Source organism: Corallococcus sp. bb12-1 (assembly GCF_026626765.1).
In the GTDB taxonomy this organism is placed as follows: Bacteria; Myxococcota; Myxococcia; order Myxococcales; family Myxococcaceae; genus Corallococcus; species Corallococcus terminator.
The window spans coordinates 457,343-688,028 of sequence record NZ_JAPNJZ010000007.1 but is presented as its reverse complement, the minus strand read 5'-3'; the positions used below and the strand labels follow the sequence as shown (position 1 = coordinate 688,028).

The following is a 230,686-nucleotide window of genomic DNA, read 5'->3' as shown; positions in this document are numbered from 1 at the left end:
CAATGGGCTCAAGAACCCGGGCCCCCGCACGCCCGGTGACGATGCCGCAGCGCGCCTCTTGAATGGCGAGAAGCAGCACGCCCACGCTCTAGATGACGGAGGGCGTCAACCTCATCCAGCGCCTGCCACTGCCCACACCGAATTTTCGGTGCTGACTGGAACACCGTCAGAGCGGTGAAATCGCTTACCGGAATCCCGGTGGAAACACCGACAGGGCGGTGAACCTTGGCGGCATCAGACTCCAAGCATTTGAAATTCCTAGGCTCTTTGGCGCGGCATGGGGCGTGCTTTGTGCGGGACCGTGTCCCCAGTCACCTCAGGAGTTCCCTTGAATCGTCGCTCCCTGCTGCTCGCGGTCCTGCTGTCTGGCACCCCTGCCCTGGCGGCCGGCAATCCTCCCCCCATCACCACGGACTCTGGCGCGCCGCTGGGCACGAACCAGAGCTCCAAGACGGCCGGTCCCCGGGGCGGCGTGCTCCTGGAGGACTTCGCCCTCATCGAGAAGCTGGCGCGCTTCGACCGTGAGCGCATCCCGGAGCGCGTGGTGCACGCGCGCGGCGTGGGCGCGTATGGCTCCTTCGAGAGCTACGGGGACTTCTCGCAGCTGACGCGCGCGTCGGTCTTCTCCAAGAAGGGCAAGACGACGCCGATGTTCGTGCGCTTCTCCACGGTGATCCACCCCAGTGGTTCGCCGGAGACGCTGCGCGACCCGCGCGGCTTCGCGCTGAAGTTCTACACGGACGAGGGCAACTGGGACCTGGTCGGCAACAACCTGCCCATCTTCTTCATCCGCGACGCCATCAAGTTCCCGGACATGGTGCACTCGCTGAAGCCGTCGCCCATCACCAACCGGCAGGACCCGAACCGCTTCTTCGACTTCTTCAGCCACCAGCCTGAGTCCACGCACATGCTGACCCAGCTCTATTCGGACCTGGGCATCCCGGCGAACTACCGGCAGATGGACGGCAACGGCGTGCACGCCTTCAAGTTCGTCAACGCCAAGGGCGAGGTGAAGTACGTCAAGTTCAACTGGAAGTCGCAGCAGGGCGTGAAGGGCCTCACCGTGGAGGAGGCCACGAAGCTCGGTGGCCAGGACTTCTCCCACGCGACGCACGACCTCTACACGAACATCCAGCAGAACAAGTTCCCCTCGTGGGAGCTGAGCGTGCAGGTGTTGGATCCGAAGGACCTGGACGGCTTCGCGTTTGATCCGCTGGATGCCACGAAGGAGTGGCCCAAGGACAAGCTGGCCCCGGTGAAGCTGGGCAAGTTCACGCTCAACAAGATGCCGGACAACTTCTTCGAGGAGACCGAGCAGTCCGCTTTCTCCCCGGGCGTGACGCCGCCGGGCATCGAGCCGTCCGAGGACCGGCTGCTGCAGGGCCGCCTCTTCTCCTACGCGGACACGCAGCGCTACCGCATTGGCGCCAACTACCTGCAGCTGGCCGTGAACCACGCGAAGTCGAACGTGAATAACAACAGCCAGGCCGGCGCGCTGAACGCGTCCAACACGAAGTCGGACGTGAACTACGAGCCCAGCATCACCCAGGAGACGCAGGACACGCCCGCGGCGCTGCTGTCCAGTTCTCCCCTGACGGGCACCACGCAGCAGAAGGCCATCGACAAGACGGACAACTTCTCGCAGGCGGGCGCCTTCTACGCGGCGCTGGACGCGGGCGGCAAGGATCGGCTCGTGAAGAACCTGGCCGGCGACCTGGGCCTCGTGCGTGACGCGAAGGTCAAGGCGCGCATGGTCGGCTTCTTCTACACGGCCAACGCGGACTACGGCACGCGCCTGGCCAAGGCCGTGAACGTGAAGCTGGACGACGCGAAGGCCGCCATCGCCCCGCTCGCCGCGCGCTAGTCGGTCGCGGTCCACCCCTCCCCTGTCCCAGTTCAGCCGGGACGGGGGTTCCTTTCTGGAGACGCCCTCATGGTTCGCAAGCTGCTGCTCGGTTCGTTGGGATTGCTGGTGTTGGTGGGTGCGCTGCTGACCGCCGCGTGGCTGTCACTGCGTGCGCCAGCGCCCCAGGGACGGCTGCTCGCCACCAGCGATGCGGAGCGCTACCTGCTCGCCGCCTCGCGCGAGGGCGAAACCGACATCGTCGCCGGGCTCGTGAAGGCCGGCACGCCGGTGGAGGCCCGTGACGCCCGGGGCTTCTCCCCCCTCATCCTCGCCGCCTACCACGGCCACACGCAGACGGTGAAGGCGCTGCTCGCCGCTGGTGCGGACGCCTGCGCGGGCGACAACCGGGGCAATACCGCCCTCATGGGCGCCGCGTTCAAGGGCTACGCGGACGTCGTGAAGCTGCTGTCCTCCCAGCCCTGCGCGGTGGACCAGGCCAACCGACTGGGACAGACGGCGCTGATGTTCGCGGTGCTCTTCGGCCGTGACGAGGTCGCCGACCAGCTCCGGCACCAGGGCGCCTCCCCCGCGGTGCGCGACGCCAGTGGCCGCTCCGCCGAGGACTGGGCCCGCACCCAGGCGCCTGTCGCCCCCGTGGCCCCTGCCCTCCCCACTGAGGCCCCGACCGCCCGGGTGCGCTGACGCCTGACGCTCTCGTCGGGGTTCGCGCCTGCTGGCTGCCCCTCTCAGCAGCCGCTCTTGAAAGGGTGGATTCCCATCTCCTCACGTTTCGTGATTCCCTGCGGGAATGGGATTAGTCGGATTAATACGCGTTTTACCGGCCATACGAAATTACCGTAATTTTCCACTTAGACTTGACTCGCACCGGGGGTCCGGCCGCATAACATCCCAATCCTTTTCAGGAGCGCTGGGATGACAGGCCTTCGGACAAAGCCAGTTCAAGGGTGGGTGGTTTTGGCCCTCGCGGTGCTGGTGGGTGGCTGTGACTTCGGTGGGCGCAAGGTGCCAGAGGTTCCGCCCGCGCCCCCTGAGGCTCCGCAACAGGTCATCGCGCAGCCGGGAGATGCCGCCGCGCTGGTGACGTGGTCGGTGCCCCCGAGCGATGGCGGCAGCGCGCTGCTGTTCTACGTGGTGCGCTGCGTGCCCGAGTGCGGTGGCGCGCTGGTGAAGGTGCCCGACACGCAGGCCACCATCCTGGGGCTGAACAACGGCATCACCTATGTCTTCAAGGTCGCGGCGGTGAACGCGATGGGCGAGGGCCAGGCCTCCGTGGAGACCGACCTCGTGACGCCGCTGGCGGGCATGACCATCCCGAACCCCACGGTGCCAGGACAGCCGCGCTCGGTGGTTCCGACGGCGGGCAATGGTCAGGCGTACGTGAGCTGGCTGGTGCCGGCGAGCTTCGGCGGCCGGCCGCTGTCGTACTTCAAGGTCACCGCGGCGCCCGGGGGCATCACGAAGTCGGTGGCGGCACCAGCGTCGGGAGTGCTCATCGAGGGGTTGGACAACGGCACCGCGTACACCTTCACCGTGAGCACCGCCAATGAGCTGGGCGAGGGTCCCTCCGTGAGCACGAAGATGCCGGTGACGCCGCGTCCTGGCGGGGCGCCGGCGAACTGGGTGATGGGCTACTGGGTGGGCTACCAGCGCGACCTGTACCCGGTGGACGCGGTGGACATGTCCCTGCTCACGCACGTGGTGGTGGGCCGCATCCGCCCGCGCATCGACGGTACGCTCTACACGGATTTCGACGTCTCCGCGCTCGAAGGCCCCCTGCTCGCGAAGGCGCTGGCGCAGCGGGCGCACAAGGCCGGCAAGAAGGCGCTGCTGATGCTGGGCGGCATGGGCGAGTACGACGGCTTCAAGGCCGCGACGGAGACGGTGGCGAAGCGGCGCAACTTCGTGGCGAACATCATCAAGGTGATGCACGAGCTGGAGTTCGACGGCATCGACGTGGACTGGGAGCCCATCCTCCTGCCCCAGGACGGCCCGCCCCTGCTGGCGCTGCTGGACGAGCTGCGCGCCGCGGACGAGAAGATCATCATCACGGTGCCCGTGGGCTGGGTGAACTCCAACTTCGCGATGGGCAAGGTGGATGCGGAGTTCCACAAGGAGCTGGCGGCCCGCGTCGATCAGATGAACGTGATGGCCTACAAGATGAGCGGGCACTGGGGGCAGTGGGAGAGCTGGCATTCCAGCGCGCTGTTCGGCGAGACCCACAACCACCCCAGCTCCGTCGCCAGCTCCGTGAAGGCCTTCCTGGATGCGGGCGTCCCAGCGCAGCGCCTGGGCGTGGGCATCGGTTTCTTCGGCACCTGCTGGAAGGGCGTGACCGAGCCGCGCACGCCCCTGGACGGACGGGAAGACATCGCGGAGGAGCAGAGCGACAACGCGATGAGTTACGCCAACATCCAGACGCTCTACTACAAGCCGGAAGCCTACCGCTGGGACGACAGGGCGAAGGTGCCCTACCTCGCCTTCCCCACCGCGTTCGGCCCCCAGGCGTGCAACTACATCTCCTACGAGGACATCCCTTCCGTCTCGGAGAAGGGACGCTGGGCGCGGGAGCTGGGCCTGGGCGGCGGAATCATCTGGACCCTCAACCAGGGGCACATGCGCGAACAGCCGCTGGGTGAGAGGGATCCGCTGCTGAAGGCCGTGCACACGGCCTTCCTGAAGCCCTAGACGTAGCGCGCTTCGAACAGCTGTCGCAGGGACGGTTCGGTGCGCAAGAGGTCCAGCGTGAGGGCCGCGTGGCCAGGGACGTAGCCATTGCCCACGAGCATGGTGACGTCCTTGCCCACGCCCTCCGCGCCCAGGGCCGCCGTGGTGAAGCTGGTGGCCATGGAGAAGAAGATGACCGTGCCGCCGTCCTTCACGGACAGGAGCGACGCCATCTCCGTGTTGCCCACGCTGGCGCAGTTCACCACCAGGTCGCAGAGCGGACCGCCCGTCGCCTTCTGCACCGCCTCCATCACGTCCACGCCCTGGGTGGCGTCCACCTTCAGCGCCTCGTCACACAGGCCGATGGCGGACAGCGCATCCAGCGCCTTCTGGGAGATGTCCAGCGCCAGCAACTGGCCCCGGCTCTCCAGGCTGCGGCGGGCCTGCGCCAAGCACAGCGCGCCGCTCTTGCCCGCCCCCAGCACCGCCACCGTCATGCCCGGGCGCACGTAGCGCGCCACCAGCGCGGGCGCGCCGCACACGTCCAGCGCCGCGAGCGCCAGCGTGTCCGGCATGTCCTCCGGCAGCTTCGCGTAGATGCCGCTCGCGAAGATGAGCGCGTGGCCCCGGATGTCCACCCGGTCGATGTCCACGTGCACCGCCTTCACCTCTTCGATGACGAGCGGCGTGAGCGTCAGGCTCACCAGCGTGGCGATGCGATCCCCCTGCTTGAGCACGCCGTTGGCGGGGTGCTTCGCGCCCAGCTCCTTCACCCGGCCAATGAGCATGCCGCCCGAGCCGGTGACGGGGTTCTGCATCTTGCCGCGCTCCAGCACGATGTCCTGGATGCGCTGGGCGATGCGGCCGGGGTCGCCGCCCACGTCGTCCTTGATCTGCTTGAACGACGCGGCGTCGATGTTGAGGCTCTCCACGTCGATGAGCATCTCCGCCTCGCGACACGGCAGCGAGGGGTCCAGCTTGCGAGCGCGCTGCGGCAGCACGCCCTTCTCACCCACGACGCGCGACAACCCGTACGAATCAGTGCCCATGGCGTTTCCTCGTCAGTCCTGCGTCAGGCGCGGCACCAGCACCGCCAGCGAACGCTCGAAGCGGTACGACACGCCCGAGTGCCCGTCCTCGAACTCCTCGTGCGTCACGTCAACGCCCGCGGCCTTCAGATCGTCAGCCACCATGCGCGTGCCCCAGCGCAGGTTGAATTCGTCGCGCGTGCCGCAGTCCAGGAACACGCCCTTGAGCTTGCGGAAGGAGTCCAGGAACTTGGGCACGAAGCGCACGGGGTCATGCACCAGCCACCGGTTCCACACGTCCAGCCGCAGCTTCGCGTTCTGCTGATCGAAGGGCAGCTCCAGATTGAGCGGCTCGCCCTTCTTCGGCGAGTACGCCGCCGCCATGGCCAGGATGTTGATGACCGGGAAGTCGTCCCCGCGCATCTTGGTTTCGCGGGCGCGCAGCCGCATCTCCGTGGCCCACGCTTCGACGCCGCCTGACTTGAGCAGCGCGGTGGCCGCCTTGGGCAGGTCGGGCATGTAGCAATATTCGAAGTACGAATCCGGCGCGTGCGCGCCCACCAGGGAGAACAGCTCCGGGTGGTAGCGGCCCATCACCAGCGCGCCGTAGCCGCCGGAGCTGTGGCCCACCACCGCGCGCGACGCGGCCTTGGGCAACGTGCGCCAGGTCTTGTCCACGAACCCGACGATGTCCTTGGCCAGGTAGTCGCGGTAGCGGCCGATGGCGTCGCTGTTCACCCACTGGCTGCCGCCCAGCTTCGTCCAGGCATCCGGGAAGACGGCGATGACGGGCGGGAGGGTGCCCTGTTCGATGAGGGCGTCCAGGCGGTCCGGCACGGACGGGGCGAAGCCGGACACGTTCGTCCAGGAGCCTCCGCTCGAACTGAACGCGTGCAGGAAATAGACGACCGGGTAGCGCTGCGTGCCCTCGGCGTAGCCCGGCGGCAGGTACACGGTGAGCCGGCGTCGGGCCGGATCCCCCAGTGGATTGTTCTCCAGCGCGGGCGACTGCACTTCGCGCGTCTCGAGCACTCCCTTCATCCCTGCACCCCTTTTTCGCGGTGCTCCGCGCGCATCACGCGCTGGAGCCCGGTGGCTTGGCGAACAGCTTCATCACCTGTTGAAGATCCGCCCACGCATTGCGCTTCTCCGCGTTGTTGCGCAGCAGGTACGCGGGGTGGAAGGTGGGCATGAGCGGGATGCCCTCGTATTCGCGCCACGCGCCGCGCATGCGGGTGATGGCGGTCGTGTCGCGCAAGAGCGTCTGCGCCGCGAACTTGCCCAGCGCGACGATGGCCTTGGGCTGGATCGCCAGCAACTGCGAGCGCAGGAACGGTTCGCACGCGGCGATCTCGTCCGGCTCCGGGTTGCGGTTGCCCGGCGGGCGGCACTTCACGACGTTGCAGATGTAGACGTCGTTCCGGGTGAAGCCCATCGCGGCGATCATCTTCGTGAGCAGGTCTCCCGCGGCGCCCACGAAGGGCACGCCCTGGAGGTCCTCGTTCTCACCAGGGCCTTCACCCACGAACACCAGGTCCGCGCGCGGGTTGCCGGAGCCGAACACGATGTTCTTGCGGCCCGTGCACAGCTTGCAACGCCGGCAGTCGCCCAGCTCGCGGCGGACCTGATCCAACGTGGGCCGCTCACCCTCCACCACACCCGGCAGCGCGCCGTTGTAGCGGGGCGTCGCCCGGGGCACGTCCACGAGCATCCCCGGGGCCGGCGTTGCCGCGGCCATGGCACGAGGCGCAGGAGCCACCACGGGCGGGGGCGCGGCGACCGGCGGACGGGGCGGGCCCAGGGGCTGCTTCATCGCGGAATGCAGCGCATCCCGTGAAGGGGACTCCACCGGGGGCCGCGCGGGCGGGGGGGCTGCGGCCGGCTCGGGGGGCCGGGTACGAGCGATCATCGAGCGCACCGACGAAGCGGCGGCGCGCTGCTGCTGGAGTTCGGCGGCGACCTTCGCGTCGACGAGGAGCGCGCGACCGCCGTTCTCCTCCTGCCAGAGGAGGTGGCGGCGCACGTCCTGGAGCACGTCGGCCAGCTCCTGCGTGGAATCAGGCGTGTCGTCGTTCACGATCGGGATCGGTATCGGAGGGGGTGCGCCGGTGCAAGGGAGCAGCCGGAGAAGTTGCCTGTTCGCTTAGCCCAGGGTCGGGCCCTCCGCCACCTTCCGGGCGGAAGCGCCGAGTCCCCCTCCCAGTAAGATCCACCCCTCGCGCGGATCAGGACATGCGCGCGGTCCGCTCCACGGGCGGGCAAACTTACTTGCTATCTCGACAAGCAATTTTTATGGATTGGGGGTTCAGCACGTTCCTGGAGGTCGGATGAAGGCCGTCACGGTGGAGAAGCTCGGGGGGCCCGAGGGGCTGGTCCTCGGAGAGGTCGCGGACCCGGTCGCCAGGGCCGGCGAGGTCGTCGTCGCGGTGGAGGCCTCGGGCGTCGGACTGGTGGACGTCTTCCAGCGGCGCGGCCAGTTTCCAGGCTTCGACCGGCCGGGCTTCGTCCCGGGCGCCGAGGTTGCTGGCCGGATCATCGGCACGGGCCCGGGCGTCGCGCGCGAGTGGATTGGCAAGCACGTCTTCGCGCTCGTCCGCACAGGAGGTTATGCGCAAAGGGTCACGGTGGATCCGGGCCAGCTCATTCCGATCCCCCCGGGGCTGTCGTCCGTGGAGGCTGTCGCCCTGGGCGTCAATGGGCTCGTGGCGAAGTTCTCCCTGCTGCGCGCGGGGCTCCGGCCCGGGGAGCGGCTCCTGGTTCGAGGCGCGGGAGGTGGCATCGGGTTGAGCGTCGTCCAACTGGCGGTGCTCGAAGGTGCGCGGGTGACGGCCCTCACCTCGGCGGCGCGGGCCCAGCGCGTGGCGGACCTGGGCGTTGAGAACGTCATCGTCCGTCAGGCCGACACAGACGTTCCCGGTGGGTTCGACATCATCATCGACCCGGTGGCCGGCCCGGAGCTGGCGACCTTCTTCCAGGAGCTGCGCCCCAACGGCCGCTACGTCCTCAACGGCGTCGCGGCGGGCTTTCCCACTCCCGACTTTGGGACGGGCCTCCTCGCGAACTTCGCGAAATCACCCACTCTCTCCTTCCTGAGTCTTGATTCAATGGGACCGGCGGAACTGGCCGAGGCGGGACAAGCGCTGTTCGGGCTGGCGGTCACCCGGAAGCTGGTCCCCATCGTCGGGAGGACCTTCCGCCTGGAGGAAGCAGCACGGGCACAGGAGGTGCTGGAGGATGGCCAGGTGCTTGGCAAGATCATCCTGCTCGCATGAAACACCGGAGGCGGGCTTCGAAGCCCCCCAAGGGAACTCCAGGACGGACATGACGGTTCGGCGGACGCGCAGGACGCAGGAAGAGAGACGCGACGAAGCCGCTCGCCGGATGCTGGCGGCGGGGGCCCGGCTCGTCGCGGAGCGGGGACCCGAGGCCCTCACGCTCGCGCAGGTCGGACAGGCCGCCGGTTACAGCCGGGGGTTGCCAGCGCATCACTTCGGGTCCAAGGCGGAGTTCCTGCACGAGCTGATGCAATACGTCGCGGCTGAGTTCCGCGCGGCGATGGATGCCTTTGAGACGGAGGAAGGACTGCCCGCCCTCCTGAAGATGCTCGGGTCCTTCTTCGAACGGCCCACGTCGGACTACTCGCGCCTCTGCGCCTTGCGGATCGTCTTGTCCGAACCCGGGACCCGACCGGGGCGCGGTCATGACCTCGCGGCACTGCGACAGCAAACCGTTCGTGCCCTGGAGAAGTGGATCCGACAAGGCATGGAGCTGGGGCAGATCCGAGCGGGTGTGGACGCCCGGATGACAAGCCTGCTGCTCGCCACGACCCTTTGCGGCGCGATGGGACTGTGGCTGGAGGATCACCAGTTCGATCTGGAGGCCGCGGGTTCGCAGCTAGCGGAGCTCGTCCAGCACGGGCTGGCTGCGTCCGACGGGCATGGCCTCCGCTGATTTCCAGGCGGAAGCAGCGGCTCTGGTCGAATCAGGACACCCCCCAGGCAAACCACCTTTGCCTCCGGGTGGACGTGCGGGAAAAGGTCGGGCGGCAGTCTCCCGCCCCATTCCAGGAGCAGCGCTCACATGATCAAGGTGGCCATCGTCGTTGGTAGCACGCGGCCGGGTCGCAAGGCGGACACCGTCGCCAGCTGGGTCCACGGCATCGCGAAGCAGCGCGGTGACGCGGAGTACGACATCGTCGACATCCAGGATTTCAACCTGCCCCTGCTGGACGAGCCGACCCCACCGTCGATGGGCAAGTACACCCAGCCCCACACCCTGGCGTGGGCCGCGAAGGTGGCCGCGTACGACGCGTATGTCTTCGTCACGCCCGAGTACAACCACGGCACGTCCGGCGCGCTGAAGAACGCGCTCGATTTCGTCTATGGCGAGTGGAACAACAAGGCCGCCGGCTTCGTGGGCTATGGCAGCGCGGGCGGCGTGCGCGCGGTGGAGCAACTGCGCCTCATCGCCGCGGAGCTCCAGTTGGCCACCGTGCGCGCCCAGGTGCAGCTGTTCCTGGCCACCGACTTCGAGAAGTACACCGTCTTCAAGCCGGACCCCAGCAAGGCGAAGAGCGTGGGCACCCTGCTGGATCAGGTCGTCTCCTGGGGCACGGCGCTCCAGACCGTGCGCGCGAAGAAGTAGCGCCCGGCGGCCTCACGTGTCCTGGCGGGACCGCTCCGTGGCGGCCCGCCGCAGCACCTCCGCCGTCTCCGGGTCGGCCGGGAAGAACGACTCGATGGCCAGCTCCGCCAGCGTGATGTCCACGGGCGTGCCGAACACGGTGGTGGTGCTGAAGAGCGACAGCCGCCCCAGCGACGAGCGCACGCGCAGGGGCACCACCACGCCCGCGAAGTCGCGCTCCTTCGCCTCCCCGGCCGCCTCCGGCACCGGATAGCCCTTGAGCTCCTCCAGCAGCGCCGCGAGCGTTGCGTCCGCCGTGACATCCACCTGCCGGTGCAGCCGCGTGAGGACGTGGTCTCGCCACTGGCGCAGGTTCTCGATGCGCGGCGCGAGCCCGGACGGATGCAGGCTCAACCGCAGGACGTTGACGGGCGGCTGGAGCACTTCCGGGGGCAGGTCCGACAGCAGCACGGCCACCGCGCGGTTCGCGGTGACGAGCGTCCAGTGCCGGTCCACCGCGAGCGCCGGATACGGCTCATGCCCCGCGAGCACCAATTCCACGGCCTCGCGCGTGGCCCGCAGCGCGGGGTCGTCCAGGGGGCGCTCGGCGTAGACGGGCGCGAAGCCCGCGGCCACCAGCAGTCCGTTGCGGTCGCGCAGGGGCACGTCCAGTTCCTCCGCCAGGTGCAGCAACATGTCCCGGCTGGGCTGGGAGCGGCCGGTTTCCAGGAAGCTCACGTGACGGGTGGAGACCTCCGCGCGCAACGCGAGATCCATCTGGCTCAGGCCCCGCCGCTGTCGCCAGCCGCGCAGCAGCTCTCCGACGGGGCGGCTCTGCTGAAGGCTCGTCATGGGCCGAAGATAGGGGGCGCACGTCATCGCTTCCATTCCCTCGGAGGTAATCGACAGCGCGCGGGCCGGCTCGCATCTTGGCCAACAACGACGGACGGCCCTTCGCGCCCATGCCGTCGCCTCCAACCTCCTTCAAGGGAACGGGTGTGCCATGAGCCTCAAGAACGTGTCGGGAAGTCTGTTGCGTCGCGCGCTGCTGCTGGACAGCGTCGCCAGTGGGGCCATGGGCCTGTTGATGGCGGCGGCCTCGGGCCCCCTGGGGCCCCTGCTGGGATTGGAGCCGGCGCTCCTGCGCACGGCGGGACTGGGGTTGATTCCGTTCGCCCTGCTGCTCGGGTATCTGGCGTCACGGGCCACCCTGCCCTCGTGGCCGGTATGGTTCGTGGTCGCCGTGAACGCGTTGTGGGTGGTGGACAGCGTGCTCCTGATGACCCACGGCCCCACGACCCCCACGGGGCTGGGGGTGCTGTTCGTCGCGGCGCAGGCGGCGGCGGTCGCGCTCTTCGCTGTGCTGGAGTACGCGGGCCTGCGGCGCGGCACCGCGGCCCTGGCCTGAGCGCGGGTGTCGGGTCCTCGCGGCGGCGCTTCACGTCGTGCCGCGCGGGCCCCCGGGCGTTGTTATCGTGAGGGGACATGGCCTCCTTCCTCCGCTCGTGGCTCATCGTCGCCGTCCTGTCCGCTGGAGCCTCCGGGTGCGCCACCCGGGGGAAGGACCTCGTGACGCTGCACTACGCCTGGCCGGAGCCGGCCACGATGCAGGTGGACCACACGGTGGATGTGCGGACGGACTGGAGCGACCGGACGACAGCGGAGCGCCGGTTCACGATGACCCTGGGCCCGGTGGACGACGCGGGCCAGCGACGGCTGTCGTTCCATGACGTGGAGATCCTCGAGTCCAAGGTCCCCATCTTCGTCGAGCCCCTGGCCACCGGGATCATCGACGCGCAGGGCGACTTCCAGGGGATTGATCCGCTGGAGGACACCCCGGCACTGGCCTTCCTGGACGCACTGCCCCTCAGTGCCCGGAAGAAGGCCCAGATGACCCGGGGCATGGCCGTCGGGCTGGAGCAGGCCATCCGGAACACGTGGAACCAGTGGGTGGGGAGCTGGCACGGGTCGCGCTACAAGCCGGGGAAGCAGGAGGTCCTTTCTTCGACGATGCAGGTGGGCACCGGCCGCAAGGAGCGCAAGGAAGTGCCCTCGGAGGAGCGACAGCGGCTGGACGTGGGGGTGCCCTGCTCCGACGCCGAACCGGAGCCGAGGTGCGCCCGCCTGCAGGTCGTGCGGGAACCTGTCGGACAGTCGGACAGGACGCCCGGAACCTACGCGCGGGTGGAGCTGGAGCTGGTGATGGACCCCACGACGCTGCTGCCGTACTCGTCGCGCGTCATCCGCATGGACCGCGTGGATTGGAACGGCCAGGGCGGCGAACCTGACTTCCACGAGTCCGTGCACGTGGAGCAATACACGTTCGTCCACGGCCTCATGCCCACGGCGGGACCGATGGCCGCCGTGTCCCCGCGTCAGCCCATGCCCACCTCGCCGAAGTAGTCCAGGAACGCCCGGATGCGCGCCGGCAGGTGCCTCGCGGGATCGAGGAACACCGCGTGGAACACGACGGTGTCCCCGGGGTTGCGCTCCTCCAGCACCGCGACGAGCCTTCCGGCCGCCACGTCCTCGCGCACCTGGAACGCCGCGATGCGCGCGAGGCCCGCCCCCACGAGCGCCAGTTGCCGCAGCGCCTCACCGTCGCTGGCCTGCACGGTGCCGGCGCAGGGCACGTTCACGACGGCGCCACGCTCCACCACCGGCCAGTGTTCCAGGGTGGGCATGTGGCTGGCGCCCATGCGGTTGTGGCGCTCCAGCTCCGCGACCGTCTTCGGCGCACACATGCGCTTCAGGTAGTCGGGCGAGGCGACGATCATCTTGCGCGACTCCCCCAGCCTGCGCGCGATGAGGTTGGAGGACTTGAGCGGGCCCGCGCGGATGGCCACGTCCGCGCGCTCCTCCAGCAGGTCCACCACCTGATCCGTGAGCGCGATGTCCAGGGTGATACCCGGATTGCGGGCGAGGAACGCGGGCACCCGGGGCAAGAGGAAGTGCGTGCCATAGGGGACGTTGGTGTTGATGCGCACGCGGCCCGACGGCGCCTCGTTGGTGGCGACGCCGCGCTCGGCCTCCTCCAGCTCCGCGAGCACCTGCACGCTGCGCTCGTAGAAGACACAGCCCTCCGAGGTGAGCTGGAAGCCCCGGGTGTTGCGGTGGAGGAGGCGGGCCCCCAGGCGGGCTTCCAACCGGGCGACGAGCTTGCTGACCGCCGACGGCGTCATCCGCAGCGTGCGCGCCGCGGCGGAGAACCCCTCCTGTTCGACGACCCGGACGAAGACTTCCATCTCTCCGGAGCGGTTGATGTCCAGACGCGCCATGGAATTGAACTCACAAGTGCTGTGCTCGCGGGTGCTCTATCCGGTGCCACCGCCCACGAATACTAGACCTCTTGCGGCCACGGCAGTGTTCCCACAGCGGGCCGCATGGAGGACATCATGCAAGCACGCAAGAACGTGGCCCTGGTCGTCGGGGCGCAGGGCATCGCGGGGCTCAGCCTCATCGACCATCTGGAGAAGCTCGGAGGCTGGGAGGTCATCGGCCTGTCCCGCCGTGGAGGTGAAGCGCGGGAGCACGTGCGCTTCATCTCGGTGGATCTGCTCGACAAGGCGGACAGCCACCGGAAGCTGGGCGAGCTGTCCCACGTGACGCACATCTTCTACGCCGCCTATCAGGACCGGCCGACGCCCGTGGAGTTGGTGGCGCCCAACCTCGCCATGCTCGTCAACGTGGTGGATGCGGTGGAGCCCGTAGCGAAGGGCCTCCAGCACATCAACCTGATGCAGGGCTACAAGGTCTACGGCGCGCACCTGGGCCCGTTCAAGACGCCGGCCCGGGAGACGGATGCGCACCACATGCCTCCCGAGTTCAACGTGGAGCAGCAGGACTTCCTGGAGCGGCGTCAGCAGGGCAAGGCGTGGACGTGGTCGGCCCTCCGCCCGTCCGTCGTGGTCGGCTACGCGATGGGCACGCCGATGAACGCGGGGCTGGCCATCGCCGTCTACGCCTCCATGTCGAAGGAGCTGGGCCTCCCCCTGCGCTTCCCCGGGCCTCCGGCCGCGTACGACATCCTCCTGGACGTCACCGACGCGCGACTGCTGGGGCACGCGATGCTGTGGGCGGCGACGGACCCGAAGGCGGCCAACCAGGCTTTCAATATCAACAATGGGGACCAGTTCCGGTGGAGCGAGCTGTGGCCGAAGATCGCTCGCATGTTCGAGATGGAGGTGGCCCCTCCCCTGCCCCTGTCGCTCGTCGACGTGATGTCGGACAAGGGCCCGCTCTGGGACGCGATGGTGGCGAAGCACGGGCTCGCGCGAAATTCGTACGCGGATGTGTCGCCGTGGCGCCATGCCCACGGGGTGTTCTCCACGACGTTCGACTTCCTCGCGGACACGTCCAAGGCGCGCAGGTTCGGGTTCCAGGAACACATCGAGTCGGAGGTGATGTTCCGCGAGCTCTTCGCCGACCTGCGCCGCCGCAAGGTCATTCCCTGAGCGGCCCTCCGCGGCACGGGAGCGCCGTGGCGGAGGTCCCACGAGGCCCATGCGTGCAGGCACCGGCGCTCAGAGCACGACCTGGGCCTTGAGGATCTCCTCCAGCAGCGGCACCGCCTTCGCGCCCTGGTTGTCATCCACCAGGAGCGCGGCGCTCACGTAGCGGCGGAAGGCTCCTTCGGAGGTCCCCGCAGCGGGCAGCGCCGTCGCCTGTGATTCGAGCGAACGCTCACAGGCGTGGATGACCCGCGTGTGCAGGTAGCGCGACAGGTCCAGGAACAGCGTGTTCGACGGCGCCTGCCGGGCCCAGGCCAGGACCTCCTGGCAGTAGGCCGTGCCGCCGTCGCCCTTCATGTACGCGCGATAGCCGTCATAGGAGGGGGCACCGGACGCGCCCACGTCCGCGTAGTGGCGCGCGCTGATGAACCGCAGCTGCCCGTCCCCGGCCGCCTCCACCTGGGACTTCCACTCCGGCAACTGGCGCGCCCGGGCCAGCGCCCGGAGGTACTGGTCGAAGTTGTCCTTGAGGTGGAGCAGGTGCTCCGGCAGCCAGTTGTCCGTGAAGGGCCGCAGCTCCCGCTCCGCGTCCGGGATGGGCACCAGCGCCAGCGCCGTCATCCCGTACGAGGCCCGCAGGTTCGGCTCCACCGCGGGATCCAACGCGCCCCGGGCCAGCGCCCGACGCACCTCCGCCTCCGGCGTCGCCTGACGGAACGCGTAGACGTGGCCGTGCTCGAAGAAGTCACTCTGGAAGAGCGACGCGAAGCCCGCGCGCAGCAGCGCCGAGTGGATGTGCCGCACCGGCACGAAGGGCTCCGGCTGCTCCAACCCCGTGGTGATGTGGAAGTCCCACAGGTTGGTGTTCATCTGGAGCACCCCGTCCGGCGCCAGCCGCGCCAGCGCCAGGGAGAAGAACTCCTGGCTGACACAGTGGGCGGGGATCTGCTCCCCGGAGAAGATGTCCACGACGATGTAGTCGTACTCCTGGGTGTCCTCCCGCAGGAAGAGCCGCGCGTCCTCCACCACCCGGCGCACGTTGGGGCTGCGCATCGCCGGCAGGTAGCGCTGCGCCAGGTCCATCACCAACGGGTCGATCTCCACCGCCGTGATTTTCGCCTGGGGGTTCGCCTCCAGGATGGCGGACACCACCCCGCCCAGCGCGGTCCCCAGGATGAGGTAGCGCCCGGCCCCTCGGGAGAGGCCCACGTTCGCGTACGCCGTGGTGAACTGATCCTTCAGCGGCCGGCCCGGGTAGACGGTGGAGTGCACGTAGTCGCGCGACGGCATGAACTCCAGCTTCTCGTCCCCGTCGTCGTCCTGGGTGCGGAAGATCTTCACGTTCCCGTAGAGCGACTCCGATTCGAAGACCGGGCGCGCCGACGCCGCGGAGGCCCGCGCGGCCCAGGCGTCGTGCGCCACGGGCGTGGCCACCGCCGCCGCGATCACCACCACCCCCGCGAGCGCGGCCACGGGCGCGCGCTTGCGCACCAGCACCAGGCCCGTCACCACCACCAGCCCCAGCGACCCGATGAAGATGCCCAGCGTCGTGGGCACGCCCAGGAGCGGGATGAGCACGAAGGAAGGCAGGGTCGTGCCCACGATGCTGCCCACGTTGGACACCGCCATCAGGTTGCCCGCCGTGGCCCCCACCCCGCGCGCGTTCGTGGCCAGCAGCCGGATGAGGAACGGCGAGACGTGGCTCAACGCCAGCATGGGCGCCATGTAGAAGATCAGCGTGGCCACAGCCGGCGGCACCAGGTGCCCAGCGAGTCCGCTGGAGAAGACCTTGCGCAGGCCGAAGCTGAAATCCAGCAGCGGTTCGGACAGCAGCCCGCCCGTCACCCAGACATACACCACGGCCAGGGAGATGACCCCGAGCAGGAATTCCAGCGAAGCATTGCGTTGGGAGAACCGTCCCCCCAGGTAATAGCCCCCCGACAGCGCGATCATCACCAGCGCGAGCAGGACACCCGTCACATAGATGGATGAGCCGAACGTGGTCTGGAGCACCCGGAAGGCACACATCTCCAGCAGCATGACATTGAAGCCCCCCAGGAACGCGAGCCCATGCAGATAGACCGAGAACAGACGTGAAACCGGCGGTGACTCAGCGGAAGTAGACATGTCCAACATCCAGGGCAGAGAGGAAAAACAGCCAGGAACCAATGCATTCGCTGTCCGCGACCACGGACTCGCGGTGACTCAAACAAACGTGTCAGACATTCAGTCCATCATGCGGTGCACCCACAAAAGGCAGAACATCCATGGCAGACTCCCAACCCCATTGAAGTCGCGAAACAACGTGAGCAACCCATCTCCATGACAAGTACGCAGACATCGCGCCCGGGCCTGACGACGTTCGGGGTGTTGTGGTTGGGCCAGCTCGTGTCCATCCTGGGCTCGGGTCTGACATCCTTCGCGCTGGGCATCTGGGTGTATGAGCAGACCGGGTCCGTCACCCAGTTCGCGACGATGACCCTGTGCGCGGTGGCGCCCATCGTGCTGCTGTCGCCGGTGGCGGGCGTGGTGGTGGACCGGTGGGATCGCAAGCGGGTGATGCTGGCCAGCGACACGCTGGCGGCGCTGAGCACGCTGAGCCTGCTGGTGCTGTACTCCGGCGGGAACCTGCGGCTGTGGCACGTGTACCTGGGCGTGTGCCTGACGGCCGTGGCGGAGTCCTTCCAGGAGCCGGCGTTCATGGCGGCCTCCACGGTGCTCGTTCCCGAGCGCCACCTGGGACGGGCCAGCGGGATGGTGCAGCTTGCGCAGGCGGCGGGCCGCACGCTCGCCCCACCCCTGGCGGGATTGCTGCTGCTGCACCATGGCCTGGGCACGGTGATGACCCTGGACCTTGCGGGGTTCGGGATCGCGGTGGTGACGAACCTGCTCGTGCGCGTGCCCCGGCCGACGCGCAGCGCCCAGGGCGAGCAGCAGGCGCGGGAGAGCCTGGGCTCCAACCTCACGTTCGGAATGCGCTACATCTTCCAGCGGCCCGGGCTGCTGGGCCTGCTGGCCTTCTTCTCCATCGTGAACCTCACGCTGGGGCTGGCGGAGATCCTGGTGACGCCGCTGGTGCTCAAGGCGTTCACCCCGACGCTGCTGGGCCAGGTGCTCGCCTGCAGCGGCGTGGGCCTGCTGGTGGGCAGCGCGGTGATGACCCTCTGGGGAGGTCCGAAGCGGCGGCTCACCGGCATCGTGGGCGCGGGGCTCCTCTACGGGGTGAGCCTGACACTCGCGGGGCTCCAGCCATCGCTTCCGCTCATCGCGGCGGCGGCCTTCCTGCTGATGTTCTTCAACGCCCCCATCGCGAGTTGCAGCCAGGCGCTGTGGCTGTCGCTGGTGCCCGCCGACCTCCAGGGCCGCGTCTTCTCCGCGCGGATGGCGCTGGCGTGGTTCTCCACCCCGGTGGCGTACCTCATCGGAGGGCCGCTGGCGGACCACGTCTTCGAGCCCGCCATGCTCGCGGGCGGCGCGCTGGAGCCCGTGTTCGGCGGGCTGCTGGGTGCGGGCCCGGGCCGTGGCATCGCGCTGATGCTGGTGCTGATGGGCCTGCTGGCCGTGCTCGCCGCCATCGTGCTGTCCCTGTTCCGGCCCGCCCGCGAGTTGGAGTCCACCGACCCCTCCCCTTCCCCCCGCGCGGTCAGCCCCGTCTGAGCCATCCGCGCCCACCGGGCCCTTCACGGGCCCCGGGGTCCGCCCTGTCCGCACTGGAGCCTGCATGAACCCCTTCCCGTCCCCCTTCGCCGTGTCCCTGTCCGGAGCGGAGGCGCGCCCGTGAGCCCGCGCCTTCGCCATGCCCTGTGTCCCGACGAGCACCGGGCGCGCGCCGTGCTGTTCGGCGCCAACACGCAGGGGGCCGGCTTCTCCGAGAGCGTACGGGGACGGTCCGACGCGCCCCGGACGCTCTTCACCGCCGACTTCATGCGCGAGGCGGACAACGAATCCCCGTCCCTCACGGAGTCGCTGGAGGACGGGGACGGCCTGTTCGACGCGGGGAATCTTCCCGTGGAGGGGCTCGCGGTGGCCGCGCAGTTGTCCGTCGTGCGCGACCGCTTCGCCTCGCTGTTCCTTCGGGGACAGCGCGCCATTGGCGTGGGCGGGGACCACCACATCAAGTACGCCGCCCTGGCCGCGGTGAACGACGTGTTCGAGGACTGCGGCGTCGTCTACGTGGACGCCCATCCGGACTGCGCCCAGAGCGATGCGCTGGCCTTCGACTCCATCCTCCACCACGCCTGGAAGCTGCCCCATGTCCGGCCGGAGCGGACCAGCCTGTTCGGCATCCGGCAGGTGAACGCGCGCGAGCGCGAGGGACTGCGCGCCTGGAAGCCGGGCGTCATCCACGCCGTGGAGGTGGTGGAGCGGGGCCTGCCGGCGGTGCTCGAATCGATGGCCGCGCAGCTCGGCGGCGTGCGGCGCGTGTTCGTGTCCGTGGACCTGGACGGGCTCGCGCCCCACGAAGTTCCCGCCGTGGAGGCGCCCTACCCTGGCGGCCCCACGTTCCGCGAGCTGCTGGTGCTCCTGCGCGGGCTGGCCCGTCGCTACGAGCTGGTCGGGCTGGACGTCAGCGAGTTCATCCCCGAGCTGGATCCGGCACGGCTCACCGCGCTCGTCACCGCGCGGTTGGTGAAGGAGTTCGCGGCCCTCCCCTCGCCAGGCTGAGCGCGGGGGCTTCATGGCCGCGCCTCCACGGTGTGGGACGCAAAGAAGGAGCCCGTGCGGAGGGGCCCGAGCGAGCGGCGCAGGGCGTCCAGCGTCGGTGTCACCGCGCCCTCGCGCGAGGCGCGAAGCCGCACGGGCAAGGCCGGGGTTGAGCGCAGGCGCAGCTCCACGCGCCACTCCCCTCGCGGGGGATTCAACGCCAGGGCCGTGAAGGCGACGGCGTCCGCTGGGAGGGCGGGCAACTCCGGGCTCAGGGACCAGGAGACCAGCACCTCACGCGGGACCTCCAGGCGCAGGGATGCGCCCTCCTGCGCGGTGAGGAGCAGGGACACCTGTCGCTCCGCCCCGTGGTGTTCCACGCGCTCCACGGTGAGGCGTGGCGCCGTGAGCTCCGTCAGCGCGGGCTGTCCGGTGGGTTCGGGGGACGCGGAGGCCGGGACGGGGTGCGCCGATCCGGTGGCCCCTGGCTCCTGTCCGGACACCTGGGGCACGACGGCGTTCCACGGGAGGGAGCGCTCCGTCTGGGCCTGCTCGGACTGGGCTTCCGTGAGCCCCGGAACGAGCGTGCCGAGCGCCAGCCCATCCATGCTCTGGAGGATGAGGACGCTTCCGGACGCATTGGTCCGCTCCACCGCGTGCAGCCTTCGCGGATGCTCCGCGTCGTGAGGCGCCACGAGCGCCAGCGCCACCCACCCGCCCAGCGCGAGCCCCCCCACTGACAGCCCCGCGAGGCGACCACCTTCCGCCCACGGCAGCGCCGCGGGCACCAGCCACGCTCCCGCCAGCAGGGGCAGCGCCACCAGGAGCGCGATGGCCCCATCCAGGGGGAACGGCACCAGCAGGTGGCCCGTCAACGGGAGGGCCAGCAAGAGCAACCGCGACGCCGCCTGCGCCATCAGGCACAGCCCCGGAAGAAAGCCCAGCGCGAGCGCGACCCCGCTCCACCGGGGCCTCCGGGCCGCCACCAGGAGCGCACCCGCCCCTCCCAGCGCCCAGACCAGCAGCGGGTACGTCACGCCCACGCCGGCCGCCGTTCCCAGCACCGTGAAGCAGATACCCCAGGCGAGCGCTCCCCCCCAGCGCTCGAAGTGGCGCGAGTCCGCTGCCGCCCCGCGCCTGGCCGCGAACGCCGCCCATGCCGCTTCGCCCGCGAACACCCCCGCGACCGCGAGCGCCCCGTACGTGACGAGCCCCAGGGCTGGCGTGCCGTACCAGCCCTGCGGGCGCCCCAGCACGAACCCCACCAGCACCGCGCCCGCGAGCGGCAGCAGCGCCCCCAACACCCCGCCCACCCCCATCCAGACGAAGCCCCGCCCGAGCCCTCTCATGGACAGCAGGCCGCGACGCCGGGAGGCCTCGCACGCCCCCAGGAACAGGAGCGCCGCGCCCACCGCCAGTCCCACCGCTATCCGGGGCGGATACACGACCGTCCCCACCCCGAGCACATCGAAGAAGGTCACGGTCCCCGCTCCGGACGCCTGGGGCGGCAGGGGTCCCGCTGCGAGCCGGCGCACCAACGCCAGCACCGTGTCGCCGACATGCTGGAGCGTCCCCGGCGGCACGGCCTCCGGCCGATCCAACGACGTGTGGTACGCGTAGCCGCCCTCCACCAGCGCCAGGTCGAGCCCCGGAATGCCGCCTCCCACGTACTGCTCGAAGTCCGTGTAGAAGGGCGCCGCGCCACTCGCCATCACGTCCTGGCCCAGCACGGATGCGCTCGGGGATGGCACCGCGTCCGCGTACGCCTCCAGCAACCCCTGGGCGCCGGGGCTCGCGCGGAAGAGGACCAGCCGGCCGCCGACGCCCACGCCCTCCAGGTTGATGAACGCCTTCACGTCCCGCGCCCACGGATGGCGCAGGAAGCCCGCCGCGCCCAGGCGGCCGTCCTCCTCGCCGCCGTTGAGGTTGAGCAGCACCGTGTGGCGCGGACGCGGTCCCGCGCTCAGCGCCCGCAACACCTCCACCGCCGCGGCCACGGCCAGGGCGTTGTCTCCCGCGCCCGGACTCTCCTCTGGACTGTCGTAGTGCGCGGACACCAGCACCGCGTCCGCGCTCTCTCCGGGCAGCCGCGCCAGCACGTTCACCGTGCGGAAGAGGATGAGACTGCCCTCGTCCACCACGGAGGCCTCCGCGTCCTGCACCACCACCTCCACGCCCGGCAGCGCACGCAGCCGCTCCACCAGCAGAGCCACCGCACGCTGCGCCGCGGGTGAGCCCAACGGGCGCGGCTCCTCCGCCAGCGCTCGCACCAACGGCAGCGCTCGCGCCTCCGAGAACACTTCGGGCGCGACTCCCGCCGGGCGCGGCTCCACCGGACAGCGCGCCACCCACGCCGCTCCCAGCACCGTCACCAGCACGGCGAATACGCCGGCCCCACGGCCCGCACGCACAGCGAAGACACTGGCCCCCCGGCGAGCGCTCACCACGCGTAGCTCGCCTTCAGCAGCACCGTGTCCGAGCGCGGTCCCAGCCCCAGCCCTTGCGGCCCGAGCGACCTTCGGCCCGCGTCCGCCCCTTCCAGAAGCGGCTCCTCCTGCGCTCGCGAGTAGATGAAATAGAGCGTGGAGCCCACGTGGTACTCCCACCGCGCCACCACGTTCACGTTGAGCGCCGCCGTGTGGAAGCTGGGGTCCTCCACGTCCGTCACCGGCTGGAGGTCGCGCAGCCGCACCGTCCCGTCCTCGGGGATTCGCGCCGCGTAGAACGGGCCGTACGGGCCCAGGCCCGTGAGCAGTTGCACCCGCGCCTGCAGGGTGAGCCGGGGCGTGACGACCACGAGCTGTTTGAGCGTCAGCGTGAGGAAGCGCGGCACCAGCTCCGCGAAGAGCAGCCGTCCATCCTCCGTCTCCCCCGTCCACCGGGGGCCGTCCTGCGTGGCCTCGTACGACACGTCCACGTCCGTCTGGAGCCGGGGCATGGGACGCCACGACACGCCTGCGCTCATCGACTTGCCCACCCGGCCCGGCGAGGCGCCGTTCCGGGTGGTGCGGTCCACGTAGCCCTCCAGCTTCAGCGCCAGCGGCCGCAGCGGATCCGTCTCCAGCCCGCAGGTGACGTAGCCGAAATCCGGCAGCTCGTACGCCAACCCCCGCCCCGGAATCTCCCGCAGGTCGCGGCGATCCGTCTCCACGCCCGCGTCACAGAACAGCGTGCTGAAGTCCGGCAGCACGCCCTCCAACGTCAGGTCCAGCCCGCGCGACAGGGGCAACCCCCTCGCATCCGTGGACCAGCCCCCTTGCGCACGCACGCCCAGCCACAGCTCCGGGAAGATGCCCCACCGCGAACCGCGCCCGTACTGCACGTGGGCCGACACCTTCTGCTGGTTCTGGAGCGGCTGGAAGCCGGACGCGTTCAGATCCAACGTGGGCGACTCGTACTCGTACGTCAGCGTGGTGCGCCACGGCTCGCCGCCCAGCTTCCCGCCGCGCAGGTAGGCCCCGAAGCCCAGGTCCCCCGGACGCAGCAGCGTCCCGTCGCGCAAGAGCAGCCCCTCGGGTCCACCGCCCGTCACCCGCGACGCGTCCACCTGTCCGGACACGGCGAAGACCCCGTCCGCCGTGCGCAGCCGGAAGTCCGCCGCCGCAGCCTGTCCCCCGCGCACAACACACGGTGGCTCATCCGGCAGCGGCGTCCCCTGGCACTTCGAGGACAGCGGGCTCGCCGCCGTCACCATCAGGCCCAACTGCTGGCCTTGAGCCACCTCCGCGCGCAACACGCCCGCGAGCGAGTTCATGGGCGGCGGCACCACGCGCGGCAACGTGGCCTGCGAGGCGAAGTGCAGCGGACGTGCCCACTGGAAGCGGTAGCCCCGCGCCGGGGTGGTCCCCAACGCCGGGGCGCCCAGGGAGACGGCGTTCAAGAGCCCCACCTGCACGCCGTCACTCACGGTGCCCACCAGCTTCACCGCGCCCAGAAGCGGTTGATCCAGGCCCACGCGCCGCGAATAGAAGAGCGTCTGCGCGGAGCGCCCCGCCTGCGCGCCCACCGGCTGGAACAGCTCCAGCCCCTCCAGGAAGAAGGGGCGCTTCTCCGGGAAGAACACCTCCGACGTGCTCAGGTTCACCAACAGCTCGTCCGCCTCCACCTGGCCGAAGTCCGGGTTGAACGTGCCCGTGAGCGACAGGTCGCTGGCGAGCGCGGCCTGGAAGTCCAACCCCACGTCCGCGGAGGGCTCCACCGACGACACTCCACCCAGCGGCACCTCGGTGCGGCTCGCGGTGATCCGGCTGGCCACGTAGGGCGTCAACATCAGCCTGCGCTGGTGGTGCACGCCTTCCAGCCCCTGGAAGTCCGCGAAGCGCGACACGAGCGCGTTGGCCTCACGCGGGATGACGGTGGAGTCCACCTGCTCGTGCGTCCGGGCCATCTGCCGGCGGACGTGGAAGCCCCACGTCTGCACCGGCGCCTCCGGGAAGCGCAGGACGGACAGGGGCACGCGCAGCTCCGCGGTCCACCCCTCCTGCGTGACGGTGGCCTCGCCCTCCCAGACGGCGTCCCAGTCCTTCGCCTCCGTGGTGTCCTCGGTGAGCCGCGCGTCCTCCAACGTGCCGCCGGCGTTGATGGAGAATAGGTAGGCGGTGGCCCGGTCCCTCAGGGTGTCCACCATCACCGTCACCATGTCCGAGGGCGGGATGGCGTCGCGCCGGCCCAGGCTCCGGCGGATGAGTGCGGGCTGGCGATCAAAGGCGGTGATGCCCACGTAGAGGTTGCGCTCGTCGTGGAGGATGCGCACCTCGGTGCGCTCCCCGGGCTCGGCTCCCGGCGTGGGGAAGCTCTGCACGAAGCCCGAGTACACCGGCGCCGCGGCCCACGCGGGCTCGTCCAGCACCCCGTCCACCGCCACGGCGACCTGGGTGCGCGCCGCCCGGAAGACGGCGGGCACACGCGGGCCCTCCGCCGCCTGGGCCGGCAACGCCAGCGCGAGCCAGAGCCCCGCCAGCCACCCTCCTGCGAACCTCACCACCCGCTTCACGTTGGTTTCCTTCCAGCGTGCGCGCGGTCTCCGTCCCCACGGGCCGGGGACCGCGCAGCACGAGTCCTCAGGCGTAGGTTTCGCGGTCCACGTCGACGTTCAAGATGACCCGGTTGCGATCCGAGCGCTGCCACACCTCGTGGTACTGGGTGTCGTCGAAGACGAAGCAGCGCCCCTCCTCCCAGGAGATGAACTCCCGCCGCACGCGCGGCGACTTGGCGAGCACCTCCGGGAACGCGCGCTCGATGAAGAAGAGCGTGTTGAGGTAGTACAGCTCCTCGCGGCCGGACTCCGACGCCAGCGCGGCGGGCGCGGCCTCTCCGTTCGCCGTGAGCACGCCCTGCGCCTGGAGCCGGGCGAAGGTTTCGTCGAACACCGGCGAGGCGGGGCGCGGCGTCGCGTCCCGGTACGGCAGGCAGAAGCCCGGCTATTCGATGCGCGTGTTGAGGGCCTCCGCCACGGCCCACAACAGCTTCCAGGCCCCTTCCCGATCCTCCGTCCGCGTGAGCGAAGAGAAGCCTCCGAGCGCGCGCAGCTCCGCCTCCGGCAGCGCCTCACGCAACAGCCGCGCGGGCAGGCTGTCGTTGCCCGCGGCCAGGAGCGGCAGGAAGCGATCCACGTCCTTGAAGTCGTTGGGCGACACGCGGTGCGACCCCACGGCCATCACCGCGTCGCCCGGGACGATGAGGCCCAGGTGGCAGCGCAGCATCGTGGCGTCGTTGCCCGTGTGGGCGATGATGTGAGAGCCAGGCGCGAGGCAGGAGAACCACACGCTGCGCAGGCCGGGGATCTTCTTCACGATGGACGTCGTCACCGGGCACGCGTCCGTCACGTCCCGGAACTCGGTGACGCCGCCCTTCTTCAGGAAGCTGGGATAGACGACCTCCTCCAGCACCGCGACGTGGAGCCAGCGCAGCGCGTCCCGGGATTCGTCGTCCTCCATCTCTCCCAGCGCGTACCGACCGTCCCGCTGCACGAGCCGTCCCTCGACCAGCAGCTTCGCCAGCCGCTCGCGCGAGCGGGGCGCACGCTCGTCCAGGGTGAGCTGGTGCTGGTGCTCCACGAAGAATCCGGCGTCCGCCACCACCGCGTTCATGCCGCCCACCAGCCGGTCGATCATCGAGGGCGTGCAGTCGTGCGGCGAGGTGTACGTGGACAGCTCGCGCATCGTCTCCTCGCCCAGGCGGGCCTGGAGCAGGCCCGATTCGAACGAGGTCGGATCGCCCAGCAGCACGGTGAAGAGCTGGAGCGGATCCGCGCAGTCGGACACGGTGAAGCGCGGGCGGTTGCGCACGTCCAACCGGTTGTCGTGGTACAGCAGGTCCAACGTGGTCCACCCGGCCGTGTACACGTCCGAATAGGCGTACGGCTTGAACCGGGCTTCGATCTGTCGCTCCGCCTCCGCGCGAATGGCCGGGTAGTTCGCTTCCAGCTCCTGCGTGAAGGGGAAGAGGTGCTTCGGGTAGAAGTTCATGGCCCTGGGTTCCTTTCGTGGGTGGGAGCGTGCGCGGTGGGCGTCAAGTCGCCTTCGAGCAGCGACTGGAGGGCGTTGCCCACCGCCCGCACATGGGACGGCTTCAAGAGTTGGTAGTGGTCGCCGGGGACGAGCAGCGTCCGCACGCCGCCCTGCGCGACGCGGGCCCAGCCCCAGTCAAGCGAGGTGGCCTCCCGGATGCCGCCCCCGGCCCCGGCCAGCAAGGTCAGCGTCCCCGCGTACGGCCCGGGGCGGTAGGCGTGCAGGGCTTCCAGATTGGCGCGGAACACCGCGTACAGGCGCTCCAGCGTTTCCAGCGGCGCGTCCTCGGGCAGCACGCCGCCATCCCGCGCGGCCCGCAGCAGCTCCGGCAGGCTCGCGCCCGGCGCGAGCGATTCCACGGCCCCTTCGGACAACCCCAGGTCCACCGCGAAGGCGCCCAGGAGTGCCGCGTCGTCACCGGGCCCGAGCGGCTCTTCGAATCCTTCCAGCGTCGCGTCCAGCAGGCACACCTCGGCGACAACCTGCCCCGCCGCATCGAGCTGGCGGGCCATCTCGAAGGCGATGACGCCGCCCATGGACCAGCCGAAGAGGTGGTACGGGCCGGACGGTCGCACCCGGCGCAGCTCGCGCACGTACCGCGCGGCCATGGCCTCCACCGTCGTGTCCGGCGCGGCGCCCGTGACGCCCTGGGATTGGAAGGCGTAGAGCCGCCGGCCCGTCAGCCTTTCGCCCAGCGCGCGGTAGCACAGGACGTTGCCGCCCACCGGGTGGACGAGGAACAGCGGGGGCGCATCACCTTCGCCGCCCAGGGGCACCAGGACGCCCTGCTCCCCCCCGGCCGTCTCCACGGCGCGGGCGAGCCCCTCCACCGTGCTCGTCTGGAACAGCGCGGCGAGCGGCAGCCGCACCCCGAAGGCCGCCTCCATCCGCGCCAGCAACCGCAGCACGAGCATGGAGTGGCCCCCGAGCTGGAAGAAGTCGCTCGTCGCCCCCACGCCCGTCACGCCGAGCACGCGCTCGAACAGCTCCACCAGCACCGCCTCGCGCGCGGTCCGAGGCGCGACGAAAGCCCGGCCCGCGTCGCGCGCCACGTCGGACAGGGCCGGCAGCGCGCGGCGGTCCACCTTGCCGCTGGACGTGAGGGGCAGCCGCTCCAGCACCGCGAAGCGGCCCGGCACCATGTACTCGGGGAGCACGCGCGCGAGCGCCACGCGCAGGGTGTCGGCCTGGTCCGGGCTGGCAACTCCTCGGGGCGCGACGTAGGCGGCGAGCAACGCCTCCCCACCTGGAGCCTGGCGCACCACCACCGCGGCCTCGGCCACTTCGGGCAGGCCCAGCAGCACCGCCTCGATTTCCCCCAGCTCGATGCGGAAGCCGCGCACCTTCACCTGGCTGTCCACCCGGCCCACGTATTCCAGCGAGCCGTCCTCCAGCCGCCGCGCCAGGTCCCCGGTGCGGTACAGCCGCGCGCCCGGCTCCACCGCGCAGGGGTCGGGGATGAAGCGCTCGGCCGTCAAGGCGGGCCGGTTCAGGTAGCCGCGCCCCAGTTGCACACCGCCGAGGTACAGCTCTCCCAGCGCGCCGGTGGGCAGCAGGTTGAGGTCCGCGTCCAGCACGTGCATCCGCGTGTTGAAGACGGGGAACCCGATGGGCACGGTGGGCCGCGCGTCGCCGGGCCGGCACGTCCAATGGGACACGTCCACGGACGCCTCGGTGGGGCCGTAGAGATTGTGGAGCGCGGCGCGGGGCAGCCGTTCGAACGCGCGGCGCTGGAGGACGCCCGGAAGTGCCTCGCCGCTGCAGAAGACGCGCGTCAGGGCCTCCAGCGACTCCAGCCCCGGTGCCTCCAGGAAGAACTGGAGCATGGACGGCACGAAGTGCACCGTGGTGATGCGCTCGGCGGCCAGCGTCCGCACGAGGTAGGCGGGATCCTGGTGACCACCAGGGCGAGCCACCACCAGCCGCGCCCCCACCGCGAGCGGCCAGAAGAACTCCCAGACGGACACGTCGAAGCTGAAGGGCGTCTTCTGGAGTACCCGGTCCCCGGGCCCCAGCCCATAGGCGTCCTGCATCCAGGCGATGCGGTTGTGGATGCCGCGATGGGTGACGAGCGCGCCCTTGGGCCGACCCGTCGAGCCCGAGGTGAAGATGCAGTACGCGGGATGCTCCAGCCCCGCGCCATCCGGCGGAGGCCGCGCTGCGGCGGAGGGCTCCAACCCGGCGGTCCACGCGTCGTCGTCGAGCACGCACGCGAGGCCCGCGCCTTCGGGCAGCCGCTCCGAAAGGGCCCGGCTCGTGAGCGTCACCTGGGGACGCGCGTCCTCCACCACCTGGCGCAGACGCTCCGGCGGCAGTGCCGGCTCCAGCGGCAGGTAAGCCCCGCCCGCCTTGAGGATGCCGTACAGGCCCACCACCATGTCGAGCGAGCGCTCCAGGAAGACGCCCACCAGCGCCTCCGGTCCCACGCCTTGCGCACGCAGCCGGTGCGCCAGGAGGTTCGCCCGCGCGTTGAGCTCCGCATACGTCAGCGAGCGCCCCTCCATTTCCAGGGCGATGGCCGACGGCGTGCGCGCGGCCTGCTGTTCGAACGGCACGTGCAGCGGGCACGGGTGCTCGAAGACGTGCGTCGTCGGATTCCACGCGCGCAGGAGTTCCTGTCGCTCCTCCACCCCCAGCAGGGACAGCCGGCCCACGGGCAACTCCGGACCCGCGACCATCGCCGAGAGGACCGTGCGCAGGCTGCTCGCGAGCCGGGCCACGGCCTCCTCGCCATGACGATTCGTGTCGTAGGTGAGCGCGAGTCCCAGCGACGCGCCGGGGTGGATGGCCAGGTGCAGCGGGAACCCCGTGCGCGGCGGGCCCAGCTCCTCGACCCCGCCAGCGAAGACGCCCCGCTCGCCGCCACGAAGGGGCCAGGGATCCACCACGAGCACGCTTTCGAAGAGGAGCCGCCCGGCGCCCACTTCGCTCCAACGTTGGATCTGCTCCAGCGGCACGAGTTCGTGCTCGCGCAGTTCTGCCTGCTGGCGTTGCAGTTCGCGCAGCCACGTCAGCACGGGCTGCCCGGATGTCAGGCGGACGCGGACCGGCAGCGTGTTGACGAGCAGGCCCACCAGCTCCGTGACGCGCTCGACCGGCGCGGAGCGGCCCGACACAAGCGAGCCGAACACGGCCTCCGCCGTCCCCGCGTGCCGCGCGAGCACGAGCCCCCAGGCGGCCTGGACGAGCGTGCTCAACGTCAATCCGTGGCGTGCGCAGAAGCCCTGGAGGCGTTCCGTCTCCCGGCCGTCCACCTCCACCGCGTGGCGGGCGTAATGAGGCTCACCGGACCGCGCGGGGAGGTCCCGCTCGCCATGGGGCAGTGGCGTGGGCGAGTCGAAGCCCCGGAGCGCCTCCGTCCACAGCGCCCGCGCCGGGCCAAGGTCCTGCGCCCCTTCGTGGTGCACGAAGTGGCGGAAGTCCGGCGGCGCCGCGAACACGGGCGTCCTCCCGGCGAGCACGGCGTCATGGTGCTCCGCGACTTCCGCGAGCAGCAGGCCCAGGCTCCAGCCATCCAGGATGGCGTGGTGGAAGGACAGCGCGAATCGCCAGAGGCCCGAGGGCGTCCGGGACACCGCCAGCCGGAGCAGCGGCCCCTGCGTCAACGGGAAGCCTCGCTGGAGGTCCGCCTCCAGGAAGCGCAGCCAGTCGGCGTCGGACACCGCGGCCCCGCCCACGCCTTCGACCACCGTCCACGGCGGCGAGGCGTCGGCTTCGAAGCGTTCGAGGATCCGCTGCGCTGGCGGTCCGGCGCCGTCCAGCACGAACACCGTGCGCAGCGCCGCGTGTCGCTCCAGCGCGGCCTTCCACGCCTCCTGGAACACGACCACGTCCAGGTCCGCGGGCAGCATGCCGCCCACCTGTTCGAAGTAGTCGCGCGACGCAGGCGAGAACAACGCCCGGAAGAGCATGCCCCGCTGCATGGAGGTGAGGGGCACGGCGTCCCCGGACGCAAGCGCCACGGCGGGTTCCGGCTCCAACGCCACCAACTGTTCGGCGAACCCCGCCACCGTGGGGTGCTCGAAGAGCTGCTTCGGCGAGGACGCGAAGCCCTCGCGCCGCAGCCGGGACACGAGCCGCATGGCCGCGACGGAATCTCCCCCCAGCGCGAAGAAGCTGTCGTCCGCGCTCACCGACGCGCGGGCGAGCACCTCCGCGAACACGCGCGCCACCCACTGCTCCCGCGGACCCGACGGTGCCCTCCCCGTCGAGCGCTCCACCGGCGGCTCCGGGAGCGCCTTGCGGTCCACCTTGCCGTTCAGCGTCGTCGGCAGCGCCTCCAGCACCACGAACGCGGACGGAACCATGTACGCCGGCAGCCGGGACTCCAACGCCTGGCGCAGTCCCTCCGGTGACAACCGCGCACCGGACCGGGCCACCACGTACCCCACCAGCCGCGCCGTGCCGGCCGCCGCCTCGCGCACCGCGACCGCCGCGTCCCGCACTTCGGGAACACTCCGTAGCGCGGCCTCCACCTCGCCCAGTTCGATGCGGTGTCCTCGCACCTTCACCTGCGCGTCCTCGCGCCCGCGCACCTCCAGCCTCCCGTCGGCGCGCAGGCACCCCACGTCGCCCGTCGCATACAGCCGCGCGCCCGGCGTGGTGCTGAAGGGATCCGGCACGAAGCGCTCGGCCGTGAGCGCGGCGCGCCCCACGTAGCCCCGCGCCACGCCCACGCCCCCGATGTAGAGCTCGCCGCACACGCCTGGAGGCACCGGCTCCATGCGCGCGTCCAGCACGTACACCGGCGTGTTGAGGACGGGCCGCCCCACCGTCAGCCGCGCCTCCCCGGGCCGCACGCGCTCCACCGTGGACCAGACCGTGGTCTCCGTGGGGCCGTAGAGGTTCCACAGCGCCCCGCCCGTGGCGACGAGCCGCGCGGCGAGATCGGTCGGCAGGGGCTCGCCACCGCACAGCGCCGTCATCCGCCGCGCGTTCGTCCAGCCCGCCTCCAGCAGCATCCGCCACGCCGTCGGAGTGGCCTGCATCACCGTCGCGCCCGCGCGCTCCAGTCGCTCCGCGAGCCTCGACGCGTCCTGGGCCTCGTCCCGCGTGCACAGCTCGATGCGCGCGCCCACCCGGAGCGGCAGGTACAGCTCCAGCCCCGCGATGTCGAAGGACAGCGTGGTGACGGCCGCCAGCACGTCGTCGCCGGACAGCCCCGGGGCCTCCTCCATGGAGGCGAGGAAGTTCTCCAGGGCCGCGTGGTGCACGCTCACGCCCTTGGGCCGGCCGGTGGAACCCGACGTGTAGAGGACGTACGCCTCGTCCAGTCCCAGCGGGCCCGGCCCGGCTCCATCGCCAGCGTCCTGGCCGTCCGACTCCGGCGCGTCCAGGCGCCACAGGGTGCCCGCCTCCGCGCCCAGGCGCGCTTCACAGCCCTGCTCGGTGAGCGTGAGGCGCAACCCCGCGTCCTCCGCCATCAGCGCCAGCCGCTCGCGCGGGAAGTGGGGATCCAGCGGCACATACGCCGCGCCCGCCTTCAGCACGCCCAGCAGGGCCACCGGCAGCCGGTGCGTCCGCTCCAGGCACACGCCCACCCGGTGCCCCCGCCCCACGCCTCTCGCACGCAGCCGCGCCGCGAGCGCCCAGGCCTCATCGCGCAGCTCCGCGTAGGACAGCGTCCGGTCCACCGCCACCACCGCGGTGCGACCGGGCGTGCGCGCCGCCTGCGCCTCGAAACGGGACACCACCGTCGCCTCCCCTGACAGGGCGTGCACCGTAGGCGACCGCTCTGACAGCAACCGTGCACGGGCCCCGACGGACATCAGGCGAAGGGTGTCCAGCCGGGCCCCGGGCCGAGCCAGCGCGTCTGCGAGCAGCGCCTCGTACGCGTCGAACAAGCGCGCCACGGTCTCGGACTCGAACAGGTCCGTGGAGTACTCGATGGCCACCCCCATCCCCTGCTCCCGCTGGAGCACGGTGAAGGTGAGATCGAAGGTGGACGTGCCCGACTCCAGGGGCACCTCCGCGACCGCCACGTCCGCGAAGGCCCCCTGCCCCGCCAACTGCGCGTTGAGCACGAACATCGCCTGGAACAGCGGCGTGTGCGCGGTGCTGCGCGGCGGTTGCAGGTGCTGCACCAGCCGGTCGAAGGGCAGGTCCGCGTGGCTGAACGCCTCCACGCAGGTGGTCTTCACGCGCGCCACCAGCGACTCGAAGGACGCCGCCGGATCCACCCCGGTGCGCAGGACGAGCGTGTTGATGAAGCAGCCCACCAGCGACTCGCTGCCAGCCACGTCCCGCCCCGCGATGGGCGTGCCCACGAGGATGTCGTCCTGGCGCGTGTGGCGGGCGAGCACCGCCTGGAACGCCGCGAGCAGGAGCATGAAGGGCGTGACATCCCAGGCGCGCGCCCGGGCGGGCAGCGCGTCCGCGAGCGCCGGCGACAGTTCGAAGTGGAGCGTGCGGCCCCGGTCCGAGCGCTGCGCGGGACGCGGGAAGTCCCCGGGCAGCTCCAGCACCGGCAGCGGTCCGGCCAGCTTCGTCTCCCAGTACGCCAACTGCGGCGCGAGCGTGTCCTCCGCCCACAGTCGCCGCTCCCACACGGCATGGTCCGCGGGCTGGTACGGCAGCGCGGGCAGCAGGGCCGGAGTGCCCCTGCGCTCCCCGGCATAGAGCGCGGCCGCGTCGCGCAGCAGCACCTGGATGGAGGCGCCGTCGGCGACGAGGTGATGCACGGCGAGCACCAGCCAGTGCTCCTGTGCGCCCACCGTGTAGAGCTGCGCGCGGAACGGCGCCTCGTGCTCCAGCGCGAAGGGCTCGCGGATGAAGCGCGTGGCCCGCGCCACCACCCACGACTCCCGGGCGTCCGGCTCCAGGCCGGAGGCATCCACCCGCTCCAGCGCGAAGTCCACTGGCGCGAAGGACTGGACGGGCTCTCCGTCCCTCAGCGCGAAGCGTGCCCGCAGTCCCTCGTGGCGGACCGTCAGCGCGCGCAGGGTCCGCTCCAGCGCCTCCGGCTCCAGCGCCCCCGTGAGCCGGAGCGCCGTGGCGATGGTGTAGAACGCGCTGCCCGGCTCCAACTGCTCCAGGAAGTACAGGCGCTGCTGCGCGGAGGACAGGGGCAGCGGCGCGTGACGCGGCTGGGGCTCCACCGGAGGCAGTCGGAAGAGGCCGCGCGCCGCGTCCAGCCGGGCCGCCAGCTCCTCCACCGTCGGCGCCTCGAAGAGGACGCGCAGCGGCAGGGACACGTCGAAGAGCGCCTCCATCCGGGAGCGCAGCCGCATCGCCAGCAGCGAGTGCCCGCCCAGTTCGAAGAACCCCCGTTGCACGTCCCGCACCGGAACGCCCAGCAACTCCTCCCACAGCGTGCACAGCCGCGCTTCCGTCTCCGTCCGAGGCGCCCGCGCCCCGGCTCCATCCGCGCCCTGAGCCAGTGCTGCCGTCCGCAGGGCCGCGCGGTCCACCTTGCCGTTGGGCGTCAGCGGCAGCTTCGGCAGCACCGACCAGACGGACGGCACCATGTATTCGGGCAGGTGCTCCAGCAGCGCCGCGCGCAGGGTCGCGGGTCCCAGCGTCCGTCCCTCCCGGGGCACGACGAAGCCCGCGAGCTGCTGTCCCCCGGTGGTGTCCTCGCGGGCCATCACGAGCGCGTCCGCCACGTCCGGCAGGGCCAACAGGCGGGCCTCCACCTCACCCAGCTCGATGCGGTAGCCGCGGACCTTCACCTGATGGTCCAGCCGGCCCAGATACTCCAGTCGACCGTCGCTCAGCCAACGGACCTTGTCCCCGGTCCGGTACATCCGGCCCCCGGGCTCGCGGCCGAACGGATCCGGCACGAAGCGCTCCGCGGAGAGGTCCGGCCGCAACAGGTAGCCGCGCGCCAGGCCGTCACCCGCGAGGAACAGCTCGCCCGGCACGCCCAGCGGCACCGGCCGCCAGGAAGCATCCAGCACATAGGCGCGCGTGTTCTCCAGCGGTCGGCCAATCGTGGGACCCCGCGCCTCGTCCCGGGGAATCGGCTCCCACGTCGAATAGGTGGTGTCCTCCGAAGGCCCGTAGAGGTTGTACACGCGCTCCACGTGGTCGAGCGCGTAGAGCCCGTCCACGGTGCGCCGGGGCAGCGCTTCGCCCGCGAGGTTCACGCCCCGCACCGAACGCGGCAGTCCGCCCACGCGCAGCAGCTCCGCCATGGCCGAGGGCACCGTGTTGACGAGCGTCACCTCTTCGCGCCGCGAGAAGCCGGGCAGCTCCAGCACGCTGCCCACCACCAGCACCCGGCCCCCGTGCGCCCAGGGGACGAACATCTCGAACACGGACAGGTCGAAGCAGACGGACGTGGCGGCGAGCACCCCGTCCAGCAACGCGGGAGCAAAGACGTCCAGCGCCCAGGTCAGCAGCAGCGCCGCGCTGCGGTGCTCGATGGCCACGCCCTTGGGCCGGCCCGTGGAGCCCGACGTGTAGATGAGGTACGCGAGCCCCTCCGGCCAGGCGCGGGGCAGGAGCGCGGCCTCGGACTCGTCCAGCAGCAGCTCCTCCAGGTCCTCCAACACCAGCGTCGTGGGCCGAACCTCTGGCAGGGCCCCCAGCACCGCGCGCTCGCTGATGACCAGCGCCGCCACGGAGTCCTCCAGCAGGTACGCCAGCCGCTGCGCGGGGTAGTTCGGATCCAGGGGCGCGTAGGCACCGCCGGCCTTGAGCACGGCGAGCAGCACCACCGGCAGGTCCACCGTGCGCCGCAGGCACACGCCCACCCGCACCTCCGGCCCCACGCCTCGCCCCACCAGGTGCCGCGCGAGCCGGTTGGCCCGGCGCTCCACCTCCGCGTACGTCCACGCGCGCGTGGCGTCCGCCACCGCCACCGCGTCCGGGGTGCGCAGCGCCTGCGCCTCGAAGCGGGTGTGCAGCAGCGAGCCGTCGCGCGGCAGGGTCCCGGGGGGACTCCAGGTTTCCAGGAGCAGCGCCGCTTCCGAGGGAGGCAGCAGCGGCAGGAGGTCCAGCCGCTCCGCGGGCCGCGCCAGCACGATGTCCAGGAGCCGCTCGAAGTGGACGAGCCAGCGGTCCATCGTGGCCGGCTCGAAGAGTTCGCGGCTGTACTCCAGATGGCCGGCCAGTCCTCCGGGCGTCTCCTTCAGGGAGAGCGTCAGGTCGAACTTCGCGGAGTGGCTTTCGATCTCCAGCGGGCGCAGCACCAGCCCGGGCAGTTGGAACTCGCCCGGGGGCAGGTTCTCCAGCACCAGCATCACCTGGAACAGCGGATTGCGGCCCAGGTCGCGCGGCAGGATCAGCGCCTCCACCAGTTGCTCGAAGGGCAGCTCCTGATGCGCATACGCCTCCAGCGTCACGGCCTTCACCCGCCGCGCAAGCTCGCGGAAGGACGGCGCCCCTGCGAGTGACACCCGCAGGGCCAGGGTGTTGGCGAAGAAGCCCACCACCCCCTCCAGCTCCCGGCGGGGCCGGCCGGCGATGGCCGTGCCCACGACGATGTCCGTCTCTCCCGTGAAGCGGTGGAGCAACGCGCTGAACGCCGCGAGCAGCGTCATGAAGGGCGTGACGCCCTCCTCCTGTCCGAAGCGACGGACCGCGTCGGACAGGGCACGGGGCAGCGCGAACGCGCGCGTGGCGCCGTGGTGGAGGGAGCGGGCCGGACGCGGATGATCCGCGGGCAGCTCCAGCGGACGCAGCTCGCCGCCCAGCCGTTCGCGCCAGTAGTCCAGGTGGCGGCCCGGGGCCTCGGAGTGAAGCCACGCCTCCTGCCACTCGCTGAAGTCCACGTACTGGAGCTCCGGCTCCGGCAACGCGGGGGGCCTGCCTTCGCACCGCGCGGCGTACAGCGCCGCCAGCTCGTGGGTCATCACCCCCACGGACCAGCCGTCGCAGATGATGTGGTGCAGCACCAGCAACAGGACGTGCTCGGTGCCGTCCAACGCCACGAGCACCGCGCGCAACAGCCCCGGCTCGGTGAGACTGAAGGGTGCGTCCGCCTCCCGGGTGCAGAGGGCTCGCAGCGCGGCCTCTCGCTCACCAGGGGGCAGCCCGACCAGGGACTCGCGTCGCAACGCCACGGACCGGGGCGGGTGGATGAGCTGCACCACCTGCTCGCCCTCTTCCGCGAACGCGGTGCGCAGCGATTCGTGGCGCTCCACGAGCGCGTCCAGGCTCGCGGCCAGCGCGTCCTCTCGCAACGCGCCCGTCAGCCGCAGGGCGAAGGGCATGTTGTAGGTCGCGAGGCCCGGCTCCAGCCGGTCCAGGAACCACAGGCGCCGCTGCGCGGACGACGCCGGGAAGACGAAGACCTCGTCGGCCTCCAGTTCCACCGCTGTCTGCTCCAGGGCACTCACCGCTTGACCTTCCGTCCCTGCCGCGAAGCGCGGCCGATGCGTTCCGCGTCCACACCGGGAGTGCCCGCGTCGCGCAGGGCCGCCACCACCTTCGCCAGCGCCGAAACCGTCGGGTGCTCGAACACCTGGCGCAGCGGCACCTCCACGCCCAGCGCGTCGCGCAGCCGCGCCACGAGCTGGGTGGCCAGGAGCGAGTGTCCTCCCAGCGCGAAGAAGTCCTCCGTGGCCCCCACCCGCGCCACCGCGAGCACGTCCGAGAACACACGCGCGAGCGCCAGCTCCAGCTCGCCTTCGGGCGCGACGAACTCCTCCTCCGTCGCGCGCTCCGGGGCCGGCAGCCGGGCGCGGTCCACCTTGCCGCCCGGTGCGATGGGCAGCGCGTCCAGGCACACGTACGCGCCCGGGACCATGTAGTCCGGCAACCGGCTCTTGAGGAACGCCCGCAGCGTGGTGCCCGTCGGACGCGTCTCGGCGCGCGGCGTGACGTAGACCACCAGCCGCTTGCCGGCCGGGGGCTCCTCGCGCACCGTCACCACCACGTCCTTGACGTCCGGGTGCGCGCTGAGCGCGGTTTCAATCTCCCCCAGCTCGATGCGGAAGCCGCGGATCTTCACCTGGTGGTCGCTGCGCCCCAGGTACTCCACCATGCCGTTCTCCAGTCGGCGGGCCACGTCACCCGTGCGGTACAGCCGGCCGCCGGGCACTGGGGAGAAGGGATCCGGGATGAACCGGTCCGCCGTCAGGTCCGGCCGGCGGAAGTAGCCCCGGCCCACGCCCACCCCTCCGATGAAGACCTCGCCCGACACGCCCCGCGCCACCGGCTGGAGGTGCGCGTCCAGCACGTGCGCGCGCATGTTCGGGATGGGCAGGCCCAGGGGCACCTCGTGCGTCTCCAGGACGGCCGGATCCAACGCGTTCAGGTCGCACGAGGTGCCGATGACCGTGCACTCGGTGGGGCCGTAGGAGTTGAACATCCGCACGGACGGGCCCACCACGCGCATCCACGCCTGCACGCGCGAGGGGAGGATCTTCTCCCCGCCCGACACCACCACGCGCACCGACGGAGGCAGCGTGAGCGTCCCCCGCTCCAGCTCCGCGGTCAGCTCCGCCCAGAGCGCGGCGGGCATGCTCAGATACCGGATGCCCCACGCGTGCACCTTCGCCGTGAAGCCCGCGACGGAATCCAGCGTGTCCGGCTCGCGGATGACCAGCGTCCCGCCCACGAAGAGGCAGGGGAAGATCTGCTCCACGCTCATGTCGAAGCTGATGGACGACAGCAACAGCGCGCGGTCTTCCTGGATCAGCCCGTACACGCACGCCGCCGCGTCGCTGTAGTTGACCAGCGCGGCATGGGGGATCATCACCGCCTTGGGCACGCCCGTGGAGCCCGACGTGTAGATGAGGTACGCGAGTGAGTCCGGACCGGTGACCTTCGGCGGCGCCTCCACCGGCTGGCGCCCCAGGGCGTCAGCCTCGCGCTCCCAGAGGACACACTCCACATCCTCCGGCGGGGACGTCGCGCCCAGCAGGTGCTCACGCGTGACGAGCACCCGTGCCCCCGAGTCACGCAACATGAACGCCAGCCGCTCGGGGGGATAGGCGGGATCCAACGGCAGGTATGCCGCCCCGGCCTTCAGGATGCCCATCAGCGTCACCAGCAGCTCCAGGGACGGCTCCAGGCAGAGCGCCACCACGCTCTCCGGCCCCACGCCGCGCTCACGCAGCGCCCACGCGAGCTGGTTCGCCCGCGCGTCCCACTCCCGGAAACTCAGCCCCACGCCCCGGTGCTCCAGCGCGGGCGCGTCCGGCCGCAGCCGGGCCTGCCGCTCCAGCAGTTCGTGCGCGAGTTCGCACGCCATCGGCACCGCCGTCGCATTCAGCGTGTCGAGGAAACGCCGCTCCTCCGGCGGCAGCACCGGCAGCTCTCGCAGCCGCGCCTCCGGCCGCTCCACCAATCCCCCGAGGAGCACCTGGAAGCTGCGCGCCAGCCGCTCCACCGTCCCGGACTCGAAGAGGTCGGTGTTGTACTCGAAGGTGTACTCCAGCCCCTCCGGCGCCTCGGTCATCGCCAGCGAGAGGTCGAACTTCGCGGTCGCCGTGGAGACCTCACGGGACTCCATCCGCAACCCCGGCAGATCCACCGCGCCGCCCGGTGCGTTCTGGAGCACGAAGAGCACCTGCACCAGCGGGGACTGGCTCAGGTCCCGCTCAACGCCAAGCCGCTCCACCAGCACGTCGAAGGGCAGCGCCTGGTGCGCGTAGCCCGCGAGCACGGTGCGCCCCACGCGCTCCGCGAACACCGCGAAGGGCTCCTCCGGATCCACGTCCGCGCGCAGCGCCAGCGTGTTGACGAAGCACCCCAGCACCCCCTCCACCTCCTGGCGGGTGCGGTTCGCGATGGGCGTCCCCACGATGACGGTGCGCTGTCCGGTGTAGCGGTGCAGCAGCGCCTGGAAGGCCGCCAGCAACGTCATGAACAGCGTGCGCCCTGCGCTGCGTCCCTGCGCCTCCAGGGCCCGCGCCAGTTCAAGCGGGAGCACGCCGGAGAGCAGCGCGCCCCGGGTCGTCTGGACCGCCGGACGCGGCCGGTCCGTGGGCAGGCGCAGCGGCGGCGGGCGCTCCCCCAGGTGCTCCTTCCAGAAGGCCAGGTCCGCCGCCAGCGTCCGCGCACCGGCGCCCTCGCGCTGCCAGACGGCGTAGTCCGCGTACTGGATGGGCAGCGGGGCCAGGGCCTCCGCCGCGCCCGTCACCCGGGCCGCGTAGGTGCGCGCCAGCTCCTGGAGGAGCAGTTGGATGGACCACCCGTCCGCGACGATGTGGTGCATCGCCACCAGCACGACGTGCCGCTCCTCGGACAGCCGATACAGCCGCACGCGCAACAGCGAACCCGTGGCGAGGTCGAAGGGCCGCCGCGCGGCCTGCGCCAACGCTTCCTCGTCCAGCGGCCCGGACACGTCCTCCCGCTCCAGGGTGAAGTCCATCGTCGGGTGGATGACCTGGACGCATTGGCCGTCCTGCACCGCGAACGTGGTGCGCAGCGCTTCGTGACGGGCCACGAGCTGGCGGAACGCGCCGTCCAGCGCGCCCTCGTCCAGGCGCCCCTCCAGCCGGACCGCGCCCGCGATGGTGTAGAGGGGGCTGCCCGGCTCCAGTTGATCCAGGAACCACAGGCGCTGCTGCGCGGACGACGTGGGCAGCGGCCCGGTTCGCGGCACCACGGGAATGCGCTCCTCCGCCACGCAGAGCATGCCTCCCGACGCCAGCGCCCGCGCGAAGTCCTCCAGCACCGGGTGCGCGAACAACAGCCGCAGCGGCGCCTCCACGCCCAGCTCCGCGCGCAGCCGCGACGACACCTGGGTCGCGAGCAGGGAGTGTCCCCCCAGGTCGAAGAAGTCCTCCGAGGGCCGCGTGACGGAGGTCCCCAGCACCTGGGACCAGATGCGGGCCACCCGCAGCTCGGACTCCGTGAGCGGCCGCGAGGCCTCCACCGGCGACGCGTCCTGCGAGGCCACGAGCGCCGCGAGCGCCTTGCGATCCACCTTGCCGCTCACCGTCACCGGCAGCGCGTCCAAGGGCACCAGCAGCGACGGCACCATGTACGCGGGCAGCTTCGCCTTGAGGGCCTCGCGCAGGGTCCCCAGCTCCAGCCGGGTGCCCGTGCGCGGCACCACGAACGCCGCCAGCCGCTTGCCGTCACGACCGTCATCCAGCGCCGCCACCACGCAGTCCGCCACGTCGGGCAGCCGGCTGAGGACGACCTCCACCTCCCCCGTCTCCACGCGGAAGCCGCGGATCTTCACCTGCTGATCCACGCGGCCCAGGAAGTCCACCTGTCCGTCCGGCAGCCAGCGAGCGAGGTCGCCCGTGCGGTACATGCGCTCGCCCGGTGCGAAGGGGTTGGGCACGAAGCGCTCCGCGGTCAGGTCCGGGCGCCCGAGGTAGCCGCGCGCCAGTCCCACGCCGCCCACGCACAGCTCCCCGGGCGTTCCCGGCGGCACGAGGTTGAGGTGCGCGTCCACCAGGTACACCCGGTAGTTGTCCACCGGCACCCCGATGGGGACCTGCGTGTACCGCCGCCAGTCGCGGGTGAAGAGCGCCGTGGTGTTGAGGCACGCCTCGGTGGGCCCGTAGTAGTTGACCAGGGTGGAGATGTCCGCGTGACGCTCCACCAGCTCCACCACGCTCGCGCCCAGCACGTCCCCGCCGAAGCAGAGATAGGGGACCTTCAGCTTCCGCTGCGCGCTGCCCAGCTCCAGCAGCCCCTTGAGCAGCGCGGGCACCGAGTCCACCACGTCGATGCGGTGCTCCACGACGTAGGCGTGGAGCGCCTCCGGCGACACCAGCGTGTCGTACGTGGGCAGGAAGAGCGCGTCGCCCCGCATCAACGGCAGGAAGAGCTGGTGCACGGACACGTCCACCGCGGGGGACACCAGCAGCATGTGCCGCAGGCTTCCGGCCGGGGAGAACATCCGCCGCAGCCAGTGCACCTGATTGCTCAGCGCCCGGTGCTCCATCATCACGCCCTTGGGCGCGCCCGTGGTCCCCGACGTGTAGATGACGTACAGCAGGTCTCCGGGCCCGCTCACGCCGGGCAGCGGCGCGTCGTCCCCGCCCTCCGCCTCCACCCTGCCCAGGACGCACCGCGTCCCTTCGAAGTGCACGGCCGGGTGCGCCTCGTCCTCCAGCAGCCAGCGCGCGCCCGCGTCCTTCAGCAACAGCGCCGTGCGCTCCGGCGGGTGCGCGGGGTCCAGGGGCAGCCACGCGCCGCCCGCCTTCACCACCGCGAGGATGCCCACCACCATCTCCACGCACGGCCGCGAGAGCACCGCCACCACCGCCTCGCGCCCGACGCCCATCCCCCGCAGCAGCCGCGCCAGCACGTTGCTGCGCGCATCCAGCTCCCGGTACGTCAGCCCCTGGCCTTCGTGCCACACGGCCAGCGCCTCCGGGTGGAGTGCCGCCTGGTCCGCGAAGAGCTCCCCCACCGTCCGGTGCGACGCGTGCTCGTGATGCGCGACGTTGAAGCCCGCGCGCAACCGCGCGTCCTCGTCGGGAGGAAACAGGGACAGCTCGCGCAGGGCCGCCTGGGGACGCTCCACCAGCGCCTCCAGCAGGCACACGTAGCGCCGAGCGAGCCGCTCGATGCGGGCGGCGGAGAAGAGGGCGCGGCGGAAGCTCCACTCCAGCAGCAGGGGTCCGCCCCCGGTCACCCGCGCCGTGAGCGTCAGCTCCACCTTGGACGTGGGCAGGGGCGCCTCCAGCCGCTCCAGGCCCAGGCCCGACCCGGTGTCCAGCACCGCCGGGCCCTCCTCCTCCAGGCTGAACAGCACGTCGAACAGCGCCCCCCGCGCGGTGCCGGCGCCCTCCTGGGCCTGCGCCGCGACGTGGGAGAACGGCAGCTCCTGGTTCGCGAGCGCCTCCTGCGAGGTGCGGGAGACTCGCGACAGGAACGCGAGGGCGGACTCCTCCTCGCGGACGGCGTTGCGCAGCACCACCGTGTCCATGAACAGGCCCACCGCGTCCCGCAGCTCCGGGTGTCCGCGGCCGAGCACCGGCACGCCCACCGCCACGTCGCGGGTGGCGCCATGGCGTGAGAGCAGCACCGCGAAGGCCGCCAGCAGTCCGTTGAACAGCGTGGTCCCCTGGCGCTGGCACAACGCCCCCAGCCGCGCCGTGAGCTCCGGGGACAACGCCACGGTCCGGGCATCGGCCTCCAGCGAGGCGGCCTGGGTGCGCGGCCCGTCGGAGGGGAGGTCCAGCGGCGGGGGCGGCGGCGTGAGCACCCGCCGCCAGTGCGCGGCCTGGGCGCTCGATTCCGGAGACGCCAGACGCTCCCGCTGCCACGCGGCGGCGACCCGGGGCCCGGGGCCCGGGGGCGGCAGGGACGCTCCGGCGTAAAGCGCCACCAGCTCCCGGAGCACGACCTCCACCGACGCCGCGTCGGAGATGAGGTGGTGCAGGTCCACGAGCAGCAGCGCGGGTGCGGCCTCGCGCTCCACCAGCGCCGCCCGGAACAGCGGCGCCGTCGCGAGGTCGAACGGTCGCGCGAAGGCGCGCGCCAGCGAAGGCACGTCCTCGCCGGACACCTGGCGCTCCAACCGGAAGGGCACCGACGCGGCCACGCGCTGCCGCACCTCCCCATCCACCCACACGAAGGACGTGCGGAACGCCTCATGCCGCCGCACCAGCGCACCCAGCGCCTCCTCCAACCGGCCCGCGTCCACAGCGCCCGTCAGCGCCAGCGCGCCCGTCATGTGGTAGCGCGGGTCGTCCGCGCCGGCCTGGGCCTGGAGCACGTAGAGCTGTGCCTGCGCCGCCAGGACGGGGTAATGCCCGGCATCCGCGACCTGGGGCAGCGGAGCCCACGCCGGCGCCGCGGCGTCCACGCGCTCCGCGAGCGCACGCACCGTGGGCGCCTGGAACACGTCCACCAACGACACCCGACGCCCCGTCGCTTCCGTCACCCGGTGCGCCAGCCGCACCGCGAGCAGCGAGTGCCCTCCCCGCTCAAGGAAGGAGTCCGTCACGCCCAGGCCCTCCGCGCCCAGCACCTGCTGGAAGAGCGGCAACAGCTGGACCTCGGTCGGCGTGGCGGGCGCGACGCTCGGAGCGTCCTCCAGTCCCTGTCCGGGCTTCAGCACCAGCGCGTTGCGGTCCACCTTGCCGCTGGGCAGCGTGGGGAGCGCGGTCAGCGGGACGAAGTGCGCCGGCACCAGGGCGGCCGGAAGCAGCCGCGACAGGACCTCGCGCGGCGGACGCGAAGGCTCGCGCGGCACGTAGAACGCCGCGAGCACCGGCCCCGCGACCGCATCCATGCGCACCACCACCGCCGCGGCCGACGCCAGGCCCGACGTCACCAGACACGCTTCGATTTCACCGGGCTCGATGCGGTGACCGCGCAGCTTCACCTGGAGATCGCCGCGCCCGTGGTGCTCCAGCTCGCCGGAAGGCAGCCACCGGGCGCGGTCGCCGGTGCGGTACATCCGCCCGCCCCGCGCCAGCGCGGACGACACGAAGCGCTCCGCCGTCAGCTCCGGCCGCCCCAGGTAGCCCCGGGCCAGCCCCTCGCCCGCGATGCACAGCTCGCCCACGACGCCCGGAGGCAGCAGCTCCCCCGCCGCGTCCAGCACCAGCACCTGGGTGTTGAGGACCGGCCGCCCCACGTCCACGGCGACCTTGTCCGTCACCTCGCTCACCGTCGACCAGACCGTGGTCTCCGTGGGCCCGTACAGGTTGAAGATGCGCGCGGAGGTGAGCGTCCGCGCGCGCGCCAGCAGGTGCGCCGGCAGCGGTTCGCCGCCCACGAGCAACAGCCGCACCCCCGCCAGGGCGGCCCGCCCCACGGGGTCCTCCAGCAACAACTGGAGGCGCGACGGCGTGAGCTGCACCACGTGGCAGCCCGTCTCCTGGATGCGAGCCCCCAGCCGCTCCGGTGCGCGCTGGGACGCCTCGTCGGCCAGCACCACCTCGTGCCCCAGCCACAGCGGCAGCAGGGTCTCCAGCGCGAAGATGTCGAACGTCGCCGTCGTGGTGCACAGGAAGCGCAGCCGCTCGCCCTCCAGCGGCAGCGCGTCCACCATCGCCGCGAGGAAGTTGCTCACCGCCCGGAGGGGCACCTGCACGCCCTTGGGGCGGCCCGTCGAACCCGACGTGTAGAGCACGTAGGCCACGTCCTCGGGTCGGGCCTCCGGAAGCACCACCGTGCCCACGACGAACGCCTCCGAGCCCGACGCCGTGCCCTCCACGGACACCGCCTCCACCGCCAGCCCGTCCAGCGTCCGCGCGCCCCCCGCGTCCACCACGACGTGGCGCACGCCCGCGTCCTCCAGCAACATCGTCAGCCGCTCCCGGGGCTGCTGCCCATCCAGCGGCAGGTAGGCGGCGCCCGCGAGCAGGATGCCCTTGAGGCCCACGAGCAATTCCACCGTCCGGTCCGTCAGGAGCCCCACCACCGCACCCGGCCCCACGCCCCGGATGCTCAGCGCCGCCGCCACCCGCGCCGAGCGCGCTTCCAGCTCCGCGTAGGTGACACCCACGTCCCCATCCCGCACGGCCACGGCTCCAGGCACGCGCGCGGCCTGCTCCGCCAGCAGCGCGGCCACGGAACGCTCGCGCGGAAACGGCCGGGGCTCCGGGTTCCACGCGGCGAGCTGCTCCGCCTGCGCCGGGCCCACCAGGGACAGCCGGCCCACGGGGCGCGCGCCGTCCTCGCCCAGCACCTCGCCCAGCAGTCGCCGGAAGGACTCCGCCAGCGCGGCCGGTCCCTCTGGGGGGAAGGCGCTCCGCCGGAAGTCCAGGTCCACCGTGAGCTGGCCCTGCCCCAGCCGGTCGCTGACGTGCACCGCGAGCGAATGCGCCTCATGCCCATTGAAGAGCCAGGTGACGTCCACCGGGTGGCCGCCCAACTGCGCGTCGAAGCGTCCGTTCTGGAAGGAGACGAGCACGTCGAAGAGGGGCGGCCCCTCCAGCCCCCCGGCGCGCAGCTGCTGCGCGAGCAGGTCGAACGGATAGCGCTGGCCCCGCAGCGAGCGCTGTTGCGCCACGCCCACGGAGCGCAGGAGCGACGCGAAGGAAGCAGCGCCGTCCACGTCGAAGCGCACCGGCACGGTGCCCACCATCATCCCGAAGGTGAGCAGGTCCTCCCGCGCGGCGCGGCCGTGGACGAACGTCCCCAGGCACGTGTCGCGCTGCCCCGTCAGCCGGGACACGAAGAGGCCCGTGAGCGCGGCGAACAGCCGGGGCACCGTGCTCTCCGCGTGCTGCGCCACCCGGCCCACCGCCCGCGTCTGCTCCGCGTCCAGCGAGAAGGTGTGGCGAACGGCGCGCGTGTCGTCGAAGGGCGTGCCCACCGCGCGCAGCAGCCCCCCCGCCTCCCGGCCCCCCAGCAGCTCCTGCCACTGGCGGCGGTGCTGTTCGCTTTCAGCCGACGCAAGGTAGTCCCGCTCCCGCGCCACGTACCGCAGGTAGGACGGCTCCGACTCCGACTCCGCGTCCCCACCCGCCACGAGCGCCGCGTAGTGGCGGCCCACGGCCCGGACCAGCAGCCCCAGGGAGAACCCATCCCCCACCAGATGGTGCACGCAGGCGAAGTAGCCCCCGCGCCCGTCCCCCAGCTTCACCACCGCCAGCCGGTACAGCGGCCCTCCCGGCAGCGCGAACGGCGTCCGCACGCGCTCCATGCACCAGGCCTCGGCGGCGGCGCTCGGGTCCGCGTCCTGGGAGAAGTCCACCTGCTCCACGCGGGGCGACGGCGCGTTGCCCAGACGCTGCCGGGCCTGCCCTGCCTCGACGCGCAGCTCCAGCCGCAGGGCCTCCGTGCTCCGGGCGAAGCGCTCCAGCGCCTGCGCCAGCAAGTCCAACCGCACCGGCCCGCGCACCAGCAGAAGCCCGCCCAGGTTCGCGAAGGCCGTGCCCGGGTGGAGCTGCTCCATCAGCCAGATGCGCTGCTGCGCGTGGCTGAGCGGCTGGAAGCCCTCGGCGTCCGCCCCCAAAGAGGGCTCCACCTGAGCGCGCGGAATGGGAATGACCTGGGCCATGACGTGTCCGCCGTGAAGAGCGAGAAGGGTTTACGAAGCGACCGGGGCGCGACGCGCCGGGTCTTCCGGGGACGCGTCAGGGTCGGGCACGAGGAAGCGGATCACCGCCCCCACGCGGACCGACGGCACCTGCCGACGCGCCAGATCCCGGGGCGAATTGAGGAGGTCGTGCCACGGGCAGCGGATGCCCTGGGCCGCCTCGTCCCAGGTGCCCTTGCTGAGCGGTCCGCCCTTGTGCTTGCAGCGGTCCAGGATGACGCTCCAGCGCGTTTCCAGACGAAGGCAGAGGTAGCGCTCGTCCGCCACGCGCACCTGGCTCCAGTGCCGCGCCTCCAGTTCCAACATCATCGCGAGCCCGCCTCCCGGCTCGGCCCCACCCACAGCGAGGCGCCCTCCCCCACCACGCGCGCCCCCACCATGCGCCCGGCGGGCACGACGACGGCCTCACCCGCGCGGAGCACCCGGGGCTTCAGGTAGCCGGCATCCACCTCCACCGTGCCCGCCGTCACCGCGAGCAGCGACTCCTCGTCGCGCACGTCCGGCTCCAGGAAGAAACCCGCCGCCCGGGCCGTGGCCAGGGATGCATCCACCGCCGTGGCACGCACCGCCCGGCCCGTGTGCAGCGCCTCGCAGAAGTCGAGCTGCTCGAAGTAGTCCCGCTCCGCCAGATCTCCCAGGAGCCGGCTGGCCTCGATGCCGCGCACCATCTCCGGGATGATGGCCTCGCCATAGCGCTGCACCAGCGGCCGGATGAGCTTGTCGAGCGCCATCCTCCGGTGATGCAGGTCGATGCCCACGTGCTCGTCGAAGTAGAGCGTGTCCACGCCCTCCCGGCCGAACACCTTCTTGAGGCTCTTGCTGAACTGGCGGTTGAAGTGCGGCACCACCGCTTCAATCCACCAGAGCGCGCCCACGTACTCGAACCAGCGCGGCTTGTGGCTGGTGACCCAGTGGAAGTAGCTGGTCATCAGCAGCGAGCTGGGCAGGTACCAGTGGTAGTACGCGTGAACCCCGCTGCTCAGGCCCAGCGACTCCAGCAGCCGCTCGAACAGCGTCGAGTGCTTGTGCGGGTGCACCCCGTACCCGAACTCGTCGATGAAGATCTTCATCAACTCCGAATGCGCCGGACCGAAGTTGCCCGGCAGCGCCCGCGCCATCTGCGACGCCTCCGACAGGAAGTCCGGGGCCACCTGGAGGATGAAGAGCTTCGCCGCCAGGTCCGGCGCGGCGGAGGCCTCCACCCGGCGGCACACCTCGCTGGGCGCGGCCTCGTAGCGCGTCAGCAGCTCCTGGCAGTACTCCTCCAGGTGCGAAAGCGTCCATGGACCGTCCACGCTGATGTCTTCGGAGAGGAACTCGAAGCAGGTGCGCTCCAGCGCCGGACGGAGCATCGCGTTCGCCGCCATGAAGCTCGGATCGTAGAAGTCGTGGAACGCCCGGTGCTCCGCCTCTGTGAAGGCCGCCACCGGCAGGTAGAGGTTGTTCTGCTCGTACGCGTTGAAGAGCAGCCGGTTGAGCGACAGCGAGCGGTGCGTGAAGAGGGAGCCTGGGCGCACCGGCTCCTCCAGCGAGCCCAGCGACAGCCCCGCGAGCGCCGTCGGGCGCAGGTAGGGACTGTCCAGCACCCACTGCTGGCTGGGCCCATACGGGCGGGCCGCCTGGAGCCCCTCCCACAGGGGGGCCAGGGCTCCGGTGGAGATCAACCGCTGCGTGTCCAACAAGGTGGAGGGCATCACGAAGGCTCGACGTCGAGCGGCGCGCGCTCGGTCTGGAAGTGGAGCCAGCTCTTCACCAGCGAGCGCGGCCCGCGGAAGTAGCGCTCACAGTGGTGCGCCTCCGCGTACTGCGACACGGGCAGGAGGAGCTGGTGCATGCGCGGCAGGTTCGCTAGCGGGATGCGGGGAAAGAGGTGATGCGTGACGTGGTAGTTGTCGTGGTGCGGATGCAGGAAGAACGACACCCAGTTGCTGGGGTGGTTGCGCGTGTAGCCGAGCACCGTCCCGGCCTCGAGCCCGATGTGGTCGGAGATCTCCGCGAAGATTTTGATCAGGTGATACGCGGTCATCTTGGACAGCAACCACAGTCCCGCGAAGGACAGGGCCGCGCCCCAGCCGAACAGCAACCCGAACGCGCCCAGCACCCCCGTCCACCACGCCAGCACCCGCCACCGGTGCGCCACCGGCGCCCGGAACAGCGTCGCCAGGACGGAGTCCCGCCAAAGCCTCGCATCCTTCACGAAGAAGACGTAAAGGCTCCAGGCGCTGTGCACACGCCCCGCCGGGGCCTCGGGCACCGACAGATAGTCAGGGTCCTTCTCCGCGTGCCCCAGATACGCGTGATGTCGCAGGTGCGCGTTCCGGTATGTCTCGAAATCCTCGAACAGCGGAAGGCCACACACCAGCGCCGCGACACGCTGATTCAGCACCCTTCCCTTCAACATGTTTCCGTGAGCCGCATCATGCAGCCGGTTCCCCAACGCACGCTGGCGCGAGCCCACCAGCACCAGGGCCACCGGCAGCAGGAACCATGAAACATGTAGACACAGGGCCCAGGCGCCAAGGATGAGCGCCCAGGTTTCAAGGACCTCCAGGATTGCGCGGGCAGGCCGAGGCACACCCAACCCGGTGAGCTGCTCCTCATGTCCCTGGGCCACGAGGTACTCCCGCAGCTCACGGACCTCCTTGCCCCTGGGCATGACAAGCCCCGGGCTCGGCGCGATGCCTTCTGTCTGGCGCGGTTCGGTCGTCATGATGGAAAAAACAATTCCTGTTGAAACGACAAGGCGAGGCCGGCCCCCATGGCCCTCGCCCCCAGTCCAACAGCGGCTCGGAAAACAAAACCCACGGTTTGGAAAAGGCGCGGGCACTATCTGGTCATTGAGCCACCGTAACAATGACCTCTGACATCACCGGGCCGTTGCAACCGACAGCGTCTGGCTTTGACGCACTGCACGCCAACCCTGGCCGTCGGGCGTGCGGAGGTGATACGCAGCAGCCTTTTTTTCAGGAGAAGCCCATGCACCTGAGTGTTTCCGAGGAGATGGCCCAGCGTTTTCCCGAACTCCGCATCAGCTTCGTGGCGGTGCGGGGAATGGACAACACGGGCAACCCACCAGAAGGGCTGGAGGCTGAAATCCGTGCTGCTGAGTCGGATTTCCGCACCCGGATCCCCGACCTCGCAGCCCTGGCGGCGGACACGCGAATCCTCGCCTGGCAGGACGCCTACCAGCGCTTCGGCGTCAACCCGAAGAAGTTCCGCCCCAGCGCGGAAGCCCTGCTGCGACGCGTGGTGAATGGCCACCCGGTCCCGTGGATCAGCCGGGCCGTCAACGCCTACCTGCTGCAGGAGCTCTTCTTCCTGCTTCCCGTCGGCGGCTATGACCTTGGCCGCCTCCAGGGCGACCTGCGCCTGCGCCTGTCACCGGGCAACGAGTCCTTCACCGGCATTGGCAGCCCGGAGCCCGAAGCCACCAGCCCCGGCGAGGTCGTCTACGCGGACGACGCGCGCGTCCTCACCCGCCGGTGGAACTTCCGGGATTGTGACTTCGCGAAGGTGGAGACGACCTCGCGGGACATCATCCTGTTCGCGGAAGCGCCCTCCTCCGCGGTGAAGACGGAGGAGCTGCTGCGGCTGGTGGAGCAGATTGGCGAAAAGATCCGCCAGCACTGTGGAGGCGCCACCACCACCGGCCTGCTCGACCTCCAGCAGGGGCGCGAAGTCGAGCTGCCGACGAAGTGACGTCCGCGCTCCCTGGCCCCGCTCAGCCGCGCGGGGCCACGAGCAACAGCGCCAGGATTTCGCCGGCCACCGCGCGCTTGCTGCCCTCCAGCACGCGGTCCGGCCCGGTGCGGGCAATCACCGTCACCCGGTTCGTGTCCGTGCCGAACCCCGCCCCGGTCGCGGTGACGTCGTTGGCGACGATGGCGTCCAGGCCCTTGCGCTCCAGCTTCTCGCGCGCGTGCTCCACCACCCGCTCCGTCTCCGCCGCGAAGCCCACCAGCACCGGGCGCTTCGCCCTGCCCGCCACCTGGCGCGACGCCTCCAGCAACACGTCCGGCGTGCGCACCAACCGCAGGGACTCCGGGCTCTCGCCCTTCTTCACCTTCTGGGGGGCCCGCACCTCCGGACGCCAGTCGCTCACCGCCGCCGTGGCGATGAATGCATCCGCGGAGTCCACCCGCGACAACACCTCGCGCGCCATGTCCTCCGCGCTCACCACGTCCACCACCTCCAGGCCCGTGCGGTCCACCGGGCCCACCGGCCCCAGCACCACCGTCACCGTCGCGCCCAGCGCGCGCGCCTCGTGCGCCAGCGCCATGCCCATCTTCCCGGTGGACGGATTGGAGATGAACCGCACCGGATCCAGGAACTCGCGCGTGGGGCCCGCCGTCACCAGCACGTGCTGGCCTTGCAACGGCCCTCCGCCCAGCCGCGCCGCCACGGCGGACACGATGGCGCCCACGTCCGCCAGTCGCCCCGAGCCCACGTCGCCGCATGCCAGCATCCCCGCCCCCGGGCCCACGCCCGTGAAGCGCGCATCCGCCAGCAGCGACGCCACGTTCTCCTGCGTCCGGGCGTTCTCCCACATGGCCACGTTCATCGCGGGCGCCAGCACCACCGGCCCCTTGAAGGCGAGCAGCGACGTCGTCACCGCATCCCCACCGAGGCCCGCTCGGATCTTCGCCATCAGGTCCGCCGTCGCGGGCGCCACCACGAACGCATCGCCCCAGCGGGCGAGGTCCAGGTGGCCGAAGTTCCCCTCCTGCGCAGGGTCGAAGTAGTCCGTCAGCACCGGGTGCCCGCACAGCGCCTGGAAGGTGAGCGGGGTGACGAACTGGCGCGCGGCCTCCGTCATGGCCACCCGCACCTCCGCGCCCGCGCGCCCCAATTCCCGCACCAGCTCACAGGCCTTGTACGCCGCGATGCCGCCGCCCACGCCGACGATGACCCGGCGGCCCTTCAATGCCGATGCGTCCATGCGGCTTCATTACGCGCCAGGGCGCCCCGTCGCAACACGACTACCGCAGGGACACGTCGCCCTGCGAGGGCACGTCCACCGTGCGCACCAGGGGGCCCGCCCCGGGCATCTCCGAGTGGAAGAAGCCCCACACCAGCGTGTACCGGCCCGGCGACAGGCCCGGCACCACCACCCGCTCGCTCATCGGCTGGTAGATGAGCTGCGCGAAGCGCGAGCGCAACAGCTCCACGGGCGGGTTGCCCACCTGCCCTACCTCGCCCGGGACCACCCACAGCGCCTTGCCCCGCTCCGGCTGGAGCAGCACCGTCAGCGACGTCGTGCCCGGCACCGGCCCCAGGTCCAGCGTCATCTCCGTACCGGCCACCTGCACCACCACCGCCGGCTCGCCCGTGCCGCCGCGCCCGCTGCCCACCACGAAGCGGTAGCTGCCCGGCGACAGGTCCGTGCTGTAGCGGCCATCCGCGCCGGTGATCAGCGACACCGTCTCGCTGCGATCCGCGTTGAGCCCCTCCACCTGCGAGCCCGCCGCGGGACGTCCGTCCGCCAGGTACACCCGGCCCGTCAGGCGCGTCGCGGGCTTGAGTGTGAGCTGCACCGGCGTCGTGTTCCCGCGCGGCACCTCCTGCGTGCCACTCACCTTGCCCTTGCGCGCGGACACCGTGAAGCGCGGCACGAACGGGGGGCTCGCCAGCGTGAAGGCGCCGTCCGGCCCCGACAGCACCGATCCGTCACACACGTCGCACGTCACCACCGCGTCCGGCACCGCCCCACCCGACGCGTCCCGCACCATGCCGGACACCGACGGCGCCTTCGTCAACACCACGTCGCCCATGTCCGCCGTCTTCGACGGGCGGTCCACCACCTGGGGCTCGTAGCCCGGCGCGTCCACCGCGACGATGAGACGGTCTCCCGCCGTGGACAGCGGCAGTTCGAAGCGCCCGTCCGGGCTGTTCACGTCGTGATCATCCACCCGGAAGCGGCGCACCGGCTGGCCCGCGTCGTCCATCACGCGGCCCCGGAACGTCGTGCGCTTGCGCATCTTCACCTGCAGCGGGGGCCCGCCCGGCTTGCCCTGCGTCCGCTCCAGGGGCTCGTAGCCCGCGTGGCGCGCGTCCACCAGGTACGTGCGGTCCGGCCGCAGCGCGCGGAACTCGAAGTGCCCGCCCGAATCCGTCTGCACCGGCTCCGCCATGCGCGGCATGACATTCAGGTTCGCGCCCACCACCGGCTGGCCGTCCTCGTCCACCACGTCGCCTGTCAGGGCCGCGCCCGGCTCCAGCTCCACCGCCACCTGCTGCGTGGCTCCGTCCTGCACCGTCACGGTGGCCGGATCCGACGACAGGTACTCCGGGTGGGACGCGAACAGCTTGTACGTGCCCGGCGGCAGCCCGCGCATGGGCACCACGCCGTCCGGGCCGGAGGGCCGGTCGCTGCGGAAGAAGTTCTCCGGATCCGCCCACATCGCCACGTCCGCGCCCTCCACCCGCCGGCCACCGCTGGACACCGTCACGTCCGCGCCCGCCTTCGCCTCCAGCGACAGCGTCACGTCCGTCGCGGGCGCCGTCGCCTGCACGCTGCCGCCACCCCATTCGGAGTGGTGCGCGTGCAGCGTGTAGAGCCCCGGCATGGGCACCTGCGCGGCGAAGTGGCCGTCGTTGTCCGCGTTCGTCGTCTCCCCGGTGGGCTGCACCAGGATGGACACGTTCGACGCGGGCCGACCGTACTCGTCGATGACCTGCCCGGTGATCAGCGTGGCCTTCGCCAGCTCCAGCTCCAGCGCCGTCTCCCCCTGCGCCACCCGCGCGGGAAGCTGCGCCGTCTTGAAGCCCTCCGCCTGGCCCTCCAGCACGTACTCGCCCGGCGCCAGCGGCCCCAGCTCCGCGAGCGCCCCGGTGGGCACCGCGTCCCGGCGGATCAGATCGCCCGCCACCGTGCGCAGCAGCAGCTGCGGGTTCGGCACCGGCTGGCCCTCCTCGTCCACCACCGTGACGAGCAGCCGGCCCGCGGCCTCCAGCTCCAGCGTCACCTGCGTCACCCGCTTGGACAGCGTGAGCGTCTGGGGCGCGGACCCGAAGCCCGGCGCCTCCGCCGTCACCACCACCTCGTCCGGATACAGGCCGTTGAAGCGCACCGGCGCGCCCTGCGCTTCGGTGTGCGCCTCGCGCGTCAGGTGGTCGCCGCGCAGCCGCACCGTCGCCGCGGCGGGAGCGCCCTCGCGCGTGACGCGCACCTCCAGCGTGCGCGACGGCGTCAGCTTCAGCCGCAAGGGCTGCGAGTCGGCCTCCACCTGCTGCGCCACCGCGGGCTGGAAGCCCTCCGCGTCCGCGAGCACGTAGAAGGGCCCTTCACCCAGGCCCGTCAGCAGGAACGCGCCTCCCGCGCCCGCCACCACCTCGAAGGGCAGCGGCACCTTGCGCGACACCGCTCGCACGCGCGCCCCGGGCCTCGGCTGGCCGGAGTCATCCACCACCGTGCCGGAGATGCTCCGCAGGGCCGGCAGGTACAGGTCCACGGACTCGCCCGGCGCCGCCCGGTTCTTGAGCGCCACGCCCAGCCCGTCCGCGCGAGCCCAGACGGAGAAGGAAACGCCCACCAGGTGCTCGAAGCGGAACTTCCCCTGCCCGTCCGTGCGCACCGTGGCGCGCGGCGTGAGGAAGCCCTGCTGCTGCTCGAAGAAGGCCCGCGTGTGCAGCGCCGTCTCATGCGCGGTGCAGGCCAGCAGCGCCAGGCCACACTCGTCGCACCGCACGTCCGCCACCGTCCGCTCCGCCGACGCCGCGAGCGACACCTCCGCGTCCGCCACCGGCCGGCCACCGCCGTCCAGCACGCGCCCGGTGAGCGTCAGCCCCTCCTGTGCGCCCGACGACACCGCCACCGCGTTGAACGCGGGCAGCCCCTGGCGCATCGAACTGGCGGAGACGGGCGACCCGGGGCGCGCGGCGGGAGCCCCCCACCGGGGTCCCAACACCATGGCGGCGAGGGCCACCAGCACCGTGGCCACCCCGATGAAGACCCATTTGCGCATGCGTACGCGGCCAGGAACCTACCCCACGGCCGGCCCCCCAACGACGGTTTCCCCCGGGAAATTCCGGAGCGTCCTGTCCAGGACGTCCGGCGCCCCGGAAGCGTTCCCGCGTCAGTCCTCCGCGAAAGGCTGGATGGCCTGCGCCACGGCCAGCTCCTGCCGCGCTTCGCTCAGCTCGGAGTTGGTCGCCCGCAGGCGGTCGCTCAGCACCTGCACGAAGCTCCAGAGCATCTTCACCGCGAGGATGGCCTCGCGCTTCATCAGCCCCATCAGGTCCGAACGGGCAATCACCATCGTCCGCGTGGGCTCCGTCGCGCGCACCGTGGCGGACCGGGGCGCGTTGTCGATGAGGCCCATCTCTCCGAAGTGGCCTCCCGAGCGCAGCTCCGCGATCTCCACGCCGTTCTTCTCGATGGCCACCCGGCCCCGGATGACGACGAAGAGCTCCTCGCCCGGCTGCCCCTCCACGACGATCTCCCGACCCGCCGGGTAGGTCCGCGTCGTGGCGATGGACAGCACCGCCGTCTGCTCCTTGTACGTGAGGTGCCGGAAGAGCGGGATCTTCCGCAGCGCCTCCATGCGCGACTGCGCCTCGCTCGTCTCCTCGCTGGCCAGGGCCGCGCTGTCGCCGGCGACCTTCACCACCACCGCGGTGATGTTGTCCTTGCCACCGCGCTCGTTGGCCATCTCCACCAGCTTGCGCGGCATGTCGCCGGGCTGGAGGTTGGCCACCAGCGGGAGGAGCTCCTCATCCTCCATGTAGCCGTGCAGACCGTCCGAACAGAGCAGGAACACGTCGCCGGGCATCAGGTCCACGATGAGCGTGTCGACCTGGACCGACTCCTGGATGCCCACCGCGCGGGTGATCACGTTGCGGTACTGCGACGTGGCCGCCTGCTCCTTGGTGATGGTGCCGGCCTTCAACTGCGCGGCGACCAGCGTGTGGTCCTCGGTGAGCCGGTGGCACTGGCTGTGACGCACCAGGTACACGCGGCTGTCGCCCACGTGGCCGATGACGCCCTTGTTACCGCCCACCGCCAGGCACACGAACGTCGTGCCCATGCCGCGCTTGGAGGCGTCCGTCATCGCCGCGCGGTAGATGTCCGCGCACGCCCGCTGCACGGCCACCTCCACCAACGCCGCCGCCGCGGAACGGCTGTCCGCCGTGGGGTTGTTGGCCAGGTCCTTCAGCAGGTGCCGGTTGGCCGCGATGTGCTGCTTGACGACCTCCGTGGCCCGCGCGCTGGCGACCTCACCCGCGGCGTGTCCGCCCATGCCATCGGCGACCATGAACAGGCCGAGCGACGCGTCCACCATCATCGCGTCTTCGTTGTGCTGCCGTTTCCGGCCTACATCGGTCAGCCCGAAGGCTTCTGTGGTCAAGGCCACCGCGAACGCTCCCATCCGTGCCTAGAGGGTGACTTCGCACGTTACGCAGGCCGCCGAAGACGTGGCAAGGCTTCAGGACTGCAGCCGCTTCGCCAACAGCCGCGCGAAAGCCCCCGGCGTGTAGAAGCTGACCTCCACCTGACCGAAGCGCAGCCGCATCCCGTCCCCCACCGGCGTCGGTTTGCGCGCCAACAGCCGCTCCCCCATGACGTACGAGCCGTTCTTCGACCCCGCATCCGTCAGGAGAAAACCCGCTTCCCCCGCGTCCCGCGCAAACCACGCGTGAAATCGGGACACACTCCCGTCATCCAGCACGACGTCGTTGTTGCCGGTGCGCCCCACGGTGATGCCCCGGCCAAAGGCGTTGCCCGTCGACTTGAGCAGGGGAAAGACGACGGGTTCGTCCTGGCCGAGCGTCGGCGGCCCGGCGTTGGTCACCGTCCGCAGCGGGTAGTCCTCCAGCTCGGACGGGGTGACCGTGCCCAGGGCGGGCATGAAGAGCAGGAGGCCCGGGGGCAGGCCCCGCTCGAACTCATCGCGGTTGCGCAGGTAACGCGTGACGTGGGCGCTGAGAAGCTCGGCCATGAGGGGTTGGCGGCGCTCGGGCACCCGCACCGGGAGGCCGTTCCGCTCTCGTGCTTCCAGTGTACCGCGCCTTTACCGCCAATCCGCGAAAAATCCGAGGCTCACGCCACCCACGAAGTTACGGGCGAGACTGCGCTTCTTGAGGCCGAAGGGCTCGGAGTATCCCACGGCGAGCCCCACGCCCACGTCACTCAACTGGTAGCCAATCTGGACGCGGCCCTGGACGATGCCGGCGGTGCGCCGGTCCGGGGGCTGGGTGCCGAAGTGGGCGCCATAGAAGACGGGACCGCCCGACACCTGGAAGCCCCAGTGCGCCTGGCCCGGCAGGTGGTTGCGGTAGGCGACGCCGATTTGCGCGGTGTGCTCGTAGTAGGAGTTCACCGGAAGGATGTACCCCTCCACCGCCGTGTCGGGCAGGGACGCCGCCCAGCCCACCCCGCCCTCCAGGATGACGGCCCACGCGTCCTTGCGCTCCTGGAAGAAGGTGAACTGCCACTGCAGGTGCAGGTGCGGGATGACAGCGCCGTTGCTCAACTGCGTGCCCAGGTACACGCCCCGCGGCAGGTACGCCGGCGTGGGGGACTCGTGGTACAGCGCGTCCGGTTTGCGCGACTGCGCGTGCGCGGTGGAAGCCAGGGCAAGCGAAATAACCAGCAATACACGGACGTTGCGGAGCATGGGGTCTCTTTCCCCCATGGCAGCGCGCACTTGTCAACGAAGTGTTCCGTTCGCTATGACTCGCCGCACCCTCCGGACGGGTGAGGCGTCGGCCCCTGCCGGCGTTCGTCTCGGGAGAGGTCATTAGGAGCGGGACACCGCATGCCTGTCGTCACGGTCCGGGCCGGAAGCAAAACAGGTCCGGCGCAGCTCGACGCCCTGGTTCGCAAGGTCACCCAGAAGACCTCGGGGCTGCTGCAAGAGAATGACCGCGTGCTGGTCGTCTACCGCGAGGGGCACGCCAGCCTCTACTACGAGGGGGAGCCCCCTTCGCGCGTCGTCACGCCGCGCCCCGTCTGAAGTCCCGCGTCATTCGTCGGACTCCAACCTGCGGGCCCGCCGGAACAGCTCCGGGGGGTCGCGGTCCACGGCGGCGATGAGGCGCTGTCCCAGCAGCTCGTAGGTCTCCGTCTCGATGGGCCCCCGGCCTGGCGCTTCCAGGCCGTCGAAGTTGCCCACGCGGTAGCGCGCGGCGAAGACGAAGTGGAAGTCCGGTGGCGCGAACAGGTGCTCCGGGTCCCCCGCCGGGTGGACGTCCATGGCCCAGCGCGCTTCGAAGGGCGGGGGATGGATGCCCCGCTCCACCCACTCCATGTGCTCGCGCGTGTAGAGGCCGGTCCACTCCTGGAGCGTCGCGCCCACCTCGAAGGGGACGTGCGGGTGGAAGCGGTAGCAGGGGTGCTGCGGATCCAACGCGTAGAGCCAGCCCCCCGGGGGCGTGAGCTCGCGGAAGACCTTGAGCATCCGCTCCGACAGGTCGCGGTAGAGCAGCAGCCGGGCGTCGTGCTCCAGGCGGAAGAAGGCGTCGTCGACGACGAAGCGCACGCTGCCCTGTTCCGGTGAGGGCCACGGGTGATCCAATGCGTGGCGTTCGGCATCGCCCGCGAGCGGCAGCCAGGCTTCAGGTTCGGGTTCGGGTTCGGGTTCAGGTTTGAATTTGAGCACGGCGCCCCCCAGCGTCACAAAGTCCCGGATATCGCGCGCATCCCGGGTCTCGTGCAATCACCCGCCAGGACGGGCCGGAGCGTGTGCATGGCATCCGACGCCCACCGGGACGCGGGACGGAGATGGATGCCGGCGGCGCGGCGGAAGGTGTCGCGCGGTGGACGCCTGGGCCCGGTGCGCCCTGAGGTGTTCAACAATGAGAGGATGGCTCCTCCTCCGGAAGCGGTGGAGCGTAAGGCCTTCGCGGCGCCACGGCGAGTCTGGGAGGAAGGCTGACACATCATTGCACGCTCGCCTGCGTCAAGGCGGACAGGCATGGCAGCCTCTTCATGACGGGAGTCGAGCGATGACGTGGTGGATGTATGCCCTGCTGTCGGCGGTGTTCGCGGCATTGACCGCCGTACTCGCGAAGGTGGGCGTGGAAGGCGTTCCGTCCACGCTCGCCACCGCGCTGCGCACCGTGGTGGTGCTCGTCTTCGCCTGGAGCATCGTGCTGGCGCGTGGCGAACAACATGCCCTGCCCACGCTCAGCCGCAAGACGCTGCTGTTCCTCGCGCTGTCCGGCATCGCGACCGGCCTGTCGTGGCTGGCCTACTTCCGGGCGCTGCAGCTGGGCCCGGCTTCCCGCGTGGCGCCCATCGACAAGCTCAGCCTGGCCCTCACCGTGACGTTCGCGGTGCTCATCCTCAAGGAGCCCATGTCCTGGCGACTGGGGCTGGGCGTGGCCCTCATCGTCGCGGGCACGCTGCTGACACTCAAATGAGACATCTTCTCATCTGAAAACAGACATCGCTCCGCGCGGCTTCATCTTCAGACGGCCTCCCGCGAACGATGAACCCACACATACGCGGCGGGCAGCCCCAAGAGCACCAGCAGGGTGGAGAGGGCCAGGCCCCCCAGCACGGTGATTGCCAGCGGGCGTTGCAGCTCACCCCCCTCCCCCAGCCCGAGCGCGAGCGGCACGAGCCCCAGCAGGGTCGCCAGCGTCGTCATCAGGATGGGCCGCAGGCGCAAGGCCATGGCCCGGCTGATGGCCTCCGCCGGGCCCAATCCTTCCGCCCGGCCCGCCTCGGCCCGGTCGAGCAACAGGATGCCGTTCTTCACCACGAGGCCCACGAGCAGGATGCAGCCCATCAGCGAGGAGACGTTGAGCGGGGTGCCCGTGACGCGCAGACACGCGGTGCCCGCCGCCAGGGCCACCGGAACCGCGCCCAGGATGAGCAGCGGGAGCACGACGCCCCGGAAATGGAACGTCAGCACCAGGAAGACGCCCAGGGTGGCCAGCAGCAGCACGAGCACCATCGCCTGGAAGGACTCGCGCTGGCTTGTGTGTTGGCCCCCCAGTCGCAGCTCCACGCCGTCGGGAGGCCGCAGCTTCGCGAGCCGGGCCTCGACGTCCGCCGCCACGCCGCCCAGGTCCCTGCCCTCCAGTCGTCCCGTCACCGCGACCAGCGGACGCAGGTTGTCGGAGGCCAGCTCCGCCGGCTGGCACTCGCGGCGCAGGCGCGCCACCTGCGTCACCGGGACGGAAACCCCCGCGGCGCTCCGCAATCGCAGCCGTTCGAGCACCCCCGCGTCCAGGCGCTCCGCGTCGCGCAGCCGCACGCGCACGTCCACTGGCCGCCCCTCTCGGGGAATGGCCCCGACGACCTCCCCCAGCAGGGCGGTGCGCACCTGCGTCGCCACGTCCCGGGCCGTGAAGCCCCACCGCCCCGCCTCCACCAGGTCCACGTCCAGGTGGGTTTCGGGCGTGCAACCCGCGACGCCGTCGAACAGGTCCGCCAGCCCCGGAACGTCTTGCAGGGCCTCGGCCACGCTCGGGGCGTATTCCCGCAGCACCTGGACATCCTGCCCCAGCAGCTTCACCTCGATCGGGTCCGGCGCGCCCTCCAGGTCGGAGAGCACGTCCTGGAGCAGCTCGACGAACTCCAGCCGGACGCCGGGGAGCGCGGCTTCCGCGCGGGTGCGGGTCTCGTCGATGACCTCCGGTCCGGAGCGCGTGCGCCCGGGGGCGAGCGTCACCGTCACGTCGCCCCGGGAGGACTCCGTCGCCGCGGGAGGCCCCAGCTCCGCGCCCAGGCGACGACTGGTGCCCACGACGTCCGGAACCCCGGCGACCACCGCTTCCAACGCGCGCCCCAGCCGGTCCGCTTCCGCCACCGAAGTGCCGGTGGGCGCGAAGTAGTCCACCACGAAGGCGCCCTCGTCCAACTCCGGAAGAAAGCCGGTGCCCACCCCTGTTGCCAGGGCCGCCAGCACGGCGGTGAGGAGCCCCACGCCCAGGACGACGCTCCCGGGCCGCTGGCTCCACAGCCCACGCCAGCGCTCCGGCACTTCGGGCGCCGGGGCGTGGACGCCGGGGACGAGCAACGCCCCGCACAGCAGCGGGGTCAGCGTGAGGGCCAGCACCAGCGAGGCCAGCACGGCGGCGCAGAGCGTGAACGCGAGCGCGGAGAAGAACTGGCCCGACACGCCGGGCAACAGCGACAGCGGCGCGAAGACGACCACCGTGGTGAGCGTGGAGTTGGTGACGGGCCAGGCGATCTCCCCCAGCGCCTCCCCGGTCGCCGTCCAGCGCTCCATGCCTTCCGACACCCGGCGGTACACCGCCTCCACCACCACGACCGCGTCATCCACCACCAGGCCGATGGCGACCGCCAGTCCGCCCAGCGACATGAGGTTGAGCGTCCCGCCCGTGAGCCAGAGCGCGCCGAACGTCATCGCCAGCGCGGCCGGAAGCACCACCGACGCGGCGGCCATGGCCCTCCAGGAGCGCAGGAAGAGGCCCACCACCAGGAGCGTGAGCAGCCCGCCGAGGATGACCTCATCGCGCACGTGCGCCACCGAACGGGCGATGAGTCCCGCCTGATCGTACGAGGTCTCCACGACGATGCCTGGAGGCAGACGGGCCCGCACCCGCTCCAGCTCCGCCTCGATGTCCCGCGCCAGCGTCACCGCGTCCGCCCGCGGCCTGCGCCCGACGTTGACGAGCGCCGCGGGCCGGCCGTTCGCGTACGTGAGCGAGAGCCGGTCCGCGTGCCCCTCCTCGATGCGCGCCACATCCCCCAGGTGCACGGGCGCGTCGGGCGTGCCGCCCACCACCAGTCCAGCCAGCCGCTCCGGGGCCTCCACCGGGCCCTGCACCACCACCAGCGTCTGCTGGTAGTGCACGTCCACGCGGCCCGCGGCCTCCAGTTGGAGCGCGCTACCCACCGCCGCGCCGAGCGTGGACAGCTCCAGCTTCGCCTGCTCCAGGCGCTGCGCGTCGACGGCGATGATCAGCTCCCGCACGTCGCCACCGACCACGTCCACGCGACCCACGCCCGCGAGGCCCGCGAGCCGGGGCCGCAACACCTGGAGGGCGAAGTCGCGCAGCCGCGCCGGATCCGCCGTCCCCGTCACGGCCAGGGTCTGGATGGGAAAGGACGAAGGCGTGAGCCTTTCGGCGGTGAGCTGCGTCTGTGGCGGCAACCCCGACTGCACCTCCGCGAGCCGCGCGTTGACGAGCCCCAGGGCCTGGTCCATGTCGGCCTGCGTGTCGAACCAGAGGGAGACCTCGGAGGCGGCGCGGATCGTCCGGGAGCGCACCTGCCTCACCCCGATGACGGTGGACAGCGCCTCCTCCACCGGACGGGTCACCGCGACCTGCATCGACCGCGCGCTGGCGCCGCTGAGCGTCGCGGCGACGACGATGCGCGGAAACGACACCTCCGGGTAGAGCCCGGCGGCGAGCCGCGTCGCGCTGAACACCCCGGCCAGGGTCAGCGCCGCGATCAACGCCGACACCCCGGCGGCATTGCGCCGCAACATCGCCAGCCAGGTCACCGCACGACCTCCACCCCGGCATCGTCCGGCAACGAATAGCCCCCTTCCACGACGATGGTCGCACCCGCTTCGAGCGCCCCCTCGATGACAGCCTGGCCGTCCTGCTCCGACCTCACGCGCACCGGGACGGTGTGGACCCGCCCGTCCTCCACCCGCGCGACCGCGAGCCCTCCGTCCTCCAGGGGAAGCAACGCGGAGGAGGGAACGGTCAGCGTGCCGCCCCGCGCCGCCAGGAGGACGCGGGCCCGGGCGCTGGTGCCCAGGCGCAGCGCGCCTTCCGGGTTGGCGAAGCGCAGGCGGACCAGCACCCCACCGTTCTGCGCATCGACGGACGGAGAGACGGCGGCGAGCTCGCCCTCGTGGGTGCCCGGCGGACCGTCGACGGAGAGGACCGCGCGCTGACCGGCCTGGAGGGCGGCGGCGTCCTGCGCGGGCACGAACGCCCGCAGCTCCAGCGGATCCGGCGCGGAGACCTGGAGCACGGCGGGATTGGCCCCGTCCACCACCTCTCCCTGACGGAACCAGACCGCCGTGACGACCCCGTCGAAGGGCGCCTGGAGCGACGTGCGCCCCACCCCGCGCCGGGCCAGGTCCAGGGCGCTGCGGGCCCGCGCTTCAGTGGCCTGCGCGGCGGCCTCCGCGCTGCGGTCCTGTTCGGAGTCCTGCCGGGCCGCGACGCCGTGCGAGACCAGGACGTCCGTGCGGGCGCGCTTCTCACGCGCGGCCTCCACCGCCGCCGTGGCTTCGCGCAGCGTGGCTTCCGCCTGCTGGAGTTCGGCGGTCGCGGGGCCGGTGTCCACCTGGGCCAGCACCTCGCCCGCGCGCACGCGGTCCCCCTCCGCCACCCGCAGCAGCGTCAGCCGGCCGGGAACGAGGGGCGAGAGCCGGACCTCCCGCCCCGGAGGCGCCGCCAGCAGGCCGGTGAGCGACAGCCCCCCTTGCGCCGTCCCCGGAGCGACGACGGCCACGCGGACGCGCGGCGGGGGCGCGGCGGCCCGCTCGGACGGCGTGCGCTGACAGGCCGTCACGGAGGCGAGGAGCGACGCCAGCCATGCGACTCTAGGATTCATCGAGGGGGACTCCGGCGGCGAGTTCGAGATCGGCGAAGGCGACCTGCGCGGCGAAGGCGGCCTCGATGGCGCGGGTGCGCGTGTCCGAAGCCACCTGGAGCGCGGCGTTGAGCGCCACCCGGGGACTGCGGCCCGCGCGATAGCCCTCCAGGGCCATCCGCTCCGTCCTCTCCACGTCCGGAAGGATCTCCGCCACGTAGCGCCGCCACCCCGCGAGCGCCGCGGCCAGCCGCGCGTGGGCGGCGACGAGCTCCGACTGTCGGGACAGGAGGGCCTCGTTCTCGCGGGCGCGGGCCAGCTCCAGGTTGGCGCCCGCGCGCACCGTCTCGCCCCTTCCCAGGCCGGGCAGGGACAGCTCCAGGCCGAGTGCACCGCGAAGAAAGGCACTGCGTCCGCCGGGGCCATCCGCTTCCACGGCGACGCCCACCGTGGGCACCGGCCAACGCTCCCGCCGGGTCGCGCGCAGGGTGGCCTCAGCCGCCGCCACGTCCGCCTGCCGGGCCGCCGCGACGGGCGAACCGGTGGCGCGCGCCAGCACGGCGTCCAGCGACGGCAGCTCGGGCGGGGCCACGTCCAGCGGCGACAGCGTCTCCGTGGGAGCGCGTCCCAGCAGCAGCGCCAGCGCCGCGGAGGCCGCGGTGACATCGCCCTGGCAGGTCAGCACCTGGACGTCCGCGGAGGCCCGCGCGATGCGCGCCTGGAGGAGATCCAGCTCGGGCGCGGCCCCCGTTGCGAAGAGCAGCGTCGCGGCGGACTCCGACTCCCGGGCCAGCATCAAAGCACGCTGGGAGGAGTCCACGAGCCGCCGGGACCGGACGAGGGTGAAGTAGGCCCGTCGTGCCTCCGCGCGGACGCTCGCCTCGCTCGCACGGCGCTCTTCGCTCGCGCCCCGCAGCGCCAGCTCCGCGGCGTCGATCCGGGCCGCGCGCGCCCCCGGAAAGGGCAGCCGCTGGGTGAGCCCCACCGTCCAGCGCGGGTCGTTGCCTCCACCGCCCAGGGACAGGGTCAGGGGCGCGAAGGTCCGCGCGAGGGCCACCTCGCCGCGCGCCACGCCTTCCTGCGCCCGGGCCGGGGCGAGCGTGGGCGCACGGTCACGGGCTTCTTCGAGCGCCGCATGCAACGTGAGGGACGACGCCGTCGGCGCGACTCCAAACAGCCACAGCAGCAGGGGGACGGAACGGAAGGACATACCTCGCTCGAGCGTGCGGGACGAAATGCCTCTCCTACCCCTGTGTCACGCATGCAGGCATCCGGCCGCGCCCACCACCGCGGCCACCGGACACCCGCCGCCTCGTGAGGGGACCATGTGTTGAGTCCCTCGCACCGCTCTGCGGCGCGGGGGTGAAGCCATCCTGCGTCATGTCCCGCGTGATGGCTCACACCTGAGCAAGGCCACTTCCGAGCCCGAACAGGAGAGCGGCAGGCGGACCCCCGACTCGCGAGGGCCTGCCCATCCCCTCAGAAGGGCGCGGGGGCAGTGAACTCCAGACGCTCGCCAGTGTGGGGATGCGTGAAGGCCAGTGCCTCCGCGTGGAGCATCAACCGGGTGTCCTCCCGGCCAAAGCGGGCATCCCCGACGAGGGGCGCTCCCAATCCCAGACGGTGCGCGGCATGGATGCGCACCTGGAAGGGGTGCCGGGTCACCAGAACCCACTCCACCCGGGTCCGGCCCTCGCCTCGCTCCAGGACCTTCCATGCGCTCACGGCCCGCTTGCCATGCACCCGGTCCACGCAGTCCTCCAGCGGCGCATGCGACGTTCCGCGCAGGGGCAGCTCGATGAGACCGGACTCCCCCGCCACCGGACCGTCGACCCAGGCGACCTGGCGGTGTTCGGCTTCGCGAAGCGCGAACTGGCGCAGCAATGTGGCCCGGGTCGTCGCGTCCCGGGCAATCACCAGGAGGCCGGAAGCCGCGCGCTCCAGGTCATGGAGGAAGTCGGAGCCGCCCAGCGCCGGGAAGCGCGGCTGGAGCCGGACGAGCACCGAGTCGCGCGCGGGCGCATGACGCTCGGGCACCGTGGGCAGGCCCACCGGCTTGTCCACCACGAGCAGCCACGGGTCCTCATGGAGGACGCGGGGGTCCTCCATGACGGTGGCCGTCCGGGGCGCGGGGTCCACGGACAACCCTTGCAGCATGTACGGCAGGACGATGCCGCACTTGTTGTCACAGGCCGGGTAGTAGACGCCGGACTCGCGACGGCCATCGAGCGGCGGTGCCCCCCACCAGAACTCCGCGAGCGCCAGGGGCGTCAGGCGCTGGCGAAAGGCATACGCCAACAGCTTGGGCGCCGCGCAATCCCCGGCCCCGCCCGGTGGCGGTCGCGGCGCGAACAGCGCGCCCAGCGGCTGGTCTTCCCCCCGCGCGTTCGGAATCACATAAGTGAGCGCCATCCGCCGCCAGAGGTCCCGGGAACGTTCGGCGCGCAGGTGTCCGACTTCGGCCAGCTCCGCCACCCTCGCCGGCTCCACCTCCACGGCCCGGAGCAGCGCGGCATGCCGCCGCCCCAGCGCGGCCAGCTCCGCTTCCCCCGCGGGCCAGAACGCATCGCGCGCGACCGGGTCGAACAGCGGCGGAACGAAGCCCTCCACGTTCCAGGCGCCCCCCAGCATTCCGGAGAACGCACACAGGAAGCCGACCCGGCCTCCCGGCTCCGCGACGACCAGCACGCCAAACATCTTCCCGCCACCGGGCTGCTCCAACGCCTCCCATCGCTCGCGCCGCAGCCGCGCCTGGAGCGCCTCCGCCGCCCTCCGGGCCAACGGCCCCGGCGGTCCCGGCACGAACGGGCTCGGCAGGCGTACGGGCACGTCTCCGGGCAACGGAGGCCCGTAGAAGTACGTCACCACCTGGGAGGACGGCGCATTAATCACATTGATATCCACACAAAATGTTGCCGCGTCGCGTCCACCCTACCAGAGACCCACCCGACCTCATGCGAGAGGAATCCCGGGCAACCTCTTCCTTTGAATCTTCTTAGAGAAGAGGGGTTCGGGTCGCGGTCCCCCAGTAAATCCAGCGCCTTGGGGGGTCTGTTTACTTCTGGCCGCCAACTCCCCTAGTGAAATACGCACACGCAAAGCATGTCTGTGTTTCATGAGAGCGTTTCTCAGGAAGGCGGGAGGGCCTCCTGAGAGTCTTCTTAAGAACCTCTTTTTCATGGCCGTGGGCAGCAGCAGCGCCGAGGGGGCGTCATGTATCGCTTTGTCAAAAGAGGCAGTGGGTCGCGGGCCCGTCCAACGGGGCATCCGCCCAGGGTGCCTGGACGCACCCTGTGGTGGGCCGCTCTGTGTGGCGCGATGGCGTGCCAGCCAGAGGGCTCTGGAGGCCCGGGAGAGACGGGGACCCAGGGCGCCGCCGCGCAGGGCATCCAGATCGTCAACCTCCCCTACCGGGACACGGTGCCCGCGGCGCCGGTGCCGCCGCCATCGCCGAACTGCAACCGGCAGCTCACCGCCCAGGTGGTGGCCCTGGATCAGGTCTACACATACAACCGGCTGGGTTCCTACAACCCCACGGGGATGATGTACGCGCTCCGCGAGGACGTGGAGGCGCTCGACAACAAGGCGGCCATCGGGCCGGGCAACGCCCGCCTGCGCACGGACAAGCGCCCTCGCCCGCTCACGCTGCGCGCCAACGTGGGCGACTGCCTCACGGTGGAGTTCTTCAACTATCTGGCGCCCACGCGCTCCGCCATCCCCAGCCCCTCGCAATCCCAGCCGGGCGTCAGCCGGGCGTCGGGGTCCAACAACGGCTGGAGCTTCCTGCGCAAGGTGCTGCCCACGTGGGTGCTGACGCCCTCGTATGATCGAATCAAATCGCTGCTCCAGGGCAAGCCCGCGGGCGGCCTCTGGTTCAACCTGGGCGCCGAGCTGGAGTTCGACGACGAGCACCGCCAGGACTCCCCCGCCACGCGCACCGCGTCCATCCACATGCAGGGCCTCCAGTACCTGGCGCAGAAGTCGGACGGCGCCTGGGTGGGCACCAACGTCAGCAGCCTCGTGTCCCCCGGTGGCAGCACCAAGTACACCTGGTACGCGGACCACGAGGGCGTCTTCTTCTTCTACAGCATGGGGGCCTCGTTCGGCGGCCAGGGCGACGGCGGCTCCACCGTGCACGGCCTCTTCGGCGCCCTCAACGTCGAACCCGCTGGTTCCAGTTGGTACCGCTCCCAGGTCACCGGCAAGACGCTGGAGGCCGTCACCAAGAGCCGCAACCCGGATGGCACGCCCGTCATCGACTACGAGGTGAAGGACGCCTCCGGCCGCCCGCTGCTGGCCATGCTCGACAGCTCCAACGCCATCCGACACGGCGACCTGGAGGCGCTCATCACCGGCTACGAGCGGACGGTGATGGGCACCAAGACGTCCATCGACACGGGCAGCTTCCGCGAATTCACCGCCATCTACCACGATGAGATCAAGGCGGTTCAGGCCTTCGACGAGTTGGAGTGGAACCCCACGTTCCACAGCGTGCGCGACGGCTTCGGCATCAACTACGGCGTGGCCGGCCTGGGCGCGGAGCTCATCGCCAACCGCGCGAAGATTGGCCCCACCAAGGACTGCGTCACCTGCGAATACGAGGAGTTCTTCCTCGAGTCCTGGGCCAACGGCGACCCCGCGATGAACGTGGAGAAGGACGCCTCCGGCAAGGCCACCCAGGCGCTCTACCCGGACGACCCCACCAACGTGCACCACAGCTATCTGGGCGACCCGGTGCGCATCCGCAACATCCACGCGGGCCCCGCGGAGACGCACGTCTTCCACCTGCACGCGCACCAGTGGAAGTACTCCCCCAGCGTGGAGGACTCCAACTACCTGGACTCGCAGACCATCGGGCCGGGCTCCACCTTCACCTACGACATCAACTACGGCGGCTCCGGCAACCGCAACTTCACGCCGGGCGACTCCATCCACCACTGCCACTTGTACCCGCACTTCGCTCAAGGGATGTGGGCGCTGTGGCGCGTGCACGACGTGTTCGAGGCCGGCACCAGCGACCGCAAGCTGCCCGACGCGGAGATCAAGGACGGCACCCCCAACCCCGCCGTCGTGCCCCTGCCCAACCGCGTGATGCCGCCCATGCCCACCTACGTGGCCACCAGCGTGGTGGACGCCTCCAGCGGCAAGACGGTGACGCGCCCGGCGTTCCCCGGCTTCCCCTTCTACATCGCCGGCATGACGGGCCGCCGCGCGCCGCAGGCACCGCTGGACCTGGAGTTCGACGGCGGCCTGCCCCGCCACATCGTCACGCGGGCGGTGGGCCCGGTGACGTACGGCGCCTCCGGCCGCTTCGACGTGGATCCCTCCGCGCTCAACATCAAGCTGCTGCCCCAGGCCGGCACGGCGATGGAGAAGAACGCCATCGCCTTCCACGCGGGCGAGTTCCCCAACGCCTCCAGCGTCAGCACGCTCTACGGAGACCTGGCCGCGGGCTATTCCGCCTACACGCCGCAGGGCGGCAGCGGAAGGTTCACCGTCAACGGCCGCAAGGGCGTGGCGGGCGCCCCCTTCGCGGACCCCTGCCCCGCCAACGCGAGCGTGCGCAACTACCGCGCGGCGTACCTGCAGATCGACATGCAGCGCATCAACCGCGCCGGCTGGCATGATCCGCAGGCCCGCCTGATGGTGCTCAACGAGGACGTGGCCGCCACCCAGGACGGGCTGCGTCCGCCGGAGCCCTTCTTCTTCCGGGCCGAGTCCGGCGAGTGCATCAACTTCTACGCGACGAACCTCATCCCCGCGCACCTGGCGCCGGACGACTTCCAGATCTACACGCCCACGGACGTCATCGGGCAGCACATCCACCTGGTGAAGTTCGACGTGACGGCGGCGGACGGCGCTGGCAACGGCTGGAACTACGAGGACGGCACGCTGTCCTCCGACACCGTGGCGGAGCGCATCCATCTGGCCAACGCGGCGGGCGGCGCGTTCGCGGCGGACGGCAACGTGAGCGAGACGGGCACCCGCGTGACGCTGGCCGCCCCGGCCACCCACCCCCGCATCGCCCGCGCGCCCCCCACGGCGCAGACCACCGTGCAGCGCTGGTGGGCGGACCCGGTGAGCGACCGGACGCTGGAGACGGTCTTCACCCATGACCACTTTGGTCCGTCGTCGCACCAGCAGCACGGCTTCTTCGGCGCCCTCATCGTGGAGCCCAAGGGCTCCAAGTGGAGGGACCCGCGCACCGGCGTGTACTACGGCTCGCGCGTGGCGGACGGCGGGCCCACGAGCTGGCGCGCGGACGTCATCATGGCGGATCCGACCAAGAGCTTCCGTGAGTTCGCGCTCGGCTTCCAGGACTACAACCCGCTCTACGACGAGTGCGGCGTGCCGGTGAATCCGCCCAACTACAAGGAGGACGCGCTGCCCGCCGCCATCGGCTTCGAAACCACCCCGATGCCGGAGGCCATCAGCGCCGCGGACCCGGGCGGCATGATGATCAACTTCCGCAGCGAGCCCATCCCCCTGCGCATCTCCCAGCGCTCGTCGCGGTGTGGCAGCCGCAAGCTGCTGACCACCAAGGTCGGGGAGATGTCCAACGTCTTCCGCTCGGACATCCACGGCGACCCCTACACCCCGCTGCTCGCGGGCTACGAGGGCGACCGCATCAAGATCCGGCTGGTCCAGGGCTCGCAGGAGGAGCAGCACAGCTTCAACCTGCACGGGCACAAGTGGCTGCGCGAGGGCGGCGACCCGCACAGCGGCTTCAGCAACGCGCAGGCCATTGGCATCTCCGAACACTTCGAGTTCGAGCTGACGGGCGGCCTGCCGGCCATCGGCGGCACGTATGAGACGGCCGACTACATGTACATGAGCGCGTCCACCGGAGACCTCTGGAACGGCATGTGGGGCCTGATGCGCACCTACCGCCACAAGCAGAAGGGGGTGCGCACCCTGGGGGACGTGGCGATGCTCGCGGTGGACGCCAACCCCCGGTTGGACCTGGCGCTGTCGGCGGGAGGCAGGGAGAAGCTCCAGGCTTATCCGCCCGTGGAGCTGCTGGAGATGCCGGAGCGCGCGGGCCTGCCCCGGCTGGACGAGAAGGACGTCTCCATCCAGGAGTCCTTCGAGATCAACGAAAAGGGCGAAGAGGTGAAGCAGCGCACCGTGGAGTACGTGCTGGAGGAGCGCGAGGCGATGATGAAGATCGACCCCAACCTCGTGCTCCAGTACGAGAGCACCGGGAAGCTGGGCATCAAGCCGGTGAAGGTGGACTCGTGCCCGCGCAACGCGCCGGTGCGGCTCTACGAAGTCTCCGCCATCGACGCGAAGAACTGGTTGCCCGGCGGACGGCTCGTCTACAACGCCGAGTACCAGATCTACGACCCGGACGCGGTCATCTTCGCCCGGGACGTGTACCTGTCGGACCTGAAGCTGGGCAAGCGTCAGCCGGAGCCGCTCATCCTCCGGGCTCGCGCCGGCGAGTGCGTGCAGGTCGTGCTCCGCAACCGGCTGCCCGCCACGGCGTTCACCAAGTCGAACGTGTGGGCGCACCACTCGGCCATCACGTCAGGCTTCAACGTCAACCAGGTGCGCATGTCGAACCATGTCTCGCTGCACCCGCAGTTGGTGAACATGGACGTGAACACGGACGACGGCGCGAACGTGGGCCTCAACGCCGTGCAGACGGTGGCGCCCGGCGCCACGCGCACGTACCGCTGGTTCGCGGGCGAGTTCAAGAGCGCCCCGTGGGGATGGCCGACGAAGGGGCAGATCACCCCCATGGAGTTCGGCATCGTCAACCTGCGCAACATGGCGGACGTGGTGAACCACGGCATGCACGGCTCCATCGGCGCGCTCGTCATCGAGCCGCAGGACGCGGACTGGAGTAGCGACAGCGGCACGGATGCGCAGGCGCGCGTCCGGTACACGCGCCCGGACGGCAGCAAGCAGACGTTCCGCGAGTTCGTCCTCCTCTACCAGGACGACCTGGGCCTGCACACGGACGACTCCCGCTTCAAGGATGACTCCAACAGCAACCTGAACAGCGGCACGGCGCTGCGCAACACGAACGGCATCGACGACTCGCAGGACACCGGCCAGAAGGCGTTCAACTACCGCACGGAACCCCTCTGGGCCCGGCTGGGGGTGCCTCCGCAGATGCCGCCGGAGGACACCAACGACTTCGATCTCACGAACATCCTCAGCTCCTCCGTGCACGGAGACCCGGCCACGCCGGTGTTCACCGCCAAGGTGGGAGAGCCGCTGCGCTGGCGGGTGGGCCAACCCTCCGGCCATTCCCGCCAGCACGCCTTCGCGCTCCACGGAGCCGAGTGGTACCGCAACCCGTGGGCCGCCGGGGCGCAGTCGCGGGTGATGGGTCCCAATGCCACCTCACCGGTCATCTCCACGCAGGGAGGTTCTTCGGTGATGCACCACTGGAACATCATCCCGGAGTACGGCGCGGGCGGGGCCTACGGCGTCAAGGGTGACTACCTCTACCGCGACATGCCGAGCTTCCTCTGGAGCAGCGGCGGTCTGTGGGGCGTCTACCGGGTGCAGTAGCTGCCTGCCTCCCGGCACTTCGTAGGACCCGGGCGGCACGGTGGAGGAAGTCCCTTCCTCCTTCGCGCCGCCGGCTTCCCTTCCCTGCCCACCGCCGTTCCGAGCCGTCTTCATGCGCAAGCCCCTGTTCCTCGCCTCCGCCGGTCTGCTGTCCGCGGGCCTCCTCGCCGTGGGTGCGCACGCGCTCTTCCCGCGCGCGTCCACCGCGGTGGTGCCACCGCCTCCCATTCCCGCGCCTGCCGCGTCGCCGCCGGTGAAGGTGACGCGCGAAGGGGTGTCGCTCGCGTTCAGCCTGGCGCTGGCCCCCCGGCCCCGGGAGGCCGAGCGGGGCTCCTCCCTCCAGGCCACCTCCCGCCTCACCCTCACCGATGCCCGCACGGGAGAACCGCTGGCCGGGCGCCGTCCCCTGGCGTGGATGCGATTGCGTCCCCAGGGTGAGCCCGCGCCGGACGAGGCCGCGTGCCGCCAGCAGGTGAAGACATACCTGGGCGGCTTGATGTCCGCCCGCGCGGACGTGGACTTCAACGCCTACTGGTTCCTCACGCTCAATCACGATCAGACGATCTCCGTCATCAACCCGCAGATCGCCTTCGACCGCACCAAGCTGCAACACCTGGTGTCGGTGGGCGGTGGCGCGGCGGACTGGGCGCTGCTGCCGGACCGGTCGGCGGTGTACGTGACGGTGCCGGTGATGGACACGGTGTCCGTCGTGGACACCGAGCGGTTCCTCGTGACGCGTCCCCTGCGCGTGGGCCGGCAGCCGGGACGCATCGCCCTCTCCCCGGATGGGCTCACCGCGTGGGTGAGCAATGATGGCGACGGCACGGTGAGCATCATCGACACCCCCTCGCACGCGGTGCGCGAGCCGGTGGAGGTGGGGACAGGGCCGCATGCGTTCGCCTTCTCCGACAGCGGGCGCACCGCGTGGGTCTCCACCCGGGAGGCCTCCACCCTCACCGCCCTGGACGTGGCCACCAGCGAGGTGCTGGGCCGCGTGGACGTGGGTGCGGGCGCCACGGGCCTTGCCTGGAGCGAGGTGGCGCGGGCCCTCTTCGTCGCCCGGCCCGGCACGCACGAGGTGGTGGTGGTGGACACCGCCCGCCGCGAGGTGTCGCGCCGCATCCCCGTGCAGGGTGGACTGGATGCGCTGCGCTTCGACAACACCGGCCGCTGGGCCTTCCTCGTCCACAAGGACGCCGGCACGGTGGACATCCTGGACGCGGCGCGTGGGCAGGTGGCCCATACGCTCACCGGCTTCTCCGCGCCGGACGCTGTCGTGTTCACGGACGCCTTCGCCTACGTCCGCAACACCACCGACAGCCGCGTGTCGCTGGTGGAGCTGAAGACGCTGGAGGGCGCGGGCCGGCCCGCGGTGGTGCAAATCACCATGGGGCAGCGCCCCGCCACGGAGGCGCGGGAGCTGGGCATGTCGGATCCCATCGCGCCGCTGCCGGAGGGCAATGGCGTCATCGCCGCGGGCAACGCGGACCGGGCGCTGTTCCTCTACCAGGAGGGCATGATGGCCCCGCGCGGCACGCACCTGAACTACGGCCGCGAGCCTCGCGCGGTGCTGGTGTTGGACCGGTCGCTGCGCGAGGTGGAGCCCGGCGTCTTCTCCGCCCGGGGCAGCGTGCGCGAGAACGGCACCTACGACGTCCAGGTGCTGCTGGACAATCCGCGCGTGGTGACGTGCCTGGAATGGAAGGTGGGCGGCGTACCCGAGGATGCGTCCCTGGCCCGGACCCTGCCGTTGAAGCTGACGCCGGAGTTCGACGCGAAGCGCACGTACGCGCCGGGACAGACGGTGCCCCTGCGCTTCCGCCTGGAGCCCACGGCCGGGAACGGACAGGCCCCGGTGGCCCCCGAGGAGATCCGCGTGCTCCTGTTCAAGACGCCGGGCACCTGGCAGGTGCGCACGGAGCCCCGGCGCGTCTCCGACGGGCTCTTCGAGGTCGACTTCGCTCCGCCGTCCCCGGGCCAATACAAGTTCGTGGTGGGCGTGGAGGGCCGGGGGCTCGACCTGGGCCGTCTGCCCACCTCCACCCTTGGCGTGTCGCAACCGCTCGCCGCCGCCCTCACCTCCGAGACGTCCCCATGATGACCCCGAACTGGAAGCAGGCCCTGTTCGCCCTGGCGCTGACGTGCGCGCCGCTCGCCCACGCCGAGGACGAAGTGCGCGTGCCGCTGCCTGGCGCGCCCGCTCCTTCTGGCGCGTCCCTGGACGTGAAGGTGCCGGACGTGGAGCTGGTGGATCAGCACGGCCGCAAGGTGAAGCTGTGGACGGACCTGGTGCGCGGCCAGACGGTGGCCATCAACTTCATCTTCACGCGCTGCAAGACCATCTGCACGCCGATGACGGCCACGCTCGCGCGCGTGCGCAAGGACCTGGGGCCGCGCTCCAACGTGAAGTTCATCTCCATCACGCTGGACGTGAACAACGACTCCCCGGAGCGGCTGGCCAGGTTCGCCGAACCGTTCCAGCCTGGGCCCGACTGGTCCTTCCTCACCGGAGAACCCGCGAAGGTGAAGGAGGCCCTGGTGGCGCTGGGCGGCTACGTGCCCGACAAGGAATCTCACCGGCCGCTCGTCCTCGTGGGCAACGCGCTCACGAACACGTGGACGCGGGTGGATGGGCTGGGCAATCCCTCGCGCATCCTGGAGGCCCTGCGTGAAGCCCGGGACGCTTCCGCCGCGCCGTCCGAGCTTTCAGCCTTGAACGGCACCGCCGCGCAGGACGCCGCAGCGGCGAAGTACTTCACCAACACGGAGCTGGTGGACCAGCACGGCAAGACGCACCGGTTCTACGAGGATCTGGTGCGCGGTCGGACGGTGTTGATCAACTTCGCCTTCACCTCGTGCAAGGGGGCGTGTTCGCCCATCACCCAGCACCTGTCGGAGGTGCAGAAGCGGCTGGCGTCCCGCATGGGCAAGGACGTGCACATGCTGACGCTGTCCGTGGACCCCACCAATGACACGCCGAAGAGCCTGGCGAAGTTCGCGAAGAAGTTCGGCGCGCAGCCGGGGTGGTACTTCCTCACCGGCTCCCGGGAGAACATCTCCCTCGTGCTCAAGAAGCTCGGCGGCTACACGGAGAAGCCGGACGAGCACAACACCACCCTGCTCATCGGCGATTCGGCCACGGGCATGTGGGTGAAATCTCCCGTGATGGCGATGACCGACAACATCGTCGCCGCGGTGGAACACCTGAACGATCCGAAGTGAGGGGGCGCGGCATGAGGGGGTGGAGCGTGCAGGTCGGCCTGGTGGCGCTGTTGCTGCTGCCGGGATGCAAGCGTGAAGAGCCGCCCCGGGCCGTGGACCCGGCGGCGGTGAAGCACGGGCGCAGGCTCTTCCAGCAGGGACAGGACGCGAAGGGCCAGGCCCTCACGGGTTTCCTGGGGCCGGAGCGGGTGGAGCTGGGTGGAGCGGTCGCCGCGTGTGCCCGGTGTCACGGGCCCTCCGGGCGCGGCAGTCGCGAGGGCGGCGTGGAGGTGCCAGACATCACGCCGGGTTCGCTCGGCCATGCGCGGGCGCGGGGGTTGGGGGACACGGAGGATCGTTCGCGTCCCGCGTACACGCGCGCCACGCTGCTGCGGGCCATCACGGAAGGCGTGTCCGCCAGCGATCGCTTGCTGGGCGTGGCCATGCCCCGCTACGCGCTCGCGGAAGGTGACGCCGACGTGCTGCTCGCCTACCTCCAGGAGCTGGGGGTGGCGACGGAGCCCGGCCTCACCAGCACCACGATCACGGTGGGCGCGGCGCTCCCGCTGAGCGGACGCCTGGGCCCGGTGGGACAGGAGGCGGCGGCGGTGGTGCGCGCGGTCTTCGCGGACGTGAACGCCAGTGGAGGCGTCTTCCGGCGCAGGCTGGAGCTGGTGGTGGAGGACGATGCGGCGCTGTATCCGGCGTCCACGGTGGGCGATGACAAGGCAACGCTGGCGGCCGCGGCCCCTTCCCCCATGGGAAGAGCGGATGCCACCACGCGCCTGCTCGACCGGGACGTCTTCGCATTCGTGGCCAGCCTGCGTCCGGCGCGACTGGACTCCGATGCGCTGTTGATCCGCGACGGCGTGCCGCTGGTGCTCCCCCTGCCGATGGAGCCAGGCGCCCTCCCCGACGAGGGTCCCATCTTCTTCCTCTACCCGGAGGCCGCGTCCCTGGCCCGACTCGTGGTGCAGCACCTGGCCTCCACGTCCGAGTCGCCGTTGCGGCGACGGCCGCTCGCCGTCGTGCACCCGGACGACGCGCCGGGCCGCGCGTGGCGGGACGCGGTGCGCGCGGAAGCCCACCGACGGGAGCTGGCCGTACCGCTGGACTGGGGTTCGGCACAAGACGTGGCGGCGGCGCTGGAGCGGGCCTCCGCCTCGCCTCCATTCGCCGTGCTGTACACCGGCACGCCGGAGGGCCTGAGCGCCCTGATGAAGGCCCTGGAGGCCCAGGCCCCGAAGCTCCCCGTGTTCGCCCCCGCCGCGCTCGCGGATCCGCGCCTGCCGGGCGTCGCGGAGGGGCCCGTCACCTTCCTCTTTCCCGGCGGACTGGGCGAACGCGCGCCCGCCCTGGAAGACGTGGCCGCGTTCATGGAGCGACACGGCTTGAAGCCAGGGCATCCCGCGTTCCAACTGGGGGCCTACGCCGCCGCCCGGGTGTTCGTGGAGGCCGTCACCCGAGCAGGCGCGGACCTCACGCGCGCGGGCCTGCAACAGCAACTGGAGGCCCTGCGCGACTTCGACACGAGGGTCTCCCCGCCCGTCAGCTTCGGCATCAACCGCCGGGTGGGTGTCCAGGGCGCGCAGCTCGCACGGGTGGACCCCGTCACGGGTCGGCTCGTGGCCGTGTCGGATTGGATTGCGCTGTCTCCCTGAGCCTCACCCTTCCGCGCGCGGCACGGAGGGAAGCTCCAGCACCACCCGGGCGCCTCGGCCCTCCGTCAGGTCCACGTAGGCCCGGCCGCCATGGCGCACCGCGACCTCCCGGACGATGGCCAGCCCCAGGCCCGCGCCGGGCTGGCCCTCCGCGTCCGCCACGCGATGGAACGGTTCGAACACCGCCTCACGCTCCGTGGCGGGAATGCCCGGACCGGTGTCGGTGACAGCCACCCGGTTGCGTCCCCCCTCCATCGTCAACCGCACGTGGATCTCCCCTCCCGCGGGTGAGAACTTGAGGGCGTTGCTCAGCAGGTTGTCCACCGCCTGTCGCACGCTCCCCGCGTCGAACCAGGCCTCCGTCCGCGCCGGGGCTTCCAGGTGGACGAGCATCCCCCGGCGCTCGGCTTCCGCGCGGGCCCCTTCCACCGCCTGGGCCAGCACCTCCCGCAGGTCGCCCTTCTTGCGATCCCACGAGCCGCGTCGCGCCGAGGCCATGTCCAGCAGGCTGCCCGCCAGCACCGCCAGCCGGTCCACCTCCGCTCGCGCCTCCCGGAGTGAAGCGCGCAGCTCCTCCGGACTCCGCTCGCGCCGCAGCGCCAGGTCCATGGTGGTGCGCATGAGGGCCAGCGGCGTGCGCAGCTCGTGCGCCGCGTCCGCGACCAGCCGCTCCTGTGCCTCGCGCGCGCCGCGCACCCGCGCCGTGGCCTCCGCGAGCGCGGAGCTGAGCTGACCGATTTCATCCTTCCCCGGATCCACCTGCGTGGGGGACACAAGGTCGCCTTCGCGCAGCCGCCCCAGGTTGAGGGTGATGGCCTCCAGCCGCCGCGCCATCCGTCGCGCCAGCGTGGTCTGCACGCCCAGCAGCACCACCCCCATCACCGCCGCCATCGAGAACGCCAGCCGGAAGTACGACTCCACCGACCGGTCCACCTGCCCGAGCGACGCCAGCAGCCGCAGCCCGTACCGCTCCCCCTGCGGCGAGCGCACGTTCACCATCACCTCGCGCCAGCGGTTGCCGTCGGCGGACACCTCGGTGACGAGGACCGGCTTGCCGTCGCGGCTGTCGGGCACGCGGGGCGGTTCCTCGGGGGCGCCTTCGGGCACCGGCGGATAGCGCATCACCAGCCGTCCATCCGCTTGATACAGATAGCCCTGCGGCGCGAAGGGACGCACCTGCTCCACCAGGGGCGAGACGGCCATGTGCAGGTGCACCTTCTGCCCCGGCCCGTCGAAGAGGCTCACGCTCTCCACCGCCGCCTGGGCCAGCAGGGCGTGGTCCAACGCGCGCTCCAGATCCACCCGGAAGAGCTGTCCCGCCACGACCAGGGCGCCCAGCGTGGCCAGCGCGGGCACCAGCGCCCCGTGCAACCACAGGCGGCGCGTCAGCTTCACGCCGCGCGCCCTCCAGGGAGGCCCACCACCAGCTTGTAGCCCACGCCACGCACGGAGCGGAGGGTCACGTGCGCGGCGGCCAGCCGCTCCAGCTTCGTGCGCAGATAGCCCACGTACACGTCCAGCACGTTGGCGCTGCCATCGAAGTCCGGCCCCCACGTCTGTTCCATCAACCGCGCGCGCACCTGCGGCTCGCCGGGGTGGCGGGCCAGCGCGCTGAAGAGCGCGAACTCACGCGCGGTGAGTGACTCCTCGCGTGAGCCGACGCGCAGCACCCGGCGCCCCGGCTCCAGCACCAGGTCGCCCAGGCGCACCACGCCGTCCTTCACCTCGCTCCGGCGACGCAGTACCTCCAGGCGGGCCAGCAGCTCCTCGAAGTCGAAGGGCTTCACCAGGTAGTCGTCCGCGCCCGAGCGCAGCCCCATCACCTTGTCCGCGGTGGTGCCCCGCGCCGTCAGCATCAAGACCGGGGTGCGCACGCTCGCGTCCCGCCAGCCGCGCAGCAACGTCATGCCATCCATGTCCGGCAGGGACCAATCGAGGACGATGACCTCGTAGTCCTCGGGAGCGCCCAGCGCCAGCGCCTCGCTGCCGCGCGTGCACACCTCCACGGTATGCCCCTCCTCCTCCAGACCGCGCTGGAGCAGGGCCACCATCTTCGCTTCGTCCTCGACGAGAAGGAGTCTCATCCGCCGCACCGCATCCTTGAACCGTGCCATGGGGATCCGCAGCGAGGGGAGTGTTTCACGGCCCACCGCGTCAGGGCCAGCGCGGCCCCTGCATGCGGCGGCACGACCAGGCGCCCCCTGCGCAGGCCGGCTGCCTCCCATCAGGGCTCCGTGCGAAGGCTGGGAGGATCCACGCCCGGCCCGACGCGGTGCTCGCCATCGCGCGAGAGCTGACGGATGCGGGCGCGGACTGGCAGCTCCAGGCCTACGGCCACGCGATGCACGCCTTCACCTTCGAGGGCGCGAACAATCCCCAGGCCGGCATCCTCTACCACCCCGTCGCCGCCCGGCGAGCGGAGGCCGCGCTGCGGACCTTCCTGGCGCAGGTCCTGGGTGACACGACTCCGGGCACATGAGTTGGCGCCTCGGGGCCCAGCGGAAGTCGCGGGCCTGAGGCAAGCTGGGGCCTGCGGGGCCGGGCGCGGGATGAGGGGTGTCCTGCCCGGCGTTCAGTCCCCGGATCCGGGAGGTCCTTCGTGACGGACGACGTGGTGCAGGCGCTTTCGAAGGTGTTGCCGGCGGAGTCGCTCGTCACCGACCCGGACGTGCTCCAGGCGCACCGGAACGACCAGGCGGAGTGGGCGCCTTCGGGGATGCCGTCCGTGCTCGTGCGGCCCGCGTCGACCTCCGAGGTCCGCGCCGTGCTCGACGTGGCCCGCGTGCTCCGCGTGCCGGTGGTGGCCCGGGGCGCGGGCTCTGGCCTGTCGGGCGGGGCGAACGCGAGCGAGGGCTGCATCGTCCTGTCCCTCCTGAGGATGAACCGGGTGCTGGAGGTGGACCGGCGCGGCATGCTGGCCGTCGTCCAACCCGGCGCGCTCAACGCCGCGGTGAAGGCCGCCGCCGCGGACCAGGGGCTCTGGTACGCGCCGGATCCCGCGAGCTGGGAGTTCTCCACCATCGGAGGCAACCTGGCGACCAACGCGGGCGGCCTGTGCTGCGTGAAGTACGGCGTGACGGGGGACGCGGTGCTGGGGCTGGAGGTGGTGCTCGCGGACGGCTCCGTCGTGCGCACCGGCGGACGCACGGTGAAGAACGTGGCGGGCTATGACCTCACGCGGCTCTTCGTCGGCTCGGAAGGAACACTGGGCATCATCACGGAGGCCACGCTGCGGCTGCGCCCTCGGCCGCCGAAGGCGACCACGCTCCTGGCCACGTTCCCCACGCTCGTGGGAGCGGGCACGGCCGTCTCCGACATCATGGGGACGACCCGGCCGTCGCTGCTGGAGCTGATGGACCGCACCACCGTGCGCGCCGTCGAGTCCTGGAAGCCCATGGGCCTGGATGTCGGGGCCGCGGCCCTGCTGCTCGCGCGCTCCGACGCGGGAGGCGCGCAGGGCGAGGAGGAGATTGGATGGATGGCGGCGGCCTGCGAGCGGGCCGGGGCCACCTTCGTGATGAACACCACCGACGAGGCCGAGGGCGAGCTGCTCATGGGCGCGCGGCGGTTCGCCTTCCCAGCGTTGGAGCAGCAGGGCGCGACGCTGCTGGACGACGTGGGCGTGCCCATCTCCCGCATTCCGGAGCTGCTCGCGGCGGTGGAGCGCATCGCGGAGCAGCATGGGGTCCTCATCGGGACCTTCGGTCACGCGGGCGACGGGAACATGCACCCCACCGTCGTCTTCGACCGCGGCGACCTGGACGCGATGACGCGGGCGAAGCAGGCGTTCGACGACATCCTGCACGCGGCGCTGGACCTGGGAGGCACCATCACCGGCGAGCATGGCGTGGGTTCACTCAAGCGCGGCTTCCTGCCCGCCCAGTTGGGTCCGGAGACGCTGCACCTGCACCGCACCCTCAAGGGCGCCCTCGACCCCCTGGGCATCCTCAACCCGGGCAAGCTGGTGTGAGCGGGGAATTCCACCGGGGGCCGGTGAATCCCGCTGTGATTCCAGGGGTTTGAGGGCGAGCAGCGGGAAAATAAATGGCGTGTCGATCTCGCGAACACAGGTTCGTCGTGTGGATGAAGACGACGTTCCATCCCTTTCGACGGAGACCCACCATGGCCACCAAGATCTTCATCAACCTGCCCGTCCAGTCGCTCGACCGTGCGGTCGGTTTCTTCACGAAGCTGGGCTACACGTTCAACCCCCAGTTCACCGACGCGAACGCCACCTGCATGATCATCTCCGAGGACATCTACGCGATGTTGCTGGTGAGGGACTTCTTCAAGACCTTCACCACGAAGGAGGTCGCGGACGCCACGAAGGTGACCGAGGCCATCATCGCGCTCACCGCGGAGAGCCGGGCCGCCGTCGACGCCCAGATGCAGAAGGCCCTCGCGGCGGGCGCCAAGGAGCTGAAGAGCATGGACCAGGGCTTCATGTACCAGCGCAGCTTCGAGGACCCGGACGGCCACCAGTGGGAGCTCTTCTGGATGGATCCCGCCGCCATCAAGTAGGCCCGGCGTTCGCATCAGAGCGAGCGCTTCATGCCTTCATGGCTCGCCTCGAAGCCCAGCCGCGCATAGAAGCGATGGGCCTCGAGGCGGCGTTTGTCGGTGGTGAGCTGCATCAGTCCACAGCCGCGAGCCCGGGCGCGCTCCATCGCGTCCTGCATCAACAGCTCCCCGATGCGCTGTCCCCGCAGGTCCGAGCGCACGCGCACGGCCTCCACCAGCGCCCGCCGCATCCCGCCCCGGCTCAGGCCCGGGATGTACGTGAGCTGGAGGGTGGCGATGACTTCACCCTCGCGCACGCCGACGATGAGCTCGTTGTTCGGGTCGGCGGCGATCTCATCGAAGGCCGCGCGCACGGCGGGCACGGGCTCCTCAAGGTAGCCGGTGCGCGAGCGGGCGATGGCGTCATCCGCGAGCAGCGCGAGGATGACGGGCAGATCCGTGGACGTAGCGATGCGGAAGGTGGTGGGGACCATGGTCCCCGAGCCTGCCCTAGCGAGTCTTGTCCTGGTAGACCTTCACCAGCGAGTTGATGCGCCGTCCGCTGGGGTCCTCCGCGCGAGGATCGGCGATGACGAGCACCCACTTGCCCGACACGACCGCGGACCCCACGGCGTCACCGACGAGCCCCCACGCGGGCTCCTGGGCCTGGTCGGCCTTCGCCGCGCTGTCGAAGGAACACAGGGTGGCCTCCAGACCGTTCACCTTGCCGGCCTTGCACTTGCCACCTGGCAACTTCTCGCCGACGTCGGTGAAGCCGGAGGGGGCCTCACCCTCCGCCTTCCATGCAGCGAGGATGTCGTCCACGTCGCGGGAGCACCCCGCGAGCAGCAGGGCCATCAGCGGAAGGAGCGTGCGCCGCATGGTCAGTGCCGTCCCTTGGACTTCTTGTGCTTGTCGTGTTTGCCGTGGTGCTTGCCGTGGTCGTGGTGGTCGTCGTCGTGATGCTCGTGCACGACGTGCTCCTCGCGGATGATGACCACCTCCCGCTCGCGCGGTGGCGGCGGCGGCGCGCCGATTCGCACCTCGACCCGGGGCACCGGCAGGTTCAGCCCGACCTGGAGGATGGGGCCGTGGTACTGGGGCGGCGGGGCCACCGTCACCACCGGACGCGGGACTTCCCAGCCGCGGTAGACCGTGTTGACGCGTCCGCGCCTCGGGCTGTCGCGCTTGTATTCGTCGGGGTATTCGCCCGCGTAGTAGTGGACGTCCTCCCGGTCCACGAACTCCTGGCGCGGCGGTGGCGCGTAGGCGTGGTAGTGCGGCCCGTCGTGGTAGCAGTACTCGACCACGTCCACGTCGACCTGGATGTACACGTTGAGGACCACCGGGTGGTGGCCATAGTAGGCGTGCCGGGGCCCCTCGTAGCCGAAGGGCGTCGGGTCCCCGATGAAGACGTGGACGTCATCGCGCGTGCGGTAGAGCGTCTCACCGTGCAGCGGCGCGGCGGTGTGCACGTGCATCGTCTCGATGTGGCACAGGCCGTCCGCGGGCTTTCCGGTGCGCGGATGCATGCCCGCGTGCTTCCACGGCTTCGCCTCCGCGACACCGGCGGTGACCAGCAGCAGCACAGCGGACAGGCCGGCCAGGGGCAGTGGTGACATGGTGGAGTCCTCCCTGAAGCGAAGGCTTCCCCCCTCTGACCCCGGCCGCACGGATTCGGCCACATGCGGGTGGGCGGATTTCGGGCGCCGTCGGCGCGGCGGCCTCGAACTCGACCCGGGCCGCCCCCTTCAGACCCCACTTTCCAGGCACCTTGTTATCGTGCGCGCGCCATGAACGAGCCCACTTCCGCTTCGGATCCACGCATCGGCTCGGTGTTGCAAGGGCGCTACCGCATCATCGAGCGACTCGCGGCGGGGGGCATGGGCATTGTCTACCGGGGCGAGCGGCTGGAGGTGGGCAAGTCCGTCGCCATCAAGTTCCTCCACGCCTGGGCGGCGCGGGAGGAGGATTTCCGCAAGCGGTTCCAGGTGGAGGCGCGCGCGATGAGCCGCCTCACCCATCCGTGCTGCGTGTCGGTGATGGACTTCGGCGTGGATGAGGAGTCGCCGTACATGGTGATGGACTTCGTCACCGGAGACACGCTGCGTGGGCTGCTGCGCGAGGGCCCGCTGCCATTGCCCCGGGCCCTCGGCGCCCTGCGGCAGGTGCTCGCGGGCCTGGCCCACGCACACGAGCAGGGCATCATCCACCGGGACATCAAGCCCGAGAACATCATCGTCACGCACGCGGTCGGGCTCGGGGAGCAGGTGCGCATCCTCGACTTCGGGCTCGCCAAGCTGCGCGACGAGGTGACGGGTATCACCTCCGGGATGATGCTCGGGACACCGGCATACATGGCTCCGGAGCAGATTCATGGCGAGCCGGTGGGTCCCCCCACGGACCTCTACGCAGCGGGCGTGTTGCTCTTTGAGTTGCTCACCGGCAAGAAGCCCTTCTCCGCGACAGGCAACGCGGAGCTCTTGCGCATGCACCGCGAGGTGACGCCGCCGCTGCTGCGCGCCGTGGCCCCCGAAGCCGGCTTCCGCGCGGAACTCGAAGCGGCGCTCGCGAAGGCGATGGCGAAGTCACCGGCGGAGCGCTTCCAATCCGCGACGGAGTTCCTGGCCGCGCTCGACGGGGCCGGGCCGGGTCCAGCGATGACCTACGCGGTGCCTTCGGCCGGCGACGCACCGACGCTGCCCCTCCCGGCCGCCCACACACCCGCCCGTCCCAGGCAGGAAGCGCTCGCGACCCGGAACGGCCGGGTACGCCCCCGCGTGACGCCGACGGACCTTCCGGCCGAAGTCCGGGTCCAGGCGCCAACGCCGGTGGCTTCGGCTGAAGCCGTGGCCACCCAGGAGCCCCAGGCCGCCGCCGAAGCCCCTGCTCGCTCCGTCCACGTCCCGCCCCCGGTCTCCCGGGGTCGCTCGCGAAGGACGTTGATGGGGGGCGCGGCGGTGCTCGCCCTGGTGGGGGCCAGCCTCGGAGGGTGGGCGATCTGGTCGACGTCCACGGGACCTTCGCCCGCGTCGGCGGAGCGGGCGGAGCGCCCGGCACCCGTTGTCCCGAAGGACGAACCTCCCCGGCCGGAGGCCCGCGTCTGGGAGCCTGTCGTGGAGCCCCTTCCGGGCATCGAGGAAGCCCAGCGGTTGATCCAGGCGCAGCGGAGGGACGCGGCCCTGGCGGCGCTGAAGAAGCTGGCCGTGAAACATCCGGCGAGCGCCTACGTCCGCTACCTGGAGGGCAACGTCAACTTCGACAACCTCCGCTGGGTGGATGGCGTGGCGGCCTACCGGGCGGCGCTGCGCAACGACGCCGCGTACCGCAACGCCCCCGTCCTCATCCAGAACGCCATCCGCTGCCTCGTCAGCGACCGGTTCCACCGCACCTGCCAGGACTTCATCCGCACGGAGTTGGGCGAGGCCTCGGTGCCCGCCCTGGAAGAGGCCGCGCGCACCAACCCCATGGCCAGCGTCCGGGCCCGGGCAACGGAGCTGCTCCGCCGCCGGGCAACCGACGCCACGTCCGGGGCTCGTTGAGCCCCGGACAGGGCTTGCTGCGGCAAGGACTGCTCAGCCCCGGCGTCGCCTGACCGCCATCAGCGCCAGGCCCACGAGGCCCGCCAGCATTCCGAACGGCACGCCCCCACCCGAGGACGAGCAGCTCAAGCCACCGCCCAGGGTCCGCGTGTCGGAGCCCAGGGACAGGCGCCAGGCGCGGGTTTCAGGTGAAGGGTCGACGTTGCCGGCACGGTCCCTAGCGCGCACCTGGAGGGAGTGGCCGCCCTCCAGCACATCGAAGGTGAGCTCCGCTGAGCACTGCGTGAACTCCGCGTTGTCCAGGCTGCACTCGAACGTCACGCCCTCCTCCGTCGAAGAGAACTGGAACGTCGCCAGGGTCTGCCGGACGCGGCCCTCGGGCCCCGCGACAATGGAGGTCTCCGGAGCCTGGGTGTCCACGGTGAAGAGGAAGTCCTCGGAGGTCGCGCCCTCGTTGCCCGCCGGGTCCTTCGCACGGACCGAGATCTTCCGCGCTCCCTCCGCCATCGTCAGCCCCAGGGTAAGACTCCAGCGCCCCGCATCGTTCACGGTCGCCGTACCGACCGGGACGTCATCCAGGGTCACGAACACGCTGCTGCCGGGCTCACCGCTGCCCTCCAGGGTCGGGGCGGCCGTCGCGACCAGCGCATCGGGGGCCGGGGCCGTCAGCGAGGGGGCCGGAGGAGCCATCGTATCCACCCTCCAGGCATAGGTGACGGGACTTGCGTCCATGTTTTCAGCGGCGTCCCAGGCGCGGATCTGGAGGGAGTGAGGCCCATCCGCGAAGTCGCGTGCGATGGGACTGTTGCATCCCACGAAGGCCTCCTCGTCCAGGCTGCACTCGAAGCGGCCTCCGACCTCCACGGCGTTGAGTTCATCAACGGCATCGAAGGTGAACTGCCCCAGCGAGACATTCACCAACGGCGCGGGTTGCGTGAGGAGACGCGGCGTGGGGCGTTGCGTGTCCACCTTCCACTGGGCCACGGCGGGATCGGGATCCTCCTTGTTCAGCACATCGCGCGCCTTGACCTTGAACCGTTGCTCACCATTGCCGATGACGGTCACGGTGTAGGGCGACGCACAGGTCACGAAGGTGCTGTCGTTGAGACTGCACAGGAAGGTGACATCGGGAAAGGCCAAGGGGTCCGTCACACTGAAGCTGAAGGTGGCGCTCAGCGTGTTGATCAACGACCCGGGCTGCTCAGTGATGACGGTGTCCGGGAGATTGAGGTTGATGTCCCAGAGCCAGACAGCGGGAGAGGTGTCATCATTGCCCGCGTCATCCACGGCCTTCACCTCGAACTTGTGGGGTTCCGATGACAGCCCCGACCAGACCTGACCGCTGCCACAGGTGGTGAAACCCGCTGGAGCGTCGTCCAACCGGCAGAGGAACACGCCCGGCTCCGTCGAACTGAAGGTGAACTGCGCGCTCACGCTGTTGGTCGTTCCACCCGAGGTCTCGGTCGGCCCCTTCAGGATGGTCGTCTCCGGCGCGGTACCGTCCACCCGCCATTCGTAGATGGCCGGGGTTGGATCCTCGTTGCCAGCGGTGTCGCGTGCTCGGACCACGATCTTGTGCGGGCCATCATTCAGGCTGTTCGTCGTGAACGGAGTGGAGCAGGAATTGTAGGGCGGGTTGGTGGTCGACACAGGGTCGACGCTGCAATCAAAGACAGCACCGAGCTTGTTGGACGAGAACTCGAACGTACCAACAGGCACCTTCGTCACCTTCGCCGGGCTCAGGGTGATCAACGTCTCCGGCAACGCCGAGTCCACGATCCATGAGAAGAGCAGTGGACTGTGGTCATGGTTCCCCGCGCGATCCCAGGCCCGGATCTGCATCGTGTGACTTCCGCCACCAAGGCCTGTCACCGTGTACTCGGCTGGGCAAGACACAAACGGTGCGTTGTCGAGACTGCACTCGTAGGGCTTCACCGGGTCGCCTGCTTCATCCGAGCTGACGTTGAAGGTGGCGGTATCCGCCTGCTGCGGACCTGAAGGACCGGAGATCCAAATTGTTTGAGGGTCCGTGACGTCCACCGTGAACGAGCGGGTCGCCGAATCCGGGCCCGTGTTCCCGGCCTTGTCCGTCGCCGTCGCCTTCACCGTGTAGGGGAGCAGTTCAGTGAGTGCGGTCGCGACCGTCAGGCTCCACTTGCCGTCCGCGGGCACCTCCGCCACCGTCCCCAGGATCCCACTCGTCGGTGCGGTCCGGACGACCGTCACCTTGCTGCCCGCCTCGGCCGTTCCGGTGATCGTCGGCAGTTGGGTGTTCACATAGGCATTGTTGAGCGGGGAGACCAGCACGGGCGCCGCCGGAGCCGTCGCGTCCACTTCCCAGCGATGCACGGCGGGAATCGGATCCACGTTCCCCGCCCTGTCCCTCGCACGCACGTAGAGGACATGCGCTCCGGTGGTGGTGCCGGTGAAGGTCGGTGACGCAGAGCACGACGTGAACTGGGTCTCGGCGTCGCGCAGGCATTCATACGTCACCCCCGCTTCCGTGGAGGTGAACGTGAAGCTCGCGGTCGTCCCTGTCACGTACGGTGCCGGGCCCGTCGCGATGGTCGTGTCCGGCGCCACCGTGTCCACCGTGAACGAGCGGGTCGCCGATTCCGGGCCCGTGTTCCCGGCCTTGTCCGTCGCCGTCGCCTTCACCGTGTAGAGGGTCGCTTCGTTGAGCACGGTCGCGACGGTCAGGCTCCAGTTACCGTCCGCCGGCACCTCGTTCACCGTTCCCACGGTCCCAGCCGTCGGGACGGTGCGCAGGATGATCACCTTGCTGCCCGCCTCCGCTGTTCCGGTGATCATCGGCATCTGGGTGGGCACATAGGCATTGTTGAGCGGGGAGACCAGCACGGGCGCCGCCGGAGCCGTCGCGTCCACTTCCCAGCGATGCACGGCGGGAACCGGATCCACGTTCCCCGCCCTGTCCCTCGCACGCACGTAGAGGACATGCGCTCCGGTGGTGGTGCCGGTGAAGGTCGGTGACGCAGAGCACGACGTGAACTGGGTCTCGGCGTCGCGCAGGCATTCATACGTCACCCCCGCTTCCGTGGAGGTGAATGTGAAGCTCGCGGTCGTCCCTGTCACGTACGGTGCCGGGCCCGTCGCGATGGTCGTGTCCGGCGCCACCGTGTCCACCGTGAACGAGCGGGTCGCCGATTCCGGGCCCGTGTTCCCGGCCTTGTCCGTCGCCGTCGCCTTCACCGTGTAGAGGGTCGCTTCGTTGAGCACGGTCGCGACGGTCAGGCTCCAGTTACCGTCCGCCGGCACCTCGTTCACCGTTCCCACGGTCCCAGCCGTCGGGACGGTGCGCAGGATGATCACCTTGCTGCCCGCCTCCGCTGTTCCGGTGATCGTCGGCATCTGGGTGGGCACATAGGCATTGGCGAGCGGCGTGCTGATCACGGGCGCCGCTGGAGCCAGCGTGTCCACCTCCCAGCGATGCACGGCGGGGGTCGGATCCACGTTCCCCGCCCTGTCCTTCGCACGCACATAGAGGACGTGAGGTCCGGCGCTCAGGCCAGTGAACGTCTGAGAAGCCGTGCAGGGTGAGAATTGCGCCTCGGCATCGCGCAGGCATTCGAACGTTCCCCCCGCTTCCGTGGAGGTGAACGTGAAGCTCGCGGCCGTCCCTGTCACGTACGGTGCCGGGCCCGTCGCGATGGTCGTGTCCGGCGCCACCGTGTCCACCGTGAACATGCGGTCGGTCGGGTCGCTGTCGTCCGGGCCCACGCTCGCCACGAAACGCAAGGTGATGGCGCCTTCCGGTAGCGAGGTTGCGGGAACCAGGCTCCAGCTTCCCTGGGCGCTGGCTGTCACCGAGCCCACCGTGTTGCCCCCCCGGGTGATTCGCACCGTGGCATTGGCTTCCGCGGTGCCCTGGAGAAGGGGCGTGGTCGTGTTGACAAAGGCGGCTGCCGCGGGCTGCGTCACGACCGGACTCGCGGGAGGAGCCAGGGTGTTATCGAGCTCGGTCCCCTGCCCCGAACGAGACACCCGCCCCTGTTCCGCGTCATCCATGGCCTTCGCATGGGTCAAGAGGCCGTGAACCACCTGTTGCTGGCCCGTCCCGCCCGTCTCGGTCGCCAGCGAAGCGCTTCCATCCGGCAGCGTCCCCGCCCTTCCCGCTTCGACACCCGGCGAACATCCGGACAGCGAGCCCGCCTGGAAGAACACACGACCACCGCCACCACCGCCACCCGGTCCCGTCTGGCTCGAACCGGAAGCACCGCCCGCCCCACCGCTCGCATCGAGCACCCCGCACACCGCAGCTCCCGTGAACCGCGCGACGATGGTTCCGCCCGCGCCACCACCCGCGCCAGCGCCCACCGCGCCAGGCTGCGCCGCGCGACCCGAAACCTGGATGGCCCCCGTCCCGCTCAGCTCACGGCCCCGGATGAAGACAATGCCGCCACCCCGTCCGCCCTCATGGGTGCCACTACCGCCGCCGCCGCCCAGCAACAACCGCTCGGACAACACCGGAGGGGTGAGCAGCTCACTGCCGCCAAGCCCACCCACACGCCCCGCCTGCGAAGGGCCGCCCCGTCCGCCCAGGCCACCCAGCCCACCGCCGCCACCACCCGACTGACGGCACCCACCACCGCCACCGCCGTTCGCGGGAGGAATCCACCCCAGGTCGAAGTCACCGTAACGGAGCGGATCCACACCCTCGCCCTGCCACGGCCCCAACCCCGTTGATGACCACTCCAGCGAGGAGCAGTCCGTCGCCCCGAAGCCCCCGGAAACGAACACGCCGCCTCGGAAGCCCTTGCCGCTCGCGTCGATCACGCCGTGGTTCGTCACCGTCCCCCGCGCCATGAACGCGAGGACACCACCGGTACTCCCATCCCACTCCCGAGCCACCAGCCCCGTGCCCCTGGGAATGATGACGTCTTCGTACTCCGGGACCCGGACCACCTGGGTGACGGCCTCCGCGTAGGCGTGGACCAGCGGCGCCCTCAACTCCAACGCCGCCTCCGTGCCGGAGCCCACGCGCTCGACCCGCGCCAGCTCCCACGTGCCCACCGGCCCGTCGGAAAGCTCGATGAAGAAGGGATCGCTCCCCTCCTGCGCGGCCCCCAGGCCCTGCATCTGGATCACCAACACCAGATCGCCCGCCGCGAAGCCCCGCGTGGACTGGACCGCGACCCGTGACGCGCCCGAGGCCACGGGCTTCGTCACCTGCGCATAGTCATTGATGACGGTGTCCGGACTCCGGGCGGAGTAGTGACTGCCGCCCGTGCCCAGGAAGAACAGGTCCGGCGTGGCCAGCACCGCGGTCCCGACCAGCACCACGCCAGCCATCAACGCCTTGAGGATCGAAGGCTTCATCATCGGGTCACTCCGGAGCCGGACTCACGCGTCGGGCCCGCAGGCTTCTCCGCCTGAGGGTCGACGATCACGAACTCCACGCGGCGGTTGTTCTCCCGGCCGACGGAGGTCAGGTTGCTGTCGATGGGGCGATCCTGTCCGTACCCGTAGGCCGCGAGGCGCTCGGGCGGGACCTTCTTGCCAATCAGGTACTGGCGCACCGCCGCTGCCCGTCCCTGCGACAGCTGGCGGTTCGCCTCCGGGAGCCCACGGTCGTCGGTGTGCGCTCCCACCGCGATCAGCGGAAACTCGGGGTGCTCCAGGATGACCTGCGCCACCCAGTCCAGCACCGCGAAGGAGCGCGAGCTGACGCGCGTCTGCGCGGGCTCGAAGTAGACCCTCCCGCGCGTCTCCAGCCGCGTCGCGTGCAGCACCACCAGCGGGTAGATGTGCTGCGGGCAGCCCAGGTTGTCGTACGGCCCGGCCTCGTTGGCGCAGCTGTCGATGCGGTTCGGCACCCCGTCCTTGTCCGTGTCCGTCTCCGGGCAGCCGTCGCGCTCGATGGGACCCGCCTCGTTCGGACACGCGTCCTTGTCGTTGTCGATGCCGTCCTTGTCCGCGTCGCGCACCGGGCAGCCCTGGTTCTCTGGCGGACCCGCTTCGTTCGGACACGTGTCCGAGTCGTCCTCCGTGCCGTCCTTGTCCGTGTCGCGCAGCGGGCAGCCCTGGGCAGAAGCCGGACCGGGCTCCACGGGGCACATGTCCAGCGCGTCCTCCAGACCGTCGGAGTCCGTGTCCATCTTCTCGCAGCCGTTGCGCTCCAGCGTGCCGGGCACCAGCGGACACCGGTCCAGGCCGTTGCGCACCCCATCGTGGTCCTCGTCCATCTCCGGGCACTCTTCAATGGTGTGCGCCAGCCCCGGCTCGCAGTTGACCGAGGACTCACCCGGCCCGCGCTCCGGCGTCACGTCGCCAAAGGCCCCACCCACCATCAACCGGAAGAGCGGCGTGCCCGGCGCGCTGCCCACGCCCATGCCCGCGAGCGCGAACAATTCGAAGGTCGGCTTCACCAGATAGCGCGCCCCCGGCAACAGCTCCACCGCCCCGGGCTGCGCCGTCAGCGGCACCATGCCCCGCACGTTCAGCTCCCAGCGCAGCCGCCGCCCCGTGGTCGCGAGCGCCGCGCCGATGCGCAGCTCGTTGCCCACCTCATCCACCAGGATTCCCGGCCGCTGCGTGAGCGCCTGTTGCGGCCGGCTCAGGAAGCCGACCTCCAACCCTCCGCGCAGGAAGCCGAAGTGCCGCCCCACCATCAGCCGGGGCGCCAGCCGCAGCGCACCGTCCCGCGTGAGCCCCTCCCGACTGCCGATAGGAAGCCCCACCCCCATCTCCAATGCCAGATCCACGCCCCCTTCATTGTCTTGCGTGAGGATCCCCACCCGGGCGCTGGCCGACGGCGTCCCCAACGCGAAGCTCGCGGGCCGCGTGATGTTCTCACCCGTCAGATCCGAGCCGCTCTGGAACGCGACCACCGGAAGCTGAAGGCCGAACTGAAGCCAATCTGTAACGGAATACGCTACAGCCAGATGCGTGGTCGCCCGACTCCCGACAATCCGGAAAGACTCACCATCCCGTTCAAAGAGCAGGGGATCGTGCGCGTACTGCATCGCCACGGTGGCTCGATAGTGGCCCGACGGCAGAAGCTGTCCCAGACTCACAACGAGTGAACCCTCGGCGCCAGGGTTCAGCTCCAGCCTCTCCAGCTCAATGCCGGGCAGCGGCGTCTGGGCGAAGGTGGTGGCGGAGAGCAGGATCAGGGACAGCACGTGCAGCCGGCACAGGAGGATCCTTCGTTTCATCGCGCTCCCGGAGGGAATTCCTGGCGGGGCCGCCCGAATCCATTCGCACTGTGATCCATGGCCCCCCGCCCGCGTCCAACACTACACCAGGACGCGAACCAACCAGGACCCTTCGTGAAGAAATGCTTTTTTCGCGCCCGCAAGCACTTGCGGACCCGGGCCGCCACGTGTTTCTAATTTGGCAGGCGATCACCCCTGCTTTCATCGCAGGCGTCTGGTGAGCCCGGGGGCTTCCATGGCGCGGGAGAGACAATGATCGCGAATGCTGCGCTGCTGGCGAACCAGACGGAATTCGACTTCCAGCTCGGGCCGCACACCGCGGACGATCTCAGCGTCCTGGGCTTCGAAGCGGATGAGACGCTGTCACAGCCCTACTCCGTTGAAGTCTCCCTGACGCCGAAGCCAGACGTGGAGCTGGACGATACGGCCCTGCTCGGCAAGGACGCGCGGCTCACCGTGCAGTTGGGGGATGGCACCGCCCGCTTCTTCCATGGCGTCGTCGCCCGCATCGACCGCCGGGACGAAGGCACCGGGCCCCAGCGCCGGCGCTACCGGGTGACGGTGGTGCCCCGCCTGTGGACGCTCCGGCACACCCGCCGCAGCCGCATCTTCCAGGAGCTGACCGTCCCGCAGATCGTGCACAAGGTGCTCGAACAGGGACAGGTGGAGCACCGGCTGGCGCTCTCCAGCACCTACCGCAAGCGCGACTACTGCGTGCAGTACCGCGAATCCGACCTCGCCTTCGTCTCCCGGCTCCTGGAGGAGGAAGGCATCTTCTACCTCTTCGAGCACGGCGAGGACGCGCACACGATGGTGCTCGGCGACGCCGCATCCGCCAATCCGGCCATGATGGGAGACCCCAAGCTCGTCTTCCGCGAGCGGTCCCGGATGGTCGCGCAGAAGGAGTTCATCCACTCGCTCTCCGCGAAGCTGGAGGTCCAGCCCGGCGCGGTGGCGATGCGGGACTTCAACTTCACCCGCCCCGCGCAGGACCTGGGCGCCACCACCTCCGCCGACGACGGCGAGTCCGCCCTGGAGATCTACGACTACCCGGGCCTCTACGAGGATGCCGGCGCGGGCAAGGCGCTCGCGAAGATCCGCCTGGAGGAGCTGCGCGCGCGGGTGGAGACCGTGTCCGGCGCCAGCTACAGCCGGCGCATCTGCGCGGGCCACACCTTCGAGCTGGCCGAACACCCGGACAGCGCCCTCAACCGCAAGTACCTGCCCCTCTCCGTGAAGCACACCGGCCACCAGATCGAGGCCCTGGTCGCGGAGCAGGCCTCGCTGGGCGCGAAGGAGGGCTACCTCAACGAGTTCCTCTGCCAGCCCGCCACGGTGCCCTTCCGGCCGCTGCGCAGCACGCCCCGCCCCGTCATCCCGGGCGCGCAGACGGCCATCGTCGTGGGCCCCTCTGGCGAAGAGATCCACACCGACGAGCACGGCCGCATCAAGGTCCAGTTCCACTGGGACCGCGAGGGCAAGAGCGACGACAAGAGCTCCTGCTGGATCCGCGTGAGCCAGGCGTGGGCGGGCCCCGGCTGGGGCGCCCTGTACCTGCCGCGCATCGGCCAGGAGGTCGTCGTCGAATTCCTGGAGGGGGATCCGGACCGGCCCATCATCACCGGCAGCGTCTACAACGGGCAGAACCCGCCGCCCATCGACCTGCCCGCGGAGAAGACGAAGAGCACGCTGCGCTCCAGCTCCAGCCCCGGTGGCGACGGCTTCAACGAGCTGCGATTCGAGGACGCCGCGGGCTCCGAGGAGGTCTACTTCCATGCCCAGAAGGACCTCAACATCGTCGTCGAGAACGACAAGACGCAGCTCGTGGGCGGCAACGAAACGCTCCTCGTCAAGAAGGACCGCAGCCGCACCATCGAAGGCAACCAGTCGCTCGAGGTGAAGAAGAACGACGACTCCGTGGTGGGCGGCAACCAGTCCCTGGCGGTGACGGGCAACCGCTCCACGACCGTGATGGGCAACCACAGCGAGGCTGTGACAGGCGACCAGTCGGTGGCGGTGAGCGGAAGCCAGAGCGTGTCCGTCACCCTGGCCTCCGCGGAGACGGTGGGGCTGGGAAAGATGCTCAACGTGGGCGGCGCGCTCGCCGTCACCGTGGGCGCGGCCTTCAACGAGCTGGTGGGCGGCCTCAAGTCCGAACAGGTCGGCGGCGCCAAGGTGGAAGTCGTTGGCGCCAAGAAGTCCGAGACCGTCAAAGGCTCACGCAGCCTCCAGGTCGGCGGTGACTTGTCCGAAGAGGTGCAGAAGTCCCGCACCCTCAAGGTGGAGAAAGATCTGCTGTTGAGCGTGGGCGGCAAGCTCAACCACGCCGTCAAGGATGCCTACACGCTCTCCGCCAAGGAGATCGCCCTGGTGGCCCAGGAGCAATTCACCTTGAAGGTCGGGTCCGCCACCCTCCAGGTGAAGAAGAACGGCGACGTGGTCATCAAGGGCGCGAAGATTGAAGTCACCGCGAGCGGCGACGTGATCATCAAGGGCTCGAAGATCTCCGAGAACTAGGCCGCCATTGCATTCCAGACGCAGCAGTTCCTCCATTCAATGATGCGCACCCAGGAATTCTTCACGCGCGCCATGTCGCTCTTCGTCTGCCTCCTGGCCTCGCTGACGGCCACGGGGTGCGTGAAACGCGTGGCGCAACAATGCGAGACGCCGCCCCCCTTCCACGTGGTGCTGAACGTCTCCGAACAGGTCAACCCGGATCCCCGGGGGCGCTCGCTGCCCACGGTGGTGCGGGTCATCCAGCTCAAGGACAGCGCCCGGCTGGAGCGCGCCAGCTTCCGCGACCTGTGGGGCCGCGCCGAGGAGTTGCTCAAGGATGATCTGCTTCAGTCCGCGGAGTTCGTCGTCGCGCCGGGCCAGACGAGCCAGCGCTGGTTGCAGCGCGACCCCAATGCGCACTTCGTGCTGACCATGGGCCACTTCCGCCAGCCGCTCGGCTACGCGTGGCGCACGGTGGCGGTGCTGCCGCCGGTGCCGGAGGAGCAGTGCGTGGAGCGTCCGGCGGGCGGCGACCTGGGGGCGCCCAAGCAGGGCGACCAGGAGCTGAGGTACCGCCTGCAGGGCTACCAGATCGACCTTCTACTCCAGCCGCCCATGTCCACCTGGGTGCCGGAGCCTTCGCAGCAGCCATCCCCCGGTGTGACGCCGGAGCCCCGGAGAGGTGCATGAAGTCCCCTCAACGCGTCGTGTGGTCGGAGGGCATGTTCATGAGCCCCCACCACCTCCAGCAGATGGACATCTACCACGAGGCCCTGCTGGACACGCGGCTGGGCTCGCTGGAGCCGTACCCGTGGGGCGTGGTGTCCCTGGCGTTCGACATGGAGTCGCTGCGCGCGGGCCTGGTGCAGCTGTCCAGCTTCACGGGCATCCTTCCGGACGGCCTGCCCGTGTCGCTCCAGAGCGGCGACCCGGAGGCCCCGGCCGCGCGCCCCGCGGACGGCGCGTTTCCTCCCGCCCAGCGCGTGCTGGACGTGTTCATCGGCGTGCCGCGCGAGCGCAGCGGCGTGGAGAGCTACGGCGGCACGGACAAGGTGGGCGGCAGCCCGCGCTACTCCCCTTCCACCCGGCCCATCAGCGACCTCACGTCGTCCACCTCCATCGTCCCGGTGTCCTTCGGACAGCGCAACGTGCGGCTGCTCTTCGGCACCGAACAGCGGGACGACTACGAGGCCATCAAGATCGCGGAGCTGGAGCGGGACAAGGCCGGCAACCTGACGCTGGTCCCGTCGTACATCCCGCCGTGCCTGCGCATCGACGCGTCCTCGTCCATCACGAACGAGCTGCGCACGCTCTTGCGGCTGCTGGTGTCCAAGCAGCGGCAGTTGTCCTCGCGCCGTCGGCACCGGGACGCGTCCGCGCTGGAGTTCACCGCGTCGGACGTGACGCTCTTCCTGGAGCTCAACGCGCTCAACGGCATCATCCCCGTGGTGCAGCACGCGCTGGACGCGGGCAACCTGCGGCCGCAGTCGCTGTACCTGCTGCTCAGCCAGTTCGCGGGGCAGTTGTGCACCTTCGCGGTGAACGCGGATCCGTCCACCCTGCCCGCCTTCCAGTTCATCAACCTGCGCGCCACCTTCGAGGAGCTGTTCCGGCGCATCGGGGAGCTGATGCACGCGGTGGCGCTGGAGCAGTGCCTCACCGTGACGATGGAGGCCGGAGCCGACCGGCTCTTCCGAGGGAAGCTGGAGGACGAGCGGCTGGAGCGGTGCGGCCAGTTCCTGCTCACCATCCGCAGCGACCTGCCGGAGAAGGTGGTCGCCGAACAGCTCCCGAAGCTGTCCAAGATGGCCAGTTGGGGTGACATCCAGGGCCTGGTGCAGGCCGCCGCGCCCGGTGTGCCTCTGGAGGTGACGTACCGCCCGCCGCCGGAGGTGCCGGTGCGGCCGGGGGTCGTCTACTTCACCCTCTCCATGCAGGACGGCTACTGGAAGAACGCCCTGCGCGACCGGACGCTCGCGCTCTACCTGCCGCAGCCCTTCGACGTGGGCACCACCAGCGTGGAACTGCTCGCCGTCCCCACCTCCAACCGCTAGCCCCTCTGGACGGGACGCTGCTTCAAGCGTCCCGGCCTGGCCGCCCTCCCATGGACCGAGTCAACGAAGCCACCAAGGATTGCCTCGATGCCGCCATCCAGCTCCGACGTTCGGACGCTGCCTCGGTGGCTCCGCCGGAGAAGCTGCACTTCCAGCTTCGAGGGGTCGTGGACGAACTGCTGCGCCGCTCCGCCGTGCTGGGCTTCAGCCACCAGGACGCGCAGGACATGGCCTACGCGCTCGTCGCGCTCCTGGATGAGGTGGTGCTGGGCAAGCCGGAGCCGTACCGGCAGTTCTGGATGAGCCACCTGCTCCAGTTGCACTACTTCAACGAGAACGTGGCCGGTGACGGCTTCTTCAGCCGGCTGCACGCGGTGCGCAAGGATCCGCACCGCGCGGACGTCCTCCGGGTCTACTACCTCTGCATGCTCTTCGGCTTCCAGGGCCGCTACCGCATCCGCGGCGGCGAGCTGGAGTTGATGACGCTCATCGACACCGTGCAGAAGGACCTCCAGCGCGCGCGCCCCTTCGACTTCGACGTGCTGTCACCGCACGGCGAGCGTCCCACCGAAGCGCTGTTCTCCGCGCGGAGGAAGGCCTCCATCGTGTCCATCGCCGCGGGGGCGCTGGTGACCGCGCTGCTGATGTACGGCGGGCTGCTCTTCAGCCTCGACAACACGCTGAAGATGCTCATGAAGGACATCGAGCTCCACGTGGCGAAGAACGCCAACAACGGAGGCGCGGCCCCGTGATCGCCTACCTCCTCTTCTTCCTGGCGCTGCTGGGCCTGGGCGGGGCCGCCATCCTCAAGCTGCACCTGCCGCCGCTCTGGGTGGCAATCGCCGTGGCGGGCGTGACGGTGCTGGTGCTGGGCGGCGCGTGGCTCATCAAGCGCATCCGGGCCCGGAAGGCGGCCAAGAACCTGGAGGGCGCCCTCCAGCAGCAGGCCGCGGAAGAGCTCAAGACGGTGCGGCCGGATCTCCAACCGGAGATCAAGGCGATGCAGGCGGAGTTCACCAAGGCGGTGGAGGCGCTCAAGACCTCCAAGCTGTCGCGCGGTGGCAAGGACGCGCTGGCGGTGCTGCCCTGGTACCTCATCGTGGGCCCGCCGGGCGCCGGCAAGAGCACGGCGCTGCGCAACTCCGGGCTGAAGTTCCCCTACCTGTCCTCCAGCAAGGGCGGCGGCGTCCGGGGCGTGGGCGGCACGCGCAACTGCGACTGGTGGCTCACCAACGAGGCCGTCATCCTCGACACGGCGGGCCGCTACGTCGCCAGCGAGGACGAGCGCCCGGAGTGGCTCGCCTTCCTCGACACGCTGATCAAACACCGCCCGCGCCGGCCCATCAACGGCCTCATCGTGGCGGTGAGCATCGACGAGCTGTTGACCATGGACCCGCAGGCGGCGGGCGAGCTGGGCCAGGGCATCCGCGAGCGCCTGGATGAAATCACCTCCCGGCTGCGCATGCTGGTGCCCGTCTACCTGATGGTCACCAAGTGCGACCTGCTGCCCGGCTTCGTGGAGATGTTCTCCGACCTGCCCCGCTCCGAGCGCGGTCAGCTCTGGGGCTTCACCATCCCCATGGACGCGCAGAAGGAGGCGTCCACGGAGCTGCTGCTCCAGCGCTTCGACGAGCTGACGGCGGTGCTGGAGCAGCGCTCCATCAAGCGCATCGGCGAGGAGCGCCAGCAGGAGACGCGCGAGCGCATCCACCAGTTCCCCCAGAAGTTCGACGCGCTCCGCAAGACGCTGTCGGAGTTCGTGCAGCCGCTCTTCCTGGAGAACATCTTCCAGGACACGCCGGTGTTCCGCGGCCTGTACTTCACCAGCGCCACCCAGGACGTGCGCTCGGTGGAGCTGGTGTCGCCCTCCGCGGGCGACGTGTTCGGAACAACGAACGGACGCCCCCAGGCGGAGACCACCGCCGAGGGCCGCAGCTACTTCCTCTGGGACGTCTTCACGAAGGTGATGTTCCTGGACCAGAAGGTCGCCGTTCGCAGCTCGGCGGAGGAGCTGCGGCTGCGCAAGCGGCGGCTCGTGCTGGCGGGCGCGGCCTTCGCGGCGACGGCGCTGGTGCTCTGCCTTCCCACGCTGTCCTTCTTCAAGAACCGCGAGCTGGCGCAGGAGGTGCGCGACGCCATCACGGTGGTGAACGCGGACCGCAAGGACGACATCAGCCGGGTGCAGGACCTCACGCCCCTGCGCAAGCAGCTCCAGGAGCTCACCTCGCACCGCACTGACGGCATCCCGGTGTGGATGCGCTTCGGCATGTACAAGGGCGACCAGCTCTTCCCCGTCGCGCAGTCCTTCTACAACGGGTCGCTGCGCCGGGTGCTCCTGGGGCTCCAGTACGAGCGCATCCAGCAGAGCCTGATGCTCTTCTCCCAGAACCAGGCGCGGCTGGACTGGAAGCCCAGTTCGGACGACTACCGCAAGCACTTCGAGGATTTGAAGATGTACCTGCTCATCACCCAGCCACGCGCGCAGGGTGAGCCGGAGCTCGACGAGGCCCACCGCGAGTGGCTGGTGCGCAAGATGGTGGAGCACTGGACCAACGTGAAGGGCACGTCGGGCCAGGTCGACCTCGAGCAGACCATCAGCCACCACGCCGCGACGTACATCCGCATGCTCGCGGAGGAGCCGGAGCGGCTGGCCTTCCCTCGCGATGACCGCGTGGTGCGCGCCGCTCGCAGGGCGCTCAACCGCGTGCCGCTCGCCACGCTGGAGCTGGAGCAGATCATCGCCGACGCCGGCCGCGAGTACCCCGACGTGTACCTGGAGGAGCTTGTGGGCGCGGTCCCCGCCTTCCAGACCAAGAAGAAGATCCGCGGCGCCTTCACGAAGAACGCCTGGGAGAACGTGGTGAGCCCCCGGCTCGCCAGCGCCTTCGAGAACCGGCAGACGTGGGTGCTCGACCGGGACTCGGCGGAGGACGAGAAGGCCACGCGCGCCCAGCTGCGCACGGACTACTTCGAGACATACATCCAGGAGTGGAACGAGTTCCTGCTCTCCATCCGCGTCCAGGAACCCAACAACCTGGACCAGACGCAGGAGCTCATCGACAGCCTGCTGCGCGGCAAGCCGACCGCGTACGGCCGCCTCTTCCAGTCCGTCGTGCACAACGTGCAGTTGGAGAAGAAGGCCCGGGGCGCCAAGGACGATGCGGAGCCGGGCCTGATGGAGAAGTTCTTCTCCTCGAAGAAGGACGCGGAGAACAAGGCTCCGCCCAAGCTCATCGATGCGCGCGCCACCAACGGCGGGGAGGAACTGAGGCCACGCGATGTCGAAGTGGCCTTCGCCCCCCTCATCCGCTTCGTCACGAAGCTGAACGCCACGGACGACATCCAGGAGAAGCAGACGGCGCTCCAGTTCTACGAGGACCACCTCCTGGTGGTGCAGGCCACGTTGCTCGCGGTGAAGGAGAAGCCCGCCGAGTCACGCCTGTTCCTGGACAAGATCAAATCCACGAAGCTGCTGGTGGAGGCGCTCATCCGCCAGCAGGAGGGGGCCGCGTCCATCCTCGAACGGCTGTTGATGCCGCCGCTGCGCAACGTGGACATCACCATCACCACCGGCGTGGCCAACGGCAAGAGCTCACTGTGGTGCGAGCAGATCGTCACGCCCTACGAGCAGCTCATGGCGGGCCGTTACCCGTTCGTCGCCACATCGCTGCTGGAGGCGCCGCTGCCGGAGATCGCGGAGTACCTGCGTCCTGAGGGAGGCACCATCCGCAAGTTCTACAAGGAGCAGCTGCTGGAGGACGTGGCGCCCAAGGGCCGCAAGTGGGACTTCATGGTGCCGCAGAGCGCCTCCAACTACCGGCCGGAGATGCTGACGTTCCTGGAGAAGAGCAGCGCGCTGGCCAGCACTCTCTTCGTGGGGGACTCCGTGGATCCGCTGGTGCGCTTCCAGGTGCGCATCCGGGCCGGCACGTCCGCGGACAACGCCGCGTCGGAGATCTCCGCCGTCTCCTTCACGCTCGACGGCACGGATGAGACGTACCGCAACGGCCCGGACACGGTGTGGAAGCCGATGACGTGGCCGGGCGCGGCCGGGAAGCTGGGGGCGCACATCCACGTGGAGCACGCCTCCGGGGCCACGGGCGACATCGACGAGCCCGGGGAGTGGGGCCTGTTCCGCCTGCTGGAGCGCGTGAAGCGCATCGAGCCCAGCGCGGACGGCCGCTACTTCACCGCCATCTGGGAGATCGAGGACATGAAGGGCGCGCTCATCTCCATCGACATCCGCCCGGAGCGCACCAGCAACCCGTTCTTCGGCCTGTCCGGCAACAAGGGCAAGCTGATGCAGATCTTCCGGGACCCCGGCCTCCAGCCGCCTCGGGGCATCGCGCGCGGCGACACCAACTGCGGCAGCGGCAAGCACCTCGTGGCACAGGACGGGCCTCCCTGATGAGGGTGGTCCCGCCCGCACACCGGATCGGCCTGCTCGGCAAGACGCCACGGCACGCGGAGTTCGTCCGGCACAACACGGCCAGCCCGCTCGCCCAGCAGCTCCACCGCTGGCTGGAGGAGGGCATGGCCCGCGTGCAGCGTGCGCGGGCGGAGCTGCCCGCGACGCCACACCGCTTCGTCTTCACCGCGCCGGGACATCCCACCGCGCTGGTGGGCGTGGTCACCGCGAGCGCGGACAGCGTGGGCCGGGGCTTCCCGCTGGCCGTCTTCACCGAGCTGCCCGCGGCGGAGCTGGCCGACCGGTACGCGCTGCTTCCAGAGGCCTACGAGTCCTTCCTCCGGATGGGCACCGAGCTGGTGCGGGACGCGCCCCGGCTGGGCATCCCCGAACTGCTGGAGCGGGCGGCGCAGCTTCAACTGCCCCGTCCTGGCGACTTCAAGCTGGCGGAGCGGCTGCGCGCCAGCGTCCTGTCGGAGCACTCCTGCGCGGAGCTGCTGAAGCCCGTGTGCGCGGACGCGCCGCCCGAAGGCCGCTACTACGCGCTGCACACCTTCCTCACCGCGTGCGAGGGCGAGCGCCACCGCGAGCAGGCACTGGCCCAGGTGGTGCTGGACTGCCCGCTGGACGGGCGACTGGGGCCGGTGGCGTGGCTGGAGCTGGCGTCGCGACTCTTGCGCTGGCCGTCGACGTCGCCGGGGTTCCTCTGGTCCGAAGGGGACCGGCCCCGGCTGCTCTTGTGCCTGGGCGCGCCGACCGCCGCCCTCCTCCTGTACGTGGCCCAGCCGGACCTCGCGAGCGCGCAGCTGTGGCCGCTCAAGACCCAGCGCACCGCCGCGCTCGCCAGCGCGAAGCGGGCCCTGAGCCCGGCACAGCGCGAGGTCCTCGACGCGTCCACCGCCTCCATCGAACAGCTCCTGCGCGCCGCCGCACGGAAGGTCTGACACCCGCCATGACCGCCTCCGCTGAACTCCTCCGCGCGCGCACCCGTCCCTGGCTGGAGCCCATCTCCGAGGACAAGCCGTCCGGCGTGCAGGCGAAGCACGACCCGGCCTACGAGGCCGTGTCCACGGAGGTCGCCAAGCTCGAATCGCCCGCCAGCGACGCGGTGGACTGGGCGGGCGTCGTGCGGGGCTCCGGCCAGTTGCTCCAGCACACCACCAAGGACCTCTGGCTCGCGTCCTACCTCGCGTACGGGATGTACATGACGGAGGGCCTGTCCGGCGCCCTCACCGGCATGGTCGTGCTGGCGGAAGTCACCGACCAGTACTGGCCCACCCTCTTCCCGGACGCGAAGCGTCTGCGAGGCCGGGCGAACGCGGTGACCTGGTTCGTGGAGCGAATGGGTCGTGTGCTCCCCTCCGTGAAGGTGACGGCCGCCGACAGCGACCTCCTGGGCCAGCTCTCGGAAGCCGCCGCGCGGCTCGCGGAGCTGTCACGCGCCCGCTTCGAGGGACAGGGCCCCGCCTTCGGACCACTGCTGGAAGGGGTGATGCGGCTGCGCGCCTCACTCCAGACTCCTGAACCCGCGCCGGCCCCCATCGCAGCGCCTTCGGTCGCCACGCCCGCTCAGCCGCAAGCCACCCCGTCGGCGCCAGCGCCCACCCTCTCCATGCCCCCGCCGTCCGCGGAGCTGGCGAGCCCCGAGGCCGCGACGGACTTCCTGCGCAACGTCGGCGCCTCGCTCGTGAGCGCCGCGGGCCTGGTCCGCCGCGCGAACACGGCGGATCCGCTCGCCTACCGGATGCTGCGCACGGGCCTGTGGCTGCACCTCTCACAGCCGCCCGCGCCGGGTGCCAACGCGCGCACGTCGCTGCCGCCCTTCCCTCCCGCGCTGCGCGAGCGGCTGGAGCGCATGGCCACCCACGCCCGGTGGGCGGAGCTGCTGGAAGAGGCCGAGTCCGCGCTGGTGCAGCACCGCTTCGCGCTGGAGCTTCAGCGCCAGGTCGCGAACGCGCTGGCGGGCCTGGGCGCGACCCACGCGGGCGCGCGCGAAGCGCTGATGCTGGAGCTGGCGGCGCTCCTTCGCCGGATGCCCGGGGTGGTGGACCTCGTGGCGTCGGACGGCACGCCCCTGACGGATGCCGCGACAAAGCAGTGGCTCCAGACCGAAGTGGTGCCCAGGGCCGCGCCCGCAACCCATGCCGCCAACGCGCCCCGGGCCCCGCGGATTGCCCTGCCACCGCTCCCATCCGAGACACCCACCCTCAGCACTGGCGTGGTCCTGGAGGAAGAAGCCCGCGTCCTGATCGAAGCGGGCAAACCGGAAGAGGCCCTCCAAAGGCTCCAGTCCGCGGTGAACGCGGCCACCACGGGCCGGGCCCGCTTCATCGCGCGCCTATCCCTGGCACGGATGTGCGCCAACTCCGGCAATCTCTTACTCGCACGGACGCTGTATGAGCTGCTCGATGAGGAATGCAGCGCACGGCAGTTGGATGCGTGGGATCCCGCGCTCGCGGCCGCGTGCCTGGAGGGATTCCTGACCTGCACCTTTGCCCAGACAAATTTCACTGGGCGTCTGGAAATGGACTTACACCTTCGTTATCGTCGCCTCGCGCAACTCGATGCACCGGCCGCGTTGCGCGTGCGCGTCGAACGATTGGAAGCGACTGCGGAGTCCGCTCCGGACACGACCGCGTCCTAACCGTTTCACCCCAGGAGAAAGCCGAAGATGAGCAAGGAAAACTCCGTCGCCCCGACCGAACGCGTCAACATCGTCTACAAGCCCGCCACCGGCAATGCGCAGGAGCAGGTGGAACTGCCGCTGAAGACTCTCGTGATGGGAGACTTCACCGGCCGCGAGGATGACCGTCCGCTGGAGCAGCGCGCGCCCATCAACGTCGACAAGAGCAACTTCAACGAGGTGATGGCGCAGCAGGATCTGCGCGTCACCCTCTCCGCGGCCGACAAGCTCTCCAGCGAGGCGGGCGCGACCCTGTCCGTCAATCTCCAGTTCAAGAACCTGTCTGACTTCGCGCCCGAAAGCGTCGTCAACCAGGTGCCCGAACTCAAGAAGCTGCTGGAGCTCAGAAACGCGCTCAACGCGCTCAAGGGCCCCCTGGGCAACCTCCCGGCCTTCCGCAAGAAGCTGCAGTCCATGCTCAACGATGAGGAAGGCCGCAAGAAGCTCATCGAGGAGCTGGGACTCAAGCCCGAAGACATCGCCGCCGCCTCCGCCCCGACCAAGTAATCCGAAACGAGCGCGAACATGAGCACACAAACCCAGCCCCAGACCCCCGCCGCGGACGCCGCGATCGCTCTCGGCTCCAACTCGTTGCTCGACGAAATCCTCTCCGAGGCGAAGCTCAAGCCCAAGGACGAGGGCTACGACATCGCCAAGAAGGGCGTGCAGGCCTTCATCACGGAGATGCTGGCGCCGGACCGCGGCGAGGAGCGCATCGACAAGGCGCTCGTGGACGCGATGATCGCGGAGATCGACCAGCGCATGAGCGCGCAGGTCAATGAGATCCTCCACGACAAGCAGTTCCAGACGCTGGAGTCGTCCTGGCGTTCGCTGAAGTTCCTGGTGGACCGCGTGGACTTCCGCGAGAACACCCGCGTGGAGATGCTCAACGTCTCCAAGGCGGACCTGCTCAAGGACTTCGACGACGCGCCGGAGGTCGTGAAGTCGGGCCTGTACCGCATCGCCTACTCCAACGAGTACGGCGTCTTCGGCGGCAAGCCCTACGGCCTCATCACCGGCAACTACGACTTCGGACCCGGCCCGCAGGACGTGGACCTCCTGCGCAAGTGCGCGTCCGTGGCGGCCATGGCGCACGCGCCGTTCATCGCCAACGCCAGCCCGGAGTTCTTCGGCGAGGAGAGCTTCCTCAACCTGCCGAACCTGAAGGACCTCAAGTCCTTCTTCGAAGGGCCCCAGTACGCGCGGTGGCACTCCTTCCGGGAGAGCGAGGACGCGCGCTACGTGGGCCTGTGCCTGCCGCGCTTCCTCCTGCGACTGCCGTACGGAGAGAAGACGGTGCCGGTGAAGGCGTTCAACTTCACCGAGGACGTCGTCGGCCACCATGATCGCTACCTGTGGGGCTACGCCTCCACGGCGTTCGCCACGCGCGTGACGGACTCGTTCGGCAAGTTCCGCTGGAGCCCGAACATCATCGGGCCGCAGTCCGGCGGCGCGGTGGAGACGCTGCCCCTGCACCAGTACGAGGCCATGGGGGAGATCCAGACGAAGATCCCCACGGAGGTCATGCTCACGGAGCGCCGCGAGTTCGAACTGTCCGAAGAGGGCTTCATCGGCCTGGTGTTCCGCAAGGACGCGGACAACGCGGCGTTCTTCTCCGCCAACTCCACGCAGAAGCCCAAGTTCTTCGGCTCGTCGCCGGAAGGCAAGGCGGCGGAGACGAACTACCGGCTGGGCACGCAGCTGCCGTACATGTTCATCATGACCCGGCTCGCGCACTACGTGAAGGTGCTGCAGCGCGAGCAGATTGGCAGCTGGAAGGAGCGCGCGGACCTGGAGCGCGAACTCAACCAGTGGATGAGCCAGTACATCGCGGACATGGATGATCCGGCCCCCGCGGTGCGCTCGCGCCGCCCGCTGCGCGCCGCGCGTGTGACGGTGGAGGACGTGGAGGGCCAGCCGGGCTGGTACCGCTGCAACCTCCAGGTGCGCCCGCATTTCAAATACATGGGCGTGTCCTTCACGCTGTCGTTGGTTGGAAAGCTCGACAAGGAGTGAGCCCCTCTCGCAGCTCAAAGATGCGCCTGTCGTAACGCCCAAGCAGTCGGGGGGCTCCATCACACCCGATCCGCCCTCCCGCGGGCCGGGTCCAACGCGCGGGCAGACAGCCGCGCACGAGGTGGCCGAAAATGGCTGAGACAGTACATCTGTACCTGAAGGCGAACGGCAGCGAAATCAAGGGCGAGAGCACCCAGACGAGCCTCGGTCGTGAAGGCTCCATCGAGTGCGTCTACTACGAGCAGGAGGTCATCACGGCCCGCGAGGCGGGCTCCGGCCTGGCCACGGGGCGCCGCCAGTACCCGCCCCTGCTCATCCGCAAGCGCATCGACAAGAGCTCGCCGCTGCTCATGAAGGCGCTCGCGGAGAACCAGGTGGTGGAAGGCGTGCTGAAGTTCTTCCGCCCCAACCCCACGGGTGACGGCACCACCGAGCAGTTCTACACGGTGGGCTTCGCCCAGGGCCGCATCGGCAGCATCAAGCAGACGGTGCCCAACACCATCATCCCCGCCACCTCCACCGAGCCGCCCCTGGAGGAGGTCACCTTCGTGTTCCACACCATCAACTGGACGTACACGAACGGTGGCGTGACGCACGAGGATTCCTGGGCGACGCAGCGCTAGTCACACCCTTTCGCGGGGCGCCCTTCCAACACATGGGAAGGGCGCTTCGCGTCCGCCCCGAGCCCGCCCGGAGCCCGCAAGACCCCATGGCTGAACGAGGATTGCTTTCCCGCATCGCGGCAGGCCAGGGCTCCCTGGTGTCCCAGGGGGACATCGTGGAGTCGGTGGCCGCGCACCTGCGCGTGCTGCTCAACACGCGTCGGGGTGAATCCGCCGCGGCGCCGAACTTCGGCATCCTCGACTTCAACGACGTCGTGCACATGTACCCGTCCGCCATCCCGAAGATGCAGCAGTCCATCCGCATGGCCATCCAGGAGTTCGAGCCGCGCCTGAAGAGCGTGGTGGTGATGCACCAGCCGAACGAGGATGATCCGACGGCGCTGATGTTCGACATCAGCGCGCAGCTGTCCTGGAAGGGCCAGCGCGGCGCCCTCCGGTTCCATACGCACATCCATCCCGGCGGCAAGGTGGACCTGTGGTGAGCGGGGTCAGCGGCGCAAGACGAGACGGGGGACGGGGATGTTCAGCAAGTACTACCTGAGCGAGTTGACCTACCTGCGGGAGATGGGCCGCGCCTTCGGGCTGGCGAACCCCAGCGTCGCGGGCCTGCTGGTGGAGCGCGGCGCGGACCCGGACGTGGAGCGCCTCCTGGAGGGCTTCGCCTTCCTCACCGCGCGCATCCGCGAGCGCCTGGACGACAACGTCCCGGAGATGGTGCACGGCCTCACGGAGCTGCTGCTGCCCCACTACCTGCGGCCCCTGCCCGCGACCACCATCGTGGAGTTCACGCCCCAGGTGAGGGCGCTGCGCGGGCGCTCGCGCATCCCCGCGGGCGCGGAGGTGGCGTCGCAGCCGTTGGACGGCACGTCCTGCGTCTTTCGCACCACGTCCGACGTGGACCTGATGCCGCTCACGCTCCAGGACGCGATGTTGGACCGTTCGTCCCTGACGTCGCCCGTGCTGCGGCTGTTCTTCCAGACGCACGAACAGGGCCGCGCGGAGGTGTTCCGCGCCGCGGGCGTGCGGCTCTTCATCCACGGGGAGCTGTCCGCCAGCTCGCTCGTGCTCTTGTGGCTCCTGCGCTACTGCAAGGCCGTGCGCGTGCGAGGGGCCTCCGACAGTGGACCGGGCCTCCGGCTGCCACCGGACGCGGTGCGCGCCACCGGCTTCGAGCGCGACTTCAAGCTGCTGCCCTGGCCCCGGGCCACGGAGGGCTACCGGCTGCTCCAGGAGTACTTCACGCTGCCGGAGAAGTTCCTCTTCTTCGACGTGCGCGGCCTGGACGCCGCGGCCTCCTTCGTCACGGAGGACAAGTTCGAGATCGCCTTCGAGCTGGAGCGTCCTCCGCCGATGGACGCGCGCATCACCCGGGAGATGTTCCGCTTGCACTGCGCGCCGGTCATCAACCTGTTCCAGGTGCCGGCGGACCCCATCCTCCACCACGCGTTGGACCGAGAGCACCTGCTGCGCGCCTCGGACCTGCCGCCGCAGCACGCGGAAATCTATTCGGTGGACGCGGTGACGGGCATGCAGGCCGGGCGCAACGAGCGCCGCGCGTACCATCCCTTCTTCGACTTCGAGCACACCCGGGGCGAGGGCGCGGAGACGTCCTTCTTCCGCATGCGGCGGGTGCACTCGCCCATCGACGACGGCATCGACACGTACCTCACGCTGGAGACGCCGCGCGACGTGGCGCCCCTGCTGGGTTCGGAGGAGGTGCTCTCCATCGACCTGACGTGCACCAACCGTTCGCTGCCTTCGCGGCTCCAGGTGGGCGACCTCACGGTGTCCACGTCGGCGTCGCCCACGCAGGCGAAGTTCAAGAACATCGCCCCGCTGAGCCGGCCCGCGCGGGCGCCGCTGGGTTCGGAGTTGCACTGGCGGCTGCTGTCGCACCTGGCCGTCAACCAGCGCTCCCTGTCGGACGCGGCGGCGCTGCGGCGGCTGCTCGACCTCTACAACTTCCAGGCGCTGGCGGACAACCTGGCCTCGCGCGCCAGCCGTCAGCGCGTGGACGCGGTGCAGGCCCTGAACGCGAAGCCGGTGACGCGCTTCCTGGAGGGTGCGCCGCTGCGCGGAAGCCTCACGACCATCGACGTGGACGAGAAGAACTTCCAGGGCGTGGGAGACGCCTTCCTCTTCGGATGCATCCTGGATGAGCTGCTGGCCTCGAACGTGACCATCAATTCGTTCAGCGAGTTGAACGTCCGTCTCCACCCCTCTCAGACGGAGTTCTCGTGGCGCCCGAGGAACGGCTCCCAGCGCATCTCGTAGCGGCCAGCCGCGAGCTGGAGGAGGCGGCGCCCCGGCTGGGGTTCTTTCAGCTCGTGTCCTACCTGGAGCGCCTGACGGAGGGCGCCGTGCGGGTGGGCGACGTGGGGCCGGTGAGCGAGGAGATGATCCGCTTCCGGCATGATCCGTCGCTGGGCTTCTCCTCCGGGGACGTGAGCAGCGTCACCCTGCGCGAGGTGCCCGTGCGCGCGGAGGATCCGCACGCGAGGAGGCCGCTCTTCGAGGTCGCCACGAGCTTCCTGGGGCTCACCGGCACGGTGAGTCCGCTGCCCATGTATCTGGCGGAAGAGGTGGCCCAGGAGGATCCGGACCACGCCGTGCGCAGGGAGTTCCTGGACCTCTTCCACCACCGGCTCCTGTCGCTGCTCTACCGGCTGGAGACGCGCTACCGCGTCACCAGTGAATCCAACACGGGCTTCACGGACCAGTGGTCCCGGCGGCTGCTCGCGCTGGCGGGGTTCGACACCTACGAGCAGCACTCCGACAGCAAGCTGCCCATCTCGCGGCTCTTGCGCATCGTGCCGCTGCTGGCCAGTCAGGTGCGCACCGCGGAGAAGCTGGAGGTCGCGCTCCAGGAGGCGCTGGGCGAGGACCTGGAGGGGGCTTCCGTCACGGTGCACCAGTTCGTGGGGCGCTGGGTGGACATCGACGCGCGAGCACGGCTGGGGCATTCCTTCAACCAACTGGGCCGCAACATGCTCCTGGGGGGCAAGGCGTTCGACAGAACGGGGAAGATGCGGATCGCCATCGCGCCGCTTCCGCCCCGGGCCTACAAGCGCCTGCTGCCGGACGGCAACCTCCTGCCGATGGTGCGCGAGGTGATGGCGCTCTTCCTGCGGGATCCGCTGGAGTACGAGTTGGAGCTGGGGCTCACCGAGAGCGTCAGCCAGACCTTCTTCCTGTCCATGTTCAACCACAAGGCCTCGCGGCTCGGCCGGGACACGTGGCTGGGCAATGGCCATCAGAACCGCTTGAGCGTTCCGGGCGCGTGAGCTTCGCGCCACCGGCGCTCCGGGGCTCACGGCCCCCGGGGAACCGGGACTTCCCATTCACGCCGTCGAGGAGGGTGTTCCCATTCGTGTCGATCCCAAGGCGCTCGTCCGTCGCCTGACGCCCACGTCCACCCGCCTGCTTGAGGCGGCCGTCGCCCGTGCGAGCACGGGACGCTTCTATGAAATCGTCGTCGAGCACCTGCTCGCGCAGTTGCTGGAGGCGGAGGACTCCGACGTCGCGCGCATCCTGAGCCACTTCCAGGTGGACCGCCGGAAGCTGGCGGCCAGCGTGGACCGCGCGCTCCAGGGTATGCGAGCGGGGACGCCGGGCCGGCCCGTCTTCTCCGAGACGCTCTTCCAGTGGATTGAAGACGCGTGGTTGCAGGCGTCGGTGGAACAGGGCGCTACGCGCCTGCGCTCCGGCGTGCTGTTCGCCCAGTTCATCACCCGGAGGAGCCGCTACACGGCGGAGACCTTCCCGGAGCTGGACGCCATCTCCCGCGACGAGCTGATGGACGCGCTGGAGGTGGTGCTGCGCCCGTCGGCGGAGACCGTGGAGGCCGCGCCCCCGGAAGGCACGGCAGCGGGCGCGTCCACGGCGGCGCAGTCGGGAGGACGCGGAGATGAGTCCCTCAAGCGCTTCACCACGTCGTTCACGGGCCGGGTGCGCGAGGGGAAGATCGACCCCATCTTCGGCAGGCACCGGGAGATCCGCCAGATGGTGGACATCCTCTCGCGGCGCCGGAAGAACAACCCCATCCTGGTGGGCGAACCGGGCGTGGGAAAAACGGCGCTGGTGGAGGGCCTCGCGTGGGCCATCGTGAAGGGCGAAGTGCCCGACGCGCTGAAGAACGTGGAGCTGCTGGGCCTGGACCTGGGTCTCCTGCAGGCCGGAGCGGGCGTGCGAGGTGAGTTCGAGAACCGCCTCAAGGCGGTCATCTCCGAAGTGAAGGCCTCCCCCACCCCCATCGTGCTCTTCATCGACGAGGCGCACACCATCATCGGCGCGGGAGGCTCCGCGGGCGGCAGCGACGCGGCGAACCTGCTCAAGCCAGCGCTCGCGCGAGGCGAGCTGCGCACGCTCGCGGCCACCACCTGGAGCGAATACAAGAAGTACTTCGAGAAGGACGCCGCGCTGGAGCGCCGCTTCCAGCCCGTGAAGGTGGAGGAGCCGGGCGTCGAGGACGCGGAGCTGATGCTGCGGGGCCTGAGGGCCACGTACGAGGCCGCGCACGGCGTCACCATCCGCGACGAGGCCGTGACGGCCGCCGTGCGACTGTCGCAGCGGTACATCTCCGGCCGGCAGCTTCCGGACAAGGCCGTGGACCTGCTCGACACCGCGGCGGCGCGCGTGAAGATTGAACAGTCGACGCGGCCCGACGAGCTGGTGGCCCTGGAGCAGCAGATCGCCGGCCTGGAGCGCGAACGCGACGCACGCAAGCGGGACCTGTCCGAAGGCCATCCCGGAGACGAGAGCGTGGTGGAACAGGTGGAGTCCCGGCTGGGCGCGGTGAGGGACCAGCTGGCCACGCTGCACGGGCGCTGGGAGACGGAGCGCGCGGGGGTGGCGCGGCTGTCGGCGGCGAGGAAGGCGCTCGCCACGTCGGCGCCGGACGCGGACCGGCAGGAGCTGAAGGCGGAGGTGGACGCGGCGTCGTTGGAGCTGGCGCGGGTGCGCGGCGAGGAGCCGCTGGTCCACGCGGACGTGGACGCGGACATCGTGGCGCGGGTCGTGTCCAGTTGGACGGGCGTGCCCGTGGGCAAGATGAGAAGCGACCTCATCGAAGCGGTGCTGAGCCTGGAGACGAAGCTCGCGTCGCGCGTGCGGGGGCAGGACGCGGCGGTGCGCAAGGTGGCGGAGATCATCCGCATCTCGCAGGCGGGCATCCGCAACCCGGACACGCCCATTGGCGTGGTGCTCTTCGTGGGACCCAGCGGCGTGGGCAAGACGGAGACGGCGCTGGCGCTGGCCGACAGCCTCTACGGCGGCGAGCGCTTCATGACGACGCTCAACATGAGCGAGTTCCAGGAGAAGCACACGGTGTCGCGGCTCATCGGTTCGCCGCCGGGCTACGTGGGCTACGGCGAGGGCGGCCTGTTGACGGAAGCCGTTCGCCAGCGGCCCTACTCCGTGGTGCTGCTCGACGAGTGCGAGAAGGCCGACCTGGAGGTGATGAACCTCTTCTACCAGGTGTTCGACAAGGGAATGCTGACGGACGGCGAGGGCCGCGCCGTGGACTTCCGCAACACGGTCATCATCCTGACGAGCAACCTGGCGTCGGACATCGTGATGCGGATGTTCGACAACGACGCGACGCCCACGTCGGACCAGGTGATGGCGGCGATCCGTCCGGCCTTGAGTCAGCACTTCAAGCCGGCGCTGCTGGCGCGCATGACCATCGTGCCCTTCGGTCCAGTGCAGCGCGACGTGATGCGGCAGATCGCGGAGATGAAGCTCGACAAGCTGGTGGGCCGCGTGCGCGCGGCGCACGGCGTGGAGACGACGCTGGCGCCGGAGCTGCTGGACGAGCTCGCCCGCCGCTGCACGGAATCCGAAACAGGCGCCCGCAACCTGGAGCAGATCCTCCAGGGCTCGCTGATGCCGGCGCTGTCCCGGGAGCTGTTGCAAAAGCTTGCCGGGGGCGAGGTTCCGCCCCGTCTGCACATCGCACTGACCGCCGAAGGAGACTGGTCGCTCCAGTTCTCCGGAGCCTGAGCCCCATGGCGACCTCCATGATGAAACAACTGGTGATGTTCGCAGGTGCCGCGCTGGCGCTGCAGACGGGCTGCGCCACGACGAAGCCCGCGCCCCAGCTCTGTCAGAAGGACGCGGACTTCAACGTGCGCTCCGCGCCCGCGCCGGACGTCTGGTTCGCGCTGCTGCTGCACGGCTACGACAAGGAGCGCAACGTGGTGCCCAGGCCCGCGGTGGACTGCTCGGGCGCGCCGGTCGTCTGGCAGGATCCGGTGCAGGACGAATGCCGTGAGGCAGGACCGCCCTCCGAGCCACTCCCTCCGGCGGAGAAGCTGACGGAGGAGGACCTGGTGATGGTGACGACCCAGGCCCGTGAGCGGCTCGTCTGGGTCATCACGCGCCGCTACACCAACGGAGAGGGCGTAGGCCCTGTCGCGAGGGTACTGACGACGGAGACCGGCTTCTCCGTGGAGGCCCTGGGCACGCTGCGAGCGCTGCCGCTGCGCGCGCAGTTGCGGATGGAGCGCGTTGCGGGCACGGAGGTGCTGGTGGCGGAGGGCGACGCCTGCACCACCGATGCGTCGGAGGAGCAGGTGTGCCGACGCGCGGTGCGCATCATGCCGCTGCGAAGCCACCGCTTCTTCGGGGAGGCGGTGTCGAGCAACGACAAGGCCTGCCTGGGCGCCGCCTGGTTCCCGCTCAGCCGGGAGCTGTCCTTCACGCTGCCCAGTGGCCTGCGCCGCACGTACGAGCTGGCCTCGACGGTGTCGTTCAAGGCGGACGGCATCACGGTGCAGGAGCAGGTGCAGGTGACGGATTCGGATCCGAAGCAGCCGGCCGTGGCGCCGCGCCTCTACCGCCGCGCACAGGACCACCGGGAGCTCACGGTGCAGGACAACGTCCTCCAGGGCAGCGCGCCCTCGCTGTGGGTGCGGATGATCGAACAGCAGCTCCTGGCGGGAGCGAAGCCGCTGCCGGAGCAGGAAGTGCTGCCGCGCACCCCACCGTCCGTCACGAAGGAAGCCGCGCCGAAGACCGCGTCCGGCGCGAAGCCCTGACCCTCGCCGCCCAGGAGCACATGCGCATGGAACACGTGCAGCGGTTGGTGGCACGGCGGGTCGAGAAGCTGTTGGAGCAACTGGCCTTGCTGGTGACGCGAGGCCGGACAGGAGAAGCCGTGCCGTCCATTGGCGTCACCTTGCACCTGACGCATGGCCATCAGGTGAGCGGCGAGCTGGTGGACTTCATCCCGAAGGAAGCGGTGTTGCTCGCGCTGAAGAAGGAGGGCCTCTTACGGTCCGAGTCGGTGACGTACGTGGACCTGGCATCGGTGGTGGCGGTGACGGTGACGGACGCGGGGAAGCTTGCGCAGGTGCCCGGCATGGTGCGGCCCCTGCCCACGCGGTCGGACCTGCAGAAGCTGGCGGAGCAGCTCGCCAAGGGCATCACGGAGCAGTTCTGGCCGAGCGAGGGGGCCCTGGGCGGGCAGGTGCTGCGCTTCGAGGTGGACTGGGTGGGGCTGGACGACGAGCCGGGACGGCTGGCGTTGGAGCTGGCGCTGAATGTCACCTCGCACGCGCTGAAGGAGTTGGGGCGGAGCGAGAAGCACGGCCGCGAAGCCATCCGGCGCATCGCGACCGTGCGCTTCGTCAAGGGCAAGGAGACGTCCGCGGAGCTGGAGGGTGACACCGGCACGGTGACGGTGGGCCCGGGCCCCACGCCGACGGTGCAGGGATTCCGCAAGGGCTTCACCGTGGAGCCGTGAGAGCCTCCAGGAATGGGACATCCCGCCATCGAGAACGAAACGCCGTTCGCCCAGGGCCTGATGGGGCTGGCGGATGAGGAAGGGCGTCCCCTGCTCCTGGTGGTCATCAAGGCCACGTACTCGCTGACCGGGACGGGGCTGCGGCTCGCGAAGCAGCAGGTGCCCGTCAACTGGAGTGGCGAACCGCTGGGCAAACCCGGTGAGTCGAGCGATCGCTACGAATCCGAAGGCGCCTTCATCAAGCCCGCGACGGACGTGGTGCTGCTCGGGCATGCGCATGCGCCCCGGAGCGGCGCGACGGAGACGCTGGTGGCGCTCCAGGTGGGCCCCTTGAAGAAGGCCGTGCGCGTGATGGGCGAGCGCACGTGGTTCAAGAGCCTGGGACGCGTGGGCGCGACGAAGCCCCTGCCCTTCGAACGGATTCCCCTCGCGTGGGAGCGCGCCTTCGGAGGCTGGGACAAGACGGATGCGCAGAAGCCCTCCTTCGAACCACGCAACCCCGTGGGCACGGGCTTCCGCGCCAGTCCGCGCCACTTCGAGGAAGGACTGGCGCTCCCCAACCTGGAGGATCCCGAGGATCCGCTGCGAGACTTCGGCCAGCAGGTGAGGCCCGCGGGGTTCGGCTTCACGTCGCCTCACTGGCACCCGCGCGCACGGTACGCGGGCACCTACGACGAGGCCTGGAACAAGACGCGCAAGCCGCTGTTGCCCCGGGACTTCGACCGGCGCTTCTTCAACGCGGGCGCGCCGGGGCTCATCGCTTCGGGATACTTGAAGGGCGATGAGCCCATCGTCATCGCCGGAGCGTCCGCGAAGGGCCGACTGTCCTTCGACCTTCCCGGACAGGCCGCGCCGAACGTGTTGGTAGAGCAGACGGGCGGAGAGGACATCCGGCCCGAGATGCACCTGGACACGGTCATCCTGGACACGGATGAGGACCAGGTGCTGCTGACGTGGCGTGGGCACGTGGTGCTGCGGGACGGGATCCACGACGTGCGCAGCCTGCGCATCACGGCGGGCCATGAATCTTGATTGGAGCTGAAGCATCAACACGCAAGGAAAACAATGTCGATCAACACCGGCGTGAACAAAATGTCAGTCGTAACCAAGAACAGTAATGGCACCACCGTAGCTTTTCCAGACGTGTGCAAGACGCCATCCCCGGCAGGCCCCATCCCCATCCCCTACCCCAATGTGGCGCAGTCCTCGGACACCGCCAAGGGCACCAAGACGGTGACAGTGGGAGGCAATCCCGTGTGCGTGAAGGACTCAAACTTCAGCACCAGCACAGGGGACGAAGCGGGCTCAGCGGGAGGAGGCATCGTGTCCGCCAAGACGAAGGGAAAGGCTGAGTTCGTCAATTTCTCGTTCGATGTGCAGATGGACGGCAAGAACGTGGCGCGCGCGATGGATTTGATGCTTCACAACGACAAGAACACGCCCCCGTCACCGCTCATGCAGCCTCCACTGATGGCAGCCGGGAAGGGCAAGGCTCAATGCAACTGCCTGGTCTGCGAGAAGGAGATCTAGGGCAGGACCAGAGCGAAGGATGGCGGACCTTCGCGTCACTTCGAAGACACTCGTCACGACACCTGGAAGGATGCGACCGATGGCAGCGCCCCCACCACACCATGCACTTCCGATTTCGTGGGAGATGCTGGAAACCCACCTTGATGAGTCCGGGTACCTCTGGGGCCGATGGAGACATGCCCTCGTCGCTCCGGACCATGTCTTGGAGGATGTCACTGGGCTGGAGGAACGACTGCTGGCCCACGTGGACGCGCTTGTCCTTGCCGGCCCCCCAGCGATGACACGACTGCTGGTGCCCGCGCTGCGCCAGGATGGGGATCCAGGCAGGTTCGAGGCCGCAGCGCTCGCGTTGCTGCTCCAGGAGACTTCGGAAGGGGTTCTCAAAAGCATCCTCGACAAACTGCAGGAAGAAGCAGGCAGCTTGGTAGGCAGCGTCCGCCAGGCACTTCGGCTCGCGGGAGGCAAGAGACTGGAACTCTGTCTGCGCACCCTTCTGACTCCAACGACGCCTCCGCCATTGCTTGCCGCAGCCCTCGATGCCTTGGGGACCTGGCGCGTGAAACTGGGACCGGAACTGAGCTCGAGCCTCAGACATGAAGTCCCCGAGGTCAGGGCGGCAGCATTTCGTTGCATGAAGGCCTTCTCGACCCACGTGCCCGATACTCTGCTGGAGGAGGGCTTGCGCTCCACGATTCCAGAGGTCTGTGAGGCCGCGTTGGAGGTGGGACTTATCGGAGGCAACCGTCTGGCGTGGCGGGAGTGCCGCCGGCAGGTAACAGGGCGTGGACCCCACCGGGGACTGGCATTGAAGGCCCTGGCCATCGCAGGCGGGGGCGACAACCAGCGCCTGTTGTTCGAGTCATTGGAACATCCCACCTCGCGTCGGGAGTGCATACGGGTGCTTGGGCTGCTCGGTACGGTGGACGCGGCAAGGACCTGCCTGGAACTGATGCGGCAGGAGCCGTGGACGGCACTCGCCGCAGAGGCCTTCTCGACGATTACGGGGCGGACGATGGAGCCTGCTGACGATGTGAGGGAGGCCACGGCAGAGGATGAAGACGACGACGCGCTGCATCCTGGTACTTCCACACCGGAAGCGACGCTTCCGGTGCCCGATGTTTCGGCGGTGGAGGCCTGGTGGAAGGAACAGGCCAGGGGCTTCAATCCCATGACCCGATACATCCATGGCCAGCCCTTCGGGCAGGCGGCATTGCTGGAGGCACTGCGGGAGGCGTCCATGTATCGACGCAACACACTGGCGCCTGTATTGGAACTGAGGACTCGTGGAGAGCTGGCCCTTGACCCATTCACCTGGACGCGGGTCCAACTCGCGCGGATGGAAGCCGCAAACAGGCTGCCTGCGATGCATTTCTCTCGTTCCCTTGACGGGACCGCGCATGGCTAAACCGCGAACGCCCGGCGCAAGGAATGAATCCGGAGGAAGACCGTGAAGGTGTTCGTCAGCGGACTGGGAATGGCCTCCTGCCTCGGCCCCGTCGTTCCAGCGTGTGCCGCCTTCCGGGCCAATCTGCAGCGCCCCTCTCCTGCGTTGGAAACCGACCTCTCCCTTCCGGGAGATGAAGTCCCGCAACCCATCACCGTCCGCACCCTGCCGGTGGCGACTTTTGGCTTCACGGGCGTTGGACGACTCGTTGCGCTTGCGTGTGAAGTGCTCAAAGACCTCTGGACGCGAGCGGACCTGGAGACACTCGGGGCTGAGACCGGCTTCTATCTGGCCCTGCCCGACCCCCTGGAGCGGGGGCTGGACCTGGGCGGACCGGATGACACGGTGGCGCAGCGTATTGAATCTCTGGGGACGCGGGTGCTTGAAGCCAGCCTGCGCAACCTGGGATTGGACTGGACGGGTCCATATCGCTTCTTCGGTGGAGGTCATGCGGCCTTTGCGCAGGCACTTCACGAAGCCCATGCCCAGTTGCAGCATTCAGGGTTTCGCTCGTGCGTGGTGATGGGACTGGATTGCCTGGTCGAGGAATCCACCCTCGAAGCGCTCCTGGAGGAACACCGCCTGAAGACGCCGGACCAGCCCGTAGGATTGACGCCCGGAGAAGCAGGCGCGGCATTGCTCCTCTCCCTCAACGAAGCAGCACCGTCGCCAGGGGTGCCCAACGTGTTACTTCGAGCGGTACGGCTGGGACGAGAGCCTCACCCGCGAGGCTCCGACAGACCGTCGGATGGCCGGGCCCTGGCGGGATGCGCCAGGGATGCATTTGCAACGGTCGGCCAGGCATGGTCGCCGCCGCTGCTCGTGAGTGACCACAATGGAGAGGAAGCACGTGCCCGGGAATGGGGAATGGTCCTGCTCCATCTGCGCGCACAGGACTCAATGGGGGCGGGCCCTCATGCCTGGTATCCAGCGCTCGGATTCGGCGATGTAGGGGCCGCATCAGGCGCGGTCGCGGTCTGTGTGGCCACCCGCGGATTGCAGCGGCGCTATGCACCGTCGTCCACATGCCTCATTCTCTCCAGCGCTGACGATTCAGGACGTGCCGCCATGCTGCTGGAGGCCGAGCCTTCATTTCCGTCCAAGGACGCCTCGCCATGACGACCCACGACGCACGGCACGAACCCAACTCCGAACTGGCCCGGCGGCTCAACGCCATCTATCAACGCAACCTGGAGCGCAAGGACGCAGCGCGGAAGGAAGCCAAGAGCGAAGCCAAGAAGTCGCCGAAGAAGAGCAAGAAGAAGGCGGAGCCTGTCTCCGAAGAGGGTCACCTCGATCCCAATGCTCCGCTCAACGGAGTGCTGTCCAAGGGCGACAACTACTCACGCCGAGGCTACACATACCTCAAGAGTCAGGACGGTCGGGGGGTCTACCGGAACTTCAGCCATGCCCACCTGAATGAGATTCGGGAGATGGTGAAGGAACGAGCGGAGTTCCCAGGAGGACCGAAGGAAAACTTCAATCCCTCCTTCACCCAGCAATTTCCGTATGAGTGGGCAGCCCATCACATCCTACCAGGCTCGGCTTTCTATTACGTGTTGAAGGACGGCCAACCAGCATTCACCTACAAGCAAATCCGCTTGCTGTTGATGTCCGACTACAACATCAACCATGGGCACAACCTCATCATGCTTCCCAGGGAGGACTGGGCAGTTCCAGTCCACTCCCTCATCTGCCATCCCAGCGATCATGAGGCCTATACGCTGCGGATCATGGAAGAAATGAGGAAGGTAGCCAAGCGCCTCCAGGAAGTCATCGACTCAGGCAAGCCCCATGGCACCCTGGCAGAATCGGCGTTCGAGGCGTTGAAGAAAATGGAGGAGCAATTCTGGAACCTCCTGACCGGCATCAGTCGCCGACTCGTGGCTGCCAAGGTCGCCGGAGTAAGGTACGTGGGACGCGGTTCCGAGCACGTGCGGTACGAAAACAAGAGTGGCACCCTCTACGAGTGGGGCAGCCTCTGGTAGGAAAGCAGCCAACATGAACTATTGGGTCTTGAAGGCGGAGTCACCGGATGGGGCCATCATCGACGCGATGCCCAAGGACAGTCCCACCAACTGGAAGCTCAGCAAGGGAGAGCCGCTCGCGCGCCAGTTCCCGATGGGGGGAAAGGTTTCGTTCTCCGACCACTTCCCAGATCGGAGGAAGGTGTACGACTTCGTTCGAAACACGGTGGGCGTCTTGTTGGTGTCCTCCCGGGTCAAGCAGGTACTGGAGGAGCTACAGGTGGACAACACGGAGTTCCTGCCCATCACCCTCTGCGATCACCAATGGAAGCCCGTGGGCAAGGACTATGGAATCCTCAATGTCCTGGGCTCGCAGGATGTCATTGACATGAAGAAGTCTGATTATGACATCGATCCCATCACCCAGAAGGAAATCACCCGCCTGGGAAATCTGGTGCTCACGAAGGACGGGATAGATCCGAAGGCGGAGGTGTTCCGGGCCAGGGACATGATGGAATTGATCCTCATCTCGGACCGGGTCCAAGAGGCCTTCGTCAACGCCGGACTGACCGGGTTCGTTGCCCATCCCGCTGAGGGCTTCGACGACATGTTCGCCTGAACGCCTCAGGACATCGCACGGAAAGGGAAACCGTGGTTCGGCTTGCTGCACTCAGGGAAGACTCGGGACGGGCGATCCAACGGATTCTTCGTCAAATCGAATCCGGGACCGGACGCGAAGCACTTGTTCGCGACGTGGATGAACTCTGCCTCCATTTCCACGTCGTCGCGGTCGCCACCTTGCTGGTGGACGGCAACCCCCAAGGATTCTTCGTCAACCTGTGCCGGGCCGCGGAGAACTGGCGACGACTGATGGTTCATCTGCGCCGCGAAGCGATTCCCATCCCTGCGTCCCGGAGCACCGTGCCCCTGCTCGGAGCCGCAGTTTCGGGGCATTGGGAACTGGCGCGACAGGTGGCGGAACTCGCGGAGACGCGCTGGTGCCCGGAGGGCGAATACCGCACCGAGCATGCATGGGCACAGGTCGTCCACACCCTGATTGCTCCGGGCACGAAGAATGCCCTGCTACCCAGGATCGAAGAGCTGGAGGCTGCGGAGGGAGAGACGAACAGTGGCCTCGCGGCGTGTGCCCGAGCCCTGATGGACGTAGATGGCGAGTCCTTCACCGAAGCGTTCCGCCATGCAGGGCAGGTCCACGGGGAGGATGTCGAGAGACGCGCCAAGCTCTTCACCACCCCCGTGACACGCTTCGCGCCCCGAAGAGCCATCTGGCTGGAGGGACTGGCCCTGCTCAGACTCGCGGAGCGCCTGGGCATCGCGCCCCATGAGGAGCACTTTCGCTATTGCCCCCCTCTGGCTCGCCTGCCCATGACGGAGACCTACCGCAGCGACTGGGTGGTCTCCCTGGCGGGATGATCCGGACACGCCAGCTCCGCTATCCAAGCGAATGTGCTGTTCGCCCGGACGAATGAATTGAGCGCGACGTCCCGGAACTCCTTCTTGTTGGCCACCGCCAGCGGCCGCTTGCGCTCCTTGGCGGGCAGCGGCTCCGCTGAGAAGGCTCCGGCGGCTGCCTGCTACCACTCCTTCAGCGTCTCCTCGTGCAGCCCCTCACAGCGGTGGCGGTCCGGCGCAGGGTTTCTGACGCGTCTATCCAGGCTTTGACACGTCAGAATACAAAGCTGACGTGTCAGCCAGCACAAATTGACTAAAGTCTGGATTTCCCTTCCCTCCCCGCGAAAGCCCTTGGTAAAGAAAGGACTTCCCTGAGGAGCCGTATGCACCGCCACCCGATCCAGTCATCACGAATCCCTTGTCACATCCGTCCAACCTCCTTCGCGCTCTTCGCGGCAGCTTCCCTGCTGGCGTCCTGTGTGACGACAGGAGGAGGTGGCGCTGGCGGGGCTGGCACCACCGTCTTCGTCGGCAAGATTGTCACCATGGATGACAAGGGGACGATCGCCGAGGCTGTCTCCGTGAACGGGCTCGGCCACATCGTGAAGGTGGGAACCGAGAAGGACGTGACGGCGGGCCTTGGATCCGGGGTGGAGATCGTCCGCCTGAAGCCAGAGCAGGTGCTGATGCCGGGATTCATCGACCCGCACATGCACCTGTTGCCGACGCTGACCCAGAGCATCCTGGGAAAGAACAATCTGGCGCCCTGCCTGCCTCCCCCCTACAGAGGCGCCGCCACGGACTGCGAAACCCGCGCGGATCTGCTGGGCGCGCTCGCGTCAATGCAGGTCCCCCCACCCGCCAAGGGCCAGAGCCATGAGTTCGTCCTGGGCATGAACCTGGACCCGTCGCGGCAGCAGTTCATCCCGGGAGGGTGCGGCGCGGGCGGGCCTGACTCCTTCATGAAGAAGCCGAAGTTCTTTCTCGATGCCTGTGTGAGCAAGGACCGTCCGGTGCTCATCCTGGACCAGTCTGGCCATCTGGCCTACGTGAACCAGAAGGCCTTCGCCGCCATCTGCTCGACCCCGGAGAAGTGCGATGCCCTCGCAGCGTCCGCCAAGAGCCAGGGCGGAACATGGGTCAAGGACGAGGACGGATACACCGGACTGCTTCAAGAGACGGCCGCCTTCGCGCCGTTCCTGGCGGCCATGGAAAAGAGCCTGCCCCTGGGGCTGGCGCACCAGAATCCGCTCCAGCTTTTCGAAACCTACGAGAAGGAGATCCAGCAGACCCTCCAGGAGATACGCGCAGCCGGACTCACGACCCTCGCGGATGGCGGACTGTCGGGCGTGTCGCAGATCCAACTGGATAAGGTCCTCGCGGAGCGGCAGGACTTCTCGCTGCGAATCACGGGCGTCGTGACATACGACACCGCGCTCAAGGAGAACCTCCAGCCGACGGGACCGTCTTGCGATCCCAGCAAGGATCCTGGGTGCAAGCTACCCAAGTGGCTGGGCGCTGGTGGCATCAAGCTCTGGGTGGATGGCTCGACGCAGGGCTGCACCGCGAAGCTCGCGGAGCCCTATCAGTACCTCTCTTCCGGGCACTGCCCGACGAGTGGTCATGGCCAGACGGACTTCAAGGACGCGAAGGCCATCGCCGACAAGTTGAGTTCGCTCTGGGAGACTTCCTCCTGGCGCGTCCAGATGCACGCCAACGGAAACGAAGCGAACCGGTGGGCTCTCGATGCGTTCGCACAGCTCCAGTTGCAGAAGCCCAATCCGCGCCGGGCGCTGCTCATCCACAACACGGTGGGTGAACAGGCCGTCTCCCAGGACATCGGCAAGATGCGAAAGGGAACCTTTGCCTGGGACAAGAAGCCGGTGCCGGCCCTGGACGTGCGGGTGACGCATCTCATCGGACATGTGGCGTATTGGGGCGACGCCTTCACGGAGATGTTGGGAGCAGACGCCGCGAAGAACATCGACCCGGTGTTGTTTGATCGCCAGAACGAAATCCCGTTCTCGTTCCACAGCGACTCAATGGTGACGCCGCTCCGCCCGCTCTGGTTCGTGGAGCAGGCCGTCACGCGGCGCACGTGGGCCTATCCTGAGTTCACGAAGAGCTACGAGCTCGGACCCGAGCACAAGGCGACCGTCGAGGAGGCGCTGCGAGCCGTCACCGTGGAGCCCGCCCGTCAGCACGAACTCGACGCGTGGCTGGGCTCCATCGAGCCGGGCAAGGTGGCGGACTTCGTCCTGCTGGGCGCCAACCCACTCGACTACGACCCGGCCAAGGGGGGAGACCCGACGCAGATCAGCAAGATCGCGGTGATTGAGACGTTCCTGAACGGCAAGCCCACCGGGGTCAGCCACTGACCTGTTTCGGAGGATGAGCCCTCCCGTGTCCCGGGTTGCTCCCTTGGCGGGCGGCACGGCGGGCACTCCCCCGGCCCCGGACGGGGTGGCCCCCCCTTCGAAGTGCTTGCGGCGCCGCGCCCCGCTCGATATACGGGCGGGGCTTCACGGCCAGGTAGCTCACCTGGTTAGAGCGGCGGTCTCATAATCCGCAGGTAGTCGGTTCAAGTCCGACCCTGGCCATCAAGCCCCCGGAGTCACTTTCCCAAGTGATTCCGGGGTTTTTCTTTATGGGCCCCCTCCCAAGCGCTCCCCTACCCCTGGGTAGCCACCGGGGCCGTCATCCCGCTGAAGTGCGCCTCGATGTGCCCTGCGAAGCGGTCCGCGGCCTCTGGGGCCAGTTGGGAGCACGTCTGCAGGTGCAGGCACCCGTCGAGGACGTAGCTGTAGACGGCCAGCGCCGGGATGTCCTGGAGCACCTTCACGCCCCTCAGCTTGAACCGCCCCAGCCCTGAGTCGAGCACCCCCAGGTTGACGATGAAGGCCCGCCCTGGCGCGGTGAACTGCTCCCACATCCCAGGCACCCAGAGCAGCTTCGCGACTGCTCCGAAGCCGCCCGCCAGCTTGCTGAAGTGCTCCGCATCCATCCCCGCATAGGTCCGCTGGTCGATGTAGGCCTGATTCTCGCGGTGGAAGTGGCGCGACAGGTCCCAGAAGCCGGTCGCGGGGCCGACATCCACCAGGAACTTCGGATAGGTGGCGTAGTACCCCAGCGTCTCCGTCGGCAGGTTCAGGAGCGGCCGCGCGTCGAACGAGCCCACGAGAATCATCCGGTGGGGCCTGGGCGCCGGGCAGAACAGCTCCCGCGCGACCAGACAGAGCGCCGCGGACAGGGCGCCCGTCAACGAGCTCTGCTGCCGCACCACGGCGCCCAGCATGTTCCGTGTCGCCTCCCGGCCCATCACGACCGAACGGGAAGCCCCCGCCACCGAGATCTCCGAGTCCCGCTTCTTCTGGACCCCGAACGGCGCCTTGAACTTGTTCGCCCGGAAGAGCTCCAGGCCGGAGAGGACTTCCTGTCCCGTCTTGGCGATGCCCGGATCCGGGTGCTGGACCGTGGGGCCCAGCCCCATCCCCGGCAGCCGGGAGAACAGCTCCTCCCGGGCCACCGGGAGCGGCTGTGGTTTCACGTCCACGGGCGTCCCGGCGATCAGCTGCTCGTGGAGTTCGAACAGCTCCCGGACCAGCCGCAGGAAGGCGTGAACCTCCAGGTAGCAATGCCAGAAGATGGGGATGACCTGGTGGGCTTCGGGTGAACCCTTCGCGCGGATGAACAGGATCTTCTTCTGTCCCGAATCCCGCAGATGCCGCGCCACCAGTTGCTCCAGGGACTCCGTCCCGGACTCCTCGACGAATACGAGCTCCAGATGGCGGCCCGGCTTGTACTCCAGGAAGAAGTCGCCCTTCTTCTTCTCGACGATGGAGGCCAGCAGATAGGGATGGCGCTTCTCCAACAGCGCCGCAGCTTCGCGCATCACCGAATGATCGACAGGGCCTTCCATGTCCACCACGGGGTTGATGTGCAGCAGGCCCCGGCGGTTGGCTTGATAGACCAGCGACTCGAAGCCACCGAGCCGCCGTTCCACCGTCGCGCTCCATGAAGACAGGAGCGCTTCGTTCAGGAGCGGTGGCGCCTCGTGGGGAGCCGGTGCGGCCGCCTGGGATTCGACCGGTGCCTGGGTAATCGCACGGGCGATCATCTCGATGGTGTTGTTTTGAACCAGGAAGTTCGGGTCCAGCTTGAGCTGGAATTCCTTTTCAAGTTCCCGGAGCAGCGTGAGGAACAGGATGGAATCCAATCCCAGGCTCCAGAGGGTCGCCGTGGTGGCCACCGGCCCCTCGTCCGACACACGGATGCCTTCGACGATCTTCAGGACGCGCTCGACGACCCCGGTCCGGGGACGGACGCGAACCACCGGCGCCTTTGCTCCGGTCGCAGTCGCTTCGCCCGTCCGTGCCTCCCGGCGCTTGAGGCGGAGCTTGTCCACCTTGAAGGTCCCGGTCATGGGCATCTCATCGATGAATTCCACCTCTGAGGGAACCTTGTAGCCAGCCAACTGCCCCCGGCAGAACGCGATGACCTCACGCGCTGTCAATGAATGCCCCGCACGAAGGCGGATGACCGCCTTGACCACCTCTCCGGCCGTCGGGTTCTCGATGCCGTAGACCGCCACCTGCTGGACCCCCGGGTGCGACCCCAGGGCCCGCTCGACCTCGCCCGGGTACACGTTCTCCCCGTATGAGATGATCATGTCCTTCTTGCGGCCCGCGATCGTCAGGTACCCGTCCGGCCGGATCGTCGCCAGGTCTCCCGTCTTGAACCAGCCGTCCTGGAAGGCCTCGCGGGTCGCGGTGTCGTCATTGAAGTAACCGCTGAAGACCGTGAGCCCGCGAATCCACACCTCGCCCATCGTCTGGTTGTCGCGCGCGACGTCCGCTCCTTGCTCATCGACAATCCGCACGTCCATGAGCTTGAACGGCCGACCTGACGTGGCGATCCGCTCGAACTGTTCGCCCTGGCTGAGTTGGCGGTGCTCGTCCGACAAGAGAGACATTGAAATCTTCCCGCAGCACTCCGTCATGCCGTACGACATGAAGATTTCGCAGCCGAAAATCTGGATCAGCCGTTCCACCGAACCGGCATCCAGGGCGGAGCCGCCGCAGGAGAGGATGCGCAACCGGCTGAAGTCGTGCGTCCCCAGGTCCGGGCTGTGGATGAGGAAATGCGCGGCCGCCGCGGCGAGGTTCGTGCAGGTGATGCGCTCGCTCGCGAGCAGGCTCAGGAAGTGGGTCGGATCCGGATCCGAAACCATCACATGCTGCCCGCCCAGCCAGGTCAGGGCGTAGATCGCGAAGGCATCCACGACATGATACATGGGCGAGAAGTGTCCCCAGACATCCTCGCCAGTGATGTGCATCTCCTCCGCGGTGGCGATCGCGTGATGGAAGACCTGGCGATGGGTGAGGCGGACTGCCTTCGGGAAGCCTGTCGTACCGCTCGTGTAATAGAGGTGGAACGCATCGAACTCGGAGCCGGTCGCCGGGACGAAGGGAGCCGTTGACGCGGTGAGGGCGCCCTCATAGTCGCGCGTCGTGCCTAACCTGTCCGTCAGTTCTGGAAGCACACGGGGCTCCTGGCCAGGGGCCACCCACAGCACGCCCCCCAGCCGCAGGTCCCCGATGGCGAGGGTTTCGGAGAGGGTCGGCGCGAAATCCGTCGAGGCGATGAGCCACTTCACGCCGGCCTGCTTGAAGATGTCCTTCAGCTCCGGCGCGGCGAGCCGGACGTTGATGTTCAACACGACGGCCCGGAGCCCCGCGGCGGCGAAGTGCGCTTCGACGACCTCCGACCGGTTGCGCAGCATCACCCCGACGACATCGCCCGGCCCCACGCCCTGCTCCCGAAGGAACTGCGCGAGCCGCGACACGCGGGCATGCACCTCGCCGTACCGGTACTGCCGGGCACCGTCGCGGAGCGCGACCCGCTCCGCGAAGCGGTCCTTCGCCCGCTCGATGACCTCCCAGAGGTCTCCAGGCGGACCTTCCACCGTGGGCAACCGGGGGACCCGCCGGGGCACGGGAACCGCCGCCGACGAGAGTGCCCCCTGGAAGAAGTAGGACTTCGTCTCGGGGTTGATCAGACACTCGATGAGCGTGCCCTGCCCCGCCTCCCATGCGACCCGCGCGGCCTGGACGCTTCGGGCCAACGCCTCGGACGTGGATACCGATTCGAAGCGCAGTCCCGGGCGTCTGTACTTGAAGGCCCCGAGGTCGAAATCGGAGAGCTGGGTGCAGACCTCCGGGCGGTTCGTCGCGCGCTGGATGTCTCCAATCATTCCCAGACGGCGGTCCCGCAGCACGACGGTGATGATGGGAGGGGCTTCGGGCTCTCCCAGCAGGGATTTGAGCCCGGTCATCAGGAACGCGCCGTCCCCCACGAAGGACACCACGGGCACCGACGGGTGCGCCCCCGCGGCGCCGAGCGCGGCAGGGACCGAATAACCCATGCTGTTGTAGTCCGCAGGACAGAGGAACCGATCCGGCGCGGTGAGCCGCAGTGCTTCCAGTGCGTGGATCGTTCCATTGCCTGAATCCGCGCAGAAGACCGTCTCAGGAGGAAGCCCGGCCTGGACCGTGCGGACGAGTTCATAGGGGTCGATCCCCCTGCCCTCTTCTCTCCGCTCGCGAACGTCCGCGTCCACCCAGGCACGGGCCGCCTGGAGCTGTTCGAGGAGGCCTTCCACCCGGCGCGGAAGGCTCTCGCGGTAGTGCCTGTCGAGGTGCTTCAGCAAGGCCTGGAGGAAGACCCTGGCATCCGCGGTGATGCCGATCGCGGAGGCAGCCTTGTTCGGCACCGCCGGATCGATGTCCACGTGAAAGCAATACGCCGGGAAGCGGGCGCGGTAGTGAGCGCCTCCCAGTTCACTGAGCCTCGCGCCGAGGATGAGCGCCCCGTCACACGCTTCCGCGAGGGCCTTCATGGGCGGAGGGGACAAGGGACCGAAGCCGCCCCACAGCCACAGGGGATCCGTTTCAGGAAACACGCCCTTGCCGGACAGCGTCGACGCGACGACAGCCCCCGTCCGGTGCGCCAGCTCCACGAGCTCGGCGGAGCCCTCGCGCGCGCCACGGCCCACGAAGATCACGGGCTGCTTCGAGCGAAGGAACATCTGCGCCACCGCATCCAGCTCCGCGTCCGTGGGAGCCCCCTGGGCGAGCGATGGCGCCGTCGGGGCACGTGTGGGCTGGGTTCCCGAGGAGGACGTCGCGAGGTTTGCGGGACAGACCAAGCAGACCGGGCCTGGAGCACCGGCACGGCTGAGCTGGGCCGCCTCCAGGATGGCACCCGCCATGTCTTCCACCGAGGCCACGACCGTCGCCGACTTCGACAGGTGTTTCAGAGTTCCGAGCCAGGGCCCGGGCGTCGTGGCGGCCACGATGAGCACCACGAGGGGAACCTGATCGAGGTGGGCCTCCCCCACTCCCGACAACACCGACGAGAGCGCCCATTCCTCGGGGAGGATGATGGCGGCGGGCCGCGCCGACGAGCGTGAAGCTCCGTCCGCGACGAACCCCAGGTTCTGATCATGCCGCACGCTCCGGACCGACACGCCATCCGAGGAAAGCGCATCAGCCACCGCGCTCAGCCTGCCATCCCCCGCGATGAAGACGGACCCAAGGCCGCTGCCCCGCACTCCCTGTTGGAAGGCTGCGAGCCACGACGTTTCGAGCGCCACGGGCTCGGGCGCGGCCACCGCGTCCCCTGCACGCTCAATCTCGCAGATGACCACCTCGGGGGTGCGCATCGCCTCCACGAGTTCACGGACCCATTCGGCCTCCCCCGTGGACCGGATGAGTCGAACCCCGGTGAGGTTCGCCACGAGGTCGAGGCTGGCGGCCTGAGCTGCATCCTGCTCGACCAGGATGATGAGGGGCAGACGCCGTGCGGTCGCCAGGGTGAGTTCTGGCGCGAACGCCACCAACGACTCGGCATCCGTGACGGCGACCGCGAGCTTGCGCGAAAACGCCGCGCCCAGCGCCAGCGGCACCGCGCCACGACGAGACGGGATCCGCTGATGCTCCCTGTCGCTGACAACATAAAGGCCGTCGCGGCCCAGGGCGACCGCACAGGACTCCAGCGCGCTGGCCAGCGCAGGAGGGAGGGCCGAGTTCCGCCACGCGGAGGGGACTTCAGCGGGCCGGAGGCGCGGCTCGCGCTCACGGAAGGTCGACACCCGCCGGAGCAGGTGCATGGGCACTTCCAGGGCGCACGGACCGGGCACCCCGCCGTGCGCGGCCTCGATGAGACGCGCCACGACTTCGTGCACGTCGTCCTCTTCGGTCAGCCGGTGGGTCGCCTTGCAGAGCGGTGCGAGGACTCCCAGGTTGTCGACATCGTGCAACTGATACGCACGGCCGTCGTCTCGCGCGCACCCCGTCGTGAGGACGAGGACGGGCGTGTGGGTGCGGAACGCGAACTCGATGCCCGGGAGCGCGTGCGTGATGCCCGGCCCGCCAATGACATTCACACAGCCGATCTGACCGGTGCTCTGGTATTGCCCGACCGCGAGGTAGGCCGCGCTCGCCTCGTTGGCGATGAGCACCGGATCCACCACGCCACGCCCGAGCATCTCGTACAGGCGCAGGTTCTGGACGCCCGGAATCCCGAAGCAGCGGGGGATCCCGGCGGCACGCAATGCCAACCCCAGAAGCTGACTGGTGTCGTGGGTCTCGTTGAGCCTGGGCTGATCGATCAATTCACTGAGTACACGCATGCTTCGCCTCACCTCCGCCGCGCTCCCGGCCCTGCCAGAAGCGGTCCCCGCGTACCGTCAGGGGACTTCTTGCAACACGAATCCCCGGAAGACACCCACGGGCCGACCCTGCCCGTCCCAGGAGACGACATGAAAGGCCTGACGGCCGCCGTGGACGCTCTGCCGCCGCGCGAAGACCTGCACCTGCCCCTCGGGGACGGCATACAGATCCGCGGCCTCCAGCTCCAGCGGGAGCAGGGTCCGCGCGCTCGACAACACCCCCAGGGAGAAACCGACATGGAGGATGGCATTGAGCAACGTCGACGGCCATCCCGGCGTGTCGCGGTCCTCGCGCCACCCACGCTGGGGCCCGCCAGGAGGAGCGATGACCGCGAGCAACTGGTCCGGTGCGTGGCGCTGATACTCCACCCCCGCCAGGAAGGCCGGCCCGTGCTGGATCTCCCTGGGAAGGGCATACAGCTCCGCGTAGTCCGCGGCGCCGGAGAAATCGATCCGCTGAAACCGCGCGGCCCGTTCCTTCGGCGCCCCCAGCCTCACCTTGCCGTGGGCATGGGTCCGAAGGATGCGCGGAGAGCCCTCCCTGGGCGGGGACATGCTGGAGGAGATCACGACCGGGATGTCGTCGGGCTCCGCCTCCTCCGGCTCCGCGGTGACCGCGAGCTGGAAGCCCCGGGTGCCCCTGAAGCGGGCCGCCTGGACGAACCGCACGTCACGCACGCCCACCACGCCCAGGTGCGGCCGGATGCGATGGGCGGCCTGGGTCATGAGTCCGACGAGGTACGCGGCGGGAAACACCGGCAGGCCCTCGACGACATGGTCCAGCAGGTACGGGTCGGTCCCGGTGTCGATGGGACGCTCGAAGCGCCACGCGCCCCGCTCCACGGAGACCTCTCCCAGTCTTGGCTCGTCATGTCTCATGCGGGTCTCGCCTCCGGAACGTGGAGCACCGCCAGCGCATATCCCCGGCCCAGGGCCAGCAAACCCGACAGTGTTTCACGGCCTGAACCGGTGGAGTTCAGGGTGATCCGCACGCAGAACGCGCCCGGTGCATCCGTGAGGCCAGGGATGGCAGCGGACATCGGGCCGTGCTCCTCCCATCCCGAGAAGCCCACCTGCTGGAGCGAGTCCCGCAGGCCATGGCCCGTGCGCTTCACCAGGGCCTCCTTGAGACACCAGCCCAGACTCCACAGCTCGTCCGGCTCGCGGCCATGGTGTCGATGACAGTGCATGAGCCAGTCCTGCTCGACGGAGGTGAAGACCTCGTCATGGAAGCCGGGCCCCCGGGGCCGCACGGCCTCCAGGTCGACGCCCACGCGCCCGCCGGTCGTGGCGACAGCCACCGCCAGGTCCTTTGAATGGGAAATCGACACATCACACGCGGGCGTCCCGGGCGGCACCTGCACCACGGGCCTCCCCTGCTCCGGGCCCGCCATGACCTGGGAAATGCCCAGCTCCTGCGCCACCAACCGGACGCCGGAAGCCCCCAGGTGGTGAAGCAGCGCGGACTTCGCGGCCACCCTTCCAGCCAGGTGCGCCACCCTGCGCTCGGGCACCCGGTGCATCCCGCTCACGGCCAGCTCCGCCTGCGTCAGTACGGTCCCGAGCATGCCCTCTGGATGCGACGCCCATGCGAGACGCACGGGCGCCAGCGGCACCACCGCGAGGGTGAGGCACGGGCCTCCCGGCAGGCTCACGCGGACCGGCTCCATTCGCGCGCCGTCAACCATCGCGTTGGGTGAGCAGCCGTTTCAGCGCCGGACCGATTCGACGGTGGAGCGAGAAGCGCAGCCCCTCGATCTCCGCGTACACCCGCCGGGTCTCCCCATCGAAGACCACCACCCGGACCCGGGCACTGTCCTCGGTGCCGCCCAGGGGGGTGCACAGCGCGCAGAGCTCCCGGCCGTAGGGCATGGGCGCATGGATCCGCAGTTCCTCGGCCCCGGCCGGCAAGGCGATCCGCTCATGGAGGGAGTACGTGAGGATTCCGCCAGCATGATGGATGGAGTCCATCGCCAGCGGTGCCATGCGGAAGCCAGGCTGCCGGGTGAACGCGAAGAACTCACCCTCGCGCTCCTGGAGGATCCACGCGGCCATCGAGCCGTCCTCCAGGAAACGCAGATGCCGGAACCCCTGCATGAGGGGGCCCAGGAACACGTCCTCGGTCGGGTTGTAGCCCTTCCGGGCATCGCTCCTGTCCGAGGTCGTGAACAGCGCCGCCGTCGCGGGCTCCACCATCGGGGCCACGGGAGGACGGGAGGAGAGCAGCACGGTCGCGGACGTCACCTTGCGGCGGATCGGGGCCACGTCCGCGCGCGGCCGCAACTCCATGTCCACCTCCACCGTGACGGGAAGCAGCCCGTCCGGGGTCGCCCCTCCAGCGCGGGCGGTGGCCACGAGGCGCGTGGAGCGTCCGGGCCAGACCTTCGCGGCGTGGTGGAACTGGATCTGCCGCAGCCCCACCACGTGCAACCCCGGCCGCAGCAACAGGCTGGCTTCCGCCATCATCTCCATGCCAAAGGAGCCCGGCAGCACGGAGACACCCTCCACCTGGTGCTCATGGAGGTAGGGGTCCGTGTCGAGGTTCAGGTTTCGCAGGGCCACCAGCGAGTCGGCGGTCCGGTCGAGGACCTCCTCGATCATCGGGTGGGAATCCCGTCCGGAAGCGGCTTCCTCCCGGGGCAGTTGTCGGCCCTGATACTCCTCCACGATCAGATGGTAGTTGGTCCCGCCCATCCCAAAGGCACTCATGCCGGCCCTGCGCGGACCACCCTCCGCCGGGGCAGGCCAGGGCCGCTTCTCGGTGTTCACCACGACGGGGATTTCAGCCCACTTGATGTCGGGGTTCGGTCGCTCGCAATGGATTTGCGGTGGCAGGACCTGATGTTCGAGGCTCTTGAGGACCTTGATGAGATTGACCACCCCCGCCGCGGAGTGGAGATGGCCAATCATCGATTTGACGGAGCCGATGACAACCGACCCGGGCGCCTGTCCCGCCAGCACATGGGTATAGGTGGAGACCTCCGTCACGTCGCCCACGGGCGTCGCCGTCCCGTGACACTCGATGTATTGGATGGACGCCGCCGGGACCTCGGCGTGCGCCAGGGCCTGCTGGACCGCGAGCTTCTGGCCCACCGGGTTGGGCGCCAGCAGGGACTTGCCCTTGCCATCACTGGAAGCGCCCAGGCCCTTGATGATTCCGAAGATCCGGTCGCCGTCGCGCTCCGCGTCCTTCAGCCGCTTGAGGACCACGACGCCCGCACCCTCTCCCGGAATGAAGCCGGAGGCGTCCGCGTCGAAAGGCCGGCTCCCCTTGGCGCTCAGCCCCTGGAAGGTGCAGTTCACGGTGTACAGCTCCGCCGTCATGTCCGCGAAGGCGCCGCCCGCCAGCACCGCTTCCGTCTCCCCGAGCTGGAGGCTTGCCACCCCCGCCCCGATGGCGGCCATGGATGAGGCACAGGTGCTTTCGAACGTGCCGGTGGCGCCCTTGAGCCCGTAGCGATGGGCGATCAACGAGGCCTCGGTACTCCCGGAGGAGCCCGCCAGCGAGAAGGGCGACAGGGGGGCGATGCCCTCCTTGAACTTCAGCTCGGCATCCCCCGCGATGAGAGCCGTCAGCTCTTCGGAGAGTCCACAGGCGAGGAGCGCCTTCTTGAGGCCCGCATCCATCTCCGCGTAGCCGACCCGCACCTCGACCTCGCGCTCGCGCATGCGCCAGGGCATGTCCGCCATGAAGACAGCGGTCCGTTCCGACGTGGCCTGGGAAAGCTTCGCCGTGCGCATCGCCTCGGCGGCGGCCGTCAACGCATACAGGTGCGTCCGGTCCAACTGGGGCACGAGCGACGACGGAAGGCGGAAGGCGCCCGCATCGAAGCTGAACCCATGCACGAAGCCGCCCAGCGGGCAGTAGATCTTCCCCACCCCGCGATTGGGATCGTAGTAACGCTCAAGCTCGAAGCGCTCGCGCGGAACACGCACGATCTGATCCTTCTTCGCCAGGACGTTCTCGAAGAAGGTGTCGCTGTCATTGGCTCCCGGCGTCAGTGAGCCGAACGCCACGATGGCGACAGGCTCCTTCGCGGCCCGAGGCCGGGCCTCCGCCACCAGCCGCGCGTGGAACTCCGGAACGTACTCCTCCAGCGTGAGGTGGTAGGCCTGTCCTCCGAGCGCCAGTGCGTTGACGCTGGCCCGGCGAGGCACACCCCGGGCGGGAGCCTCCCAGGGCACGGGCTTCGACAGCACGCGCAAGGGTGTCCCATCCGCCCGCAGCTCGGAACGCAGGTGACGCACGTTGCGCTGCGCCGGAAGCTCCCGGTGACGCAGGGCCATCAGGGTCCGGAGGAGCCCGGGCACGGCCGCCGCCGCGTGGAGCTCGCCGGACATCTCCTTCGCCGAACCGGCCGTCACGCTCCCCGCGGGCAGGCCCTTGAACACCTCTCCCATGGCCGCCAGCTCCGCGGTCTCATGGAAGGCCACGCCGTTGGCGTGACACTCGAGGAACTGCACGGAGTCAGGACCGTAGCCTGCTTGCGCATAGGCGCGCCGGGCCGCCCGCACCTGGGCCTGTGCTGGCGGGTCGAGCAAGGCGCCAGGGCTGCCCTGGTTCGCCCCGCTGATTCCGCGAAGCACCCCGTGGATGTCATCCCCGGCGGAGATCGCATCATCGAGCCGCCGCAAGGCGAAGAAGCCGACGCCCTCCCCCAGCAGGGTGCCACTGGCCCTGGCGTCGAACGGCCGGGGAAGCTCGTCCACCGTGAGCAGGCCCATGCGGTCGAACGAAACAAAGCTCGCGGGCGACAGATACGAACTGGTGGCCCCCACGAGCGCCACATCGTACTGGCCCAGCGCCAGCCCCCGGGAGGCATGTTCGAGCGCCGCCAGCAGGGAGGCGCTGGCGGAGTTCACCACATAGTGGGGCCCCTTCAAGTCGAACAGGGCACACGCCCGGCCCAATGCCAGACTCATCCCCGCGACGGTGCCACGGGTGACCTCCCGGTGGCTGATCCCTCTCAGCGCGCGGTCCGCCTCCGCGAGGACGTGCTGACGCTGCTGTTCGGAGAGCCCGGAGGTATCGAGCGCCTGCTGCACCGCATCCATCACCTGTGGCATGTAGCGGAGGTAGGGATGGGCAATCCGGAGATCCATACCAATCTCCGCGCCCCCCATGATGACGGCGGTCCGCTCCCGGGGAAACGGCCGCTGATGCAGACGGGCGTCCTCGATGGCCCGGCGGATCGCCTCCACCGTGTAGAACTCCCCACGGGGCAGCTCGTCGAGCATCTTCGGCCCCATCTTGTATTCCTGCCACGGCACCTCCAGGGGCTGGAAGAAGGAGCCACGCCATACGGAGCCCTTGTCGAAGTCCGCGGGGTTGTCGCTGTGGTAGGTCTTCCAGGCGAACCGGCTGGCCGGGACCTCGCAGAAGCCAGGGGTGCCACGGGAGAGGTGCTGCCAGAGCTGTTCCGGCGTCTCCGCGCCTCCCATCAGACACGAGGCCCCGATGATGGCGATGGGTGTCATTCCACGTACTCTTCCAGGACTGCGTGGTAGTTGATTCCGCCAAGTCCATACGAATTGACGGCGGCGCGGCGGGGCACGCCCTGGGCAGCCCAGGCTTGGGCTTGGGACGGGAAGGCGAGCTGGCCGTCCCACGGGACTCGCGGATTCAGCGGGCCCTGCGTGAGGCTGGGCGGCAGGGTCTGGTGCCGCAAGGCGAGCACCGTCCGGATGAGGCCCGCCGTGCCGGACGCGACGTAGGAATGCCCGATGATGGGCTTCAGCACACCGACCGATGCGGGGCCGTCCTTGCGGCCATAGACCTTGAGCAGGGCTCCCGCCTCGGGGATGTCCCCTTCTGGCATCCCCGAGCCATGCGCTTCGATGTATTGGATGCTCGAAGGTGGGAGACCTCCGTCCGCCAGGGCCCGCCGGATGGCCAGTTCCTGGCCCTGCTCCTGGCTTGCGAAGAGCGACCGGCTGAACCCATCGGAGGAACCACCGGCGCCTCGGATCAGCGCGTGGATCCGGTCACCGTCGCGGCGGGCGTCGGAGAGCCGCTTCAAGACGAGGAGGCCACAGCCTTCCCCATGCACGAACCCATCCGCGTCCCTGGAGAACGGCCGGGGCTGGCCCGTCGGAGAGATGACTCCGGCGTAACACATGCTCACGCAGAACGGCACGGTGATCTGGGACCACGCGCCGCCCGTCACCGCCAAGTCCCACCTGCCATCACGCAGCCCCTGCATGCTCAAAGACACGGCGTTGAGCGACGACGCGCAAGCTGACTCCACGGTGAAGGCCGGGCCGCGCGCATCCAGGGCCCGCGCAAGCCGCGTGGCCGGCGCGCTGGTGAGGATGCCCGGCAGCGTCTCCGATGTGCTGGGCGGGCTTGTCCGCTGGAAGGCCTCGCGCGCTTCTTCGATGAAGCGCTCCACCTGCTCCGAGGCAACCCCCGCTTCCAGGAGCGACCGGCGGTAGACGTCCGCGAACTCCGGATATGCCAGCCGGGCTTCAATCACAGTCTCCCGGTGGTTGCCGGGCGACACCGCCACGATCACAGCGGTGCGCTCCGACGGGAGCGCTCGTGACGGGCCATACCCCGCGTCACGCACGGCCTCCCTCGCGACCTCCAGGCACCACAGATGGGTGTGGTCCATCTGCGCGACCGCCGAGGGCGGCAGGCCGAAGTCCCGGTAGGCAAAGGGCCGGCTCTTCACCAGCGCGGCCTTCGGCGCATAGACCTTGAAGAACGACTCCCGGTTGCGGAACGCGACCTCGCCCGTCTGACGGTAGAGCGACACGGGCCAGCGCTCCTCGGGGAACGCGTCCACCGCGCTGAGGCCCTGGAGCGCGCGCTCCCAGAGGGCCTGCGGATCATCCGCGCCCGCGTACCGGCAGGCCATCCCCACGATGGCGATGGGCTCCGGCGCCCTGCGTGTCGCGCGGGCCGCGACGGCGACCACGGGCCGCGCGACCCTGGGAACGTACTCCTCCAGCACCGCGTGGTAGGCGATGCCCCCGAAGCCAGCGGCATGGATGGCCGCGAGCCGGGGTCCCTGCTCGGGCCAGGTCCGCGCCTCATTGATCCGGAACGGCGTTCCCTCCAACGGGAGCCCGGGATGCCGCGTCTGGAAGGTCCGCTGGGGCAACAACTCCCGGGTGCGCAACGAGTGGATGACCTTGAGCATCGCGGCGAAGCTCGACGCGGCCTGGAGGTCTCCCACGGATTCGGCGACCGCGCCCAGCGAGACCTGGCGCGCGCCCTGGTAGGCGCCCCCCAGCCCCTCGATGAGGTGGGCGTCCCACTCCGTCACGCCCGTAGCGCCCGTCTCCAGGTAGGCAATCGCATCCTGCTGTACACCGGCCCGCAGGAGCGCTTCCGACGCCGCGCGCTGGTGGACCGGGGCGTGCGTAGCCGTCATGACAGGACCGCTCCCCTGGTTGACGCCCGCGACCCCACGAAGGACGGCGTGGATGGTGTCCCCGTCTCGTTCTGCGTCCTCCAGCCGCTTGATCAGCAGCATCACCGCGCCCTCGCCCAGGGCCGTCCCATCCGCTCGGGCATCCAGAGGGAAGACACCGCGGGTGGACAGCCGACGCAGCTTGCTGTGAAGCACGCACTCCATGAGCGACAGCGCGGGGCTGGCGGCCCCCACGAGCGCCATGTCCCACTCACCACTCATGAGTCCCTGGACGCCCGTCTCCAGCGCGGCCAGTCCGGAGGCCGCATGCGCATCCACGCAGAAGTGCGGTCCCTGGAGCCCGAAGAAGCCGCAGATGCGGCCCAGCACCGGACTGACGAAGCCCCAGAAGGCCCAGTCGTCTGATTGGTCGATGTAGCGCTGGATGAACTCCTTCCGCACGGTGTCCAGGACCCGCTCGGCCTGCCCCGTGGAGAGTTGCTGCAACGCCGGAGACCGCCGGGCGGTATCGAGCAGCTCCGGCAGGCGCCACTTGAAGTTGAAACACTGGTTGCTCTTGCGACCCATGCCCGAGGAGCCAGCGATCACCGCGACCCGCTCCCGGGGGAATGTCCGCTCCGGCGTGTACCCGGCCCCCGTCATGGCCTGATGCGCCGCTTCGAGCAGCATCAACTCCATGGTGTGAAGCAGGCGGGTCTCGATGGGAGGCAGCCGGAATCGCTTCCAGTCGAGCTTCAGCTCACCGGCCGGTGCACCCAGCCTGGAATAGGTGCGGTCCACCGCCTCCGGATCCGAGCTGCCGTACCGGCTCCAATCCCAGCGGGGCTCCTTCAACTCCCGGACGGAGACATGCCCGGACTGGAGATTGCGAAAGAACGTCGGGACATCGTGCGCATCCGGAAGGATGCATCCCATCCCGATGATGGCGACCGGCTCTTGCCTGACGCTACCCATGGGCCGCCCTCCTCCGCGCACCCAGGAATCCGGACGGATCCAGTGCACTCACGAGGGAGGCCTTCTGCTCCGGGGTATAGGCATCCACGCTGATCGAGCAGTAATCCTCCGCCTCCAGGCAGAGGGCTCCCGCGTCATTCCAGACGGTGAAGTCGTAATAGAGGAGGTCTCCCTCCTCCCGCGTGAGCACCGCCCGGCACCAGAGCCGCTCGCCCGGCTTCGGGTCCTGCCCCAGGGACAACCGCCCGATCCCCTTGGGGACGGGGGCTCGCTGGTTGTGAAGAATCCCCAGGGTGCCCACCAATTGAAAACACCCATCGAGGAAGAACGGATCCATCCAGTACCGCGCGCGGGGAATGGATGCGAAGGAGCCCGTGGGCTCTGGCATCCGCAGACACCCGATGGCGTCCCGGGGCCCCAGGAAGCTGATCCAATCAACCCGGCGGAAGGCCTCCCCCACGTGGAAGTAGGCGTCCTGGACGTAGGAGCGGCTGAAGGGAATCTCGCCATCTGGACCCCGAACCGCTTCGGAGCCCGACTCCACGCGCCTGTCTGCCCTTGACCCCAGCCGGACCGCCGCCCGGTAGTGCAGCACGTCCGGACGCAACACGACTCCGCGTGGGTGATGGAGGTCCGCATAAGCGGAGACCTCCCAATGCCCGCCCTTCGGCTCGCACCGCACATGCGCCTGCGTTGGCCGGTCGGGCCGCACCCGGATGAACTTCTCCAGGGAGACATCGCGCAGTTCGGCCACCTCTCCTGCGCCCTCCAGCGCAGCCACTTCCGCGAGCCATTCGATGGCCGCGGCGCCGGGCAGCACGGGGGTGCCATTGACCAGATGCTCCCGGAGATAGTGATCCTCCTCCAGGACGAACGTGCGCTCCCGCCCTCCTTCCGCCCGCGCCGTCCCCAGCATGGGGAACTGGCCAGGCGGCTGGGAAGCCCGCCCCACCTCCGGAGCCCGATCCTGGAACAGTGGCCCCAATTCCAGCCGGCGCCTGCGCTCCAGGGCGGCCGGAATCTCTCCCGCCGCGAAGTCCATCGTCAGCGTCGCGGGCTCGTAGGCCATGCTGAGCACGTTATCCACCCGGCAGATCGTCTTCATCGACGGGGGTGCCCCGTCGGAGGGCTCGCCGCAATCCCGGAGGAACTCCACGGCGGTGTCCAGGCTGATGCGGCCCCACCGCGCCCCGATGAGTTGTTCCAGCCGGCGATAGCGGTGGATCGAGTCGTCCTGCATCTCCTGGAGCATCTCCAGCGCGACCGCCTCATGGCCCTTCGCCTGGCGGTACGCGACCGTGAGGTGATTGGTGGAGACCACGAAGTCCCGGCCCGCCCCGGCCGTGTACTGGCCGGAATGCGGACCGACCTGTTCCCAGACACGCGCGGCCCCCGAGCGGTGGGCCAGCATCAGGTTCCAGCTCCCACCACGAGGCAGGCTTTCGAGGATGCCAGCCGCCTCGTCCATGGTTCGCGCGCGGGAGAGCACCTCGCGGTTCTGGAATGTGAGCGGGTAGAACGGCCGGCGGTCCATGGGCGCCACCGGGACGTTGATGCCCAGGCTCAGCCCCTCCGCGTTCATCCCCGCGCACACGCCCAGCGACCCGGGCCAGAACGTGATCGAGGCATAGGGGATGCGCCCCGTCACCCGGTAGACGATGCAACACGGTCGCGTGAGCTTCGCCAGCGAGGGGTACGGCACATCCAGGTTGTGCCCATGGAGGACGTTGCCCGTGGCGGTCCCCTGCCCCAGGACCGCGAACTGGGAGCAGCCGATGGGCGCGCCCGACACGATGTCCAGGATGAGCGCGTGTTCGAGCAGCGCCTCCCGGGCGAGCCCGCTGGCATCGGACATCCCCTGGAGCTCTTCGTGAACATCGGACGGCAACCCGGCGGACAGCGCCGCCATCCGCTGCCTCACGTCCACGTCCTTCAACCCCAGCTTCGTCAGCAGGGGTTGGAGGGCGGGAGTTCCTTGCGACACGGCCTGTGCAAGCTCCTGCCGCATGAGGGCGCCATATTGCCTGCCCACCTCATACGCGCTGCCCGACAGCACCAGCAGCGGGAGTGACGCCGCCGGCTCAGATGGCATAACGGGTTCCACCCGCCTCCCGGGCGGTCACCTGGAGCGCCCCCTTCTCGTGGCGGGGCCACCCGCGTGAGGCGAACGTGGTGTCATCCGCGATGACGATCTCCCCGGCGGGCCCGCCGTGGAGAAGCTCTCCCACGAACCAGTACGCTCCTTCCGCCAGGTCGATGACGCAGACGCCCGCCTGCCCCAGCCGCTCCAGATAGTCCCGGTTGTTCTCCACGATGCCTGCGCCCACCCACACGGGCCAGTCAATCGTCACGCTTCGCACCCCGGGCCGCAGGGCGCCGTACACGAGCCCGGCCTTGGCCACCAGCGCGTTGGCCGCGGAGTAGTCCGTCTGCCCTTGATTGCCGTAGCGGCCACTGCCGGAGCCGAAGTTGATGAAGAACTGGAGCTCATCCTTCCAGGTCTCCTGCGCCAGCAATTGCCAGAGGTGTGCCTTGGAGGCCAGCGTGCGGACAACCACCTCCGCGGACTTCATGGGCAGGCTCTTGGACTCTTCAATCGTCGCGCCATGCACGATGCCGTCAATGCGACCGTATTGCTGGCGAACCCCCGCCAGCAGGCTTCGGACGGCGGCGGGCTCGGTCATGTCACAGACCTTGTAATCCAACCGGATCCCCAGGGACCGGCAGTCCTCCAGGTTGCGGTGCAGTTCCCGCCGACGCGCGATGTCCGAGTCAAAGGCTCGCATGCCCTGGACCGGCGTGGCCCCCGGGTGGGCGGCCATGTAGCGTTTGACGAAGCCCATCCGGTAGGCAGGCAGGTCCTTGTCGGCGACCGTCAGCCACTCCTCGTTCCCGTTCGGAGGCACCGTGCGGCCGGTGATGATCACGCGCGCGCCCGTCACCTGGGCCAGGAGCTTGGCGCAGTGGTAGACGACCCCGCGTCCTCCGCCCGAGACGAGCACCACCGAGCCGGGCTTGATGGACATCGCCGTCGTGTCGGTCACGAGCGGCGTCTCGATGTCCCGGAAGACATATCTCCGCCCGCCGCTGTAGGCGGTCTCTACGTCCTGATCGGCGCCAACCAGCTCCGTCCAGAGCTGCTCGACCCAGGCAGACGACTCGCGGGGATCCAGGTCCACGACCTTGCACCGCGCGTCCGGAAGCTCCCGCTTCAGGCACTTGACGAAGCCGCCCGCAGCTCCCGCGAGGGGGACATGCTGATGGGACTTGTCATGGCCGAAGAGGCCACCTCCCGCGGTCGCAACCAGATACCAACCGCCCCCTGCCATCGTGCCAATCCGGTCGTACACGGACAGGGCGCTGTAATAGAGCCCCAGCGTGAAGGCATTGACGGTGGAGGTCCACGCGCCGGCCTCCAGCCCCGCGAGCGCGGGGGTCGCCGCAGTGGTGTGCAGCAGGATCAACCCATCCAGCGGTTGGGTCGCCTGGAGCTCCCGCAGTCGCGTGCCGGCGACCTCCGGCTGCTTCCAATCCAGCGTCACCGCGCCGCTGGACACCGGCCCCGTCGGGAGGATGACCACGCGGGCACCGGCTGATTCCAACCGCTGCGCCAACTGCTTGTAGGCACCGTGGGCGTCGGGGGTGATGCCCAGCGTCTTGCCGCGCAGGTGGGCGATGTGCTCGCTCCGGGGCTGCGAGGACTGCTCGACGGGATGGACCTCGTACCGCTTCGCCGAGAACCGCGCAGGAGGGGTGAGCGGGTTCGCGGGAGCCTCCAGCTTGCCTCGGAGGTGCGCGGCCAACTGCTTCAGCGACTCCGCGTCCCCTGAGGCCTCGCACTGCGCCACGAACTGGCGGACCGCATCGAGATCCAGCGCGTCCGGGACGGCGGGCCGTGGCGCGGCCTCCGCAGCGGAGGGGAGCTGGCGGAACAGGTACGCCGCCAGCTTGCGCAGGGTGTTGTGGTCGCGCACGCGGAAGCCTTCGTCCCTGGGCACCCCGAAGGCGGCCCGGGCCATGGCGAAGGCTTCAATCTGGGTGATGGTGTCGATCCCCAGATCCACTTCCAGGTCGAAGTCAGGACCCAGGACCTCGATGTTGTAGCCCGTCTTCTCCTGGAACGCGTTGGAGAGGAACGCGAGGATCTTCTCCTCACTGGCGCCCTCGGCGGGGCGGGCCGTGCCCACGGAGGTGCGGCCCATCAGGTACGTCACCATCTTGTGAAGGGTGTTGTGGTCCCGCAGCCGGAAGTTCTCATCCTTCTCCACGCCCAGGTGGACCCGGACGAGTGCGAAGGCTTCGACCTGCTTGACGGTGTCGATCCCGAGATCCGCTTCCAGATCCAGGTCCGGCTCCAGCATGTCCTCCGGGTAGCCGGTCCGCTCCACCAATGCGCCCACCAACTGCTTGCGCACTGCTTCCGGCGTGGGGCCCGTCGGGGCCGGGGCCACCGTGGGAGCAGGCGGCGCGGCCTGCTTCACCAGGTACGCCACCATCTTGCGAAGGGTGTTGTAGTCCCGCAGCCGGAAGTTCTCGTCCCGCGCGATGCCCAGCGTCGTGCGGGCCAGGGCGAAGGCCTCGACCTGCTTCACCGTGTCGATGCCGAGGTCGGCCTCCAGGTCGAGGTCCAGTTCCAGCATGTCCTGGGGATAGCCGGTCCGCTCCACCAGCGCGGTCACCAGCATCCGCGTGACGGATTCGGACTGGGCAGACGGTGGGGCGATCGGAGTCGGAGCGGCGCTGACGGTGGCGGGCGTGGAACCAGAGGCCCTGCCGTCCAGGTACGCGGCCATCTTCCGAAGCGTGTTGTGGTAGCGGACCCGGAAGTTCTCGTCTCGTTCCACGCCAGCGTTCGTACGCACCGCCGCGAACACTTCAATCTGGGTGATGGTGTCGATGCCCAGATCGACCTCCAGGTCCAGGTCGGGCAGGAGGATGTCCAGGGCGTAGCCTGTCTTCTCCGCCATCGCGGCGCGAAGGGTCTCCAGCGTAGGGGTGGCCAAGACCGCCACGGGCACGACCGGGGCCGGCGCCACGGCAATGGCAGTCACTCCGTTCGACGCCCGCCCGACCAGATAGTCCACCATCTTCCGGAGCGTATTGAAGTCACGCAGGCGGAAGTTCTCGTCCTTGTCGACGTTCAGGTGGACCCGGGCCTGGGCGAAGGCCTCGACCTGCTTGACCGTATCAATGCCAAGATCCGCTTCCAGATCCAGGTCCGGCTCCAGCATGTCCACGGGGTAGCCCGTGCGCTCCACCAGGGCCTGGGTCAGCAGCTTCATCACGTCCGTGGAATGACTCGCAGCCACGGGTGCCACCGGCTTCGTCGCGGCGGCGTCCATGCGGGCCAGCGCGGCGTTCGTCTCCGCCAGGAGGGTCTCCAGGGGAGGCCGCTCCTGGCGCAGCGCACAGGCATCCACGAAGGCGAGGACCTGCGCGATCGTCAGCTTGCGACCCGAGGCCGCGGGCTCCTCCCGGTGGAGGTTCTTCAGGAGGCCCTGGGCGATGGTGGTGACGGTCGTATGTTGTTCGGGAGGGAGTGCCATGTCAGGGGGGATGCCAAGTTTGCGTTCGGCGGCGGTCACCGCGTCGTTGATTTCCGCCGGGGTCATTCCAAGGTCGTTCACCAGCTCCACGTCATGGCCGAAGAGCTCGGGCGGGTAGCCCACCCCGTGCACCAGGGCGGAGACCACCGCATCCCGGGCCGAGGCCAGGGTCTCAAGCGCCATGGGTGGACACCTCACCGCTCAGCAGGTGGTGGACGTGGCTGAAGGCCAACAAGCGGTGAAACTGCTCGGTCTCGCCCGTCTTGGGGTGGGTGCTTGCTTGCGCCATGTACGGTCTGCCTTTGAGCGTTGCCTGGATGAATGCCGTCAGGGACCACTTGGGTCCGGACTCGATGAAGATGCGGACCCCGTCGTCGTGAAGCTGCTGGACGTGCTGGCTGAACTGGAGCGGCAGCACGTATTGCAATGCCAGATGGCGCGCCATGATGTGGGGCTGCACCTCGGACGGGTAATAGCGGCCGTGCACGCTGGAGAGGACCGGCAGCTGGGGTGCGTTCCAGGTGAGCCGTTCCAGCTCCGCCCTGAACGGCGGGACGGCCTTCGCGATGAGCTGGGTATGGTAGGCGTGAGACACGGGCAGGGCCCTGGCCTCGAACCCGTTCGCGGCGCACCACCGGAGCACGTACTCGACCGCCGAAGTCTCTCCCGCGACGATCCCCTGCCCCGGCGCGTTCCGCGCGGCCACGGTGGCGTATCCGGGGGCTTCCCGGAGCACGCCCTCAAGCCTGTCGAAGTCCCCGCTGATGCTGGCCATCAAGCCTGGAGAGGCCATGGGCAGCCGGGTGACCGTGAGGGTGCGCTGGTAGATGGCACGCAGCGCCTGCTCGAATGACAGCATTCCGCTGGCGACCAGCGACGCGTACTCGCCAGCGCTCTGCCCCAACAGGACATCCACCCGGATGCCCCATGAGCGGATCAACCGGAAGAGCGCCACGTTCGCCAGGAAGACGGCCGCATGCGCCGTGTCGTCATCCTGGCGGTGCGTGCTCTCGGTTCCCGGAGGCGCCCAGAAGGTGTCCGACAGGCGGCGCCCGGCGATGGTTTCGAAGGCCGCATCCGCCTCCGCGAGCGTCCGGGCCACCACCGGATACTCCGCGGCCAGCTCCCGGAGCATGTTCACGTACTGCGGCCCCTGGCCCGGGAAGACCACCGCCACCTTGCCCGCGTGCAACTGCCTTGGGTCCCGCGTGTCGTAATAGAAGAGGCCCTGCTCCGGCAGGCTCGGCGATCCGGTGCCGGACAGGAGCCGCCGCGCACGCTCCAATGCCTTGCTGACCGGCTGGCCCTTCGGCAGCGTCATGGCGAACCGGCAGGGCGCCTGCGTGCGCTCCAGCGGCTTGCGGACATCCAGATGGGGCTCACGTTCCAATCGCTGGAGCAGCCCGTCCACCTGCTGGAGGATGTCCGCCGCGCTGTCGCCGCACAGGTGCAGGAACGGTGGACGCTCGGGCTCCACTCCGGTCACCCGGGCGGCGTGCGGCGGGCATTCCTCCACGATGGCGTGGAAGCTGGTGCCCCCCAGCCCGAACGACGACACCCCCGCCCTCCGCACGCCGTGGGCGGGCACGTCCCAGGGCTCCACCTCCGTGGGCACGCGGAACGGAATCCGATCCCAGGGGATGCGCGGATTGGGACGCTCGAAGCCCAGGTTCGGGGGGATCTGCTTGCGGTGCAGTGCCAGCGCGACCTTGGTGAGCGCGGCCGCGCCGGCCCCCGAGTTCAGGTGGCCGATGTTGGACTTGATGGACCCCAGGAAGATCTTCCCGCCCCGGGCCGCCTCGCCATAGACCGTTTGATAGGTCTCCACCTCGATGGGATCGCCCACGGGGGTGCCCGTGCCGTGTCCTTCCACGTACTGGATGTCGGAGGCGGACACGCCCGCCTTCTCCACCGCGCGCCGGACCGCCTGCACCTGGCCCTCCACACCGGGCGCCCAGATGGAGGCGTTCTTCGGATCCGTGGCGCCAGCGACCGCGCGGATCACCGCGTAGATGCGGTCGCCCGCGGCCCGTGCATCCGACAGGCGCTTCAGCACGAGCAGGGAGGCCCCTTCACTGGAGATGTAGCCATCCGCCCTGGCGTCGAACGGAAAGGAGCCCGTCTGCGACAAGCCACCAAACGAACAGCACTGACTGAGCGCGTCCACGCCCAAGGACGCATACATGCCGCCCGCGAGCATCATGTCGCACGCGCCCGTGCGCAGTTGGTGCATGGCGACATCCACCGCGACCAGACTGGAGGCGCAGGCGGACTCCACCATGAGCGCGGGCCCCTGGAAGTCCAGGTGGTGGGCGATGCGGCTCGAAGAGAGGCTGCCCAGGTAGCCCAGCAGGGTGTCCTCGGTGATGGGCGGCAGCTCGCTCTTGTAGCGCGCCTCCGTCTCTCCTCGGATCCGCGCCACTGTCGCCTCATCGAGGCCCCGCTTGCGCAGGTGCGCGGCCAGGCGGCCATCGAACTCCGCGTAGTACACGCGGGCCTGGGTCTGGAACTCACGCTCCAGGGGCGGCAGGTAGCCCATCACGACGCCCACGCGCCGGGGATCCACCGCCCCCGGGGTGTAGCCCGCGTCGTCCAGTGCCTGGAGCGCGGCCTTCATGCACCAACTGTGGCCCCGGTCGATCTGCGACGAGACCTTGGGAGGAACCCTGATCCGCTCCTGGGGCCACGAGCCGTCGACGATGGAGCCCGCGAGATCGGTATAGGGCCGGACCTTGCTCGTGCGGGTGGGATCCAGGTAGCGGGCGATGGGCGCGCGCTCCGGCGGGATGCCCGCGATGGCGCAGCGCTTGTCCAACAGGTTCCGCCACAGCGCCTCCGGACTGGAGGCCTCTGGGAAGACACCGCCCAGGCCGACGATCGCGATCGGCTCGGCGGACTCGAACACCGGCAGCGTCCTGGCCAACGCCGAGTGATACTCCGGCGCGTGCTCCTCCAGGGTCAGGTGGTAGCTGATCCCTCCGAAGCTGAAGGCGCTGACGCCGGCACGCCGAGGACCGCTGGCGACCGCCGGCCAGGGCCTGCCCTGCTTGGAGATGTAGAAGGGGGTGCCTTCGAACTCAATCCCTCTCGCGGGGGCCTGGAACGAGTGCTGGGGCGGCAGGAACCGGTGCGACAGCGCCAAGGTGGCCTTCATCAGCCCCGCCGCCCCCGCCGCCGCCTGCAGGTGGCCGGTCAGCTCCTTGACCCCGCCCAGCATGACGCTCCCGGCGGCCTGCTGGCGGCCGAACACTTCCTTCAGGCTCGCGATCTCCGTGAGGTCGCCCAGGGCGGTGCCCGTGGCGTGGCACTCCACGTACTGCACGTCCTCCGGGCCGTAGCCCGCCTGCTCGTAGGCCCGGCGCATCGCCAGCACCTGGCCCCGGGTGTTGGGTGCGAGCAGCGACTTGCCCTTGCCATCGGAGGCGGCGCCGACGCCCCGGATGACGGCGTGGATCTTCTCCCCGGCCGCCACGGCGTCGTCCAGGCGGCGCAGGACGAAGATGCCCACCCCTTCGCCCAGGAGCGTCCCATTCGCGCGCTGATCGAACGGGGTCAACGAGGAGACCGCCAGACCGCCCAGCTTGCTGAAGGCCACCAGATCATGCGGCGTGAGCAGTTGGCTGCATCCCCCCGCCAGCGCCACGTCGCAGTCGCCGGAGTTGAGCTGGTGGCTCGCGGTCTGGATGGCGGCGAGGCTGGAGGCGTAGCCCGCATCCACCGTGGTGTGGGGGCCCCGGATGTTGAAGATCTTCGCCGCCCGCCCGACCCACACACTGCTGAACGAGGCGATCGCTTCGTCCTCGGTGAGCCCCGCCATCTCGGACTCGAGCTGCTGGACGACCGCCGCGCGAACCTCCGCCGCGACCCCGGCGCCCAGGGCTGTCAGTGACCGCGATTCGGAGAGGCAGCGCTCCATGTCCAACAGGCGGGTCCGCACCCGGGTGTCCGGACGCAGGCCTCCGCCCAGCGAGCCAAGGACGAAGCTCACGCGTTCGGGAGCAATCCCCGCCATGAGCGTCCTGGCATCCTCGAGCGCTTGCGAGGTCGCATCCAGGAACGCCAACTGCGTCCTGTGCATGTCCTGGAACGTCTTGGGCGGGATCCGATACTTGCGGTAGTCGAGCTTCAGATCCTCCAGCAGCGCGGCGTGCTTGCAGTAGGTCCGGTCGGGAGACTCGGGGTCCGCGTCGTAATACCAGCCAGGAAGCGCCTGGGTCTCCCCCAGATCCCGAATGGCGGTGCGCCCCCCCAGCAACTGCTCCCAGAAGGCCTCGACACCCGTCGCCTTGGGAAAGACATTCCCAAGGCCCACAATGGCAATCGGCCTGAAACGTATGTCCGGCATGACTCTTTCATCACCAGAGCGAGATCAGGCCTCGTCTGGCTTCCGCAAGGAGATGTATGGGTTCTGTCGCGAACTACTCGCCCGGTCCCTGCGCCCCACCTTCACGCTCCGTCACGGCTGATGCATGGACACCGTATCATTCTACACATATTGTACGAGTCCCGCAAGGTCCGGTATTTACGGGGAGTGAGGTAGGTCACTACCCAGCAGGACTGGACCGACTTGAGCATGAACGACGTTTCAGCGTGGATTTTTCCAGGACAAGGCTCCCAACGGGTCGGCATGGGCCAGCAGCAGCTCGAGCGTTCCCGGGCCGCGCGGCGGGTGTTCGAAGAAGCCTCCGAAGCCGTGGGGATGGATCTCACCCGGCTGTGCCTGGAAGGGCCGTTGGAAAGGCTCACAGCCACGGAGAATGCCCAGCCTGCCATTGTCACATGCAGTGTCGCATGTCTGGCCATGCTGGAGGAGCAGGGGCTCCACCCCGCCGCGGTCGCGGGACACAGCGTGGGGGAGTTCTCGGCCCTGGTCGCGGCCCGCAGCCTGACGCTCGCGGCGGCGGTCCGGGCGGTCCGCAAGCGCGGAGAGCTGATGGCCCGTGTCACGGAGCCCGGGGGGATGCTCGCGGTCATGGGGCTCGATGCGCCGCGCGTCCAGGAACTCTGTGAGGCGGTGAAGCGGGACGACGTGCTCGTGGTGGCCCTCCACAACAGCCCGGGCCAGTTCGTCCTGTCGGGAAGCCCAGCAGCCCTGGAGCGCTTCCAGCAGCGCGCCCTGCCCGCGGGCGCCAGGGAGTGCGTGCGGCTCCAGGTCAGCCAGGCCTTCCATTCCCCGCTCATGGGTCGGATTCTGGAAGAGTGGCGCGCGGTGGTGGCCAGCATCCCGCTTCGCATGCCCCGGTATCCGGTGGTCCTCAACACCACGGCCCGGACCGTGAAGACACTGGTCTGCATCCGCCGGTCCATGGTGGATCAGCTCGTCGCCCCGGTCCTCTGGATGCAGTGTGTCCAGTCGCTCGTGGGCATGGGAATCACCCAGGTGCTGGAGGTGGGCGACAGCAAGGTCGTCTCCTCCCTGGCGAGGCGCACGGAGCCCTCCCTGCGGACTTCCACGACGCAGCTCGCCCCGTGACGGCGCGGGGCTGAAGCGCCCTTTCGTCAGGCGCCCCACGTCCACGTCCGAAAACGGCCAGACAGCCAGGGCCCGGCGTGGGAACTTCATCCCATGAACGGCCTGGACCCCGCCGCTTGTTACCGCGCGCTGACGACGCGGGACGCCCGCTTCGACGGGCGCTTCTTCACGGCGGTGAGGACGACGCGCATCTACTGCCGCCCCGTCTGCCCGGCGCGCGCGCCCCGCTTCGAGAACTGCGCCTTCTATCCCACCGCCGCCGCGGCCCAGGAGGCGGGCTTCCGCCCGTGCCTTCGCTGCCGGCCCGAGACGTCCCCCACGCTCGCCCCCTGGCGCGGCACCTCCGTCACCGTCTCCCGCGCCCTGGCCCTCATCGCCGACGGGCTGCTCGACGCCGACGACGGCGACGTCGAAGCGCTGGCGGCCCGGCTGGGCGTTGGCGACCGCCAACTGCGGCGGCTGTTCCAGCAACACCTGGGCGCCTCGCCCGTCGCCGTGGCGCAGACGCGCCGCGTCCTCTTCGCCCGCCAGCTCCTCCACGAAACGCACCTGTCCATGGCCGAAGTCGCCCTGGCCTCCGGCTTCGGCAGCGTCCGGCGCTTCAACGCCGTCTTCCAGGCCCTCTACCAGCGTCCCCCCGGAGCCCTGCGCCGCACCCGCTCGCCCGTCACCCCCGCCGCCTCCACGGTGCCCGTCGTCACCCTCTTCATCCCCTACCGGCCGCCCTATGACTGGGCCTCGATGGTGGCCCATCTGGAGGCCCGCGCGCTCACCGGCCTGGAGCTTGTCGAACCCGGGCGCTACCTGCGCACCGTGGTCCATGCGCTCGGTCGCGGCTCCGTGGAGATCGCGCCCGCGAAGGGGCTGGACGGACTGCGCGCCACCCTGCGCGTCAGCGACGTGAGGATGCTGCCGCCGGTCATCGCGCGGATCCGCCGCGTCTTCGACGTGGGCGCGGACGTGGACGCCATCCACGCGCACCTGTCACGAGACCCGCTGCTCGCGCCCCTCATCGCCGCCCGCCCCGGCCTGCGCGCCCCCGGCGGCTGGGACGGTTTCGAGCTGGCGGTCCGCGCCATCCTGGGCCAGCAGGTCACGGTCGCAGCGGCACGCGGCCTGGGCAACCGGCTCCTCGCGACCTTCGGGGAGCCCCTGGGCCCGGAGTCCACCGGGGACGCCCGCCTCCAGCGCGCCTTTCCCCTCCCCCAGGTCCTCGCCACCGCGGACCTCACCTGCCTGGGCATGCCGGCCGCACGGGCCCGCACGATCTCCAGTCTCGCGGCGGCGGCCATGGCGGACCCCACCCTCTTCCAGCCCGGCCCCTCGCTGGCGGACACCGTCGCCCGCTTCACGCGCCTGCCCGGCATTGGCGAATGGACCGCCCAGTACATCGCCCTGCGCGCCGTCCGGGAGACCGACGCCTTTCCCGCCTCCGACGTCGCCCTCCTCCGCGCCGCGACCGGGGCCGACGGCCAGCGACCCACCCCCGAAGCCCTGCTCCAGCGCGCCGAGTCCTGGAGCCCCTGGCGCGCCTATGCCGCCCAACACCTCTGGGCCGCCGACGCTGGCCGGACCCGAACCCCTTCCTCGCGAGACACCCATGAAGCCCCGCCAGCGCTTCTTCATTGATTCCACCCCCACGCCCACCGGACCCATGCTCATCGTCTGCGATGAGGCCGGTCAGCTGCGCGCCCTGGACTGGGAAGGCTACGAGGCCCGCATGCACCGGCTCCTGCGCTTGCACTATGGCGAGGACGGCTGCGTCCTGGAGCCCATGAAGGACCCCTCCGGCCGCACCTCCGCCCTCCAGGCCTACCTGCGCGGGGATATCAGCGCCATCAACGCCCTGCCCGTGGCGACCGCTGGCACTGCCTTCCAGCGCGAGGTCTGGCGCGCCCTGCGGGACATCCCCGCCGGCACCACCACCACCTACGCCCGGCTCGCCGAACGCATTGGTCGGCCCAGGGCGGTGCGCGCCGTGGGCGCGGCCAATGGCGCCAACCCCGTGGGCATCGTCGTGCCCTGCCACCGCGTCGTGGGTGCCAATGCCTCGCTGACAGGCTATGCCGGAGGAATCGAGCGCAAGCGCTGGCTGCTGGACCACGAACAGACCCACGCCCCCAGGGCCTGACCCCTTCAATCCCTCCCATCACCACTGAGAGCCTGCTCATGCCAGACACCACCGCCAGCACCTTCCGCGCGCTGCACCAGGGCAGCGAACTGCTCCTCCTGCCCAATGTCTGGGATGCCGGCAGCGCCCGGCTGTTCGAGAGCCTGGGCGCCCGCGCCATCGCCACCACCAGCGCCGGGATTGCCTGGGCGCTCGGCTACCCCGACGGCGACGTGCTCCCCATCGACCGGCTCGTCGCCACGGTGCAGGCCATCACCGGGGTCATCCGCGTGCCCCTCACCGTGGACGCGGAAGGCGGCTACTCGGACGACCCGGCCACCGTCGGGGAGAACGTGGCCCGGCTGCTGTCCGAGGGCGCCGTGGGCATCAACCTGGAGGACGGGAGCGGACCGCCGGAGCTGCTCGCGGCGAAGATTGAGCACGTGAAGCGGGCCAGTGCCCAGCGAGGCTTGGACGTCTTCGTCAATGCGCGCACGGATGTCTTCCTGCGCGGGCTCGTCCCGCCCGAGCGCCGCGTGGAGGAGACCCTGGCCCGGGCCGCCCGCTACCAGCAGGCCGGCGCGGACGGCCTCTTCGTTCCCGGCGCCACGAACGCGGCGGACCTTGAGGCCCTCACGCGCGGCACGCGGCTGCCGGTGAATGCCATGGCCCGGCCCGACCTTCCCAGCGTCCCAGAGTTGCAACGGCTGGGCGTGCGGCGCCTGAGCGCGGGCTCCGCCATCGCGCAAGCCCTCTGGGGCCGCGCGGGCGCGCTCGCCACCGCCTTCCTGCGCGAGGGCCACTCCGCGGCCCTGTTCGAGGAAGCCTCCAGCTACCCGTCCCTCAACGGACTGATGACCCGACGCTGACCGAGGCCCCATGTCCCAGGACGATCGCCAGCGCTGGAACGACCGCTACCAACGGGCCCCCGAGCAGCGGGAGCCGTCGGACTTCCTGCGCTCGCTCGCGGACCGGCTGCCCACCACGGGCCGGGCGCTCGACCTGGCCGGGGGACAGGGACATGACGCACGCTGGCTCGCGAAGCGCGGGCTGGACGTCACCCTGGTGGACCTCTCCGACGTGGCGCTGGAACAAGCGGGTGCGCTCGCGCGAGCGGAGGGATGGCCTCTCCAGCTCGCGCGCCTGGACCTGGAGGTGGATCCGCTGCCTCCCGGCCCGTTCGACCTCGTCGTGTGCCTGAACTACCTCTGGCGGCCGCTCTTCGCCGCGCTGCCCCGGGTGCTCACGCCGGGCGGGCTGTTCGTCTTCGCCCAGCCCACGCGGAGCAACCTGCAACGGCATCCACACCCGTCCGCCCGCTTCCTCCTGGAGGATGGAGAGCTGCCCACGCTCCTCCAGGAGTTCGAAACCCTCTCATCCTCCGAGGGCTGGACGGACGCAGGCCGTCATGAAGCATGCGTCCTCGTGCGGAGTCCTCGTCAATGACAGACAGGCGCGGACTCGCCGCCCCCCTCGGGGGAGTTAGAAGCTCCAGCAGGCGCCGTAGGCAGAGCGCCCACAGTAGGCATCGGCCGCGGCCTGGCACTGCCCATAGGCAATCTGGCCCGGGGCATACCAGAGCCACCCGCTGCCAGAGGTACACTTGAACGTGCACCGGTTCGCGCCGTTGTCCCACCCTTCACAGAGATTCTGCTCCGTGGTGGCCAGGCTCGGCGTCTCTTCGACCATTCCCTCCGTCTCCATCCCACCACAGGCGGCCAGGAGGGAGCCGAACGCGAGACTGACGAAAAGGGTCTTCATTTGCATGGGGTGTCTTCTCAGGGAGAACGCCGGCGAGATGCGCGGCATGTGAAGACATAACATGCCGAATGCAATCTTCCAAGAATAAGCCGCATTAGCAGTGATACCCGCCTTATCTGTCAACCATCCACCAGTCGACGTGCGTCATGCTCGGGGCTCCTCAGGCCCGTCGGCGGTACTGGATCTCGATGGCCTTCTGCGGCGCCTCACCGGGCTGGATGTTGAAGTGCGTGATGACGAGCGCGTCGGGCGAGGGCTGATCGATGTCCACGCGCCACCCCCAGCGCGGCGCATCGTCTCCCGCGAAGTAGGTGCCGGACACGGAGAACTTGTCGCTGACCCCGGCCTCCCCCAGCAGCGGCATGATGTCGGAGCCCACGTGGAAGGTGTCCACCCACGACATGGTGAACTGCCGCAAGTCCAGGTGGTGGCCCAGGGTGGCGATGCCCGACAGCGGCTTGCCGCCCATCGAGGACGTGTACTCGTGCACCACGAAGCGGCCGTCGAGCACGCTCCGGAAGGTGCCCGTGATGGGGGACTCATCCTCCACCTTGTCCGGTTCGAACCACGTGCGGGCGACGCCTTCCCAGCCGCCCACCAGGCGGGAGAGGAAGTGATGGGGACCACCGGGGGACTGGGACTGTTGCAGACGATCCTGGCTCATGGTGCCGGCCAGTCTCCCGGACACCCCCCTTCCGGGTCCACAACTCCCGCGCTTTCCCCAGCGGGGACAGCGCCGCTCCATTAGCTTCGCGCGTCGCGTCCAGGCCGTCCCGGACACGCCCAGCTTCGTCCTTCTCCCGGAGTCCTTCTTGCCGACCACCCACGCCTATTCCGCATCGAGCGCCAAGGCCGCGCTCGGTCCCTTCACCCTGGAGCGCCGCGAGCCGCGCCCCCAGGACGTGCTCATCGACATCCAGTACTGCGGGGTGTGCCACTCCGACATCCACCAGGCCCGCGACGAATGGGGCGGCGCCATTTTCCCCATGGTGCCGGGGCACGAAATCGTCGGGAAGGTGTCCCAGGTCGGCAGCGCCGTCACCGACTTCAAGGTCGGGGACAGCGTGGGCGTGGGCTGCTTCGTGGACTCGTGCCGCGAGTGCCCTCCCTGCCTCCAGGGAGACGAGCAGTACTGCGAGCGCGGCATGGTGAGCACCTACAACGGCCGGCAGAGGGACGGGACGCCCACCTACGGCGGCTACTCCACCCGCATCACCGTGGACTCCAAGTACGTGCTGCGCATCCCGGAGGGCATCCCCCTGGAGCGCGCCGCGCCGCTCCTGTGCGCGGGCATCACCACGTATTCACCCCTGCGCCACTACGGCCTGAAGCCCGGCGGCAAGCTGGCCGTTGTGGGCCTGGGCGGCCTGGGCCACATGGGCGTGAAGCTGGGCAAGGCGATGGGCGCCGAGGTGACGGTGCTCAGCACCTCCCCCTCCAAGCGCGACGACGCCCTGGCGCTGGGCGCCACGCACTTCGCCGCCACGTCGGACAAGAAGACCTTCAAGGCGCTGGCGAACCAGTTCGACCTCATCCTCGACACCGTCTCCGCGCCGCATGACTACAACGCGTACCTGGGCCTGCTGAAGCTGGACGGGACGATGATCCTCGTCGGCGTGCCCGAGGCCCCCACGCCGCTCGCCGCCTTCCCGCTCGTCATGAAGCGGCGCAAGCTGGGCGGGTCGCTCATCGGCGGCATCCGCGAGACGCAGGAGATGCTCGACTTCTGCGCGAAGCACCAGGTCGCCTCCGACGTGGAGGTCATCCCCATCCAGAAGATCAACGAGGCCTACGAGCGCATGATCAAGGGCGACGTGCGCTACCGCTTCGTCATCGACATCGCGAGCCTGAAGCAGGCTTAAGGCCGGTGCATCGCGGGCCCCGGGGCAGGCGCACCGGGGCTCGCGCGTCATCCGGGTGTCAGCTCCTCCAGGCCGTCCACAGCGACACGGCGCCGAAGATGAAGAAGAGCCCCGCGGTCACCCACCGCACCCACTTCATCTGCACCCGTCCCGCCAGCCGGTCGCCCAGGAAGACGGCGAGGCCGTCCGACACCAGCATCCCGGCCGTGCTGCCCAGCGTCACCATCACGGGCGCCTGGTAGCGCGCGGCCAGCGCCATGGTCGCAAGCTGCGTCTTGTCCCCCATCTCCGCCAGGAAGAAGAGCACCACGGTGGTGAGGAAGGCGCCAAAGCGCGGCAGCTTGCCTCCATCGTCGTCCAGCGTGTCGGGCTTCAGCGTCCACAGGCCGAAGCCCAGGAACAGCACCGCCAAGATCAACGCCATCACCCGCGCCGGCACGTGCGTGGCCACCCAGGTGCCCACCGACGACGCCAGCGCATGGTTGGCGATGGTGGCCACGAGGATGCCGGCCAGCACCACCCACGGCTTGCGGAACTTCGACGCCAGCGAGAACGCCAGCAATTGCGTCTTGTCCCCCATCTCACTGGCGGCGACCAAGACGAACGACCCGAGCACGGACTCCCACGACATCATGAAGGCTCCCCTTCCCAGTCCCTGGCGCGAAAGGTGTCGTGGTGAGAGCGCTTCAGGGGGAGCGCGCACGACGGACCTCGGCCAGGGAGCATTGAATCCCTGTCCGAAGGTCTCGTTCGTCTCGCGCGCTTCGCGAGGTGGGGGCCCGGGCTGTTTCCAGCCAGTGTGTCGAGCTTCCCGACGCCTCTTACAGCCGGCGTGAACTACTCCCCTTACGTGTCGTCGCAAGTAGCAGTGCGGCCCGGATGAGTCAACCCGACACATCCCCAGCGCCCGGGCGCTCCTACGTCTGGCGTCCCTTTTTTTGACGACACGAGAGGCTGCCCCCCTAATGCCGGGGACAGGTCGGTAGCGGCCTGTAGCAGCAGCAAAAGCCTGGAGGATGCCCCGATGCAGGATGGAAGCGCCAGCCCGCTGAGCCCCGACGCTCCGTCGTCCCAGTCTCCGGTGGAACCCGGTGAGGTCCGGAGCCCGGAGGCCGACATCGTCTCCACCCACGTCCTCGTGCCCGAGGAACAGGTCCACAAGCTGCGCGAACTGGCGCGGCGCACCCGCATCCACCAGAGCGAGTACCTGCGTGAGGCGGTCGAGGACCTGCTGTCCAAGTACGGCCGCATGCCCGCCAAGACGCAAGGCGAGTCGTGATGCGCCCGGCGCCCCTGCGGTACTCCCGCCGGAGCGCCCTGTCCCTGCGCGAACGGCTGCGGCGCTGGCTGGAGCAGGAGCTGTAGTCCTCCGCCCCGCCCTGGAGCGAGCCAGGAGGGAAACACGCTAGGTTCGGGTCCTTCCTTGTCTCCAGGAGCCCCTGACCTTGATGCGTCCCTCCCTGATGACCGCCGTCCTCGCGCTGGCCACCACCGGCTGCGCCACGTCCGGCTTCGAGCAGCTGTACCCCGGCATGACGCCCGCCCAGGTGGCGAACACCATGGGCAAGGGCCCGGCCCGGGCGCAGGAGTTCCAGGATGGCTCGTCGGCCTGGTACTTCGACGAGGACCACTGCGTGCTGATGCGCGACAACGTCCTCGTGGGCAAGGCGACCACGCAGACGCGCACGGCGGTGCACACGCCCGTGGGTTCGCTTAAGGATGAGGACAAGGCGTTCTGTGGCCCTCCGGGATCGGAGGGCAACGCCAACCGCGAGCAGACGCTCCAGACGCCCCTGGGCACCTTCAAGGGCACCGTGGACCCCGCCGCGGTCACCGAACAGGTGAAGAACAGCGTGCGCAACCAGAAGGTCCCGCCCCCGGCGCAGACCTCGCCGTCCGACGGTGCCACGCAGGCCACGCAGCCCACGCCGTAGACAGCCGCCCCGTCACCGCCGGGGCCGGCGTGCGGTACTCAGGCCGTGGTCGAACGGGTGACGGTGCCGTCGTCGCCGTCCTTCTTCATGTTCCCGGCCAACTCGCGGAAGGACATGTGGCTGATGGACAGCAGGATGAGTCCGAAGAGGATCTGCTGCGCCGTCTGACACAGCCACAGCACGTTGGCGTAGGCGAGCCCGTGGGCGTTCACCACGGCGGCGGGCAGGAACAGGCTCAAGCCCACCTTGATGGCGGCCTGGAAGGTGCCCGCCATGCCGGGCGCGGCGGGAATCATCGCGCCCACCACCAGCACGCACATCACGATGTACGACTGGAACAGCGACAGGCCCATGGGCTCGCAGGCGACGCCCGGTGAAGCGCCGGAGCAGTCGAACGCGCGGGCGAGCAGCGCCATGCCGAAGCCGTTCACGGCCCAGTACAGCACCGTGTAGAGGAAGAAGAGGGCGATGTGCCGGCCGTCGGGGAGCTGCCGCATGGCGCCCACGAAGGTGTCCACGATGTCGGCCACCTTGTCCGCGACCGAGGGCGAGAAGCGACCCACGGTGGCGCGCACGAGCCGCACGGTGGTCTCCTGGTGCCACAGGCCCAGGAGCAGGAACAGGAGCCCGCCGCCGAACACGCCGAACATCAGCCACGAGCCCAGCTTCACGTACCGCACGCCCTCCGTCTCCACCGGGACGAAGAAGAGCAGCACGCGGAAGAGGGCCGCGACGAAGAGGCCATCCACGATGCGCTCCAGCACCACGGACGTCATCGCCGCGCTGCGGCGGATGGAGCTGCGCTGGGCGATGAGGAAGGGCCGGGCGAACTCCCCCAGTCGGAACGGCAGCACCAGCAGCATCATGAAGCCGATGCCGGACGCTTCGTTGAGCTTGCCGAACGGCACGCGCTCCAGGCCCGACAGCAACGCACCCCAGCGCAGCGTGCGGAACACGTGCACGAGGGTCAGGCACAGGAAGTACGGCAGCACCCACGCGTAGTTGGCCGCCTTGAGGCTGGCGATCTGCGTGGACACGTCCGTGTCCCGGAAGGCCCACCACATGAAGGCGGCGGTGACGAGCAGGCTGGCAATCAGGTTGACGGCGCGTTTCACGGCGGCCGGGTATATCCTCCCTGCCTTTGCGACTCCAGCAGCACGGCCGGCCCCGGCCCCCGGGTCCGCACGCACGTGGGCCCCACGACGGCGCGCTCCCCTGCCCCGTCGCTCAACGTCCCGGAAGAATTCTTCAACCTCCCGAAGGTACGGCGCTCAGGCGTCGTGACCCCGGTTGGAGCCGTCGGGCGGCAGCTCGTCCTCCTGCTCATCCACCTGCCGGTCAGGCACGCGGTACTCCTCCCCCAGCCAGCGGCCCAGGTCGACGGCGCGGCAGCGGCGGGAGCAGAAGGGTTGGGAGGTGTTCTCCGGACGCGGAGGCACGGGCTTCTGACAGATGGGACACGGCGGAAGTGGCATGGCGGATGGAGTCCTAGATAAGCCTTGACGCTCCGGCGGGCCAGGACGTTTCGTGGTTCCGCCGTGCAGCCGACCCCCATGACCGCTCACACGCTTCGCGGAGTTCCCCCATGAAGGTCGTGCGCATCACCCAGCCGGGCGGTCCGGAAGTCCTCGCGTTCGACGAGCGGCCGGAGCCAGTCCCGGGTCCGAACGACGTCCAGGTGCGGGTGCGCGCGAGCGCGCTGAACCGGGCGGACCTGCTCCAGGTGCGGGGCGCCTATCCACCACCGCAGGATGTTCCGCAGGACGTGCCGGGCCTGGAGTACGCGGGCGAGGTGGTGGCGGTGGGGTCCCGGGCGCGGAAGTTCCAGGTGGGGGACCGGGTGATGGGGCTGGTGGGAGGGGGCGCGTGGAGCGAGGTGCTCACCACGCACGAGCGCGAGGTGCTGCGCATGCCGCAAGGGATGGACTTCGCGGACGCGGCGGCGCTGCCGGAGGCGTACCTGACGGCCTGGGACGCGCTGGTGCTCCAGGCGGACCTGCGGCCCGGGGAGACGGTGCTGGTGCACGCGGTGGCGAGCGGCGTGGGCTCCGCGGCGGCCCTGCTCTGCCGGGCGATGGGCGTGCGCGTGGTGGGCACGGGGCGCAATGCCTCCAAGCTGGCGCGGGCGTCGGAGTGGGGCGTGGCGCGGACGGTGCTCTGTGAATCATCGCCGCCCGTGTTCGCGGACGCGGTGCTGGCGGCGACGGGAGGCCGGGGCGCGGACGTGTGCCTGGACCTAGTGGGCGGCAACTACCTGCCGGAGTCACTGAAGGCGATGGCGCCCCGGGGCCGGCTGATGCAGGTGGGGGCCGTGGCGGGGAGCCGCGCGGACGTGGACCTGGGCGTGGTGATGCGCAAGCGGCTGCGGATCACGGGCACGGTGCTCCGGAGCCGGCCGGCCGAGGAGAAGATGGCCCTGACGCAGGCGGCGGAGCGGCAGTTGCTTCCGCTGTTCGAATCGGGCGCGCTGAAGGCCGTGGTGGACGAGGTGCTGCCCATGACGGACATCCGCTCCGGGTTGGAGCGGATGGCGGGCAACAGCACGGTGGGGAAGCTCGTGGTGCGCTGGGACGATTAGGTTTTCCGGACAGGGCTCCGCTTCCTGGCGGGGGCCTTCTTGACCGTTCGCGGCGCGGATGTTTCAGGCGAAGAAGACAGCTCGGCCTTGAGCACCTTGGCTGATGCGCACCGGCGCCACGCCTCCTTGAGCAGGGATTGCAGCAGGGGCCGCGTCACCGTGGTGAGCTGCACGATGACCATGGGCCAGTCCTGGTAGTGCGGCGTGACACGGAAGACGTCTGGCTGGGTTTGCAGCAGGGCCTCGCGGTGGTCGAAGTCCACCTTGATGACGATGGAGTCATCATCCAGCACGCGCGCGAAGAGCTTGTCGCTCACGCGGAATCCTGGCGTGCCGTAGGAAGGACGCTCTTCCGTCGCGGGCAGCGCCAGCGCCAGTTCCCGCACGTCGTCCACCGTGAGCCGGCCCTTGCGCTTCACCAGCTTTGCCTGCTTCGTCGCCATCTCACCCCTCCAGTCACCGCCTGAGGCCCGAACTGTAGCCCCAGGCCGCCAGGCAGCACGGAAGCCGTTGCACGCGGAAGGCGGAACCGTATCCTGCGCCGCCATGGCTACCCACTTCGACCCCGCCGCCGCCGCGCAGCCGGGCTCCGGCATCTTCGGCCTCCCCCACTCCCCCGACGAGGCACACGTCGTCGTCATCCCCGTGCCCTTCGAGGCCACCACCAGCTACGGCGGAGGCACGTCCGACGGGCCCGCCGCCCTGCTGGACGCCAGCCGTCAGGTGGACCTGTTCGACGTGGAGACCGGCCGGCCCTACGAGCGCGGCATCGCCATGCTGGAGGCCCCCGCCGAACTCCACGAATGGAACACCCAGGCCAAGGAGCGCGCCCAGATCGTCATCGAGGCCGGTGGCATCGAGGACGGCACGCCGGAACTCCTCGCCGCCGCGCGCGACGTCAACGCCTTCAGCGAGAAGCTCAACGACCACGTCTACCGCACCGCGAAGCACTGGTTGGAGCAGGGCAAGTGCGTGGCCGCCGTGGGCGGAGACCACGCCATCTCCTTCGGCATCATCCAGGCCCACGCGGAGAAGTACCCCGGCATGGGTGTGCTCCACCTGGATGCGCACGCCGACCTGCGCGTCGCCTACGAGGGCTTCACCTGGTCACACGCGTCCATCTTCTACAACGTCGTGGAGCGCATCCCCGGCGTGAAGACGCTCGTCCAGGTCGGCCTGCGCGACATGAGCGAGAACGAGCACCGCTACATCGAGAACTCCGGCGGGCGCATCCAGGCGTTCTTCGACGCCACCCTCCAGAACAACCGCTTCGACGGCCTGCCCTGGAACCAGCAGGTGAAGCAGATCGTCGACAAGCTTCCGCAGCAGGTCTACCTGTCGTTCGACATCGACGGGTTGGATCCCGTGCTGTGCCCGCACACCGGCACCCCCGTGCCCGGCGGCCTGTCCTTCCCGGAGGCCACCGCGCTCGTCGCGGGCGTCGTGCGTTCGGGCCGCACCATCGTCGGCTTCGACCTGACCGAAGTGGCCCCCGACCCCGAGGGCAGCGAGTGGGACGCCAACGTGGGCGCCCGCCTGCTCTACAAGATGATCGGCTGGATGCTGAAGTCGCAGAAGGCCTGAAGCCTCAGGCCCCTCGCGGCAGGGACACACTGAACGTCGCGCCCCGGCCGGGCACCGACTCGGCCGACAGCGCGCCGCCGTGCAGCTTCGCCAGCTCCGAGGCCACGTAGAGCCCCAGCGCATCCCCCCGGGCCGGTCCGTCCGGGAAGGGCTGGAACAGCCGGGGCAGCTCCGCTTCGGGGATGCCCGGCCCCGGGTCGCTCACGCACACCAACACCCGCGCGTCGGACACCCGCAGCTCCACGCGCACCCCACCCTGCCGGGCCGCGTTCGACAACAGCACGTCGAACACCCGCCCCAGGCGGGCCGCGTCGAAGCGCAGCGCCACCGGCTCCTCGGGCACCACCAGCTCCACCGGCACCCCGGGCCCCAGCGTGCGACACCGCTCCACCGAGGCCTCCAGGTGCGCTCTCAGCTCACCCTCCACCGGCTGCAACGTCAGGCTGCCCGCACTCAGGCTCGCCGCGTCCTGGAGGTGCTGGCCCATCCGCTCCAGTGACTGGAGCTGCGCGCCCAACGCGGTCACCGCGTCCTGGGTCGGGGGCGACAGGCCCTCCAGCTTCAGCAGTTGGACGCGCGCGGCCTCCAGCGGACCCTGGAGCGTGCGCGCCACCCACTGGCCCAGCGCCTCCACCGGCGTCGCGGGCGCGTGGGATGCCTCGGGGGCTTCCTCCAGCACGCGGCGGATCAGCGCTTCGAAGTCGTTGATCTCGAACGGCTTATTGAGGAACGCGGTCGAGTCCGGCGAGCCCTGCTGGAGCACCGCGCTCAACAGGATGATGGGCACCTCGCGCAGGCCGGGCTCCTGCTTCAGGCGGCTGCACAGCTCCATGCCACTCATGCGCGGCATCATGTGGTCCGTCACCACGAGCTGCGGCCTTCGCGAGCGCGCCAGCGCCAGCGCCTCCTCGCCATCCCGTGCGCGCACGACGTCGTGCCCCAGGTCCTCCACCACCTGGCTCAGCACCTCCAGCACCGCCGGTTCGTCATCCGCGACCAGGACGAGACTCATGTCAAAGGACTCCTACGCCCCCGCGGGCTTCAAGAAACACGCCGCGCCGGGACGCAGGCTCAGGTCCCCCTCACTCCCCCGGGTGCGCAATCAGGCGGGGACCGGGACGTTCTGCCTGAAAGTGCGTTCGCTCACGGTTGCACCTTCAGGTCCCTGGTCTATGAAGAGCCGGACGCCGCATCCAGACACCCCGGGAATGGCTGGGGCCTTCCCGACATTCAGACTGTCTTCCAGGAGACGCTTCCTGGCGGCGCACGGAGGAAGGACATGAGGGCAGGACACATCCGGTGGGGGCTCTTGCTGGTGGGATTCACCCTGGCGCTCCCCGCGCACGCGGACCTGTCGCGGCGCCGCAGCGACGTGGTGGAGGTCGTGCAGAAGGTCTCTCCCGCGGTCGTCTACATCGGCACCGAGCAGGAGGTGGAGTCGCGCTTCCGGGGCCGCGCCCGCTCGCCGCTGGAGGAGTTCTTCGGCCAGGGCATGGCGGAGCCGGAGACGCGCCAGCGCATCCAGGGCCTGGGCAGCGGCGCCATCATCGACGCGTCGGGCATCATCGTCACCAACGACCACGTCATCCGGGGCGCGTCCGCCATCCACGTGGTGCTCGCGGATGGGCGCACCTTCGACGCGGAGGTGGTGGGCAGTGATGCCAACAACGACCTGGCCGTGCTCAAGGTGAACGCGAAGCAGCCCCTGCCCACCGCGAAGCTGGGCACCAGCTCCGACCTGATGATTGGCGAGACGGTGGTGGCCATTGGCAGCCCGTTCGGCCTGAGCAAGACGGTGACGGCGGGCGTGGTGTCCGCCACCGGCCGCACCTTCCGCGCCGACGACCGCGTCTACAACGACTTCATCCAGACGGACGCGGCCATCAACCCGGGCAACTCCGGCGGGCCGCTGCTCAACGTGGACGGGGAGATCATCGGCATCAACACCGCCATCTACGCGAACGGTCAGGGCATCGGCTTCGCCATCCCCGCGGACAAGGTGCGGCGCATCGTGGAGGAGCTCACGCGCTTCGGGAAGGTGCGCCCCGCCTGGGTGGGCATGGACACGACGAACCTCCCCGCTCAGGTCGCCGCGCGGCTCGGGTGGGATCGCACCTACGGTGCGGTGGTGACGAACGTGGAGCCCGACAGTCCGGCCTCGCAGGCGGGCGTCCAACGCGGTGACGTGGTGGCCGAACTGGGGGGTTCACGCATCCAGGACGCCGAGGATTTCGACTCGCGCGTACGCGGCTATCCGGCCCGCTCGGTCTTCCCCCTGGTGCTCTTCCGAGCAGGCTCAAGCCGCACCGTGCAGGTGACGCCGATTGAATTTCCTGCCCGCCTGCTCGAAAACCTGGCGTGGGAACGGCTAGGACTCCGGGTGAAGGAGAATAAAAACGGGATGGCGATCTCCGCGGTGCGTCCGGGCTCCGCCGCGTCGGAGATTGGCCTGGAGTCGGGAGATGTGCTCTTGCGGATGAACAATCAGCCGGTTCCGACAGCTGACACTTTCCGTGAAGGCCTGCTCACAGCGCGACGGGGACGTAGCGTGCTGTTGCTCGTGCGTCGCGGTCGCTACGCGTACCACCTGACACTGCCGTTCGAAGGGCAGAGGCTGTAGTCGTTACGCGGGGATTCCAGGATCGACGGGAAGGGCACTAGCATGCCGTTCCCATGAGTTCGCCTCGCTACCAATCACTCGGTCCCCTCCTCGCCGGAGAGGGCTCGCGGGCCTTCCTCGGACTGGCGCTGGAGGATGGCGCCACGCCCCGTCCCGTGGTGCTCATCTGGGCACCGCCGGACATCGCCCAGAACCCGGAGCTGGTGGCGCGGCTGGAGCGCGAGACGAACCGCGCCATCGTCTTCGAGCACCCGAACATCCTGCGCGTCTACGGCCTGGAGAAGCTGGATGGAGGGCTCGCGCGTGTCACCGAGTTCGCCGACGGCGAGCCGCTGCGCCGCGTCCTGGAAGTCCATCCACGCATGTCGCCCGCGTTCGCCGCGCTCGTCGTCGCGGATGCGGCGATGGGCCTGCACTACGCGCACGTCGCGGGCAACGACGACGGTTCGCCGTTCGTGCACGGAGACATCCGGCCCGAGACGCTGATGGTGTCGTTCACCGGCTTCACGAAGGTGACCGGCTACGGCGCGCTGTCCGTGGCGCCCCGTGAGCGCGGCGGCAAGCGCGTGAAGAACCGCCGCGCGTACACGTCCCCGGAGCAACTGCTGGGCGGACGCGAAGCCGTCAACGTGCAGTCGGACGTGTTCCTTCTGGGGCTCACGCTGCACGAGTGCCTCACGGGGAAGATGCCCTTCAAGGAGTCGGCGGATCCGGACAAGGCGGTGCTCAACCGCGCGCTGCCGCCGATGCCGCCCGACGTGCCGCTCAAGCTGGACGCCATCGTGCGCCGGGCGACGAACAAGCGCGCGCTGGAGCGCTACCCTACGGCGCTCGCGTTCCGCGAGGCGGTGGTGGATGCCATCGGCAAGCTGCCGACGCATGAGTCCTTCGCGGAGCACCTGGCGAAGCTCTTCCCTCCGGAGAGCGATGCGCGCGCGGCGCGGCGCAAGACGATTGAGCTGGGCATCGCGGAGGCGCTCGCGAAGGCTGGCATGTCCGCGCCGCAGGTCGCGGAGATCCTGGCGCAGGGTGCGGGGCTCGCGGAGCCCGTGAAGAACCTGGTGCCGGAGGTGAACTCGGCGCCGGAGCCCACGGTGGCGGCGAGCACGGCGGCTTCCAGTGCACAGGCGACGGGTGCGGCGACCGCGACCGTGTCGTCCACGGCTTCGGCTTCCGCGTCACAGGGCACGGCTTCGCAGGCAGGGGCGCAGGGCACTTCGTCGAGCGCGCAGGGCACCGCGACCGCTCAGGGCGCTACGGGTGCTCAGGGCCCTGGTGCCACGCAGGGCATGAACTTGGCTGCACAGGGCGCGGCGGCATCGAAGGGCGCGAGCACTCAGGCGCAGGGTTCGAATGCGGCTCAGGGTGCGACCGCGACCGCCCCGTCCTCGACGTCCTCACAGGGCGCGGCGCCCAGCACGGACACCCGTCCCTCGGGCCCCATCTTCGGTGGTGCGGCGAGCCCCACGGCACAGGTGGCCGCACCGGCGCAGAAGCCCTCTCGTGCGTGGATTCCGTATGTCGTCGGTGGTCTGGCATTGACGCTCGGCGCGGGCGCGGTGGTCATCCAGCGCCAGTTGCAGGGCACCATGACGGTGGAGACCTTCGACGCGGGGATCCCCGCCGTCGTGGCCGCGCCCTTCGACGCGGGTGTCGAGGACGCGGGCGTGGATGCCGGCATCGTGGACGCAGGCCCCGTCATGGGCATGCTGGATCTCACGGTGGAGCCGCGCGTGGAGGTCACGCTCAACAGCACCACCACGCTGCTGGGCCGCACGCCGCTGTCCGTGCCGCTGCCCCCGGGCCGGCACCTGCTCACCTTCACCAACGGCGCGCTCGGCATCTCCGTGTCGCGCACCGTCACGGTGGCCGCCACCGGTCGCTCCGCGTTCCAGTTCTTCCTCAACAAGGCCTTCATCAACGTGCGAGGCCCCGCTGGCGCGAACGTCAGCATCGACGGGAAGCCCGCAGGCACCGTCCCCGTCGAGGAGTTGGACGTGTACGAGGGCTACCACCGCCTGCTCGTCACCGTGGGCCCGTCGCGCTGGCAGAAGACCTTCACCATCGAGCCCGGCCAGCGCGTCAACTTCGACGTGAACTTCGAGGAGCCCCAAGAAGCCGAGGAGTAATCCCCCGCCCCCGCGTCATCCGAAGCCCAGCGCCCTCGACGGGTGCTGGGTTTTCAGCAGTGTAGGAGGCCGGGACGTCGTCCCCGGCCCCCTCAATCACAACCGCATCAGTCCCAGCGGCTGTTCAGCTTCAGCTTCCACTCGCGCAGCTTGCCGTTGCCCACGCCCGACGGGTTGACGACGTGCAGCTTCCACAGCCCGTTGATGGTGCCGTCACGCGGGATGCCGCGCGTCACCGGGATGCGCTTGGGCGGCGTGCCTTCGTTCGGCCCGTCCCACAGGAGCGCCGTCTCACCACCCGGATCCTCCAACGTCAGCACCAGCTTGGACGGGTTGTTGTGCGCCAGGTCCAGCTCCACCGTGATGTCCTCCGGCACCGTCGCCAGCCCCACCACCGGCTGCGTTGACATCTGCGGCGTCGTGTTGCCTTGCAACGTCAGGTCCGAGTACGCCGTGAACTCGCCTTCCATCCACGCGGGCCGGCACCAGCCCTCCGTCGCGCCGGACGCCAGGCCGTGGCACGTCAGCCCCGACTGGCACGGCACGAACAGCGAACAGGACTCGCCGTCCCCCGGGGTCGGCGCGGTGGTGATGCAGCGGCCGTATGGGCTGGAGGCGTCGCCCGGAATGCCATTGCACGAAAGGCCCGACTGACACGTCGTCGCGCCGGTGCAGGGCTCACCTTCGGCCGCCTGCTGCGTCGCCGTCTTGAGGTTCTGCAGCGACGTGCCGTCCATGGCCGGCAGCCGCCCCAGCTTCAGGATGTGGAAGAACGGCCGCGCCGATACGATGGCGTTCGCCGCCGCCGCCGACACGCCGTAGCTCGCCTGCAACGCGCTCGCGCTCTGAGCATTCACCACCGCCAGCGCCCGGCGCGCCTCCGCCACGTTGAACGTCACGCCCTGGAACGTGCCCACCCAACCGTCCACCGGCAGCTCCACGCGGCCCGTGCCCCGCGCGTAGGTCTCCAGCGCCGCGAGCGCCGCCGGACCCACGTTGGGCACCGCGTCCACCTGCTCGATGGAGACGAAGCGCCGGTCATCCCCGGTGTGCAGGACGCCGTCCGGGCCCTCGCGCCAGTCCATCAGGCTCTGCGCGGCCAGGAGGTTCAACGGCACCTGCGTGTCCAACACCGCCAGCGTCGTCGAGTAATCGTTGAGGAACAGCACCACGCCGTTGCCGGCGGGCGTGCCCGTGGCCAGTTCCTGCCCCTGCGACACCAGCGCGGGAGCGGACCCGTCCGACACCGCGGCGGCGCCGCAGCTCAACAGGAGTGGAATCGAGGAAAACGACAGGAAACGTCGGAGTCTGGAGGTCATGGCCTCCATGTACTCCATGAAAGGGGGGCCTGTCGGTGACGTGTCAGGTTCCGCGCTGATACAAACCGATGACGCCGTGCACCTGGTCGGTGACGTGCTGGAGCGTGTCCGCCGCCTCGTGGGTGGCCTCCACCCGGGCCACCGACGCATCCATCATCTCGGTCAGGTCCGTGACGGCGGAGAAGATCTGCGACACGCCCGCCGACTGCTGGCTTACCGACGCTGAAATCTGGCGGACGGCATCCGCGTTGCCCTGCACCAGCCCGGACAACCTGCGCAGCCGGTCCCCTGATTCGCGGATGGTGTCGATGCCCCTCCCCATGCGCTCCCCTCCCTGGCGCGTGAGGTCCACCACCCCCTGGATGCGCGAGCGCGTGTCCTCCAGCACCGTGCGCACCTGCTGCGTGGCCGCCACCGACTGCGACGAGAGGTGGCGGATCTCGCGCGCCACCACCGCGAAGCCCCGGCCCGCATCGCCCACCCGCGCCGCCTCGATGGCCGCGTTGATGGCCAACACGTTGGACTGGTCCGCCAGGTCCTGAACCGTCCGCGTGATGCCGCCAATCTTCTCCGTGTACGCCGCGAGCCCCTGGATGCGCTCGGAGATGTCCCCCACCTGCGCGCGGATCTCCGCCAGGCCCTCCACGCTCCGGCCGATGGCGTCCTCCACCGCCGCGCCCACGTCCCCGGCCTCCTCCGTCGAGCGCAGCACCCGGGCCGCCTGTTCGGAGGCCACGAGCGACGTCTGGCGGATCTGCTCCGCCGTCACCTGCGTCTCGTTCAGCGCCCGGGCCTGACGGGTCAGGTCCTCGCGCTGCTGCTTCGTGGACTCGGACAGCGTCCGCATGGAGTCGCGCAGCGCGTCCGCGGAGCCCACCAGCGGCCGGACGACCCGCTCCTCCACCGCGTGCTGGGACAACTCCAACTGCGCCTCCCGCAACGCCGACGCCCTCAGGTCCCGCTGGCCCTGCACACAGGAGACGATGAGGAAGACATCCTCGAACACCACCCAGGCCGCGTGCTCCATCCACCTCCAGGACTCCTTCGCGTGCGCCCCGAAGATGGACTCCGGCCAGAGCGCACCGCGCAGGAAGTGGTCCGCCGCCACCACGCCGCTGAACGTGATGAGCACCCGCCAATCCCGGTAGATGGCCAGCAGCGCCAGCGAACCGAAGATGTGGAAGTGCGTCTCGATGCGGCCCCCCATCAGGTGGATGAGCAGCCCGGACATCAACGCCTGCCCTACCGCGATGACGTGCCGCGTGGACGCCCGTCCGGAGCGCGTCAGCGCGAGCACCACCGGCAGCCCTCCGAAGAGCAGCCCCATCCCCACCGCCGCCCACACGTGGAAGTGGACCGCGCTCTCCAGCCCGGCCCATGCCCGGGGCGACAGGAGCAGCGCCGCCGCGAGACCCGCCACCCACTGCAAAACCATCAGGACGATGAAGGTCCGGTCGGTGCGCTGGCTCAATGACAGACACTGCGCTTCGAAGAGCTGCCGCGCCCGCACGGCCACGTCGGCGTCGGACAGGTGGATTCTCATCACGGGGTCTCGCCGGACGGACGCTGGGGGGGTTCCAGGGCACAGCCAAAGACAGGCGCCGCGAGGCTCCCCGGCGCTTCGGCATCCACGAGCGCACGGATGGCGAGGTTGCCCGCGCTGTCCCCCTCGTGGCCTCGTGCGGGGGTGATGCCCCCGCTGAAGCGCTCCTCACCCTCCGGTGAGAACAGCACCACCTGACCGGACGTCCGCGCGCCCGCTTCGCGTGCCGCCTGCCCGTCCACGTCCGCCACCACCTCCACGCCGGGCAACGCCTGGGCGCGCGTCCACAGCTCCGAGCGCACGAAGTCCGCGGGCGCTTCGCTCGGAGCCCAGATGAACACGCGCGTGGCGAGCCGACCGCCCGCGTGGGCCGTGAGCTTCTCAAGCTCCGTGAGCGTCGCGCGCGAACAGGCACACTGGGGATGGAGGAAGACGAGCAGCGACCACGCCCCGGGGCCGCGCACGGGCGCGAGCGATTCCGGCAGGCGCGAGGGCGGCGTGGCGGCAGGGCCGGCCGCGCTCGCGTGCGACCACATCAGCCCCGAGCCCAGCGCGGAGGCCAGGAGCCACAGCGCCACGAACCACGGCAGGGCCACACGACGGAGCGCGTGAGGATGTTTCAGACCCTCGTCACGCGATACCCGGGCCGGGGTATCCAGGGGGCCATGGGCGACTACCGGGGTGGCCATGCCCGCTCATGCTGGTGAGTTCCCGTGGCATTGGCAACACGGTTTCAAGCAAGCAAGCCCTGTCGTTGGAACAGGAAGCAACACTCACTTTTGAGAAATTCACGGGCCTTGAGAAAACCGCCCACGCTCTTCCTTGAGAGCCTGGGCCTATGCCTTTGAATTCCTGTTATCACCGTTTCCAGAGCCGGATTTCGGTGCCTGCTCGTCGCACCAGCAAGGGACTCCAGACGCCGTCCACGGGCTCGATGCGGCCGGCAAGCGTCGAGGAGGTGACAACCTTCCAGCCGCGCTCGGCGAGCGCCGCGTGCACCTTCGCGCCAAAGCCCCCTCCGTAGGAGGTGAGCAGGTGGGAGGCGCGCACGCGGTCCAGGAGGTCCGCGCACGCGTCGTCGGACAGGTAGTAGAGGACTTCGGCGAGCAGCACGAGGTCGGCCTCCAGCGCCACGTCCTCCGCGGACGCCTCCACGACGCGCACGCGCGCATGGCCTCCCAGCCGTTCCCGCAGGCGGGCGGCGAAGCGGGGCTCGGACTCCACGGCCTGGACGCTCGCGTGGGGAAAGAGCGACAGCAGGTGTTCGGTCATCATTCCCTCGCAGGCGCCCACGTCCACCACGCGCCGGGGCGGAGGCGACGCGTGGCACAGCGACTCCAGCACCTTCGCGGTGAGCGCGAAGCGTTTCCCTTCGTAGCTGGAGCCGGCGAAGCCCCAGGGGTCCGCGAGCTCTGAGAAGATCTCCGGCTTGGTGAGGGACAGGGCGCGCACCATGTCCGTGGAGCGGACCTCGGTGAAGGCCTCGATGCCGGGGCCGTCTCGCAGCGGATCCGTGCAGGCACCACCCTGGGCCCCGTCGGGGCGTTCCCGGTACAGAGTGTTGAGCAGGCCGAGCTTCCGCTCGAAGGCCGCGTCGTCCAGCACCGTGCACACCGTGGGACGCGCGCCCGTGGAGGGCACCCACAGCCGCTCGAAGACGCGACTGACGAGCACCGCCACCTCGCGGTGCAACGGCGCCTCCTCCTGGGGGCTGTGCGTGAAAACTCTCGGGTTGCCCTGCTCGCGCTGCTCGCGGCACCAGGGGCCAATCTCCGATGGGGACAGGAGCAGGTGCGTGGTGCGTGCGCCCAGGGCCCTGCCCACCGCCTCCAGCTCCCGGCCGGCGCCGCCATCCTCCGTCACCACCGCGAGGTCCGCGCCCCCGGCGACGGTGCTGAACAGTCGGACCACGTCCTCGGGGTGGGCCACCACGATGAGCGTCGCGGCCTTCTGGGTCTCCGCCATGTCAGGCACTCCAGTCGGATCCCGCCGCCTCGCGGACCGGGAATCGGATGAGGGGAAGCAATTGCTCGCGGATGATGGGTTCCCAGCGCATCCGCTCGGCCAGGGCGCGGCCCGTCTCCATCAGCAGACGTGTTTCGTTCCCATCGCGCGGGAGGCGGCACAGCACCGCTTCCGCCACGCGCCGCGCGGTGCGCAGCTCCTGCTCCCGCAGCACGCCAGCGGGCAGGGCCTTCCACGTCTCCACCGAATGCGCGAGCCCCGCCTCCCGGGCGTCCGTCACGGGGTCCGCCACGACGAGGTTCGGGTGCGCGGACTCCGACAGCCCCAGGGCCTCGCACTGCTCGCGCAGGGTGCGCCGGGCGCCGCTGGCCCCGGAGATGACGCAGACGGCGCCACAGCCCAGCGCCTCCAGTTGCGCCAGCCCGTATGACTCGTACAGGGATTGGCCCAACGACACATCCGTGGCGCGGTGCAGGTCGTCCCGCGTGAAGTCCAGTCCCTCGGGCCAGGTGGGTTGGTTCACCAGCGCGATGTGCACACCCGTGGCCTTCGCGTTGAAGGCCTCCACCCGCGCCTTCACGTGGCGCAGGTTGTCGGACGGCTCCGCCTCGTTCCACTCGGTCACCATCACGAGCAGCGCGGGCCGTCGCTCCGCCGGCAGCACTTGCGCCAGGTGCTCGCAGACGTCCACGTCGCGCCAGAGCCCCTTGCAGACCTCGTCCCGGGAGATGTGCGTGAGCAGCAGGCGGAAGTCCTGGCCCCACTGCTTGCGTGCATGGCGCAGCACCCGGACGCGCGCGGCCTCCTTCGCGGCCCCTTTCGTTTCAATCGCCCGGTGCCCGTGTGGCACCACCGTCACGGGCTGGAGCGAATAGCGCGCATCGAGGAAGCGCAGCTCGTCCGCGACGGAGGCACTCACCGCGCCCACGCGTTCGCACAGATGGCCGTTGCGGAGGATCTGGAAGTTGGGCCAGGTGCCCACCGGATACACCTGGTCCAACGTCCGGCCCTGCTCCAGCCCCTGGCGCTGCACGTTGTAGAAGCGCGCATCGGACGCACCCTGCCCCGCCTCGCCGTACTCCACGAGCACCCGGGGCGTGCGCACCTCGCCCGCGTAGTAGACGGTGCGGCACCAGGCCTGTCCGTCGAGCAGCGCCTTGTACGCGAGCGGCAGCGACAGGTGCTCCTGCGCGAGGATGACAGCCCCCGCGCCGTCCGGGGAGCGCAGCCGCTCCAGTGCGTCGAAGACAGGCTCCGCGAGCGTGATGGCCAGCATCGCGTCGTGGTCCAGGGGCGGCGCATCCATGAGCCCGTGGTGCACCGCGCTCCGGAACAAGCGGTTGAGCCACGGCGCCGCGCCCAGCCTCGTGCCGAACACGCCGCGCCACACGCGCGAGAGCGCGCGCCATGGCGCCGGACGTCCGCCACGACAGTCGAACGGCAGGTCCACCCCGAGCAGCGTGTGCAGCCGCTGGAGGAACAGCGGCAGCGTGCCCAGCCGCACCCGGTAGCCCCGGAGCACATCGGTGAGGTCCACCAACAACACCTCCACCGGCCCGCCCGGCGCGTCGCGCCTGCCGTAGACGAACGACACGTCGTGCCGCGCCTCCACCGGCTGGAAGACCCGCGTCCACGCTTCCGGGTTGTGGCGGCGCAGGCCGCTGTAGAGCACCTCGCCGTGGGCCTCCAGGTCGCGAGCGAGCGATTCCTCCGGCGCATAGCTGCCCAGGCCGCACGGGCGCACCGTGGGGCTCACCAGCAGCGTGCGGGCGAAGGCTTCCCGGTATCCGGGCGCCGCCAGCAGGTGCTCCAGCACCACGCCCATTCCGCCCAGCGTGCGCGTGGCTTCGTAGGAGAGGTGCACCAGCAGCTCGCCGTTCATGGAGGGTTCCCCCACGCTCACGGGCCCACCGTCCAGACGCGCTCGCACAGCTTGCGGCCCGTGCCCAGCCGCCTCGCGTGCGCCTCCACCGCGGGCAGCGTCGCGGCTTCGAGCTGGCTTGCGTAGAAGGACAGGCCGCGCAGCTTCGCGGGCCACAGCGCCGTCAGGTCCAGACACCGGGGCGAAAGCCCCAGCGCCCACGCGTAGTCGACGATTTCATCATCCGGGTGGTGCGCGGAGTACGGCAGGTCCTCGTAGTAGACGATCCGCCCCCGGTCCCCCCGCAGGGCCCGCACCGCGTCGCGTACCAGCAGGTGGTCCACGTGGCTGCAGATGCCCAGCGGCACGTAGCAGACGGCGTCGTCGGAGACATGGGCCAGCACGTCGCCCAGCGCCTCCCGGACGCGCAGGGACAGCGCCGCCGTGGCCTCCTCCGACTCCGCCCGGCCTCCCGGGGGCGAGCGCAGGCTGGTGTCCCGGAAGCCCAGGTGCACCAGGTCCGCGCCATGCGCCCGCGCGAACCTCCGGTCCTCGCCCATCCGCAGGGAGGTCACCGCCAGCGCCCGCGTCGGATCCACCGGGAGCACGAACTCCCAGCAGCTCTGCGAGAAGACGGTGACGAGCGTGGGGACGATGCCCCGGGGCACGCCCAGCAGGCTCGCGTACGCCCCCAGCGCCACGTCGTCCGGATGCGGCGAGAAGAACACGTGCTCCGGGCCCCCTTCTTCGCGCTGCGCGTGCTCAGCCACGGGCACCTCCGAGGCGCGTCGGCGCGGGCCAGTCTTCCAGCGGCAGGTCGTGCAGATTCCCCTCGGGCGTCACGAAGCCGAGCACGACGACGCGCTCGCCGTCGTTGACCACCGTGTGACGGAACGCGCGCACCGGCGCCTCCAGCTCCCGCGTCAGCCCTTCGGAGAACCTGCCGGAGGTGACGAGCCAGTGCCCGGCGTCGTTGGGCATCAGGCGGGGCACGTCCCCGTCCAGCCACACGAGCCCCGGCCTCGACTCCCCCAGGTTGAAGGTGAAGAAGCTCTTGTCCGCGTGCGGCTCCGACGCGTGCGCCATCACCTCCCGCCGCCTCCGGGCGACGCTGGGCGCGTGGTACTTCACGAACCGCACCGCCCCTTCCGTGCGTCGGCGGAACAGGCGCGTGAGCCCTCCGGCGCGCAGGCCGTAGCCCAGCTCCAGCGCCTCCAGCAGCACGCTGCCCACCGCGTGACAGGCGAGGTACGCGTCCTCCGACGCCCCCAGCAGCTCCCGCACCGGCTCCGGCACGACGCGCCGGCGGAAGCTGCTCCACGTCACGGGCTTGGCCATGAAGGCCTCGATGGCCTGCCGCACCACCGTGGACTCCGGGTACCACGTGGAGTTGTAGCCCGTCTGGAACACCGTCTCCGCTGGCATCAGCGCGTGGAGGTACGGGTGCGCCAGGAGCGCGTGCTGGTACGTGGCCTCGTAGTGTTCGAACTGGCCGTCCAGATCGTGACGCGACAGCAGCGACTCGGGTCGCTCCAGGTAGAAGAAGCCGCGCTCGGACAGGTGCTCCACCAGCGTCCGGCAAAAGGCGTCCCGGCGCCGGGCAGAGCCCGACAGGAAGTCCTCCAGCCGCAGCGGCTGGATGTCCGTGAAGCGGGGTGTCTGGCTCCGGATGAGACCATCGCGCCCGGGGGCGAACAGCCTTCGGTGGGGGGAAGACGACGAAGTCCGGGGCGCGGTGTCGGGCAGTGGAGGTCGGGTCGTCATGGGCCGGGTTCGGGCTGGAATGCGTCGCAGATTACGGGCGCCGTCTGACATGCCTGGATCAGGATGGACCCCCTCCTGGCTCCAATTCCTCTCAATTCCTGTCACCTCCCAGGTCACCCCGCACGCACGCGCCGTCATGCGTGCCGGCACGCGGTGGGCGGCGGTTCGTCCACCGGGGGACATCCGCGTTTCCCACCCGGAAGACGACCTGGGCCGGTGGGTCGGGAAGACGCCTCCCCGGTTTGCGCTGTGCGGGCGGGAACAGCGGCCGCGACGTGGGGGCCGGTGCCTTGACGGAGGCCCCCGCGCTCGCGCTCCAATCCCTGACATGCCCCCGCACACGTCACGTCTGTTCATCGCGTTCCTGATGGCCGGGACCTGCTCCTGTGCGCGCCTCCCCAGCTACCCCCTGGTCCACGCCCAGGCCCTGCCGCTGCCGCTGTTGCGAATGGAGGTGGTGCTCCCGTCCGCGCCCCTGACCCGCGCGGTGCGGGTGGAGCGTGCGCGAGCGACGGGGCTGAAGTTCGACGTGATGCCGGAGAGCGCCCGCGTGTTCGTGGACGGCCGGGCGGTGGGGTTCGCCCGGCAGTTGGAATCGCTCGTCACCCTGGCGCCGGGCGTCCATCAGGTGAGCGTCCAGGCGGAGGGACATTCCACCTGGCGGGCCGAGGTGATGGTGGGCGACCGGCCGGAGCCCATCCAGGTGACGTTGAGCGCATCACCGTGAGGGATCGCCGGACGGGACGGGGCGCAGCGCCATTCGCAGGAAGGGGGAGCGGAGTGAAGCTGCCAGTCAGGAAGGGCCGGCTGTTCCGGCTGCCGTTCGCGGATGCACCGGAGTCGCGTGCGCGGCTGTGGAAGAGCATGTCGGAGCACGGCCTGTTCGTGCCCGCGGATGCGCCGCAGCCCCTGGGGACGGAGTTCCCGCTCCAGGTCGCCTTCCAGGGCGCGGGGCCGGTCGTCTCCGGTCGCGTGCGCGTGATGGAGCACGGGGTGTCCGGCTGGGTGCGCGGCTACTTCGTCAAGTTCGTCGCGTTGGACGAAGGAAGCCTTCCGCTGCCGGTGAGCCCTCGCGACGAAAGCCCGCCCCCCGTGCCGGTGGTGGCTCCCGTCGACGCGCCCGAGGCCTCCCCGTCGGGGAGCGCGGATTCCTGGCGGGAGGAGCCGACGCCGGTGGGCATCCGGCCCCGCTCGACGGTGGAGGGGGCCCCGGCGCTGCATGACTATTCGAACGTGGAGCTGCTGCACGCACGCGACCCGGAGGCGTGGCAGGGCGGGCTGCGGCCCTTCGACACGTTCGGTCCGTACCAGCTCCTCAAGCGCCTGGGGGCGGGCGGGATGGCGGAGGTCCTGCTCGCCCGGCGCACCATGGCCGAGGGCGTGGACAAGCTGGTGGCGCTCAAGCTGGTGTTCCAGGAGTACGCGCGACACCCGCGCCTGTCGGAGCTGTTCCTCACCGAGGCGCGCCTGAGCGCGACGCTCCAGCACCCCAACGTCATCCAGGTGTTCGACGTGGGCTCCGCCGCCGGCCGGCCCTTCATGGCGATGGAGTACGTGCACGGGTGCAATGGCGCGGACCTGATGGAGCGGCTGCGGGAGCGCGGGCGGCCTCCTCCGGTGGCGCTCGCGGTGACGCTCGCCATCGAGCTGGGCAAGGCGTTGGAGTACCTGCACGACCAGCGCGACCTGGATGGCCGCCCGCTGCACCTGGTCCACCGCGACGTGAGCCCGGGCAACCTCCTCATCGGGCTGCACGGCGAGGTGAAGCTGGTGGACATGGGCGTCGCGTCGGCCAGCATCGCCAGCGGCAACGACCTGCTGGTGGTGGGCAAGCGCGCGTACATGGCGCCGGAGCAGGCCGCGGGAGGACGCCCGGAGCCCGGCTGGGACATCCACGGCATGGGGCTGGTGCTCCATGAGCTGCTCACGCTGAAGCGCGCCTTCGGGGAGGTCGCGGAGGCGGAGCACGCCGGGCGCCTGCGTCCGTCGCGCTTCAATGCCCAGGTGACGCCGGAGCTGGAGCGTCTGGTGCAATGGGCCACCGCACCGGATCCCAAGGACCGGGCCCCCAGTGCCCAGGCCTTGCGACAGGCGCTGGAGCGCGTGCGCGGCACCCTGCCCCCCTTCGATGTGGTGCAGGCGATGCGCGAGCTGTTCGGGGAGTCGTTGGATCGGGTGCAGCGCGAGACGGAGGCGCTCATCGGCGTGGCTCGCGGCAGGGACCGGCCCCGGGGCTCCCGGCGGTGGCTGGGCTTCGTGGAGCGGCGGATCCCGGGAGCGTTGCAGTTGATGGCGTCGCGTCACCAGCAGGGGCTGCGGTGGGGCGCGATGGCGCTCACGGTCCTGGGCGCCTCGGGTGCGGCGCTCCTGTGGCCCCTGCATGCGCGGGAAGCGGCGCTGGGGGAACATCTGGTGAGGGCGGACCGGCTCATCGCGGTGGCGAAGTTGTCGGGTGCGGGAGAGGACACCGCGCTGGCGCAGCTCCAGGCGGCGCGGGCGCTGGGTCCGGAGGATCCGCGCGTGCTGGCACGGCTGGAGGCCCTGGCGGATGGCTTCGAGCTGCTGGCGACGGAGGCCGTGCAACGGGGCGACGTGGCGGAGGCGGTGGCGCATCTGCGCGCCGCGCTCGAAGCGGCGCCGGGGCGGAATGTCCCCCGGATGAAGCTCCAGTCCCTGGAGGACGAAGCACGCCGCGCTTCCACCGGATGGAGGAAGCCATGAGCACCCGTTCGCGTTCTTCGTTCGTTCTCCTGCTTCTGTCGCTGGCGGGCTGTTCGCGCACCTCGGGGGATGCCGGCGCCGTGGAAGCCGTGTCGCGGGAGCTGGAGGCCATCGTGGCTACGTGCGCGATGGCCCAGGGGCCCGTGGACACGATGCGCACCGCGCGCTCGTTCTGGGAGCCGTTCGAAGCAGGCGCCACCTTCCGCGCGGGTGACTGGGTGCGCACCGGGGTCGCGGCCTCCGCGCGCATCGAGCTGCGCGGTGGCGGTCGCTTCGAACTGGAAGAGCGCACCGCGGTGCTGGTGGAACGGCCCGCGCCGGTGGACGGAGGCGGCGCGGGCGGCGCGGTGGTCGCGCTGGAGTCGGGAACCGCTCGGGGCGTGCTCCCCGTGGATGCGCTGCGGGATGGCCCGCTCGTCCTGCGGGGAGATGACGGACGTCAGGTGGAGCTCACGGTGGACGCGCACGAGGGACCCGCGGAGTTCCGCGTCACCCGCACCGCGAACGGCATGCAGCTCAGCGTGTCCCGGGGACGGCTCATGCTTTCGGAAGGGCCCCACCGCCGCACGCTCGGCGCGGGAAGCTGGCTGGAGGTGGCTCGGGGCCTGGAGGACGCCGAACACGACGGGCCCCCCTTCCCCGCGAGCCTGTCGCCCGGAGTGGACGCCCGCATCGAGTGGAGCCAGGACCTGGGCATCCCCCTCGCCTGGAAGGCATTGGACGGAGCGCGGCGCTACCAGGTGCAGGTGGCGCGAGACCTGGGCTTCACCCAGCGCGTGGTGGACACGCAGGTGGACGGCCTGGGGTTCACGTTCAGTCCCCCCGAGCCCGGGATGTTCGTCTGGCGCGTGTCCGCGCTGGATGGCCAGGGTCTACCGGGCGAGTCCGGCTTCGCCCGCCGCATCTTCGTGGACCGCAAGCTCAAGCGCGCGCTGCTCATCGCGCCCCGGGATGACTACCAGGCCCCGGATGACGCGGCGGCGCAGGACATCGTCTTCGCGTGGCAGTCCGTCGGTGGCGAGCCCCGCTACCGGCTCGTCGTGGCGAGGGAGCGGAGCCTGCGCCACCCGGTGCTCGTGGTCGAAGGCAGCACGCAACAGGTGGTGCTGCCCGGCCTGGCTCCGGGCGAGTACTTCTGGGGCGTGTACGTGGCCGAGGATCCGCCCGCGCCCCTGTTCCAGAAGGCCCGGCGGCTCGTGGTGCCGGCGACATCCGTGCCCCGAGGGAAGGACTTGAGCAACCCGGCGGACCTGTGACGGACGGCGGGGAGGCTCAGGCGCTCTTGCGCTTGCGCATCATCGCCTCGTACGAGCGGCCCACGCTCTGGGAGAGGATGAGCAGTTCGCCCACGTCCGGCGGGGTGAGCTGATCCGGTCCGTTGTCCACGTAGAGCAGGTGGACCACCTTGCCGCGCACCAGCAGCGGGAGGATGACCGCCGTCGTGGGGAAGCCGCCGCCCAGCAGCCGGTAGAACATCCCCATCGCCGCGTCCCGCTTCACCGGGCCCACGTAGTGCGAGCGCGTGTCGCGCACGAGCCGGAAGGTGCTCTGGTCTCGCAAAGGCACACCGATGCGGCGCACCGCTTCGTCGCGCACGCCCTGCCCCATGCCGTGCCAGCCCGTGACGAGGTTGCCCTGCACCGACAGCAGCAGGGACCGGCGCCACTTGCCCAGCGCGAACCGGAGCACCGTGCGGGCCACGTCCTCGCGGTCCGAGCTGCGCGCCAGCTCCGCCTGGGCCTCCGGGAACGTCATCGGCTTCGGAGGCGGCGTGGGCGCGCGGACCTGCGGCGCGACGGGCCGCGCGGACGGCGCTTCCGGCCTCGCGGCCTGCTCCGCCTGCACCGGCAGGTCGTCGAAGGTCTGCAGCTCCGCGAAGCCCGGCAGCGCTCCCGCGTCCGACGCAGGCACCCCTCCCGTGCGCGCGGAGAAACCGGGAGCACCCGCGGGCGGCGGGCCCGTGACGACACCCGGAGGCGGCATGGGCATCCCCGGGCTCGCCGCCGTGGGCCGGGCCTGCGCGGCCACCTGCGCGGGCGCGCCGGGAACGGGGACCTGCGGCGCCACGTGCGCGGGGATGTTCACGCGCGGCTGCACGCCGGGGGGCACCGGACGCTGGGCCGAGGGGGGCGGCGCGGAAGGGGGCGACGCCGGAACGGACGCAGGCATCGCGGGACGGGCCTGCGGGGGCGGCGCCTGGGGCGGCCGGGCCACCGGCGCGAGGGGCACGGGCGTCTCCACCACCTCCACGCCGGTGATGATCTCCCCCTCCAGCACGGCCTCGTCGTCGGCGTCCGCGCCTCCGAGCGCCTGTGCATAGACGGACTGGAACTCCTCCTCGCTCATCAGGTCCGGAGGCCGCTCCTGCGCCTTCGCCAGCTCCGCCGCCGCGCCCTTCGCCGGCCGGGGACGGACCGCGTTCATGTCGATGGCGCGCAACTGCCGGAACGCCTTCGCGTGCCGGCGCAGCAGTTGGTTCATCCGGAACTCGGGGATGACCACCGGCACCACGCGCTTGCCCGTCTTGAACGCGATGGCGTCCAACGTCGGGAAGTCGTGCGGGTTCACCACCGCGACGCTCAACCGCGTCGCGTCCGAGCGCATCGGAAGGTATTCCTTGTCGTCCGCCTCGTTCGGGTTCACGAGCGCCACGGCCTTCGGGTCGGGCGCCATCTCCCCGGACGCGTAGGCACAGTTGTGGAGCTTGCCCAGCGCCTTGGCCAGGTCCGGTTCGGAGAGCAAGCCCAGCTCCACCAGGTTCGTCCCCAACCGACCGCCGTGCACGACCTGCGACTCCAGCGCCTCTTCGAGCGCCGCCGCCGACACCAGGCCGTCCTTCACGAGCAGTTCACCCAGGCGCATGGGGCCGCTTGTAGCCATGCCCCGTCACCCTCCGCAAGCCTCCGGCCGGACGCCCCCCGCCCGCCTGGGCCCCTAGTCCTCCGGATGGTGGCTCAGCCCCACCCGGTTGCCCTCCGGGTCCCGGACGTAGAGCGTCCAGCGCGTCTCATGCTCCAGCGGCACCCCCGCGCGGGCGAAGGTCTCCACCACCCCACCCCTCGCCTCCCGGGGGATGCGGAACACCAGCATCAGCAGGCCCGGCGTCGGGTGGCGGAACGGGGATTCCTCCGGAGTGCCGTCCACCGCCTCGATGGCCAGGAAGGAGCCCCCGGGGACGCCTACCCAGACGCTCCGCAGGGCGCCGTCCTCGCGCAGGTGGCGTTTGAGTTCAGGAAAGCCCAGCAGGTCCCGATAGAACGTGGTGACGCGCTCCACGTCCTTCGCTTGAATCGCCACGTGGTGGAAGCCCTGAACGTCCTTCATGGCGTTGATGGTAGGGTCTGCCCGCCCATGGCGCGACTGCTCATCGTCGAGGACAACCAGGAACTGGCCTCCCTCATCGCCACCGTGGCGCAGACCCGGGGTCACGACGCGCTCACCGTGTTCACGGGCGAGGCGGCGCTGGAGTCGCTGGGGCCCACGGCCCGCTTCGACGCCGCGCTGGTGGACCTGCTCCTGCCGGACATCCGGGGCAGCGAGGTGCTGGGCGCACTCCGGGCCCACGCCATTCCCGCCATCGCGGTCAGCGGCGTCTACAAGGGCGACCGCTTCGCCCAGGAAGCCATTCAAGTGCACGGCGCGCGCGCCTTCTTCGAGAAGCCCTTTGAACTGGACGCAGTGATGGACGCGCTGGAAGAGGCCGCGGGCGTGCCACCAGTGCCCCACACGGAGCTGCTCGACGAGGTGGACCTGCTCGTGCTGGAGGAGCTGGTGGAGGACGAAGGGGTGGAGGAGCTGACGGTGTCCGAGCCCTCCTCCGAGCCGTCCGTGGAAGCCGCGCCGGAGCCGGCCCCCGAGGACGACGAAATCTCCGAGTCCCTGCCCCTGCCCTTCGCCCGGCGCGACGCCGTCTGGACGGAAGCCGTGCCCGCCCAGGAGCGCCGCCGCCGACAGCTCCCCGAGTGGTCGCTGGGCGGAGACCTGAAGCACACCTCGGTGCCTCGGCTGCTCAACGCCTATTACGAGGCGCGCCACCACGGCGAGCTGAAGCTGCGCCAGGGCACGGTGCTGAAGGTCGTCTACTTCGAGGCGGGCCGCGTCGTGTACGCCGCGTCCAACCTGGCCCCGGAGCGCTTCGGCCGCTTCTGCCTGCGCAAGGGCGCGCTGACGGAGGCCCAGCTCGCGGAGGCCACCGCGTACGCGCGCGAGCACACGCTGCGCACCGGGGATGCGCTCTTGAAGCGCGGCCTGCTGAGCCCCTCGCAGCGCAGGCGGCTGCTGGAGGAGCAGGTGAAGGACATCCTCTGGTCCACCTTCACGTGGACGGAGGGCGGCTACGGCTTCAGCCCCATGCGGCCGCAGCGCGCGGACCTGGTGCCGCTGTCGCTCTTCCCCGGTGACCTCATCGTGGAGGGCGTGACGCGCACGGAGACGCTGGTGGCGCTGCGCCAGCGGATGGCGCCCGGGCGGCGGTTGTTCCCCACGGCGGATCCGCCCTACGGCCTGCACGAGCTGAAGCTGGCCGGGCCGCAGGCGCTGCTCCTGGCGTTCGCGGACGGCACGAAGACGGTGGAGGACCTGCTCGCGCTCACCGACCTGTCCGAGCGCGAGGCCCTGGCCACCCTGCGCGGCCTGGAGCTGTCGGGCGTGCTGGAAGAGCGTCAGCAGACGCCCAACCGCCGCCAGCGCATCAGCTTCGGGCTCTGACGCCGCGCCGTCGGCGCGCAATCCACGCGAGCGCCCCCAGCCCGAAGGCCGTCACGCCGGAGCCACTTCCGGAGCAGCCACAGCCCGACGTGGACGGGGGCGGCGCTTCGGTGCGGGACACCACGATTCCGCGCAGGGTCGCGGTGCCGGAGAACGTGGGCTCGCCCAGGAACGCGGGGCGGATGACGTACGTGAGGGTCGCGGTCTCGCCCCCCTCCAGCGGCACCGGCTCCACCGCGAAGCCTCCGCCTTCCAGCGCCGTGGCGATCACCGGCTGGCCGTTGAGCCTCACGCTGTCCTGCACCACCTCCGCGCCGGAGGGGACCTCTTCGTAGCGGATGGCGGACACGCCGCACCCGGTGTCGTTGCGCAGGAAGACGGAGACGCCCACCTGGCTGGAGTCGGAGCCCGGACCTGTTTCCGCGCGGCGCTCCACCGACACGAAGGGCCGGGCGCCAATCCGGACCGTGTGCTCGCGGGCCGCAGCGGAGGCCCCTTCGCCCGTGGCCGCCACGCTCACGGTGACGAACTCCCCCACCAGGGACTCCAACTGCTTGTCCTTCGTGGACAGCTCCGCCGAGTCGTCCGTGGACACAATCGGCTCCAGTTCCGGCCCCCCAGCGTGAGACCAGGCCAGTTTCACCGTCGTGCAGGCGCCCTCCGGGAAGGTCTGCCGCAACGTGCCCCGGGCGCCGTCTTCACACGTGGCGACGAGCTCTCCGTCCACGTCGCCCAGCTCCACGTCGCGCGCGTCGCGCGTCAGCGACTGGATCGACTCGGACGTCTCGGTGGCGCCACCCGCGACAATCTCCTGCACGCGGACGCGCACGTTGTAGGTCGCGCTCCCGCAGGTGAGAGGCAGGTCCAGTTCGATGTCACCCGAGGCGCCAGTGAACGTCTGGGTGGCAAGCACCTGGGCCGAAGCATCGGAGGACTCCAGCGTCACCACCGTGGTGATGCCGCGCGCGGAGACGCAGGTGAGGGCCGGTGTCACCAAGCGACCGCGCACCTTGCGCTCCTCCGGTGGGTCCAGCGTCAGGACGGGCGTCACGTTCTTCATGGGCACCCAACGCGGCTTCACCGTCACATCGACGATGGACTCCGGTCCCACCAGACGCTGGCCCGCCACCATGAGCTGGTTGACCGCACGCAGCTTCACCGAGGTGTCGGAGCACGCCCCCTGCGAATCAACCACGACGGCGGTTCCCTCGACGGGCGTCGCGCCGACCGGCGGTTGCGGTGCCCCCAGCGCCTGCACCGCGTTCACCGCCACTCCCGTGGAGGCGTCGAGACGCGACCACAGCGTCGTCACCGGAGGAAGGTCCGCGTTGGGAGCACAGAGGTGGAGCGACTGGGGCTGCAGGCTCTCTCCGCTGAAGCGCGGCATCGGAGGCGTGCTGAACGGTGCCTCCGGAGGTCCCCAGGGATGGAACGTCACCGGGACGCTCCTGGGTGCGGAGTCCACTTCACCGTCGTTCGCGCGCACGGTGTAGGTGAAGACGGTGCTGACGGGCTTGCACCGGTCTGCCTTGTCGAGGACCGGGTCGAGCGTGGCCACCATGTCCGTCACGGTGAGCTTGGGGGCCCTCGTGGGCGCTGTCGCCCAGAGGTACTTGACGGGTGCGCAGCCGGAAGCTCCCCGCACCGGCGTGAGGGTGCCCGCGGAACCGCCCGCGAAGAAGACCCCGCCCGGCACGTTCACGGTGACATCCAGGGGCGCGGCGGGCGGGACGGTGTGCTTCACCAGCAGCTCCACCGTCTTCGTCACGTCGTGCGCCGCCAGACCATCCGAGGCCACCACGTCGAGGAAGGCACGCTGGCTCGCGCAGAAGCCCGAGTCCGCCGTCAGCGACAGCGTCAGCCCGTTGTCACCCGCCGGAGGCGGTCCGGACTGGATGGAGAGCAGTCCGTTGGGGTCCCGGGGCGTGAACGTCACGCTCACGGCGTCCCCGTCGCCATCGCGCGGGTTGAGGACCAGCGACGTCGTCCTGCCCTCCTCGACGTCGAGGCGGTCGGGCGCGAGCCTCATGTCCGGAGTGCTCTCGTTCTGGTAGATGAGGATGTTCTGCACCGGCCCGTTGAGGATGGCGACGCAGTAGGACGCGCCCCAACACGACATCTGCACGCCGCTCTGGGTGATGCCCGTGGGGAAGCTGGTGTTCTCGCGCCAGATGGAGCCGGGCAGCGACGAGGGTGACACCGGCTCCGCGCTGTAGGCCCTCACCCTGCCGTCCTTCTTGGCGAGCATCAGGCCGAAGCCGACTCCCGCGGCGGAGCCGTTCGCCACGTCGAAGGCGAGCGCCTCCACCGACCCGACGCCCGTGAGCACCGGAGCAAAGGGCCACGACGTCCCCTCCAGGGTCCCGCGAAAGAGCGCTGAGTTGTTGCCGAAGAAGGCGAGCGGCTTCGCGGGCGTCAGTCCAGGAAGGAGGGCCATGGAGAGCGGCGAGGCCAACGGAGGAGAACCCGGCGCGAGGAAGGTCTGCCCTGCCGCCCCCCGGTACCAGACCAGGTTGGCCACGGCCGAGCTCACGGAGTACAGGGCGTGCGGCACACCGTCGGACTGAGGAGGCAGCACCGCCAACGGCGCCAGGGGCACTGCGTTGGGCTGCGGCATCGTCAGGAGTCCCCATTGCGCGGTGCCCTCCTTCGGAAGGACAGACGAGCGGAATTCGGGTCCCCCCACCGGGACCTGGGCGGCGGCGGCGTAGCCCACGCCACCATCCGCGGTGAGCCGCACTGCTCTCAGTTTGTAGTCGCTCGCGGTGGGGAACAGGGCCTTGCCCTCATCCGGCGAACACCCCGCGACGCTCTGGAGCGTGCCGTCCGCGAGGATGCCCACCACGCAGTCGCTCCCTTGAAGGAAGCTGCCCGCCATCTCCCCCGACAGGGCGGAGATCCCGCCGTCCCGGGAGATGAACAGCTGCTCGCCCGTGGCCACGGCGAAGTGGCCAGGCCGGAAGACCGTCACATCGATTGGGACGCCATTCTGGGTCTGGGTGACGGTCCAACCCCCACGTGCCACCCCAGCGACCAGCACCAGCCCCAGGCCGACCATCCAGACTCGCACGTTCAACGTTCCTTCCCAGGCGACTAGTAGGCCAGCTCCGCCCGCAGGTAGAGGCGATCCGGAGCATCCACTGAATCCGCCCCCAACCCCAAACCACTGAAGCCCAGCACCGTGTACCCCAGGGCGACCCGGAGGCGCTCATCCAGCCGGTACGCCACCTCCGTCCGGAAGGAGGACAGGCCCTGTCCATCCGCCGCGGACGTGCGACGCGCGCCTTCCACCGCGACCTCCAGCCCCCCCACCACCCGCACCGCCGGACGCAGCGTGCCCGTCCACACCCACCGGGCCGAATCCCCCAGGCTGGAGCGGCCGGCATGCAGTCCCGCCGCCACCGACAGCCGGTCGCCCACCCGCACCGCCGGCATCAGCGACAGCGTCTGGAGCGCCCGGTCACCGAAGGCCGAACGGACGCCAGGAGAAAGCTCCCGCGTGAGGCCATAGCGGGCCACCACCAGCCAGGGGCCCGGCCGCCAGGCGACCGCCGCGAAGCCCTCCGCGAACCGCGCCTCCAGCCCGTCCTGGCCCGCGGTGTGCGCGAAGTCCAACCGTCCAGAGGCCGTCACGTCGCGCGCGAGCAAAGCTTCGGCGGCCAGCGCCAGCACCACCTGGGTGCGGTCCACCGGCGCCGGAACCAACTGACCGGGAAGGAGGACGCCGCGCGCGGGAGTGCCCTCCTCGTGACGGACCTCCGCGCGCACGTCCGCGCGCACGCGCTCTTGCAGCCACTGCGCGGAGACGCTGGCCACGTCGCGCCGCAGGTCGCCGTCGATGTCCAGCGGGTGGCGCACGCCGCGCTCGTAACGGGCACCCACGCTGAACCCGTTCAGCACTGCTTGCTGGAAGCCCACCGCGCGCGCGAGCCGCATGGCCGTGGCGTCGTGCGCGCTCACGTCCTCCACGAACACCGTCGTGCCGTCGCCCACCTCCGTGCGAGCCCCCGTCACCGCGCGCGCCGCGCCGAAATCCGGTCCGTCCACGTCCACGGAGTAGCCGCCGTAGTAGACCTCCGGGCCGCGCCGCATCCGCGCATCCAGCCACGCCTGCGGGCCGAGCTGGGGGCCCCAGCCGCCCTTGACGCCCACGGCGGCGTCTTTTCCCAACTCAAGCTCCACGCCCGCGGAGGTGAAGGTGTCATCCCTCCGGCCTGGGCCCGCGCCACGCTCGAACAGCCGTTGCCGGTGGCCCGCGGACACCACCACGCCCGGGGCCACGGCGTAGTGCCCCGCCACGCCCGCGGAGGTGCGGCCCCCTTCGAGGACCTCGCCGCTACCGGCCAGATCGCTGGCGCGCAACCAACCGTCACGCACCTCCACGCGCACGCCCCAGTCGCCCTCCTCCTGATAGCCGACGGAGGCGCCCAGCGTTCGCGCGGCGAAGGGGACATCCTGGAAGGGCAGGCGCGGATCCGCCGAGCGTCGCTCATCGCCCAGGAGCGTGATGCCCAGGGGCCCCACCGGCTGCGTGGCGCGCAGCGAGAGCTGTCGGAAGCGCGCGGCCTCCTGGTGGGCACCGTCGGAGAAACCCTTCGAACGCTCGCGCCACGCGGCGTTCACGGTGCCGCCAGACAGGAAGGGCACGGATCCGCTCAGGCGCAGGCCCACGGCGCCGCCGTGATCATCCTGGGTGCCAACAGGACGCAGGAAGCTCAGACCGCCGTCGTCCGATACGCCGAAGACGCCCGGCTCCACCGCGAGGCCCCGGCTGCTCGCGGCCTCGGCGATCAGTGAGTAGGCGCCCAGTCGCGTCTTTCCGCGTCCGGACAGCAGTTGGAACGGCGCGCCCTGGCGACGTTCGCGCACGGCGGACAGGCCCACGGAAGAGTCGCGCCAGTTCGCCCAGGCCTCGCCTCCCACCGTGTCGCGCGGATCGCCCGAGCGCAGCACGGCGTAGTCCACGACGAGGACCGGCTCGGGTGCCTGGGTGAGCGCGTCCGTGCGAAGCAGCGAGGACCCCGTGAACATCGACAGCGGGCGCGCGAGCAGGATGCGGCCCGCGAGGTAGTCGATGTCGTAGTCGCGGCCGCGGATCAGGTGCTGCTCGCCAAGAGGCAGCCCGGTGACGCCGTCGCGAACCTCCACGCGCACCAGCTCTGAACCCTCCGCCACGGTGTTGCCGCCCAGGTAGTACAGGCTGCCGCCCGTGGCCCGCAGCTCCTCGTGCGCGGGGATCGCGGCCAGACCTCGCGTCGGATCCACGAGCCCTCCCGCGAACGCGTCCACACCCACGCGCAGCTCGCCCAGTTGCTTCTCCACCTCCGCGTACGGACCGAAGAGGGGGCGGTGGTAGCGGCCCACCTCCCGGTCCTGCTGGAGCGCGCGGTAGGTGCCGAAGCCGGCGCGACCATACTGCTCGTGCCGGGCCTCCAGGCGCAGGCGCCCGCCTGAGGGGTTGGGAGTGAGGGACAGAGAAGCATCCCCCCACTCCGCCGGAGCGAGGTCGGGATCGCGCCAGCGGTCGAAGCGCTCGGGATGTCGCGGACGCAGCCAGTCCACGAGGGGTGCATCACTCAACTGGCGCAGGTCCGTGTCCCGCAGGTCCAGCTCTCCCACCACCTGCACCGGCCCCACCTGTGCCTCGCCATGGACCGCGCCACGGCCCCGGAGCCGGAAGCCGCCGCCCGCGGGCGCGATGCTGGCCTCCAGGTCGAGCAGACCCACGGCGAAGGGCTGGGCGCGCGCTTCGAGCACCAGCGTCACGGCGCTCGCGGGCCGCCCTGGAGCTCGCAGGGAGAGGGCAAGCGTGTTGCGCCCCGTCACGAGCCGCACGGGCAGGCTCGCGCGGCCGTCGGGGCCCACCGTGAGCGCGATCCCGGTCGAGGTCACCTCGGTGCCGGGAAGCGCCTCCACCCACACGCGCGTGTCTCCGGTGGGCAGCGGCGCGGCGTCGGACGAAAGGCCCTTCACGGTGCCCAAGCGCGTCGCCTCGCGGGGAATGACGAGCCACCCGCGCTCTCCGCGTCGAACCACGTCGAAGAGGCGCTGGAAGAGGCCCACTTCCCCTCGTGGCGTCGCGGTGGTGACGGAGACAGCGTTGAGCCCCGGCTGGAGCGGCACCATCACCTGCCATGCGCCAGAAGCGTCCACGGCCACATCCACGTCGGCCACGCGAACCTGCTCACCAGCGGCGGCCTGGCCCGTGAGCAGGAAGCGGACGCCCTCGGGGACGACGCGGGCCTCGGGAGGCCGTGCGGCGGTGGTTGACGCCGGAGCGGGAGGCGGTGCGGGGGGCAGGCGGATGGCGAAGTCCTGGAGGACGGCGGCACCCCAGGGGACCTCCACGGTCGCGGCCTTCGGGGACACCTGACTGGCCGATGGCAGCCCTCGGGGATCCACCTTCAGCTGGTGGCGTCCGGGGCGCAGGTGGAGTCCGCCCGTCGTATCCGGAAGGCGTGAGTCCACACCGTTGAGGTGGTAGCGCCCTGCGGCGTCGGTGCGCACCTCACGGCCGGTGGCCAGCACCAGGCGCACGTTGGCGAGTCCCGGCTCGTCTGGGCCGCAGAGGCCATCGCCATCCACGTCCTGACAGACGCGGCCCGCGATCGTCGAAGCCTGGGTGGGCAGGTCCAGGGCCAGCGACTGGGCGAAAGCTTGCGACGACAGCAGGAGCACGGCGAAGGCGAGCCCCCTCGCGACGAGATGCACGGAGACGGAGGCGCCCCGCGCGGCCCACGCGATGAACGGCACGAAAGCGGCGTTCGCCGCCCACGAAGGCCTGCACGACGGCGAGGCAGGACACGGCGTACCCACGCCCGCGCTCCCGGGCACGGACGCCCGGGCTGATGCCGGACAGGGGCGACTCAAGGCCGCACCTCTTCGATGGCCGTCACGCCCGTGCGCACGTCCGCCACGGACACGCTCACGGGTCCCTTCGCGCCCCGCACCGTGAAGCGCGTGAGCCCATCGCGCACCGTCTCGTCACCCCGCTCACCTTCGGACAGGGCGACGTGCACCGGCCGGTCCACCAGCACGACACCCCGCGAGTCCTCCACCCAGCACGTCACGCGCGTGCCCTCCACGCGCACCCGCACGTTGACCGGCAACGCCGGCCCGACGTCCGCGCCCAACGTCACACGGCCAGGAACCAGCGGCGCCTGCTCCGGGAACACCGGGCCGTCGATACCCAGCACGTACACCGTGACATCGAGCCCCGGCCACACGCCGTGCGTCACGCGCACCGTGCCGGTCCGAAGGGGCCCCAGAACCACCGTGCCGTCCGTCCCCGTCGTCTTCTCCGCGCCCGCCACCCGCAGCGGCTGTCGAGGCACCGGCAACCCCGCGAGATCCACCACACCCGCGACCAGCTCCTGGCCCTGCCGCCACACCGCGAGCCGCGCGGGCTCCGTCCCCGGAGGCCCGAACGCATGAACGGACAGCTCCGTGCGGCCCTCCGCGCCGTCCTCCGGCACACGCCAGGGGACGGTGAACGTCCCCGGCGGCGACTCCACCGCCGGGCCCACCGTGCCCACGGGCGTGGAGAGCTCCACCTTCGCCTCCGCGCGCGGCTGCCCCGACGCATCGCGGGCCACCACCACCACCCGCCCCTCCGTGCCCCGGTGCACCAGCGGTTCGGCCAGGGACACCGTCACGTCCCGCACGGGCCCCTGCACCAACTGCATCGGCAGCGACTCGCGCGACCCCGGACCGCGCTGCGGCCAGGCCGCTTCGATGCGCTCATCCGACGCGAGCACGCGCGGCGCGGTGTAGCGCCACTCCAGCATGCCGTTCGCGTCGCGCTGGGGACCTTCCAACCGCCCGTGCTTCGCCTTCGCGGTGACGCGCGCGTCCGCCACCGGCAGGCCCTTCGGATCACTGGTGGCGCACAGCAGCCGGGCCTGCGACACGCCATCCGCGGGCAGCCGCTGCGGATTGAGCACGCACGCCAGCCCATCCGTCGGCGGCAACTGGAGGTCGATGGCGATGCGCTCCACGTTGCCCGCGTCGTCCTCCACCTCGCCCCGGGCCAGGGGATGGCCGGGGGGAACGATCAGCGGCAGCACGAAGCGTCCGTCCGGGCCCACCCGCACGGGCCCGAAGCGCTTGCCCGCGACCTCCAGGGACAGCATCGCCCCGGCCTCGCTCACCCCGGGCAGATCCACCGACGTCGCCAGCGGCACCAACAGCCGCCCGTAGGCGCCGTGCACCGACTGCGGATGCGGCCACGCGGACAGCGCCACCAGGATGGCCGCCTCGGGCAAGCGCGTCTGCGGCAACACATAGCGGGCCACGTACGTCCCGGGGCCCGTGTGCTTCAGCCCTTCCACCAGGCCGGTGCTCGCACGCAGCACCGGCGGGGCCCCGCTGTCATCCGGGGTGCCGTCTGGCAACAGGCGCCGTACGGTGAGCGTCGCATCCGTGTCGCGCCCCTTCACCGGCTGGGCGGGCTCCAACGAAAGCTCCATGCGGCTGGCGGGCGGTCCCACGGCGTAGCGCGCCTGGGCCTCGTCCCCGTCGCCCTTCACGCGCACCACCACCTCGCGCACCTGGGGCTTCGGAACCACGACGAAGGTGCGCAGCGGGGGCGCCTCCGGACCGGGCCGCACCTGCGCGCCCTCCACCGTCACCGTCGGCGGCGCGAACGTCACGGGCGCGCCCTTGGCGTCCCGGCGCACCACCGCCACCGTGAAGCCTTCCGGCGGCACGGCCGCAGCCGGTCCGAGCAGCTCCAGGGAAGCCGCCCAGACCGGGGCACACACCAACAACAGGGCGGGGATCAGACGTTCCAGGGCAACCCGACTCTACAAGGCCCACCGTCGGGACTGCACCTCTTTGCTGCTGCATCCCGCCGGAAGTGGCGGTCCCTCAGGCCCCGGAGCGCAGTACGTGGGTGGCGTGACCCTCCAGGTCAGGCGGGCACCGCAGGACCTCACGGCCCGGGTGATGGATCAGGGCGGAGCGCCCCCAGAGGTCTTCTCCCAGAGCGCCTTCGGGTTGACATCAATCACCGGCGGCGGCTTCACGGACGGCGGCTTCACGGGCGGCACCTTCACGGTCACCTTGGCCTGGTCCTTCCCGACGCCTCCCCCGACCCCCCTTGCGCGCACCTGCACGTCGTTGCTGCCTTCCGCGAGCGCCACCTTGCGCTCGAAGCGCCCGTTCACGTCCGCGGTCACCATGGCGCCATTGACCTCCACCTGGTTACCGGGATCCGTCTGTCCGATGACGATGAGCTCGCGCTCGGGCAGCGCCTTCGCGGGCCAGTTCACCTTCAGCAGGATGCTCGTCGGGACGGGGGTGGGTTCGGAAGGATCCTGCCCGGGGCGGACGATGGATTGCTGACCCGGGCGGACGATGACGGCCTTGCCCTCGCCGCGCAGCTCCACCTCGCCCTCACGCGTGCCCACGCTCACCGTGCCCGCGCCATTGTTGCTCATGGTGAAGGTACCGCCGCTGGTGCTCGCCTTCGCGTTGCTGTTCTTCGCGGTCAGCTCGAAGCTGTGGCGCTTGCCACCCCGCACCGTGGCGGTGGCCGAACCATTGTCGAGCAGCAGCCGCGACAGCGAGGTGGTCAGCTCCTCCACGGACACCGCGGTGCCGGCGTCCATGCGGACCTCGAAGGTCTCGCCATTCACCAGCACGGCGTAGGAGCCGTCGCCCGTACGCACCGCGTCCGTGGGACGCAGCGCCATGCCCTTCTCGGCGGGAACCCACTCCCCCCCCTCGCCATGCCGCACCTCCACGGCGCCCTCGAAGGTGCTCAGCTCCAGGTCCACGCGCTTCACCTGGACGGGCAGCTCGGTCCCCGCGTCCATGGGCGTGGGGGGTTGAGGCGGCGCGGGGGGCTCTCGAAGGAAGACGAACCAGCCCACCGGCAGCGCGGCGAGGATGAGGACGACGGCGACGAGGAACGGCACCTGTCGCGAACGGGAGGAGGAAGCAGCCATGCGTTGGGCCCTGCCTAGCACAGCGGCCCCGCTCACGCCCGGGGCAGCACGATGGTGAAGCGGGCTCCCTGCCCTGCCTCCGAGCGGACCTCCAGGGTCCCTCCGGCCTCGGTGATGATGCGCCACGCGACGCTCAGGCCCAGCCCCACGTTGGACCACACGTCCTTGGTGGTGAAGAAGGGCTCGAAGATGCGCGGCCGGATGTTCTCCGCGATGCCCCTGCCGGTGTCCTCCACCTCCAGGATGCACATGCCGTCGCGCTCCGCGGTGCGCAGGGCCAGCCGCTTCACCGGCGTCTTGATCATCGCGGTGCGCGCGTTGGACAGGAGCGCCAGCACCACCTGGGACAGGTGTCCGGGGTCTGCCTTCACTCGGGGCATCTCCGGACTCAGCTCCATCACCAGGTCGATGCCCTCGCCGCGCGTCTGGTGCTCCGTGAGGTCCAGCGCGTCGCGCACCACGGAGTTCAGGTCCACGGGCCGCAGGTCCGGGCGCTCGCGCTGCTGGGAGAAGCGCAGCAGGTTCTGGGTGATGTCCTTGCAGCGCTTGGCGCTCTGCTCAATCTTGCGCAGCGTCTCGAAGTCCGTGTCGTCGCTCGCCCGGTCCAGCAGCAGGAGCTGCACGTTGCCGAGGATGCCGGCCAGCGGGTTGTTGATTTCGTGCGCCACGCCCGCGCCCAGTTGTCCCACCGCCGCCAGCTTCTGCGCCTCCACAAGCTGGGCCTGCGCGGCCCGCAGGTCCGCGGTGGCTTCATCCACCCGGGTGCGCAGGTCGTCATTCCAGCGCAGCATCCGTCCGCGCGCCGCCTCCAGCTCCTCGCCCATGCGGTTGAAGGTGGACGCCAGCTCGCTCAATTCGTCCTGCCCCTCCACCTGCACGCGGCGCTCCAGCTCACCGCGTCCGTAGGCCTCCGCGCCCCGCATCACCGCCGCGAGTCGGTGGTTGATGCGTCGGGTGAAGAGGCCGCCCAGGGCGAGCAGCACGCCCAGCGCGCAAGCGACGGACACCAGCACGGTGCGCCGCAGCTCCCGCACGGGCGCCAGCGCCAGGGCCTCATCCACCATCACGACGACTTCCAGGCCCAGCACGCCCGGCACCCGGGCCACGCTCATCCGGCGCGCGGGGTTCTTCACCTGGAAGCTGCGCACGCCGTCCTGGCCCCGGGTGGGCGACAGCACGCCCACCAGCTCCGGCTCCAGCGGCTTCAGGTGGCGCTCGGGCAGGGAGCTGGCCAGCACGCGGCCCTCGCCGTCCACCACCTCCAGCCGGGTCAGCCCCTCGCCCGCGCGCCGCTCCAGCAGCGCCTCCAGGTCGAGCAGGACGACCTCCGCGACCGCGTACGGCGCATCCCATCCGTCCGCCAGCTTCACCGCCACGCCCATCGCGGTCTGGCCACTGGCCGCGTGTCGGTAGGCAGCGCCCAGCGCCGCCTGCCCCTTGCCTCCCTTGCGCAGCGACTGCACCGGCACCGCGTGCACCAGCGGCTCCAGCCCCGCCTCGACGAATTCGGGATGACCCGCCCCCTGCTGGTACACCGGCGCTCCCAGGGGCTGCCCCAGGGCATCCAACTCCAGCACCGCGCTCACCGTTGGCGACTGGCCGTACAGCAGCGCCAGTCCCCCGCGCAGTTCCTCGGGCGTGGCGCGCTCCCAGTCGATGAGTTCGGCGGAGCGGGCCAGACTGTTGACGACCTCCATGAGGTTCGTGCCCACGGCCTCGGCGGTGGCGGACGCGAGCGCGCGCTGCTGCTCGTCGATGTGCGAGGCGACCTCCGCCTCCGCGCGCGACAGGAGCAGGAAGCCCACGGCGGCCAGGGGCAGCACCGTGGCGGCGAGCATGAAGAGGATGAGCTGCTGGTAGAGCCTCATCCCGTGATGGACCGGACCACGCGCTCCACGTCGCTGCGAAGGAAGACGGAACCCGGGATGGCCTTGGCCTTCTTCTTCATGTCCGCGGCCCGGCGCGCCAGCTCCGCGTGATCATGCGCCACGCCGTCCGTCATCACCGCCACCACGGACACGCTCATGATGGGGAAGTGGCGCTTCTCCCCGAAGCGGTCCTCCGCCTCGATGTGGCCGCGCTCCCGGTCCTGCCTGTCGTAGTAGAGCGGGATGATCCGGTCGAATTCCTCGATGGCCCGCTGGCACACCCGGTCCACCGACTCCGTGGAGGTGATGAAGACGAAGTCGTCTCCCGCCACGTGGCCCAGGAAGTCCCCGACGGCGCCTTCCTGCTGGAAGACCTCCCGCATCAGGTCGCCCGTCTGGCGCACCACGCCGTCCGCCTTCGCGAAGCCGTAGTAGTCGTTGTAGGCCTTGAGGTTGTCCAGGTCCAGGTAGCAGAACGCGAACGGCTGGCGCGCGGACAACCGCCGCTGCACCTCGCGCTCGATGGCGGTGGAGCCCGGCAGTTGCGTGGTGGGCGACGAGGACAGCTCCTGCTCCTTGCGCCGCAGCAGGCTCTCCACGCGCGCGCCCAGCTCCAGCGCGTCGAAGGGCTTGGTGATGTAGTCGTCCCCGCCCAGCTTCAGCGCGCGCACCTTGGAGGACGTCTCCGTGCGCGCGGAGATGAAGATGACGGAGATGTGGCCACTGGCGCGCTCGGCCTTGATCTCCTCCAGGAACGCGAACCCGTCGCCATCCGGCAGGGACACTTCCAGCAGCACCGCGTCCGGTCGGCGCTCGCGCAGGGAACGGCGTCCCTCCTCGATGCTGTGCGCGACGCCCACCTCGAAGCCCATGCCCTCCAGTACCTCGCGGCAGATGGAGGCGATCTTCGCGTCGTCGTCCACCACCAGCACGCGGCCGTGCTGGGCGCCAGCGCGGCCCCGCGACAGCGAGTCCACCGTGGCCAGCAGCTTGTCCCCGGCCAGCGGGCGCACGAGGAACGCGTCGGCGCCAGCACGGAAGGCGCGCTGGCGCTCATCGAACGCGGAGGTGAGCAGCAGCGGCGCGCGGCGCGTCTCCGGATCATTCCGGAGGATCTCCGCCAGCCGAAGGCCGTCCACGGCCGGGTCCGGCAGGCGCACCGACACGAGCAGCACGTCCGGGTGCATGTTGCGGGCGGCGCTCAGGCCCTCTTCCGCGGACGACGCCAGCCGCACGCGGTAGCCCCGGGCGCCCAGCAGCGCCTTCATGATGTGGCCCACCTCGGGCTCGCCCTCGATGATGAGCAGCTTGCCGCGGGCCTCCGGGCGCACCGGCTGCGGGAAGGGCTGCATCTCCACGCCCTCCTGCGACAGCACCTCCTGGGGAGGTTCGGTGGGGAGCACGGCGATGAAGCGCACGCCGTCGTGGGACGGCTCGCACCAGATGCGACCGCCGTGGGCCTCCACGATGTTGCGGCAGATGGCCAGCCCCAGGCCGGTGCCGCGCACGGTGCGGTTGGCCTGCGTGCGGGCCTGCTCGAAGCGGTCGAAGATGCGCTCCAGGCTGTCCTCGGCGATGGGGTCGCCGCTGTTCCAGCAGGACAGCACCACGTAGCCGGGCAGGCTGGAGGTGGCGCGCAACTCCACGCGCACCTCGCCGCCTTCGGGCGTGAACTTCACCGCGTTGTTGAGCAGGTTGTTGAGGACCTGGTTCACGCGGTTCGGATCCAGCATGGCGCGCAGCGGGTGCTGCGGCAGCAGCGGCACCACGCGCACGCGGCGCTCCGCGAAGGCAGGGCCGTACTTCTCCACCACGCGCTGGACCAGCTCCTCCAGGTAGATGCGCTCGAAGCTCATCCGCAACCGGCCCTGCGCGAACTTCGACAGGTCCAACAGGTCGTCGACGATGCCGTTGAGCTTCTCGGCGGAGTCCTTGGCGAGCGACAGGTAGCGGTGCTGCCGCTCGTTGATGTCCCCCGCCATCCGGTTGAGCACCAGATCCAACGCCCCGGTGATGGAGGTGAGCGGCGTGCGCAGCTCGTGGCTCACCATGGAGACGAACGCGTCCTTGCGCTCCTCCAGCCGCTTCTGGTCGGTGATGTCGCGCAGCACCACGCACACGCCTCGCAATGTGCCGCGAGCGTCGTTGACGGGCGTCACGGTGGTCTGCACCGTGCGATCGAAGAGCTTCACGTCCTCGCGAAGGATCTGGTGGCCGCTGTACTCCAGGTTGCGCACCAGTTGGAACGGCTGGAAGCCCAGGCGGTCCTCCAGCAGGCGGCTGGAGTTGCCCTGCCCTTCCTCGCCCGCGCGCAGGAGCCGGCGCGCGGCGGGGTTCATCACCACGATGTCGTTCTTCTCGTCGGTGAGCACCACGCCGTCCGCCATGGACGCGACCATGCGCTCCATGCGGTGACGGGCCTCCTCCTCCGCCGAGCGCAGCGACTGGATGGCATCCGCCGTCTGGTTGGCGAGCACGTCCAGCAAGAGGCCGTCGTCCTCGGTGAACGCGTCCGCGCGGTGGGAGAACAGCGACAGCATGCCCACGGGCTTGCCCGCGGCGGTGAGGTTCACCGTGAGCTGGTTGGGGTAGACGACGGGCGAGGCCGCGTCCTGGGTGGTGGTGCCGGTGACGCGGGTGATGACCCGGTCCTCGGGCAGCGCAAGGCCACTGCTCTTGCGGTACGCGCCGAGCATGGACTCCTTGACGCCCAGCAGGGCCTGCTCGCCCACGTTGCCCACGCAGCGCAGGCGCAGCGTGGCGCCGCGCGAACCCTCTGGCGCGATGAGGGCGGCGCCGCAGTCGTAGGGCAGCACGCGGGCCACGGCGGTGAGCACGCGGTCGATGATGGCGTCGTAGCTTGCGGGGTCGTTGGCGCTGGCGCGGCTGACCTCGTAGAGGACGAAGAGGGCTTCCACCCGCTGGTGGAGCTGGCGGATGAGCCGCTCCTTGTCCTTCTTGAGCTGCGAGTACTCCACCGCGTTCTTCACGGTGATGAGCAGGTCATTCACGTCCCAGGGCTTGGTGACGTAGCGGTACACCTGCCCCTGGTTGATGGCCGCGATGATGTCCTGCGGGTCGGTGTAGGCGGTGAGCAGCAGCGTGGTGACATCCAGACCTTCCGCGCGGGCGGCGGTGACGAGCTCGATGCCCGTCATCTCCGGCATGCGCTGGTCGGTGACCAGGACGTCCACGGACTCGGTGCGCAGGATTTCCAGGGCTGCCCGGCCGGTAGGCGCCGTGAGGACGCGGTAACGCCGTTGGAACATCCGGCTGAGGATGTCGAGGACGTCAGCCTCATCGTCGACGAAGAGCAGCGTGTGGCGGAGGTCGGACACGGCAGCGCCAAGTGTACGCTGAGATCAACGCGCCTCCTCAAGTTGCGAGAAAGACGGGCCTCCGACAGCACACACGGTATGGGTGGGGGCACTGAACAGATTGACTCTACACGTATGTTCAGGGAGCATGGGGTACTGAAATTCTGTTGCCCGGTCGGCTCAAGCAGGCGGGCAAGCAAGCGAAGGAGTGCGGCCATGGAAGAACTCACGGAGCGCCAGCGCGAAATCCTGACCTTCATCGTGAAGGAGACGGAGAACCGAGGCTTCCCCCCCACCATCCGGGAGATTGGGGAGCACATGGACATCCGCTCGACCAACGGGGTGAACGACCACCTGAAGGCCCTGGAGCGCAAGGGCTACCTGACCCGGGGCGAGCAGCAGAGCCGCTCGCTGGTGCCCACCAAGCGGGCACGGCTGCTGCTGGGCCTGGGGATGAAGAGCCGGGACTCGGGGATGATTGAAATCCCGCTGCTGGGCAAGGTGGCGGCGGGTCTGCCGGCGCTCGCGCAGGAGAACATGGAGGACTCGGTCAAGATCGACAGCTTCCTCCTGGGTGGGGTGAACGGGCGTGAGGTGTTCGCGCTCCGGGTGAAGGGCCAGTCGATGATCGACGACGGCATCCACGACGGGGACTACCTGTTCGTGAAGAAGACGCCGTCGGCGCAGCCCGGGGAGATCGTCGTGGCGCTCATCGAGGACGAGGCCACGGTGAAGCGCTACTACCCGGAGGTGGACCGGATCCGCTTCCAGCCGGCGAACGCGACGATGCAGCCCATCTACGTGAACAAGACGGACTTCCGCTCCACGATGATCCTGGGCCAGGTCGTGGGCGTGTACCGCAAGCTCCAGGGCGGCCGGACCTAAGCCGTTGCCGTGAAGCCGCCCGGGCGGAGTTGGGCCCGGGTGGGCTACATGGGCCGTGAGCACCGCCTCATGATACGACTTCGCGGAGCCCGACGAGAATCGAGCCGCGAAGCATGACCGAGCACCTGCGCCCTGTCTTCCATCCCGAATGGGGACGCGTCCACCCGATGCGCGAGTCAAAACAGGCCACGCACGTCTGGCAACATCTTTATAACCCCGAGGAGCGTTGGGACGCCCTCGTGGGCACGGACATCCAGGTCCTCGCATCCGCGGCCGAACAGCAAGGCGCGCCCCCGCCGCCCAGGCTTCGTCCAGGGCAAGCCAGGCCGCAGCTACCCCGCGTTTCCAAGCGTTGCTACATCCTTCTGAAGGAGCACCACGACGCGTACTACGCGCCAGTCTACCTGCGCGAACTCGATGCGGCTCGAACCCAGTGGGCCGTCCAGACTCGCGAGACACGAAGCCTGCTGTGCTGCACCCCCCGGGGTGTCCTCATTGCGGTGAGCCACTCCCATCCCAGGGCCGTCCTGACGGCATATCGGCCTTCGCTTCCTGTCAGCGAGCCAGGGGATGGGAGTGACGCCGACTATCAGGTGATCGCCCGCAGTCATTGGGAAGGCCTCACGATGCCTGACGACTCCACCTGGAAGAGGGGTTTGCTCCGCGAACTGGAGGAGGCCGGTCGTCAGCAACCCCGTCGCGCGCTCGATGCTTGGCGGCTGGCCCGTGCCATCGGTCATGGTCGCGCTCTAGTGGTCAGGGCTCCGGGCATTGTGCCCCACCTCGATTCCGCCGAGGCCCTGCTGGCCCGCCATCGCCAGGACGTCATCTACCTGCTGGAAGGAAGACTGCGGTCCGATGCGAGTGTCGCGGGGCTGGACGCCGCACTGGAGGCTGCGGAACCTCACGAGGTTCAAGAGCAGTTGGTGTCCCTGGCGGACTTCTTGGTCGTCTTCGAAGTGCTCGACCAACAGGTGGAGAGCCACAGCCTCCAGGAGAGGATCCAGCGGATCCTGAAGTCCTGGCCACCGAAGTTGACCGGGTTCGACCTCCTGGCCCAGGCCTGGCTTGAAACTGCGGGCCCCACCGTCCGCCCGCTCTGGGCCTCTGTCCTCGCCGCGCAAACCACCCTCAGCGCACGGACCGGAGGCATGCTGGACCAGCCAGCCGACGCCCTGGGAACACGGGTGAGACGCCGCATCCAGGAAGCCATCTCCCTGACGCGGGTCTGGCCTGCCGCAGCCTACGCCAGCAGCGGTATCGACTTGGGACCCGAACCGCTTGAGCTTCACCGGTGGGATGAGGCAGTCCTCTCACTCACCCCAAGCGAGGATCTCCAGACACTGATGTTGCAGGTGTCCGGGTTGGGCCGCCGTGAGCTTCCGAGTGGCACCCGGGATGGAATCCCGCTTGAGTTCATCCGCGATGAGTTCGACGCATGGTTGACGGACGCTCTTCCCGGCGCGTACCTCATCACGCTCCGGGATACGGACCTTGAGTTCAACTTGGTAGGTTGAATCCATGAACCGCTCCGAAGTCCGTGACCGCCTTCAAGGATTCATGAGGCGCGGGCAGTTGCATCTCGCATGGGCCTTCGCGCTGAAACGAATCGAGAGCCCAGGGGACCCATCCCTGCGGCGAGGCCTGAAGCATCAGTTCCTCCGAGCGTTCCTGCTGCCCAGGCTCCCCGCGAGCTTCTGGAATGAGCACCGGCGCGAGGAGGCCCGGCGGTTGGGAGTGGTTCCCTTCGAGTCGCCACTGCGCGTCGGAGAGATGGCGTTCCCCGTCGTGTTCCCATCCTCCCAGGAAGGCTGTTTCGTCAGCGCCTCCGTGAGGTTTAGCGAAGGCGCTCGGGATGAGTTTCCGCAGGAAGGGGAGGCCATGGACGCCTCAGCCCGCCGCGCCATGGAGGAAGCCTTGGAGGCAGCGCGGCGGCTCACGGGTGAGCAGCGGCGCTTTCGGGTGGTGCTCGACAGGCCGTTCGCCGAACCCATGCAGGGCGCTTCGTGCGGCCTCGCCGTGGCGCTCGCGGCCTTGTCCTGTATCGACGGGCTGGAACTCGATGACAGCCTCGCGGCCACCGGAGAGGTTTCTCGCGAGGGCTCCATCCGGCCCGTGAGGGATCTGGACAGGAAGTTGGCGATGCTCCTTGAGGCCAGGCCACTGGCACGGCTTCTGTGCCCGGTCGGGCACGCGGTCCAAAGCCCTCTGCTCCCGGTATTGCGCATCGAGGATGCCAGGACGATCGCGTGGAAGCCCAACCGCCGGATCCTTGAGAAGGCGCTGACAACGTTCAAGCACATGCGCATGCAAGACCCGGCCCTGTGCCGCCTCCAATTTCGAGGTCTGGCGAAGATCGCCCGGGGCGATGGCGCGGCCGAACTCCAATTGCTGGACTTCGCGGTTGCCCCTTCGCTGCGAAACGAGCGCACGGAGCACGTGGAGTCCGAAGCGGAGCTGCACAACCAACTGCGAAACCCGCGCATCCCGAAGGCGGCTCGCCACCAACTCGAGTCGAAGCTACGCCAACTGGAGCAACGATCCTGGAACTCGCGCAACGAAAGGGACGACGCTGCGCACTCCTTCGCCTGGGCACTCCACTGCGCTCGGCGCATGATTGTGATTGGCGATCCGGGCGCGGGCAAGAGCGTCCTCACCCGCTTGGCCTTCCTGGCGTGCGCTGAGGGAGAAACAGGCACAAAGGCACGGTCTCTGCTGGGCGCGGATGTCTGGTACAGACGCGAAGAGGCACGGGCCATCCGGTTCATGCGCTACCTGCTCCCGGTGCGCCTCGTGCTCGGAGAATTCGGTCAGGCGCTGATGGAAGAGGGGACATTGACCCTCGAACTGTTCATCCGCCGCCAGCTCCGGAAGGACGGAGCCGCCCCAGCGCTGATGAATGGTCTCGACAATCTGCTCCAGAGAGGGCGCCTGCTGCTGATGTGTGACGGACTCGATGAAGTTCCAGAGGGGGCGCGGGGGCGCGTCGTCGATGCGGTGTCGGCGCTCATCCGCAGCCACCCGAAGGTGCGGATGTTGGTGACCTCACGCCCTCATGGCTATGCCCCACGCGTCGCCGACTTCCAGCACTTCACACTCGCGCCACTCGACTACGGACAGCGGCGTACCCTCGTGGCGCGCATCCATCGCCTCGTCGAGGCCCGAGAACACCCCGGATCCGAGGGCGTCCGGCGTGCGCGGCGCCGCACGAGCGCGCTGCTCCAAGCGATCTCCCAACGGAAAGAGTGGGAGGAGCTCATCAGCAATCCGCTACTGCTCACCCTGTCCGCGCTTGCACGGCCCAACGCGAACGGTGTCCCCGAGCACCAGGTCGTCGTGTTCGAAGGGTTCATCCAAACGATCCTCCAGGAATGGCGCTCCGCGCTAAAGCGTCCGGCGGAGCAGGCCGAGCACCTCCTGGAAGCCTGGTACGCAGTCGCCTTCGATTTGGTGCAGGCGGAGCTTCGTCATGGCGTGGGAGAAGCAAGACTCCTCCAGATGCTCGCCGAGGCACTCGCGCCCCACGCATCCATCGATGCGAACCGCGCGCTTTTCCTGGCGCTCGAAGCAGGCCTCGTCCGGGAGACGGGGCGGAGCATCGCGTTCTGGCACTCCGCGTTCGCCGAGTTCCTGGCCGCGCGCTTCCTCGCCGCGCGAACGGAGGACACCGACGGGTACCTCCTGAAGCGTCAGTTGACCCCACTGACCCTGAAGTTTTCCGTGGCACTGCTCGACCACGTGTTCGAGGCACCTGCGAGGTGCGATGCGCTCGCCCGGGCAAAGCTGTCGCAGGATGAAGAGGGCGCGAACGTGTTGCTGCGGCCAGGGCTGCGCACCGTCTCGGACTGGATTGCCGACGGTATCCGTTTCGCACCCGATATCCAGGAGCGTGTCTGGGAAGCCTGGATCGAAATCCTCGAGAGCGCCCCACCCTCCCCGCTCTGGGTCGACTTCGGAAGGTTCGCGGATCGGGCGCAGCCGGAGTCCCTGGACTCCGGGCTCGTGGCACGTCTTGCCCGGGTGGATGCTCACCGCGTCCAGGAGGTCCGAGAAGGCATTGCCCAGATCGTCGCGCCGGCCGCCGCGAAAGAGCCTGCGGCCCGGGCCTCGTGCGAGCAATGGCTCCTGTCCTCCGAATACTCCCCTTTGAGGAGCCTTGGCGCATTCGGACTCGCGGTCACCGGGGATTGGAGTGATGCGGTAATCCGGGCGCTGAGCCGATTTGGGAGAACGACGAAACTCTCTCCCCAGGCATTGAGCAGGCTGGTGCAGGGGAGCGCAACCATGGCCCTCCCTCGACTCCAGAGCCTGGTGGGCCAGCGATTCGCCTCGGAGGCGCCAGGAAGCTCGTCCCAGGGAATCTCCCCTGAGGAAGCCCGACCTGAGACGGCATCCAAGGAACTGCGGCTCTCAGCGGCGTGCCTGCTCGCGGTCGCGGGAGAATGGAATGACGACGTCGCCTGGGTGATGAAAGCGGCCTTCAGTGACCCCCAAGGCGGGAGCATGGAAGAGGAACTTCAATCCGTGATGCGGTTCTGTTCCCACGAGAGCGTCGTACGCGAAGCCCTCCTGACGTGGCTCAGCGACGACTCGCCCCTGGGGGATCGCGCACGGAAGCTCGTCCGGGAGGTGGCTCCCCTGCATGAAGACATGCCCGAGAAGGTGCTGGAGCGCATGGCCGGGACCCAGGGCGCGAGGCGCGAGAAGCTGGAGGAACTCCTCGTCTCCATCGGAGGGGAATTGCACAACCTACCGGAGGTCCTGCGACAGGGCCTTGAGGATGCGCAATGGGGAGAACGGCGGCTTTGTACCGCCCAGGTCCTGATCCAGCTCTCAGGACAGGATCCCCTTCTGCATGAGTCCCTGCGACGAGGCATGCGGTCCGGCGAGCCCATGGATCGCGCACGATGGGCCCATCTGGCGCGGCGACTGGAGACGCTCACGCCCATGGCGCTGGAGACGCTCGCGGACTGCTCACGCTCACCTGACGTTCACGTCCGCGCCATGGTGTATGGCCCGGAACCGAGCCAGCTGAAATGGCAACTGCGCACGGAGCGGCTTGAAGGGTGGCTCGCGGTCGCTTCCGATCCCGGAGTGGTGGCCCAGGCCCGGCTCGATGCACTCCATGCCGTGGAGCGGGTGACTGAACTCCACTCGCAGGTAGGGCCCATCCTCCGGGAGTTGCTCTTCGTCGAGGATGCGAGGGTGCGCTGGTCAGCGGCGCAAAGCCTCTTCTGGCGAGAAGAATTCCTCCCGGAGGCGGCTGTGATCCTGACGCAGGAGGCCGTGCGTGGGGGGAGGGACAGCTATGTACATCTTCGTGAGCTGCGGAAGGGGACGCCTGTCGCGGGCGTGGTGGTGCGAACACTCCTGCATGAGCTCTCAGGAGTCGCCCTCCCCGCCGATTCGCAGGGGCCCTTCCGGGAGGCTTCGAAGTGGGTCTACGTGCTGGAGGAGCTTGTAGAAGCGAAGCCCTCGTGCGTGCAAACCCTGCTGGAGGCCCTGGATCTGCCTGGGCTCGCCGGCAGGGTTTCCTGGAGCACGCTGGGAAGTCTCATGAGGAAGCACGCGCTGGTAAGAGACATGGTGCGCGCAGCCCTGGGCGAGACGATGACGGCAAGAAGCGCCATCACACGGTTCCACCTCATCCAGCTCGGACTCCAGGAAGAGGAGACGCGTCCCGAAGCCATCGCGTTGAGCCGGTATCTAGACCCTGGCTCCCTGCCACAGGAGAGCATCGGCAGTCTGGCGTACTTGCTCCACCAAGCGGGTGAACCCCGCGAGGCCGCTCGGTTATGGAGGCACGACCTGGAGGGGACAAATCCTCAATGGGTGCTGAACGCAGCCGACATGCTCCTTCTTCACTTCCCCGAAGAAGCCCTGAGTCAGGTCCAGGCCGTGATCCACCGCGTGCTGGACTCGCCGACCCCCGAGCACCGGGTTGGCGCAGGGCGCTTCGCACTCCGTGTCGGCGTCCATGAGGAGGAGGCTTGCAAGGCATTGATTGAATGCCTCAAGACAAAGGAACGACACGTCGACATGCTCTGGGGCAGGGACTGGTTCCGATATCTCCCCATCTCTCGCCAAGCGTCACGAGCGATCAGGGACGAGGAACGACTCAAGCGAATACAGCCACACATGCGGCCACGCAACGACTTCGCCGCGATGGAGGAACTCTGTGCATTGCGGCCGGACACGGGCCTGCCGCTCCTCGCGGCATGGCTGGAAGATGAAGATTTCGAGCGTTTCTCGTACGCCTCGGAGCTCCTCGCGGAAGATGAGACATACCGGGCGCAGGTGCGCTCCGCCATGGCGCATCGCCTGCGTTCAGATCCTCCCGCCGTGTTCCAGAGAGTCATCCAGTTCATCGAGGCCCGCGGCTTCTATTCGGAGCATCTGGTGGAGGAGTTCCTCAACCGGTACGACGAGGTCGAAGAGTCGGCGCGATACAGGTTCGACTCCTCCATCAGCGATTGGCTTCGGATGCGTCCCGGAATCTGGACCGTGCTCCGGAAACAAGCGTCTCCACGACGGAGCAAGGTGATGCAATGGCTTGAATTCTCTCCCCCCCTCCATCGCCACATGGTCGCGTTCGCGGTGGAGTTCGTCCTTGAGCACACACCCGACAGCGAGGCCAGGTACACGGAATCCATCCTTGAGCGCTGGTGCACCCGATTGCCGGAGCAGAAGGAGGACGCGCAGGAAGAGTCCCAGGAACCTCGCCCTCCCTCATGGGTGCCGGAACAGGTGCGCGGATGGATGCATGAGGTGCTCCAGGAGCAGAAGTCTCCCGGCAACCTCTTCGTGGCCAGCGCGTTCGACAGGCTCGCTGCGACGGCGGACCTGCCTGCGGGTGAGCGCATCCCAAGGCTACGCCAGACACTCAGCATGGATGTCTCCTTGATTGAAGGAGAGGACGATAGGTTCCAGTATTTCCAAGGACTCGCCGCGCTCCAGTTGCTGGAGTTGGGGGACCAGGATCCACACATCTTCCAGAGCCTGGAAACCACGGTGCACACCCTGGCGAAAGGCCGCTATGCGGAAACCCTCCAGTTCGCGACGGCCCTGTTGAGTCAGCGGCCTCCCGATGATGCGCTGCGAAGTTGTTTGCTTAAGTGGGTGTCTCACACCTACTGGATCTCCTTGAATCAGATACTCGACCTGCTCAAAGGGATGGGGCTGACCGTGCAGGAGCGGATCAAGTTCCTGTCTGTCCGCATGCAGAACGAATCAGCACGGACGGATCCCCTTGGCATCCTCGATGCGCTCGCGGAACTCGGATGCCCGCCTGAACATCGCGCGAAGCTGCTCCTCACGCACATCAACGAACTCCCAGAGAGGCGGTCGACACAGACGCTGCTGGAACTGGCCAGCCGCCCAGAACTCACTGTCATAGACCATGCGAAGCTGGCACTGACCGCCCTTGCACCCTCGAAGGACCGAGGCAGCAATGGAGCGGTGGGCCACTGGGTCGCGCGATTCGCGTCCCAGGCGCACCTCAGCACCGAGGACCATTGGTCGTCCTACGCAGATTCGGTCTACTTGGTCCTGCGCCAGCGCACGCTAGCAAAACTGTCGAAGGTAGATGATCCGGCGTTGGTGGACCAAGCCCTCGCCGAGCTCTCGACGTCTCACTCCGAAGCGTTGCTCTCCCTCTACCGCCCCGCTCGCAAAGGCGGCGACCTCTCCAACAAGGACTGGGGGGCATTGAAGACACTCCTCGCCACCGGGCCACCCGACTCGGAGGTCACGCTCTTCGCCAAGGAGTGGTTGATGCTGGGGCTCTGGCAGACCCTGGAGCCCGAAACGATCCACCGCTGGCACCACTCGTGATGCAGAAGCCCGGCGCGCGATCGAGTTCGACCGGCGAGGGGCCCACTACGGGCACTTCGCCACGCCACCGTCCGTCGAAGCCAACGCCACCCGGGCACACGCGGCCTGCACCGTGGCGGTGTCCTTCAACTCGCGCGCCAGCCGCGCCGTGGCGAGTTGCAGCTCCACGTCCTTCGCGTGGTCCGGCTCCGAGCCCAGGCTCGTCAGGATGCGCAGTGCATCGGGCTTGCGCCCCAGCGTCGTCAGCAGGCCCGCGACCTCCTGCATCTCCCGCACGTCCGAACCCGACACTGTGTCCAACGCCTTCTGCAGCTCCCCTTCCGCCGCCGCCTTGTCCTCCGCCGTCAGGTGCGCCCTCGCGAGCGCCACGTGGACGATGGCCCGGTCCTTCACCTTCAGGGACTCGCGGTAGGCCGCCAGCGCTTCGTCGCGCTTGCCGAGCTTGAGCTGGATCTCCCCCACCAGCTCCCACAGCGTCGGATCCTTGGGCGACTTCTTCGCGGCCTCCTGGTACGCCGTGGCCGCTTCCGGCAACTGGCCCGCGCGCACCTCCGCGTCGCCCAGCGCCGTCAGCAACTCCGGTGAGCTCAGGCCCTGCGCCGTCGCCTTGCGCAGCAACACCCGCACATCCTCCTGCCGACCCTGCGTCGTCAGGATCTCCACCGCGCGCAGCGTCAGGTCGGCCTTCGACGCGTCCGGCGCGGCCTCCGCGGCCTGCGTGAGCCGGGCCACCGCCTCGTCGTGCTCGCCCCGCTCCTCCGCCAGTTCGCCCAACTGCTCCAGCGCGTTGAAGTCGCGCGGATGCAGTTCCAGCGCCTTCTGGAGCGACTTGCGCGCCTCGTCCGCCTTGCCCAACTGCGCCTGGATGAAGCCCAGCCGGCTCCAGTTGGTGGAGCGCTTCGGATCCAACCGCAGCGCGGCCTCGAACTCCTTCGCCGCTTCCTCCAGCCGGCTCATGGACAACAACACCTCGCCGCGCGCGGCGGGCAGGCGCGGATCCGCGGGCATCAGGCCCTTCATCTCGTCGAAGGACTTGAGCGCGGCGTCGAAGTTGCCCTGGAGGTACTCGGAGTTGCCCCGGATGTAGAGCCCCTCCGCCTGGTCCTTCGGATCGAGCTTCGGCGTTTCGGTGCAGGCACCGGAGGCCAGCAGGGCAAGGAGCGGCAGGGCACGCAGGCGCGACGACATGGAAGGCTCCGGAAGACTCAGAAGTGGTACGCGATGCCAGCGGTGACGTCGAGGTTGAGGCCGTCGCCCTCGCCATCCTGCGCGAGCCCCAGCACGGCCTGCGCGATGTTCGTTCCCAGCTCCAACTGGAAGCCGACATGGCCCGCCAGCAGGTACTCCAACCCGGCGAAGCCCACGACCGACGGAAGCGGGCCCGTGCTCTGGAAGATGCCGAAGTCGCCGAACGACAACTGCACGCCCAGGCCGAAGCCCCAGTAGGGCCGCAGGGACTTGTCCAGACGGTGGTAGTGCCGCGCCCCCACGATGCTGGGCAGCACGTTGAGCTTGCCCTCGCCGCTGTCGCCGTTCGTGCGCACCAGCGTGAAGCCCACCTGGAGGAAGCCCTGCCACTCCGGGTGGAACCAGTAGCCCAGCTCCAGGTCCAGGCCCGGGTTCAACGAGGACAGCTTGTCGATGAAGCTGTTGTTGAAGCGCAGCCCCAGCGTGAGGCCACCGCCCGGCGAGGACGCGACCGCACCGCCCAGCAACGGCCGCGCCTTGACCGCGTCCCCGGACGACGACACCACCGACAGCAATTCGTCCGACACGGCGACAGCGGTGCGCAGCAACTCGTCATCTTCGGAGACCTCCGCTCGCGGCCGAGCGAGGTTTCGGCCATCGCGCGTGTCCACGAGGCTCGCGGTGAGCAGGTACTGACCCCCGAAGCGATCCAGGCGCCCGGTGAGGATGTAACGGGCCCCCGTGATCGAGGACAACTCCCGGAGGCAGTCCTCCTCCTCACAGCCGGAGTCGCCCAGCAGTCGCTGTTGCTGCTCGGTGTCGAGCATCGTCTGGATGTCCCGCCGGGACTGCACGCGCAGGAGCGGAGACTCCGCGAGGCGGCTCGCGATGATCAACGTGATGCCCGGCGCGGCCTCCTTGCCCGCCGCATTGGACTCCAACGGCAGCACCAACACGACGGCGGGCGCGGGCTTCGCGTCAGCGGACGGAGCCTTCAGGGAGGCCGGCGACGAGGTCGGGCTCGCGGTGGTCGTGCCAGGAACGGGTCCCGGAGGATTCTCCACCGTTCCCGCCCCAGGTCCCGGAGGCGGGGGAGCCATCCGCGAAGGGGCGGAAGGAGGTGCTTCAGAATCCACCTGCGTCCCGGCGGAGGCAGGAGCCGCCACGGGGGCCGGAGCCGTCCCATCCTGCGCGAAGGCGGACGTGGCCAGCGATACAAGGCACGAGGTGAGGAGGAACCAGGGGGTGCGTGACACGCGCGACACTCTACCCTCCTCCCGGCCCACGCCCAGCGTCCTGCGTGGCGCGGGGCCAGGGCCCCCGTAGTCGTGCCCGCCTCCTTGCCCCCTCACGCCTGCTGGTTCAGCTTCGCCGTGACGAAACGGACCGCGGCACGCGGGCTGAAGCGGAGCGAGAAGGCCGCCGCCCAGTTGAGGAGCCCGTGCACGGAGAGCACCCGGCCCTTCATCATCGCCGAGTAGGCATGCGCGACCACGTCCTGGGACGTCGCCACCCCCGAGCGCTTGAACAGCCGCGACTCCGCGTTGCCCGCGCGTGAGGCGAACTCCGTCTTGGTGGCGCCCGGACAGTGACACGTCACCGTCACGCCCGTGCCCTGCAACTCGAACGCGAGCGCCTCCGAGAACGACATCACGAAGGCCTTCGACGCGTAGTACGTCGACATGTACGGCCCCGGCTGGAAGCCCGCCGTGGACGCGATGTTGAGGATGCGCCCCTGCCCCCGCTCCCGCATGGGCCGCGCGAACAGGTGCGTCAGCTTCAGGAGCGCGGTGCAGTTGACCTCCACCATCTCCGCCTCGCGGGCCAGCTCCTGTTCGAGGAACGGCCCGGAGGATCCGAACCCCGCGTTGTTGACGAGGAAGTCCACCGTGAGCCCCAGCGCCTGCACCTGCGCGAAGAGCTGCTCGGGCGCCGACGGCTGCCCCAGGTCCGCCGGCAGCACGTGGGCCTTCACCTTGTGCGCCTGCTCCAGCCGAGAGGCCAGCGCCTCCAGCTTCGCCACGCCGCGCGCCACCAGGATGACGTCGTGACCCTCCCGGGCGAAACGCTCCGCGAACTGCTCTCCGAGTCCCGCCGACGCGCCGGTGATGAGCGCCACTTTTCGCGACATGGTGAAGCCTCCCCGGCCCGATATAGCAGGTCGCCTCTGCCCTGTTTCCGGGAGCCGGTCCACGTCGGCTCGTCCCTCGACGAGGAGGAGGCGCGCTACGTCTTCGGAGAGGTTGTCCCTCCCGCCCTCGGTCCGACGGCCAGCCCTCCAGAGAGCGGAGTCCCTTTCCAAAAAACGGGAGCAGGCAGACACGATGCGGTTGCACCCCGAGGACGCAGGCCCTATCCGGAACAGGGAGGCGCATGGCCATGGAGCGAACGAACACCCTGGCAGCACTGCTCGCACGAGGACGCACGGAGGACGTGGCGCTCAGCGCCCCTGGGCGTTCGGGGCTGACATACGGCGCCCTGCGGGAGCTCATCACCCAGGTCCGCGCTAGCCTGCGGGAGTGGGGACTGGGACCGGAGGACCGCATCGCGCTGGTGCTGCCCAACGGGCCGGAGATGGCCGCCGCGTTCCTCGCCGTCGCCAGCGCCGCCACCACCGCGCCGCTCAATCCCGCCTACCGCGCGGACGAGTTCACCTTCTACCTGGACGACCTCCAGGCCCGGGCCATCGTCCTGCTCGAAGGAATGGACGGCCCAGCCCGCCTGGTGGCGCGCGAGCGGAACCTTCCCATCATCGAGCTGAGCCCCACCTCGAACGGATCCGCCGGACACTTCACGTTGAAGTGCGAGCAGCCCCCTCCCCCCATCGCGCCTCACTCCGATGAGGCCCGCGAAGGAGACGTCGCGCTCGTGCTGCACACGTCCGGGACGACGGCGCGACCAAAGCTCGTCCCGCTGACGCACGCGAACCTCACCGCCTCCGCGCGGCACATCGGCGCGCTGCTGGGGTTGGGCCCTGAGGACACCTGCCTCAACATCATGCCGCTGTTCCACATCCACGGACTCGTGGCCGCGGTGCTGTCCAGCCTGGGCGCGGGAGGCCGCGTGGTGTGCACGCCGGGCTTCAACGCCCTGCGCTTCTTCTCCTGGTTCGAGGAAGCCCGCCCCACCTGGTACACCGCCGTCCCCACCATGCATCAGGCGCTTTTGGAGCGCGCCCGCCGCAACGTGGAGAGCCTGAAGTCAAACCGCCTGCGCTTCATCCGCTCCTCGTCCGCGTCGCTGCCGCCACAGGTCATGGAGGAACTGGAGCGCGTCTTCGGCGTGCCCGTCATCGAAAGCTACGGCATGACCGAGGCCGCGCATCAGATGGCCTCCAATCCGCTGCCACCCCACCCCCGTCACGCGGGCTCGGTGGGACTCGCCGCGGGCCCCGAGGTCGCCATCATGGACGACGCGGGCGCGATGCTGACTCCAGGTGGACTGGGAGAAGTCGTCATCCGGGGCCCCAACGTGATGACGGGCTACGTGAACAACCCCGAAGCCAATGCGCGCGCCTTCACGCACGGATGGTTTCGCACGGGGGACCAGGGCACGCTCGACGCGGAGGGCTACCTGCGCCTCACCGGCCGGCTCAAGGAATTGATCAATCGCGGCGGGGAGAAGGTGAGCCCGCTGGAGGTGGACACCGTGCTGTGTGATCATCCCGCAGTGCAGCAGGCCGTGACGTTCGCCCTGCCCCATCCGAAACTCGGTGAGGACGTGGCCGCCGCCGTCGTGCTGCGCGAGGGCCTGCAAGCCACCGAGCGCGAGCTGCGCGACTTCGTCTCCGCGCGCGTGGCCGACTTCAAGGTCCCCCGCCGCATCGTGGTCCTCACGGAGCTGCCCAAGGGCCCCACCGGCAAGGTGCAGCGCATCGGGTTGGCGGAGCGACTGGGGCTCACGTCATGAGGATCGCCATCTTCGGCGCGGGCGCCATCGGCGGCTTCCTCGGCGTCAAGCTGCTCCAGGCCGGCGCGGACGTGACCTTCATCGCACGAGGCGCCCACCTGGAGGCGATGCGCGCGAACGGCGTCACCCTCACGAGCGGCGGCGAGACGGTCACCGTGCGCCCGCACTGCACTGACTCCCCCGACGACGCGGGGCCGCAGGATTACGTGTTCCTCACGATGAAGGCCCACGCCCTGCCCGCCGCCGCGCCGCAGGTGGCCCGCCTGCTGGGCCCGGAGACGGCGCTCGTCACCGGCATCAACGGCGTGCCCTACTGGTACTTCCACGGGCTCGAAGGCCCCTACGCGGGCCGCCACGTGGAGAGCGTGGATCCGGGCGGCGTGCTGCTGCGCACCCTGCCCCCGGAGCGCGTCATCGCCACGGTGGTGTATCCGGCCGCGGAGGTCGTCGCGCCCGGCGTCATCGTCCACACGTACAACGATCGCGTCACGTTGGGTGAACCGGACGGCAGCAAGAGCCCGCGCGTCCAGGCCCTGTCGCAGCTCATGATGAAGGCGGGCCTGAAATCCCCGGTGCGCCCACGCATCCGCGATGAAATCTGGGTGAAGCTCTGGGGCAACCTCGCCTTCAACCCGCTGTCCGTGCTCACCGGCGCCACGCTCGACGTGCTCTCCCGCCAGCCGGACCTGCGCGCCGTGGCCCGCGCGATGATGGTGGAAGCCCAGGCCGTCGCCGAAGCCCTGGGCACCCGCTTCCTCATCGACGTGGAGCAACGCATCCAGGGCGCCTCCCAGGTCGGCGCGCACAAGACCTCCATGCTCCAGGACCTGGAGCGTGGCCGCCCGATGGAGATCGATGCCCTGCTCGGCGCCGTCGTGGAACTGGGACAGCTCGTCGGCAAGCCCATGCCCGCGTGCGAGAGCACCCTCGCCCTGGTGCGGGAGCGCGCACGCCAGGCCGGTGGCTACCCGGCCCGGGCGACGCCGGAAGCCACTTAAGCCGGAGGCATCACGCCCAGGTATTCGAGCGGATCCACCGGCTTGCCATCCACGCGCACCTCGAAGTGCACGTGCGGGCCGGACGTGCGGCCGGACTCGCCCACCGTGGCGATCACTTGCTCACGGCGCACCTTCTGCCCCGTGCGCACGCGCAGGTCGCGGTTGTGCGCGTACAGGGTGATCAACGTGGACGAGTGCTCCACGATGACGATGAGGCCATAGCCCTTCTGCTCGCCCGCGTAGAGGACCGTGCCCGCCTGCGCCGTCTTGATGGGCGTGCCCGCGGGCGCCGCCAGGTCGATGCCGTCGTGCGGCTCGCGGCCCTTCTTGCCGAAGCGGCCATACAGCACGCCACGCAACGGCCAGTCGAGCAGCCCCTGCGTGGCCAGCTTCGGGCGCGAAGGCGCACCCGGACGCCCCGACACCACCCGCGCGCGCGGCGGATCCTCCTTGCGCGTCACCGCCGGCACGGAGCGGCGCGGCGTGGACACCGGAGCCTGCCCCGGCTTCGTCAACACCAGCTCCGGCTCCTCGTCGGACAGCGGACCCGGGTCTCCGTACTGCGGCCGCTCGCTGCCGGGAATCAACAGCTCCCGGCCCACCGACAGCTCCTTCGGGTCCTTGATGCCGTTGGCCAGGGACAGCTCTTCCACCGTGATGCCGTACGTCTTGGCGATGCGGTACATCGTCTCGCCCGCGGCCACGCGGTGGCGCACGGACACCAGCTCCGGCTCCTCGTGAGAAGGCCGCAGCGCGAACGCCAGCGGCTTTCCGGTGCCGGGAGACTCCGGCAGGGCCCCCGCTGTCTCCAGGCCGGAGGAGGACGCCCGGGTGCCCACGCAGCCGCCCAACAGCACGGCCGCGAGCAACACCCAGAGCGCCCTACCCGCTCGGCTGGAGCCGCGTGTCTCCAACCTCAGGCACCGCCCGACTCGTGCCGGGTGAAGCCCTTCAGGCTCCAACCCGACAGCTCGGGGATGCGACCGTGGTCGGTCATCTCGAAGTGCAGCGGCGTCACCGACACGCGCTTCTCGTCGAGCACGGCGTTGCAGTCACTGCCCGGAATGTCCTGGTGGGCGTACTCCGTCCCACCAATCCAGTAGTACTTGCGACCGCGCGGGTCTTCCTTCTCCACGACGTTGTTGCCGTAGGAGTGCCGCCCCTGCCGGGTGATGACGTAGCCGTCCGGCTCCACGCCCCCCGGGATGTTCACGTTGAGGAGCATCCGGGGAGGCAGGGGCTGCGACAGCGCCTCCGTCACCAGCGCGCGCACGAAGCGGCCCGCCGGCTTGAAGTCGAACGGACCGCGCGACACCAGGCTGAACGCGATGGCGGGCACGCCCAGGAACGCCGCCTCCATGGCCGCCGCCACCGTACCGGAGTACATGACGTCGTCCGCGAGGTTCGCGCCGTGATTGATGCCGGAGACCATGAGCTGGGGACGATTGTCCTTCAGCAAGTGGTTCATCGCCAGATACGAGCAATCCGTGGGGGTGCCGTCCACGGAGAACCACCGCTCGCGCACCTCCTTGATGCGCAGCGGCCGGTGCAGGCTGATGGAGTGGGAGGCGGCGCTCTGCTCCCTGTCGGGCGCCACCACCCACACCTCGCCCAGGGGGCTCACCGCCTCCACGAGCGTCTGGAGCCCTTCGGAGAAGTAGCCGTCGTCGTTGGAGACGAGGATGCGGGGGCGGGAGGTGCTCACGGTCACTTCTTCTTCGCGTAGGAGCGGAAGGCGGACATGCCCGCGTAACGCGCGCCGGCCCCCAGCTCTTCCTCGATGCGAAGCAGCTGGTTGTACTTGGCCACGCGGTCGGAACGCGACGCCGAGCCCGTCTTGATCTGCCCGCAGTCCAGGCCCACCGCGAGGTCCGCGATGGTGGTGTCCTCGGACTCGCCGGAGCGGTGGCTCATGATGGACGTCATCCCCGCCTTGTGCGCCATGCGCACGGCGTCGAACGTCTCCGTCAGCGTGCCAATCTGGTTCACCTTCACCAGGATGGAGTTCGCCGTGCCCGTCTGGATGCCGCGACCCAGGCGCTCCACGTTGGTGACGAAGAGGTCGTCGCCCACCAACTGCACCTGGTTGCCCAGCGCGTCGGTGAGCTTCTTCCAGCCCTCCCAGTCATCCTCCGCCATCCCGTCCTCGATGGAGATGATGGGGTACTTCTGCGCGAGGCCCCGGTAGTACTCCAGCAGGCCCTGCGAGTCGTACTCCTTGCCCTCGCCCTTGAGCTTGTACTTCTTGGAGCCCTTGTCGAAGAACTCGCTGGCCGCCACGTCCAGCGCCAGGAACAGCTGCTCGCCCGCCTTGAAGCCCGCCGCGTCGATGGCCTCCATGATGAGCTTGAGCGCCTCCTCGTTGGCCGGCAGGTCCGGGGCGTAGCCGCCCTCGTCGCCCACGCCCGTGGCGAGCTTGCGGTTCTTCAGGATCTTCTTGAGCGCGTGGAACACCTCCGCGCCCCAGCGCAGGCCTTCCGCGAAGGACTTCGCGCCGGCGGGCACCACCATGAACTCCTGCACGTCCACGCGGGTGTCCGCGTGCGCGCCGCCGTTGAGGATGTTCATCAACGGCACGGGCAGCGTGCGCGCCTGGAGGCCACCCACGTAGCGGTACAGGGGCAGGGCGTGCGCATCCGCCGCGGCGCGCGCGGCGGCCATGGAGACGGCGAGGATGGCGTTGGCGCCGAGCTTCGCCTTGGTGGGCGTGCCGTCCAGCTCAATCATCCGCGCGTCCAGGGCCACCTGGTCCACGGCGTCCATGCCCACGAGCGCGGGGCCAATCGTGTCGCGCACGTGGTCCACGGCCTTGAGCACGCCCTTGCCCAGGTAGCGCTGCTTGTCCCCGTCCCGCAGCTCGTGCGCTTCGTGCTCGCCGGTGGAGGCGCCGGAGGGCACCGTCGCACGACCACGAGAGCCGCTCACGAGGAGGACCTCGGCCTCCACGGTCGGGTTGCCACGGGAATCGAGCACTTCACGCGCCAGGATTTGAGCGATCTCGGTCATAGGGCGCCGGTTCTATGAGGCACGGCGGGAACGGGCAAGCGCGCTCGTATTCCAGACTGCTACAGTGTCCAGCCGCCGAATGCCTCCTCCTCCCAAGCGCCGCCTCACGGGCCCGGACCCGCTTCCCGGCCAGCGTGCCCGGGGCGCCCTCATGGGCCTGGCCGTGGGCAACGCCCTGGCCATCCCCACGGCGGGCCGCCCCTTCTACGCGCCGGCCTTCCCCGAGCTCGCCGTGGGCCCCTACCAGGACCTGCACGGCGGCGGCCCCCATGAGCTGAAAAAGGGACAGGTGAGCGAACCCACCCAGCTCGCCGTGGCGCTGACGCTCAGCCTGCGCGACATGAAGCGCTATGACGCGGCGGACGCGCTGCGCCGCTACCGGGCCTGGCAGCCAAACGCCTTCGCCGTCACGGACCCCATGAAGGAGGTCCTGGAGGAGTGCGACACGGGGCTGGCCAACGCCGTCCGGGGGGCCGGCAAGCGCGTCTGGCTGAAGAACTTCCGGCGCGTGGCGAACGCCGGGGCGCTCGCCCGGGTGGTGCCCTTGGGCGTCCTGCTGGCCAAGGACCCCTTCGCCCTGGCGCAGGCGGCCATGGAGGACACCGCCCTCACCCACTTCGACCCGCGCAGCCAGCTCGCCAGCGCCGGGCTGTGCGCCGCCATCGCCAAGGCGGTGACGGGCGGCCCCAACCTCAAGGTGGAGGACCTGCTGCCCGCCGCCGAGACGGGCATCTCCCTGGCCGGCGCCACCCTGGCGCGGCAGGAGCCGGACTTCGTCCAGGAGGTGGCACGCGCCTCCATGCTCCTGCGCGAGGACCTGGCCCTGGCGGCCCAGAAGGACCCGCAGCTCTATGGCCCGGAGCTGCACATGCACCGCCCCGGCAACAACGCGGTCCGGGCCGCCTTCCGGCTGGCCTTCTGGGAACTGATTCACGTGCCCACGCCGCAAGCGGCGCTCCTGGACGTCATCCACCGGGGCGGCGACACGGAGCTGCACGCCGCCGTCACCGGAGCGCTGGTGGGCGCCTTCCACGGCGAGGGCGCGCTGCCCGAGGAGTGGCGCCAGAAGGTCCTCCTGGCGTGCCAGCCCTACAACCCGTACCAGAAGGGAACGGTGATGTGGGAGGTGTACCACCCCCGGCACCTGCTGCTGCTGGCGCCGGGTTAGGTACTGCGCGGCGTCATCCCAGGCCCGCAAGCAAGAAGCCCGCGGAAGGCCACCTTGAGGGCGACCTGACCGTGGGCTTCGGGACACGCCGTGGCTGGAAGGCCACGGGAATGGGTGTGCGTCTCAGAGGTCGATGACGACGACGCCTCGTGACGGCTTGTCTTCCTCGGTGTCCGTCCGCCGGTGGGGACGGTCATCGGGAACAGGCAGTGGGAGTTCCACCACCGGGCGCTCGTAGTTCTCGCGGCGGAGCCGCTCGCGGCGCTTGATCTCTTCGATAATGAAAGCGTCGAGCATGGGTTCGGTCTCTCCCTCAGCCTACGTACCCCGATGTACGCCCGCCGTCCCGCCCCCTTACCACTTCCACTTCCATTTGATGCAAATTAAGAACCCCGGTTCCTTTCTGGGTGCGCCGCCATGATTCTGCATGGCTGCTCGTCCACCTCCCGACATCCCAGCCAGAGCAACCGTGGCGCGGATGTCATGGGAAACCCAGCGGACGTTCAAAATTTGCCTGATCCTAATGCGGCCGCGCCGCGCCGCAACCCAACCCGTCTCAGGTGACCCTCGCGGGCATTCGCGGCACGTTCCCGGCCAAAAAGCGCCCGCCTGCCTCCCTGCCCCTTGCACGACGAAAGTCGCACCGGGAAACAGACAGACAGGCGGACTTTGACGCGAGCCGTCAGAGGCCCACGGACATCAGAGCGATTCAGCGCGGCGCTTGAACGCCTCCAGCATCTTGGGGAGCTGGTTGTCCACGAGTCCGTTGACGATGGCCTTGGGGACCAGCATGCCCAGCGCCATCTCCACGTTGTAGGTCGCGCGCGTCTTGCCCTCGCCTTCGGGCTCCAGGGTCCAGCTGCCCTTGTTGTCCTTCATGACCTCGCCGTTCACGAAGGTCCAGGACATGCGCTTGGGGCGCTCCTCGGTGACCTTGATGGTGTAGCGGATGGTCTTCACCACATCGACCTCGTAGTGGACCTGGACGATGTTGCCCTGGCGCTGCGAGGTGGAGACCTTCTTCACCTCCGACAGGAACTCCGCGTAGCGATCGTAGTCGGTGATGATGTCGAAGACCTTCTCGACGGGAGCATTGATGGTGATGGTGCGCGTGGCGCCGGCCATGAGGGTGTCTCCGGGTGAGAGGGAAGGCTACAGCGCGTAGCCCGGCTTCTTGTCGAACTTGTGCACGGACTGGATGAAGCGGACGGTGCCCGTCTTGCTGCGCATGACGACGGAGTGCGTCTCACAGCCGCCGCCGAAGAAGCGCACGCCCTTGAGGAAGTCACCGGTGGTGACGCCCGTCGCGGCGAACATCACCTCACCCTTCGCCAGCTCCTCGGCGGTGTAGATCTTGTGGATGTCGGTGATGCCCATCTTCTTCGCGCGCTCGATTTCGCCCTGGTTGCGCGGCACCAGCCGGCCCTGCATGTCGCCGCCGGTGGCGCGGATGGCCGCCGCGGCGATGACGCCTTCGGGCGCGCCGCCAATGCCCATCAGCACGTCCACGCCGGTGCCCTCGAAGCAGGTGGCGATGGCACCCGCCACGTCGCCGTCCTCGATGAGCCGGACGCGGGCGCCCGCGGCGCGGACCTCCTTGATGAGGTCGGCGTGGCGCTCACGGTCGAGCGTCATCACGGTCAGGTCCTCCACGTAGACCTTCATGCGCTCCGCGATGGCGCGCAGGTTCTCCGTGGGCGACTTGGTCAGGTCGATGGCGCCCTTCGCGCGCGGCCCCACGGCGAGCTTCTCCATGTACGTGTCGGGCGCGTTGAGCAGGCCACCATGGCTGGACATGGCCACGACGGAGATGGAGCCCGGACGGCCGTAGGCACAGAGGTTCGTGCCCTCCAGCGGGTCCAGGGCGATGTCGACCTCCGGGGCGCCCGGCTCACGGCGGCCCACGCGCTCGCCGATGTAGAGCATGGGCGCCTCGTCGCGCTCGCCCTCCCCGATGACGACGGTGCCGTCGATGTTCAGCGCGTCGAAGGCGCGCCGCATCGCGTCCACGGCCACCTGATCCGACTCGTTCTTGTTGCCGCGGCCCATGAGGCGGGCGGAGGCGATGGCCGCCATCTCGGTGACGCGCACGACCTCCATTGCCAGGTTGCGATCCATTGTGGTGCTCCTCGTTCGGGAAATTCGGGATGGGGAATCAGAGAGGGGCCCGGGCTCAGCCGGCGTCCAGGGCCTTCAGGCGGGAGATGGCTTCGGGCATGCGCCGGGGCTTGCCGTCACGCCCCACGCAGGCGTGCATCGTGCGGCCGGTGCACAGGAGCGTGGGGGATTCGCCGTCGCGCAGCAACTCGTAGGTGAACACGAGGGACGCATGACGCAACTCGCTGAGCGTGGTGCGGACGACGAGCAGGTCGTCGTAGCGCGCGGAGGCCTTGTAGTGGGCGCTCGCCTCCACCACGGGCAGCAGCAGGCCGGTGCTCTCCAGTTCGCGGTAGCTGCCACCGTGGGCCCGGAAGAACTCGCTGCGCGCGAACTCGAAGTAGCGGAAGTAGTTCGCGTAGTACACGACCCCCATCTGATCCGTGTCGCCGTAGATGACGCGCAGCCGTGCCTCGACCATTGGGCCGCCCATATCAGGGCGGGGTGACGGGTCCAAGCGGCGGGGACGCATGTTGGTTGCTTCTGACCATCCGGCCGGAGAGGCTGTCCGCCATGTCGCGTCTGCTCCCCACCCTGGCCGTCCTGTCCGCCCTGTCCGCCCTGCCCGCCTCGGCCAAGGCCCCGAAGCTCACGCTGTTCATCAGCGTGGATGCGCTGGGCAGCGACCTGCTGCTGCGCAACCGTCCGCGTCTCACGGGCGGTCTGGGAAAGTTGCTCGACACGGGGGCGTACTACCCCTACGCCCGGTATGCCTACGCGAAGGCCCGTACCGCACCGGGTCATGCCACGCTGGCCACTGGCGCGAACCCCTGGCGCCACGGCATCGTGGACAACGACGTCCAGGACCGGGCGACGGGCCAGAGCGTGCAGGTCTACATGGACCCGACGCATCAAATCCTGGGAGGCGTCACCGTCCCCACGGCCGACGCCAGTCCGGCGAACCTGATGGCGGAGACGCTGGCGGACCGGCTGCTCGGGGCCACGCAGGGAAGGGGCAAGGTGGTGGCGCTGTCGTTCAAGGCGCGCGCGGCCATTCCCCTCGCGGGACGGACGGGGCAGGCGTGGTGGTTCGACGGAGCCACGGGGCAGATGGTGACGAGCACCTGGTACGCGAAGTCCGTGCCCGCGTGGGTGCAGGCGCTCAACGCGCGCAAGCTGGCGGACGCGTCCTTTGGCAAGACGTGGGAGCTGCTGCGTCCGCGCGCGGAGTACGTCGGTGAGGATGATCGCGCCACGGAGCCCGACGCCTACGGCATGGGCCGCGCGTTCCCCCATTCCCTGCGCAACGGGCTCACGGCGCCTGGCCCCCAGTCCTACAAGGCCTTCGCCGTGTCGCCCTTCTCGCATGACCTGCTGGTCCAGGCGGCGAAGGCGGCGCTGGAGGGCGAGGGCCTTGGCAAGGACGGCATCCCCGACCTGCTCGCGGTGAGCTTCAGCGGCACGGACGAGACGTTCCACGCCTTCGGTCCGTATTCGTGGGAGATGCAGGACTCGTTGCTGCGGTTGGATCAGGCGCTGGGCGAACTCATCGCCGCCGCCGAGCGAGCGGCAGGAGGGCGGGCGAACCTGCTCATCGCGCTGTCGGCGGACCATGGGGGCGCGGAGATCCCGGAGGCCTGGGCCGCGTCGGGCGTCCCCGCGGCGCGCATCAACCCCGTGGAGGTGTCCAAGGCGCTGGCGAAGGAGCTGCGCACGAAGTTCGGCGTCGACGTGACGGTGAGCATCCTGGGCCTGGACGCGTACCTGGGGGGCAAGGCGCTGGAGTCAGGTCAGGTGGATGGCGTCGCGGTCCGGCGCACAGCGGCGGCGTGGCTCGCGAAGCAGCCCTTCGCGGTGACCGCGGTGGCCCGCGACGACCTGGACATGGCGCAGGACACCGCGGGCCTCGTGGCGCCGATGCGGCGCGGCTACTACCCGGAGCGCAGCGGGGACGTGCTCTTCATGCCGAAGCCGTTCCAGGTCGTGACCGACTATCCGCGTGGCACCAACCACTCGGTGCCCTACTCCTATGAGTCACAGGTGCCGGTGGTGTTCTCAGGCCGGGGTGTGAAGCCTGGAATGTACTTCCAGGAGATCGACCCGGTGGACGTGGCGCCCACGCTGTCCGCGCTGCTGGAGATGGGCATGCCTGCGTCGGCGGAAGGCAAGCCGCGCGCGGAGGCGCTGGTGAAATGAAGGCGCTCTGGAGGAGCACCTTCATGTCCAATTCTCGGGAAACACCTCGACCTGTTTGACCTCCCCAGTCGAGACATCCAGGACAGCCCGTGCGATGAAGAGCGCATCCTCGGGCCGCTCTCCAGCGTTGTAGAGGATGAAGACACGCTCATCACCGGCGATCTCCACGCCGAGCGTCAACTCCTGCCGGAGGCGTGCGGGGACCGGCGGGCAGCGCGTCAAAGCCTCTCGGACCGCGACGCGTGCCACCTCTCGTAGCTTCTCCAAGCGAATCTTCAAGAAGCCGGCCCCCAGGACTGCCCTTCACTTCGTCCAATGAGGAACCGCGTCAGCCCTGCGCCGTCGCACGAGGCTTGCGCGGGGACTTCTTCGTCGTCTGGATCTCCAGCGACAGGTCCATGGCCCGCGCCGAGTGCGTCAGCGCGCCCATCGACACGAAGTCCACGCCCAGCTTCGCCAGCCGGGGCAGCCGGTCCAACGTGACGCCGCCGGAGACCTCGATGGGGACCCGGCCGGCCGCCAGCTTCACGGCTTCGCGGATCTGCGCGTCGTCCATGTTGTCCAACATGACGACGTCCGCGCCCGCGGCGATGGCCTCCGCGAGCTGCTTGAAGTTGGTGACCTCCACTTCGATCTTCACCAGGCGGGGGCCGTTCAGCTTCGCGCGGCTGATGGCTTCGGTGATGTCACCGCCCACCGCCGCGATGTGGTTGTCCTTGATGAGGATGCCGTCGAAGAGGCCGAAGCGGTGGTTGGACGCCCCGCCCATGCGCACCGCGTGCTTCGCGAGTCCACGCATGCCCGGAGGCGTCTTGCGCGTGTCGAGCACCCGCAGCTTCGAGCCCCGCACGGACGTCATCGCCTGCTGGGCCAACGTCGCGATGCCGGCCGCGCGCTGCACCAGGTTGAGCGCGGTGCGCTCGGCAGCGAGCAGCGAGCGCAGCTTGCCGTGGACGCGCGCCGCGACCACCTTCGGTTTGATTTCGTTGCCGTCCTGCTTGAGGACCTCCACCTCCACTTCCGCGTCCACCATGTGGAAGACGCGGACGAAGGCGTCCAGGCCGGCGATGATCATCTGCTCCTTCGCGACCAGCTCCCCACTGCCCTCCGCATCGGCGGGGACCACCGCCAGCGAGGTGACGTCCCCCGCCGCGCCAAGGTCCTCGTCCAGGGACAGCGCGATGAGCCGATCGAGATAGTCCTGCTGCACTTCCGCCTCCTACCGACGGGCCTTGCGGGCCGCCGGCTTGCCCCGGGTGGTCTTCTTCGCCGGGGACTTCTTCGCCCCGGCCTTCTTGCCCGCCGTCTTCGCGGAGGTCTTCCGGGCCGGCGCCTTGCGGGCACCACCCTTCTTCACAGCGCTCTTCTTGCCCGCCGCCTTCCTCGCGGCCGGCTTGCCCCGGGTGGCCTTCTTCGCCGCGGCCTTCTTGCCCGCCGCCTTCTTCGCCGGAGCCTTCTTCGCCGCGCTCTTCTTGCCCGCGGCCTTCTTCGCCGGAGCCTTCTTCGCGGACGCGGCCTTCTTCGCCGGAGCCTTCTTCGCGGACGCGGCCTTCTTCGCCGGGGCCTTCTTCGCGGACGCGGCCTTCTTGCCCGCCAGCTTCTTCACGGTGCCTTCCGGAGCCTCGCGGGTGTCGCCACCCTCCTTGGCCCGGTCGAACTCGCGCATCGCATCGTCCACGAGGCCCATGCTCATGTACGCGACGCCCAGGTCGTGGTGATCCGCGGCGGACAGCCCTTCCTTGGTGCCTTCGCGCAGCTTGTTGAGCGCGTCCTCCACCACGGGGTCGGCGGTCTGGGCGACTTCCCCGGCGGCCTCCGCCTCCATCTCACCCTTCAGCTCCTGGCCCAGGTTCACGTCGTCCTTCGACGCCTTGGGTTCTGTGGCCACCTTCACGTGCGCGCTTTCGGACGCCGCGAGGGTGGAGGTCTCGGACTCGGTGCTGACCGGTAACGGCGACGGCGTCTCGGGCTCGGACATGGGGGGCTCCGGGGCGATGCGCTGGAGGTGATCCTGCAGCTTGACCGTGCGCTCCTGGAGCTCCTCGACCCGGGCCTTGTCCTTCGCCACCACGTCCGGCGGAGCACGGGCCACGAAGCTCGGGTTGTCCAGTTTGCGCTGCACACTGGTGAGTTCCTGCTCGGCGCGGGCGATCTCCTTCTTCAGGCGGTCGCGCTCCGCGTCCAGATCCACGAGACCCGCCAGCGGGACGTAGATCTCCAGATTGCCGCTGACGAACGCCGCCGCCTGCGGAGGCTTGGCGCCCGGCGGGCCCACGTGCACCTCCGACAGGCCAGCCAGCGGCATCAGGTACGCGCGCCAGCGCTCCAACAGATCGCGCGTCGTCGCGTCCGGGCTCTGCACCACCGCCTTCACCTTGGCGGACGGCGGCAGGTTGCTCTCACCGCGCAGCGTGCGCACGCCCTCGATGGCCGCGATGACCGGCGCCATCTGCGCTTCCGCGGACGCATCCACGCGCGCCGCGTCCAGCTCCGGATACGCCGCGATGCAGATGCTCTCCGTGGGCCGGGACATCGGCAGCTTCTGCCAGATCTCCTCGGTGATGAACGGCATGAACGGGTGCATCAGCCGCAGGATGCGATCCAGGCAGTACACCAGCACCGCGCGCGTGGTGTCCTTGGCCTCCGGGTCCTCGCCGTACAGCGAGCCCTTCGCCAGCTCGATGTACCAGTCGCAGAACTCCGCCCACAGGAACTGGTACAGCGTGGAGGCCGCCTCCGCGAAGCCGTACACCTCCAGCGATGCCCACGTCTCCTGCGTGGCCTTCTGCAACCGGGAGAGGATCCACCGGTCCGCCAGCGTCAGCGTGCGGCCCTCCAGCGGCGTCTTGTCCAGGCTGAAGTCGCCCATGTTCATCAGGGCGAAGCGGCTGGCGTTCCACAGCTTGTTGCAGAACGCCTTGTAGCCACCCAGCCGGTCCATGGACAGCTTGATGTCCCGGCCCTGCTGCGTCGCCGATGCCAGCGTGAAGCGCAGCGCATCCGCGCCAAACGCGGGCATGCCCTGCGGGAAGCGGTTGCGCAGCGACGGCTGGAGCGCGTCCACCTTCGCGCCAAGGATGACGTCCAGGGGATCGATGACGTTCCCCTTCACCTTGGACATCTTCTCGCCCTTCTCGTCGCGCACCATCGCGTGCAGGTACACGGTGCGGAAGGGCACATCGCCCATGAAGTGCAGGCCCATCATCATCATCCGGGCGACCCAGAAGAAGATGATGTCGTGGCCCGTCTCCATCACGGACGTCGGGTAGAACGTGGACAGCTCTGGCGTCTGGCGCGGCCAGCCCAGCGTGGAGAACGGCCACAGCGCGGACGAGAACCACGTGTCCAGCACGTCCAGGTCCTGCACCAGCTTCGTGCCGCCACACTTCGGGCAGGACTCCGGCGTGGTGCGCGACACGATGACCGCCGCGCTGTCCAGCGAACGCTCCTCGCCCGCGGGGCTGCACGCCTCGCAGTACCAGGCGGGGATCTGGTGGCCCCACCACAGCTGGCGGCTCACGCACCAGTCGTGGATGTTGCGCATCCAGTGGAAGTACGTGTTCGTCCAGGACTCGGGGACGAACTTCGTGCGGCCCTGCTCCACCGCCTCGATGGCCGGCTTCGCCAGCGGCTCAATCTTGATGAACCACTGCGGCGACAGGCGCGGTTCCACCACCGTGGTGCAGCGCTGGCAGGTGCCCACGCTCAGCTTGTGGGGCTCTTCCTTCTCCAGGAGGCCCAGCTCCGTCAGGTCCGCCAGCACCTGCGTGCGCGCCTCGGAGGACCCCAGCCCGGCGTACTTGCCGGTGTCCTTCGTCATCCGCGCCGCTTCGTCCAGGATGGACAGCATCGGCAGCTTGTGGCGCAGGCCCGTCTGGTAGTCGTTGAAGTCGTGCGCGGGCGTGACCTTCACCACGCCGGTGCCGAACTCCATGTTCACCAGCTCGCCGTCCGCGATGATCGGAATCTCACGGTCGGTGAGCGGCAGCGCCACGCTCTTGCCCACGAGATCCGCGTAGCGCGGGTCGTCCGGGTGCACGGCGACGGCGGTGTCACCCAGCAGCGTCTCCGGGCGCGTCGTCGCCACGGTGAGCGTGCGGTCCGTGCCCTTCACCGGGTAGCGGATGTGCCAGAGCGAGCCGTTCTTCTCCTCGTGCTCGACCTCCAGGTCGCTCAAGGCCGTGCGGCAGGACGGGCACCAGTTGATGAGCTTCTGGGCCCGGTACATCAGGCCCTCTTCGTACAGGCGGACGAAGACTTCGCGCACCGCAGCCGAGGACTGCTCGTCCATGGTGAAGCGCTCGCGGCTCCAGTCCAGCGACGCGCCCAGGTAGCGGTGCTGCTCACCGATGCGCGCGCCGTACTTGCCCTTCCACGTCCAGACGCGCTCGAGGAACGCCTCGCGGCCCAGGTCGTGGCGGCTCTTGCCTTCGGACTTCTTGAGCTCCTTCTCCACCACCATCTGCGTGGCGATGCCCGCGTGGTCCGTGCCCGGCAGCCAGAGCGCGTTGAAGCCGCTCATGCGCTTCCAGCGCGTGAGGATGTCCTGGATGGTCGCGGTGAGCGCGTGGCCGATGTGCAGGCTGCCCGTGACGTTGGGCGGCGGCAGCACGATGCTGAACGGCGGCTTGGCGGAAGTGGGCTCGGCGCGGAAGTAGTCGCGCTCCAGCCAGTGGTTGTACCACCGCGCCTCCACTTCGGAGGGCTCGTAGGCCTTGGACAGTTCAGTCGTGTCAGTCATTGAAGACGGCCGGCCCCCGACGGGGCCGGCGGGGAATCAGAGGGGACTGCGAATCAATGCTGGGTCTCGCGGTCCTTGATGAGCCGCTCGAGCTCCTGCCGGATGATGGTCTCCGCCAACTGCGGTACGACCTCCCAGGCGATCTTCTCGATGACCTCGCGGGAGGCCTTCGACAGGGCCTCGCGAAGCAGGGCCTCGCCCCCATCCGCGGGACGGCGCGAGGGCGCGGCGGCCGGCGTGGGCCCACCGATGTCGAGGGAGATCTCCTCCGCGCCGCTGTGCTCGGGCAGCGAGTCCTCGATGCGGATGCTCTCCTGGCGGGCCTGCACGGCGGCAGGCGCCGCGGCCGGAGCCCCCAGACCGAACGGATCCCGTGCACGGGCGGCCGGCGGAACCGCCGCGGGCGCGTGCGAGGGCGGCAGCGGCGTGCCCCCGGCGGGAGGACGCGGGAACCCACCCGGGATGTTCGGAGCGCCAGGGCCCGGAGGACGCGCGGCCATGCCCGGAGGCGGCGGCACGCCAGGACCCGGAGGACGCGCACCCGGAGGCGGTGCGCCCGGAGGCGGACGCGCCATGCCCGGAGGCGGCGGCACACCCGGCCCGGGAGGACGTGCACCCGGAGGCGGAGCGCCCGGAGGCGGACGCGCCATGCCCGGCGGAGGAGGCACACCCGGCCCGGGAGGACGCGCACCCGGAGGCGGAGCGCCCGGAGGCGGACGCGCCATGCCCGGAGGCGGAGGCACACCCGGCCCGGGAGGACGTGCACCCGGAGGCGGTGCGCCCGGAGGCGGACGCGCCATGCCCGGAGGCGGCGCACCCGGCCCGGGAGGACGCGCACCCGGAGGCGCGGCGGCAGGCGGCTGCGGCGCGGCGGCCTGGGGCGGCACGGGCGCGGTCGTCTGCGGGAAGACGCGCGTCGCGGCGGACGCAGGCATCGTGTTGGACTTCTGGCCCACCAGCGCCTTCACCTTGTCGAGGAGGATCTGGCTCTCGAAGGGCTTGGTGATGTGGTCATCCGCCCGGGCGGCCTTGGCGCGGTTCTCGTCGAACGCCTCGAAGGTTCCGGCCAGCAGCATCACCGGAATGGCCTGGGTGGAGGGGTCACTCTTGAGCGCCTCGCACACCTCGTAGCCGCTCTTTCCGGGCATCATCACGTCGGCGAGCACCACGTCCGGGCGCAGCTCACGCGTCCGCGTGATGGCGTCCAGCCCGTTGTCCACCGCGGTCACCTGGAAGTCTTCCGTCGCGAAGATCATCCCGATCACCTTGCGGATGGTGAGCGAGTCGTCAGCGATCAGTAGATTCTTGGGCATCGGCTCCGGCCTCGGGGGGCGCATACCCCCCTGAATTCGTTTGAGATTTCGGGCGAGCAAGCCTGCCTGCCGGCCCTGTGTCAATCGGAGAAGCTTAGGGTTCGCGCATCTGGCCGATCAAGAAAACATGCGCTGCAGATCCAGGAACATCACGGGATCCGGCAGACCCGGTGCCTTGAACGTGCCCATCAGCTCGGCGGGCTTGAATTTTTGCAGGACACCAAGCACCCGGGTGGCCGCCAGCCCCACGGTCCGCCCGGCCAGCTCCGTGAGGACGAACAATTCCTCCGCCAACGCAGGCGCGCCCAGGAGCGCCGGAACCGAACAGATGGGCCACAGGGCCTGCGCATGCGGGTAGACGCCGGCCACCGGCCCGCTCTGCACCGGCAGCACGCTGAAGGACACGCCCTTGGGCACCACCTGGGAGACGCTGCTCAATGGGACGCCGAACAGCACGCCCTGCGACTCCAGCACCAGCGCACGCTCCGGCGGCACGTCCGCCCAGTGCACGGGCCGGGGTTCGGGGGGCGCGGCCCGGGGGCCCACCCGGTGGGGCAGCGCCTCCACGATGAGCTCCAGGTACAGCCGGTCCTTGTGCAGCACCGCGCCCCGGCTCAAGGGCGCCAGCGAGTCCGCCAGACCCGGGGGCAGGAGGAAGAACGGATCCCGCGCCACGTCCGCGACCTCCACCACCGAACGCACCCGCACCGCGAGCGTGGGGCTGACGTCCAGCACCACCACCATGCCCGGCACGTCCTCCGGCGGCCCGCCGAGCAGCGCGGACAGGTCCTTCACCTCCAGCACGCCCCGCAGGCTGGTGCCTCGGGCGCCCGGCATGGCGACCTCCATCACGGAGGTGGCCTCCACGGCGTAGCGCGTCTCACCGGCCTCGACCAGAAGGCAGAGCCGGCGTCCGCTTTCAAAGGGGGACACGGGTGGGGACCCTAGCAGCGTTCCGGGGCTTGGTGCTAAGCCGTGAACAGTCATGGCGCGACTGCTCCTCGTCGACGACGAAAAGATCGCTCGCAATCTCTACGGCGACTACCTCACGGCCGCGGGACACATCGTCACGGCCGTTCCCACCGTGGCGGACGCGAAGGCCGCCCTCTCCGCGGAGCGGTTCGACGCGGTGGTGACCGACCTCATCCTGCCCGGCGGCGACGGCATGGAAGTGCTGCGCCACGTGCGCGAGCGCTACCCCGGCGTGGAGGTGGTGGTCATCACCGGCCTGGACAAGGTCGCCCCCGCCGTGCGCGCCATCAAGAGCGGCGCGGCGGAGTACCTGGTCAAGCCCGTGGCGCCGGAGGCCCTGCAACACGCCCTGCGCCGCGCGCTCACCACGCGCGACCTGATGCGCGAGAACGCCTCCCTGCGCCAGCACGTCGCGCTCCTGGAGGCGGGCCAGCGGATCGCCACCACGCTCGACCGCGAACGGCTGGCCACGGCCACCTCCGAGGCATTGGAGTCCATGGCCAACGCCTCCGCCGTGATGCTCCTGGAGCGCGCTCCCACCGCCGGCTTCCGCGCGCACGGCATGCGCGGCCTGCCGGAGGACCTGCACGACACGCTGTTGCCGGTGCTCATCGATCGGCTGTCCAACTCGCGCGAGCCCCTGGTGCTCGACGGGCTCCAGGTGCCCTGGCCGCGCACCCACACCTTCCCCGCCGTGGACGGCGACACGGTGCTGGGCCACGCGGTGCTCTTCCACGACAGCGCGCCCCCGGAGCACCACCCGGAGACGGTGAGCTTCCTCGTGCGCAACTGGGCGCTGGCCCTGCGCAACCTGGGGCGCTTCGCCGCCGTGGAGGACCTGGCGTACGTGGACGACCTCACCCGCCTGTTCAACACGCGCTACCTGCAGCTCGTGTTGGACCGCGAGGTGAACGAAGCCGTGCAGACGCAGCGGCCCTTCTCCCTGCTGTTCCTGGACCTGGACCGCTTCAAGTCCATCAACGACACGCACGGGCACCTGGTGGGCTCGCGGGTGCTGGTGGAGGCCGCGCGCGTGCTCAAGGGCTGCGTGCGCGACCCGGACGTGGTGGCGCGCTTCGGCGGCGATGAATACGTGGTGCTGCTGCGAGGCACCGACTCCGGAGGCGCCCTCAAGGTGGCCGAACGCATCCGGCGCACCATGGAGACCCACCAGTTCCTGGGTCGCGAAGGGCTGGCCCTCAAGCTCACCACCTGCATCGGCGTGGCCAGCTTCCCCGAACACGCCCAGGACAAGGACACCCTCTTGGACCTGTCCGACCGGGCGATGTACCGGGGCAAGCGCGGCAGCCGGAACGTCGTCTACATGGCGGCGCAGGACCTTGAGGCCACCCCGGCCGAGCGTCGCCAGGGCCCGCCGACTCCGAACCCGCAGGGCTGAAGGTGCCCGGACCGCCCGGGCCTCATCCCGCCCGGGGGCCACGCGGGGACGCTTCCGGCCCCACGGCGCCTACTTGCGCAGGCTGCCCACGGTGAGGCGCTTGGGCAGCTCCGGATCCACTTCCGCGACGCTGCCACCCTCGCCCACCGCCTCCACCTCCTCGTGGGACGCGCCGGTGGTGATGAGGCGGTACTTCTGCGAAGCGTCGCGGTCGTGCTGGGCCTGCGCGGGATCCAGCCGGGCGATGAGCTGCCAGAACAGGGCCGCGTGCTCGCGCTCCTCGTCCATGACGTGGCGCAGGATCGCCTTGGCCTCCTCGTTGTCCGTCGCATCCAGGTGCGCGGCGTAGAGGTTGATGGCGTCCAGCTCCGCCTCGATGTTGAGCCGGATGGAGCGGGCCAGTTCGGAGTCCGTCAGCTTCCGGGGCACCAACGAGTGGAACGGGTTCGTCTGCGGCATGCGGACCTCAGCGACAGGGGGACCGGCCACCCGGGCGCGCGCAACGTCGCCGTCCGGACCCCGGTTTGGAAGGTGGCCGCGAGCATCCGTGCGAGCGAGGACGGGGTCAACCGATTCCCGCCGGGGGTGCGTTGCACGTGAACACCTGCCTCCGCCATGCTCCCCGGCATGGAGACCCCCTCGCCGCTCGCGCAACTGCTCCAGGCCCTGGAAGCAGGAGATCTGCCCGCGGCCAGACTCGCGGCGGTGGCCTTGCAGCGCGCCAACGCCCATACCCATCAGGTCGCCGCGGAGGTCCTCCATGAGCTGCGCCAGCCCCTGCTGGGCGCCAAGGCGTACGCTCAGCTGCTCGCCGAGGAGGGGGGCTCCAGCGGCCCCCTGAAGCTGCTGCTCGCGCAGGTGGAGCGGATGGAGCAGATCGTCTCCGACTTCATCCGCCTGGCCAGCGAGCGACCCGCCCCGCAGCAGAAGCAGTCCCTGGCCGCGCCCATCTGGGCGGCGGCGAAGGTGTTCAGCGTCAACCCGGACTCGGCGCGCATCTCCCTGGAGGTGGAGGCGCCCGAGGACATCACCATCCTGGGCAACGCGCGACTCATCGAACAGCTCACGCTCAACCTGCTCAACAACGCGCGCGACGCCATGGCCGGCCGGGGCCGGGTGAAGGTGCGGCTGGCGCACGAGGGCGCATCTCCCGCCCTGTACGTGGCGGACTGGGGTCCGGGCATCCCCCAGGAGCTGCGAGCGCGCATCTTCGAGCCCTACGTCACCGCCAACAAGCGCGGCACCGGCCTGGGCCTCGCCGTGTGTCGGCGCATCGCGCACGAGCACCACGCGCAGATAACGCTCGCGCCCCCGTCCGCGATGCACGAGGTGCCGCCGCCGGCCACGGTGTTCCGCGTGCTCTTTCCGCCCACGGACGCGCCGCTCCCGCAGCGCAAGCGCCTGCTGGTGGTGGACGACGAGGGCATCATCCGGATGGTCTTCAAGGACCTGATGGACAAGGAGTGCGAAGTCATTGAAGCGGCCACCGGCGAGGCCGCGCTGGAGCTGCTGCGCTCCACCCCGGTGGACCTCATCGTCACGGACAAGAACCTGCCGGGCATCTCCGGCCTGGAGCTGGCCCAGCACGCGCGGCGGCTCAACCCCGCCTCGCGCGTCATCCTGATGACGGGCTACCCGTCGCTGGTGACGACGCAGCAGGCGCTGCAACTGGGCGTGGTGGACTACCTGCTCAAGCCCTTCGACGACATCCGCCAGGTGCGAACGCTCCTGCGCCAGGGCCTGTACGCGCCCCCGGCCGCGCCCGCCCCCGTCCCGAGCCCCACGACGCGCCGGGTGGACGTGCTGGAGGACAACCCCGCTACGGCGCGGCAGATTTCAGAGGCCCTGGCCCTGCTGGGGCTGGAGGCGCGCATCATCGTGAGCGCTGAGATGGCCGCGCTGGAGCCGCCCGTAGGCGTGGTGGTGTCATGGGACTTCGCGCCCGCGTACGGCAAGAAGGCGCTGGAGTTGGGCCGCGCGCTCAGCCAGGGCACGCCCTTCGTGGTGCTGGCCGAACACCTCACGATGGAGACCGCGCTGGCGTCCCTGCGCGCCGGAGCCTCCGCGTGCCTGCCCAAGCTGCTCTCCGACACCACGGCGCTCAGCCGGGAGCTGGGGCTCGCGTTCAAGAAGTCCGCGCCCTGAAAATGCCCCGGCCCCGGGCGCCTCGCAGTGCGCGAGGCCCACCGGGGCCGGAAGCTCACGAAGGAGCGGACCTTCAAGGCCCGCCCCGAGTGGGATTCACTGAGCGCGGGGCTCAGTAGTCCATGTCGTCGCCGCCGTAGTCCGGCGTGCCGCCGCCGGAACCACCGCCGCCGCCCTTGCCCTTCTTCTTCGGGCGCTCGGCGATCATCGCCTCGGTGGTGAGCAGCAGGGACGCCACGGAGGCGGCGTTCTGCAGCGCGGTGCGCTCGACCTTGGTCGGGTCGATGACGCCCGCCTTCTCCAGGTCCTCGTAGGTCTCCGTGCGGGCGTTGAAGCCGAACGCGCCGGTGCCTTCCTTGACCTTGTTGATGACGACCGCGCCCTCGACGCCGGCGTTGCTGGCGATCTTGCGCAGGGGCTCCGTCAGGGCCTTGCGGATGATCTCCACGCCGAAGTCCAGCTCGCCGCCCAGCTTCAGGCCATCCAGCGCCTTGAGGCTGCGGATGTAGGCGACACCGCCGCCGGGGACGATGCCCTCTTCGACGGCCGCGCGGGTCGCGTGCAGCGCGTCCTCGACGCGGGCCTTCTTCTCCTTCATCTCCACTTCGGTCGCCGCGCCGACGTTGATGACCGCCACGCCGCCCACGAGCTTCGCCATCCGCTCCTGGAGCTTCTCGCGGTCGTAGTCGCTGGTGACCGTCTCAATCTGGGTGCGGATGAGCTTGATGCGGCCCTCGATGTCCGCCTTCTGCCCGCTGCCGTCCACGATGGTGGTGTTGTCCTTGTCCACCGTGATGCGCTTGGCGCGGCCCAGGTCCGTGAGGTTCAGGTTCTCGTACTTGTGACCCAGCTCCTCGCTCACCACCATGCCGCCCGTCAGCGTGGCGATGTCCTTGAGCATCTCCTTGCGGCGGTCACCGAAGCCCGGCGCCTTCACCGCGGCCACGTTCAGCACGCCGCGGATCTTGTTCACCACGAGCGTGGCCAGCGCCTCGCCCTCGATGTCGTCCGCGATGATGAGCAGCGGCTTGCCCGAGCGCGCGACCTGCTCCAGCACGGGGATCATGTCCTGCATCGACGAGACCTTCTTCTCGCTGATGAGGATGTAGGGGTCGTCCATGACGACCTCCATGCGGTCGCGGTTCGTCACGAAGTACGGAGACACGTACCCGCGGTCGAACTGCATGCCCTCGACGACGTCCAGGGTCGTCTCCAGGCCCTTGGCCTCCTCGACCGTGATGACGCCCTCCTTGCCGACCTTCTCCATCGCGTCCGCGATGGTCTGGCCGATGGTCTCATCCCCGTTCGCGGAGATGGTGCCCACCTGCGCGATGGCCTGCTTGTCCGTGGTCGTCTTGGACATCTTCTTCAGCTCGGCGACCACCACCTCCACGGCCTTGTCGATGCCGCGCTTGAGGTCCATGGGGCTGTGGCCGGCGGCCACCAGCTTCAGGCCCTCCTCATAGATGGCCCGCGCCAGCACGGTGGCCGTCGTGGTGCCGTCGCCCGCCTTGTCGGAGGTCTTGGACGCGACCTCCTTCACCATCTGGGCGCCCATGTTCTCGAAGCGGTTCTCGAGATCGATCTCCTTGGCGACGGTGACGCCGTCCTTGGTGATGGTGGGCGAGCCAAAGCTCTTCTCGATGACCACGTTGCGGCCCTTGGGCCCCAGGGTCACCGCGACCGCATCCGCCAGGATCCTTACGCCGCGCAGGATGGAATCACGCGCGTTCTGGTGGAAGAAGATTTCCTTCGCTGCCATCGCAACCTCCGATAATACTTGGGGAATTTCTTTGAATGGGGATGGCCGTTAGCACTCGGCCATGTCGAGCGCCAACATAAGGGTCGCATCGACGATGTCAACGGAAAGGGGCAAACGTGTGGCCCCGCGGACGCCTTCCAGCCCGCCCGGACGGGGGGCTCGGGCGACCTGCCGGGCGCTACTCGGCGAAGCGCACGAGGTTCAGCAACTGACCCATGTCCAGGGGCTTCTGGAGGGTGATGGCCACGCCCTTGCGCAGGCCCCGGTCGGAGATGTTGGCGTCGTTGCTGGCCGTCA

The 230,686-nt window shown here is 69.8% G+C and carries 151 protein-coding genes and 1 tRNA gene (1 of these 152 only partly in view); 72 read left to right on the top strand and 80 right to left on the bottom strand.

The annotated features are described in order from the left end of the window. Window positions 1–328 precede the first annotated feature (328 nt). The 3 genes from OV208_RS13310 to OV208_RS13300 all read left to right on the top strand — a co-directional run bounded on the left by OV208_RS13310 (window position 329) and on the right by OV208_RS13300 (window position 4,552). Window positions 329–1,864 carry a catalase gene (locus tag OV208_RS13310; protein WP_324291375.1) on the top strand — a complete coding sequence of 512 codons (1,536 nt, stop codon included), beginning with the start codon at window positions 329–331 and terminating at the stop codon, window positions 1,862–1,864. A gap of 69 nt (window positions 1,865–1,933) precedes the next feature. Beyond that, window positions 1,934–2,548: an ankyrin repeat domain-containing protein gene (locus OV208_RS13305; RefSeq protein WP_267574203.1), complete on the top strand. Its 615-nt coding sequence runs from the start codon at window positions 1,934–1,936 to the stop codon at window positions 2,546–2,548. 267 nt (window positions 2,549–2,815) lie between these two features. After that, window positions 2,816–4,552, top strand: coding sequence for a glycosyl hydrolase family 18 protein (locus tag OV208_RS13300; protein ID WP_324291374.1), 1,737 nt, complete (start codon window positions 2,816–2,818; stop codon window positions 4,550–4,552). On the opposite strand, the gene OV208_RS13295 is transcribed toward OV208_RS13300, so the two are convergent. From OV208_RS13295 to OV208_RS13285, 3 genes are read right to left on the bottom strand one after another with little or no spacing between them, the layout of a single operon-like run. Further along, a complete protein-coding gene (locus tag OV208_RS13295; RefSeq protein ID WP_267574201.1) occupies window positions 4,549–5,580 on the bottom strand; it encodes an L-erythro-3,5-diaminohexanoate dehydrogenase in 1,032 nt (343 codons plus the stop codon). The two genes, OV208_RS13300 and OV208_RS13295, sit on opposite strands and share 4 nt — an antisense overlap. A 12-nt stretch (window positions 5,581–5,592) precedes the next feature. Beyond that, entirely contained in the window at window positions 5,593–6,600 is a 1,008-nt protein-coding gene (locus OV208_RS13290; RefSeq protein ID WP_267574200.1) for an alpha/beta hydrolase, read from the bottom strand. Between the two features lie 34 nt (window positions 6,601–6,634). Next, a complete protein-coding gene (locus tag OV208_RS13285; protein ID WP_267574199.1) occupies window positions 6,635–7,636 on the bottom strand; it encodes a uracil-DNA glycosylase in 1,002 nt (333 codons plus the stop codon). A gap of 250 nt (window positions 7,637–7,886) precedes the next feature. On the opposite strand from OV208_RS13285, the gene OV208_RS13280 reads away from it, so the two are divergent. The 3 genes from OV208_RS13280 (at window position 7,887) to OV208_RS13270 (ending at window position 10,203) form a co-directional block, all read left to right on the top strand. Then, window positions 7,887–8,831, top strand: coding sequence for a quinone oxidoreductase family protein (locus OV208_RS13280; protein ID WP_267574198.1), 945 nt, complete (start codon window positions 7,887–7,889; stop codon window positions 8,829–8,831). Window positions 8,832–8,880: 49 nt separating this feature from the next. After that, on the top strand, window positions 8,881–9,510 hold the full coding sequence (locus OV208_RS13275) for a TetR/AcrR family transcriptional regulator (protein ID WP_267574197.1): 630 nt from the start codon (window positions 8,881–8,883) through the stop codon (window positions 9,508–9,510). Window positions 9,511–9,639: 129 nt separating this feature from the next. Further along, window positions 9,640–10,203: an NADPH-dependent FMN reductase gene (locus OV208_RS13270; protein ID WP_267574196.1), complete on the top strand. Its 564-nt coding sequence runs from the start codon at window positions 9,640–9,642 to the stop codon at window positions 10,201–10,203. A gap of 12 nt (window positions 10,204–10,215) precedes the next feature. Here the strand turns inward: OV208_RS13270 and OV208_RS13265 are convergent, their stop codons facing one another. Further along, a complete protein-coding gene (locus tag OV208_RS13265; RefSeq protein ID WP_267574195.1) occupies window positions 10,216–11,034 on the bottom strand; it encodes a helix-turn-helix domain-containing protein in 819 nt (272 codons plus the stop codon). Between the two features lie 151 nt (window positions 11,035–11,185). Between OV208_RS13265 and OV208_RS13260 the strand changes: the two genes are divergently transcribed. Continuing rightward, a complete protein-coding gene (locus OV208_RS13260) occupies window positions 11,186–11,590 on the top strand; it encodes a hypothetical protein (protein WP_267574194.1) in 405 nt (134 codons plus the stop codon). Between the two features lie 77 nt (window positions 11,591–11,667). After that, window positions 11,668–12,585, top strand: coding sequence for a hypothetical protein (locus tag OV208_RS13255; RefSeq protein WP_267574193.1), 918 nt, complete (start codon window positions 11,668–11,670; stop codon window positions 12,583–12,585). Here OV208_RS13255 and OV208_RS13250 read toward each other — a convergent pair. Continuing rightward, window positions 12,558–13,460, bottom strand: a complete 903-nt coding sequence (locus OV208_RS13250) for a LysR substrate-binding domain-containing protein (RefSeq protein WP_267574192.1) — start codon at window positions 13,458–13,460, stop codon at window positions 12,558–12,560. The genes OV208_RS13255 and OV208_RS13250 overlap by 28 nt on opposite strands. A gap of 117 nt (window positions 13,461–13,577) precedes the next feature. Between OV208_RS13250 and OV208_RS13245 the strand changes: the two genes are divergently transcribed. After that, window positions 13,578–14,636 (top strand): SDR family oxidoreductase, encoded by a 1,059-nt coding sequence (locus tag OV208_RS13245; RefSeq protein ID WP_267574191.1) that lies wholly within the window; start codon window positions 13,578–13,580, stop codon window positions 14,634–14,636. Window positions 14,637–14,705: 69 nt separating this feature from the next. Here OV208_RS13245 and OV208_RS13240 read toward each other — a convergent pair whose 3' ends face one another. After that, window positions 14,706–16,760, bottom strand: a complete 2,055-nt coding sequence (locus tag OV208_RS13240) for a fused MFS/spermidine synthase (protein ID WP_267574190.1) — start codon at window positions 16,758–16,760, stop codon at window positions 14,706–14,708. 195 nt (window positions 16,761–16,955) lie between these two features. On the opposite strand from OV208_RS13240, the gene OV208_RS13235 reads away from it, so the two are divergent. Beyond that, a complete protein-coding gene (locus tag OV208_RS13235; RefSeq protein WP_267574189.1) occupies window positions 16,956–18,290 on the top strand; it encodes an MFS transporter in 1,335 nt (444 codons plus the stop codon). A gap of 120 nt (window positions 18,291–18,410) precedes the next feature. Next, window positions 18,411–19,298 carry an arginase family protein gene (locus tag OV208_RS13230; protein WP_267574188.1) on the top strand — a complete coding sequence of 296 codons (888 nt, stop codon included), beginning with the start codon at window positions 18,411–18,413 and terminating at the stop codon, window positions 19,296–19,298. An 11-nt stretch (window positions 19,299–19,309) separates the two neighbouring features. On the opposite strand, the gene OV208_RS13225 is transcribed toward OV208_RS13230, so the two are convergent. The 9 genes from OV208_RS13225 to OV208_RS13185 form a co-directional block, all read right to left on the bottom strand. Further along, window positions 19,310–21,721, bottom strand: a complete 2,412-nt coding sequence (locus tag OV208_RS13225) for a M28 family peptidase (RefSeq protein ID WP_267574187.1) — start codon at window positions 21,719–21,721, stop codon at window positions 19,310–19,312. Further along, window positions 21,718–24,270: a DUF5916 domain-containing protein gene (locus OV208_RS13220; RefSeq protein WP_267574186.1), complete on the bottom strand. Its 2,553-nt coding sequence runs from the start codon at window positions 24,268–24,270 to the stop codon at window positions 21,718–21,720. The genes OV208_RS13225 and OV208_RS13220 overlap by 4 nt, the downstream gene beginning before the upstream one ends. Before the next feature lie 67 nt (window positions 24,271–24,337). Beyond that, window positions 24,338–24,646, bottom strand: coding sequence for an aspartyl/asparaginyl beta-hydroxylase domain-containing protein (locus OV208_RS13215; protein WP_267574185.1), 309 nt, complete (start codon window positions 24,644–24,646; stop codon window positions 24,338–24,340). Between the two features lie 51 nt (window positions 24,647–24,697). Then, window positions 24,698–25,744, bottom strand: a complete 1,047-nt coding sequence (locus OV208_RS13210; protein ID WP_267574184.1) for an aspartyl/asparaginyl beta-hydroxylase domain-containing protein — start codon at window positions 25,742–25,744, stop codon at window positions 24,698–24,700. Beyond that, a complete protein-coding gene (locus OV208_RS13205) occupies window positions 25,741–36,069 on the bottom strand; it encodes a non-ribosomal peptide synthetase (protein ID WP_267574183.1) in 10,329 nt (3,442 codons plus the stop codon). The genes OV208_RS13210 and OV208_RS13205 overlap by 4 nt, the downstream gene beginning before the upstream one ends. Continuing rightward, the gene (locus OV208_RS13200; protein ID WP_267574182.1) at window positions 36,066–45,605 is read right to left on the bottom strand and encodes a non-ribosomal peptide synthetase; all 9,540 of its coding nucleotides are present in this window, start codon (window positions 45,603–45,605) and stop codon (window positions 36,066–36,068) included. Before OV208_RS13200 ends, OV208_RS13205 begins: the two co-directional genes overlap by 4 nt. 30 nt (window positions 45,606–45,635) lie before the next feature. Then, entirely contained in the window at window positions 45,636–45,953 is a 318-nt protein-coding gene (locus OV208_RS13195) for a Rieske (2Fe-2S) protein (protein ID WP_267574181.1), read from the bottom strand. After that, a complete protein-coding gene (locus tag OV208_RS13190; RefSeq protein ID WP_267574180.1) occupies window positions 45,950–47,338 on the bottom strand; it encodes an iron-containing redox enzyme family protein in 1,389 nt (462 codons plus the stop codon). The genes OV208_RS13195 and OV208_RS13190 overlap by 4 nt, the downstream gene beginning before the upstream one ends. Next, window positions 47,338–48,354: a fatty acid desaturase family protein gene (locus OV208_RS13185; RefSeq protein ID WP_267574179.1), complete on the bottom strand. Its 1,017-nt coding sequence runs from the start codon at window positions 48,352–48,354 to the stop codon at window positions 47,338–47,340. Before OV208_RS13185 ends, OV208_RS13190 begins: the two co-directional genes overlap by 1 nt. A gap of 266 nt (window positions 48,355–48,620) precedes the next feature. On the opposite strand from OV208_RS13185, the gene OV208_RS13180 reads away from it, so the two are divergent. Beyond that, entirely contained in the window at window positions 48,621–49,343 is a 723-nt protein-coding gene (locus OV208_RS13180; protein ID WP_267574178.1) for a B3/4 domain-containing protein, read from the top strand. A 22-nt stretch (window positions 49,344–49,365) separates the two neighbouring features. On the opposite strand, the gene coaBC is transcribed toward OV208_RS13180, so the two are convergent. The 5 genes from coaBC to OV208_RS13155 form a co-directional block, all read right to left on the bottom strand. Further along, window positions 49,366–50,583 (bottom strand): bifunctional phosphopantothenoylcysteine decarboxylase/phosphopantothenate--cysteine ligase CoaBC, encoded by a 1,218-nt coding sequence (coaBC, locus tag OV208_RS13175; protein WP_267574177.1) that lies wholly within the window; start codon window positions 50,581–50,583, stop codon window positions 49,366–49,368. 40 nt (window positions 50,584–50,623) lie between these two features. Further along, a complete protein-coding gene (locus tag OV208_RS13170; RefSeq protein WP_267574176.1) occupies window positions 50,624–53,608 on the bottom strand; it encodes a carboxypeptidase regulatory-like domain-containing protein in 2,985 nt (994 codons plus the stop codon). 111 nt (window positions 53,609–53,719) lie between these two features. Continuing rightward, complete coding sequence (locus OV208_RS13165; RefSeq protein WP_267574175.1) at window positions 53,720–55,012, bottom strand: Stp1/IreP family PP2C-type Ser/Thr phosphatase; 1,293 nt, start codon at window positions 55,010–55,012, stop codon at window positions 53,720–53,722. Between the two features lie 57 nt (window positions 55,013–55,069). Beyond that, window positions 55,070–55,582 carry an FHA domain-containing protein gene (locus tag OV208_RS13160; RefSeq protein ID WP_120544788.1) on the bottom strand — a complete coding sequence of 171 codons (513 nt, stop codon included), beginning with the start codon at window positions 55,580–55,582 and terminating at the stop codon, window positions 55,070–55,072. 72 nt (window positions 55,583–55,654) lie between these two features. Next, a complete protein-coding gene (locus OV208_RS13155) occupies window positions 55,655–56,260 on the bottom strand; it encodes a hypothetical protein (protein ID WP_267574174.1) in 606 nt (201 codons plus the stop codon). Window positions 56,261–56,401: 141 nt separating this feature from the next. Between OV208_RS13155 and OV208_RS13150 the strand changes: the two genes are divergently transcribed. After that, window positions 56,402–56,599 (top strand): hypothetical protein, encoded by a 198-nt coding sequence (locus OV208_RS13150; protein WP_267574173.1) that lies wholly within the window; start codon window positions 56,402–56,404, stop codon window positions 56,597–56,599. 9 nt (window positions 56,600–56,608) lie between these two features. On the opposite strand, the gene OV208_RS13145 is transcribed toward OV208_RS13150, so the two are convergent. Continuing rightward, window positions 56,609–57,244, bottom strand: coding sequence for a DUF2716 domain-containing protein (locus OV208_RS13145; RefSeq protein ID WP_267574172.1), 636 nt, complete (start codon window positions 57,242–57,244; stop codon window positions 56,609–56,611). Between the two features lie 346 nt (window positions 57,245–57,590). Here OV208_RS13145 and OV208_RS13140 point away from each other — a divergent pair, with 346 nt between their 5' ends. After that, window positions 57,591–58,007 carry an EamA family transporter gene (locus OV208_RS13140; RefSeq protein WP_267574171.1) on the top strand — a complete coding sequence of 139 codons (417 nt, stop codon included), beginning with the start codon at window positions 57,591–57,593 and terminating at the stop codon, window positions 58,005–58,007. Window positions 58,008–58,054: 47 nt separating this feature from the next. On the opposite strand, the gene OV208_RS13135 is transcribed toward OV208_RS13140, so the two are convergent. The 4 genes from OV208_RS13135 to OV208_RS13120 form a co-directional block, all read right to left on the bottom strand. After that, window positions 58,055–61,069, bottom strand: a complete 3,015-nt coding sequence (locus OV208_RS13135; protein WP_267574170.1) for an efflux RND transporter permease subunit — start codon at window positions 61,067–61,069, stop codon at window positions 58,055–58,057. After that, window positions 61,066–62,139 (bottom strand): efflux RND transporter periplasmic adaptor subunit, encoded by a 1,074-nt coding sequence (locus tag OV208_RS13130; protein WP_267574169.1) that lies wholly within the window; start codon window positions 62,137–62,139, stop codon window positions 61,066–61,068. The genes OV208_RS13135 and OV208_RS13130 overlap by 4 nt, the downstream gene beginning before the upstream one ends. Then, window positions 62,129–63,328, bottom strand: coding sequence for a TolC family protein (locus OV208_RS13125; protein ID WP_267574168.1), 1,200 nt, complete (start codon window positions 63,326–63,328; stop codon window positions 62,129–62,131). The genes OV208_RS13130 and OV208_RS13125 overlap by 11 nt, the downstream gene beginning before the upstream one ends. A gap of 269 nt (window positions 63,329–63,597) precedes the next feature. Then, window positions 63,598–65,010 (bottom strand): RluA family pseudouridine synthase, encoded by a 1,413-nt coding sequence (locus tag OV208_RS13120; protein ID WP_267574167.1) that lies wholly within the window; start codon window positions 65,008–65,010, stop codon window positions 63,598–63,600. A 426-nt stretch (window positions 65,011–65,436) separates the two neighbouring features. Between OV208_RS13120 and OV208_RS13115 the strand changes: the two genes are divergently transcribed. From OV208_RS13115 to OV208_RS13100, 4 genes are all read left to right on the top strand, one after another. After that, window positions 65,437–70,644 (top strand): copper oxidase, encoded by a 5,208-nt coding sequence (locus tag OV208_RS13115; RefSeq protein WP_267574166.1) that lies wholly within the window; start codon window positions 65,437–65,439, stop codon window positions 70,642–70,644. 112 nt (window positions 70,645–70,756) lie between these two features. Continuing rightward, the gene (locus OV208_RS13110; protein WP_267574165.1) at window positions 70,757–72,742 is read left to right on the top strand and encodes a YncE family protein; all 1,986 of its coding nucleotides are present in this window, start codon (window positions 70,757–70,759) and stop codon (window positions 72,740–72,742) included. Next, window positions 72,739–73,866 (top strand): SCO family protein, encoded by a 1,128-nt coding sequence (locus OV208_RS13105; protein WP_267574164.1) that lies wholly within the window; start codon window positions 72,739–72,741, stop codon window positions 73,864–73,866. Before OV208_RS13110 ends, OV208_RS13105 begins: the two co-directional genes overlap by 4 nt. 11 nt (window positions 73,867–73,877) lie before the next feature. Beyond that, entirely contained in the window at window positions 73,878–75,506 is a 1,629-nt protein-coding gene (locus OV208_RS13100; RefSeq protein WP_267574163.1) for an ABC transporter substrate-binding protein, read from the top strand. A gap of 3 nt (window positions 75,507–75,509) precedes the next feature. On the opposite strand, the gene OV208_RS13095 is transcribed toward OV208_RS13100, so the two are convergent. Both OV208_RS13095 and OV208_RS13090 read right to left on the bottom strand, forming a co-directional pair. Continuing rightward, window positions 75,510–76,901 (bottom strand): sensor histidine kinase, encoded by a 1,392-nt coding sequence (locus OV208_RS13095; RefSeq protein WP_267574162.1) that lies wholly within the window; start codon window positions 76,899–76,901, stop codon window positions 75,510–75,512. After that, the gene (locus tag OV208_RS13090) at window positions 76,898–77,590 is read right to left on the bottom strand and encodes a response regulator transcription factor (RefSeq protein ID WP_267574161.1); all 693 of its coding nucleotides are present in this window, start codon (window positions 77,588–77,590) and stop codon (window positions 76,898–76,900) included. Before OV208_RS13090 ends, OV208_RS13095 begins: the two co-directional genes overlap by 4 nt. 92 nt (window positions 77,591–77,682) lie before the next feature. Between OV208_RS13090 and OV208_RS13085 the strand changes: the two genes are divergently transcribed. From OV208_RS13085 to OV208_RS13075, 3 genes are all read left to right on the top strand, one after another. Further along, window positions 77,683–77,985, top strand: a complete 303-nt coding sequence (locus OV208_RS13085) for a dienelactone hydrolase family protein (RefSeq protein ID WP_267574160.1) — start codon at window positions 77,683–77,685, stop codon at window positions 77,983–77,985. A 120-nt stretch (window positions 77,986–78,105) separates the two neighbouring features. After that, window positions 78,106–79,476, top strand: coding sequence for an FAD-binding oxidoreductase (locus OV208_RS13080; protein WP_267574159.1), 1,371 nt, complete (start codon window positions 78,106–78,108; stop codon window positions 79,474–79,476). Between the two features lie 152 nt (window positions 79,477–79,628). Further along, entirely contained in the window at window positions 79,629–80,027 is a 399-nt protein-coding gene (locus tag OV208_RS13075; protein ID WP_267574158.1) for a VOC family protein, read from the top strand. A 14-nt stretch (window positions 80,028–80,041) separates the two neighbouring features. On the opposite strand, the gene OV208_RS13070 is transcribed toward OV208_RS13075, so the two are convergent. Genes OV208_RS13070 through OV208_RS13060 form a run of 3 tightly spaced genes read right to left on the bottom strand, consistent with a single transcriptional unit; the run spans window position 80,042 to window position 81,628 of the window. Beyond that, window positions 80,042–80,500: a GNAT family N-acetyltransferase gene (locus tag OV208_RS13070; RefSeq protein WP_267574157.1), complete on the bottom strand. Its 459-nt coding sequence runs from the start codon at window positions 80,498–80,500 to the stop codon at window positions 80,042–80,044. Window positions 80,501–80,516: 16 nt separating this feature from the next. Then, window positions 80,517–80,888, bottom strand: a complete 372-nt coding sequence (locus OV208_RS13065) for a hypothetical protein (protein WP_267574156.1) — start codon at window positions 80,886–80,888, stop codon at window positions 80,517–80,519. Between the two features lie 2 nt (window positions 80,889–80,890). After that, a complete protein-coding gene (locus OV208_RS13060) occupies window positions 80,891–81,628 on the bottom strand; it encodes a hypothetical protein (RefSeq protein WP_267574155.1) in 738 nt (245 codons plus the stop codon). A gap of 171 nt (window positions 81,629–81,799) precedes the next feature. Here OV208_RS13060 and OV208_RS13055 point away from each other — a divergent pair, with 171 nt between their 5' ends. Then, a complete protein-coding gene (locus tag OV208_RS13055; RefSeq protein ID WP_267574154.1) occupies window positions 81,800–83,548 on the top strand; it encodes a serine/threonine-protein kinase in 1,749 nt (582 codons plus the stop codon). A gap of 33 nt (window positions 83,549–83,581) precedes the next feature. On the opposite strand, the gene agmC is transcribed toward OV208_RS13055, so the two are convergent. Together agmC and OV208_RS13045 are read right to left on the bottom strand one after the other, a co-directional pair. Then, a complete protein-coding gene (agmC, locus tag OV208_RS13050; protein WP_267574153.1) occupies window positions 83,582–88,888 on the bottom strand; it encodes an adventurous gliding motility protein AgmC in 5,307 nt (1,768 codons plus the stop codon). Continuing rightward, window positions 88,885–90,723, bottom strand: coding sequence for an OmpA family protein (locus tag OV208_RS13045; protein ID WP_267574152.1), 1,839 nt, complete (start codon window positions 90,721–90,723; stop codon window positions 88,885–88,887). Before OV208_RS13045 ends, agmC begins: the two co-directional genes overlap by 4 nt. 252 nt (window positions 90,724–90,975) lie before the next feature. Between OV208_RS13045 and tssI the strand changes: the two genes are divergently transcribed. From tssI to OV208_RS12920, 25 genes are all read left to right on the top strand, one after another. After that, window positions 90,976–93,240: a type VI secretion system tip protein VgrG gene (gene tssI, locus OV208_RS13040; RefSeq protein ID WP_267574151.1), complete on the top strand. Its 2,265-nt coding sequence runs from the start codon at window positions 90,976–90,978 to the stop codon at window positions 93,238–93,240. Window positions 93,241–93,279: 39 nt separating this feature from the next. Further along, window positions 93,280–93,909: a type VI secretion system lipoprotein TssJ gene (tssJ, locus tag OV208_RS13035; protein WP_267574150.1), complete on the top strand. Its 630-nt coding sequence runs from the start codon at window positions 93,280–93,282 to the stop codon at window positions 93,907–93,909. After that, the gene (gene tssK / locus OV208_RS13030; protein ID WP_267574149.1) at window positions 93,906–95,273 is read left to right on the top strand and encodes a type VI secretion system baseplate subunit TssK; all 1,368 of its coding nucleotides are present in this window, start codon (window positions 93,906–93,908) and stop codon (window positions 95,271–95,273) included. Before tssJ ends, tssK begins: the two co-directional genes overlap by 4 nt. A gap of 50 nt (window positions 95,274–95,323) precedes the next feature. Then, window positions 95,324–96,025 carry a DotU family type IV/VI secretion system protein gene (locus OV208_RS13025; protein ID WP_267574148.1) on the top strand — a complete coding sequence of 234 codons (702 nt, stop codon included), beginning with the start codon at window positions 95,324–95,326 and terminating at the stop codon, window positions 96,023–96,025. After that, window positions 96,022–99,681 (top strand): type VI secretion system membrane subunit TssM, encoded by a 3,660-nt coding sequence (gene tssM, locus OV208_RS13020; RefSeq protein WP_267574147.1) that lies wholly within the window; start codon window positions 96,022–96,024, stop codon window positions 99,679–99,681. The genes OV208_RS13025 and tssM overlap by 4 nt, the downstream gene beginning before the upstream one ends. Next, window positions 99,681–100,625, top strand: a complete 945-nt coding sequence (gene tagF / locus OV208_RS13015; protein ID WP_267574146.1) for a type VI secretion system-associated protein TagF — start codon at window positions 99,681–99,683, stop codon at window positions 100,623–100,625. Before tssM ends, tagF begins: the two co-directional genes overlap by 1 nt. Before the next feature lie 8 nt (window positions 100,626–100,633). Continuing rightward, the gene (gene tssA / locus OV208_RS13010; protein ID WP_267574145.1) at window positions 100,634–102,325 is read left to right on the top strand and encodes a type VI secretion system protein TssA; all 1,692 of its coding nucleotides are present in this window, start codon (window positions 100,634–100,636) and stop codon (window positions 102,323–102,325) included. Window positions 102,326–102,352: 27 nt separating this feature from the next. After that, window positions 102,353–102,871 carry a type VI secretion system contractile sheath small subunit gene (gene tssB / locus OV208_RS13005; RefSeq protein WP_120533791.1) on the top strand — a complete coding sequence of 173 codons (519 nt, stop codon included), beginning with the start codon at window positions 102,353–102,355 and terminating at the stop codon, window positions 102,869–102,871. 18 nt (window positions 102,872–102,889) lie between these two features. Next, complete coding sequence (tssC, locus tag OV208_RS13000) at window positions 102,890–104,380, top strand: type VI secretion system contractile sheath large subunit (protein ID WP_120542568.1); 1,491 nt, start codon at window positions 102,890–102,892, stop codon at window positions 104,378–104,380. A 131-nt stretch (window positions 104,381–104,511) separates the two neighbouring features. Further along, window positions 104,512–105,003, top strand: coding sequence for a type VI secretion system tube protein TssD (tssD, locus tag OV208_RS12995; RefSeq protein WP_120542567.1), 492 nt, complete (start codon window positions 104,512–104,514; stop codon window positions 105,001–105,003). 86 nt (window positions 105,004–105,089) lie between these two features. Next, window positions 105,090–105,485 carry a type VI secretion system baseplate subunit TssE gene (gene tssE / locus OV208_RS12990; RefSeq protein ID WP_267574144.1) on the top strand — a complete coding sequence of 132 codons (396 nt, stop codon included), beginning with the start codon at window positions 105,090–105,092 and terminating at the stop codon, window positions 105,483–105,485. 37 nt (window positions 105,486–105,522) lie between these two features. Then, window positions 105,523–107,277, top strand: a complete 1,755-nt coding sequence (tssF, locus tag OV208_RS12985) for a type VI secretion system baseplate subunit TssF (RefSeq protein ID WP_267574143.1) — start codon at window positions 105,523–105,525, stop codon at window positions 107,275–107,277. After that, window positions 107,241–108,287: a type VI secretion system baseplate subunit TssG gene (tssG, locus tag OV208_RS12980; RefSeq protein WP_208726397.1), complete on the top strand. Its 1,047-nt coding sequence runs from the start codon at window positions 107,241–107,243 to the stop codon at window positions 108,285–108,287. The genes tssF and tssG overlap by 37 nt, the downstream gene beginning before the upstream one ends. 115 nt (window positions 108,288–108,402) lie before the next feature. Next, a complete protein-coding gene (gene tssH, locus OV208_RS12975; RefSeq protein WP_324291377.1) occupies window positions 108,403–111,003 on the top strand; it encodes a type VI secretion system ATPase TssH in 2,601 nt (866 codons plus the stop codon). A 5-nt stretch (window positions 111,004–111,008) separates the two neighbouring features. Continuing rightward, on the top strand, window positions 111,009–112,040 hold the full coding sequence (locus tag OV208_RS12970) for a hypothetical protein (RefSeq protein ID WP_267574142.1): 1,032 nt from the start codon (window positions 111,009–111,011) through the stop codon (window positions 112,038–112,040). Window positions 112,041–112,066: 26 nt separating this feature from the next. Then, on the top strand, window positions 112,067–112,747 hold the full coding sequence (locus tag OV208_RS12965) for a hypothetical protein (protein WP_267574141.1): 681 nt from the start codon (window positions 112,067–112,069) through the stop codon (window positions 112,745–112,747). Between the two features lie 12 nt (window positions 112,748–112,759). Beyond that, entirely contained in the window at window positions 112,760–113,779 is a 1,020-nt protein-coding gene (locus OV208_RS12960) for a DUF2169 family type VI secretion system accessory protein (RefSeq protein WP_267574140.1), read from the top strand. Between the two features lie 33 nt (window positions 113,780–113,812). Then, entirely contained in the window at window positions 113,813–114,277 is a 465-nt protein-coding gene (locus OV208_RS12955; RefSeq protein ID WP_267574139.1) for a DUF4150 domain-containing protein, read from the top strand. A gap of 70 nt (window positions 114,278–114,347) precedes the next feature. Next, complete coding sequence (locus OV208_RS12950) at window positions 114,348–115,682, top strand: TIGR02270 family protein (RefSeq protein ID WP_267574288.1); 1,335 nt, start codon at window positions 114,348–114,350, stop codon at window positions 115,680–115,682. Window positions 115,683–115,724: 42 nt separating this feature from the next. After that, on the top strand, window positions 115,725–116,840 hold the full coding sequence (locus OV208_RS12945) for a hypothetical protein (protein WP_267574138.1): 1,116 nt from the start codon (window positions 115,725–115,727) through the stop codon (window positions 116,838–116,840). Continuing rightward, the gene (locus OV208_RS12940) at window positions 116,837–117,709 is read left to right on the top strand and encodes an AHH domain-containing protein (RefSeq protein ID WP_267574137.1); all 873 of its coding nucleotides are present in this window, start codon (window positions 116,837–116,839) and stop codon (window positions 117,707–117,709) included. The genes OV208_RS12945 and OV208_RS12940 overlap by 4 nt, the downstream gene beginning before the upstream one ends. Before the next feature lie 13 nt (window positions 117,710–117,722). Then, window positions 117,723–118,307 (top strand): imm11 family protein, encoded by a 585-nt coding sequence (locus OV208_RS12935; protein WP_267574136.1) that lies wholly within the window; start codon window positions 117,723–117,725, stop codon window positions 118,305–118,307. Window positions 118,308–118,441: 134 nt separating this feature from the next. Then, entirely contained in the window at window positions 118,442–119,122 is a 681-nt protein-coding gene (locus OV208_RS12930; RefSeq protein ID WP_267574135.1) for a hypothetical protein, read from the top strand. Between the two features lie 458 nt (window positions 119,123–119,580). Further along, window positions 119,581–121,479, top strand: coding sequence for an amidohydrolase (locus OV208_RS12925; protein WP_267574134.1), 1,899 nt, complete (start codon window positions 119,581–119,583; stop codon window positions 121,477–121,479). Window positions 121,480–121,627: 148 nt separating this feature from the next. Then, window positions 121,628–121,701 (top strand) — tRNA-Ile (locus OV208_RS12920). A 71-nt stretch (window positions 121,702–121,772) separates the two neighbouring features. On the opposite strand, the gene OV208_RS12915 is transcribed toward OV208_RS12920, so the two are convergent. Genes OV208_RS12915 through OV208_RS12880 form a run of 8 tightly spaced genes read right to left on the bottom strand, consistent with a single transcriptional unit; the run spans window position 121,773 to window position 146,056 of the window. Beyond that, window positions 121,773–127,793: an AMP-binding protein gene (locus OV208_RS12915; RefSeq protein WP_267574133.1), complete on the bottom strand. Its 6,021-nt coding sequence runs from the start codon at window positions 127,791–127,793 to the stop codon at window positions 121,773–121,775. Between the two features lie 57 nt (window positions 127,794–127,850). Continuing rightward, window positions 127,851–128,711: a polyketide synthase dehydratase domain-containing protein gene (locus OV208_RS12910; protein ID WP_267574132.1), complete on the bottom strand. Its 861-nt coding sequence runs from the start codon at window positions 128,709–128,711 to the stop codon at window positions 127,851–127,853. Continuing rightward, entirely contained in the window at window positions 128,708–129,487 is a 780-nt protein-coding gene (locus OV208_RS12905; RefSeq protein ID WP_267574131.1) for a 4'-phosphopantetheinyl transferase family protein, read from the bottom strand. The genes OV208_RS12910 and OV208_RS12905 overlap by 4 nt, the downstream gene beginning before the upstream one ends. Before the next feature lie 25 nt (window positions 129,488–129,512). Beyond that, complete coding sequence (locus tag OV208_RS12900) at window positions 129,513–133,310, bottom strand: beta-ketoacyl synthase N-terminal-like domain-containing protein (protein ID WP_267574130.1); 3,798 nt, start codon at window positions 133,308–133,310, stop codon at window positions 129,513–129,515. Further along, window positions 133,307–136,165, bottom strand: coding sequence for a polyketide synthase (locus tag OV208_RS12895; RefSeq protein WP_267574129.1), 2,859 nt, complete (start codon window positions 136,163–136,165; stop codon window positions 133,307–133,309). Before OV208_RS12895 ends, OV208_RS12900 begins: the two co-directional genes overlap by 4 nt. Continuing rightward, window positions 136,158–138,257, bottom strand: coding sequence for a C45 family autoproteolytic acyltransferase/hydolase (locus OV208_RS12890; RefSeq protein ID WP_267574128.1), 2,100 nt, complete (start codon window positions 138,255–138,257; stop codon window positions 136,158–136,160). Before OV208_RS12890 ends, OV208_RS12895 begins: the two co-directional genes overlap by 8 nt. Further along, the gene (locus OV208_RS12885; RefSeq protein ID WP_267574127.1) at window positions 138,247–141,894 is read right to left on the bottom strand and encodes an SDR family NAD(P)-dependent oxidoreductase; all 3,648 of its coding nucleotides are present in this window, start codon (window positions 141,892–141,894) and stop codon (window positions 138,247–138,249) included. The genes OV208_RS12890 and OV208_RS12885 overlap by 11 nt, the downstream gene beginning before the upstream one ends. Then, the gene (locus OV208_RS12880; RefSeq protein WP_267574126.1) at window positions 141,884–146,056 is read right to left on the bottom strand and encodes a beta-ketoacyl synthase N-terminal-like domain-containing protein; all 4,173 of its coding nucleotides are present in this window, start codon (window positions 146,054–146,056) and stop codon (window positions 141,884–141,886) included. The genes OV208_RS12885 and OV208_RS12880 overlap by 11 nt, the downstream gene beginning before the upstream one ends. 228 nt (window positions 146,057–146,284) lie before the next feature. Between OV208_RS12880 and OV208_RS12875 the strand changes: the two genes are divergently transcribed. The 5 genes from OV208_RS12875 to OV208_RS12855 all read left to right on the top strand — a co-directional run bounded on the left by OV208_RS12875 (window position 146,285) and on the right by OV208_RS12855 (window position 150,740). Continuing rightward, a complete protein-coding gene (locus OV208_RS12875; RefSeq protein ID WP_267574125.1) occupies window positions 146,285–147,184 on the top strand; it encodes an ACP S-malonyltransferase in 900 nt (299 codons plus the stop codon). Window positions 147,185–147,277: 93 nt separating this feature from the next. Continuing rightward, the gene (locus OV208_RS12870) at window positions 147,278–148,813 is read left to right on the top strand and encodes a DNA-3-methyladenine glycosylase 2 family protein (protein ID WP_267574124.1); all 1,536 of its coding nucleotides are present in this window, start codon (window positions 147,278–147,280) and stop codon (window positions 148,811–148,813) included. After that, window positions 148,785–149,315 (top strand): methylated-DNA--[protein]-cysteine S-methyltransferase, encoded by a 531-nt coding sequence (gene ogt, locus OV208_RS12865; protein ID WP_267574123.1) that lies wholly within the window; start codon window positions 148,785–148,787, stop codon window positions 149,313–149,315. Before OV208_RS12870 ends, ogt begins: the two co-directional genes overlap by 29 nt. 38 nt (window positions 149,316–149,353) lie before the next feature. Beyond that, window positions 149,354–150,163: an isocitrate lyase/PEP mutase family protein gene (locus OV208_RS12860; RefSeq protein ID WP_267574122.1), complete on the top strand. Its 810-nt coding sequence runs from the start codon at window positions 149,354–149,356 to the stop codon at window positions 150,161–150,163. A gap of 10 nt (window positions 150,164–150,173) precedes the next feature. Further along, on the top strand, window positions 150,174–150,740 hold the full coding sequence (locus OV208_RS12855) for a class I SAM-dependent methyltransferase (RefSeq protein WP_267574121.1): 567 nt from the start codon (window positions 150,174–150,176) through the stop codon (window positions 150,738–150,740). 36 nt (window positions 150,741–150,776) lie between these two features. Here the strand turns inward: OV208_RS12855 and OV208_RS12850 are convergent, their stop codons facing one another. After that, the gene (locus tag OV208_RS12850; RefSeq protein WP_267574120.1) at window positions 150,777–151,055 is read right to left on the bottom strand and encodes a hypothetical protein; all 279 of its coding nucleotides are present in this window, start codon (window positions 151,053–151,055) and stop codon (window positions 150,777–150,779) included. A gap of 160 nt (window positions 151,056–151,215) precedes the next feature. Then, on the bottom strand, window positions 151,216–151,719 hold the full coding sequence (locus OV208_RS12845) for a DUF1579 domain-containing protein (RefSeq protein ID WP_267574119.1): 504 nt from the start codon (window positions 151,717–151,719) through the stop codon (window positions 151,216–151,218). A gap of 148 nt (window positions 151,720–151,867) precedes the next feature. Between OV208_RS12845 and OV208_RS12840 the strand changes: the two genes are divergently transcribed. Continuing rightward, window positions 151,868–152,917, top strand: coding sequence for an NAD(P)-dependent alcohol dehydrogenase (locus OV208_RS12840; protein WP_267574118.1), 1,050 nt, complete (start codon window positions 151,868–151,870; stop codon window positions 152,915–152,917). 58 nt (window positions 152,918–152,975) lie between these two features. On the opposite strand, the gene OV208_RS12835 is transcribed toward OV208_RS12840, so the two are convergent. Beyond that, window positions 152,976–153,548 (bottom strand): TMEM165/GDT1 family protein, encoded by a 573-nt coding sequence (locus OV208_RS12835; protein ID WP_267574287.1) that lies wholly within the window; start codon window positions 153,546–153,548, stop codon window positions 152,976–152,978. A gap of 393 nt (window positions 153,549–153,941) precedes the next feature. Here OV208_RS12835 and OV208_RS12830 point away from each other — a divergent pair, with 393 nt between their 5' ends. Next, window positions 153,942–154,196, top strand: a complete 255-nt coding sequence (locus OV208_RS12830) for a ribbon-helix-helix domain-containing protein (protein ID WP_267574117.1) — start codon at window positions 153,942–153,944, stop codon at window positions 154,194–154,196. Between the two features lie 169 nt (window positions 154,197–154,365). Beyond that, window positions 154,366–154,851, top strand: a complete 486-nt coding sequence (locus tag OV208_RS12825; protein WP_267574286.1) for a hypothetical protein — start codon at window positions 154,366–154,368, stop codon at window positions 154,849–154,851. A gap of 38 nt (window positions 154,852–154,889) precedes the next feature. On the opposite strand, the gene OV208_RS12820 is transcribed toward OV208_RS12825, so the two are convergent. Beyond that, entirely contained in the window at window positions 154,890–155,966 is a 1,077-nt protein-coding gene (locus tag OV208_RS12820) for a lysylphosphatidylglycerol synthase transmembrane domain-containing protein (RefSeq protein ID WP_267574116.1), read from the bottom strand. A 156-nt stretch (window positions 155,967–156,122) separates the two neighbouring features. Beyond that, window positions 156,123–156,326 (bottom strand): DNA gyrase inhibitor YacG, encoded by a 204-nt coding sequence (locus tag OV208_RS12815; protein WP_120545030.1) that lies wholly within the window; start codon window positions 156,324–156,326, stop codon window positions 156,123–156,125. A 110-nt stretch (window positions 156,327–156,436) separates the two neighbouring features. On the opposite strand from OV208_RS12815, the gene OV208_RS12810 reads away from it, so the two are divergent. Then, window positions 156,437–157,429, top strand: a complete 993-nt coding sequence (locus OV208_RS12810; RefSeq protein ID WP_267574115.1) for an NAD(P)H-quinone oxidoreductase — start codon at window positions 156,437–156,439, stop codon at window positions 157,427–157,429. Here the strand turns inward: OV208_RS12810 and OV208_RS12805 are convergent. Next, complete coding sequence (locus OV208_RS12805; protein ID WP_267574114.1) at window positions 157,426–157,872, bottom strand: MmcQ/YjbR family DNA-binding protein; 447 nt, start codon at window positions 157,870–157,872, stop codon at window positions 157,426–157,428. The two genes, OV208_RS12810 and OV208_RS12805, sit on opposite strands and share 4 nt — an antisense overlap. Before the next feature lie 103 nt (window positions 157,873–157,975). On the opposite strand from OV208_RS12805, the gene OV208_RS12800 reads away from it, so the two are divergent. Next, the gene (locus tag OV208_RS12800) at window positions 157,976–159,013 is read left to right on the top strand and encodes an agmatinase family protein (RefSeq protein ID WP_267574113.1); all 1,038 of its coding nucleotides are present in this window, start codon (window positions 157,976–157,978) and stop codon (window positions 159,011–159,013) included. A gap of 4 nt (window positions 159,014–159,017) precedes the next feature. Here the strand turns inward: OV208_RS12800 and OV208_RS12795 are convergent, their stop codons facing one another. Then, window positions 159,018–160,025 (bottom strand): sensor histidine kinase, encoded by a 1,008-nt coding sequence (locus tag OV208_RS12795; RefSeq protein WP_267574112.1) that lies wholly within the window; start codon window positions 160,023–160,025, stop codon window positions 159,018–159,020. Window positions 160,026–160,292: 267 nt separating this feature from the next. On the opposite strand from OV208_RS12795, the gene OV208_RS12790 reads away from it, so the two are divergent. Continuing rightward, the gene (locus OV208_RS12790; protein ID WP_267574111.1) at window positions 160,293–161,633 is read left to right on the top strand and encodes a trypsin-like peptidase domain-containing protein; all 1,341 of its coding nucleotides are present in this window, start codon (window positions 160,293–160,295) and stop codon (window positions 161,631–161,633) included. A 53-nt stretch (window positions 161,634–161,686) separates the two neighbouring features. Continuing rightward, entirely contained in the window at window positions 161,687–163,762 is a 2,076-nt protein-coding gene (locus tag OV208_RS12785) for a protein kinase domain-containing protein (RefSeq protein WP_267574110.1), read from the top strand. A 107-nt stretch (window positions 163,763–163,869) separates the two neighbouring features. Here the strand turns inward: OV208_RS12785 and OV208_RS12780 are convergent, their stop codons facing one another. The 7 genes from OV208_RS12780 to OV208_RS12750 all read right to left on the bottom strand — a co-directional run bounded on the left by OV208_RS12780 (window position 163,870) and on the right by OV208_RS12750 (window position 172,214). After that, window positions 163,870–165,081 (bottom strand): proprotein convertase P-domain-containing protein, encoded by a 1,212-nt coding sequence (locus OV208_RS12780; RefSeq protein ID WP_267574109.1) that lies wholly within the window; start codon window positions 165,079–165,081, stop codon window positions 163,870–163,872. 43 nt (window positions 165,082–165,124) lie between these two features. Then, window positions 165,125–166,624 (bottom strand): methyl-accepting chemotaxis protein, encoded by a 1,500-nt coding sequence (locus OV208_RS12775; protein WP_267574108.1) that lies wholly within the window; start codon window positions 166,622–166,624, stop codon window positions 165,125–165,127. Further along, window positions 166,624–167,313 (bottom strand): RedB protein, encoded by a 690-nt coding sequence (locus tag OV208_RS12770; protein WP_267574107.1) that lies wholly within the window; start codon window positions 167,311–167,313, stop codon window positions 166,624–166,626. The genes OV208_RS12775 and OV208_RS12770 overlap by 1 nt, the downstream gene beginning before the upstream one ends. A 169-nt stretch (window positions 167,314–167,482) precedes the next feature. Beyond that, window positions 167,483–168,589 carry a class I SAM-dependent methyltransferase gene (locus OV208_RS12765; RefSeq protein WP_267574106.1) on the bottom strand — a complete coding sequence of 369 codons (1,107 nt, stop codon included), beginning with the start codon at window positions 168,587–168,589 and terminating at the stop codon, window positions 167,483–167,485. Between the two features lies 1 nt (window position 168,590). Further along, entirely contained in the window at window positions 168,591–170,471 is a 1,881-nt protein-coding gene (locus OV208_RS12760) for a hypothetical protein (RefSeq protein WP_267574105.1), read from the bottom strand. A 17-nt stretch (window positions 170,472–170,488) separates the two neighbouring features. Then, entirely contained in the window at window positions 170,489–171,220 is a 732-nt protein-coding gene (locus OV208_RS12755) for a PIG-L deacetylase family protein (protein WP_267574104.1), read from the bottom strand. Continuing rightward, complete coding sequence (locus tag OV208_RS12750; RefSeq protein ID WP_267574103.1) at window positions 171,213–172,214, bottom strand: hypothetical protein; 1,002 nt, start codon at window positions 172,212–172,214, stop codon at window positions 171,213–171,215. Before OV208_RS12750 ends, OV208_RS12755 begins: the two co-directional genes overlap by 8 nt. 328 nt (window positions 172,215–172,542) lie before the next feature. Between OV208_RS12750 and OV208_RS12745 the strand changes: the two genes are divergently transcribed. The 3 genes from OV208_RS12745 to OV208_RS12735 are packed head-to-tail and all read left to right on the top strand — an operon-like array spanning window position 172,543 to window position 176,191. Beyond that, window positions 172,543–172,941, top strand: a complete 399-nt coding sequence (locus tag OV208_RS12745; protein ID WP_267574102.1) for a PEGA domain-containing protein — start codon at window positions 172,543–172,545, stop codon at window positions 172,939–172,941. Window positions 172,942–172,994: 53 nt separating this feature from the next. Continuing rightward, entirely contained in the window at window positions 172,995–174,935 is a 1,941-nt protein-coding gene (locus tag OV208_RS12740; protein WP_267574101.1) for a protein kinase domain-containing protein, read from the top strand. Next, window positions 174,932–176,191, top strand: coding sequence for a hypothetical protein (locus OV208_RS12735; RefSeq protein ID WP_267574100.1), 1,260 nt, complete (start codon window positions 174,932–174,934; stop codon window positions 176,189–176,191). Before OV208_RS12740 ends, OV208_RS12735 begins: the two co-directional genes overlap by 4 nt. 16 nt (window positions 176,192–176,207) lie before the next feature. Here the strand turns inward: OV208_RS12735 and OV208_RS12730 are convergent, their stop codons facing one another. Beyond that, window positions 176,208–177,797: a general secretion pathway protein GspE gene (locus OV208_RS12730; protein ID WP_267574285.1), complete on the bottom strand. Its 1,590-nt coding sequence runs from the start codon at window positions 177,795–177,797 to the stop codon at window positions 176,208–176,210. Between the two features lie 72 nt (window positions 177,798–177,869). Beyond that, window positions 177,870–178,259 carry a VOC family protein gene (locus OV208_RS12725; protein WP_267574099.1) on the bottom strand — a complete coding sequence of 130 codons (390 nt, stop codon included), beginning with the start codon at window positions 178,257–178,259 and terminating at the stop codon, window positions 177,870–177,872. 27 nt (window positions 178,260–178,286) lie between these two features. Here OV208_RS12725 and OV208_RS12720 point away from each other — a divergent pair, with 27 nt between their 5' ends. Continuing rightward, window positions 178,287–179,642 (top strand): DUF4388 domain-containing protein, encoded by a 1,356-nt coding sequence (locus OV208_RS12720; RefSeq protein WP_267574098.1) that lies wholly within the window; start codon window positions 178,287–178,289, stop codon window positions 179,640–179,642. On the opposite strand, the gene OV208_RS12715 is transcribed toward OV208_RS12720, so the two are convergent. The 6 genes from OV208_RS12715 to OV208_RS12690 all read right to left on the bottom strand — a co-directional run bounded on the left by OV208_RS12715 (window position 179,626) and on the right by OV208_RS12690 (window position 194,798). Next, entirely contained in the window at window positions 179,626–182,712 is a 3,087-nt protein-coding gene (locus OV208_RS12715; protein WP_267574097.1) for a hypothetical protein, read from the bottom strand. The two genes, OV208_RS12720 and OV208_RS12715, sit on opposite strands and share 17 nt — an antisense overlap. Window positions 182,713–182,735: 23 nt before the next feature. Further along, window positions 182,736–186,395: a flagellar motor protein gene (locus OV208_RS12710; RefSeq protein WP_324291372.1), complete on the bottom strand. Its 3,660-nt coding sequence runs from the start codon at window positions 186,393–186,395 to the stop codon at window positions 182,736–182,738. Window positions 186,396–186,508: 113 nt separating this feature from the next. Then, window positions 186,509–188,413 carry a hypothetical protein gene (locus OV208_RS12705; protein WP_267574283.1) on the bottom strand — a complete coding sequence of 635 codons (1,905 nt, stop codon included), beginning with the start codon at window positions 188,411–188,413 and terminating at the stop codon, window positions 186,509–186,511. 180 nt (window positions 188,414–188,593) lie between these two features. Next, on the bottom strand, window positions 188,594–189,592 hold the full coding sequence (locus tag OV208_RS12700; protein WP_267574096.1) for a FecR domain-containing protein: 999 nt from the start codon (window positions 189,590–189,592) through the stop codon (window positions 188,594–188,596). A 32-nt stretch (window positions 189,593–189,624) separates the two neighbouring features. Then, a complete protein-coding gene (locus OV208_RS12695; protein WP_267574095.1) occupies window positions 189,625–191,460 on the bottom strand; it encodes a sensor histidine kinase in 1,836 nt (611 codons plus the stop codon). After that, window positions 191,457–194,798: a response regulator gene (locus tag OV208_RS12690; protein WP_267574094.1), complete on the bottom strand. Its 3,342-nt coding sequence runs from the start codon at window positions 194,796–194,798 to the stop codon at window positions 191,457–191,459. Before OV208_RS12690 ends, OV208_RS12695 begins: the two co-directional genes overlap by 4 nt. A gap of 195 nt (window positions 194,799–194,993) precedes the next feature. On the opposite strand from OV208_RS12690, the gene lexA reads away from it, so the two are divergent. From lexA to OV208_RS12675, 3 genes are all read left to right on the top strand, one after another. After that, a complete protein-coding gene (gene lexA, locus OV208_RS12685) occupies window positions 194,994–195,662 on the top strand; it encodes a transcriptional repressor LexA (protein ID WP_120540422.1) in 669 nt (222 codons plus the stop codon). Window positions 195,663–195,775: 113 nt separating this feature from the next. Further along, the gene (locus tag OV208_RS12680; protein WP_267574093.1) at window positions 195,776–197,179 is read left to right on the top strand and encodes a hypothetical protein; all 1,404 of its coding nucleotides are present in this window, start codon (window positions 195,776–195,778) and stop codon (window positions 197,177–197,179) included. Between the two features lie 4 nt (window positions 197,180–197,183). Beyond that, complete coding sequence (locus OV208_RS12675) at window positions 197,184–203,495, top strand: NACHT domain-containing protein (RefSeq protein ID WP_267574092.1); 6,312 nt, start codon at window positions 197,184–197,186, stop codon at window positions 203,493–203,495. A 45-nt stretch (window positions 203,496–203,540) separates the two neighbouring features. Here the strand turns inward: OV208_RS12675 and OV208_RS12670 are convergent, their stop codons facing one another. The 3 genes from OV208_RS12670 to OV208_RS12660 form a co-directional block, all read right to left on the bottom strand. Then, the gene (locus tag OV208_RS12670) at window positions 203,541–204,683 is read right to left on the bottom strand and encodes a tetratricopeptide repeat protein (RefSeq protein WP_267574091.1); all 1,143 of its coding nucleotides are present in this window, start codon (window positions 204,681–204,683) and stop codon (window positions 203,541–203,543) included. Between the two features lie 17 nt (window positions 204,684–204,700). Next, window positions 204,701–205,747, bottom strand: coding sequence for a hypothetical protein (locus OV208_RS12665; RefSeq protein ID WP_267574090.1), 1,047 nt, complete (start codon window positions 205,745–205,747; stop codon window positions 204,701–204,703). Between the two features lie 284 nt (window positions 205,748–206,031). Continuing rightward, window positions 206,032–206,814, bottom strand: coding sequence for an SDR family NAD(P)-dependent oxidoreductase (locus OV208_RS12660; RefSeq protein WP_120540419.1), 783 nt, complete (start codon window positions 206,812–206,814; stop codon window positions 206,032–206,034). A gap of 248 nt (window positions 206,815–207,062) precedes the next feature. Here OV208_RS12660 and OV208_RS12655 point away from each other — a divergent pair, with 248 nt between their 5' ends. Further along, a complete protein-coding gene (locus OV208_RS12655; RefSeq protein WP_267574089.1) occupies window positions 207,063–208,592 on the top strand; it encodes an acyl--CoA ligase in 1,530 nt (509 codons plus the stop codon). Then, entirely contained in the window at window positions 208,589–209,590 is a 1,002-nt protein-coding gene (locus OV208_RS12650; RefSeq protein ID WP_267574088.1) for a 2-dehydropantoate 2-reductase, read from the top strand. The genes OV208_RS12655 and OV208_RS12650 overlap by 4 nt, the downstream gene beginning before the upstream one ends. On the opposite strand, the gene OV208_RS12645 is transcribed toward OV208_RS12650, so the two are convergent. From OV208_RS12645 to eno, 3 genes are read right to left on the bottom strand one after another with little or no spacing between them, the layout of a single operon-like run. Beyond that, window positions 209,587–210,462, bottom strand: coding sequence for a peptidoglycan DD-metalloendopeptidase family protein (locus OV208_RS12645; RefSeq protein ID WP_120540417.1), 876 nt, complete (start codon window positions 210,460–210,462; stop codon window positions 209,587–209,589). The two genes, OV208_RS12650 and OV208_RS12645, sit on opposite strands and share 4 nt — an antisense overlap. A 44-nt stretch (window positions 210,463–210,506) precedes the next feature. After that, window positions 210,507–211,295 carry a 5'/3'-nucleotidase SurE gene (surE, locus tag OV208_RS12640; RefSeq protein WP_267574087.1) on the bottom strand — a complete coding sequence of 263 codons (789 nt, stop codon included), beginning with the start codon at window positions 211,293–211,295 and terminating at the stop codon, window positions 210,507–210,509. Between the two features lie 2 nt (window positions 211,296–211,297). Beyond that, window positions 211,298–212,596 (bottom strand): phosphopyruvate hydratase, encoded by a 1,299-nt coding sequence (gene eno / locus OV208_RS12635; RefSeq protein WP_267574086.1) that lies wholly within the window; start codon window positions 212,594–212,596, stop codon window positions 211,298–211,300. A 79-nt stretch (window positions 212,597–212,675) separates the two neighbouring features. Between eno and OV208_RS12630 the strand changes: the two genes are divergently transcribed. After that, window positions 212,676–213,764, top strand: coding sequence for an ADP-ribosylglycohydrolase family protein (locus OV208_RS12630; RefSeq protein WP_267574085.1), 1,089 nt, complete (start codon window positions 212,676–212,678; stop codon window positions 213,762–213,764). A 123-nt stretch (window positions 213,765–213,887) separates the two neighbouring features. Here the strand turns inward: OV208_RS12630 and OV208_RS12625 are convergent, their stop codons facing one another. From OV208_RS12625 to OV208_RS12610, 4 genes are all read right to left on the bottom strand, one after another. Next, entirely contained in the window at window positions 213,888–214,061 is a 174-nt protein-coding gene (locus OV208_RS12625; protein WP_267574084.1) for a hypothetical protein, read from the bottom strand. Window positions 214,062–214,463: 402 nt separating this feature from the next. Further along, on the bottom strand, window positions 214,464–214,889 hold the full coding sequence (locus OV208_RS12620; protein WP_120540413.1) for a type II toxin-antitoxin system RatA family toxin: 426 nt from the start codon (window positions 214,887–214,889) through the stop codon (window positions 214,464–214,466). A 27-nt stretch (window positions 214,890–214,916) separates the two neighbouring features. Then, window positions 214,917–215,882 carry a class II fructose-bisphosphatase gene (gene glpX / locus OV208_RS12615; protein WP_267574083.1) on the bottom strand — a complete coding sequence of 322 codons (966 nt, stop codon included), beginning with the start codon at window positions 215,880–215,882 and terminating at the stop codon, window positions 214,917–214,919. A gap of 55 nt (window positions 215,883–215,937) precedes the next feature. Next, window positions 215,938–216,342: an acyl-CoA thioesterase gene (locus OV208_RS12610; RefSeq protein ID WP_267574082.1), complete on the bottom strand. Its 405-nt coding sequence runs from the start codon at window positions 216,340–216,342 to the stop codon at window positions 215,938–215,940. A gap of 92 nt (window positions 216,343–216,434) precedes the next feature. Here OV208_RS12610 and OV208_RS12605 point away from each other — a divergent pair, with 92 nt between their 5' ends. Next, window positions 216,435–218,057, top strand: coding sequence for an alkaline phosphatase family protein (locus OV208_RS12605; protein ID WP_267574081.1), 1,623 nt, complete (start codon window positions 216,435–216,437; stop codon window positions 218,055–218,057). A gap of 21 nt (window positions 218,058–218,078) precedes the next feature. Here the strand turns inward: OV208_RS12605 and OV208_RS12600 are convergent, their stop codons facing one another. From OV208_RS12600 to OV208_RS12580, 5 genes are all read right to left on the bottom strand, one after another. Beyond that, window positions 218,079–218,336 carry a hypothetical protein gene (locus OV208_RS12600; RefSeq protein ID WP_267574080.1) on the bottom strand — a complete coding sequence of 86 codons (258 nt, stop codon included), beginning with the start codon at window positions 218,334–218,336 and terminating at the stop codon, window positions 218,079–218,081. Between the two features lie 49 nt (window positions 218,337–218,385). Then, window positions 218,386–219,267 carry a carboxylating nicotinate-nucleotide diphosphorylase gene (nadC, locus tag OV208_RS12595; RefSeq protein ID WP_267574079.1) on the bottom strand — a complete coding sequence of 294 codons (882 nt, stop codon included), beginning with the start codon at window positions 219,265–219,267 and terminating at the stop codon, window positions 218,386–218,388. Window positions 219,268–219,276: 9 nt separating this feature from the next. Continuing rightward, window positions 219,277–222,798 (bottom strand): valine--tRNA ligase, encoded by a 3,522-nt coding sequence (locus OV208_RS12590; protein WP_267574078.1) that lies wholly within the window; start codon window positions 222,796–222,798, stop codon window positions 219,277–219,279. Between the two features lie 53 nt (window positions 222,799–222,851). Further along, complete coding sequence (locus OV208_RS12585; RefSeq protein ID WP_267574077.1) at window positions 222,852–224,111, bottom strand: response regulator; 1,260 nt, start codon at window positions 224,109–224,111, stop codon at window positions 222,852–222,854. A 117-nt stretch (window positions 224,112–224,228) separates the two neighbouring features. Next, window positions 224,229–225,044, bottom strand: a complete 816-nt coding sequence (locus OV208_RS12580) for a chemotaxis protein CheW (protein ID WP_267574076.1) — start codon at window positions 225,042–225,044, stop codon at window positions 224,229–224,231. 52 nt (window positions 225,045–225,096) lie between these two features. Between OV208_RS12580 and OV208_RS12575 the strand changes: the two genes are divergently transcribed. Then, window positions 225,097–226,482: a diguanylate cyclase gene (locus OV208_RS12575; RefSeq protein ID WP_267574075.1), complete on the top strand. Its 1,386-nt coding sequence runs from the start codon at window positions 225,097–225,099 to the stop codon at window positions 226,480–226,482. Window positions 226,483–226,551: 69 nt separating this feature from the next. Here the strand turns inward: OV208_RS12575 and OV208_RS12570 are convergent, their stop codons facing one another. Next, window positions 226,552–226,941, bottom strand: coding sequence for a demethoxyubiquinone hydroxylase family protein (locus tag OV208_RS12570; RefSeq protein ID WP_267574074.1), 390 nt, complete (start codon window positions 226,939–226,941; stop codon window positions 226,552–226,554). Between the two features lie 168 nt (window positions 226,942–227,109). Here OV208_RS12570 and sinK point away from each other — a divergent pair, with 168 nt between their 5' ends. Beyond that, on the top strand, window positions 227,110–228,627 hold the full coding sequence (gene sinK, locus OV208_RS12565) for a hybrid histidine protein kinase/response regulator SinK (protein WP_267574073.1): 1,518 nt from the start codon (window positions 227,110–227,112) through the stop codon (window positions 228,625–228,627). A gap of 112 nt (window positions 228,628–228,739) precedes the next feature. Here the strand turns inward: sinK and groL are convergent, their stop codons facing one another. Both groL and OV208_RS12555 read right to left on the bottom strand, forming a co-directional pair. Further along, complete coding sequence (gene groL / locus OV208_RS12560; RefSeq protein WP_267574072.1) at window positions 228,740–230,389, bottom strand: chaperonin GroEL; 1,650 nt, start codon at window positions 230,387–230,389, stop codon at window positions 228,740–228,742. Between the two features lie 178 nt (window positions 230,390–230,567). Next, a protein-coding gene (locus OV208_RS12555) for a response regulator (protein ID WP_120543824.1) crosses the window boundary here: on the bottom strand, window positions 230,568–230,686 show its final stretch. 238 nt of this gene lie beyond the right edge of the window; the window shows 119 of its 357 coding nt (coding positions 239–357); its start codon lies off the right edge, out of view; the stop codon is at window positions 230,568–230,570.

Excerpts from the sequence above, each read along its gene's own strand:
- OV208_RS13305 (WP_267574203.1), top strand. The coding sequence starts at position 1,934 with ATGGTTCGCAAGCTGCTGCTCGGTTCGTTGGGATTGCTGGTGTTGGTG.
- OV208_RS13295 (WP_267574201.1), bottom strand. The coding sequence starts at position 5,580 with ATGGGCACTGATTCGTACGGGTTGTCGCGCGTCGTGGGTGAGAAGGGC.
- OV208_RS13290 (WP_267574200.1), bottom strand. The coding sequence starts at position 6,600 with ATGAAGGGAGTGCTCGAGACGCGCGAAGTGCAGTCGCCCGCGCTGGAG.
- OV208_RS13280 (WP_267574198.1), top strand. The coding sequence starts at position 7,887 with ATGAAGGCCGTCACGGTGGAGAAGCTCGGGGGGCCCGAGGGGCTGGTC.
- OV208_RS13275 (WP_267574197.1), top strand. The coding sequence starts at position 8,881 with ATGACGGTTCGGCGGACGCGCAGGACGCAGGAAGAGAGACGCGACGAA.
- OV208_RS13270 (WP_267574196.1), top strand. The coding sequence starts at position 9,640 with ATGATCAAGGTGGCCATCGTCGTTGGTAGCACGCGGCCGGGTCGCAAG.
- OV208_RS13265 (WP_267574195.1), bottom strand. The coding sequence starts at position 11,034 with ATGACGAGCCTTCAGCAGAGCCGCCCCGTCGGAGAGCTGCTGCGCGGC.
- OV208_RS13260 (WP_267574194.1), top strand. The coding sequence starts at position 11,186 with ATGAGCCTCAAGAACGTGTCGGGAAGTCTGTTGCGTCGCGCGCTGCTG.
- OV208_RS13255 (WP_267574193.1), top strand. The coding sequence starts at position 11,668 with ATGGCCTCCTTCCTCCGCTCGTGGCTCATCGTCGCCGTCCTGTCCGCT.
- OV208_RS13250 (WP_267574192.1), bottom strand. The coding sequence starts at position 13,460 with ATGGCGCGTCTGGACATCAACCGCTCCGGAGAGATGGAAGTCTTCGTC.
- OV208_RS13245 (WP_267574191.1), top strand. The coding sequence starts at position 13,578 with ATGCAAGCACGCAAGAACGTGGCCCTGGTCGTCGGGGCGCAGGGCATC.
- OV208_RS13240 (WP_267574190.1), bottom strand. The coding sequence starts at position 16,760 with ATGTCTACTTCCGCTGAGTCACCGCCGGTTTCACGTCTGTTCTCGGTC.
- OV208_RS13235 (WP_267574189.1), top strand. The coding sequence starts at position 16,956 with ATGACAAGTACGCAGACATCGCGCCCGGGCCTGACGACGTTCGGGGTG.
- OV208_RS13210 (WP_267574184.1), bottom strand. The coding sequence starts at position 25,744 with ATGAACTTCTACCCGAAGCACCTCTTCCCCTTCACGCAGGAGCTGGAA.
- OV208_RS13200 (WP_267574182.1), bottom strand. The coding sequence starts at position 45,605 with ATGGCCCAGGTCATTCCCATTCCGCGCGCTCAGGTGGAGCCCTCTTTG.
- OV208_RS13195 (WP_267574181.1), bottom strand. The coding sequence starts at position 45,953 with ATGATGTTGGAACTGGAGGCGCGGCACTGGAGCCAGGTGCGCGTGGCG.
- OV208_RS13190 (WP_267574180.1), bottom strand. The coding sequence starts at position 47,338 with ATGCCCTCCACCTTGTTGGACACGCAGCGGTTGATCTCCACCGGAGCC.
- OV208_RS13185 (WP_267574179.1), bottom strand. The coding sequence starts at position 48,354 with ATGACGACCGAACCGCGCCAGACAGAAGGCATCGCGCCGAGCCCGGGG.
- OV208_RS13180 (WP_267574178.1), top strand. The coding sequence starts at position 48,621 with ATGCACCTGAGTGTTTCCGAGGAGATGGCCCAGCGTTTTCCCGAACTC.
- coaBC (WP_267574177.1), bottom strand. The coding sequence starts at position 50,583 with ATGGACGCATCGGCATTGAAGGGCCGCCGGGTCATCGTCGGCGTGGGC.
- OV208_RS13170 (WP_267574176.1), bottom strand. The coding sequence starts at position 53,608 with ATGCGCAAATGGGTCTTCATCGGGGTGGCCACGGTGCTGGTGGCCCTC.
- OV208_RS13165 (WP_267574175.1), bottom strand. The coding sequence starts at position 55,012 with ATGGGAGCGTTCGCGGTGGCCTTGACCACAGAAGCCTTCGGGCTGACC.
- OV208_RS13160 (WP_120544788.1), bottom strand. The coding sequence starts at position 55,582 with ATGGCCGAGCTTCTCAGCGCCCACGTCACGCGTTACCTGCGCAACCGC.
- OV208_RS13155 (WP_267574174.1), bottom strand. The coding sequence starts at position 56,260 with ATGCTCCGCAACGTCCGTGTATTGCTGGTTATTTCGCTTGCCCTGGCT.
- OV208_RS13150 (WP_267574173.1), top strand. The coding sequence starts at position 56,402 with ATGCCTGTCGTCACGGTCCGGGCCGGAAGCAAAACAGGTCCGGCGCAG.
- OV208_RS13140 (WP_267574171.1), top strand. The coding sequence starts at position 57,591 with ATGACGTGGTGGATGTATGCCCTGCTGTCGGCGGTGTTCGCGGCATTG.
- OV208_RS13130 (WP_267574169.1), bottom strand. The coding sequence starts at position 62,139 with ATGAATCCTAGAGTCGCATGGCTGGCGTCGCTCCTCGCCTCCGTGACG.
- OV208_RS13125 (WP_267574168.1), bottom strand. The coding sequence starts at position 63,328 with ATGTCCTTCCGTTCCGTCCCCCTGCTGCTGTGGCTGTTTGGAGTCGCG.
- OV208_RS13115 (WP_267574166.1), top strand. The coding sequence starts at position 65,437 with ATGGCGTGCCAGCCAGAGGGCTCTGGAGGCCCGGGAGAGACGGGGACC.
- OV208_RS13110 (WP_267574165.1), top strand. The coding sequence starts at position 70,757 with ATGCGCAAGCCCCTGTTCCTCGCCTCCGCCGGTCTGCTGTCCGCGGGC.
- OV208_RS13105 (WP_267574164.1), top strand. The coding sequence starts at position 72,739 with ATGATGACCCCGAACTGGAAGCAGGCCCTGTTCGCCCTGGCGCTGACG.
- OV208_RS13100 (WP_267574163.1), top strand. The coding sequence starts at position 73,878 with ATGAGGGGGTGGAGCGTGCAGGTCGGCCTGGTGGCGCTGTTGCTGCTG.
- OV208_RS13090 (WP_267574161.1), bottom strand. The coding sequence starts at position 77,590 with ATGAGACTCCTTCTCGTCGAGGACGAAGCGAAGATGGTGGCCCTGCTC.
- OV208_RS13085 (WP_267574160.1), top strand. The coding sequence starts at position 77,683 with ATGCGGCGGCACGACCAGGCGCCCCCTGCGCAGGCCGGCTGCCTCCCA.
- OV208_RS13075 (WP_267574158.1), top strand. The coding sequence starts at position 79,629 with ATGGCCACCAAGATCTTCATCAACCTGCCCGTCCAGTCGCTCGACCGT.
- OV208_RS13070 (WP_267574157.1), bottom strand. The coding sequence starts at position 80,500 with ATGGTCCCCACCACCTTCCGCATCGCTACGTCCACGGATCTGCCCGTC.
- OV208_RS13065 (WP_267574156.1), bottom strand. The coding sequence starts at position 80,888 with ATGCGGCGCACGCTCCTTCCGCTGATGGCCCTGCTGCTCGCGGGGTGC.
- OV208_RS13060 (WP_267574155.1), bottom strand. The coding sequence starts at position 81,628 with ATGTCACCACTGCCCCTGGCCGGCCTGTCCGCTGTGCTGCTGCTGGTC.
- OV208_RS13055 (WP_267574154.1), top strand. The coding sequence starts at position 81,800 with ATGAACGAGCCCACTTCCGCTTCGGATCCACGCATCGGCTCGGTGTTG.
- agmC (WP_267574153.1), bottom strand. The coding sequence starts at position 88,888 with ATGATGAAGCCTTCGATCCTCAAGGCGTTGATGGCTGGCGTGGTGCTG.
- OV208_RS13045 (WP_267574152.1), bottom strand. The coding sequence starts at position 90,723 with ATGAAACGAAGGATCCTCCTGTGCCGGCTGCACGTGCTGTCCCTGATC.
- tssI (WP_267574151.1), top strand. The coding sequence starts at position 90,976 with ATGATCGCGAATGCTGCGCTGCTGGCGAACCAGACGGAATTCGACTTC.
- tssJ (WP_267574150.1), top strand. The coding sequence starts at position 93,280 with ATGATGCGCACCCAGGAATTCTTCACGCGCGCCATGTCGCTCTTCGTC.
- tssK (WP_267574149.1), top strand. The coding sequence starts at position 93,906 with ATGAAGTCCCCTCAACGCGTCGTGTGGTCGGAGGGCATGTTCATGAGC.
- OV208_RS13025 (WP_267574148.1), top strand. The coding sequence starts at position 95,324 with ATGGACCGAGTCAACGAAGCCACCAAGGATTGCCTCGATGCCGCCATC.
- tagF (WP_267574146.1), top strand. The coding sequence starts at position 99,681 with ATGAGGGTGGTCCCGCCCGCACACCGGATCGGCCTGCTCGGCAAGACG.
- tssA (WP_267574145.1), top strand. The coding sequence starts at position 100,634 with ATGACCGCCTCCGCTGAACTCCTCCGCGCGCGCACCCGTCCCTGGCTG.
- tssB (WP_120533791.1), top strand. The coding sequence starts at position 102,353 with ATGAGCAAGGAAAACTCCGTCGCCCCGACCGAACGCGTCAACATCGTC.
- tssC (WP_120542568.1), top strand. The coding sequence starts at position 102,890 with ATGAGCACACAAACCCAGCCCCAGACCCCCGCCGCGGACGCCGCGATC.
- tssD (WP_120542567.1), top strand. The coding sequence starts at position 104,512 with ATGGCTGAGACAGTACATCTGTACCTGAAGGCGAACGGCAGCGAAATC.
- tssE (WP_267574144.1), top strand. The coding sequence starts at position 105,090 with ATGGCTGAACGAGGATTGCTTTCCCGCATCGCGGCAGGCCAGGGCTCC.
- tssF (WP_267574143.1), top strand. The coding sequence starts at position 105,523 with ATGTTCAGCAAGTACTACCTGAGCGAGTTGACCTACCTGCGGGAGATG.
- OV208_RS12970 (WP_267574142.1), top strand. The coding sequence starts at position 111,009 with ATGGCGACCTCCATGATGAAACAACTGGTGATGTTCGCAGGTGCCGCG.
- OV208_RS12965 (WP_267574141.1), top strand. The coding sequence starts at position 112,067 with ATGGAACACGTGCAGCGGTTGGTGGCACGGCGGGTCGAGAAGCTGTTG.
- OV208_RS12960 (WP_267574140.1), top strand. The coding sequence starts at position 112,760 with ATGGGACATCCCGCCATCGAGAACGAAACGCCGTTCGCCCAGGGCCTG.
- OV208_RS12955 (WP_267574139.1), top strand. The coding sequence starts at position 113,813 with ATGTCGATCAACACCGGCGTGAACAAAATGTCAGTCGTAACCAAGAAC.
- OV208_RS12950 (WP_267574288.1), top strand. The coding sequence starts at position 114,348 with ATGCGACCGATGGCAGCGCCCCCACCACACCATGCACTTCCGATTTCG.
- OV208_RS12940 (WP_267574137.1), top strand. The coding sequence starts at position 116,837 with ATGACGACCCACGACGCACGGCACGAACCCAACTCCGAACTGGCCCGG.
- OV208_RS12935 (WP_267574136.1), top strand. The coding sequence starts at position 117,723 with ATGAACTATTGGGTCTTGAAGGCGGAGTCACCGGATGGGGCCATCATC.
- OV208_RS12915 (WP_267574133.1), bottom strand. The coding sequence starts at position 127,793 with ATGCGTGTACTCAGTGAATTGATCGATCAGCCCAGGCTCAACGAGACC.
- OV208_RS12910 (WP_267574132.1), bottom strand. The coding sequence starts at position 128,711 with ATGAGACATGACGAGCCAAGACTGGGAGAGGTCTCCGTGGAGCGGGGC.
- OV208_RS12900 (WP_267574130.1), bottom strand. The coding sequence starts at position 133,310 with ATGACACCCATCGCCATCATCGGGGCCTCGTGTCTGATGGGAGGCGCG.
- OV208_RS12895 (WP_267574129.1), bottom strand. The coding sequence starts at position 136,165 with ATGGGTAGCGTCAGGCAAGAGCCGGTCGCCATCATCGGGATGGGATGC.
- OV208_RS12890 (WP_267574128.1), bottom strand. The coding sequence starts at position 138,257 with ATGCCATCTGAGCCGGCGGCGTCACTCCCGCTGCTGGTGCTGTCGGGC.
- OV208_RS12885 (WP_267574127.1), bottom strand. The coding sequence starts at position 141,894 with ATGGCGCTTGAGACCCTGGCCTCGGCCCGGGATGCGGTGGTCTCCGCC.
- OV208_RS12880 (WP_267574126.1), bottom strand. The coding sequence starts at position 146,056 with ATGCCGGACATACGTTTCAGGCCGATTGCCATTGTGGGCCTTGGGAAT.
- OV208_RS12875 (WP_267574125.1), top strand. The coding sequence starts at position 146,285 with ATGAACGACGTTTCAGCGTGGATTTTTCCAGGACAAGGCTCCCAACGG.
- OV208_RS12870 (WP_267574124.1), top strand. The coding sequence starts at position 147,278 with ATGAACGGCCTGGACCCCGCCGCTTGTTACCGCGCGCTGACGACGCGG.
- ogt (WP_267574123.1), top strand. The coding sequence starts at position 148,785 with ATGAAGCCCCGCCAGCGCTTCTTCATTGATTCCACCCCCACGCCCACC.
- OV208_RS12860 (WP_267574122.1), top strand. The coding sequence starts at position 149,354 with ATGCCAGACACCACCGCCAGCACCTTCCGCGCGCTGCACCAGGGCAGC.
- OV208_RS12855 (WP_267574121.1), top strand. The coding sequence starts at position 150,174 with ATGTCCCAGGACGATCGCCAGCGCTGGAACGACCGCTACCAACGGGCC.
- OV208_RS12850 (WP_267574120.1), bottom strand. The coding sequence starts at position 151,055 with ATGAAGACCCTTTTCGTCAGTCTCGCGTTCGGCTCCCTCCTGGCCGCC.
- OV208_RS12845 (WP_267574119.1), bottom strand. The coding sequence starts at position 151,719 with ATGAGCCAGGATCGTCTGCAACAGTCCCAGTCCCCCGGTGGTCCCCAT.
- OV208_RS12835 (WP_267574287.1), bottom strand. The coding sequence starts at position 153,548 with ATGTCGTGGGAGTCCGTGCTCGGGTCGTTCGTCTTGGTCGCCGCCAGT.
- OV208_RS12830 (WP_267574117.1), top strand. The coding sequence starts at position 153,942 with ATGCAGGATGGAAGCGCCAGCCCGCTGAGCCCCGACGCTCCGTCGTCC.
- OV208_RS12825 (WP_267574286.1), top strand. The coding sequence starts at position 154,366 with ATGCGTCCCTCCCTGATGACCGCCGTCCTCGCGCTGGCCACCACCGGC.
- OV208_RS12815 (WP_120545030.1), bottom strand. The coding sequence starts at position 156,326 with ATGCCACTTCCGCCGTGTCCCATCTGTCAGAAGCCCGTGCCTCCGCGT.
- OV208_RS12810 (WP_267574115.1), top strand. The coding sequence starts at position 156,437 with ATGAAGGTCGTGCGCATCACCCAGCCGGGCGGTCCGGAAGTCCTCGCG.
- OV208_RS12805 (WP_267574114.1), bottom strand. The coding sequence starts at position 157,872 with ATGGCGACGAAGCAGGCAAAGCTGGTGAAGCGCAAGGGCCGGCTCACG.
- OV208_RS12800 (WP_267574113.1), top strand. The coding sequence starts at position 157,976 with ATGGCTACCCACTTCGACCCCGCCGCCGCCGCGCAGCCGGGCTCCGGC.
- OV208_RS12795 (WP_267574112.1), bottom strand. The coding sequence starts at position 160,025 with ATGAGTCTCGTCCTGGTCGCGGATGACGAACCGGCGGTGCTGGAGGTG.
- OV208_RS12790 (WP_267574111.1), top strand. The coding sequence starts at position 160,293 with ATGAGGGCAGGACACATCCGGTGGGGGCTCTTGCTGGTGGGATTCACC.
- OV208_RS12785 (WP_267574110.1), top strand. The coding sequence starts at position 161,687 with ATGAGTTCGCCTCGCTACCAATCACTCGGTCCCCTCCTCGCCGGAGAG.
- OV208_RS12780 (WP_267574109.1), bottom strand. The coding sequence starts at position 165,081 with ATGACCTCCAGACTCCGACGTTTCCTGTCGTTTTCCTCGATTCCACTC.
- OV208_RS12775 (WP_267574108.1), bottom strand. The coding sequence starts at position 166,624 with ATGAGAATCCACCTGTCCGACGCCGACGTGGCCGTGCGGGCGCGGCAG.
- OV208_RS12770 (WP_267574107.1), bottom strand. The coding sequence starts at position 167,313 with ATGGCCACCCCGGTAGTCGCCCATGGCCCCCTGGATACCCCGGCCCGG.
- OV208_RS12765 (WP_267574106.1), bottom strand. The coding sequence starts at position 168,589 with ATGGCGGAGACCCAGAAGGCCGCGACGCTCATCGTGGTGGCCCACCCC.
- OV208_RS12760 (WP_267574105.1), bottom strand. The coding sequence starts at position 170,471 with ATGAACGGCGAGCTGCTGGTGCACCTCTCCTACGAAGCCACGCGCACG.
- OV208_RS12750 (WP_267574103.1), bottom strand. The coding sequence starts at position 172,214 with ATGACGACCCGACCTCCACTGCCCGACACCGCGCCCCGGACTTCGTCG.
- OV208_RS12745 (WP_267574102.1), top strand. The coding sequence starts at position 172,543 with ATGCCCCCGCACACGTCACGTCTGTTCATCGCGTTCCTGATGGCCGGG.
- OV208_RS12735 (WP_267574100.1), top strand. The coding sequence starts at position 174,932 with ATGAGCACCCGTTCGCGTTCTTCGTTCGTTCTCCTGCTTCTGTCGCTG.
- OV208_RS12730 (WP_267574285.1), bottom strand. The coding sequence starts at position 177,797 with ATGCGCCTGGGTGAACTGCTCGTGAAGGACGGCCTGGTGTCGGCGGCG.
- OV208_RS12725 (WP_267574099.1), bottom strand. The coding sequence starts at position 178,259 with ATGAAGGACGTTCAGGGCTTCCACCACGTGGCGATTCAAGCGAAGGAC.
- OV208_RS12720 (WP_267574098.1), top strand. The coding sequence starts at position 178,287 with ATGGCGCGACTGCTCATCGTCGAGGACAACCAGGAACTGGCCTCCCTC.
- OV208_RS12700 (WP_267574096.1), bottom strand. The coding sequence starts at position 189,592 with ATGGCTGCTTCCTCCTCCCGTTCGCGACAGGTGCCGTTCCTCGTCGCC.
- OV208_RS12695 (WP_267574095.1), bottom strand. The coding sequence starts at position 191,460 with ATGAGGCTCTACCAGCAGCTCATCCTCTTCATGCTCGCCGCCACGGTG.
- lexA (WP_120540422.1), top strand. The coding sequence starts at position 194,994 with ATGGAAGAACTCACGGAGCGCCAGCGCGAAATCCTGACCTTCATCGTG.
- OV208_RS12680 (WP_267574093.1), top strand. The coding sequence starts at position 195,776 with ATGACCGAGCACCTGCGCCCTGTCTTCCATCCCGAATGGGGACGCGTC.
- OV208_RS12675 (WP_267574092.1), top strand. The coding sequence starts at position 197,184 with ATGAACCGCTCCGAAGTCCGTGACCGCCTTCAAGGATTCATGAGGCGC.
- OV208_RS12670 (WP_267574091.1), bottom strand. The coding sequence starts at position 204,683 with ATGTCGTCGCGCCTGCGTGCCCTGCCGCTCCTTGCCCTGCTGGCCTCC.
- OV208_RS12660 (WP_120540419.1), bottom strand. The coding sequence starts at position 206,814 with ATGTCGCGAAAAGTGGCGCTCATCACCGGCGCGTCGGCGGGACTCGGA.
- OV208_RS12655 (WP_267574089.1), top strand. The coding sequence starts at position 207,063 with ATGGAGCGAACGAACACCCTGGCAGCACTGCTCGCACGAGGACGCACG.
- OV208_RS12650 (WP_267574088.1), top strand. The coding sequence starts at position 208,589 with ATGAGGATCGCCATCTTCGGCGCGGGCGCCATCGGCGGCTTCCTCGGC.
- eno (WP_267574086.1), bottom strand. The coding sequence starts at position 212,596 with ATGACCGAGATCGCTCAAATCCTGGCGCGTGAAGTGCTCGATTCCCGT.
- OV208_RS12630 (WP_267574085.1), top strand. The coding sequence starts at position 212,676 with ATGCCTCCTCCTCCCAAGCGCCGCCTCACGGGCCCGGACCCGCTTCCC.
- OV208_RS12625 (WP_267574084.1), bottom strand. The coding sequence starts at position 214,061 with ATGCTCGACGCTTTCATTATCGAAGAGATCAAGCGCCGCGAGCGGCTC.
- OV208_RS12620 (WP_120540413.1), bottom strand. The coding sequence starts at position 214,889 with ATGGCCGGCGCCACGCGCACCATCACCATCAATGCTCCCGTCGAGAAG.
- glpX (WP_267574083.1), bottom strand. The coding sequence starts at position 215,882 with ATGGATCGCAACCTGGCAATGGAGGTCGTGCGCGTCACCGAGATGGCG.
- OV208_RS12610 (WP_267574082.1), bottom strand. The coding sequence starts at position 216,342 with ATGGTCGAGGCACGGCTGCGCGTCATCTACGGCGACACGGATCAGATG.
- OV208_RS12605 (WP_267574081.1), top strand. The coding sequence starts at position 216,435 with ATGTCGCGTCTGCTCCCCACCCTGGCCGTCCTGTCCGCCCTGTCCGCC.
- OV208_RS12590 (WP_267574078.1), bottom strand. The coding sequence starts at position 222,798 with ATGACTGACACGACTGAACTGTCCAAGGCCTACGAGCCCTCCGAAGTG.
- OV208_RS12585 (WP_267574077.1), bottom strand. The coding sequence starts at position 224,111 with ATGCCCAAGAATCTACTGATCGCTGACGACTCGCTCACCATCCGCAAG.
- OV208_RS12575 (WP_267574075.1), top strand. The coding sequence starts at position 225,097 with ATGGCGCGACTGCTCCTCGTCGACGACGAAAAGATCGCTCGCAATCTC.
- OV208_RS12570 (WP_267574074.1), bottom strand. The coding sequence starts at position 226,941 with ATGCCGCAGACGAACCCGTTCCACTCGTTGGTGCCCCGGAAGCTGACG.
- sinK (WP_267574073.1), top strand. The coding sequence starts at position 227,110 with ATGGAGACCCCCTCGCCGCTCGCGCAACTGCTCCAGGCCCTGGAAGCA.
- groL (WP_267574072.1), bottom strand. The coding sequence starts at position 230,389 with ATGGCAGCGAAGGAAATCTTCTTCCACCAGAACGCGCGTGATTCCATC.